Origin of the sequence: Gemmatimonas aurantiaca (assembly GCF_037190085.1) — a bacterium.
Lineage (GTDB): Bacteria > Gemmatimonadota > Gemmatimonadetes > Gemmatimonadales > Gemmatimonadaceae > Gemmatimonas > Gemmatimonas aurantiaca_A.
On record NZ_JBBCJO010000005.1, the window covers coordinates 115,344 to 346,029 of the forward strand.

Consider the following 230,686-nt stretch of genomic DNA (forward strand, 5'->3'; position numbering starts at 1 on the left):
TCGCCCAGGAGCTGGCTGACCTCTCGAAGGTCGAAAGCGCACCCGCGATGGAAGGAAAATCGATGACGATGATCCTCGCGCCGAAGTGATCCGCGGTTGAACCACCGTTGATCGGCGCGTGATCGATGCAGGGCCGCCTCACCTCGGGGCGGTTGACCAGAGCCATGAGCGAATCATGCCGAAGATGAAGACCCACAGCGGCGCCAAGAAGCGCTTCTCCGTGACGGGATCGGGGAAGGTGCGGCGCCTGAAGGCGTACAAGAGTCACATCCTGACCAAGAAGGACGCCAAGCGGAAGCGTAATCTCCGCCGCCCCGCCATCGTCGAGACCAACGGCGAAGCGAAGCGTATCAAGCGTCTCATCCTGGCCTGAGGAACTCCCACTATGCCACGCGTCAAGTCCAACGTCGTTCGTCTCAAGCGCAAGAAGCAGATCCTCAAGCACGCCAAGGGTGCCTTTGGCGGACGCTCCAAGCTCTGGAAGGCTGCCAAGGAAACCGTCGAGCGCGGCTGGCGCTATGCCTACCGCGACCGCAAGGCCAAGAAGCGCGACTTCCGCCGCCTCTGGATCGTGCGTATCAACGCCGCGGCCCGCCTGAACGATCTCTCGTACAGCGCGTTCATCAACGGCCTCCATGCCGCCGGTCTCGAGATCGATCGCAAGGTGCTTGCCGATCTCGCGGTGCGTGAGCCCGAGGCCTTCGCGGCCATCGCGGCCCAGGCCAAGCAGGCGCTCGACGCCAAGACGGTCGCTGCCTGAGGTTGCTCCTGATCGCGTTTCCACACGCGCGCCGGGACGCCGTACGACGGTAGTTCGACGGTCCCGGTGATCGGGTGTGTGTCTGGTTAAGTTGTGAGGGCCGGTATCGACAGATGCCGGCCCTTCGTGCTCCCGTCTCCGAATTTCCTGTGAACCTCTCCGAGTATCTCGCGCAGGCCGACGCGCTGGCAGAGGAGTGTCACGCACTCCTCGCCGGGCTGGACGCCGCCACGCGCCTCGATGTCGCCAAGGGGCAGCTCAACGCGCTCAAGGACGACCGCCTCGCGTCGTTGCAGGGTGCGCTGCGCACGCTGCCGGCCGATGACCGTCGGGCCGCCGGCGGGGCGTTCAACACGCTCAAGCAGCGCATCCAGAACGCGCTCGACGCCTTCGCGCAGCGCCAGTCGGCCGCGAGTGGGGCAGCCACGTTCGACGCCACCATGCCGCCGCGCGGCCAGTGGCGCGGATCGCTGCATCCGGTCACGCTCGTCATCGACGAGATCTGCGAGATCTTCCGCGAACTCGGATTCACCGTGGCCCTCGGGCCGGAAGCGGAAACGGAGTGGTACAACTTCGGTGCGCTCAACTTCCCGCCCGATCATCCGGCGATGGAGCTGCACGATACGCTCTATCTCGGCGAGGACACACTGCTGCGCACCCACACGTCGCCCGTGCAGGTGCGCACGCTGCAGCAGTTCGCGCCGCCGGTGCGGGTGCTGGCGCCGGGACAGGTGTATCGCCGCGATTTCTTCGACGCCACGCATGCGCCGGCGTTCATGCAGCTCGAAGGGCTCGCCGTGGACGAAGGCGTGAGCTTCGTCGATCTCAAAGCCACGCTGGCGGAGTTCGCGCGCCGTTTCTACGGCGCCACACGCCGCGTGCGCTTCGGGCCTTCGTACTTCCCCTTCGTCGAACCCGGCGCGCAGATGGACGTCGAAGTCGATCTCGGCGATGGCAAGGGCCTGCGCTGGGTGGAGATCCTCGGCTGCGGCATGGTGCACCCCAACGTGATCGAAGCGGCGGGACTCGACAGCGAGAAGTACACCGGCTGGGCCTTCGGCATGGGGCCGGCCCGCATCGCGATGTCGCGCTATGGCATCAACGACATCCGTGTTCTCTACGATTCCGACGTCCGTTTCCTGGAGCAGTTCGCGCGATGATCGTTTCGCATGAGTGGATCAGACAGTTCGTTCCGCATACGCTGAGCGCCCAGGAAGTGGGTGAAGCGCTGAGTCGCCATTGTGTCACCCTCGATGGCATCGAGATGCTGGGTGCCGAACTCGCATCCTTCGTGGTGGTGCGGGTGGTCGAGGCGGGACGACATCCGAATTCGGATCATCTCTGGGTCACCAAGGTCGACGATGGCAGTGGGGAACTGCTGGACGTCGTCTGCGGTGCGCCGAACGTGGTGGCGGGCACGAAGTATCCCTTTGCCCGCACCGGCACGCTGATGCCGGGCGGACTGCGTATCGAGAAGCGCAAGATCCGTGGAGAGACCTCCAACGGCATGCTCTGCTCCGCCCGTGAGCTGGGACTCGGCGAAGAACACAACGGTATTCTCGCGCTCGACACCGACGTGCCACCGGGCACACCGCTGCTCGAGGTCATCAAGGTGGCCGATGCGCGCCTCGATCTCGATGTGTTGCCCAATCGCCCCGATCTGTTGTCGCATCTGGGCGTCGCCCGCGAAGTCGCGGCCATCACCGGCGCGCCGCTGTCGCTCATTCCGGCCGATCTCACCGCGCCGGTGTCTGACGTGCTGGCCATCGAAGGCAAGACCACGGCCCGTGGCACGCATGCCACGATCGTGGTGGACGATGCCGTGAGCTGTCCGCGCTTCGTGGGCGTGGTGATCACCGGCGTGCAGGTGACGGAGAGCCCCGAGTGGCTGCGGCAGCGGCTGGCCAGCATCGGACAGCGCAGCATCAGCAACGTGGTCGATGCCACCAACTACGTGTTGCATGGCCTCGGTCATCCCGTGCACGCGTACGATCTGGCCACGCTGCAGGATCGCACCATCACCGTGCGTGGCACGCGCGCGGACGAACCGTCGCTGGTGACGCTCGATGGCACGACACGCGCCATCGCGCCCGGTACGACGGTGATCTGCGACGGCGCGCGTCCCATCGGCCTCGCGGGCGTGATGGGTGGGCTCGAAACCGAAGTCACCACCGCCACCACCGACGTGCTGCTGGAACTGGCCGTCTTCGAGCCGCGTTTCGTGCGGCGCGTGCGGCGCGCGGTGGGTCTCTCCACCGATGCCAGCTACCGCCTCGAGCGTGGTGTCGATGCGCAGGATGCGGAAGCGGTGGCACGCGTGGCGGCATCGCTCATCGCACAGGTGGCCGGTGGCACGGTGCGCGAAGTGCTGATCGTGGGAGAGCCGGTGTCGGCGCGGGAGCCGGTGACGCTGCGCCCGGCCCGCGTGACGCGTCTGTTGGGGATCGAGGTGCCCACTTCGGAAATCGTGCGTCGTCTCGAATCGCTGGGGTGCACCGTCGATCGGCGTGACGAAGAACTGGTCGTGCACGCGCCCGGCTGGCGACATGACCTGGGCCTCGAAGTCGATCTGATCGAGGAAGTTGCGCGCCTCGTGGGCTTCGATGCGCTGCCCGATGAACTGCGGCCGTTCCGCGCGGGCAACGCGCCGGACCATCCGCTGCATCTCGCCGCGCGTCGGGTGCGCGATCTGCTGGTGGGCGTCGGCATGGCGGAAGCACGTCCGATGCCGTTCACGTCCACCGGCGACGAGCGCACCCCGCGGGTGCGCAATCCGCTGGCGGAAGACGAACCGTTCCTGCGCGCGTCGGTGCTCGATACGCTGGCGCGCCGCGCGGAATACAATCTGTCGCGCATGCAGGGCAATCTGCGGCTCTTCGAGATCGGTGACGTCTTCACCCCGCGTGACGGTCGACTGCCCCTCGAAGAGACGCGCGTGGGGGCGCTGCTCATGGGCGCTCGGCGGCCGGCGCACTTCACCGAACCCACGCCGCCGGCATACGACGCCTGGGATGCCAAGGAGCTGGCGCTGCGCATTGCCGCGGCGGCGTTTCCGGGACGCCCGGCCACCCTGCCACCCATGGAAGGCATGCTGGGATGGCACATCCACGTGGAAGGACTCGGCGTGGTGGGTGCGGCGCACGCCGTGACGCTCGATCGCCCCGTGTGGGCATCGGAAGCCTGGGGCGTGGAACTCACGCTGGGCGTGATGTCGTCGGACGACGTGGCGCCGGCCGGTCAGCATGCGCATGGGCCCGCCGAGCGGGAATCGGGCGCCACGCGCGCGGTGCGGTTTGTGCCGCTGCCCACGCAACCGGCGGCGGAGTTCGATCTGGCGTTGCTCGTGCCGGACGGCGTGTCGGCGGAGACGGTGGATGCCGCATTGCGGCGCGCGGGCGGCGAGTTGCTGGAGCAGGTGCAGCTCTTCGACGAATTCCGCGGAGCGGGTGTGCCGGAGGGCACACGCAGCCTCGCCTGGCGGTTGACGTGGCGTCATCCGGAGCGCACGCTCCGGGACAAGGAGCTGGAGGGCCGTCGGGCCCGTCTGCTCGACATCCTCGACAAGGAACTGGGTATCCGTCCACGTGCGTCCTGACGTTGCTGCCTTCCGGGAACTCGACACGCTGGTGCGCAATCTGAGCGATCAGTTGGCCACCTATCGTCGGCGCGCGCTGTCGTCGGAACAGCGGACACGTGAATTGGAGCAGCAGATCGGCACGGCCACGGGGGCATTGCAGGAGCTGCGTGGCCAGGCGGAGGCCCTGCGTTCGGCGCGCGACAGTTCACGGGCCGAGGCCGATCGTCTCCAGAAAGAGCTCGAGGCGGCCCGCTCCGAACTGGGGCGGGTGCAGTCCGCCTATGAGGAAGTGGCGGCGCGTTCCACGCCCGAAGGCATCGATCAGGAGCTGGCTCGTGAGAACGCGCAGTTGCGGGCCCGTCTCACCGATGCCCGCGATCGTACCGCGCAGTTGGGTGAGCGGGTGCGCTTCCTCCGTCAGCAGGTGGGCCAGGGGGTGGAACGGTGATGGACCAACGGGCGCTGGTGAAGGTGCGCATTCTCGGGGACGACTACTCCCTGAGAACCGAGGCGTCGCCCGAACACACCAAGGCCGTGGCCGAGCACGTGGACCGGACCATCCGGGCGATTCTCGCCGGGGCGTCCACGATGGAAACGCAGAAGGCCGCCATTCTGGCCGCGCTGCAGATCACCGACGAGCTCTTCAAGGAGCGCGGCGCCAGCGAGGCGCTGACGGCCGATCTCCGGCAGCTCGCGGCCGACATCCGGCCGCTGCTGCCCCCGGCCAAGCGCGGCGAGGACCAGGGCGCCGCCTGACGGGCCGGCCTGCCTGACGGTTCGGGCCGTGACGGCTGCCCGCCGGCGGCCGGCGGCATCCCGGTGGCGCTCCGAGGGGCGAAACCGTTGCGGTGCACCCCGTGGATCCGTACGTTCTCAATATCAGCCGTTGGAAGCCGCGGATTCGCGTATTGCCCCTGAGCGTCATCTGGAAGCCAGGGGCAATTCGCGTGGGCCGCCGGCTTTTCGGCGTTTCGCATAGATCCGACAGTTCACGAATCCGGACCCGCGTTCGCGCGCGGTGGAGCATAGATCCTCATGGGAGAACTTTCCCTGGCCGCGCTGACAGGCGCGCTGGGCGTGGTTGCGGCTGTGATCGCCTTTGTGTTCGGACGACGCTCCGGACGCCAGGATGAGGTCGCAGAACAGCAGCGGGCCAAGGCCACGGCGGAACAGACCGCCGAACGCATCCTCGACGAGGCCCGCCGGGAAGCGGACACGCTGCGGAAAGGCGCCGTGGTCGCCGGCAAGGAAGAAATCCTGCAACTGCGGGAGGTCCATGAGCAGGAATTCCGTCAGCGCCGGATCGAGGTCGAGAAAGAAGAGAAGCGGGTGCTGGAGCGTGAAGCCCAGCTCGATCGGGCACGTGAAGGGGTGGAGGGACGCGAGCAGGAGGTCCAGCGCCGCAATCGCGACCTGGCCGGCCGCGAGGAGGGTGTTTCGTCTCGCACCCAGGAGCTCGACCGCATGGTCCTGGAAGAGCGCCGCAAGCTCGAGCAGATTGCCGGGTTGAGCGCCGATCAGGCCAAAGCCGAGCTCGTACGTCGCCTCGAAGACGAAGCGCTGGCCGATGCCGCCAGCCGGCTGCGCGAGATCCGTGAATCGGCCAAGCGGAATGCCGACCGGGAGGCCCGCAAGATCGTGGCCCTGGCCGTGCAACGCGTGGCCGCGGAGACCACCGCCGAAACCACGGTGTCGGCGGTCTCGCTCCCCAACGACGAAATGAAGGGCCGCATCATCGGCCGCGAAGGGCGCAACATCCGCGCGTTCGAACTGGCCACGGGTGTCGATGTCATCATCGACGACACGCCGGACACGGTGGTCGTCTCGTGTTTCGATCCGGTGCGCCGCGAAACGGCCCGCCTGGCGCTCGAAAAACTGGTGAGTGACGGTCGGATCCATCCGGGCCGCATCGAGGAAGTCGTGGCCAAGGCGCGTCGCGAAGTCGAAGTCGCGATCGTGGAAACGGGCGAGCAGGCCGCGTACGAAGTGGGCATCACCGGCCTGCATCCGGAGCTGATCAAGCTCATCGGTCGCATGAAGTGGCGCACCAGCTATGGCCAGAACATCCTCGCGCACAGCAAGGAAGTGGCGTGGCTGGCAGGCATGATGGCGGCCGAACTGGGACTCGATGTCGCGCTCGCCAAGCGCGGCGCGCTGCTGCACGACATCGGCAAGGTGCTCACGCACGAGCACGAAGGCACGCACGTGCAACTGGGCGTCGAAGTGGCCACCAAGTACGGGGAGAATCCGTTGGTGGTCAATTGCATCGCCGCGCATCACGACGATGTGCCGCACGAAAGTGAGGTGTCGGTGCTGGTGCAGGCGGCCGACGGTATTTCCGGCTCGCGCCCCGGTGCCCGCCGTGAGGCGTTCGAGACCTACGTGAAGCGTCTGGAAGGGCTGGAACGCATCGCGTCGAGTTATCGCGGCGTCGAGCGCGTGTTCGCGATTCAGGCGGGACGCGAAGTGCGTGTGGTGGTGACTCCCGAACAGGTGGACGACGCGCGCATGGCGGCGCTCTCGGAAGAGATCGCGCGGCGCATCGAGTCCGAACTGCAGTATCCCGGCCAGATCAAGGTCGTGGTCATCCGAGAAAGCCGAGCGGTGGATTTTGCGCGCTGAACTGATCGACGGAAAAGCGATTGCCGCGGACATCCGCGCCGAGATCGCGCGGGACGTGGCTGTGCTGACAGCCCGCGGTGTGGTGCCGGGACTCACGGTGGTGCTGGTCGGCGACGATCCGGCGAGCGCCACGTACGTGGGCGCCAAGGAGAAGGCGTCGGTGGCGGCCGGCATGAACGGTGGCACCATCCGGTTGCCGGCCAGCACCACGCAGGCGGAATTGCTGGCCCTCGTGGAGCAACTCAACGCCGACGACACGGTGCACGGCATTCTCGTGCAGATGCCGCTGCCCCGGCATATCGATCCCGATACCGTCATCCGGCACATCCGTCCCGACAAGGACGTCGACGGTTTCCACCCCGAAAACGTCGGCAAGCTGCTCATCGGGCACACCGATGGGTTCGTGTCGTGCACACCGGCCGGTGTCATCGAACTGCTGCTGCGGAGCGGCGTCGACACGCGTGGCGCGGAAGCGGTGGTGGTGGGCCGCAGCAACATCGTGGGCAAGCCCATGGCCGCGCTGCTGGTGCAGGGGCGCGCCGGCGGTGATGCCACGGTGACGGTGTGTCACAGCCGCACGAAGGATCTCGCCGCGCACACGCGTCGCGCGGACATTCTCATTGCCGCCATCGGCCGTGCGGAGATGATCACCGGCGACATGATCAAGCCGGGTGCCGTGGTGATCGACGTGGGCATGAACAGCGTGCCCGACGCCACGAAGGCCAAGGGCAGCCGTCTCTGCGGCGACGTGCACTTTGCCAGCGCCGTGGAAGTGGCCTCGAAGATCACGCCGGTGCCCGGAGGGGTGGGGCCGATGACCATCGCGATGCTGTTGCGCAACACCGTTCGCGCGGCGGAACGGACTGCGGATCGTCGCGACGCTGGGCATGCGGCGGCAAATGCGGCGGCGAACGCCGGCCCGAACACCGAACAGGCGCCCGGGCGCTGAGGAACGACGCCGTGTCACGCGCCGCGTCGCACGACTACGGGCCGCGTGACATCGCGCCCGGCAGTGAACCCGAGGCTGCCCTCAGCGTTCATACGCTGACCAGCGCCGCCAAGGACCTCATCGAAGGCGCATTCCCGCCGCTCTGGGTGCGCGGTGAAGTCACGAACTTCAAGAAACATCGCAACGGGCACTGGTACTTCTCGCTGCGGGACGCCCAGGCGCAGGTGAATTGCGTGATCTGGAGTTCGGCCACGCGACGCATTCCTGCGGCTCCCGACGAAGGCATGCAGGTGATCGCGTTGGGGCAGATGACGGTCTGGCCCGTGCGCGGTGATCTGCAGTTCTCGGTGCGGCAGCTCGAGGCGGAGGGGGATGGACTCTGGCGCAAGGCGCTGGAGCAGGCGCGGTTGCGTCTGGAACGCGATGGATTGCTGGCGGCAGAGCGGAAGCGGCGATTGCCCGCCTTTCCCCGTCGTATTGCCGTCATCACGAGCCCCGATGGCGCGGCACTGCACGACATCATCACCGTGACCCGCGGCCGGAGCGCCGATGTCGAACTGGTGGTGGTGCCGGCAAAGGTGCAGGGCGACGGGGCACCCGAATCGTTGATGGCGGCGCTCGATCGGGTCGCGCGCTGGGGGAAGGCCGATCTCGTCATCATCGGTCGGGGCGGCGGCTCGCGCGAAGACCTCTGGGCCTTCAACGACGAGCGACTGGCGCGCGCCCTGGCCGCCTGTCCGCTGCCGACGATTTCAGCGGTCGGGCACGAAGTGGACATCTCGCTCTGCGATCTCGTGGCCGACCTGCGGGCCGCCACACCCTCGGCGGCAGCCGAGCTGGCTGTGCCATCACGACGTGAACTCATCGCCCGGGTGGACGCACTGGGCAAACGCCTGGCGTCGGCGGCCGTGCGGCGCGAGGAGCGGGCCGCGGCGTCGCTGGTGCAGGTGCGGAAGCGACTGGCGCTCATGGCCACCCGGGTGGTCGATCGCCGGCGTGCGCGCATCGAGACGCTGGCCGGCCAACTGCAAGCCCTGTCGCCTCTGGCCACGCTCGCGCGCGGATTTGCCGTGGCACGCGGGGCCGACGGCGCTACTTTGAACAGACGGGAACAGTTCGCACCGGGCGCGCCTTTTGAGCTCTGGCTGCAGGACGGCATCGTGGACGCGACCGTGCAAGGCGCGCGTCCACTTCCCGACGGCATGGCGCCGGGCACCTCGGAACATGGAACATCGGAGCACGGGTGATGGCGGAGGCGAGCGCGAAGGCGAGCGTGGATATGAGTTTTGAGCAGTCGCTGACACGGCTCGAGGACATCGTTCGGGAGCTCGAACGACAGGATCTGTCGTTGGAGCAGGCGCTCCGGTTGTTCGAGGAAGGCGTCGGACATCTGCGGTCTGCCGGCACGGCCCTGCAGGCCGTGGACGCGCAGGTACAACTGCTGGTGGAAGCCGCCGACGGCTCCTTCTCCGTCGAGGATTTTGGTGACTGACGTCGCGGCCGGAGGCCCGCGCACCGACGATCGGTCCGACAATCGCTCCGAAGGTGGGTCGTTTGCCGCTGACCGGCTCGCCGTTCAGCGGGCGCTCGAGGTCTTCTGCGCGCGGTGGCTGGGCGAGTTGCCCGAGGTCATCGCGGACGCCGTGCGGTACGCATTGCTGGGGGAGGGCAAGCGTCTGCGGCCCGTGCTCATGCTGGAGGCCTACCGGGCCTGTGGGGGCGCGGGCAAGGCCTGCGATCTCGCGGCGGCCATCGAGGTCGTGCACACCTATTCGCTGGTGCACGACGATCTGCCCTGCATGGACGACGACGACATGCGTCGTGGTCGTCCCACGGTACACAAGGTGTACGGAGTGGCGGTGGCCACGGCCGCCGGCCTCGCCATGGTGCCGCTGGCGGCGCGTTCGGCCTGGCATGCGGCGTCGGCCCTGGGACTGCCACCCGGGATCGCCGGTGACATTGTGCGCGAGCTGATGGTGGCCGCAGGTGCGGGCGGCATGATCGGCGGACAGCTGCTCGATCTGGAAGCCGAGGGGGCACCGCTCAGCCTGGAATCGCTGGAACGGGTCCACCGTCTCAAGACCGGGGCCCTCATCCGCGCCAGTGTCACACTGGGGGCACGGGCCGCCATGGCGTCCCCGGAGCGCCGTCACGCCCTCGACCGGTATGGTGCGTCAATCGGTCTCGCCTTTCAGATTGCAGATGACGTGCTCGATGTGACGGCCACGACCGACCAGCTCGGGAAGACCGCCGGCCGGGATCTCGATCTTCACAAGAGCACCTATCCGGCGCTCCTCGGGGTAGAGGGAGCGACCCAGCGGGCCGTGGCGTTGGTGGAGGAAGGGTGTGCGGCGCTCGACCAGGTGGGGCTGCTCACGCCCACCCTCGAGCAGCTCGCCCGTTTCATCGTAGAGCGCCGGTCCTGATCACGCTGCACCATACGTTCTCATGTCGATTCTCGAACGCATCAATTCTCCCGCCGATGTTCGCGCGCTCTCGCGTGATGAACTCCGCACGCTGGCCCAGGACATCCGTGATCGCCTGATCGATGTCTGCTCGCGCACGGGTGGCCATATCGGCGCCGGCCTGGGGGTGGTGGAGCTGACGATTGCCCTGCACGCGATCTTCGACACGCCCACCGACCAGCTCGTGTGGGACGTGGGGCATCAGGCGTATCCGCACAAGCTGCTCACCGGGCGCAACACGCGCATGGAGACACTGCGGCAGGAAGGCGGTCTGTCCGGCTTTCTGAAGCGCACCGAGAGTGAGTACGACACCTTCGGCGCCGGTCATGCCGCCACCGCGATTTCGGCTGCGCTGGGCATGGCGGCCGGCCGCGACGTGCTGGGCGAGGCGTTCAAGGCCGTGGCCATCATCGGCGACGGCTCGCTGGGATCGGGGCTCGCGTACGAGGGGCTCAACAACGCCGGTCATTCCGATCGGGACATCATCGTGGTGCTCAACGACAACGAGATGTCCATTGCGCCCAACGTGGGCGCCATGCACAAGTACCTCACCAGCATCCAGCGTAATCCGCTGTACAACCGGCTGCGCTCGCGCATCGGCGAGATCGTCGACAATGCCCCCGCGCCGTTCACCGGCGTGAGCACGCTCGTGCGCAAGTGGGAAGAGAGCGTCAAGTCGTTCCTCACGCCCGGTGTGCTCTTCGAGGAGCTGGGCTTCCGGTACTTCGGCCCGATCGACGGACACGACATCGACGCGCTGCTGGAGACGTTCACCGCCGTGCGCGACATGAATACACCGCGCCTCGTGCACGTCATCACGCAGAAGGGACGCGGCTTTCCGGCCGGTGAGCATGGGGAGAAGTGGCACGCTCTGCCGCCGGGCCATGATCCCGCTACGGGCAAGCCGCTGTCGGTGTCGGCGGGCAATCCCGCCTACACGGCGGTGTACGGCAAAGGACTCGCCGAACTCGGTGCCGAGCGCAAGGACGTCGCGGTGATCACTGCCGCCATGCCCAGCGGCACGGGAACGGCGGCGTTTGCCAAGGCTTATCCCGACCGCTTCTTCGACGTGGGCATCGCGGAAGGTCATGGCGTCACGTTTGCGGCCGGCCTCGCCACACGCGGCGTCCGGCCCGTGGTGACCATCTACTCCACGTTCCTGCAGCGCGGCTACGACAACATCATCCACGATGCGGCGTTGCAGAAGCTGCCGGTGATCTTCGCCATGGACCGGGCGGGGCTGGTGGGTGAGGACGGTGAGACGCACATGGGGCTCTACGACATCGCGTACATGCTGTCGGTGCCCAACATGACCGTGACCGCGCCACGCAACGGCACCGAGATGCTCGGCCTGCTGCGCGCCGGTGTCGAACACACCGAGGGACCGTTCTGCCTGCGCTATCCGCGTGATGCCTCGCCCGACGTGCCGGCGGCGATGTCGTCCATCGCGGCAGTGCCGTACGGCACCTGGGATGTGCCGCGCCGTGGACGTGATGTCGCCATTCTCGCCGTGGGCACGATGGTCGAACCCGCGCTGCAGGCCGCGGAAACGCTGGCGACAGAAGGCCTCGACGTGACGGTGGTGAACTGCCGGTATCTCAAGCCGTACGACGCCGTCACGCTGAACGCCATTCTCAGCGAGCATGGACAGATCCTCACCGTGGAGGAAGGCACCGTGGTGAACGGATTCGGCGCGTACATGAGTGCCATCATTCACCGTCTCGCGCCACAGGTGCGCACCGCGGTGCATGGGGTGCCGGATCAGATCGTCTATGCTGCGCCACGCAAGAAGCAACTTGCCGCGCTGGGGCTCGATGCGGCCGGCATCGCGGAGCGCGTGCGTGCGCTTCGTGAATCGGGGCATGAATCCGAGGCGCTCGCCGACTGATGCGTGTCGGCGTCGTGGGGCATCGCGGGTACGTCGGACTTCCGGCCGTACTCAACACACTGCTCGACAGTGCGCAGGCGCTGAACCTTTCGCTGGCGTTCGAAGACGATCTGTGGGAGATCGCCGAGGAAGGTGAACGGTTGCAGGATGCGGGGTCGCTCGATGCGCTGATCACGCTGGGTGGTGATGGCACGCTCCTGCGCGGTGCGAGGCTCGTGAACGGCCGGCAGATCCCCATCCTCGGCGTGAATTTCGGCCGGCTCGGTTTTCTCACGAGCTGCAGCGCGGAAGACATGGAGGAAGCGATCGGGCGTCTCGCGCGCGGGGAGTTCGTGTCGGAGCCGCGCATGACCCTCGAATCGTGCGCCATCGATGGGGACAACTCCGAACGATGCCGCTGGCTCGCGCTCAACGATGTGGTCATGCACAAGGGCGGGTTTGCCCGCCTCGTGAAGTTTTCCGTGTTCGTGGACGGCGAACCGATCGGCTCCTATTCCGCCGATGGATTGATCATCAGCACCCCCACGGGTTCCACGGGATACTCCCTGTCCGCGGGCGGACCGATCATCGTGCCCACGGTGGAAAGCATCGTGCTCACGCCAGTCTCGCCACACACCCTCGCCATGCGGCCGTTGGTGCTGCCCGCCGAAGCGGAAGTGAAAGTGCGTGCGGATGATGGGCCGGAAGAACTTTTGGTAACGGTGGATGGGCAGGTCGGCACTACCTTCACCGGTGGTGAGGTGCTCATCGTGCGACGCGCCCCTGACCCCGTACAGATCGTCCGCCTCCCTGGCGTCACGTTCTTCACGCGCCTCCGGCACAAGCTCGGCTGGGGCGGACTCTCGGGGCGCGACGGCGAAGCACGCTGACGTCGGCTGACATCGGCTGACATCGCTCGCATCCGTCCCGGGCCTCGTTTCTTCGCTTCGTTTCTTCCATGCTCGTTGAACTCCGGATTCGCAACGTCGCGGTGATCGACACGGTGGCCCTGCCGCTTGGCGCGGGGCTCAACGTGCTCACGGGCGAAACCGGTGCGGGCAAGTCGCTCATCATCGGTGCGCTGGGCATGTTGCTGGGTGAACGCGCCACCAGCGACCGCATCCGCGCGGGCGCCGAGCGGGCGTCGGTGGAGGGCATCTTCGAACTGCCCGCGGGACATGCGCTGTTCGCCGATCTCGACGCCAGGGGCATCGAGGTCGATCAGGGCGGCAGTGCCACCATCGTGCTCAAGCGCGAGGTGTCGGCCAACGGTCGTTCGCGCGCCTGGATCAACGGTTCTCCCGTGACGGCCGCGGTGTTGTCCGATGTGGGCGCGCAGTTGGTGAGCGTGCATGGACAGCATGAGTCGCGCGCGCTGGTGGACACCGAGCATCAGCGCGACATGCTCGACGAGTATGTCCAGGCTGGCGCCGCCAGGCGCGAGGTGCAACAGGCGTTCGAGCGGTTGACCGAACTCCGCAAGCGCGAGCGCGAACTGCAGCAGCGTCGGCAGGAGGCGTTGCGGCGCGCGGACTATCTGCGGTTTCTGGTGCAGGAAATCGCGGACGTCTCTCCGACACCGGGCGAGGACGAGGCGCTGGACGCCGAGATCCGCCGTTTCTCGCACGCCGAGGAACTGCAGGCGCATGCCGCGCAGGCCGCGGGTACGATCTCCGGTGACGAACGATCTGTTCTTACGCGATTGGCCGCGGTGCGGCGCGCGCTGCTCGGTCTTTCCCGCATCGATCCGGACACCGAGCGTCTGCAACCGGGATTCGACAGTGCCGTGTATGCGCTGGAAGAACTGGCGCGTGAACTCGAGATGTACGCGGAATCGGTGGAGGCCGACCCCACGCGGCTCCGCACGCTCGAACGTCGCCGCGACGCATTGCATGGCGTCATGCGCAAGTATGGGCCCACGCTCGACGATGTGCAGCGCACGCATGATGACGCAACGCGGGAACTGGCACTCGTGGATGGAGACGACGCCGAGCTGTCTGTCATTGCCGGCGAGCGTGAAGCGGTTGAACGCGCATTGCACGAAGGCGCGGCACGACTGACCGCACTGCGTCGACGTGGTGCGGGCCAACTGGCCACGGCGGTCACCGCCCTGTTCCCGGAACTGGGCATGACCGATGGCCGGCTCAACGTGCACATCACGCCGCTGGAATCGATCGGTGCGAGCGGAGCCGAGTCGGTGCAGTTCCTGGCCACGCTGAATGCGGGTATGGAAGCACGCGCCCTCGGACGTATCGCTTCGGGGGGGGAGCTCGCGCGGGTCATGCTGGCGTTGAGCACGGTGCTGGCGGCCCTGCAGCAGGTGCCGACGCTGGTGTTCGACGAAGTCGATGCGGGTGTGGGCGGCGCCGTGGCCTGGCAGGTCGGTGCGCTCATGCGGCGTGTGGCGCGGCACCATCAGGTGCTCGCCATCTCCCATCTGGCGCAGATCGCGGCCCGTGCCTCACATCACGTGGTGGTGCACAAGAGCGCCGTGGGCACGGTCACCACCGCGGACACCTTCGTGGTACGCGACGACGCGCGCGTGATGGAAGTGGCCCGCATGCTCGGCGGCGACGCCGACCGCGAGGTGAGTCGGGCGCACGCGCGCGAACTGCTGGCGCGCGGTGAGGATGGTGAGCATGTGGAAGTGACCGATGAAGCACCGCCGACCGCATCGTCAGAGACGTCAGCAGTGCCACCGGCCGCGCCGCAGGCGTCGCGAACGCGTCAGCGCCGCGGAAAGCCGGTATAGACGCGGAGTTCCAGTCGGTCGGTCATCACGGCCGGCACCACACCGCCCGATGCACTGATGGGCACCGTGTGGGTGTACATGACCTCGGCCGCGATACGCGAGCGGCGACGTGCATAGCTGGCCAACGTCGAGAATGTCACACCCACCGCGGCGGCCTGCAGTGTTCGCGATGGGACGGTGAACTCCGCCATGAGCGGGCGGCTTTCGAACGAGTTCCCCGTGTCGTAGTGATCCTCGCCCCAGCGGCGCATGATGTACGCGCCGGAGACACCGAAGAAATCGCCGAAGGAGATCCGGGGCGCGACTTCGATGTCGGTGCGCATGCCGAGGGTGCGCACGGCGTCGCCCACCTCCACCGGATTGGCGAACGTCGTCTCGATCGTGCGGTAGGGCAGGACCACGGCCATGTGATCGCTCATGGGTTTGGCGGCGCGTACGGTGGCACTCATCCAGAGACGGCGCGACCAGACCAGATCGGTGGTACTGCGCACGAGCACCGCATTCGCGCCTTCGCCGATGGGCACGTCGAAGGCGTCTTCGGTGCGATCGGCGCCGGCCGTGCCGAAGCGCCATCCCCCCGACACCATCGTGCGCACCCCGCGTGTGGCGGCCTGGAGCCGCCGCGCCTGATCGGCACCGAACGTGTCGTAGAGCAGGAACGACGCCGTGAGATCGATGTCACCGATGCCGGCGCGACGGGTGTTGCCCAGTCGTTCATAGCCCACGCCCATGCTGCTGTCGGTGCCGATGAACGGCATGCCGCCGGGTCCCAACACACGTGTGGCCGCCGAGGGCTGCGCCCCTTCGGCAATGGATGTGATGCCGTATTTGGCGAAGTCGGTGCGCAGCCCACCGAGGGTGCCGGCCACGTTCGTCTGCGCCGCCGAGCCGGTGAGGGGAACGAACGGCGCCCCACGGCTGGCTGTGGTGCCGTACACCGTCACCACGGCATCACGCACCGTCTGCGTACGCGTCACGAGCGTCTGCGCGGCCTGCGGATTGGCGCGGATCGCGTCGCACTCGGTGGCCATCGTGTCCGCACAGCGGGTGATCTCGGCGGACAGTGCCGACCGGGCCTGATCCAACTGACCCACCAGCGTGGTGTTGGAGGCGGCCGATGTGGCGGCCGTGCTGCCCAGCAGCGCCGGGTTCAGGCCGACATTGGCGCCGGTGCCCACGCGATTGAGCAGGAGTTGCGTGACGTCGCGCGATTCGGCGTAGGGAACCAACACCCGGAACGAGAGCCGTCGTGTGGCGCCGTATTCGAGGCCGATCGGGGCAATGCTCTGGCGCACCTCACCCGACGCATCGAGGCGCCCGAGCGACATGGCGTACCCATTCTCGCCCGTCAGGGTGCGCAGTTGATTCTGGGCCTCGGCAAGACGGGGCAGCAGGCCGACGCCTGCACTTTCCATGGCCAGCGCGCCCAGCAGTGGACCGCGTCTGGCACCTCCGCCGGACGCATTCGGTGAAAAGACCTGGTCGTAGTCGTTCCAGAGACCCGAGACCAGGTACCGGAAACCGCCGCGTGACAGCGGAATGGCATCGTCCCCGGCGCCCGCCACGGCCTGCGCCGGCAACACACGGGCCGGGAAGAGCAGGGCTGCCGTGAGCAGCGATGCGGCGAGTGCGCGTGCCGCCGGCAGGGAATGAACGCGCGAATGCACGCGGACGCGAGCGCGGTGCTGAATGAGAGGAAGCCGAGGCACCGGTGCTAGATTAGCCGTGGGCGGAATGGGCGTCAACGATGCGTCATCAAGGGTCTCACCTTGCCGTCTCACTGTCTCTTCCTCTCGTGTCTGCCGTGCAAATCCCCTCCGTTCCCTGGCAACTGACCGGCAATCACTGGCTCACGATTCCGTGCATTCACCCGGCGGATGGGGCGATCCATGCGCTGGGCGTACTGCATCGGGGAGCCCGGGCCGCCATCGAGATGGCGGGGAGTGCCGACTTCGTCTCCGGACGCGATACCCCACTGCTGCGGCCAGTGTTACGCGTGAATGGTGAAATCCGCACGCTGGCCGCCGAAGGGATTGCCTGGGAGCGTGCCGTGGGCTGGCTGCCCACCTTCACCTGCACGATTGGTCCACTCGTCGTGCGGGGGACGATTTTTGCCCCCTATGGCCGGGATGCCGATATGGCGGGCGCGGTCTACACGTTCACCGTGGAAAACCGTGGTGCGCAGGCGGTGACGGTGGACGTCGCGCTGGACGGCACCCTCGGTCATCGTCAGCAGCGTGTCAGACGTGCGCGGCCTTTTGATGATGCGCACGTCGTCAGTCGCGGCAGCGATGACACGATTCTGTTGGAAGGATCGGCTATCCCCGGGCTGGTGGCGGTGGCCCTGGGTGCCGACGGTCCGGCCACCATCGAGGTGGATGAAGAGCCGTCCCACGCGCCCCGGCATTTTGCCCTGCGTCGCGAACTGAGTGTGCCGCCGGGGGGCGCGGCGCAGGCGGCGTTCTACATCGCGGTGGGACCTGAGCGGGACGGCGCCGAGGCCACGGTGGCGGTGCTGCGACGTCGCGGTTGGCGTGCGTTGCTCTCCGCCACGCGGTCGGCGCTCGTCACCCTCGAGCAGAGCACGGGCAGCGAAAGCCTCGATGGCCTCGTCAACCGCAATCTGCTGTTCGCGTATTTCTACGCCGTGGGACGCGCACTGGACGATGCGCACTACTACCTCGTGCGTTCGCGCACACCGTGGCACGCGATGGGGTGCACGGTGCGCGACTGGGAAGCCCTCATGTGGACGCTGCCGGCCGTGCAGTTGGCCGACAGCGGGCTCGCCCGGGAGTTGCTGGTGCGGGCGTGCGAACTGCACGGTTATGCACCGGGGCAGGGCGTCCACTATTTCGACGGCACGCTGTTCCAGCCCGGATTCACGCTCGAGGGGCCGGCAGCCTTTGCGATCGCGACGGACCGGTACATCCGCGATACCGAAGACGAGCAGATCGTGGAGGACCCGGTGGTGGCCGACACGCTGTATCTGGCGTCCGACGACATCACGGCGCGACGCGATGAACGGGTGCCGCTGTTCAGCACGGAGGTGACCCCATCGGGCACACCGGCCGCGTTTCCGTTCACGCTGCATGGCAATGCTGCGGTGGCGATGGCGCTGGATGTGTTCCGTCGCACGCTCGATGAAGAAGCCGCGGCGGCCGTCGAAGACCCCGAAGCGGTGCGTGGGGCCATCCGCCGGCATTTTGCCGTGGATCGTGGAGAGAAGGCGCGTCTGGCCACCGCGGTGGATCTCGCCGGTGGCGCCGCACTGGAGGACGATGCGGTGGGATCGTTGCTCTGGCTGCCGCTGTACGAAGCCCTCGATCGTGAGGACTCCCTGTACCGCCGCACCGTGCGCGCCGTCGGGCGTGCGCAGGGCACCGAAGCGCCGCTCGTGCCGCAACTGGCGCGGCTGCTCGGTCCGGAGGCGCAGGACGTCATTGGCTGGCTGCGCCGGGCGGCGCTGGACAATGGCGTGGCCGCACAATTCGTGGACGGCGACGGACGGGCGACGCGCAACGGCGGCGACGCCTCGCTGGCTGGCCTGCTGGCCTACACCGTGTGGTACGCGGCGCATGCGCTGGGGATCAAAGGCTAGGAGATCGACCGCGGGATTCCGGGGCTGGCGCGCCGGGGTGCTTGTCCCGGGCGCCGTGCGCCGCTACAATCCGGAGCGCGTCTGACGCGCTCATGCGGGAATAGCTCAGTTGGTAGAGCACAACCTTGCCAAGGTTGGGGTCGCGGGTTCGAGTCCCGTTTCCCGCTCTGATTCGCTGGTGCAGGTGGGTATATTTCGGTGTACAGGTGTTCGGAAGACAGGGCCTTCGGGTCCTGTTTTTTTTTGTGTGTGCGGGGCCTGGGGTTTGGTGTGAAGAGCGTGCGCTTCGTATACCGGAACCGCGCTTCCGGCCCTGTAGAATGCGACGTGTCCCTCATCTTCGTATTGCACATTCGCTGCGACGATCCGATGATTGAGCTGCATCGCCGCCCGGATTGGCAACGCATGATCTCTGGTTCATTCACTATGCGATATCTCCTCTGGCAGCGTCTCGAACGCCCGACATCGGCGATGGGACGATGGGCCTGGATGACGCTGCTCGGCCTCGCCGGCTTTTCCATGTCGCTGCACGCGCAGGTCGTGCGGGGCACGGTGCGTGAGGCCACCCAGCGGCCGGTGACCGGGGTGCTCGTCACTCTGCTCGACAGTGCGGATACCCCACTTGGACGCGCATTCTCGGACAGCGCGGGGGAGTTCCGGCTGCTGGCCACGCGTCCCGGCACGCTGCGCCTGCGCGCCCAGCGCGTAGGCTATCGGCCCACCACCACCGCGTCCTTCGTGGTGGGAGCCGGGGCCACAGTCATGCAGACACTCGTGCTGGACGGCGCCCGTACACAGCTCGACGCCGTGCGGGTGGTGGCCCGCAGCAGTTGCGGCAAGGTGAGCGCTGACGACGCGCCGCTGCTGTCGGTCTGGGAGCAGGCGCACACCATGCTCTCCGCCTCTCTGCTCACATCGAGCACCCGCGGCTACACCACCAGCATGCTACGCGTCCATCGGATTCTCGATCCGGGTGGCCGCATTCTCGATCAGAACCTGCAGGTGGAAAGCGGCAACTTCACCGCCCCCTGGGCGTCGCAGCCCATCGCCACGCTGCGCACGAAGGGCTACGTCTGGGCGGATCGCGAGAATCAGCTCACGTACAATGCCCCGGGCATCGACGCGCTGGTCTCGCCTTTCTTTCTCGACGACCACTGCTTCCGGCTCGTGGCCGGCAAGCAGCCGTCGGAAATCGGTGTGGCCTTCGAGCCCGTTCCGGAGCGCATGCGACTCACCGAGCTGCGCGGCACGTTCTGGGTGGATCGCGCGTCGGCCGAATTGCGGCGCCTCGAGTTCCAGTACACCAATGCCGAGAGCATGGGGAGGACCACCACCGCCGCGGCCGCCGTGCAGGAGATGAAGGACGATCCCCTCGCGGGTGGGGGCGCGATGCGGTTCGTCCGATTGCCTGGCGGGGCCGTGCTCATCGAGCGCTGGGAACTGCGCATGCCCGTGATGACGCGCGAGACGTTTGCCGGCCGTACCCGCACGCGCCTCGATTTCACCGAAACCAGCGGCGGCATGTTGCTGGCCATCCGGCGCGGGCGCGACACGCTGTTCGTGCAACCGCGGGTGGCGGTCCGTGGCATCGCCCAGGACTCGGCCAGTGGTCGCGCGCTCGGCAATGCCCGGGTGCGGCTGCTGGGTACGGGCTATGAGGCCGAAGCCGGGCGCGATGGCCGGTTCGTGCTGCCCGATGTGCTGCCGGGCGCGTACACGCTGGCCGTGAGCACCGCGCAACACGATTCGCTGGGGCTGGCGAGCGGTGAGGCGGTGGTGGTGCGCGATTCCATGCCGGCACTCACGGTGCGCGTGCCGTCGGCGTATCAACTGGCGAACGTGTTGTGCGGCGGGACGTTTGCCGCGGTCTCACGGGGGGCGCGCGCCACGCGCGGCGCCTTGTTCGGTCGGGTCACGGCCACGGATGATACCGTGGGGCTGGCCGGCGTCCCTGTGGTCGCCGACTGGACCGACACCGTACCCGATGTGCGACCCGATGCCCGAACGGACGTCCGCGGTGGGCGTCCGGTGGAAGCGAAACGACTCGCGACGACCACCGATGCAACGGGGCGCTACCGGTTGTGCGGTGTGCCGTTCGATGTGGCGCTCGCGGTCCGGGTGTTGTCACCCGACGGCCATGTGCTGGCCACGCCTGCGCAGGTCACCCGCGCGCATCAGTTGGCGGCGGTGCCGTTGCTGGTGGACCGTTCGCGCCCGGCCACGGGCATGCTGGTGGGCACGGTCGTATCGGCCGCGACGGGACGCCCCGTGCCCGATGCGGAAGTGATCATTGTCGGCACCGATCGCCTGGCGCGCACCGATACCGCCGGCGCTTTCCGCCTCGACGGGATTCCGGTGGGCACGCGGGAGCTGAGTGTGCGCCGCCTGGGCTTCGCGGTGACCAGTGCCTCGTTGACCTTTGCGGCGAACGATGTGGAGGAACGCCGCGTGGTGCTGAACGCCCTCACCACACTCGAATCGGTCGATGTCAACGCGGACCGGGTGCCCATGCGATTGACGGAGTTCGAAGAGAATCGACGCGTCGGTCTGGGTCACTTCTTCGATCGCACGCAATTGGCGAGGATGGACGCCTTCCCCCTCAGCTCTGCACTCACGACAACGTCCGGACTCACCCTGGCGGGCGGTCGGTTCCCGCTGTCGTCGCGCACGCCCCCCTCGCTGAGCGCTTCGGCGGCAGACTGCCTCCCGCCCGGTGTGCAGCATGGCAGCAACGTCTACAACCCCTCCACGGCGGAGCGGAACAGGGGCGTCGCCTGCGCCTGCTATCCGCATGTGTATCTCGACGGCCGACTGGTGAACCCCGGGCAGCCTGCGGAGCCGTTCGATCTCCAGCGCGTTCAGACACGAGAGATCGAAGCCGTGGAGTGGTATGCTTCCCCATCGCAGCTACCGGTGCAGTTCGCGCGCCTCAATTCGACGTGTGGCGTACTGGTGCTGCATTCGCGGCAGAGCGGTGACGGGGACACGCGGGCGGCCGACGGCGCCTGGACCAGCGGCCCCTGACACATTCAGTCTTCACGCTCTGTTCGCGGCATACCCGAAGCGGGACTCGAACCCGCACGACCTTGCGGTCAGGGGATTTTAAGTCCCCCGCGTCTACCGATTTCGCCATCCGGGTGCAGCGGACCGCCGCCGGTCCCCGCTGGGGGGAATTCTAAGGGGCATCGGGGACTTCGCCTACGACTGCCCGCCACCGAAATCACGGATGCCACGCCGGAATTGGCGATGCCCGGGTATCTCAGAAATTGACTATCCTGAGTATCTTGGTGCCCATGTCCGATGTCGTGGCCCTCGCCTCCCAGATGCTCTCCATCGACTCCACCACCGGTCGCGAACGCGACGTGGTGGAGTTCACCGCGGCCTGGCTCGTCGAGCGCGGGTGGAACGTCACCCTGCAGGAAGTCGAGCCGGGACGTTCCAATGTCTGGGCGTCCCGTCGGGGTGGCGGTGTCACGTTGTCCACGCATCTCGATACGGTGCCGCCCTTCGTGGCGCCCCGCCTCGAAGGCCAGCGTCTCTATGGCCGCGGCGCCTGTGACGCCAAGGGCATCGCCGCCGCCATGATGATCGCGGCGCAGCGTCTGGCCGACGCCGGTGAGGAGCGGGTCGATCTGCTCTTCGTGGTCGGTGAGGAGAAGGGGTCGCCCGGTGCGCGCGCGGCCAATCGGTTGGAGGCCACCAGCCGCTGGCTGGTGAACGGTGAACCCACCGAGAGCAAACTGGCGTCGGGCGGGAAGGGCGCCCAGCGGGTCATCGTGCGCGTGCGGGGACGCGAAGCGCACTCGGCGTATGCCCATCTGGGCAGCAGCGCGCTCGAGCCCTTGCTCGATCTGCTGCCAAAGCTGCGCGATCTGCCGCTGCCGATCGATCCTGTGCTCGGCGCCACCACCTGCAACATCGGTGTGCTGCGTGCCGGTACCGAAGCCAACATCGTGCCCGGCCTCGCCGAAGCCGAGATCATGATCCGCCTCGTGGGTGATGTGCAACCGGTCCGACAGGCGTTTGCCGAATGGGCCGGCACCCGGGCGGAACTCGTCTGGGGCTCGCACATTCCCGCGCAGCATTTCCACGTCATCAACGGGTTCGAGGTGGAGCCCGTTGCCTACACGAGCGACATCCCCCTGCTCGATCGCTGGGGGACGCCGCTGCTCTTTGGGCCCGGTTCCATTCACGTGGCCCATACGCCCCTCGAATACATCGATGTGGCGGAACTCGACGCGTCGGTCGACGCGTACGTCAGAATCGTTCGCACACTGCTCGCATGACATCCTCCTCCACTCGCTGGCCGGTTGCCGTTCTCGGTGCGACCGGCGCCGTCGGTCAGGCGTTCATCCGCCTGCTCGAAGGCCATCCCTGGTTCGATCTCGTCGAAGTCGCTGCCTCCGAGCGCAGCGCGGGCAAATCGTATCGGGACGCGGCGAAATGGCTGGAAGGTGTGCTGCCCGCCGCGGTGGCGGACCTCACGGTGAAGACGTGTTCGCCCGACGAGATCTCCGCGCCCATCGTGTTCTCCGCGCTCGACTCGGGTGTTGCCGGTGAGGTGGAGGCCGCCTTCGCGCGCGCCGGCCGTCTCGTGCTGTCGAACGCCAAGAACTACCGCATGGCGGACGACGTGCCGCTCGTGATCCCCGAGGTGAACGGCGATCATCTCGCGCTGCTCGCGCATCAGCGTGCGGTGCGCGGCTGGAGCGGTGGCATCGTCACCAACGCCAACTGTGCCACCACGGTGATCGCCGCGGCCCTCGCGCCGCTGCATCAGGCGTTCGGCGTGACCAAGGTGTTCGCCACCACCATGCAGGCCGTCTCCGGTGCCGGTTATCCCGGTGTCGCGTCGCTCGACATCCTGGGCAACGTCATCCCCTACATCGGGGACGAAGAGCCCAAGATCGAAACGGAACTCGTGAAGCTGCTCGGCACGTTCGACGGCACGAGCATCCGTCATGCCGACATCGTCACCAGCGCCCACGCCAACCGGGTGCCCGTCGAGCATGGGCATACCGTGTGCCTGTCCGTGGCGTTCGAGCGCAAGCCTACGCCCGAGCAGGCGCTCGAGGTGTTGCGCAACTGGACCGGACATGACGCGGTGAAGGGATTGCCCTCGGCGCCCGAACCGGCCCTCATCATCCGCGACGAGAACGACCGGCCGCAGCCGCGTCGTGACGCCGGTCGTGGCAATGGCATGGCCACCACCATCGGTCGCGTGCGCACCGATCATCTCTTCGATCTCCGCCTCGTGGCGATGTCGCACAATGTCGTGCGTGGCGCCGCCGGTGGGTCGATCCTCAACGCCGAATTGCTCGCCGCCACCGGGCAACTGTCGGGGCTCGGTGCGCTGTGATCGTCTGCAAGTTCGGAGGGACCTCGGTCGCTGACGCGGCCGCCATTCGTCGCGTCGTCGAAATCGTCACCAGCAAGCAGGCCGATCAGCCGATCGTCGTGGTGTCTGCACTGGGCGGCGCCACGAATCAGCTGCTCGATCTGGCGCACAAGGCCGCGGCCGGTGAACTGCTGGCCGCGCTGCAGATCGTCGAACAGCTCCGTGATCGCCATCTCCGCGAAACGCAGGCGCTGCTCGACGATTCCGCCGAGGCGGCCGATCTCGCCGTCGATATCGGCGCGGCGTTCGATGAACTCGCCCATCTGGCCGAAGCGTTCCGCACGCTCGGGTATCTCACGCCGCGTTCACTCGATACGGTGGCGGCGCTGGGTGAGTTGCTGTCGTCGCAGATCGTGGCCGCGGCATTCAGGAACGCCGGCTTTCCCGGTGTGTACGTGGACGCGCGCGACGTCATGCGCACGAACGATTATTTCACGCGCGCCGAACCCGATTTCGACGGCATCGCATTGGCCGCGCAGGAACGGCTCGTGCCGCTGGTGCAGCAGGGCAGGATCCCCGTCATGGGCGGTTTTGTCGGTTCGGCGCCGGGACGGGTCACCACCACACTCGGTCGCGGTGGTTCGGACTATTCCGCCTCGCTCATCGGCGCGGCCATCGACGCGTCCGCCATCGAGATCTGGACCGATGTGGATGGCATGCTCACCGCCGATCCGCGCGTGATTCCCGCGGCGCGCCTCATCGAACACATCGGCTTCGAAGAAGCGGCCGAACTCGCCGCGTTCGGAGCCAAGGTGCTGCATCCGTCCACGATCGCACCGGCCGTGCAACGTGGCATTCCGGTGTACGTGTTCAACTCGCGCAATCCCGAAGGCAAGGGCACGATGATCGCGTCCGCCGCCCCGCGGTTGCCGGTGCGGGCCATCGCGGGCAAGCGCAACGCCACCCTGGTCAAACTGCGGTCGTCGCGCATGCTGCTCGCGCCGGGCTTTCTGCGGCGTGTCTTCGAGGTGTTCGAGAATCATCGCACGTCGGTGGACGTGGTGACCACGTCGGAAGTGTCGGTCTCCGTCACGCTCGACGACACCAACAATCTGGGCGCCATCATCCAGGATCTTGCCGCGTTCGGTGATGTGGCCGTGGAACGTCGGGCCGGTGTCGTGGCCATCGTGGGGGCGGGCATCGCCGACGGCAGTCGCGCCATCGCCGACGCCATCGCGGCCTTGGGACCCATTCCGGTGCACATGGCCTCGCTCAGCGCCACCGGTATCAACGTGACGCTCGTCATCGACGACGATCAGGTCGTGCCGGCCATGCAGCGGCTGCACGCGACCTTCTTCGAAGGCGCAGCATGACCACGCCCCGGGATGTGCTGCCCATCGCGCTCGTGGGGCTGGGTCGGATGGGACGCGCCATCGAGACCCTGGCGAGCGACCGCGGCTGTGAAGTGGTGGCCCGGCTCGGTCCGGACGAGATGGATTCGCTGTCCACGGCCGCGCTGAACGGTGCCCGGGTCGCCATCGAGTTCACACGACCGGAAGCCGCTCTCACCAACGCCAGGACCTTGCTCGCCCTGGGATGTCCCGTGGTGGTGGGCACCACCGGATGGACGAAACAGCTCGCCGAGCTCGAGGAGGCCGTACGCGTGAACGGCACGGCGGCGCTCTGGGCCCCCAACTTCTCGATCGGCGTGCAGCTCTTTCTCGATATCGCGGAGGAAGCCGCGCGGCGTCTGCGTGAGGTGAGCGGCTTCGATGCGCATGTGGTCGAAACGCACCACACGGCCAAGAAAGACGCGCCATCGGGTACGGCCATCGCCATCGCCGATCGCCTCGCTGCGGGACTCGGTCATCCGGTCCCCATCAGCAGTGTGCGTGTCGGCTCAGTGCCGGGCACACACGAGATCATTCTCGATGCCCCGTTCGAGCAGATCCGTCTCGTGCATGAAGCCCGCGACCGACGCGTCTTTGCCGACGGAGCGCTGACGGCGGCCCGGTGGCTGGCACAGCGGCATCAGCAGCAGCAGCAGGCACCGGCGCTCTACAGCATGCGCGATGTGTTGCGCACGCCCTCCTCTTCCTGAGTCTTTCTCCGAGCCTCTCCATGACGACTCTCCTGCGTGGGTGCGGCACCGCGCTCGTCACGCCTTTCACGCCGGATGGCGCACTCGACGAACCGGCGCTGCGCGCCCTCGTCGACTGGCAGATCGCGCAGGGGATGCACATGCTGATCCCTTGCGGTTCCACGGGTGAAGCCGTGACGCTCACCCCGGCCGAACACCTGCGGGTGGTGGAGATCACGGTGGAGCAGGTGAACGGGCGCGTTCCCGTGATTGCCGGCGCCGGCTCCAACGACACCCGGAAGGCCATCGCCCTGTCACGCGATCTCCGGTCCATCGGCGCCACGCATCTGCTGCATGTGACACCGATGTACAACAAGCCGCCCCAGCGTGCGCTCGTGGCGCACTTCCGCGCCATCGCCGATGCGTGCGATCTGCCGATCGTGATCTACAACGTGCCGGGACGCACGGCCATCAATCTCGAGGCGCGCACCTGTCTCGAACTCGCCGCCGACCCACGCTTCGTGGCCGTGAAGGAAGCCTCGGGCAACATGGCGCAGATCGGCACCATCATCCGTGATCGTCCCGGGCATTTTGCGGTGCTCTCCGGCGATGACGGTCTCACGCTGCCGGTGATGGCCCTGGGCGGTGAAGGCGTGATCTCGGTGGTGTCGAACATCGCGCCCGCGCTCATGGTGCAACTCTGCGATGCCATGGCACGCGAGGATCTCCAGGCGGCCCGCGCACTCGAGGTCCAGGTGGCGCCGCTCATCGATGCCGCGTTCGTGGAATCGAACCCCATTCCGGCCAAGGCCATGCTGGCCATGATGGGACGCCTGAGCGATACGTTGCGACTGCCGCTGGTGCCGCTCGCGGAAACGCATCGGACAGCAGTGCGCACCGTGCTCGAGCGGCTGGGCGCGATCCCGTCCTGAAGCCCTCCCGGGCAGTTCCGCAGACTCCCCATATGATACCTGCAACCCCCTGTCGGTATCTTCAGACCGTCTCCATCTGCTGATCATGGCTCTCTCCATTGCCGAACTCGAAGCGCGCTGCAACGATCCGCTGTTGCTCGACGGCGGCGCGCCCCTCGTCCACGATGCCCAGCACCTCTTCGATTCCACGATGGCCCATCTGGAACGTGGCGATGTGCGTGCAGCGCAGCGTGATGCGGACGGCACGTGGCACGCCGTCCCCTGGGTGAAGCGGGCCATCCTGCTGGGATTCCGTCTGGGCCGGGTCGTGGAAATGGGCGGCGCCGGCGCGTTCAACTTCTTCGACAAGCACACGTTTCCCGCACGCGAATTCCGCGTCGAGAATCAGGTGCGCATCGTGCCCGGTGGTTCCACCGTGCGTCGTGGGGCGTATCTGGCGCCCGGTGTGGTGTGCATGCCGCCCATGTACGTGAACGTCGGCGCGCATGTGGGGCGGGGCACCATGATCGATTCACATGCGCTCGTGGGAAGTTGCGCGCAGATCGGAGAGCGGGTGCATCTGAGTGCCGCCGCGCAGATCGGCGGTGTGCTCGAGCCCATCAACGCCTCGCCCGTCGTCATCGAAGACGATGTGGTGGTCGGCGGAAATTGCGGTGTGTACGAAGGCACGGTCGTGCGCAGCAAGGCCGTGCTTGCGGCCGGCGTGATACTCACGCGCGGAACCCCAGTGTACGACCTCGTGAAAGAGACCGTGCATCGTGCCACGGCCGATCAGCCGCTCGTCATTCCCGAGGGCGCCGTGGTGGTGCCGGGGGCACGCCGCGTGACGTCGGCGTTCGGTGAAGCGCAGGGCCTGTCGTTGCAGACGCCCGTCATCGTGAAGTACCGCGACGATCGCACCGATGCCTCCACCGCGCTGGAGGCGTGGCTGCGTTGAGCCGCCCCGACGCGCTGCATGTGGCGGGAACCATCAGAGCTCCCGGTGACAAGTCCATCAGTCACCGGGCGCTCATCTTTGCAGCGCTGGCCGACGGCGAGACGCGTATCCGCGACATTCTGATGTCGGCCGATGTGCACGCCACCGCGCGGGCCCTGCGTGCCATGGGCGTGGAGATCCCCGCGTTGAGCGCGGATTTTGTCGTGCGCGGGCGCGGTATCGATGCCCTCACTTCACCGGCCGCGCCGCTCGACTGCGGCAACAGCGGCACCACGACACGCCTGTTGTGCGGGCTGGTGGCCGGGTTGCCCGGGCGGACGGCGCGTTTCGAGGGCGACGCGAGTCTCAGCCGTCGACCTATGCGGCGGGTGGCCACGCCCCTGGGCGCCATGGGAGCCCGCATCGAATTCGAGGGCGCGCCCGGCCACGATGGGTTGCCGATGCGGGTGCATGGGGCACAGTTGGTGGCGACGCACTATGCGAACACCCATGCCAGCGCGCAGGTGAAGGGCGCGTTGCTGCTCGCCGGCCTGGCCTCCGGTGTCGAGGTCACGATCGACGAGCCGTATCGGTCGCGCGATCACAGCGAACGCATGTTGCTGGCCCGCGGCGTGGCCCTGGAAACATCGGACACCGGCGTTCGTCTTCCGGCCCATCAACGTGTCAGTGCCGTCGATGTGGTCGTACCGTCCGATCCTTCGTCGGCCACGTTCTTCGCCGCACTTGCGGCTCTGGCCGACAGCGGCGAACTGCGTCTCGAGAATGTCTGTCTCAACCCCACCCGCACCGGCGCCTTCGACGCCCTGCAGCGCATGGGCGTCTCACTCGTGGTGAGCGACGAACGGGTGGTGGGCGGGGAGCATATCGGCACGCTCGTCGTACAACCGGCGACGCTCGTCGGCACGCACATCGGCGGTGCCGACATTCCGCGCTGCATCGACGAACTCCCCATGCTCGCCTGTCTCGCCTCACGCGCCCGGGGGGAGACACGCATCACCGATGCGGCCGAGTTGCGGGTGAAGGAGAGCGACCGTATCCGGGCGGTGGTGGAGAATCTCCGCGCACTGGGAGCGACCGCCGAGGAACTGCCTGACGGTATGCGCATCGTGGGCAGTGAAGTGCCTCTGCGCGGGCATGTGGTCACGCACGGTGACCATCGGCTGGCGATGGCGTTCGGCATTCTGAGCGCCCTGCCGGGCAACCAGATCACCATCGATGATCCCGCCTGCGTGGATGTGTCGTACCCCACGTTCTGGGACGATCTGGCGCGGGCCACGGGTGGGGCAGTGGACCGGGAGAATGCGGCTGCGGAAGCGTTGCCGGTGCCGATCGGCGGGGCTCCGCTGATCATTGCCATCGACGGGCCCGCGGCCTCCGGCAAGAGCTCGACGGCCCAGTGGGTGGCGCAGGAGCTGGGTGTGCGGCACGTCGATTCGGGCGCGTTCTACCGGGCCATCACGTATCTCGCGCTGGCCACGGGTGTGGAGCCGGCGCAGTGGACCGCCGAGGGGCTGTTGGGCGAGGCCCCCCGCATCGGCTGGCGGCTCACCGAGCGATCCGTCCTGCCGCTCATCGACGGGGCGGAGCAGGACGCCGCCCTGCGCGACGCGCCGGTCACCGGGCAGGTGTCCCGCGTGGCGCAGATGCCGCCGGTGCGCGAATGGGTGAACGGCATGGTCCGAAGCGCGGGTGCGGCAGTGGACGTGGTGGTCGATGGACGTGACATCGGCACGACGGTGTTCCCGGCCGCGCAGCTCAAGATCTTCCTCATCGCCGATTCCTGGGAACGGGCCCGCCGGCGCCTCGTGCAGCGGCTCGGCCGCCGGCCCTCGGACGCCGAGATTGCCATCGAAACCGAGGAACTGGTCGCCCGGGACGCCCGGGACGCCACCCAGAGCGTGCCCGCGCGGGACGCGATCACGATCGACACGACGACGGTGACGCAGGCCGAGCAGGTGGAGCGGATCGTCGCGCTGGCCAGAGCCACGCGGGAGCGGATGGCCCGAGGAGAGACTGGCGACTGATCTCTGGACTCTGGTCTCAGATCTTCAGACGGGGTCAGAGGTCAGAGATCAGTAGGTCAGAACTGAGACGGAGATAGAATGATGAGAGATCAGACAACAACGAGGTCAGAAGTGTGAGCACTGGCGGTCGAGGGGATCGTGCGCGCCACGGGCGTGCCGCCGAGCGCCCGCCGGGCCCCCGGGGCGCGAAGCGCCCCACAACACGCGGCTCTCTCGCGTCAGCACCCCACCCGCGGACGCAGTGCTCGGACCTCTGACATCTGACCCCTTCCTCCTGCTCCCTATCTCCGTCTCAGTTCTGACTCGCTGATTTCTGATCTCAGACCTCTGACCGTCTGAAGCCAGCCCCAGGCGCCAAGCGCCCTCCCCGGTTGAACCCTTGCTTCTGTGCCGTTATGTTATTGGGTTCCCATGGTTCCGTGCCTCGCACGGCGCCCCCCATCCCTCTGTCTCGGCGCGGCGAGTGCAGGTCCGCGAATCTGGAGAGATCCCACACCTATGAGTACCGAACTGGGCCCCGAGCTCAACACTGAATTCGCTGATCTGGTCGACGTCCCCGCGTATGGCAAGCTGACCGCCCGCGAGAAGCGCGATCTGCAGAAGAGCCAGCTGCGTCCGCTCGCCAACCGTCGCCCCGAGCTCTACGAGGAGGACGAATTCTCGTCCGACGAGTACGAGCGGATGATGGAGCTGTACAACGGCACGCTGGCGTCGATCGAAGAAGGCGAGATCGTCAAGTCGCGCGTGCTCGAGATTCGCGAGAATCTCGTCGTGCTCGATATCGGCTTCAAGTCCGAAGGCACGATCCCGCTCGAAGAGTTCAAGGACATGCCCGACCTCAAGGCGGGCGATGAAGTCGAAGTCCTGCTCGAGCACCTGGAAGATCAGGAAGGCTCGGTCGTCCTCTCCAAGAAGAAGGCCGACTTCATGCGGGTGTGGGAACGCATCCGGGTGGCCTACGAAAGCGATCAGCCGGTGGAAGGCACGCTCGTCAAGAAGATCAAGGGTGGTGTGGTCGTCGACCTCATGGGCGTCGACGCGTTCCTCCCGGGTTCGCAGATCGCGCTCCGTCGCGTCCCGAACATCGACGAGTTGCTCGGCCAGAAGTACGAGTTCAAGATCATCAAGCTCAACAAGCGTCGCCGCAACATCGTCGTGTCGCGTCGCGTGATCCTCGAGACCGAACGCGCCGGCAAGCGCGAGAAGCTCATGAAGGAGCTCGCGAAGGACCAGGTGCGGAAGGGCGTCGTCAAGAATATCACCGACTTCGGTGCATTCATCGATCTCGGTGGCGTCGACGGCCTGCTCCACATCACCGACATGTCGTGGGGCCGCATCTCGCATCCGAGCGAGATGGTCCAGATCGGCATGGAGCTCGAGATCAAGGTCCTCGACATCGATTGGGAGCGCGAGCGCATCTCGCTCGGCCTCAAGCAGCTCCAGAGCTATCCGTGGAAGGATGTGGCGGCCAAGTACCCCGTGGGCACGCGTGTCTCGGGCAAGGTCGTTTCCATCACGAACTACGGCGCGTTCATCGAGCTCGAGCCGGGCATCGAAGGCCTCGTGCACATCTCCGAGATGAGCTGGACGCGCAACGTCCGTCATCCGTCCAAGATCGTCAGCATCGGCGAAGCGATCGAAGCGGTGGTGCTCAAGGTCGACGAGACCGAAGAGAAGATCTCGCTGGGCATGAAGCAGACCGAGCAGGATCCGTGGGTCATCCTGCCGCTCAAGTACCCGGTCGGCACGCGCATCAACGGCAAGGTCCGCAACCTCACGTCGTTCGGCGCGTTCGTCGAGATCGAACCGGGCATCGACGGCCTCATTCACATCTCCGACATGTCCTGGACCAAGCGGGTCCAGCATCCGTCGGAAGTCGTGAAGAAGGGCGACGCGGTGGACGTGGTCATCCTCAACATCGACAGCGAAAACAAGCGCATCTCGCTTGGCCTCAAGCAGGCCGAGGAAGATCCGTGGCTTCGCATCGGTGAGACCTATCCGGTGGGCACCGAGCTCCCGGGCAAGGTCGTGCGCCTGATGGACAAGGGCGTGGTCGTCGATCTCGGCAACGACATCGAAGGCTTCGTTCCGGTCAGCCAGCTCAACCCGGAAGGCACGGTCACGAACCCGGCCGACTTCACGTACGAAGGCATGAACTTCGTGATGCGCGTGCTGGAGGTGGATCCCATCCACCGCCGCATCGTGCTCGCCGTGACGTCGATCCCGGAAGAGCAGCCGCCCAAGCCGGACACCCCGAGCAAGGTGCACAGCTCGGAAGACGAACTCGGTCTCTGAGCGTTCGCTGCACCGACTGTCGCACCGTGATGGTGCGACAGTCTCTGCGGCCGGATGAAAGAAGCCCCCGCGGCAGGATTGCCGCGGGGGCTTTCTCTTTGGAATACCTTCGGATCCTGCTCACGAAAAAGGCCCCATCGTCTGATGGGGCCTTCGTGCTTCATGCCGCCCAATCGGATCAGCCGTTCTGCCGACGGCGACGCGCCACGCCGAAGAGGCCAACCAGGCCGGCCGCCATCAACGCATAGGTCGACGGTTCCGGGGTCACCACGCCGGAGCTGGACTTGTTCACCCAGTCGGTGTCGAAGGTGAAGTTGGCTTCGATGCCACGACCGGTACCGACGGCCTTGCCGAACGCCACGTCCATCTGCGAAAACAGATCGCCGACCGGCGCGTTGGGCGTGACACCGATCTCGTTGCGGTACGTGACCACCGTGTTCCAGCGGTCGAAGCAGACGAGGAGCGTGCAACGAAAGACATCCATGTCGTTGCCGATGTTGGAGCCCGGCGTGCCCTCGGCCAACCCCAGGAAACCCCAGGCGCGATCGAATGCGGTGTTCGTGTTCGCCGCTTCGAACACCAGCCGGGTCAAACCACTGGTGAGGTTGTCCAGCGACCACGCGGTGAAAAACGTGTCACTGCTTCCGCTGTTGGTGAAAAACGACAGGTTGCTGCCGAAGAAGCCCCAGTTGCCACCCTGCTGACCGAATGTCAGCGGGCCGCTCGAGGTGTTTCCCCAGTACGCGGTGAGCGTCACACCGGTCAACTGATCGACTCGCATATAGTCGACCACCGGGCCCGGGACATAGCTCGGCGTGCCCGCGTCGGACACATAGGTCTGAGCATTGGCCGTTGCCGCGAATGCGAGCGAACCGGCCACCAAAACCGCCTTCAGAATGGAACGGGACATGTGGAGGATGAGGGAGGATTGATGCTGAACACCAGCTTCGTGACATACGGCACAAAATGTGCCTGTAGTCACTGCTCCCTCGGCTCGGAAACACCGGCCCGACCCCGTCAGACCTCCCATTCGGGAAGGCATCACGAGCATCACATTCGTTCGGGAAGGGTGAGTAATGAACACTCGCCGAATTGCTGAGCGAATGCCACACATTGCCGGAAGTGTGTCGCATGCACACCACGCCGGATCACCGTAGTCCATGCCCGGCCCGTCGACCCTCCCCGGCGGAAAACCAAACACCTCCGCCACGATGATCGTGTGCGGAGGTGTCGAGATGCGACAGGCGTGTTGCCGAGGAAGAGCGTCGTTCGGGGGTTATTCCTGGCCGATCAGCAGACCCACCCGTTCCTCGCCACCCTTGCGATCCGCCTTCTTCGCAGCCGCCTTGGGGCTCCGGAAGCCTGCCCATGCCAACAACCCGTAGGCAAGGAAGAACACACTGCTCACACTGCCCACGCGCATGGCCGTGTTGCGGAAGGCGTTCTCCATCTGCGTGCTCACGATGGCCTTGAGCTGAAGGGCATCCAGCACGAACAGGATCAACGACGCGCCCAACCCGACGACGAACAGGGTTGCCAGCGCGGCGACGGTGCGCTGGAGAGCGACACTCTCGAGGCGCCGGCCCAACGTCAGCAGCAGCGTGAGGCCCAGGAACGACGGCATCAGCATGCCAGTCGAGAGCGCATTGGCCACCCGGAACCGCCACTGGATGTTGCTGAGCTGCAAAGGCCAGATCTCGATGCCCAGCTGCAGGGCAGGCACGAGGATCAGGAGGAAAGCCGCCGTCATCAGCACGCGGCGCAGGGAGGGGTCGTCGTGAAGATCTGGAATCACGGACATGGTTGAGTGGTGCTCAAGAGAAGAAAAAGCCCGGCCTTTCGGGACCTCGCGCCGCAGCAATGCAAAGGACGTTCCAACGGCCTCGGCCGAAACAGACTGTGCCGAACTTCCCTGGGGCGTGCCGGCTGCGTGACGAATGTGAACGCTAACGTGAGAAACACTTTAGCTCCCCGTGACATCGGCCGATAGAGCCAAACGTGCCGGCAGATCTCCTCAGCAGATCGTCCGGCAATACCGCCGCTTCGATGAAGGACCGGCGGGTTGACCCGACTGCTCCGTACCGTTGCGATCTCGAGGATCGAATCTCTATGTCGACGTTCCGTCTTGCGCTGTTCCCCGCCGTTGCCGTCCTGCTTCTCGCCGGTCCACTTGCTGGCACCGCCGCCGCCCAGGACGATAAGGTCTATCCGATCTCGGAAGTGACCAATCCGCCCAAGCTCGCCTCGTCCACCAATGCGGCGCGTCTCATCCAGGAATCCTATCCCGCCGACCTCAAGAGCCGCGGCGTGGGGGGCATGGTCGAACTCCAGTTCGTCGTGGATGCCAAGGGTAAGGTCGATCCGTCGACGGTCGAGGTGGTCGATGCCACGCAGACGGCGCTCGGCGAAGCGGCCAAGAAGGTGGCGGCCAAGCTCGATTTCAACCCCGGCAAGGTGAACGGTTCGGCGGTCAAGACGAAGGTCGTACTGCCCATCATCTACAAGGCCAACTGAGTCTCTGCGCCTATGGTCCCGGCTGAATAACGGTCGGGCACCCGGAGCCGGTCCAACTTGGGCCGGCTCCTCGTTTTTCGCCGTTCCCTTGCTAGCTTCCCGCGCCATGACCCAGTCATCCCAGACTTCCATGCGCGACAAGCTCGAGCGACTGGCCGTCGCTCGTGAGGCTTCGGAACAGGGCGGCGGAGCCGCCCGCATCGCGGCGCAGCACGCCAAGGGCAAACTCTCCGCCCGCGAACGCCTCGATGTCCTGCTCGATGAAGGTTCGTTCGTCGAGATGGACCGGTTCGTCACCTCCCGCTCGCTCGCCGAGGGCGAAGCGCCCATCTACGGCGACGGCGTCGTCACCGGGCACGGACGCATCGAGGGACGACTGGTGTACGTCTTCTCGCAGGACTTCACCGTGTTCGGCGGCTCGCTGTCCGAGGCCCACGCCGCGAAGATCTGCAAGGTCATGGACCTGGCGCTGCGCAACGGCGCGCCGGTCATCGGTCTGAACGACTCGGGCGGCGCGCGCATCCAGGAAGGCGTGGTCTCGCTCGGTGGCTACGCCGACATCTTCCTGCGCAACACGCTGGCGTCCGGGGTGATCCCGCAGATCTCCGCCATCCTCGGTCCCTGCGCCGGCGGCGCCGTGTATTCGCCCGCCATCACCGACTTCATCTACATGGTGCGCGGCACGAGCTACATGTTCGTCACCGGCCCCAACGTCGTGAAGACCGTCACACACGAAGATGTGACGATGGAGCAGCTCGGCGGCGCCGATACACACGCCGGCACCAGCGGCGTGGCGCACTTCGCCTGCGACTCCGAACTCGCCTGTCTGCAGCACATCCGTGACCTGTTCCGGTATGTGCCCAGCAACAATGTCGATGACCCGCCACGGGGCAGCGCGCGCGATCCGCGCGACCGCCGCGAGGAGTCGCTGCTCACGGTCGTGCCCGACAATCCGAACAAGCCGTACGACATGCGTGAAGTCATCACCCGCATCGTCGACGACGGCACGTTCTACGAAGTGCAGCCCGACTACGCCGCGAACATCCTCATCGGTTTCGCGCATCTCGGCGGACAGAGTGTCGGCATCGTGGCCAATCAGCCCGCGGTGCTCGCGGGCGTGCTCGACATCAACGCGTCCATGAAGGCGGCGCGTTTCGTCCGGTTCTGCGACTGCTTCAATATTCCGCTCGTGACTTTCGAAGACGTGCCGGGATTCCTGCCCGGTGTGGCGCAGGAACACAACGGCATCATCAAGCACGGCGCGAAGCTGTTGTTCGCGTACTGCGAAGCCACGGTGCCCAAGCTCACGGTCATCACGCGCAAGGCGTATGGCGGCGCGTACGACGTCATGAGCTCCAAGCACATCCGCGGCGATTTCAACGTGGCCTGGCCCACGGCCGAAATCGCGGTGATGGGCCCCAAGGGCGCGGTGGAGATTCTGTATCGCAAGGAGATCGCCGAGGCGGCCGATCCGCAGGCGGCACTGGATGCGAAGGTGAGCGAGTACACCGAGAAGTTCGCCAACCCGTACATCGCCGCGGCCCGTGGGTATGTCGACGATGTGATCGATCCGCGGGACACGCGTCCGCGTCTCATCGAGGCGCTGGAATCGCTGCGGGGCAAGCGCGATCGCAATCCCGCGAAGAAGCACGGCAATCTTCCGCTCTGAGGCCCGGCATGTTCAACAAGGTGCTCGTCGCGAATCGCGGCGAAATCGCGCTGCGTGTCATCCGCGCCTGTCAGGAACTGGGCGTGAAGACCGTGGCCGTCTACTCCGAAGCGGACGCGCAGGCGCCCCATGTGCGCGAAGCCGACGAAGCGGTGCTCGTCGGACCGCCGCCCTCGAGTCAGTCGTACCTGGTCGGTGAACGCCTCATCGAAGTCGCGCTCCGCACGGGCGCGCAGGCCATTCACCCCGGGTACGGCTTCCTCTCCGAGCGCGCCTGGTTCGCGCGTGCCGTACGTGAGGCGGGTCTCGTGTTCATCGGTCCGCCGGCCGAAGCCATCGAAGCGATGGGCTCCAAGACGGCCGCCCGCCAGTTGGCCATCTCGGCCGGCGTGCCGGTGGTGCCGGGCAACACCGAAGGGGTGAAGGACGCCGACGAAGCCATCGCCATTGCCGAGACCTACGGGTTTCCCGTGCTGCTCAAGGCCGCGGCGGGTGGTGGTGGCAAGGGCATGCGCGTGGTGCGCGTCCGCGAGGAGGTGGCCGATGCGCTGGCCTCCGCGCGTCGTGAAGCCAGGAACGCGTTCGGCGACGATGCGGTGTACCTCGAGAAGTACATCGAAGGCCCGCGCCATGTGGAGATCCAGGTGCTCGCCGACACGCACGGCAATGTCATGCATCTCGGTGAACGCGAATGCTCCGTGCAGCGCCGGCATCAGAAGATGATCGAGGAAGCGCCGAGCGTGGCGGTCACACCGGAACTGCGCGCCCGCATGGGCGCCACGGCCGTGGCGGCGGCAAAAGCGGCGGGGTATGTGAATGCCGGCACCTGCGAGTTCCTGCTCGACAAGGACGGCAACTACTACTTCCTCGAGATGAATACACGCATCCAGGTGGAGCATCCGGTCACGGAACTCGTGATGGGACTCGATCTGGTGCAGTGGCAGATCCGTATCGCGGCCGGCGAAGCGCTGCCGTTCGCGCAGAAAGATTTCACGCCGCGCGGCTGGGCCATCGAATGCCGCATCACGAGTGAAGATCCGACGAACGGGTTCCTGCCCAGCACGGGTCGCATCGACTATCTGCACCTGCCCAGCGGTCCGGGGGTGCGATGGGACGGCGGCATCGAAGCGGGCAGTGAAGTGGGACTGCATTACGATCCCATGCTGGCCAAGCTCATCGTGCATGCGCCCACGCGCGCGCTGGCGATCGCGCGCATGCGACGCGCCCTGCACGAGCTCACGATCGACGGCATCGAATCGTCGCGCGGTTTCCATCTGCGTGTGATGGACGATCCCGAGTTCCAGCGCGGCGACATCAGCATCCAGTGGCTGGAGCAGCGGCTTTCGACCCTCACGGGACCGAACACCGATCCGGACACGCTGCGACTGGCGGCCATCGCCGCCGCGCTGGTGGCGCATGAAGAGCGCACCGCGGGTCGGGTCGGGTCCGGCGCTGTGTCGAGCAGCAACAACGGCACCGGCAGCAGCACGGACTCTGCGTCCGCCTCGTCGACACCGGGCGGCTGGGCCGCGCTCGCCCGACGCGAAGGATTGCGGTGACGGTGAGACGTCGTTCGCACGGCGCTGCGCGCAAGGCCCATCACCGGGGACGGCGCGAGGCATCCGCCCGCCCCGAGCGGTCGGCCGTCATGACCATCGACGGAATTGCCGCCGGTGGTGATGGCGTGGGACGCGTGGACGGCATGGCGGTATTCGTGCCGCGGACGGCGCCGGGCGACGTGGCGCAGGTGGCGTATGCCGTGCATGCGCGACACGGACGCGGACGGATGTTGCAGTTGCTGGAGGCGTCGCCCCAGCGCGTGGCGCCGCGGTGCCATCACTACGACACGGATCGATGCGGGGGCTGTCAGTTGCAGCACCTCGATACCGCGACGCAGCGACGGGCCCGCCAACAGATCGTGCAGGACACCCTGCGCCGCGTGGGACGGCGGGAGATCGCCCTGCCGCCCATCACCGCCGATCTCGAGTGGCACTATCGCGGACGGCTGACGCTCGCGCTCCGGCGGAAGGGATCCGGATGGATCGGCGGCCTGCATCCGCACGACGACGCGCAGCGGGTGTTTGCACTGGAAACCTGCGAGATCGCGCATCCGCTGCTGGTCGAGACATGGCATACGGTACGTTCGCTGATCACCGATCGCCGTTTGCCACTGCCGGATGGTGATGCGCTCCGTATGAGTCTGCGCCTCGAAGAGGAGACCGCGGCCACACCCGACGCGCCCCGGCACATCGTGATCGTCGTGCAGGGAGGCGCCGTCTGGCCCGCACGCGAGGCGTGGACGGCGCGCCTGCACGAACTCGCGCCGCAGGTACGTGGTGTGTGGTGGGAGCGTGAGGATGGGCGCCGGGAAGGGCAGGCAGACAACACCGTCGCTGATCCAGTCGCTGCCGAGTCGCTCCCCGACGCCAGTGAAGCTCTGGCGTTTGCGCAGGTGAATGCGCGTGTGGCCGATGCACTGCGGGCGCATGTGTTTGCCGCCGTGATGCAGTTCGATCCGCGTCGCGTGGTGGATGGATATGCCGGTACCGGATTGCTCACCGAGCAGCTGGCCCGCGAAGGACGCGACGTCGTGGCGGTGGAAGCCGACACGGTGGGAGCACGCCATGCCACGGAACGGCTGCAGGCTGCCGGCGCCGATGTGGCGCGTCGTGCGCGCGTCGTGTGCGACCTGATGGAGCAGGCGTTGCCGCAGCTCACCGCGGCCGCTCATACGCCTGATGTCGTCGTGCTCAACCCGCCACGGCGTGGTGTGGACGCCCGGGTGACGGCGTGGCTCGAGGATGCCGTGATGCGGGAAGCGCGTGGTGTCGTGTATGTGAGTTGTGATCCGGCGACCCTGGCGCGCGATCTCTCGCGCCTGCCGTCGTGGGACATCGTCTCGGTGCAGTGTTTCGACATGTTTCCGCAGACCGCGCACGTGGAGACCGTGTGTGTGCTGCAGCGATCCGAAGGACGGGAGGGGGAGGCCGCGTGAAGTACATCGTGGATGTGAACGGCGAACGGATCACCGTGGAGCTCGACGGAGCGCATGCGGTCGTGAACGGAGAGCGCGTGGACGTCGCGCTCACGCCCATCGTGGGCACGCCGGTGCGGCTCGTGCGGCTTGGCGAGCAGGTGCATCGGGTGACGGCGCGCCGCGGCGATGCGCGCGGACGCTGGACCCTCGATGTGGACGGCGCACGCGTCGAGGCCGAGGCGCTGGATGAACGACTGCGGGCCATCCGTGATCTGACGGCGGCATCGGCTGCGGCCAGTGGGCCGGCGCCACTGAAGGCACCCATGCCGGGCCTCGTCGTGCGCATCGCCGTGGCTGTGGGAGACGAGGTCTCGACCGGACAGCCGCTCGTGGTGGTCGAAGCCATGAAGATGGAGAACGAACTCCGGGCCACGGCGCCCGGCCGGGTCACCGCCATCAGGGCGGAGCAGGGCATGGCCGTCGACAAGGGCGCCGTGCTGCTGGAGATGGAAGCGCTCCACGCATAGTCCGGCGCCCGGCCTCCGGGGCGATCCCGCCGAAACGATCGGCGGAAACGACAAGACAGGTGGAAGACGGGGAGGCCGCATGTTGCATGCATGGCCTCCTCTCTTTTCTCCGATATCTGCCGGCGTATCGCGCAGCATGTCACGATGCGTCGCCTCCTGGCCGTGATGCTCATGACCGCGGTCGCGTCCGGCTGTGATGGCTGGGGAACCCCTACCGCAGTCGAACCCTCCCAGACCACGGGAACCACGGCGCAGGCACCGCAGGGCCGTGATACGACCTCGATCCCGGCACGTCTCAGAAGCCTGCCGGTCAATCCCTTCGACGGCCCGCTGGTCATCGCGTCCTTCCGCGTCGTCGAATACGCGATGCCGTGCCGCGCGGACTGCCCCTACCTGCTCTATGCGCCGCTGGTCGAGCTGCAGGCCGCGTCGGGAGCGGACTCCGCCAGGGTCCTCGGGGTGAGCATCGATGTGGGAGAGCGGACCACATGGTGGTGCAGTGGAAATGTGCCGTATCGAAGCGGCGAGCGCTCGCACCTGATCGGCTTCGAGCCCTACCCGTCGATCGGTGACCTCATGTTCCAGGCGCCGAAAGCGCGGCCGATTTCCGGGCTGGCACGGGTCTCCCTGCTGGTGTCTGCCGGCGACGGCACCCGCTCGCTGCTGACCGCCACCACGACCGTGCAGTCCACCACGCCACCGCCCGCACTGCCCGATCCGTCAGAGGCACCTGTGTGGACCTGCGCCCATTGACGCATGTAGGACGAACACCCTGCGAAGGCCCTGCGAAGGCCCTGCGAACGCACGCAAGACATCACGCAGACGAGCCGCCCACATCCTGCCGGACATGCGCGCATACTGCTCATCGATACGCCTCATGGGGTGGCGCACGACGAACCACACGCCACTCCTGATCGCCGGCCTCCTGTTCGTCGGGGGTTGTGAGAGCGCCCGCACCCCAACCGCCGTCGACAGCCCGCCGCCGCAGGTCCCCGCCTCGCCGACGCCACAAGCCAGCGCCGGGCAGGGGACGATGCGCATCTCCCTTCAGCACGAGCTGATTCCGGTTGGCGGGCAGACGCTGTTGAGTGTGACCCTGACCGACTCCACGGGCACGATCATCGACAACGCGTCCGCCGTGGTCGATCTGGATACCACGGCGCTGGTGGTGGACCACATCACCGTGGACAACATCGCGGGGAATGGCCAGCCCAGCCGGGAAAAACAATGGCACTGGATCCTGCGGGGCCGAAGATCCGGACGCAGCACCATCCACGTCTCCCAGGGCACACGTTTCCAGGGGGTGCTCGACCTCGATGTGTTCTCGACCGATACGGCCTCCAGTCCGCTGAAGGTGGCGTCGTTCCGGGTCGTTCGGTATCCGGTGGACCGTGACCGTGTGCGGGATGCCCCCCTGCTCGAATTGCACGACGTCACCGCGGATTCCGCACGCGTACTCGGCATCCGTTTCGATATCGGAGGCCAGTCGACCGGCTGGTGTCTGATCACGCTGCCTCCCCCCGCCCTGGGAGTTCCGTATGCCGAGGGCGTCCCCTATGCGCCGGGAGAACAGGCGTATCTGTTCGGCGTGAACGACCGTGATCCCTATCGCGACGATCCGGTGCTGTTCTTCAGCACCGCCGACAAGGCCCGTGACGATGCCAGCGCCCTGGTGGTGGTGCAGGATCGCGCGGGAACCCTCACGGCATTGACCGCGTCGACACACATCGAGGTGTTGTCGGCAAAGCCGGTACTCCCCCCGCCACGGGCGCCGTTCTGGTTCGCTGGCGACACCTGCGGACGGTGAAACTGCTCATGTCCTTCACGCGCCTTTCCAACGCCCGCGGCCGCGCCGCCTTTCGCGGAGCGCTCGCTGTCACATGCGCCTGCGCCATCGCCGCAGGCTGCGACGGCCGCAGTACACCGGCAGCCGTCACCGGCCCCCTTCCGCAGGCCACCAGACCCGCGGCGGTCGAAACAAAACCCGCCCGGCTCGATGCCATCCTTTCGGCTCCGCTGCTGCCGGTTGGCGAACGCGTGCGGCTCGACGTGTTCGTGCGCGATGGTGCCGGCGCGCTCCTCGGCAACCGCGACGCGACCGTGGAAATCGACACATCGGTGCTCGTCGTGGATTCCATCGGCACCTTCCCCATGACCTCCAACGGCGTCACCTACGCGCAATCCCGGTGGGTGCTCCGCGCCAAACGGGTGGGGCCGTCGGTGGTGCGGGTATCGATCGGTGGACTCACCACCTCCGCGCAGTTCGAAAGCCTGCCAGTCAATGCAGGCGGAGGGCCTCTGACCATCACATCGTTCCGTGTGGTCGAATATCGGGAGGCATGTGCCTGGAACTGTCCCTACCTGATGTACGCGCCGCTGGTCGAACTGCGCGAGGTCACGGGCGCGGCAAACGCGAGCGTCCGCGGGATGCGGATCGATATCGGGGAACACACCACGGGGTGGTGCGGCGGCAACACGGTGGACTATCGATCCGGCGAGCAGTCGCAACTGATCGGCTTCGATCCTTACCCGTGGGCCAACGACATCCTGTTGGCATCGCTGAATGGCATTCCGTTCCCGGCGGAACGGGCGACGGTCCTGTTGCTGGTGATCGATGCGCAGGGGGGCCGTTCGTTCCTGACGGCCACGGGGCCGGTCGAGCGCATGGAGCACCGTCCCGCGCTGCCGGGCCCACGCCCCAACGCCGGGTGGACCTGCAACTGAACCCATGAAGCGTCGGCGGGATGCATTCGCGCCGGGAAGACAGCATACTTGCCGCGTCAGTCATTTCCGGAGAGGGCGCCATCCACGGGGATCGGATCCACCTGCAGGTACTCGGACCGGTGACGGTTCGCAGTCCGGACGTGCGTGGCCCCACCACGCTCGTCACGCAGGCTGTGCCGCTGGCCGTGCTCTGCTTCCTGGCCCTGGCCCGTCCCCGCGGATTGCAATCGCGCGACGCGCTGATCGCGAGGCTGTGGCCCGAGCGCGATGCGGTCCGTGGCCGCCGGGCGCTGCGCAACGCCCTCTATACGCTCCGCCAGGCCCTGGGGCCCGACGTCATCGTGACGGTTGGGGAGGGGTTGCTCGGGGTCGATCCGGCCCGCCTCGCCTGCGATGCGCACGCCCTGGAGCGCGAAGGCACCATCGCCACGGAAGAGATGCGCACGGCCGTGCCGTTCGACGGGCTGTACGTGCAGGGCGCGGCGCTCTTCGAGGAGTGGCTCTCGGCCGAACGCGATCGCCTGCGGGCACTGCTGGCCAGAGCCCGTGCGGAAGACGGCCGTACCGTTCCGCAGCGACCGGAGGTGTCCCTGGCTGGACGTGCTTTTGGACCGATGGCACCACGATCACCGCACGCGCAGGACGCCTGGGTGCTCTGCGTACGGGGACATCATCTGTTTCTGCGCAGCGCACCGGGAAACGTCCCCGAGGAGTTGCGACAGAGCCGTGCCTGTTTCGAACGGGCGCTGTCCCTCGATCCGGCGTGCGCCGCGGCCTATGCCGGGCTGGCCAACTACTACGCCGTCACGGCACGTCGCGGAGCGTATGCGGCGTTTCATGAGACCTTCGCGCAAGCCATCCGCTACAGTGAGCAGGCGTTGGCGCTCGAGCCTTCCCTGGCGGCGCCGCACGTGCACTTTGCCGTGAAAGCCATGTATCTCGACGACGACTGGGACCGGGCCGGTGTCGAGTTCGCCTGCGCCGTCCGCAATGAGCCCGAGTATGCCGAAGCCCGACGGTTTTATGGCGTCTGGCTCGGGATGAGCGGCCGGAAGGAGGACGCACTGGCCCAGATGGAGGAGGCTGCCCGCCTGGAACCCGATATTGCCTACATTCTCAGTTCTCTTGGCGCGGCGCGACTCGCGGTGGGCGACGCCGTTGGTGGGGAAGCGGCGTTGCGGGCGACGCTGGCGATCAACGGCCGGCACCTGGCGGCACGCGAGCGGCTGGTGTCGTTCCTGGAGGAAAATGGGCGGATCGACGAGGCGCTGCAGGAGCGCCTGCGTCCCCCCGTGATGGTGGGGGCCGAACCGTTGCAGGCCGCCTTCCTCGCCGGCGGGGTGGAGGCCTACGGCACGCAGCTCCGGACATTGCTGGTCGAGCGCATACAGGCTCTGGAGACCCGGCTGGTGGAAGGGGCGGCCGCCACGGTGGAGGACATTTTTTCACCGCCCGAGGTGCAACTCGTCGGCCTGTATCTGCGGGCTGGCGATCACCGTCGGGCCCGCGCCTGGCAGTTGCAGAGTGTGGCGCGGCGCCCGGTTCTGACGCGGTGGTATTCCGCGCTGCCCGGGCTGGGCCGGGTGTCCGGTTCGGACGCCCGGCACGAAGCCCGGTGAAGGTCGGCGTGGGCGGTGGTGTTACGCCGCCGGCGGTGCGTTCCGGCGCATGCGGTTCACGCCCTTGATGACAATGAACAGGGTGAACGCCACGATGAGGAACGTCAGGATCTGATTGATGAACTGACCGTAGGCAATGGTCGCCACGCCGGCCTTCTTGGCCTCTTCCAGTGTGGTGAACGGCCCACCGGACAGGGTCACGAACCGGTTGGTGAAATCGATCCCGCCGGTCAGGGCGCCGACCACCGGCATGATGATATCATTGACCATGCTGTCGACGATCTTCTGGAAGGCGCCACCGATGACGACACCGACCGCCAGATCGAGGACGCTGCCCTTCATGGCAAATTCTTTGAACTCCGACATCATCGACATCGTTTGTGCACTCCGGCGGATAGGGGAAAGACGCCCGAAAGGTTTGGGAGCTAAGTATTAGGGTCGAAGGGTGGGGTGGCGGAAGGTGTGGGGCTGGAAATTCCACGGTGGGATGGGATTCGGCATCCGGGTTTCCGTCCGGGTTCTCCTGGGTTCCGCCATTGGCAGCCCGCGCGACCCAACCCTTGTATTGACAGCTACTTCAGGTCTGAGTAAGCTACGAGTCTGTCCCGTTTTCCGCGGGAATCCGCAGGTATTGGCGGTTCTGTCGCAGTTCCGTTGTTTCGTTACGCGCTCGGTCAGGCGTTTCTTTCAGGCGTTTTTCTACATCCCATCACACACGTACCTCGCAAGCGCGCAGCCCGCGTCTCCGCGGGTTACCACGCACGGATCACGTTAGCATGAAGACCTACAGCGCGACCCCGAAGGATATCGACCGTCGGTGGTACATCGTCGACGCGGAAGGAATGGTCCTGGGCCGGCTCGCGTCGGAAGTGGCGAAGATCATCCGCGGCAAGCACAAGCCCATGTACACGCCGCACATGGACACGGGTGACTTCGTCATCGTGATCAATGCGTCGAAGGTCCAGGTGACCGGACGCAAGGCGGAACAGAAGACATACTTCAGCCACACCGGCTACATGGGCCATGAGAAGCACACGCCCTTTGCCTCCGTGTTGGCCAAGCACCCGGAGCGGATCATCGAGAAGGCGGTCTACGGCATGCTGCCGAAGACGGCGCTCGGCCGCCAGGTGCTCCGTCGCAAGCTGCGCGTCTTCGCGGGTGCCGAGCATCCGCATGTGGCCCAGAACCCGGCCACGCTCACCTTCTCCTCTGCCGAGGCCAAGTAATGTCGGACCAGATTCAGGCGGTCGGCCGTCGCAAGGAAGCGGTGTGCCGTCTTTACCTCACGCCGGGCTCGGGCAAGTGGTCGGTCAACGGCCGCACGCTCGGTGATTATTTCCCGCGTCCGACGCTCGTGTCGGCCATCCAGCAGCCGTTCACGCTGACCGATACCCTCGGTCGCTTCGACGTGAAGGCCACCATCGATGGCGGCGGCGTGTCGGGCCAGGCGGGCGCGGTGCGGCTCGCCGTGGCGCGCGCGCTGGTCAAGGTCGACGAGACCAACAAGAAGAAGCTGCGCGAATTCGGCCTGCTTACGCGTGACGCGCGTGAGGTCGAGCGCAAGAAGCCGGGCCGCGCTGGCGCCCGCAAGCGCTTCCAGTTCTCGAAGCGCTGAGTCCGGATGGCCGACGCTCCGGCGTCGGCCGCCCCTCCAGCATATCTCACACGTGGTCCGAGTCGGTGGCGGGTGCCAGTCCCTCTGGGATGGTCGCCACCGACCATGACGATCACGGACGATTCCAAACCTCCCGTATCCGTATCATGTCGACTCCGTCCCTCGAGCAACTGCTCGCCGCAGGCGTCCACTTCGGGCATCAGACCCGTCGCTGGAACCCCAAGATGCGCCGGTTCATCTTTGCCGAGCGCAATGGCATCCACATCATCGACCTCCAGAAGACGCTCCGCCAGATCGAACTGGCGCAGAAGCTCGTCCGTGAGGTCGTCCTGCGTGGCGAGAACGTCCTGTTCGTCTGCACCAAGCGCCAGCTCGCGGCCATCGTGCGCGATGAAGCCGTGCGCTGCAATGCCATGTTCGTCACCGAGCGCTGGCTCGGCGGCATGCTGACCAACTACCAGACGGTCAAGAAGCAGGTCAAGAAGCTCAAGGAGCTCGAGGCCGGCACTGAAGACGGCAGCCTGCAGAACTACACGAAGAAGGAACAGCTTCTCATGTCGCGTCAGCGCGAGAAGCTGTCCAAGTATCTGGCGGGCATCAAGACGATGCACCGCCTGCCGGGCCTGTTGTTCGTCATCGACTCCAAGAAGGAGCGCATCGCCGTCTCCGAGGCCAACAAGCTCGGTGTGCCGATCGTCGCCATCGTCGACACGAACGCCGATCCCGACCTCATCACCGTGCCCATCGCCGGCAACGACGACGCGATCCGTTCGGTCGAGCTGATCACCCGCGTGGTCGCCGACACGATCGACGAAGCGCGTCGCGAAGCGCCCGTGCGCCCGGTCGAGGAAGAGCAGGAGAGCTACACGTTCAGCAGCGACCGGGGCACCGAGCCCGCCGGTCGTGGTGATCGTGGCCGCGGTGGCGACAACCGTGGCGGGGACAACCGTGGTGGTGGCAACGATGAAGGCGGCCGTGGCGGTCGTCGTCCGCGTCGCCGTCGCGCGAAGCCCGAAGCGATTGCCGCCCGTCTCAAGCCTGGCTCCGAAAGCCCGGCCGCCGAAGATGGCGCGTCCACCCCGAGCGCGGAATAACGCAGACGGCCACGTCGTTCATTCCCAGGGTGTGTCCTCCGAGGACGCACCTCAGGATGCAGGAGTACGACGCCGCCGGTCTCATACCGGCGGCGTTCGTGTACCGGGACCCGTGAACCGGTCCCGGAGATCGCCCGGACAACGCAGATCGTTCATTTTCAATAGACCCGCTTCAACAGGACTCCACGATGAGCACCCCGATCACGGCCAAGGCCGTCGCTGAACTGCGCCAGCGCACCGGCGCCGGCATGATGGACTGCAAGAAGGCCCTCGAAGAGACCAACGGCGACATGGACGCTGCGGTCGAATACCTCCGCAAGAAGGGCATCGCGAAGGCCGAGAAGCGCGCCGACCGCTCCACGAGCGAAGGCATCGTCGGGGGAGAGGTGTTCAACAACGGCACGTCGGGCGCCATCCTCGAAGTCGCCTGCGAAACCGACTTCGTGGCCCGCAACGAAGACTTCGGCAAGATCGTCGCCACCCTCGTGGCGCATCGGGTGCAGTCGCCCGCGGCCGACATCGAAGCGATGCTGGCCGAACCGCTGGCGTCCAATCCGGCCGAAACCGTGGCCGACTTCGTGAAGGGCGCCTCGGCGCTCACCGGTGAAGCGGTCAACGCCAAGCGCACCGCGCGCTTCGACGCCGGCGAGAGCGGCCAGGTGGGCATGTACCGCCACCACAACGGCAAGCTCGCCACGCTGGTGCAGATCACGGCGTCCTCGCCGGAAGTGGCCGCGCACGAAGCCACGCGCGAACTCGTGAAGTACATCGCCGAACACGTGGCCGCCTCGGCGCCCATGGCCGTCGATCGCACGGGTGTGCCCAACGAGAAGCTCGAAAGCGAACGCCGCATCGCGGAAGAGCAGGCCCGCCAGGCCGGCAAGCCCGACGCGATGATCGAGAAGATCGCCACCGGCAAGGTGGAAGCGTTCCTCAAGGACGTGACGCTGCTGCCGCAGCCCTGGGTGCGTGACCCGGCCGTGACCATCGCGCAGCTCGTGGCCGACTACGCGAAGAAGGCGGGTGGCACGATCACCGTCGACCGTTTCGCGCGTCTGCAGCTCGGCGCCGAGTGAGCGCGATGAACGCCGACGCGACCACGTCGCTGCGTTTCTCGCGCATTCTCCTCAAGATCTCCGGCGAAGCCCTCGCCGGAGATCGTGGGGTCGGTTTCGATTTCGATCGCATCGGATTTTTCGCCGATCAGATCGTCGAAGTGGCCCGCATGGGCGTCCAGCTCGGCCTCGTCATCGGCGGTGGCAACATCGTCCGTGGCACCCAGCTCTCCCAGATGGGTATGGACCGCGTGGGCGCCGACTACATGGGCATGCTCGGCACCGTCATCAACGCGATGGCGCTGCAGGATGTGCTCGAGAAGAAGGGGCTCGACACCCGGGTCATGACGGCCATCCGCATGGAAGAATTGGCGGAACCGTACATCCGGCGTCGGGCGCTGCGCCACTTCGAGAAGGGGCGTACGGTGATCTTTGCCGCCGGCACGGGCAATCCGTATTTTTCCACCGATACCGCGGCGGTGCTGCGCGCCATCCAGATGAAGGCCGATGTCATCATCAAGGCAACCAGCGTCGACGGTGTGTATTCGGCCGACCCCAAGAAAGACCCCAACGCGACGTTCTACGAGACGATCAGCTATCGTGACGTGATGCTCGAAGAGCTGCGTGTGATGGACCAGACGGCCATCACGCTCTGCAAGGAGAATCAGTTGCCGCTGATCGTGCTCAACCTCCACCGCCCCGATGCCATCGCCCGAGCCGTACGCGGTGAGCGGGTCGGGACCCTGGTTTCCTGAATACGCCATGAGCACTACTGCGCAGATCATCAAGGACGCCAAATCCGGCATGGACAAGGCCATCGAGAACTCGAAGCGGGAGTTCTCCGGCGTGCGCACCGGGAAGGCGTCGCCGAACATGCTCGACACCATCAAGGTCGAAGCCTATGGCTCGATGCTGCCGTTGAACCAGGTGGCGTCGATCGCGGCACCCGAACCGCGCATCCTCCTGGTCACGCCCTTCGACAAGGGGCAGGCCAAGGTCATCGAGAAGGCCATCCGGGAATCGGAACTCGGCCTCGATCCGGCCCATCAGGGCGGGGTCATCCGCGTGCCGCTGCCCAGCATGAACGAACAGCGTCGCAAGGAACTCGTGAAGGTGCTGCACAAGCTCGCCGAGGACGGGCGCATCGCGGTGCGTCATGCCCGTACGGATGCACGCGACAAGGTGAAGAAGCTCGACGGCGTCTCCGAAGACGAGAAGAAGCACGCGGAGAAGGAACTGCAGAAGGTGCACGACGAGTTCATCGGCAAGATCGACGCCTTGGTGAAGGCGAAGGAAGCCGAATTGATGGAAGTCTGAGTCCGCCTTGCGGACCGATCGTGGATGTGCGCGTCACCGCTTCCGCCTGCCATGACTGAACCCCAGTCAGCGCTGCTGGCACGCATTCGCGTGCACGGGGCGGTGCCGCGCCACATTGCGATCATCATGGATGGCAATGGCCGCTGGGCGCGCGAACGGCACATGCCGCGCGCGTTCGGTCACCGGTCGGGCATGAAGGCCGTGCGCGAGGTGGTGGAAGGCGCCCTCGAGGCCGGCGTCGAATGGCTGTCGCTGTTCGCCTTCTCGCAGGAGAACTGGCAGCGTCCGGAAACCGAAGTGTCGGCGCTCATGTCGCTGCTCGAGGAGTACATCGCCCGCGAAGCCGCCGAACTGGCGCAGCAGGGCGTGCGGGTCTTCGTGCATGGCGATCTCTCGCGACTCAGTCCGCCCGCCGCGAATGCCGTGAAGCGCGTGGTCGACGAGACGGCGACGGGGACGAAGCTCGGACTCAATCTGTTCATCTCCTACGGCGGACGGGCGGAACTGGTTCGCGCCACGCGACAGCTGGCCGCCGATGTGCTCGCGGGACGACTCGGCGTCGACGCGATCAATGAGGAGGAGATCAGCGCGCGCCTGTACACTGCGGGCTGCCCCGATCCCGATCTGCTCATCAGGACGTCGGGAGAACAGCGTCTTTCGAATTTCCTGCTGTGGCAGGTCGCGTACGCGGAGCTTTACATCTCGAGCCTCTTCTGGCCCGATTTCGATCGCGGCGCGCTGTACGAAGCCATCGCGGATTTCCAGCGACGCGACCGGCGTTTCGGCAAAGTGAGCACGTGAACGAACTGGCGCGGCGCGTCGTCGTGGCGCTCATCGGTGCGCCCATTGCGCTCGGGTTCATCTGGATCGGCGATGCGGCGCTCACCACGCTGCTCGGCGGGATGGCGGCGATCGGCGCATGGGAGTTCTACCGGCTGGCGCGGGACAGCGGCGCGGCCCCGATGGCGCCACTGGGCATCGTGTTGTCGGCGCTCATTCCCATCGCGGTGCACGCGCACTATCTCGGCGTGGCCCGCATGCCCATCGCCCTCGTGCCACTCGTCGCCGTCGCGACGCTGGGCGCGAGCATCTGGCTGCGTGGTGTCGAGGGGCGGCCCCTGGCATCGACCTCCAGCACGATCTTCGGGGCGATCTATACCGGCGGCACACTGAGCTTCGCCTATGCACTGCGCTATCACAACTATGCCGTCGGAGACATGGCCGGCGCGCTGGTCGTGATCTTTCCGCTGGTGCTCACATGGGCCAGCGACATCGGCGCGTACTTCAGCGGTCGGGCCATCGGCGGACGGAAGCTCATGCCATCGGTGAGCCCGGGCAAGACCATCGCCGGCGCCATCGGGGCGGTGATCACCACGATCGGGGTCGCGTATGCCCTGGTGCATCTGCTGCTCATTCCGAAGGCCCAACTGGCGTTCACGCCGGTTGGGTTGGTGATCTTCGCGGTACTGATCAGCGTCGCCGCGCAGATCGGGGACCTCGCCGAATCGCTGCTCAAGCGCGAAGCCGGCGTGAAGGACAGCGGCACGCTCTTCCCGGGACATGGCGGGGTGCTCGATCGCCTGGACTCGCTGTTCTTCGTCCTGCCCACGGCGTACGTGCTGTACGATCTGCTGTTGATCCCCGCGCCCGGCGGTCGATGAAGGCCGGTGCTACGGTCCGTAGCGTCGCCAGCGGTGCCGCTACGGCGGCATCGGCGCAGCCGGTGGGTCCGGCGGCGGGGCCCGTGGGCGTGGCGTTGCTGGGCTCCACCGGATCCATCGGCACCAGTGCGCTCCGTGTGCTGGACCGCCAGCGGCATCGTTTCGTGCCGGTGGCGCTCACGGCGCACAGCAACCTGGCAGCGCTGGCCGAGCAGGTCGTCCGGTGGGCGCCCGCCTGCGAGAGCTACGGCGCGGGCCTCTACGCGGGCCTGGTGGCCCCGCAGGTGGCCTCCCAGGAAGCGCTGCCCCCGGCCTGGGGCACGGGCGCCGACTGCCTCGTGGAGGCCGCCACGCACCCCGACGCGGCCATCGTGATCAATGCCGTGGTGGGCGCCGCCGGTCTGCCCGCCACACTGGCCGCGCTCGAAGCGGGGAAACGCGTCGCGCTGGCCAACAAGGAAACGCTGGTGATGGCCGGCGGTCTCGTCACCGAGGCCGCCAGACGGCATGGCGGCGAACTGGTGCCCGTGGACAGCGAGCACTCCGCCATCCTGCAGTGTCTGGCGGGCCATGACGTGTCCGAGGTCCGGCGACTCATCCTCACGGCATCCGGTGGGCCGTTCCGGACCTGGAGTTCCGAGGCCATCGCGGGGGCCACGGTGAGTGATGCCCTGCGGCATCCCACCTGGAGCATGGGCAGCAAGATCACCGTCGACAGTGCCACGCTCGCCAACAAGGCGCTCGAGGTGATCGAGGCGCACCACCTCTTCGGCGTGCCCTACGATCGTATCGACGTGGTGGTCCACCCGCAGAGCATCGTGCACTCCTTCGTGGAGTTCGTGGACGGCAGTGTGCTGGCCCAGATGGGTGTCCCGTCCATGGAATTGCCCATCCTGTATGCACTGACCTGGCCGGAACGGGCGCCGGACACCGGCGTACCATCTTTCGATCCGGTGGCAGTGGGGGGCCTGACGTTCGAGGCCGTCCGGCACGAGGACTTCCCCATGCTCCAGTTGGGCATCACGGCTGGGCGCCGGGGAGGCGCCGCGCCCGCGGTGTACAACGCAGCCAACGAGGTGGCCGTGGCACATTTTCTTGACGAACGCCTTCCCTTCGCGGGTATTGCGGCGTGTGTGTCGGCGGTGGTGGATGCGCTGGGCGCCATGCCCGGGGATACGCTGGACGCGCTGCTGACGGCGGATGCCGCCGCGCGCGATGCGGCGCACGACGCGGCGCGTGATTACGTGGATTACGTGAAGGGCAGGGTGGGGTCCTGACAACGATGGCATCACTTTCCGTCTATATCGCACCACTGCTCGTGTTCGGGCTCGTGGTGTTCGTACACGAGCTCGGGCACTTCATGGCCGCCAAGATGACCGGGGTGTATGCCCCGGTTTTCTCGCTGGGCTGGGGACGCCGCCTGTTCGGCTGGCGGCGCGGCGAAACCGACTATCGCGTGTCGATGTTCCCGCTGGGTGGGTACGTGCGCATGGCCTCGCGCGACGATGAAGCGCTGGCCGGCATCGAAGGGGCGTCCGGTGACCGCGGCTCGCTCGATGGCGCCGCCCAGCGTCCGGCCGAAGTGCCGGAAGGGCTCTGGGATCCCCAGGGCATGGCGCCTTTCGGACCCAAAGCCGTGCCGGCCAACCGCTGGGTGGAAAACAAATCCACGGCCGCCCGGGTGTTCATCCTCTCGGCCGGGGTGTTGATGAACATCCTGCTCACCATCGTGGTCTCGAGCGGGATCTACTACCGCTACGGCAACCAGTATCTGCCGGCGGTGATCGACTCGGTGGTGCCAGGCGCGCCCGCCGCGGTGGCCGGCCTGCAGGCGGGCGATCGCATCGTCGCCATCAATGGCGAGTCGGTGCGCAGCTGGGATCAGGTCCTCGATCGTGTCGCCCCGGTCACCACGGGCACCGTGACTCTCGAGGTGCAGCGCGGCGCGGAGGCCTTGCGACGGGAACTCACCCCGCAGGTGGGCGAATCGCCCGACCCGGTGACGGGGGCGCCGCGCAAAGTCGGACGGGTGGGCATCAAGGTACGCGATTCCGTGGTGCGGGAGCCCGTGGCACTCGGCACCGCGCTGACATCGGGCACCAGAGCCACCTGGAAAATGGCGCGTGAGGTGGTGCAGGTGCTCGGCGGTCTGATCTCCGGTGAGGTCTCGGCGAAAAATCTCGGCGGCCCCATTCAGATCGCGCGCACGTCGGTGCAGGCGGCCCGCAACGGGGCGGAAACGCTGTGGTCACTGATCGCCTTTCTGAGCCTCAACATCGCCATCCTGAATCTCGTGCCCATTCCCGTGCTCGACGGGGGGCAGATTCTCATGGTGCTGGCGGAGCGCGTCAAGGGCAGCGAGTTCAGCATGCGCACGCGTGAAGCCGTAGCACGGGTGGGAGTCCTCGCGGTCCTGGCGTTGATTCTCCTGGTCACATTCAACGACGTGCGATCGTTCTTCACCCGATGAGGTGTGGATGAGGGGTGTGCGGTGATGCGGCGGGTGTTCGTCGGATGCATGTGTCTGGCGGCGTTCATTCCCGGATGCCGCCGAGGCTTGCCGGATTCGGTGGACGCGCAGCCCGCCCTGTCACGCATCCCCCGCGACGTCCCGCGATTCGAGATCGACAGCGTCACCGACAGCACGGCCATCTTCCGGGTGCAGGAAGCGCGCTGGCTGCGCGCGGGCATGACGGGGTATGCCGTCGATCCGCGGCAGCGCGATGCGCTCGTCGCGCGTGTGAAAATCATGGCCTCCGATACCGCCACCGCCGTCGCGCAAGTCACGTCGCAGGTCTCGTTGGTGAAGCGGGACCACGTGTTGCTCATTCTCGCCCCGGAACGCCCCTGGTGGCGTCGTCGCACCTTCTGGGTCGGACTTGGCACCGGGATCGTGGTCGGCGGCGGAACCGCGCTGCTCGCCAAGTCGGGCGGCCACGGTGAGACCGCCGTGGTCCTGCCATCGACACCCTGAGCCGATTGCGCCGGGGAGCATGTCCGGACCGTCTTGGGTGACTCACAGACTGTGAGGGGCCGCCTGCGGCGGCGATACCAGCAGGATGAACAGCCGGATACCAGCAGGATGACTGCGGGATGAACGCAGGAATGCGGCGGGAGGCACACACCAAAGCCACTTTTTATCCTGCTGGTATCCGGCCGTTGATCCTGCTGGTATCGCGCCCGAAGGGCGCCCTTCACCCTTGCGGCGCGCCCCCCAACCACGATCTCCGCTCCGAACCCAGTCGCCTCGCGAAGGTGACGTCCCCGCCCCCCATCCAGTAGCTCCTCAACTGCAGATCAGCTTCCGCGAAATGTCCGCCGATCCCGAGGTGCGCACCACGTCGACGGTATCCTGGAACGTGCTGCAACGCGGCGCGGAGATCTGCAGCAGATAACGACCCTGCGGCAGCGTCATCGACGCCGCGCTGTCGGCCCTCAACTCGCGCGCCCGTCCGCCATCGAGCGGAATGAAGGACACGCGGGCATCGCGCGGATGGATGAGGTACCGCACGACGGCACAATCGCGCACGGGCATGTCGAGCACGACCCGTTGGCCGGCGTGCAGATCCTTCAACACCGTGTCGTATGCGGCCGTCTCACACTCGGTGGACGCCTGCGGCAGGACTGCACGCACCGTGATCGGTGCCGTGGTGGGACGCTCGCCCTTCCAGGTGCCCACTCCCACGAGCTTGCTGTCGACATAGAGCTCCGCGACATCCGGCGCCGTCACCTCCAGGTGGGCGAGGCTGCTGGCGGGACGCGGCGGGCGGGTTGGACGGTCATCGGCCGGACGCACCGGATTGGGCACCGGCGCGGGGAGCTGAGTGGCTGGCGTATCGATCGGGACCTGCACCGCGGTGCCACTGTCGGCCGTGAGGGCGGTGGAGTCGGCAGTGCGGGTCGGCACCGGCGGCACGCGCCAGTGATTCGCGCCCCAGGCGGCACCCAGCACGAGCACGGCCACCGCCGCCAGCCACCACCAGCGTCGCGGGGAATCGGGGGCGCGGAAGGCGTCCACGGTATGCGAACCGATGCGGCGCGCCGAGGCACTGCGCTCGGGTGCCGTGGAAAGCGCCGCCAGCGCATCCACCACCTGCATGGCCGACGTGAACCGCTCTTCGGGTGTCTTGGCCAGCAAACGCAGAATGACCTGCTCGAACTCGGGCGTGAGTGCGGGCACCATCGTGCGCGGGGGCAGCGGAATGTCCTCGATGTGCTGACGCGCGACCGCGTACCAGTCCTCGCCATCGAAGGGCACCCGCCCGGTGACGGTCCGGTACAACGTCACGCCCAGGGCGTAGAGATCGCTCCGGCCGTCGAGCTCCTGCCCGCGCGCCTGTTCGGGGCTGAAATAGTGCGGCGTGCCCAGGACCTGATTGGTGGCGCTCATGCCACTGGAGCCGGTGAGCGCCCGCGCGAGCCCAAAATCGGCCACGACCGCCTCGCCGTCGCCATCGACGAGGATGTTGTCCGGCTTGATGTCGCGGTGGATGATCTGGCTGGCGTGCGCCACGGCGAGGGCGGCCGCGATCCCGATGCCCAGGCGTACGGCCTCGGGCTCCGGCAGACGGTCCACCAGCGCGAGACGCCGTCCGAGCGTGACCGGATAGAGATCCATGGCCACGAAGGCGGTGCCATCGATCTGTCCGACGTCGCGGACGGTGACGATGTTCGGATGGCGCAGCCGGGCAGCGGTGGCCGCCTCCCGACGGAAGCGGCTCTCGGCGGCCTCCTGACCGGCAAACTCCGGACGCAGGACCTTGAGCGCGACCGGGATTTCGAGATCCTGGTCGACCGCCTCATAGACCCACGCGAAGGCACCCGTGCCCAGGAGCCGGGTGACTCGGTATTTGCCGATGGTACGCCCCAGATAGCGGTCGGGCACGCGGTGGTCCTTTACAGATCGGGCGGAGTGGAGTAAGCTACCATGCTACCTGCAATTGCGCGCGAAAAACGTTGCGCACGACATGCGCGAGAACGGCTGAGAATACAACGACGATGGCGTTCGACAAGGCTACCACGATCGACAAATTCCGGGCCCACGAAGGGGACACCGGATCGACCCGCGTACAGATCGCAATCCTCACGGAGCGGATCAACTACCTGACGGGCCACTTCCGTACGCACGCAAAGGATCACCACGGTCGCCGTGGACTCCTGAAGATGGTGGGCAAGCGCCGCCGTCTGCTCGACTATCTCAAGCGTACGGACGTGCAGCAGTATCGCACGCTCGTGCAGGACCTTGGACTCCGGTACTGAGCCGGATCGCGTTACGTCGTCGCGCGGGGGCAACCATGCCACCCGCGCGATTTGCGTTCTCATGAGGCTAAAAAGCAGATGATGCATCGAATCGAGCGGACCTTCGCGGGACGCCCCCTGGTCATCGAGACCGGCCGGATGGCCAAGCAGGCCGCCGGGTCCGCCGTGGTCCAGTTCGGCGAGACGATGGTGCTCGCCGCGGTGACCGTGAGCGAGAACCAGAGCCCCTTGCCGTTCTTCCCGCTCACCGTCGAATACAAAGAGAAGACCTACGCCGCCGGCAAGATCCCGGGCGGTTTCATCAAGCGCGAAGGGCGCCCGCACGATCACGAGATCCTCGCGGCCCGCATCATCGATCGCTCCATCCGCCCGCTCTTCCCGGAAGGGTTCAAGAACGAGGTCCAGGTCTTCATCTACGTGATCTCCGCCGACCAGGAGAATGACGCCGACGTGCTGGCCCTCGTGGCCGCGTCGTTCGCGCTCAACGCGTCGAAGATCCCCTTCCTCGGCCCCATCGCCGGCGTGCGCGTGGGTCGGGTGCAGGGACACTGGGTGCTCAACCCCACCTTCCAGCAGCTCGAGTTCTCCGACATGGAGCTCGTCGTGGCCGGCTCGAAGGATTCCATCGTGATGGTCGAAGGCGGCTCGCTCGAGGTGTCCGAAGAGGACGTGCTCGCATCGCTGCGCCTCTCGCACGATGGCATCCGCGAGCTCATCGCCATGCAGGACGAACTGCTCGCCAAGGTGCGGCAGCCCAAGATGGAGTGGGTGAAGGCGGAAACGCCCGAGGGCGTGTCCACGCGTGTGAAGGATCTGGCCTCGGGCCGCATCCGCGAAGCGCTCAATCAGAAGGACAAGCACACCCGCATCGAAGCCGTCGAGCGCACCAAGCGCGAACTGGCCGAAGGGCTGCTGGCCGAATTCCCCGACAACGCCAAGGATATTCACACCATCCTGGGTGACGTGGAATACCACGAGCTGCGTTCGCAGGTGCTCGACAGCGGTCGTCGCGTCGACGGGCGTCTGCCCACCGAAGTGCGGCCGATCTCCATCGACACCGGCGTGCTGCCGCGCTCGCACGGGTCCGCGCTCTTCACGCGCGGTCAGACCCAGGCGCTGGTCGCCGCGACGCTGGGCACCGCCAAGGATGCGCAGCGTCTCGATACGATCGATGAGGCCGGTGAAACGACCAAGTCGTTCATGCTGCATTACAACTTCCCGCCGTTCTCCACGGGTGAAGTGCGTCCGATGCGCGGCACCAGCCGCCGGGAAATCGGCCATGGCAACCTGGCCGAACGGGCGCTGCAGGGTGTGCTCCCCGACTTCGCCGACTTCCCGTACACCATTCGGATCGTTTCCGACGTGCTCGAGTCGAACGGCTCGTCGTCGATGGCGTCGGTGTGCGGCGGCTCGCTCTCGCTCTTCGACGCCGGTGTGCCGCTCAAGGCCGCGGTGGCGGGTGTCGCCATGGGCCTCATCAAGGAAGGCGAGCGGTATGCCATCCTGACCGACATCCTGGGCACCGAAGATCACCTCGGCGACATGGACTTCAAGGTCGCGGGCACGAAGGAAGGCATCACGTCCATCCAGATGGACATCAAGATCGAGGGGCTCGACCTCAAGATCATGGAGCAGGCGCTGTCGCAGGCGAAGGCCGGCCGTCTCCACATTCTGGGGGAGATGGACAAGGCGCTTGCCGCGCCGCGTGAAGAACTCTCCAAGTACGCGCCGCGCATCGTGACGGTGCAGATCCCGGTCGACAAGATCGGTGAACTCATCGGCCCCAAGGGCAAGAACATCCGCGGCATCCAGGACGAGACCGGCGCCGAACTCACCGTCGAGGACGACGGCACGGTCACCATCGCCGCCGTCGGTGGCGAGAGCATGGAGCGCGCCAAGCAGATGGTCATGGCCATCACCGCCGAACCGGTGGTGGGCGAGACCTACGAAGGCACCGTGAAGACGGTGACCGCGTTCGGCGCGTTCGTCGAGATCATGCCGGGCACCGAAGCGCTGCTCCATGTCTCCGAGATGCGCTGGGAGCGGGTCGAGAAGCCTGAGGACATCGTGAAGAAGGGCGACCGGGTGACCGTGAAGCTCGTCGATCGTGATGAGCGCGGCCGTCTGCGCCTCAGCATGAAGGCGTTGCTGCCGAAGCCCGAAGGCATGCCCGATGAGCCGCAGGGTGAACGTCCCCGTCGTGAAGACGGCGAACGGTCCGGTGGCGATCGTGGTGGACGCGGTGGACGGAACGGTGGTGGTCGCGATCGGCGCTGACACAGCGGGCGCCAACGCGCCCCAGTTGCACCGGACAGACCTGCCCAATGGACTGACCGTGCTCTCGGAGGCAGTTCCGGGAGCACGGTCGGTTGCTTTCGGGGCCTGGGTCCGGGCCGCGACGTTGCACGAGCGCCCGGAGGAAATGGGCGTGTCGCATCTCCTCGAGCACATGGTCTTCAAGGGCACCCGGTCACGGTCGGCCCAGGAGATCGCGCTGTCGCTCGAGACCCTCGGCGGTTCCCTCGATGCCTACACCGAGCGGGAACACACGTCGTATCAGGCGCGCGTGCTCGACGAACATCTGGGCGAAGCCGCGTCGGTCATCGGAGAGCTGATCTTCGAACCGCTGTTGCGGCACGAGGATCTGACGCTCGAGCGCAAGGTGATCCTCGAAGAGATCAGCATGGTCGAGGACACCCCCGACGACATCATCTTCGACGTGCACAATCGCGCGGTGTGGGGTGATCATCCCCACGGCTACGCCATTCTCGGCACCCGGGAAACGGTGAAGTCGCTGGACGTCTCGCACCTGCGGGCATTGCACGAGCGGGCCTATCATCCCGGCCGCCTGGTGGTGGCCGCATCGGGACGTGTGGAGCACGATCAGTTGCTGGACGTGCTCGATCACGCCGGGTGGTTGTCCCATGCGCGGGGTGACATGACCCCGTTCGCGCTCGATCCGGTCGAAGCCGCCGGACCCCACGCCGAGCATGTGATGCGCAAGGACATCGCGCAGACCCATCTCGTGCTGGGCGGTCCCGGACTCGCGCATGGCGATCCCAGGCGGTATGCGTTCGCGCTGGTCGACATGCTGCTGGGTGGCGGCATGAGCTCGCGGCTGTTTCAGCGTGTGCGCGAGGAACTGGGCCTCGCCTACAGCGTGCACACGTTCAGCAGCGCCTTTGCCGACACCGGCGCGCACGGCGTGTATCTCGCCACGGCGCCGGAAAGCGCACAGGAAGCTCTGGATGCCGTGCGGGACGTGCTGCGCGAGGTGGCCACGCATGGCCTGCCGGAAGAGGATCTCGTGGCCGGCAAGCGACAACTCCGGGGCCAGCTGGTACTTTCCATGGAAGGGGTCTCATCACGGATGTATCGGGCGGCGACGACGGCCCTCTACGGCGAACCGTTCCGTTCCGTCGATGAACTGATGGCGCTCGTCGATGCAATCGACGAGGATACAGTACGGGATGTGGCGCACGACTTTTTCGACCCCGACCGGCACATCCTGGTCAGCCTCGGCCCGCAAGCCGTCCGCTGACCTTCCCGCCGGATGACGACGTCGTCGTTGACGTCGTCATCGCCAGGCACACACGCTGTTCACGATCGCTGTTCACTCCTCTTTTTCCCTCCTCGACTATGCGCATCGGCGTACCGAAAGAGATCAAGACCAATGAGAATCGCGTGGCTCTCGTTCCCGCGGGCGCGGAAGCGCTGACCGCGGCAGGGCACGAGGTTTTTGTCGAAACGGGCGCCGGCATCGGCAGCGGTTTCGACGACGAAGCATACCGCGCCGTGGGCGCACAGATCGTGCCCGACGCGGCCACCGCGTGGGGCAAGGCCGAACTGTTGCTCAAGGTGAAGGAGCCCATCGCCAGCGAATGGCAGCATCTGCGCGCCGATCTCACGCTCTTCACGTATTTCCACTTCGCCGCCGATGAAGCGCTCACCAAGGCGCATCTGGCGAGCGGTGCCACGTGCATCGCGTACGAGACGGTGGAACTGCCCAGCCGTGAGCTGCCGCTGCTGACGCCGATGTCGGAGGTGGCGGGCCGCATGGCGGTGCAGGAGGGGGCCAAGTACCTCGAGAAGCTGTACGGTGGGCGTGGGGTGCTGCTGGGTGGCGTGCCGGGCGTGGCGCCGGCCAAGGTCGTCATCCTGGGCGGCGGTGTGGTGGGCGTGAATGCCGCCAAGATGGCCGCCGGTCTGGGGGCCAAGGTGGTGGTGCTCGACCTCTCGCTCGAGCGTCTGCGCTACCTCTCGGACGTGATGCCGGCCAACGTGCAGCTCATCCACTCCAACCGGCACAATATCATCGAGCAGATCAGCACCTGCGATCTGGTCATCGGCGGGGTGCTGATTCCGGGCGCCAAGGCCCCCAAGCTGGTGCGCAAGGCCGACCTGGCCCGCATGCGTCCCGGCGCCGTGATCGTCGACGTGGCCGTCGACCAGGGCGGCTGCGTGGAGACCATCACGCCCACCACGCACGAGAACCCCACGTACACGGTGGATGGCATCATCCACTACGCCGTGGCCAACATGCCGGGCGCGGTGCCGCGCACGTCCACGCTGGCCCTGACCAACGCCACGCTGCCGTACACGCTGCAGCTGGCCAACAAGGGCTGGAAGCGGGCGCTGAAGGACAACGGCGCGTTGCTCAAGGGGCTCAACATGTCCGCCGGTCAGGTGACCTATCGTGGTGTTGCCGACGCGTTCGGGATGGAGATGACCGACCCGGCCAGCTTCGTGGCCTGATCCGGTCGTTGGGTGGTCCACCGCAGGATCGACGCCGGTCGGTCCTGCGGTTCGTTCTTTCCGGAACTGCCATGCGGTATGCCAGGTGGTGTGCTAGGTCACGATCCCACAACGGCTTGTCCGCTTTCGCGTGCTCCGGTACTTTACCGCGATAGCATTTGTCGCACTTCGTCGCATTTCATCGAGGCGTCCCCTGCAGAGGGCCACGCCGCCCCGTGATCTCTGGATGTTCTGGCCCTTCAGCAAGTCCAACTCGTTCTTCCCGGCGAACGCCATCGCCGTGGACCTCGGCACCGCGAACACCCTGATCTACGTGAAGGGCGAAGGCATCGTCCTGAACGAACCCTCGGTCGTGGCGCTCGATCGCGAGACCAAGAAGATCAAGGGCGTCGGCCTCGAAGCCAAACGCATGCTGGGGCGCACGCCCGACGGCATCATGGCGGTGCGGCCCATGAAGGACGGCGTCATCGCCGACTTCGACGTGACGGAAAAGATGCTGCGGTATTTCCTCACGCTCGTCATCGACAAGCATGTCTTCAAGGTGAAGCCGCGCGTGATCGTGTGTGTGCCGTCGGGCATCACCGAAGTGGAGAAGCGCGCGGTGCGCGATTCCGCGCTGGGCGCGGGCGCGAAGGAAGTGTTCATGGTGACGGAACCCATGGCCGCAGCCATCGGTGTCGGCCTGCCGGTCGAGTCGCCCACGGGCAACATGGTGATCGACATCGGCGGCGGCACCACCGAGATCGCCGTCATCGCGTTGTCGGGCATCGTGAGCGACACGTCCATCCGCACGGGTGGTGATGAACTCGACATCAGCATCGTGCAGTTCATGCGCAAGAACTACAATCTGCTGATCGGCGAGCCCACGGCGGAGCAGATCAAGATCCAGATCGGTTCGGCGTATCCGGTGGGCGATGAACGCGAGATGGAAGTGAAGGGCCGCGATCTCGTCTCCGGCATTCCGAAGACGGTGCGTGTGCATTCGAGCGAAATCCGCGAAGCGGTGCAGGAACCCATCCAGCAGATCGTCGATGCGGTGCGCCGCGCACTCGAAATCACGCCGCCCGAACTGGCGTCGGACATCGTCGATCGTGGGATCGTGATGACCGGCGGTGGTGCGCTCATTCGTGGTCTCGATGTGCTGCTGTCGCAGGAAACCGGATTGCCGATTCACGTGGACGAGGATCCGCTCACGTGCGTGGTGCGCGGCACCGGCAAGATCCTCGACGACGAAGAGAAGTACTGGTCGGTTCTCACCACCTGATCGCGGGCTGAGCGCGTGGCCCGCACGGTTCGCAGTGAAGGGCGTCTCGACACGGTGCTGGTCCTGGTCTGTGTCGTGTTGTCGGCGCTCGCGATGCTGATGTCGCGTCGCACGCGGGAACAGGCCGCGGCGACGTTACGCACCACGGTGCTCGCCCCGCTGGTGGTGCTGGAGGGGCAGGCGGCGTCGGTCCGCGCGGCGGTGGCGTCGCGTGATGCATTGCTGCAGACACGCGGACGGGCCACCGCGGACACGCTGAGTGTGCGCGCCGTGGCCGACGAGAATGCCGTGCTGCGCAGGCTGATCGGACTCTCCGCGCGGCTGCGCGATGGGTTCGTGCCCGCGGAACTGCTGCCGTCGCGGGCGGGCGATGAATTCACCATCGCACTCACCACGGGCAGTGATGCGGGCGTGCAGCCGTTTCTGCCGGTGGTGACGGCCGATGGCCTCGTGGGCATGGTGGAGAGCGTCGATCACACCACGAGTTTTGCGATCACGTGGGCGCACCCCGATTTTCGCGTGAGCGCGATGAGCATCGATCAGAGCGCGTTCGGCATCGTGCAACCGCATCTTGGAGCGGGCGCCGAACGCTGGCTGCTGGAAATGCGCGGGGTGCCGTTCCGCGCCAAGCTCGACTCCGGGACGCTCATCGTGAGCTCCGGCCTCGGCGCCACGTATCCGCGGGGGATTCCCGTGGGCACCGTGATCGGTGAAGTGAACACTCCCGAGAAGTGGGCGCGCACATATCTTGTGAAGCCGTCGGTGCTGCCCGAAGCGATCGGTCCGGTGCTGGTGCTGCTGCCGGCCCGCGCGCAACGCGGCGTGAACGGCGTGTGGACCACCGTGGCCGCGGCGGACAGTGCGGCCCGCGCCGTGGCGGCGGCCGGTGATTCACTGGCCCGCAAGGCCGCCCTCGACGAACTCGCGGCGCGACGCGCGGCCCTCGCCGCGCAACTGGCCGACAGTCTGGCGGCCGCCGATACCATTGGCGGCGGTCTGAGCACACGACCGGCGCCACGCGTGATGACCCGCGCCGACAGTCTGCGGGCGGACAGCGTGCGGGCCAGGCAGCGGGCCGATAGCATCGCCCGCGCACGACAGACCGGCCCGCCACCCGACGCCGATAGGCAGTGGGATGCGCAGTGGGATGCGGAGGCCCGGCGCTGATGGCCGTTCCCCAGTCGCCGTCGGGCGCGGCGAACGTCGCCCGTGCCTGGATCGGTTTTGCACTGCTCATCGCGGCGCACTTTGGCGTGCGCCCGTTGATCTCCGCGCGAGTGGATGTGGATTTTGCCCTCATCGCCATTCTCTTCTCGGCCGTGCGCATGCGTCCGGGACTGGCCGCGGTGACCGGCTTCCTGGTGGGCCTCGCACTCGATGCCATGGCGCCGGGGAGTTTCGGGGCGCACGCGCTGGCGCTCACGCTCATCGGCTACGGCGCCTCCTGGCTCAAGGCCGTGTTTTTTGCCGACCACGTGGGACTCACGGGGTTGTTCGTCTTTCTCGGCAAATGGGTGCTGGACATCGCACTCACCTTGCTGACCGGTGTATCATCCGGAATCTCCCTGGTGATCGCGTTGCTGGTGTGGTCACCGTTGTCGGCCGCGCTCACGGCGGCGGTGGCGGTGTTGCTGCTGGTGATGTTCCGTCCGTTGTATCGACCGCAGACCCTCTGAAGACCCTCTGAGTGCGTCGGATCGTTCCGGCGCGATGGTGCCCTGTGTTCGTTGAGGTCGGTGGGTGAGTTATCACCCGAACTCCGTCTTGCGTCGTGCGCGTGTGGCGCGCGGGCTGCTGTTCGCCTCGTTCCTGGCTCTGGGTGCGGCGTTTTTCCGTGCGCAGGTGCTGGAGAGTGCGGCCTATGCGCTGCAGGCCGAGAGCAATCGTCTGCGCGAAGTGCCGCTGCCGGGAGCGCGCGGCATCATCTACGACCGGAAGGGCGAGATCATCGCCGAGAATCTGCCGGGGTATTCGGTGTCGATTCTCAGTCCCACCGAGGACTCGCTGCGTTCCGCGCTACGGACACTGTCGCAGGTGGTCACGATCGACTCGGCGCAGCAGGCGCTGGCCGTGCGTCGGTATCGTCGCGCGCCCACACGACCGGCGGTGATTTTCAACGACGCCTCGTTCCAGGTGGTGTCGGTGCTGGAAGAGCGGCGCGTGGAGTTCCCGGGACTCATCATCCAGAGTGCCCCCAAGCGCTACTATCCCGACGGGGAAGCGATGGCCGCGCTGGTGGGGTATACGGGGGAAATCTCCGAAGACGAACTCGCGCGCGATCGCTTCGAGGGCTACAAGGCCGGCCAGCAGATCGGCAAAGCGGGCGTGGAGCTGGAATACGAAGAGCAATTGCGCGGTCGTGAAGGCAGCCGCTTCGTGGAAGTCGATGCGCGCAATCGCGTGGTGCGTGATGCCGGTGTGCGTCCCGATGTGCAGCCGGAAGCCCCGCCACCGCTCCGCACGAACATCGATCTCGATCTGCAGAAGTACGCGCACGACTATTTCGCCGATTCGCTGCGTGGCGCGGTGGTGGCGCTCGAGCCCACCACGGGTGGTGTGCTCGCGTTGTACAGCGCACCGAGCTACGACATCAATCGTTTCGTGGGCGGTGTGTCGAGCGCGTTCTTTCAGACATTGCTGAGCGATCCCCATACACCGCTGGTGAATCGGGCCATTCAAGGCACCTATCCACCGGCCTCCACATGGAAGCTCGCCACCGCGGTCATCGGGCTCCAGCTCGGTCTGGTGACGATGGATACGCGCATGGAGCAGCCTTGCACGGGCGGCTACTACTACGGCCGTGTCTTCAAATGCTGGGACAAACGCGGCCATGGTGATGTGACGCTGGCGCAGGCCATCGCCAAGTCCTGCGACGTGTACTTCTATCAGCTCGGTCTCAAGATCGGGTTGAATCGTCTGCTGGCGGGTGGCGTGAAGCTGGGGTTCGGTGAGAAGACCGGAATCGATATTCCCAACGAACGCACCCCCACGTGGCCCGAGAACACGGATTACTTCGATCGCAAGTACGGCGCCCGGGGCTGGAACAAATCGGTGGCGCTCAGTCTGTCCATCGGGCAGGCCAACAATGCGCAGACGCCGCTCAACATGGCGCGCTTCTATACGGCGCTGGCCACCGACGGCCGTGCCGCGACGCCGCAGGTCGTGGCCCATGAACCCGAGCGGAAGCAGATCCTCGATCTCACCCCCGAGCAGCTCGACGGGGTGAAGCTCGCACTGGCCGACGTCGTGTCGCGCGGCACCGCGGCTGGCGCACGGATTCAGGGGCTTACGATTGCCGGCAAGACCGGCACCGCGCAGGTGCCGCCGCTCAAGGACTTCGCCTGGTTCGTGGGGTACGCACCGGCCGACGAGCCGAAGATCGTGCTGGCCATCGTCATCGAAGAAGGTCTTCACGGTTCGACCGCGGCACGGGTCGCCACCAAGCTCATGGAGCGATATCTGAAGGCGCAGCTCACCATGACCAGCGTCATCAGCGACTGAGACGACTGCCACCATGCCGTTCACCAGCGTTCTGCGTCGACAGAGCATCGACTTTCCGCTCCTGCTCATCGCCCTGTTGCTCACCGGCTTCGGCATCGCGATGGTGTTTTCCGCAGGGCAGATCGATGCACCGTCCACCCTCATTGCCGGGGCGTGGAAACGGCAGTCGGCCTGGTTCGCGCTGTCGTTGGTGGTGACGTGGGTGGTCACGCGGGGTTCGGTGCGGTTGATCGAATGGAGTGCGTGGCCGCTGTACGCATTGAGTTGTGCGCTGCTCGTGCTTGTGCTGTTCGTGGGCACCGGCGCCGGCACGGCGGCCAGTGTGAAAGGGTGGCTGAGCATCGGCGGCATACGTCTCGGCCAGCCGGCCGAACTCGCCAAACTGGCGACCACGCTGATGCTCGCCCGGGTGCTCGCGGCACAGCGTGAACCGCCGCGCTCCCTGGTCGACCTGTGGCGTCCGCTGCTGGTGGTGGGAATCCCCTGGCTGCTCGTGATGAAGCAGCCCGACCTGGGCACCGGCATCGTCTTCATCGGCATCTGTTTTGCCATGTTGTTCTGGGCCGGCGTGCAATGGCAGTTGCTCGTCATGCTCGCGAGTCCCGGCATCAGTCTGGTGCTGGCGTTCAGCACCGGCATCTGGGGCGCGTGGTTTCTGATGCTCGTGGCGCTGGTGCTGTGGTATCGGCCCTATCTGGCCGAAGGCGTGGTGGTGATCGTGGCTAACGTCGTCACCGGCGTGGTGGCGCCGCTGCTCTGGGACAAACTCAAACCGTACCAGCAGAAACGCCTGCTGGTGTTTCTCGACCCCAGCATCGACATGAAGGGGTCGGGTTACCACGTCACGCAGAGCAAGGTGGCCATCGGCTCGGGCGGGCTGTTTGGACAGGGGTTCACCCAGGGCAGTCAGAAACGTCTGCAGTTCCTTCCCGAACGGCACACCGATTTCATCTTCTCGGTGGTGGGTGAGGAGCTGGGGTTTCTCGGGGTGAGTCTGGCCCTGGCCCTGTTCCTGGCGCTCTTTCTGCGCAGCACCCGCGTGGCCTCCCGGGCCAACGACGCGTTTCCCAGTCTGGCTGCGTTCGGCCTCGTGGCGGCGTGGTTCGTGCACGTCATGGTCAACGTGGGGATGACGCTCAACCTCATGCCCGTCACCGGCATCCCGCTGCCATTTTTCAGTTATGGCCCCTCATTCCTGCTCGTGAGCTGGATTGCGGTGGCCGTGCTGTTGCGTATTTCCGCCGAAGGGCGGGGGCAGCCCGACGCGATCGGGCTCTAGCCGGTCTCGCCCCGCCGTGCTGTACAGCAGGCTCGTCCGTGCGCAAGATCTAGCCTTCGCCCGGACGTTCACCAATCTTTCGTAGTCTATGGCCTGGTTCCGGAAGGAAAAAAAGCCCCGTCAGCCGCGCCGCGAACGCCTCGAGATCCCGCCGGATACGTGGGAGAAGTGCGAGGCCTGCGGCCATACCGACATCCGCGACAAGTTCCTCCGGAACTTGAACGTGTGCCCGGCGTGCGATTTCCATCGCCGCCTGCGGGCGTGGGACTATGCTTCGTTTCTCATCGACGACGGTTCGCTCAATGAAGTCGGTGGTGAGTTGCGATCCGTCGACCCGCTCGGGTTTCCCGACTATCCGGCACGCCTGAAGAAGGCGCTGACCAATGCCGGGGACACCGACGCCATCCTCACCGTCACCGGTCTGCTGGAAGGCATGCCGGTAGGCATCGGCATCATGGACTTCTCGTTCATGGGCGGATCGATGGGTTCGGTGGTGGGCGAGAAGATCGCGCGCCTGGGGCAACGTTCACTCGAGAAGAAACACCCGCTGGTGATCGTCTCCGCCTCCGGTGGCGCACGCATGCAGGAGGGCATTCTCTCGCTCATGCAGATGGCCAAGGCGTCCGCGGTGCTGTCGCAGCTGGCCGAGCGGCGCATTCCCTACATCTCCGTGCTCACCAATCCCACCACGGGGGGCGTGAGCGCCAGTTTTGCCATGCTGGGCGACGCCATCCTTGCCGAACCGGGTGCGGTCATCGGCTTTGCGGGTCCGCGTGTCATCAAGCAGACGCTTGGTCAGGATCTGCCGGAAGGCTTCCAGACGGCGGAGTTCCTGCTGGAGAAGGGAATGGTGGACCGCGTGGTGCACCGGAAGGAGCTCAAGGACACGCTGTCGCGTCTCCTGCGCCACATGACCGGACGCCCCGCCGCCCAGGCCCAGGCTCAACAGGACGTCTGACACTGTCCACAGCAGACCCGCTGGCCCCCACCCGGGGCGTTCCAGCGACGACAGCGGCGCAGGCGATGAATGCGGCATCTCCCGCATCGGATTCCGCCTCAGCGTCCGCCTACCATGCCGCACTGGAGCGGCTCTTTGCGCGTACCGGCGGCGCCTGGCGCCTGGGTCTCGACCGGGTGACGGAACTGTTGGCGCGTCTGGGCGATCCGCATCGCCGCTACCCGGTCTTCCACGTCGCCGGTACGAACGGGAAGGGCAGTACCGTGGCCACGCTCGATGCGATCCTGCGAGGCGCCGGCTTGCGCGTGGGGCGTTATACATCGCCCCACCTGGTGGATTTTGCCGAACGTGTCGTCGTGAACGGCGAGCCCATGACACATGCGGCCATCACCGAGTGGCTCGTCGGACACGAACCGCTGCTCACCGAGCTCGGGGCGACGTTTTTCGAGGCGACGACGGCCATGGCGCTGTCGTATTTCGCCGCGCAGCAGGTGGATGTCGCCATCGTGGAAGTGGGACTGGGCGGACGTCTGGATGCCACGAACATCGTGCAACCCGTGGCGGCTGCGGTGACGCAGATCGGCTTCGATCACCTGGAGTTTCTGGGCGATACACTCGAAGCCATTGCCGGCGAGAAGGCCGGGATCTTCAAGTCGGGCGCCGCGGCCGTCGTGGGGGATACACGGCCCGGCATTCGTGATCTGCTGCAGCAGCGCGCCGAGCAGGCGGGCAGTGCGCCGGTGCTCGTGACGGGCCGGGACTGGCAGGTGGAAGAGATCGTGGTGGACGCCCAGGGCACCTCGTTCACGCTCACGGTGGACGGCGTCACGCGCCGCCTCACGACGCCACTGGTGGGACAATTCCAGGCGCACAATACCTCGGTGGCCCTGGCGCTGTTGCGCAGCGCTGGGGGGCGCTGGGCCGATATCGAGCGGGAGGCGGGCCGATACCTCCCGTCCGTGCGGATCGCCGGCCGATTCCATCGGACGCCGCCGTGGCTCTTCGACGTGGCGCACAACGCCGACGGCGCGGCCACCGTGGTGGCCAATCTGCTCTCGGTGGGCGCGCCGCACCCCATCACGGCGGTGGTCTGCGTCCTGCGCGACAAGGACTGGCGTGGCATCCTGCAGGCGGTCGCACGCGCGGCGGAACGCATCATCGTCACCATGGCGCCCACGGCACCGGCCAACCGGACCTGGAACCTCGACGATGTCATGGACTGGGCGGTCGTCGAGGGGCTGCCCGTGGTGCGCCGCGACGACTTCGGGACGGCACTCACGGAGGCGCAGGTCGGGGCGGCCACGGTGCTCGTCACCGGATCGTTCCACACCGTCGGCGACGCGATGGAACGGTTGCAGGTCGATCCGTTGGCTCGGTAGCTTACCTGGATGTCACACAAGCCGCTCCCGGGTTTCCGAGACTTCTACCCAGACCAGTTCGCCGAACGAGCCCATATCTTCGACACCTGGCGCCGCGTCGTGCGGCGCTATGCGTTTCAGGAGTACGATGGGCCGCCGCTCGAGCCGCTCGAGCTCTACACGCAGAAGAGCGGCGAGGAGATCGTCACCCAGCTCTACAACTTCGTGGACAAGGGTGACCGCCCGGTGGCCATGCGCCCCGAGATGACGCCGACCTTTGCGCGCATGGTGGGGACCAAGGCGCAGACGCTGCGCAAGCCCGTGCGCTGGTTCTCGCTGCCCCAGCTCTTCCGCTACGAGCGCACGCAGAAGGGCCGGCTGCGCGAGCACTTCCAGCTCAACGTGGATATCGTCGGTGAAGCGGATGTGCTGGCCGACGCCGAACTCGTGTCGGTGGCCATCGAGATCATGCGCGCGCTGGGACTCACGCACACCGATGTGCGTGCCCGTGTGAGTGATCGACGGCTGCTCAACGGTCTGCTCGAACATCTCGGCATTGCCGAGGACACGTGGCCGGCGGTCTATGCGGTGCTCGACAAACTCGAACGGCAGCCGCGTGAGGTCTCGGCGGAGAAGCTGGCCGAGGCGGGGGTCGATACGCAGACCGCCGAGGTGATTCTCGGATTCGCCACGCTGGATTTTGCGACCATGCAGGCCCGGTACGGTGAAGCGCCGGCCGTGAAGCCGCATGCCGAACGGTTCGCGCAATACCTCGCGCATTGCGACGCACTGGGTGTCGGCGCGTGGATGCAGTTCGATCTCACGATCGTGCGTGGCCTCGCGTATTACACCGGCATCGTGTTCGAACTGTTCGACAACGTCGGCGAGTTCCGCGCGATCTGCGGCGGGGGACGGTACGACACCCTGCTCAAGTCCCTGGGTGGCACCGATCTGCCTGCCCTGGGTTTTGGCATGGGCGACGTGGTGCTCGGCGAGTTGTTGCGCGCGCGCGGTCTGATGCAGAGCGCGGCCGTGCCGTTGCAGTACTGGGTCGCGGAAGCGCCCGATGCCCCGGCGGCGCCGGCCGGCGCGCTGCGCACGGCGTCCGCCCTTCGGACGACCGGATGTGTGGTGGAATATGCGCTCCGGGCACAGAAGCTCGACAAACAGCTCGAAGCCGGTCGCAAGGCCGGCGCGGGCGCTTTCGTGATCGTCGACCCTTCCAGCACCGACGCGCCGTGGCGCGTGCGACGTGCGGGGCACGACGATCAGACGTTCACCACGCTCGAGGCCCTCGTGGCCTGGGCGTCTTCGCATTCCGGATCACACGCATGAGTGACGACAAGAAGCTGACCACCCGCGCCGAGAACTTCAGCGATTGGTACAACGAACTCGTTCTCCGCGCCGAACTGGCCGACTATTCGCCGGTGCGCGGCTGTATGGTGATCCGGCCGTGGGGCTATGGCATCTGGGAGCGCATGCAGCGCGCGCTGGACGACATGTTCAAGGCCACGGGCCATGTGAACGCGTACTTCCCGCTGTTCATTCCCGAGAGCTTCCTGTCGAAGGAGGCGGAGCACGTGGAAGGGTTCGCGCCCGAGTGCGCGGTCGTCACGCACGGCGGCGGCAAGCAGCTCGAGGAGCGGCTGGTGGTGCGTCCCACGTCGGAAACGATCATCTACTCGATGTTCGCCAAGTGGGTGCAGAGCTATCGTGATCTGCCCTTGCTGTACAATCAGTGGGCCAACGTGGTGCGCTGGGAAATGCGCACGCGTCTCTTCCTGCGCACCATGGAGTTCCTGTGGCAGGAAGGGCACACCGCGCACGCCACGCACGACGAAGCCGAAGCCGAGACGCGACGCATGCTGGGGGTGTATCGCACGTTCATGGAAGAATACATGGCCATGCCCGTGATCACCGGCCAGAAGACGGAGGCGGAGAAGTTCGCCGGCGCGCTGCGCACGTACTGCACGGAAGCGATGATGCAGGACAACAAGGCCCTGCAGGCCGGCACGTCGCACAATCTCGGACAGAATTTCGCGAAGGCGTTCGATCTCACCTTCCAGAACGAAGCGGGTCAGCAGGATCATGCGTGGAACACCAGCTGGGGCGTCTCCACGCGCATGATCGGCGGACTGGTGATGACACACAGCGACGACGCGGGCCTGCGCCTGCCGCCGCGTCTGGCGCCCACCCAGATGGTGATCGTGCCCATCTGGAAGACCGACGAGGAACGTGCGGCCACCATCGAGGCGGCGAAGCGGATTGCCGAGGAACTGGGCAGCTTCAAGCGTCCCGATCACGAACGGATCCGCGTGCATGTGGATGATCGCATCGGCATCAAACCCGGCGCGAAGTACTATCACTGGGAGTTGCGCGGCGTGCCGCTCCGCATGGAGATCGGACCGCGCGACCTGGCGTCCTCGAGTGGCATGCTGGTGCGCCGCGACACCCGCGAGAAGCGGTCCATCGCGTTCGACACTCTGCGCACCGAACTGCCGGTGATTCTCGAAACCATCCAGGCGGACATGCTGGCCGCGGCACGGGCCCGTCTCGAAGCCAACAGCATCCGCGAACGCATCAGCTACGATCGGTTCAAGGAGATCATGGATGGCCCGGGTGGTTTCGTGTATGCCGGCTGGAACGGCGACCCGGCAGTGGAACAGCGTGTGAAGGAAGAGACGAAGGCCACCATCCGGTGCATTCCGGATGCGGAGTTCCGTTCGCCGGAAGCGCCCACCACCTGCATGGTGACGGGTGAGCCGGCGAAGTACGAAGTCGTGTGGGCACGTTCGTACTGACGTACCAGAGACGTTCAAGACACGTACGACATACGTACGGCACGCGGTCCGAACGCGCACTGATCACGCACTCCACCACTCATGTCTTCCACCGGATTCGATCGTCGGAGCGGCGTCCTGCACGCTGAGGGCGTCCCGTTACCGACGATTGCGGCAGCCGTTGGCACACCCGCCTATGTGTATTGCGCCGGCACCATCCGGGCGCGCTACCAGCGACTCGCGCGGGCGTTCGAAGGCATTCCGCATCGCATTCACTTCGCGATGAAGGCCAACTCCACGCTGGCCGTGCTCCGGCTGTTGCAGGAACTCGGCGCCGGCGTCGACATCGTATCGGGCGGCGAACTCTTCCGCGCCCGCGAAGCCGGATTCGAAGGGCGCGATGTGGTGTTCAGCGGCGTGGGCAAGACGGTGCAGGAAATCGAGCAGGCGCTCGATGATCGTGTACTGCTGATCAACGTGGAATCGGAAGCCGAACTCGTGACCATCGATGCGGTGGCGGCGAGAAAGGGCGTCATGGCGCCGATCGCCATCCGCGTGAACCCCGAAGTCACCGTCGAGACGCCGCACGCGTACATCAAGACGGGGGAGAAGGGGCAGAAGTTCGGCATCCCGCGCGACGATATCTCGCGGCTGGTCGGCCTCATTCGCGAACTGCCCCATGTCACGTTGCGCGGACTGGGCATGCACCTCGGTTCGCAGATCGGCAACGCCGATCCGTTGCGTGATGCCCTGCCGCGGCTGCTCGCCGCCGTGGAAACGGCGCGGTCCGAAGGGCACGATGTGCGTTACCTCGATGTCGGCGGCGGCCTGTCGGTGCCGTACGAAGCGGGTGAGCATGATGCCGATGTGGAGGACTACGCGGCACTTGTGCGCGCCGCCGGCCTCGAGACGGGGCTGACCCTGCTGCTCGAACCTGGACGTTACATCGTGGCCGAATCCGGTGCGCTCCTCACCCGGGTGCTGTATCGCAAGCATGCCGCGGGCAAGGATTTTGTCGTGACCGATGCCGGCATGAACGATCTGATCCGGCCGGCCCTGTACCAGGCCTATCATGCCATCGAGGCGGTGGTGGATACCCCGCGCACCATCACGGCCGACGTGGTCGGACCCATCTGCGAGTCCGGCGACTTCTTCGCAAAGCACCGGGACCTTCCCGATGTGGCGGCCGACGACCTGCTGGTCATCCGGACCGCCGGTGCGTACGGCTACACGATGACCTCGAACTACAACTCCCGTCCCCGGCCCGTCGAAGTGCTCGCGGACGGGGATCGGTTTGCCATCATCACGGAACGCGAGCGCTACGAGGATCTCGTGCGACTCGAACGTGCTCATCTCCAGTGGAGAACCATCTGATGCGTATCGGCTTGTTGTCGGATACTCACGACCGTGTGCCGGCCGTTCGTGCCTTGCTGGACCAGATGGTGCAGGGCGGTGTGTCGCTGGTCATGCACGCCGGGGACTACTGCTCGCCGTTCTCGTTGCAGCCCTTCCAGGATCTGTCGTTGCCGCTGCTCGGGGTCTTTGGCCGCAATGACGGGGATCGTGACGCACTCGTGGCCGCGGCCAACACCGGCTTCGGCGCCACCGAACTGTTCGAGTCGCCCCATTCGTTCGATCTGGGCGGCAAGTCGGTGCTGCTCATTCACGATCTCGCGGAAGTGCATCAGCGTTCCATCGATGGACACGAGGTGATCGTGCACGGATTCACGCACGTGCCGGAGATGAAATCGCGTGGGGATTCTCTGCTGGTCAATCCCGGCGAAGGGTGTGGCTGGTTGCATGGCGCGCCGACCGGCGCGATTCTCGATCTCGAAACCAAGGCGGTGGAGTTTCTCAAACTCACCGGCCCGGAGTGGAAGTACTGATGAACAGTCGTATCCTCATCCTCGATTGCGGCTCGCAGTTCACACAGCTCATTGCCCGCCGTGTGCGCGAGGCGCGTGTGTACTCGGAGATCCATCCGCCCACCAAGTCCCTCGACTGGATCCGGGCCTGGAAGCCCACCGGCATCATCCTGTCGGGTGGCCCGAGTTCCGTGACGGATGAGGGCGCGCCGACGGTGTCGCGGGCGCTGCTGGATATCGCCCCGGTGCTGGGCGTGTGTTACGGCATGCAGCTCATCGCGCATCTCGAAGGGGGCGCGGTGGTGGGTGGCGGTCGCCGCGAGTATGGCCGGGCCGAGGTCACCGTCGATGAAGCGTCCGGCATGTTTGCCGGCTTCGAGGGCGGCGAGAAGACCACGGTGTGGATGAGCCATGGCGATCATGTGGAGCAGGTGCCGCCGGGATACGTCCCGACGGCGCACAGCGGCAACACCTGCGCGGGCTTCCGCCACGTCAGCAAGCCCATTCACGCGGTGCAGTTCCACGCCGAGGTGCATCACACCGCGCGTGGCGCGGAGATCATCGAGAACTTCCTGTTCGACATCTGTCACTGCACGCCAGACTGGACGCCGGGGCATTTCATCGATCTCGAAGTGCAGAAGATCCGGGAGATGGTGGGCGATCGTCAGGTGATCTGCGGTCTTTCCGGCGGTGTCGATTCCAGTGTCGCCGCGGCGCTCGTGCACAAGGCCATCGGGGATCAGCTCACCTGCATCTTCGTGGACACCGGCCTGTTGCGTCTGCACGAGCGTGAGCAGGTGGAGCGCACGTTCCGCGCGCATCTGGGCATCAAGCTCATCACCGTGCGGGCCGAGGACCGGTTCCTGAATGCGCTGGCCGGTGAAGGGGATCCCGAGAAGAAGCGCAAGCTCATCGGCCACACGTTCATCGACGTGTTCGAGGATGCATCGGCCGATGCAGGGAAGGACGCCGCGTTCCTGGTGCAGGGCACGCTCTATCCCGATGTGATCGAATCGGTGAGCGCCAAGGGCGGTCCGTCGGCGACGATCAAGACGCACCACAACGTGGGCGGACTCAAGCCCGACATGAAGTTCAAGCTCATCGAGCCGTTGCGCGAACTGTTCAAGGACGAAGTGCGCAACGTGGGACGCGAACTCGGACTGCCGGAGGAAATGGTGGGGCGTCATCCGTTCCCCGGCCCGGGTCTCGCCATCCGCGTGCTCGGCGAGGTGACGCCACATGCGCTCGATGTGCTGCGGCGTGCCGACGCGATCTATCTCGAGGAGATCCGTGCGGCGGGTCTGTATCCCGACATCTGGCAGGCGTTCGCCGTGTTCCTGCCCGTGCGTTCGGTGGGCGTGATGGGCGATGGCCGCACGTATGACAACGTGGTGGCGTTGCGCGCGGTGACGAGCACCGATGGCATGACGGCGGACTGGTTCCCGTTCCCGCACGATGTGCTGGCGCGGATCTCCAATCGCATCATCAACGAAGTGGATGGCGTGAACCGCGTGGTGTACGACGTGAGCTCGAAGCCGCCGGCGACGATCGAGTGGGAGTGAATTGATGTCCGTGATCGCGCTGCGCGAATTCTGTGATCGCGCAGCGCGAACTCCGTAGCTCGAGGAACGCCCTTACCACAATGCAAATTCGCCCTGTAGCCGCCTTCGGCTGGGCGGCGGCATGGTCGATCAGCCGCGTACGGCCCTGCGTTCCGCCATGTAGCGGCCAGGGGAAGTGCCGAGGGCTCTGCGGCACATGATCACGAAGCTGCCGACGCCAGGCGCTGGATGGGCAGCTGTTGCACGAACTCGGCCCGCAACAACACGACGGCACGCAGCGCGGCGCCGTCGTTCGTCATGCCAAGCCGGCGTTCGTCATCTGTTGCTTGCGTGTACGAAATCGCGCCGCCTACCATGCTTCGTCGACAAACCGCGTCGGCACAAAGCATATCCGGAGCAATCCATGAAGTGGGCCGCTGGATCTTTCTCTCTCGTGTTCACCGCCGCCATCGTCGTCTGCGCGGGATGCGCCAATCGAGGTTCGCCGGCGCCACGCACCACATGGGTCGCGCAGCGCGCGGCCGCGCTGGACGCCGGCGTGCCGGCCATCATTCGCTCGCGCCGCATCGCGGGCGCTGGCGTCGCGCTCATTCGCGACGGGCGCCTCGCATGGACTGGCTACTACGGCGAGCAGGGCCCTGGCGTGCCCGCTTCCCGCACGACGATGTTCAATACCGCCTCGCTGGCCAAGTCGATCACCGCGGAGACCGCGGTGCGGCTGGCATCCGCCGGCATGCTGTCGCTGGACGAACCGATTGCGGCCTGGTACCTGGAGCCCGATCTCGCCGACGATCCGCGCTACGCGCGGCTGACGCCGCGCATCATCCTGTCGCACCGGTCCGGATTGCTCAACTGGGAGTACCAGTACAAAAACAAGAAGCTGGCCTTCGTCGCCGATCCCGGCACGCGCTTCGGCTATTCCGGGGCAGCCTACGACATCCTGGCGAAATTCCTGGAGAAGAAGTCCGGCCTGGGGTTCGACGACCTGGTGTCGAAGACGGTGTTCGAGCCGCTGGGTATGACGCACACGTCCATGCGCCGCCGCGCTTCAATCGACGCGCTGGTGACGACGCCGATGAACGCCGACGGCGTGTATGAGGCCCCTTACACCACCACGCAGCGCGATTGGCATCACGGATCGTGGAGTTCGGCATCCGACCTGTTCGTCACGCTCGAAGACTATTCGAAATTCCTCATCGACGTGATGAACGGCCACGCGGTGTCGATAGCGCTGGCGCGCGAACGGTTTGTCGTGGAATCGTCGTTTGCCGGTGCCGAGGAATGGGCGTGCATGGCAGAAGCGGGCCTGGTCTGCCCGAATCCCTATGGCTTCGGTCTTGGCTGGATCGTGTTCGACTACGGCCCACACAAACTGGTCTGGGGAGGCGGCAACGATTCCGGTGAGAACGCCCTCGTCCATTTCTCGCCGGACAAGCCCGGTGACGCGGTGGTGATCTTCATCAACGGCGGCAACGGCGTGGTCGCCTCGCTCGATATCGCCGAACTGATCGATCGCGACCAGCCGCTGGTGTCTTATCTGCATCAGCTCGTCGATCGTCACCGCCGTCAATGATTTTGTCAGCGCTGCGGAACCCGCACGATCCAGGATCGCCGCCGAGGATCGCCGTGACTGCCCGCTCCCACCCTATCGCCTCCTTCCTCGCGCTGACGCTGGCGATCAGTTCGATCTTCTATGCGCTCATCATCGGCACGGGGCATACCGGTGGCGCTCGCGGGGCTTACGCGACGGGCCTGATGTGGTGCCCTGGCATCGCGGCGTTGCTGACCTGCCGGCTGTGCCGGATTCCGCTGCGCTCGCTCGGATGGCAATGGGGAGCGTGGCGCTGGCAATGGCTTGCCTACGCGATGCCGCTGACGTATGCCGCGTGCGCCTACGCGGTCGTCTGGTTCTTCGGCTACGGTGATTTTCCCGACCCGGCCTTCGTCGCGTGGACACGCAGGGGACTTGGCTGGACCAGCGCACCGGACTGGCTGGTGCTGGCTGGCGGCTTCATGCTCGTTGCGACGACCGGCATGGTCGCCAGTTCAGCGCAGGCGTTGGGCGAGGAGATCGGCTGGCGTGGATTCCTGACGCCGCACATGACCGGGCAGTACGGCGAGGTGCGCGGCGCGCTGCTGACCGGCGCGCTGTGGGCCGCATGGCACCTGCCCATCCTGCTGTTCGCCGACTACCACAGCAAAACGCCCTGGTGGTACGGGCTCGGCTGCTTCACCGTGATGGTGCTCGGCATGAGCGTCATCATGGCCTGGCTCAGATCGCGTTCCGGCAGCCTCTGGACCGGCGTCGTCTTCCATGCCAGTCACAATCTGTTCATCCAGGGCTTTTTCACGCCGGCGACGCGGGCGCGCGGTATGTTCACGTCGTTCGCGATCGACGAGTTCGGATTTGCCGTGCCCTTGATGGTGGGGCTGCTGGCGCTGAGTTTACTCGCCGTGCGGAAGGCCGGACCGGTGCGACAGGATGATACGCGACGGTGAACTCAGCGTGATTTTGCACACGCAAACGACAGATGACGAACGTCGGTTTGGCATGACGAACGATGGCGCCGCGCTGCTCGCGATCGGCATTGCCACCGCGGCGATGTTGTGGACGGCGCTGTTCGTCGCCTATCGCCACGATCGCGCGGATGCCTCGGCCGTCGCATCCGCATCCGTCCTGTTGGTGATTCCGCCGCTGCTGTCCTACTACCTGCTGATGGATCTGACCCGCGGAAGGCTGTCGCTCGCGCGTCAGGTCGCCTGTGTCTGCGGACTTGCTCTGCTGTGGCTCGCCATTCAACGCGGCCTGATCTATCCCGCATTCGGCTTTTCGCCTGCGCTCGGCGAAAGCGTTGCCAACCTGATCCTGCTGCCGGTGTTCGGCGTGGCGTCATGGCTGGCGGTCCGTGGCTTCCGGTACCGTCAACGGCTTGCCCGCGCGCTTGACCTTCAACACAGGACAGAACTGCAGCTGCTCGATGCCCAGCTTGCGCCACACACCCTGTTCAACATGCTCAACACCGTCTACGCCGTCCTGCTGAGCGATCGCGAGCGGGCGGTGCCGCTGTTCCTTTCGATGTCCGAAGCGCTGCGCCATGTCGTCGACCGCATGCGCAAGCGCTGGGTGCCGCTGCACGACGAGCTGGACTTCATTGAACACTACGCCACGCTGGAGCGCGCGCGCGATGCGGCGCGCGTGAATATCGCTATCGATGCGCGCGGCGATCTGGAGATCCCGGTACCGCCGATGCTGTTGGCGACGCTGTTCGAGAACGCGGTCAAGCACGGTCGCTTCGCCGACGGCACGATGGATATTCAGGTCTCCGTCGAAGCGGACGAGACACGGATCCGGCTGGAAGTGCGCAATCGTTTCCCCTCACCCAGCCCCGTCCCGCTCACGACCGGGATGGGAGTGGGGCAGGCCAATGTCCGCGACCGGCTGCGGCTGATCTACCCCGGAAGAAGCACGTTCGTAATCGACGCGACCGACGGCCTCTATCGTGCCGTCATCGTCATCGCTCCATGAGCCGCGGGATGATGCGTTTCAAGGCCGCCAGCCTGGACGATGAACCCAATGCGCACATTGTTCTGCGTGCGCTGCTCGCCGACGTGCCGGATATTGTGCTGGAGCGGACATTCACCGCACCGTACGAGGCGCTCGCCGCGTTGAACCAGCAGCCTTGCGAGCTGCTCTTTCTCGATGTCGCCATGCCGGTGAGTGGCCTCGACTTCCTGCGGGCACTGACCCATCCACCGATCACCGTACTGCTGACCGCGAGCATGGAGCATGCACTGGCCGCCTTCGAACTCGGCGTACGTGACTACCTGCTGAAGCCGGTCTCCGGTCAGCGCCTGCAACGTTGCCTCGAGAACATTCGCCCGCTGCTACTGGCCGCACGGAGCGGAACGGCCATCGGCGCTCCCGCGAGGCTGCCGGTGCGCTGCGGCAATGAACATTGCCTCATCGACATTACGAAGACCCCGCGTATCGAAGCGAGCGGAAACTTTTCGATCGTTTACACGGAGCGGGATGCGATTTTCGCCTCCGAACCGATGAAGGAGCTCGAACGTCGTCTCGCGCCGCTCGGCTTCGTCCGCATCCACAAATCGCATCTGGTCAACCGCGTCTACATCCGCAGGATAGGGGCATCCGAAGTCGTTCTGCGCGATGGACTCACGCTGCCGATCGGTCGCGCATACCGGTTGGCCGTGGCGGATGCATTGGGGGCGTGAGCCTTGGTTGGATGAGACTCATCGCCCCGAATGCCGGCGACCCTGTCCATCGATGCCTGACACCGCCACCTCCGTCGGAACACGCGCATCTATCGACGGGCTGGGGTCGTTTCACTGTACCCATCATTCAACGTCCGCAGGAACGCGATCATGTCCGCCGCTTCGGCGTCGGAAAACGCCGGCCGCTGTCCGGGCTTCCGGTCGAAGGGTGGATCGACGTTGAGATTGTCCCAGTAGATGCGCGGCAGGTCGTCGTACATCTGCACGACACCACGCTTGTCCACCGGATAGAACAACCGCCCCTCGGTGTCGCGCCGTGCATAGAAGCGCAGCACCTGTTCGAGTGACGTGAAGACGCCGTTGTGAAAGAAGACCTGGCGCCGCGCGACATTGCGTAGCGTCGGCGTCTTGAAGGCACCACAATAGTCGGGTCGGTCCGCCAGATCGGTGCGCAATGGACCACAGAGACCGAGATCGTAATAAGTCGAATCGGCGTTGACCGGAATGCGACGGTTGCGGGGAACGCCGAGTGCGAGGAATCCCCGATCCGTGAACTGCGGAAAGCCTTCGCGTTGACGGGCACTGGGATGGCAGGACGCACAGTTTCCCTTCGCGGGATCGTTGAACAGCGCCAGCCCACGTCGCTCTCGCGCGGTCAACGCGCCTTCCCCGCGCAGAAATGCATCGTACTTGCTCGAGTACGGATAGAAGTCGGCGGGGCTCTGCTGGAAGGCATCGAGGGCCGCCAGAAGTCCGTTCCACGCCACGAGCGAATCGTCGAAGACGTGGGCACCGAACGCGGTGCGGAAGGCCTCGGCCACCGCGGAGACCCGCAGTCGTTCCACGGCGGCGGCTCGACTGATGTTGCCCATCTCCAGCGGCGACAGCAGTGGCAATGCGGCCTGCTCCTTCAGTGATTCGGCGCGTCCATCCCACATGAGGCCTCCGGCCGCTCCCTGATCCTCGCTGTCGTCGCCATCGTCTTCGCGATAGTGCTCGGTGAACGGCGGTGTGTCCTGGGCGTATCCGAGACTCGGCACGGCGCGCAGCCCCGACGCCGTTCCTCCGATGCCACCCGTCTGTACCGCCAGTGCGTTGGGCGCGGCCCAGCCATACTGCTGATCGTGACAGCTGGCGCACGAGAGACGCCCGGAAGCGGACAGTGTGGAATCGAAGAAGATCTGCCGCCCGAGAGCCATCAAGGTGTCGGCCCGCGGCATGACCATGGCGGAAATCGCGGACACGGATGGGTGCGATTCTCCGATCGGTCGCTGGTCGCATGCCGACATCGCCACCGCAGCAAGACAGGCGAGGCCGAGGGATCCCCGTGCCTGCCGCAATCCATGGCCGGTACGTATGTCCGTTCCCGCCCGTATATTGGAGCGCGAAGTTGAGACCGAACGATTCGAGGAGATCTTCTGCATGGTCACGTCACGGAATTTCGTGTTGCAGGCAGCCGCGGCGGGGATCGCGGCGCTTCTGGTCGGCTCCTGCCGCCCTGCGAGCCAGGCACCGTCGCAGCCCCCGGCGGCGACGGTACAGGCGTTGCGACAGAACGTGAAGCACATCGTGGTGATCTACGCTGAGAATCGCTCGTTCGACAACCTGTATGGCCATTTTCCCGGCGCCAACGGGGTTGGCCGGGTGATCGATCCGGAAGGCCGTCCCACGGCCGCGTATGTGCCGCAAAAAGACCGGGACGGCGTCACCGTGCTGCCCACGCTGCCCAAGACCTGGACCGGCGTGACACAGCGCGGTGTCACCCCCGTGGTCACGGAGGCGCAAAGTGCGGGACTGCCCAACGCGCCGTTCGGTATCGAGACGGCCTTCCGCAAGAACGCCAATGTCACACTCGGTACGGGCACCATCACCCGCGATCTCGCGCACAGGTTCTTCGAGAATCAGATGCAGATCAATGGCGGCAAGAACGACGGCTTTGCGGCGTGGAGTGATGCCGGCGGTCTCGCCATGGGTCACTTCGATTATTCGCAGTCTGCGATGTACCGATTGGCCCGGGAGTTCGTGCTGGCCGACAATTTTTTCCAGGGCGCATTCGGCGGTTCGTACCTCAATCATCAGTATCTCATCTGCGCCTGCGCTCCGGTGTATCCGGACGCCGCCAACTCGCCGGCCAAGGGCAGCATCACCCAGCTCGTGAAGAACGCGGACGGTTCGTATCAACCGAGGCTGGCCGTCACGGCGCGCAGCCCGGCCTCGGCGCTCGATGGTCGCCCGGTCTTCGTGAACAGCGGCAATCTCACGCCTGAGAACTACTTCGGCGATGGCAAGTACTACACGGTGAACACGATGCAACCGGCGTATCAGCCCAGTGGCGGTCCGCCGGCCAAGGACGGGAACCCGGCCTATGCCGACCCATCACGTGCCACGACGCTGCCGCCGCAGACAGAACAGACCATCGGTGACCTGCTGAGTGCCAAAGGCGTGAGCTGGACGTGGTACGGCGGCTCCTGGAATGCGGCGGTCGCGGAGGGTCCGCGCGAGATGGCCGCCCGGCGTGTCATCTATCGTTCCAACAACAACGGTGTGGCGACGCCGGCCGAAGTCGACTTCCAGGCCCATCATCAGCCGTTCAACTACTACGCCGCGTTCGATCCCGACACGCACGCGGCAGCTCGCGCCACCCACCTCCGGGACTACGACGATCTGGTGAAGGATGCGGCGGCAGGAACGCTGCCGGCGGTGACATTCTACAAGCCGGAGGGGATGTACAATCAGCACGAAGGGTACGCGGATCTCGACAATGGGGATGCGCGAATGGCCGATCTCGTGGCGAAACTGCGGGCAAGCCCGCAATGGAAGAACATGGTGATCGTGGTGACCTACGACGAGTTCGGAGGCGTCTGGGATCACGTGGCCCCGCCCAGAGGGGATCTGCTCGGGCCCGGTACCCGCATTCCGGCCATCATCATCTCGCCGTTTGCCCGCGCGGGGACGGTCGATCACACCCAGTACGACACGGGATCGGTGCTACGCCTCATCACCCGCACCTTCGACCTCGGGACCCTGCGTGGCCTGGCGCAGCGCGATTCCGCGCTGGTCCGGAACGGTGGGCGGGCCATGGGCGACATGACGGGTGCGTTGACGTTCCCTTGAAGAACCGCATCGCGCCCGACTTCGGCATGGAACGGCTGGACGTGTGAGCAGATGGGGTAGGACGGAAGATCGATACTCTCAGGATGTGTCATGCACCAGCGAGACGCTCTTGCACGCGCATCAGACCGGGGTCCCCTCCGGCCATGATACGCCATGTCCGCGCCGTGACGGTGGTCCCTCCCCGCGTACGGTAGGTCGGCATCTGCAAGATCACCCCGGCCGACTCGACCGCCGGTATGACTCCACTGACGGAGACGCCGTCGGAGAATTCCACCAGCAGTTCGTCGTCCGGCGACAGCGCGGTCATCCCGACAGACTCGTGGCTCCGCAACAGGGCACCCGGATAGAGGTGGGTATTGTTGGCAGTGAAACGCCAGAGCATGAAAACCTCCTCTCATGAAGGGGGACAGCGATATCGACAATTCCAATTATGGATCAGTGGAATCGTTTCCGGCGTTCCTCGCGCTCGAGAGGCCGATTGGGCGGTCAGACTGACCGTTTCGTACGCAAGTCCTCGCGGCATGGAATCGGTCACGACACCTGACGCAAATTGGCTTGCTTTCGCGAACCGGAACCGCAATAATCAACGGGTAATCACCGAGCGTTGGTTCCCCGGGTCGTTGGCCCGGGGTGAAAAGGGAATCCGGTGCGGTGCCTGTCCACAGGTGCCAATTCCGGGGCTGCCCCCGCAACTGTAAGCGGCGAGCTGCCTGTCGACGACGGCCACTGGCGCGAGGAACGCCGGGAAGGCCAGACAGGAGCGACGACCCGCGAGCCAGGAGACCTGCCATCGCGCGTTTTTCACGTCCTCGGGCGGGGTGTCCCGGTTGGTCGTCGGTTGCCCGCATGGAGGCCGTGCCTCCATCGCCCGCGACACGATCGGCTATCTCCCCCGCCCACTTTCACGGGGGTTCAGATGGCAGTGTCGCTCGGTGCCGGTGATATCCGGAATGTGTTTTTCCCACCCGTCGGCGGATCGGTCAGTGCCGAGCCGACGTTCCACGTCATCCGGCGCAACCGGACCGTTTCGCCCTTCGATCCGACCAAGATCGCGGTGGCGATGACGAAGGCCTTCGTGGCCGTCGAAGGACCGAGCGCGGCGACGTCCGCCCGCGTCCGTGACATCGTCGAACGCCGCTGCGCCGCCGTGGTGGAAGCGCTGACGCGTCACGCCGATTCGCAGCGCGCGCTCCACATCGAAGAGATCCAGGACCAGGTCGAACTCGCGCTCATGCGCGGTGGACATCACAAGGTCGCGCGGGCGTACGTGCTCTATCGCGAAGAGCGTGCGCGGTTGCGCCGGGAGTCTGGCGAGGAAACGACCAGCACCACGCCCACGCGCGCCGCCCTGCGATTCACGCTGCCCGGCGGTGAAGTCCGCACGGTGGATCAGGCGCATCTCGGACTCGTCATCGACGATGCCTGCGATGGGCTCGATGGCGTGTCGGCCGTGTCCGTGCTCGCGGAAACGTTGCGCAATCTGTACGACGGCATCAGTGCCGACGAACTGTCGCTGGCGCCGATCCTCGCGGCGCGCGCGCTCGTCGAGACCGAACCGAACTATGCCTTCGTGAGCGCGCGGCTGCTGCTCGAGCGCCTGCGCACCGAAGTGCTCAGCTACATTCACGGGCATCACGTCGAAGCCCGCGCGGCCGAGATGGGGCAGCACTATCCGGAATACTTCCCGCAATACGTGGAGCAGGGCATCGCGCTCGGGCTGCTCGATCCGGAGCTCGCCCGTTTCGACCTGGGGCGCATTGCCGCCGCGCTGCGTCCCGAGCGGGATCTGGCGTTCCGGTATCTCGGTCTGCAGACGTTGTACGATCGTTACCTGCTGCACACGGATGGGGTGCGCGTCGAATTGCCGCAGGCGTTCTTCATGCGCGTGGCCATGGGCCTGGCGTTGCGGGAAGTGGATCGTGAAGCGCGCGCCATCGAGTTCTACGAGCTCATCTCGTCGTTCGATTTCATGTGTTCGACGCCCACGCTCTTCAACGCCGGCACGCCGCGGGCGCAGTTGTCGTCGTGCTTCTTGACGAGTGTGCCCGACGATCTCGACGGGATCTTCAAGAGCGTCAAGGACAACGCGCTGCTGGCCAAGTATTCGGGCGGCCTGGGCAACGACTGGAGTCGCGTGCGCGGTCTGGGTGCGCACATTCGTGGCACCAACGGACGGTCACAGGGTGTCGTGCCGTTCCTCAAGGTGGCGAACGACACCGCCGTGGCCGTGAATCAGGGTGGGAAGCGCAAGGGCGCCGTGTGCGCGTATCTCGAAACGTGGCACATCGACATCGAGGACTTCCTCGATCTGCGCAAGAACACCGGCGACGACCGGCGCCGGACGCACGACATGAACACGGCCAACTGGATCCCCGATCTGTTCATGCAGCGCGTGGAAGAGAACGGGGAGTGGACGCTGTTCTCGCCCGACGAAGTGCCCGACCTGCACGATCTGTATGGTCCCGCGTTCGCCGAGCGGTATCTCGTGCACGAAGCGCGTGCCGACCGGGGAGAGATCGCGGTACACAAGCGCGTACGCGCCGCCGATCTCTGGCGTCGCATGCTCACCATGCTGTTCGAGACCGGGCACCCGTGGATCACGTTCAAGGATCCGTGCAATCTCCGGTCTCCGCAGCAGCACGTGGGTGTGATCCATTCGTCCAACCTCTGCACCGAGATCACGCTCAACACGTCGGACAGCGAAGTCGCCGTGTGCAATCTCGGGTCGGTGAACCTGGCCAATCACATCACGGCCAGCGGACTCGATCGGCAGCGCCTGTCGCGCACCGTCCGCACGGCCGTGCGGATGCTCGACAACGTCATCGACATCAACTACTACACCATCCCCGAAGCACGGCGCTCCAACCTGCGCCATCGCCCCGTCGGCCTGGGGATCATGGGATTCCAGGACGCGCTGCACACGCTGCGCCTGCCGTATGCGTCCGACGACGCCGTGCGGTTCGCCGACGAGAGCATGGAGTTCCTGAGCTACGAAGCGATCGGCGCCTCGTCCGATCTCGCGGTGGAGCGGGGCACGTATGCGTCGTTCAACGGCTCGCTCTGGAGCCGCGGCATTCTGCCCATCGATTCACTGGAACTGCTCGGGCAGGCACGCGCCGATGTGGGCAGCGCCCTCGAATGCGATCGCAGCGCGCAACTCGACTGGAATGCGCTGCGTGAACGCGTCCGGGCGCAGGGGATGCGAAACTCCAATCTGCTGGCCATCGCCCCCACGGCCACGATCTCCAACATCTGCGGCGTGTCGCAGTCGATCGAGCCCTCGTATCGGAACCTGTTCGTGAAATCGAACATGTCGGGGGAATTCACGGAAGTGAACGAATACCTCGTGCACGATCTCAAGGATCGCGGATTGTGGGACGAGGTCATGGTGAGCGATCTCAAGTACTTCGATGGCAGCCTGGGTCCCATAGACCGGGTGCCCGAAGATCTCAAGCGTCTGTACATGACGGCGTTCGAGATCGACTGCAGTTGGCTCATCGAGGCTGCGGCGCGTCGGCAGAAGTGGATCGATCAGGCGCAGTCGCTCAATCTGTATGTCGCGCAGCCCAGCGGCAGGCAGTTGGACTCGCTGTACCGGTTGGCATGGCGCCGTGGCCTCAAGACCACCTACTACCTCCGCTCCCAGAGCGCGACACACGTGGAGAAGAGCACCCTCAAGGGTACCGATGGCAAACTCAATGCCGTGGCGGTGGCCGCGACACGCACCGTCGAAGCCGTCGAGGCGATGACCGCCCCGGCATGCTCCATCGACAATCCCGATTGTGAGGCGTGCCAGTGATGAAGACGACTACGGAGACGATTCAGGATACCCCGTTGGACGCGTCCGCATCGGAGTCTCAGCCCGGTCCTTCGCTCGCCGATCTCGCGACCGGACTGGGCGAGATCGACCGTCATGGCGGCCGCGTGCACGTCGACGACAAGGCGATGATCAATTGCCGCGCCGATGTGAATCAGTTGCTTCCCCTCAAGTATCGCTGGGCGTGGGAGAAGTATCTGAATGCCTGCAACAACCACTGGATGCCCACTGAGGTGTCGATGCAGGCCGACCTCGCGCTCTGGCGGTCGCGCGATGGCCTCACCGACGACGAGCGCCGGGCTATCAAGCGCAATCTCGGGTTCTTCGCCGCCTCGGAATCCCTGGTGGCGAACAACATCGTGCTGGCGATCTACCGGCATCTGACCAATCCGGAATGCCGGCAATACCTCCTCCGGCAGGCCTTCGAGGAGGCCATCCACACCCACACCTTCCAGTACATCTGCGAAAGCCTCGGCCTCGATGAAGGCGAGCTGTTCAACATGTACCGGGAAGTGCCGTCGATCACCGAGAAGGCGGCGTGGGCACTGCGATACACGCAACATCTGTCCGATCCGACGTTCTCCACCGGCACGCCGGAGCACGATCAGGCGTTTCTGCGGGATCTGGTGGCGTTCTACGTGGTGTTCGAGGGCATGTGGTTCTACACCGGCTTCGCGCAGATCCTGTCACTGGGACGGCGCAACAAGATGGTCGGCATCGCCGAGCAGTATCAGTACATTCTGCGTGACGAGTCGATTCACCTGAACTTCGGCATCGACGTCATCAACCAGATCAAGGCGGAGAACCCGCATCTCTGGACGTCGGCGTTCCAGGAGGAAGTGCGACAGATGCTCGCCGAAGCCTGCGCGCTCGAGGTGGCCTACGGCAAGGACACCATGCCGCGTGGGTTCCTCGGACTCAACGCCGCGCTGTGTGAGTCGTACATGCACTTCATCACGAACCGTCGCTGCGCGCAACTGGGACTCGCTCCGGTGTTTCCGGAGACGGAGAATCCGTTCCCCTGGATGTCGGAAGCGATCGATCTCAAGAAGGAGAAGAACTTCTTCGAGACGCGCGTGATCGAGTATCAGAACGGAGGGGCGCTGCGCTGGGATTGAGGAACTGCGCGAGCGCCAGCGTGATGTCCACCACCGTGCCTCTTCATTCGCCGCTGAACCGATACGGCACGAGTGACTCGGTATCACTGTTCACCGCCAGCGTCTTGCCGGCCGGTGGGAAGGCACGCTGCACACAGTCGTGGCGAGGGCAGACACGACAACCGGGGCCGATGGGGATGACATCGGCAGGGCGCTCGAGGTCGATGCCATCGGCGTAGATGAGATCGCGTGCGTGTGCGATCTCGCAACCGAGGCCGATGGCAAACAGCTTGCGCCGCGCGCGATAGCCACCGCCGCCGCGTTCGATGGTCCGGGCCATGCCGAAAAAGCGTGTGCCATCGGGCATCTCGGCGACCTGCGTGAGGATGCGACCGGGCCGGGCAAAGGCCTCATGCACATTCCAGAGCGGACAGGCGCCCCCATGCCGGGCAAAGTGAAAGGATGTGGCGCTCTGTCGTTTCGAAATATTGCCGGCCTGGTCGACGCGCACGAAATAGAACGGCACGCCGCGGGCATTGGGGCGCTGCAGGGTCGAGAGGCGATGACAGACCGTCTCGAAGCTCACCTGAAAACGTCGTTCGAGTAGTTCGATGTCGTAGCGATGCGCGCGGGCGGCTTGCAGGAAGTCGCCATAGGGCAACAGCACCGCACCGGCGAAATAGTGGGCCAGCCCCTGCCGCGCGAGCGCCTGCGTGGCCGCATCGGTGAATCCGCCATCACGCAGCTCGGCGTCGATGACATCGCCATATCCCAGCAATGCGAACTGCGTGGCCAGCTGGAATGCCTGCTGGGCATCGCTCAGGCCGGGCGGCAACGACAGACGACGACGTGTGGGATCATAGCGCCGCAGCCAGCCGTCGGACGCATCGGCGTCGACGACCTCGACACCGAACCGTGCGCGGAGAGCCTGACGCATCGCGTTCGCGCGTGCACCCGGCACCACGTTCGCCACATGAGCGAACTCCTCGGCGGGATGATCCAGTGGCTCGATGTAGTTGTTGCGCCGATTGAAATGATCCCGGACTTCCTCGTGCGGCAGTGGCACGAGGGCTTCCCGCAGGCGCCCGTCACCCAGATCCGATCCGAGCTCTCCGTAGAAACGATCGACGGTCTGCGCATACTCCTCACGCAACCGCGCATGACGCTGATGGAGGGTGAGAAACACATCCACGAGTTCCGGTGCGTGTTCGACCACCCGCTGCAGTGTCACCGCCGAAAACGGTTCGATGCTCAGGGTGCGATCGCCGAGCGCGTCGTGGAGTTCGGCGAGCAGCCGCCGGTCGGGTTCTTCGGAGAATTGTGCGACATCACCACCGAAGGCTTCGGCGAGCCGGAGAAGCACCGACGCCGTGACGGGTCGCTGGTTGTTCTCGATCTGACTGACGTAGCTCAGGGAGAGGCGGAGCCGTTCGGCCAGCTGAGCCTGACTCCATCCCGTCTGTTCGCGGAGGCGCCGGAGGCGGGGACCGACGAAGAGCTTTCGACCATGGGACATTTTACAATATTCACATTTTCCCAGCCTTCTTGTAAAGAGGTTGGCAGGTCTTCTCATTCACACTTTACACACGCTTCTATCGATTGTGAAATCAGTGTATTGATCCAGCGTCAGAAAGTCCTCCTTGATTCAGCCTCATCCCGGAGCTTCCATGGCGTCGGTGGACGTCCCCCGTATTCCGCTGCTGATCGACGGCGCGTTTGTCGAGTCACAGACCACCCAGTGGCGCGACGTCGTGAATCCGGCCACGCAGGCCGTCCTGGCCCGGGTGCCGCTGGCGACGCCGGAGGAGGTCGCGGCAGCGGTGGCGGCCGCCCAGGCCGCGTTCCCGGCCTGGCGCCGGACGCCTATCGGCACCCGCGCCCGGATCTTCCTCAAGTACCAGCAGCTCATCCGGGAGCACATGCCGGCGCTGGCCGCCACTCTCACCGCGGAGCAGGGCAAGACCCTGGCCGACGCCGAAGGCGACGTGTTCCGCGGCCTCGAGGTGGTCGAACACGCGGCGGCGATCGGCAATCTCCAACTCGGGGAACTGGCCGCGAACGTGGCGAACGGTGTCGACACCTGGACGCGATTGCAGCCACTCGGCGTATGCGTGGGAATCACGCCGTTCAACTTCCCGGCGATGATTCCGCTCTGGATGTTCCCGATGGCCATTGCCTGCGGGAACACCTTCGTGCTCAAGCCATCGGAACAGGATCCGATGGTGACGATGGAGCTGGTGCGTCTGGCGCTCGAAGCCGGCATCCCCAAAGGCGTGCTCAACGTCGTCCATGGCGCCGCCGATGTCGTGAATGCGCTCTGCGATCATCCCGACGTGAAGGCCGTGTCCTTCGTCGGCTCCACGCGTGTGGGCACGCATGTGTACCAGCGCGCGTCGCTGGCCGGCAAGCGGGTGCAGTGCATGATGGGCGCCAAGAATCATGCGGTGGTACTGCCGGATGCGAATCGCGCGGCCACGATCAATGCACTCGTGGGCTCCGCTTTCGGAGCCGCCGGTCAGCGATGCATGGCGGTCTCGGTGGCGATTCTGGTGGGTGACGCCCGCAACTGGGTGACCGACATCGTGGCTGCCGCGCGTACCTTGAAAGTGGGGCGGGGTGAAGAGAACCCCGATGTGGGACCGGTCATCTCCTGTGCCGCGAAGGAACGCGTCCACGGTCTCATCGCCCAGGGACTGGAAGAAGGTGCCACGCTCGCACTGGATGGCCGCAATCCGTCACTGCCCGAATCCCTCGGTCAGGGCAACTTCATCGCCCCGACGATCTTCGCCGGTGTGAAGCCCGGCATGACGATCTACGATCAGGAGATCTTCGGTCCGGTGCTCTGCCTCATGGAGGCCGAAACGCTCGATGAAGCCATTGCGCTCATCAATGCCAATCCGAACGGCAACGGCACCTCGGTGTTCACGCAGTCGGGAGCAGCGGCCCGCAAGTTCGAGGAAGACATCGATGTCGGGCAGGTTGGCATCAACGTGCCCATTCCCGTGCCCGTGCCGCTCTTCTCCTTCACCGGCTCCCGTGCGTCGAAGCTCGGTGATCTCGGTCCGTACGGGAAGCAGGTCGTGCTGTTCTACACGCAGACCAAGACCGTCACCGCCCGGTGGTTCGACGACGGCGTCTCGAGTGGTGTCAACACCACCATCAGTCTTCGCTGACCATCACCGGGGACGGTATCGATGACCATGCTGGCCGACCACGCTCCCGGACCAACCATGAACTTCTCGCTCTCCGAAGAGCAGCAGGCGTTTCAGGAAGCGGCCCGTGAGTTCGCGAGTCGTGAACTCGCACCACACGCCGCCCGATGGGATGCCGAGGGCTTCTTCCCACGTGAGACCATCGCGAGTGCCGGCGCACTCGGGTTCTGCGGTATCTACGCCAGCACGGCGTATCATGGATTGGGACTGTCGCGTCTCGATGCCACGGTCGTGTTCGAGGAACTCGCCGCCGCCTGTCCGTCGACCACCGCGTTCATCACGATCCACAACATGGCGACGTGGATGATCACCACGTTCGCCCGGCCCGACGTGGCGGAGGCGTGGGGACCACGGCTTGCCACCGGCGAGAAACTCGCGTCCTACTGCCTGACCGAGCCCGGCGCCGGATCCGATGCCGCCTCGCTCACGACATCGGCCGTGCGCGATGGGGAACACTACGTCATTCGTGGCACCAAGGCGTTCGTATCGGGTGCCGGTGCCACGGATGCGCTCGTGGTCATGGCCCGCACCGGTGGCAGCGGGCCGGCCGGTATCTCGGCGTTTCTCGTGCCCGCCGACGGCCACGGCGTGAGCTACGGCAAGAAAGAAGAGAAGATGGGCTGGAACAGTCAGCCCACCCGCAGCATCACTTTCGAGGACGTGCGCATTCCCGTCACCCATCTCCTGGGCAACGAAGGTGATGGCTTCAGGATCGCGATGAAGGGATTGGACGGCGGACGCATCAACATCGCCACGTGTTCCATCGGCGCCGCACAGGGAGCGCTGGCGATCACGCGCCGCTACATGCACGAGCGTCGGCAGTTCGGCAAAGCGCTGGCGGACTTCCAGGCGCTGCAGTTCAAGTTCGCCGACATGGCCACGGAACTGGTGGCCGCGCGACAGATGGTGCGTCTGGCGGCGGCGCGACTCGATGCCGGCGATGTCGATGCCGGTGTGTACTGCGCGATGGCGAAGCGTCTGGCCACCGACATCGGGTTCGAAGTCTGCAATCAGGCCCTCCAGATCCACGGCGGCTACGGCTACATCCGCGAGTATCCGCTGGAACGCCTGCTGCGGGATGCCCGTGTTCATCAGATCCTCGAAGGCACCAACGAGATCATGCGCGTGATCGTCGCACGCCGCATGCTGCAGGACCACGCGACGGAGACCATTCGATGACCAGCAGGTCCACCGCTTCGTACGCCGGGCTCGCGCTGGAGAAGCGCGGCCACACGGCCATCGTGACGCTGAACAATCCGCCGGCGCACACCTGGACACTGGAGAGCCTGTCGGCACTGGAACACCTGGTGGCCGATCTCGACGCCGATCGGGCGATCTATGCGCTCGTGATCACGGGTTCCGGCGAGAAGTTCTTCAGCGCCGGCGCGGATCTCAAGCTCTTCGCCGATGGCGACAAGGCCATGGCGCGGGCGATGGCGCGACGGTTCGGTGCGGCATTCGAAGCGCTGGCCGCATTCCGCGGCGTCAGTATCGCGGCCATCAACGGCTATGCGATGGGTGGAGGGCTGGAGTGCGCGCTCGCCTGCGATCTGCGCGTGGCGGAACCCCATGCCGTGCTCGCCCTGCCGGAAGCCTCGGTGGGCTTGCTGCCGTGCGCTGGCGGTACGCAGTGGTTGTCGTGGACCGTGAGCGAGTCGTGGGCCAAGCGCATGATTCTCCTCGGCGAGCGTGTCGACGCGACGACGGCCCTGCGCATCGGTCTCGTCGACGAGATCGCCGAGCGAGGGCAGGGGCTCGAGCGCGCGCTCGTCATGGCCGATTCGGTGGCGCGACAGAGCCCCAGCGCGGTGCGGGCCTGCAAAGCGCTCATTCATGCGGCGCGGTCAGGCACGCCCCGAACGGCCCTCGTGACCGAACGCGAAGCTTTCGTGGATCTCTTCGAGACCGAAGACCAGCGCGAAGGTGTGAACGCCTTCCTTGCCAAGCGTACGCCGGTGTGGCGCAATGGCTGAAGAGGCTGTGATCGCCAACGCTCCGGTCCTCTTCGAGACCATCGAAACCTCCAGCGGCCATCGATTCGGACGGGCGACGCTCAATGTGCCAGCGAGCCTCAATGCGCTCTCGCTGGCGATGGTCGATCTGCTCGATCCACAGCTCGCGGCGTGGGCCGATGACGCGACGATCGCCGGCGTGGTGCTCGATGCCGCCGGTCCGAAAGCGTTCTGCGCGGGCGGCGATGTGGTGGGCCTGTACCGCGCGATCCGGTCCACGACCGCGGGGGAGATCCCTCCCGACGCCGCGAACTTCTTCGAACGCGAGTACCGGCTCGACTATCGCATTCACCGCTATCCGAAGCCGCTGCTCTGCTGGGGACATGGCATCGTGATGGGCGGTGGCATCGGGCTGCACGCCGGTGCGTCGCATCGGGTGGTGACGCCGCAGACGCGCATGGCGATGCCAGAGATCGGCATCGGGTTGTATCCGGATGTGGGAGGAAGCTGGTTGCTGTCCCGTCTTCCCCGTGGCGTCGGATTGTTTCTCGCCCTCACCGGCGCATCGCTCAATGCCAGTGATGCGCGGTTCCTGGGCATGGCCGACATCGTGCTGCCACACGATCGTCATGACGCGGTGCTCGAATCCATTGCGGCAGCCCGCTGGACGGGTGTGCGCGGTGCGGACCATGCGCAGTTGAGTCATCTGCTGCAGGCGTTCGTCGATGACGTTCCGCTCCCTCCGTCCGCGGTGCGCACGCACTACGACCGGATCGACGCCGTCATCGGCAACGACGAACTGGTGGATATCGCTTCCCGTCTCAGCGAACTCGCCGCGGATCCCGATCCGTGGCTGGCGCAGGCCGGTACGACCTTCATCAAGGGGTCGCCGACATCGGCCGCCCTGAGCGTCGCTCTGCAGCGTCGTGCGCGTCATCTGTCACTGGCCGACGCCTTCCGCCTGGAATGGCAGGCTTCAGTGGGATGCTGTCTCCACCATGATTTTGCCGAAGGGGTGCGGGCGCTGTTGGTGGACAAGGACAAGTCGCCCCGGTGGAGTCCATCGACACTCTCCGATGTGACGCCCGATCTCATCGCATCGCATCTCCGTCCTCACCACCGCGGCGCGAATCCGCTCGCCGATCTCCTCTGAGCTTCCGGGACGATATCATGACCGGCACATCACGTATCGCCTTCCTCGGCCTGGGGCACATGGGAGGCCCCATGGTGAGCAATCTCCATCGCGCCGGATTCGATGTCCGGGCGTTCGACCTGAGTGACGTGGCCCTCGCACGGGTGCGGGAGCGCGGCGTGACGACGAGTACATCGCCACACGAAGCCGTGGCGGGCGCAGACATCGTGATCTCCATGCTGCCGGCCAGTCGCCATGTGGAGTCTCTCTATCTCGGCACTGCGGGTGTGCTGGTCGATGTCGCGCCCGGCGCATTGATCATCGACTGCAGCACGATCGCGCCGGCCATGGCACAACGCCTGGCGCAGGCGGCTGCCGCGCGTGACATCGCCATGATCGATGCCCCGGTATCCGGTGGCACGGCCGGCGCCGAGGCTGGTACACTCACCTTCATCGTGGGTGGTGAGCCCGCCGCGCTCGAACGCGCCCGCGCGGTCCTGCAGGCGATGGGGAAGAACATCTTCCACATGGGCGCGGCAGGCGCTGGGCAGGTGGCCAAGTTGTGCAACAACATGGCGCTCGGCGTGATCATGGCCGTGACCGGTGAAGCTCTCGCCCTCGGAGTCGCGCATGGGCTCGACCCCAAAGTGCTTTCGCAGATGATGGCCGTGAGCACGAGCCGCAGCTGGGCCACCGAAGTGTGCAATCCGTGGCCGGGCGTGCTGGAGAACGCCCCCGCATCGCGCGGATACACCGGCGGATTCGGCAGCGATCTGATGCTCAAGGATCTCGGCCTCGCCGTCGAAGCCGCCATGGGAACCGGCGCCACCATCCCGCTCGGGGAGTTGGCGCGCAATCTGTACGCGATGAACCAGCACGCCGGGCGCGGACATCTCGATTTCTCGAGCGTGGTGGGATTGGTCGCCACGGTCACCTCTTCTCCGAATCCACTCCCATGACAGCGACCGAAACACCCGCCGCGCCGACGTTCAAACCCAAGAAATCCGTCGCTCTCTCGGGCGTGGTGGCCGGCAACACCGCGCTCTGCACGGTGGGGCGCAGCGGCAACGATCTGCACTATCGCGGCTACGACATTCTCGATATCGCGGAGGTGTGCGAGTTCGAGGAGATCGCACATCTGCTCGTGCACGGCAAACTGCCGACGCCGTCGGAGCTGCGCACCTACAAGGCAAAGCTGATGGCGATGCGCGGATTGCCGGCCAGTGTGAAGGAAGCCCTCGAGAAACTGCCGGCCGGTGCGCACCCGATGGATGTCATGCGCACGGGCGTCTCCACGCTGGGGTGTGTGCTCCCCGAAAAGGACGACCACAATACGGCGGGCGCGCGTGATATCGCCGATCGCCTGCTGGCCTCGCTCGGTTCGATGCTGCTCTACTGGTATCACTGGAGCACCCAGGGCAAGCGCATCGATGTGGAGACGGACGACGATTCGATCGGTGGGCATTTTCTGCATTTGCTGCACGGCCGAAGTCCCTCGCCGGAGTGGGTGCGCGCCATGCACACTTCGCTCAACCTGTACGCCGAGCATGAATTCAATGCCTCGACGTTCACGGCGCGTGTCATTGCCGGAACCGGCAGCGACATGTACTCCGCCATCTCCGGCGCCATCGGCGCGCTGCGCGGCCCCAAACACGGGGGCGCGAACGAAGTGGCGTTCGAGATCCAGAAGCGTTACGACAATCCCGACGAGGCGGAGGCGGACATCCGGCGCCGCGTGGAAGCCAGGGAAGTGGTGATCGGTTTCGGTCATCCGGTCTACACCGTGAGCGATCCGCGCAATGTCATCATCAAGGGGGTGGCCAAGCGCCTCTCCGACAATGCCGGCAGCACGCGCATGTACGACATCGCCGAACGTCTGGAATCGGTCATGTGGGAAGTGAAGCAGATGTTCCCCAACCTCGACTGGTTCAGCGCCGTGAGTTATCACCTCATGGGTGTTCCGACGGCGATGTTCACACCGCTCTTCGTCGTATCGCGCACCAGCGGCTGGGCCGCGCACGTGCTGGAACAGCGGGTCGACAACAAGATCATCAGGCCGAGCGCCAACTATATTGGACCGGAAGATCAGCCCTTCGTGCCGATCGACCAGCGCCGTTGAAACGAACTCCGATGACCGAACGACACCGCAGGAATCTTCCCGGCACGGCACTGGACTACATCGACGCCCGTGCGGCCGTCGACGCACTGCGGCCCGGCGCCTGGAGCCGGCTGCCGTACACCGCGCGGGTGCACGCCGAGAATCTCGTACGCCGGTGTGATCCGGAGATGCTGACGGAATGTCTGACGCAGATCGTGGAGCGACGACGGGAGCGTGATTTCCCCTGGTATCCGGCCCGCGTCGTCTGTCACGACATCCTCGGCCAGACGGCGCTGGTGGATCTGGCCGGACTTCGTGACGCCATCGCGGGCGAAGGGGGTGATCCCGCGCAGGTGAATCCGGTGGTTCCTGTGGAACTCATCGTGGACCATTCCCTTGCCGTGGAGTGCGGCGGGTTCGTACCGGATGCCTTTCAGCGCAATCGCGACATCGAAGACCGGCGCAACGAAGATCGTTTTCATTTCATCGAATGGACCAAGCGGGCGTTCCGCAACGTCAACGTGGTGCCACCCGGCAACGGCATCATGCATCAGATCAATCTGGAACGCATGTCGCCGGTGATTCAGGTGCAGGACGGGCTGGCGTTTCCCGACACCTGTGTGGGAACGGACTCGCATACCCCGCATGTCGACGCGTTGGGCGTCATTGCCATCGGCGTGGGTGGACTGGAAGCCGAAAACGTGATGCTGGGGCGTGCGTCGTGGATGCGCCTGCCGGAAATCGTGGGCGTCGAGCTCACGGGCCGGCTGCAGTCCGGTATCACAGCCACGGATCTGGTGCTGGCGCTCACCGAATTCCTGCGCAAGGCCAAAGTGGTGGGCGCCTACCTGGAGTTCCATGGCGAAGGCGCGGCGGCGTTGACCATCGGAGATCGCGCGACGATTTCCAACATGGCGCCGGAGTATGGTGCGACGGCCGCGATGTTCGCCATCGACCAGCAGACGATCGACTATCTGACGCTCACGGGCCGGGCGGCGGAGCAGGTGCGACTGGTGGAACTCTACGCCAAGACCGCCGGACTCTGGGCCGACATGCTGACACACGCGGAGTACGACCGTCGCCTCACGTTCGATCTCTCCACGGTCGGACGCAACATGGCCGGTCCCTCCAATCCGCACGCCCGGGTATCCACCGCCGATCTTGCGGCCAAGGGCATCGCCGGCTCCTGGGCGATGCCGTCGACGGGGGAAGGCACGATGCCCGATGGGGCGGTGATCATCGCCGCGATCACCTCGTGCACCAATACATCGAATCCGCGCAACGTGATTGCCGCCGGCCTGCTGGCGCGCAATGCGAACCGGGCGGGGCTCCAGCGCAAGCCGTGGGTGAAGTCGTCGTTGGCGCCCGGCTCCAGAACAGTGGAGTTGTATCTGCGCGAAGCCGAACTGTTGCCGGAGCTGGAGCAGCTGGGTTTTGGTGTGGTGGCTTTCGCCTGCACCACCTGCAATGGCATGTCTGGCGCGCTCGATCCCGCCATCCAGCAGGAGATCGTCACGCGCGATCTTTATACCACGGCGGTGCTTTCCGGCAACCGCAACTTCGACGGCCGCATCCATCCGTATGCGCGACAGGCCTTTCTGGCCTCGCCGCCGCTCGTGGTGGCCTACGCCATTGCCGGCACCATCCGTTTCGACATCGAACGGGATGTGCTGGGCGTGGTGGACGGCCGTGAGATCCGCCTCAGGGACATCTGGCCTTCGGATGAGGAGATCGACGCCATCGTCAGGAGCGCCGTGAAACCCGGGATGTACCGGCAGGTGTACGATCCGATGTTCGTCTTCGACAACAGTGGGCCGACGTCGGTGCGTCCCCAGTACGACTGGCGTCCGCAGTCGACGTATATCCGCCGCCCGCCGTACTGGGACCGCGAGGGCGTCGGCGCGCTGGGTGCGAGCCCGCGGACACTGCGCGACATGCGCCCGTTGGCCATTCTGCCGGACAACATCACCACCGATCATCTTTCGCCGTCCAACGCCATCCTGCCGGACTCCGCAGCGGGTGAGTATCTGACGCGCATGGGATTGCCCGAAGAAGATTTCAATTCCTACGCGACACATCGTGGGGACCATCTCACGGCGATGCGCGCGACGTTCGCCAATCCCACGCTCAGGAACGAGATGGTGCGACACGAGGACGGCTCCGTGCGTGCGGGTTCGCTGGCGCGCCTCGAGCCCGACGGCACGGTGATGCGCATGTGGGAAGCCATCGAAACCTATCTCGAGCGCCGGCAGCCGCTCACCATCATCGCGGGCGCGGACTATGGCCAGGGATCGTCACGCGACTGGGCGGCGAAAGGTGTGCGTCTGGCCGGTGTCGAGGTGGTGGTGGCGGAAGGATTCGAACGCATCCACCGCACGAACCTGATCGGCATGGGCGTGCTTCCCCTGCAGTTCAATCCCGGCACCACGCGTCATACTCTCGCACTCGATGGCACGGAGACATATGATGTGCTGGGCGAGCGGTATCCGGGTGTCGAACTGACGTTGCGCATTCGACGCACGAACGGAGAGGTCACGGACGTACCGGTGATCTGTCGTCTGGATACCGCCGAAGAAGTGTCCATCTACGAGGCCGGTGGAGTGCTGCAGCGTTTCGCGCAGGATTTCCTTGCGGAACGCCACGTCGGGGCGACCACATGAGTCATGCCCCGCAGGTGAAGGTCCCGGCCGTCTACATGCGCGGCGGGACGAGCAAGGGTGTCTTTTTCCGTCTCGAAGATCTCCCTGAACGTTGCCGGATCCCAGGGGAGACTCGCGATCGCCTGCTGCTGCGCGTGATCGGTAGCCCCGATGCGTACGGCAAGCAGATCGACGGCATGGGCGGCGCCACGTCCAGCACCAGCAAGACGGTGATCGTTTCCCGGAGCGCCTCCGCGGAACACGACGTCGACTATCTGTTCGGGCAGGTGTCCATCGATCGCGCGTTCGTGGACTGGTCGGGAAACTGCGGCAATCTGTCCGCCGCGGTCGGTCCATTTGCCGTCACGTCCGGACTCGTCGATCCGGCGCGGATTCCACAGAACGGAGTCTGCCACGTGCGCATCTGGCAGGCGAACATCCGCAAGACCATCGTCGCCCACGTGCCCATCGTGAACGGGCAGGTTCAGGAGACCGGCGATTTCGAACTCGACGGCGTGACATTTCCTGCCGCGGAGATCCCGCTGGAGTTTCTCGATCCGGCAGAGAAGGGTGAAGAAGGTGGTGGGGCACTCTTTCCCACGGGGCATCTCGTCGATCAGCTCGAGGTGCCGGGCGTCGGCACGTTCGACGTGACGATGATCAACGCCGGTATCCCCACCATCTTTCTCGACGCGCGCGACCTCGGCTACACCGGTACCGAGCTGCAGGAGGCGGTCAACGGTGATGCGGCCGCGCTCGCGCGATTCGAAGCCATTCGCGCGCATGGTGCGGTGCAGATGGGACTGATCGCCCACGTGGGCGAAGCGGTCACGCGCCAGCATACTCCCAAGATTGCCTTCGTCGCGCCGCCGGCCTCCTATACCACGTCCAGCGGCAAGGTGGTGCAGGCCGGCGATATCGACCTGCTCGTGCGCGCGCTGTCGATGGGCAAGCTGCATCATGCCATGATGGGCACGGCGGCGGTGGCCATCGGGACGGCCGCCGCGATTCCCGGCACGCTGGTGAGCCGCGCGATTGGTCAGGCAAAAGAGACCGTGCGGTTCGGTCATCCCTCGGGTACGCTGCAGGTGGGCGCCGCCGCGGAGGAGATCGATGGCACCTGGACCGCCACCACGGTCGTGATGAGCCGCAGTGCCCGTGTATTGATGGAAGGCTGGGTGCGTATCCCCGCCGACAGTTTCTGAACGCCGTCTCCGAACAAGGCTCTTCGAGGATCCGATGTCCACCCGCACACAACTCAAGTCGCTCGTGAACGCCCGCCGTGGTGCGCTCGTTCCGGGTGCGTTCAACGCCCTCTCCGCCAAGGTCATCGAGGATCTCGGTTTCGAAGCCATCTATGTCACTGGCGCCGGGGTCACGAACATGTGGTTCGGCATGCCGGATCAGGGATTCATGGGGCTGGCGGAGATCGCGGACCATACCGCGCGCATCCGCGATGCCGTGTCGTTGCCGCTCATCGTCGATGCCGACACGGGCTTCGGCAATGCGCTGAACGTGATTCATACGGTGCGCACGCTCGAACGGGCCGGCGCCGACTGCATCCAGTTCGAAGACCAGATCGCTCCCAAACGCTGCGGACATTTTTCCGGCAAGGAAGTGATCTCGGCCGACGAAGCCGTCAGCAAGATCAAGGCTGCCGTCGATGCCCGTCGCGATCAGGATCTGCTGATCATGGCCCGTACGGATGCCGCCGCGACGCTGGGTTTCGAAGCCGCCGTGGAGAGAGCGCAGCGTTTTGCCGAGGCGGGCGCGGACATTCTTTTTGTCGAAGCGGTGACGGAAGCCGATCAGATCCGGGCATTGCCCACACGTCTTGCCGTACCGCAGCTCATGAACATGGTGATCGGTGGCAGAACGCCGATCTTCAATGCCACCGAGCTCGGCGCGCTGGGATATGGGATCGTGCTGTATGCCAATGCCGCGCTGCAAGGCGCGGTGATGGGCATGCAGAAGGCTCTCACGATGCTACGGGACACGAAGGAGGTGCAGGAGTCCAGCGGACTCGTGGCCACCTTCGCCGAACGCCAGCGCCTGGTCGACAAGCCGGAGTGGGATGCATTGGAGAAGCGTTATACCTGAACCGCCTCCGTCCGGTCGCTGAATTTGCCCGGCGGCCGGGTTGCGCCGCCCCAAGCCGCCGGGAACATTTCCCCGATGCTTGATGTGAGCCAGCAGGACCCCGCCCATATGCCGGCTGCCTCGGTGCCGCGCCTGGCTCCGCCTTATGTGATCTTCGATCGCAAGCACTGGGCCAGCCTGCGCGAAGTGACACCGGTGGCCCTCTCGGAGTCTGAGCTCGCGGCGCTGGCCGGGGTGAACGATCCGGCGACACTCGGCGATGTGACCGAGGTGTTCCTGCCCCTGGCGCGGCTGATCACCCTGCACATCTCGGCTGCCCGGAGCCTGAGCCAACTGGTGGAGGGAGCCTTCGTGGGCCAATGGCCCGCCAACGCGCCCTACGGCACCGCGCCCTATGTGATCGCGATCGCCGGGAGTGTGGCTGTGGGAAAGAGCACCTTTGCCCGGTTGCTGCGCGCCGTGCTGGCACAGAGCCCGGAACATCCCCGCGTCGATCTCGTCACCACGGACGGGTTTCTCCACCCGACACAGGTGCTGCAGGCCAACGGCCTCATGGAACGCAAAGGCTTCCCGGAGAGCTACGATCTGCGCCGGATGCTCACCTTTCTGGAAGGCGTGAAAGCCGGCGTCCCCGACCTGCATATCCCCACCTATTCACACGAAGCCTATGACGTGGTTCCCGGTGAGTTCCAGGTCGTGGACCGTCCGGACATCCTGATCTTCGAAGGACTGAACGTCCTGCAGACCGCGAACAGTGCCACCGCGGTCGCATCCGACTTCTTCGATTTCACGATCTATCTGGACGCCGATGCGGCGACGATCGAAGAGTGGTACGTGGATCGTTTCCTGAAGCTGCAGCGCACGGTGTTCCAGCGGGAAGCGTCGTTCTTTCACCACTACAAGGATCTGACGCCGGAAGCCGCCGCCCAGGTGGCGCGCGAAATCTGGCGCCGGATCAATCTGCCGAATCTGGTGGAGAACATCGAACCCACGCGTCGGAGAGCCCGCGTGGTCGTGCGAAAGGGGCGCAACCATCAGGTCGAGGAAATCTGGCTGCGCCAGACCTGACGGATCTTTCATCTTCACCGGATACGCACCATGGCGTTCTCGGCATCTGCTCTGTCGGTAAAAACCCTTGGCGCCCTGTTGCTGGTGGCAGCCGATCTCCTGAGTGCGCAGACGGCACCCACGCACGGTGTCCGTCCCCGTCGTCTGGCCATTCGCGGTGCGATGGTGGTGGAGGGCAATGCCACTCCCGCGGAAGGTCCCAAGGACATCATCATCGAAGGCAACCGCATCGTGCAGATCGTGAGTCTCGATCCGGCGGCCATTCGCAATGGCACGGCGCGACGCCCACCTGCCGACGTGGAGATCGATGCCAGCGGCAAGTACGTCGGGCCGGGTCTCATCAACCTGCACGGGCACGTGCAGGACGAACGCGCCGGTCTCGCCCAGCCGCTCGAATACCAGTTCAAACTCTGGCTGGGCATGGGGATCACCACCGTGCGCGATGTCTCCAGCGAGACGCCCAAGACGCTGCAACTGCGGGCGCGCAGTCTGGCTGGCGAGGTGATGGCGCCGCGTTTCTACGTGTACGCGCGATATGCGTACATGCCGGTGCCGCGCAACGAGGCGGAAGCGCGGCAGCGCGTGCGTGATCTCAAGGCGCAGGGGGTGGATGGGCTCAAGCTCTTCGGCATGGACAAGGACGTGTATGGTCCCGTGCTCGACGAAGCCAGGAAACAGGGGCTGCGGGTGGCACACCATATGGCGGTGGACGAGACCAACGCGCTCGATGCCGCGGCCAATGGCCTCACCAGCCTGGAACACTGGTATGGCGTGCCCGATGCCGCCATCCCCGATGGCGTGCAGCATTTTCCGTCCAACTTCAATTACGCCGACGAAGGCATGCGCTTTCGCCTGGCCGGACGGCTCTGGCGCGAGGCCGATCCGGCGAAGCTGCAGGATGTGCTCAAGGCCATGGTGAAGGGCGGCGTGGCCTGGAATCCGACCCTCGACATCTACGAAGCCAGTCGCGATCTGCAGCGCGCGGAGACACAACCGTGGTACGGCGAGTACCTGCACCCCACACTGGAGAAGTTCTTCCGTCCGGATCCTTCCAATCATGGATCGTACTTCGCCAACTGGAGCAGCACGGACGAAGCATTCTGGAAGGAGAACTACCGCATCTGGTTCGGCGCGGTGCGTGACTTCGAGCGGCTGGGCGGGGTAATCGGAGCAGGGGAAGACGCGGGCTTCATCTACCAGGTCTATGGTTTTGGCCTGATCCGTGAGCTGGAGCTGCATCAGGAGGCCGGTTTCCCCACGCTCAAGGTCCTGCAGCATGCCACGGCCAACAATGCGCTGATCCTGGGGCAGCAGGAGAACCTCGGGCGTGTGCGGCCCGGCTATCTTGCAGACCTCGTCATTCTGAACGGAAACCCGCTGGAGGACCTCAAGGTCTTCTATCCGCCGCGGGCGGACGCTGCTGCCGGCCCCGGTGGGGGCGTGGCGTGGACGATCAAGGATGGCATCCCCTACGATGCGCAGCGTCTGCTGCGTGAAGTCCGTGAACTCGTGAGCACCGCCAAGCGGAGCTCTTCCCGCTAGCCGTTTCCCGATGCAACGCTCACGCGGGTGGCATCGCGACCTGCGTGAGATGGCGCAGGTCGCGGCCCCCATCGTTCTGATCAATGTCGGTATCCAGGCCATGGGCGTCGTCGATGCCATCATGGTCGGGAAACTCGGTGGCGCGGCCATCGCCGCCGTGGCCCTCGGCAATTTCTATTTCTTCAACGTCAGTGTCTTCGGGATCGGTCTGCTGTTCGCGATCGACCCGGTGGTCTCGCAGGCTTTTGGTGCCGGCGACTACACGGCCGCCGCGCGCGGCGTGCAACGCGGACTGCTGCTGGCCGTGGCCGTCACGGTGGTCGTGACACTGGCGCTCATGCCCGGAGAGTGGGTCCTGGGCGTGCTCCAGCAACCGGCCGATGTCGTGCGTGAGACCGCCGTGTATACGCGTCGCCGGGCCCTCGGTGCGCTGCCGTTCTTCATCTTCGCCGTGTTCCGGCAGACGCTGCAGGCCATGGGACCGGTGCGCCCCGTCATCATTGCGGCGCTCGTGGCAAACCTCGTGAATGCGGCCGCGAACTGGCTGCTCATTTTTGGCAACCTGGGGTTCCCGCAACTCGGTGTGGCGGGGTCGGGCTATGCCACGGCGATCTCCACGTGGCTGATGATGCTGCTGGTGCTGCCGCTGGCGTGGCCACTGCTGCGTGACATGCTGCGGCCATGGCACCCCGAAAGTCATCGATGGGGCCCTCTCTGGCGCATGATGCGGATCGGTATTCCCATCGGCATCCAGTGGTTCTTCGAGAGTTTTGCCTTCGGACTCACCGCGTTGTTCATGGGGTGGATGGGCACGGCGTCGCTGGCCGGCCATGAAATCGCGCTGAACATGGCGGCGATGACGTTCATGGTGCCACTCGGCATTTCGGGCGCGGCATCGGCGGTGGTGGGCCGGGCCATCGGCCGCGGTGACCTGCCGTCGGCACGACGCGATGCCGCCGCCGCCATCGTCTGCGGCGTGGGCTTCATGTGCATCAGCGCCATCATCTTCATGGCCTTCCCCCATCAACTGGCGACGCTCTACACGCATGAAGTGGCCACCGTGACCGTGGCGGTGGCGCTCATTCCACTCGCCGGCTGGTTCCAGGTGTTCGATGGCCTGCAAGCCGTCACCAGTGGCGTGTTGCGGGGAACGGGCGATACCCGTGTGCCGGCCGTGCTGCACATGATCGCGTTCTGGGGCGTCGGCATCCCCTTGGGCGCGTGGCTTGGCTTTCGCACCCCCCTGCGGGAGCGGGGACTCTGGATCGGGTTGGTGGCCGGCCTCGCCGCCGCGGCGGTCCTGCAAAGCCTGCGCGTGATCTGGCGGATGCGAGGGGAACTGCGTCGCGTGGTCATCGATCACCATTGAAGGAGCTGGCGGGTCCGGCGCGGCACTGCTAGCGTCCCTCAGGATGGCCCCAGCTTCCCGCTCATCGCGTCCCAGGATACTTCGCGCCGGCATCCGTCGGCGCCTGTTCCTGCTCGCGCTGTCGTTGACGCTGCCCATTGCGATGATCTCGCTGGTGCGTGCCGTGGAGCGTTGGCGCAGCGAACAGCGTCTCCTCGGCGAACGCAGTCTGGCCATGGCTCGTCGGGCCGCCCAATTGATCGACTCCGATGTGAATGCCACTCGTACGATTCTCACAGCGGTATCGCGGCTGCTGCGCCCGTCGGATCCCATCGCACTGAACGACTCCCTGCTGCGCTTCGTGTTCGACGAGGCGAGCGTCCGGCTGACCAATGTTTTCATCGCCGATACGCTGGGCGACATTCATGGCAGTCTCCGGCGCGCCACCACGGGGCCGCCACTGCCGAACCTGAAAGGCACCGATCCCTTCGACGAGGCGTTGCGCACCAGGCACTACAGCGTGGCACGCGCCCGTCGTTCGATCGTGCTTCCCGATCGGGGCTGGGTCGTTCCCTTGTCGATGCCGATCTTCGCCGACAATGGAGAATTGCTCGGCATCTCCGGTGCATCCATTCCGCTCGACTCCATGGCGGCGGTGCAACTCGCACGGGACCTCCCGGAGGGATCCGTTCTCACGGTGCTCCAACCGAACGGTCAGGTGTTCCTGCGCACGGCCGATCTCGATGAATGGATCCGCCATCCGCCGGGCGATTCCGCACTGATGGCGTTCGATTTCGAGCACCCGGATGCCGTGTCCGGCATCACATCGATCGACGGGACCACGAGACTGGTCGCGCATGCGCCGCTCAATACCATCGATGGGCTGTTGTACGTCGGCATTCCGGCATCGGCCACTCTCGATGTGGCGCGGCGTCAGTTCCTCATCGATCTGGGCATCGGCATCGTGGGCACGATGATCTTCATCGGCTTCGCCTTGTTCACGGCACGCCGCATTGCCGATCCGCTGCTCGATCTCTCCGATGTCGCGCGGGCCATTGCCCGGGGGGACCGTGAACGGCGCGCCAGCACCGATGGTGATGACGAAGTGGCTGAACTCGCCCACGCGCTGAATCAGCTTGCCGATACGGTGCGTGACCGCGAGCAGGCGCTGCAATCGAGTGAAGCCCGCTATCGCCGGCTCTTCGCCACCAGTCCACTGCCCATGCTGACCTGGCGGCTCACCGATGGAGGCATCGAGCAGGTGAACGACGCGGCGGGGGCCTTCGTCGGGGTGAGAGATCTGCGCGAAGGCACACGCATTCTCGATCTCATCGTCGAGGAAGAACGTGAGGCGTTCGCCGACCTGCCGTTGCCGGATCCACAATCCACCATGCGCGCGGGTCTGTGGACGCTGCAGGATCTGCAGGGCGCGCATCGTCAGGTGGAGCTCTTCGTCGGCACGCTGGAACGTGGTGGCGAGACTTTGGCCGTGGGTATCCTGATCGACGTCACCGAACGCCGGCGGGCCGAAGCCGAACTCGAACAATCACGCGAACAACTGCGTCAGTCCCAGAAACTCGAAGCGCTGGGCGCATTTGCCGGCGGAATCGCGCACGACTTCAACAACTACCTCTCGGCCATCGCCACCAACGCGGAGATGCTGCGCAACGAACTGCCGGAACACTCGGTGCTGCGTGCCGAAGCCGGCGAGATTCTTGGAGCGGCACACCGGGCGTCGGCCCTGACACGACAGATTCTCGTGTTCAGCCGACGTCAGGTCGTGCACGATCGGCGACTCGATGTGAACGCCACCCTGCAAAGCCTGCAGCGCATGCTCACGCGTCTGGTGGGCGAGCACATTCAGGTGCGTATCGTCTGCACGCCCGACGCGCCGCACATTCTCTTCGACCATGGGCGACTCGAACAGGTCATCATGAACCTGGCGGCCAATGCGCGCGATGCCATGCCCAACGGCGGAGCGCTCACCATCACGACGGAGCGCACACCGGCCCGCGATCTCCGGCTTCGGCTGCGGGACTCGGGAGCCGGCATTCCACCCGACGTGTTGCCCCGGGTCTTCGAGCCATTCTACACGACCAAGACCAGAGAGCGGGGCACCGGCCTCGGACTGGCCATGGTCTACAGCATCGTCACGGCCGCACGCGGTGAGATCGTCGTGCAATCCGATGTGGGGCAGGGCACGGAAATCGCCATCACCTTCCCCGGATTGCCCGACACCGATGACCACGAGGAGCCTTCCGCGCCTCTCCCGGAAGTCAGTGGCGGGAGCGAGCACATTCTGCTGGTGGAAGACGAAGCGTCGGTACGCGTGGCCACCAGCGCACTGCTTTCACGGGCCGGCTACCGCGTGACCGCGGCGGATAGCGCGGCCATGGCCTGGCGTCTTCTGGAAGGGATGACCACGCCGCCGGCGATGCTGCTGACGGACGTCGTGATGCCGCAGGTCTCGGGCCCGGAGTTGGCGACCGACATCACCGCACGCTTTCCGCACATCCGCGTGCTGTTCATGAGTGGGTACGCCGACGACGACATGGTGATGCAGGGCATCGCGAGCAACTCCCTGCATTTCGTCGCCAAACCCTTCAGCGCCGGCGAACTGCTCGGCGCCATTCGTCGACTGCTGGACGGCGTGGACGCGGCGTAGACACCGCGCGAACGCGGCGTGAGCGCGTCAGAAAATCAGACCCGCTTTTCCTCGAGCAGCGCCATGAACTGCGCCGGCGTGGTGAGTTCGAGCAGACGGCCCGGAACGTCACTCTCCTTGCTGAACTGCGCGATCTTGCCGAGCACGGGGAGGTACTGGTTGGAGACCTCGAGCGGCGGCGCGACGATCAGGAAGAAGAAGTTGACGGGTTTGTCGTCGATGGCCTTGAAGTCGACACCGTCCTTCTTTCGACCGAATGCCACCCGCAGTCGATTCACGACGAGTGAACGGCAATGCGGAATCGCGATCCCGCGACCGATGCCGGTGGAACCCAGGTTCTCACGCCGTTTGAGCATCTTGAACAGCATGCCTTCGGATTTCTCGTCGAGCTTGAGCAGCCCGATCAGTTCCTTCAGGATCTCGTCCTTGCTCGTGCCTTGCAGCTCGAGTGCGACGGCGTCTTCGGAGAAAAACTCGCGCAGTTCCATAGGGGCTAATCGTAACAGCCGAGCGGCGGCTGTCAAACCGCACGCGCGTTGCCCGTCCCGTCGGGAACGACTAGCTTCAAGTCCATGTCCCGCAAGACGTTTCCCTTCGCCGTTCCACACCGGATCCCGCTCTATCTCGCGCCCATGGCGGGCGTGTCGGAGTCACCGTTCCGGCGGCTGTGTCACGCCCATGGTGCGGACGTGGTGGTGACGGAGTTCCTCTCGGCCGAGGGAATCCGGAGGGAGAACGAAGCCACCATCAGCAAGCTGCGATTTGCCCCCGAGGAGCGGCCCATCGGCGTGCAGATCTTCGGCGCCGAGCCGGCGGCCATGGCGGACGCCGCGGCCATGGTCACCGACCTCTTCGCGCCCGATTTCGTGGACATCAATTTCGGGTGTCCCGTCAAGAAGGTCGTGCGGCGCAACGGCGGGTCGGGGTGCCTGAAGGATCTCGATCTGGTGCAGGAGATCATCCGGGCCGTGGCGAAGGCCACACCGCTGCCGGTCACGGTGAAGACACGCAGCGGGTGGAACGAGGAGATGCGCGATCCGGTCGGCATCGCGCTGCGCATGCAGGATGCGGGTGCCCGCGTGTTCGCGTTGCACGCCCGCACGCGTACGCAGATGTATTCGGGGAGCGCCAACTGGGATGAGATTGCGCGGGTGGCCGAAGCGCTCGACATCCCCGTGCTCGGCAACGGCGACATCAAGACCGCGCAGGACGCCAAGCGTATGCTCGATCACACGGGTGCGGACGGCATCATGATCGGGCGCGGTTCGTATGGTCAGCCGTGGGTGTTCAAGCAGACCCGGGCGCTGATCGATGGAACGCCGGTCCCGGAAACACCGGGTGTGCACGAGCGTTTTGCGATCGCGTTGGAGCATGCACGCATGGTGCAGGGGTACGATGTGGACCGGGCCGGGGCGGCCCTCGAGTTCCGGAAGCACCTCGGATGGTACGTGAAGGGGCTGCCCAATTCGGCCGAATTGCGGGCGAAGCTGCACCAGGTGCGGGATTTCTCCGAAGTGGACGTCATCTTCGCGAACTACCTGGAGTTCTACGAGGAGTACAAGGCGCGGGGACTGGCCGCTGCGGACCCGGATATCTCGTCGCTGACGTGTGAAGCGGCGTGAGCGGGTGGGGACTGCGGGCGGGCGAGCGGGCGTAGTCGCCTGGCGGGCAGTTGCCCGGACCCCGGCCGTTCATGTAGTGTAGAAGGACATGCAGGACCGTTCGAATCCGGGGGTGACTGGCTTCGACGGGGTTGGTGAATCTCTGGTAGCGTGCCCAGGTCCTCGAGCACCTGGTAAAACACTCGGGAAAATTCCAATCGCGAACAACAACCTCGCGCTCGCTGCCTAACCTTCGGGTTACGTAGCAGTGCTCACGCGGCAGCCCGCCCGGGGCGGCACGTGAGTATCGCAAATCTGGGCTAGTCCCGATGTGCGCCTTCCGCACCGGGGCGAAACTCTAGAAGGCTTGTCCTGAGGTGGGCTTCCCGTTGGCCAGCCGATGGAGACCTCAATCAATGGGATACGCACGTAGAAACTGGGGTGGATCTAGTCTCGGACAGGGGTTCGATTCCCCTCACCTCCACTGTAGGGATGGCGGGGCGGCGCTGAAAAGCGCCGCCCCGCTTTTGTATCAGGAGGGGGCAGGAGGGAGCTGGTCAGGGAGGAGATTGGCAGAAATTGTGGCGACAGACTGTTGCGTAATCGAGCAATAGTGATATCATTGATATCATCTCTCTTGGAGCTATCCCATGCCGAGTCTTCTGGTTCGGGGCGTCGACGACGCCATTGTGCGGGCGCTCAGGGAGCGGGCGGCGCAGCACGGGCGCAGCGCTGAGGCGGAACACCGCGCGTTGCTGGCCGATTCACTGTTGGGCCCACGTCGACGGTCGTTGGCCGAAGTGCTGGCCACGATGCCGCCGGGAGGGGAGGATGCGGACTTCGCGCGTGTCGATGAGGGCGGAGTCGGGCGTGTATTTGATTGACACGAACGTCATCAGCGAAGCGCGAAAGGGCCGGTCAGCCAACCCCGGCGTCCGGACATTCCTGAAGCAGTGTGCGGAGCAGGGTGAGCCCCTGTATCTGTCGGTGATCACTGTCGGCGAATTGCGGCGCGGCGTGGAACTCATCCGCCGTCGCGGCGACACGCGGCAGGCCGTATTGCTGGAGGCATGGTTGCGGCAGATCCTCGAAGACTACCGGGATCTCATTCTCCCGTTCGATATCGAGATGGCCGACTTGTGGGGACGGCTCCGGGTGCCCCACCTGGAGAACGCCCTGGACAAGCAGATCGCCGCGATGGCGTTGCTCTACGATCTCACGCTGGTGACGCGGAACACGGCGGATTTCGTGTCGACGGGGGTGCGGGTGAGGGATCCGTTCGTGTGAGGACGGGCCCATCGGACGCGCGCACTACTGCCTCTCGAAATGCCCCGACGCGACAATCGTGCAAGACCCGCTTGCACAATTGCTATTGAACTCCTCCCTGGCCAACTCCCTCCTGCTGCCTCTTGAAACAGAAGCGGGGTGACGCTGAAAGCGCCGCCCCGCAATCCTTGTCCCTACTTCTTCAGATATCGCTCCGGAATCGGATTGTCCGCCCGCTCGGCGTCCCAGTAGATCGATACCACCCACCAGCGCGTGCCGTCGTTCAGCAACTGGATGCTGTTGATGCCACGCTGGAACGGCTTGGCATCTTGCGGTGTGCGCTTCGAATCGTACGCACTGAACACCTGCGTGATGCGTCCGAACGTATCCACACTGCGCCCGATCTCGCGCTCGAAGAATCCATCGCGCTCGAGCGAAACACCGGCACGCTGGATGTACTCTTCAGGCGTGAGCACCGTGGCCCGCGCAGGCTGACCGGCCGGCTGGCCAGTGGGAATGAGCCGCGCACCGGGCACGAACAACGAACGGAAACGATCCCAGTTGCGCTTCTGGCCGGCCGGTCCGGAGATGACGTCGTACAACGTCTTCAGAATGGCGTCGAGCGACGAAACGTCCGCGGGGTTGGCGGGGACCGACGCGGCACTCGCAGCGGGCAGGGCGGCTGGGGCGGCCTGGGCGAGGCCGGAGGCGGCCAGCCCCAGCGAGGTGGCCACCATCACGCAGCCCACCGTGGCCACGTGGCGCACCCGCGACGCGATCAGCGAGCCCACCATGACGGAAAAGCCGGCGATCATGCGGCACTCCCTGCACGCAGCAGTTCCGGCTCGCTCGGTGTTGCCGTGGGATACTGGCCCGAGAAGCAGGCGTGACAATAGCCCTCCGGTCCGGAGGGCATTGCCGACAGCATGCCGTCGATGGAGAGATACCCCAGGGTATCCACGCCGAGATGCCGCACGAGTTCGTCGTGAGTCATCTGTGCCGCGATGAGTTCCTCGCGACGCGGCGTATCGATGCCGTAATAGCACGGCGAGATGATCGGCGCGCTGGACACGCGCATGTGCACCTCGCGTGCACCGGCCGCACGCACCAGCGAGACCAGACCGCGCGTGGTGGTACCACGCACGATGGAATCGTCCACCATCACCACGCTCTTGCCTTCGAGCAGTTCACGCACGGGGTTGTACTTCACCTTCACCTTGGCATCACGACCGGCCTGCGTGGGCTGGATGAATGTGCGGCCCACGTAGTGATTGCGGATGAGCGCGAGCTCGTACGGAATGCCCGACTGTTCGGCAAACCCGAGTGCCGCGGAGTTCGACGAATCGGGCACCGCGAACACCACCTCGGCACCCGGCGCGGGCTGCTCGATGGCCAGTCGCCGGCCCAGCGCGCGGCGCGAACGGTCCACCGAGCCACCGAACACCTTGCTGTCAGGCCGCGCGAAGTAGACGTGCTCGAAGACACACCGATTGACCGGCGTCGATTCGAGCGCCTGCATGGAACGCAGTCCCAGCGCATCGATGGCGACGATCTCGCCCGGCTGGATCTCCCGCTCCACCGTCGCACCGACGATATCGAGCGCGCAGGTCTCCGACGCGAACACATAACTCTCGCCCAGACGCCCCATCACCAGCGGGCGCCAGCCGTGGGGATCACGCGCCACCACCACCGTTTCATCGAGGACGACGAGCAGACAGTACGCGCCTTCGACACCGTGCAGCGCCGAAGCCACCCGCGCTTCCGGTGACGTTCCCGATGCGCGGGCGATGCGATGCACGATGGCTTCCGAGTCCATCGTGCTCGAGAAGATCGCGCCGGCCTCCTCGAGATCACGCCGCAGCTCGACAGCGTTGGTGAGATTGCCGTTGTGCGCGAGCGCGATGTGACCCCGGCGCACACGCGCCAGAATGGGCTGCGCGTTCTCGATGGCCGACGCACCAGCCGTGCTGTATCGCGTATGCCCGATCGCGATGGGCCCCTGCAGCACTTCCATCTCCGCCTCTTCGAAGCCTTCGGAGACGAGCCCCATCGCGCGGCTCACGCGCGCACGACCATCCTCGTCGACCGCAACGATGCCGGCCGATTCCTGCCCCCGATGCTGCAAGGAGTACAGTCCCAACTGCGTCAGCGCGGCCGCTTCCTGGTGACCGTAGACGCCGAAAATGCCACACATGGGTTGAAACCCCGTCAGTCGTTGGTTGGTGCGTGCGACGAAGCCACCGCATGCTCGGCCGGCGTCTCGCCGTCCATCGCCTGCGGAATGGCCTCATGGAACGCTTTCGCGAGCCACATCACCGGAGCGGTGAACGTGTCATCGGAAATGGTGAAGCTGGCGCCGTCGGCGGCATCGGTCACCTTGCCGATGACACGCGCCGGGACACTGTGACGCCGCGCGATCTCCAGCACGGCGCCGCTCTGCGCCGTGGAGACGACCACCCGGCCATGGGCCTCGCCGAAGAGCAGCGCGCGATGCGGCAGCGCGGCCCACGCCGAGAGGTCCACGGAAAAACCGAACGCCTGATCGCGATCGAGCATGGCGCACTCGGCGAGCGCCACCGCCAGACCGCCGTCGCTGCAATCGTGCGCGGAACGGACCGCCCCGCTCTGAATGGCTTCGAGCAGGGCATCGATGAGCGCCCGTTCACGCACGGGATCACACACCGGCGGTTCGCCGATGGTGAGACCATGGATGGCCAGCAGGTACTCGCTCGCCCCGAGTTCGTCGGTGCAATCTCCCAGCAGCACGATGTCGTCACCGATCTGCTGGAACGCGGACGGTGTCACGTGCGCCATCGATTCGATCAACCCCACCATGCCGATGGTTGGCGTGGGGTGGATCGCGCCCTGCGGATTTTCGTTGTACAGCGAGACGTTGCCTCCGGTGACCGGCGATTCCAGCACCGTGCAGGCTTCACCCATGCCGGCGATGGCTTCGCTCAGCTGGAAATACACCTCGGGCTTCTTCGGGTTGCCGAAGTTGAGATTGTTGGTGATGGCCTTGGGGCGGGCGCCGGTGCAGGCCACATTGCGCGCGGCTTCGCACACCGCCGCACGGCCGCCGTTGCGGGGCGAGAGCGCCACATGGCGCCCATTGCCGTCGATGCAGAGGGCGATGGCCTTGTCGGTGCCCCTGAGGCGCACCACGGCCGCGTCGCTGCCCGGGCCGCGCACGGTGCTCGTGCGCACGGTCGAATCGTACTGCTGCCACACCCAGCGCTTGCTGGCGATGGTGGGCGAGGCGAGCAGACGCTCCAGCGTCCAGGTGTGATCGCGCTCTTCTTCGAGCGGCGTCACGCCGTGCGGATCGGTGGCCCGCGCCGCGGCGAGGGCCTCGCTCTCACGCGGCTCGAGCACGTACTGCGGACATTCCGTCACCAGGCGCGAGCCGGGGAACTCGGCCACCACCGTGTCGCCTTCCGTCACCCGATACACCGGTTCGGCGATCACCTCGCCGATCACCGCGGCCTCGAGGTCCCACTTGGACAGAATCGCGCGCACATCGTCTTCGTGACCCTGCTTCGCCACCACGAGCATGCGTTCCTGCGATTCCGACAGCAGGATTTCGTACGGGGTCATGCCCTGCTCGCGCACGGGCACCTTGGTCACGTCGATGGTCACGCCCACATCGCCGCGTTCGGCCATCTCGGCCGATGACGACGTGAGACCAGCCGCGCCCATGTCCTGGATGGCGACGATATGCCCACTGCGAATGAGTTCGAGCGATGCCTCGAGCAGCAGCTTCTCGGTGAACGGATCACCGACCTGCACCATGGGGCGCTTGGCATCACTGGCTTCGGAGAGATCTTCCGAGGCGAACGACGCCCCGTGAATGCCGTCGCGCCCCGTGCGTGCGCCCACGGCCATGATCGGATTGCCCACACCCGACGCCACGGCGCGCATGAGTTCATCTTCTCGCATGAGGCCCACGCACATCGCGTTGACGAGCGGGTTGCCTTCGTACGACGGATCGAAGACCACCTCGCCGCCCACGGTGGGAACGCCCACACAATTGCCGTAGTCGCCGATGCCTTTCACCACGCCGGCGAACAGCCACCGCACGCGGGGCGACGACAGGGGGCCGAACCGCAGTGAATTGAGCAACGCGATCGGACGCGCCCCCATCGTGAACACATCGCGCAGGATGCCACCCACACCGGTCGCCGCGCCCTGATACGGCTCGACGGCCGACGGATGATTGTGCGATTCGACCTTGAAGGCCACCGCCCAGCCGTCACCCACCGAGATCACGCCGGCATTTTCACCAGGGCCCTGCAACACCCACGGCGCCTTGGTGGGCAGCGTCTTGAGCATCGGACGCGAGTGCTTGTAGGAGCAGTGTTCACTCCACAACGCACTCACGACACCGATTTCGGTGAATGTGGGCGTGCGGCCGAGCATGTTCACCAGCCGTTCGTACTCGAACTCGGTGATGCCGTGTTCGGCGACGAGCGCCGGCGTGATGGCCGGATCACCCGGACGTGGCTGCACGTTGGACGAGGACCCCGCGGAAGAAACAGCCGGAGCATCCATGGACGAACCTGAAGTCGCACTCATGCCCGGACACCTCCGAGCAGCGCGTCGAGAAGAGACTGGAACAGCGGCAACCCGTCGGTGGAACCGAGCGCGGATTCCATGGCCCGTTCCGGATGGGGCATCATGCCGAGCACGTTGCCTTCGGCGTTGACGATGCCGGCGATGTTGCGCTGCGAGCCGTTGGGATTCGCCGCGTCAGTGGCTTCCCCGTTGTCATCGACATACCGGAAGACCACCTGGCCGTCACCCTCGAGCTGCGCCAGCGTGTCCGCATCGGCGGTGTAGCGCCCGTCGCCGTGCGCCACGGGAATGCGGATCACCTGACCCACGTGATACTGCGAGGTGAAGCGCGTCGCGATGCTTTCCACGCGGAGCGATACCGGCGCGCTCACGAAACGCAGACTGACGTTGCGGAGCAGGGCCCCGGGCAGGAGACCCGCTTCACAGGCGATCTGGAAACCGTTGCAGATGCCGAGCACGAGGCCGCCGCGTTTCGCGTGCGCAACGACCTCCTGCATGATGGGGCTGAAGCGCGCGATCGCCCCGGCGCGCAGATAGTCGCCGTAGCTGAACCCACCGGGCAGGATCACCAGATCGACGCCCTGCAGATCATGATCCTTGTGCCACAGGTAAACGGCTTCCTGGCCGAGATGATCCGCGATCGCGTGGAACGCGTCCTCGTCGCAGTTGGATCCAGGGAAACGAACGATGCCAGCTTTCACGCGTGTCCCCCCCCCACGCTGGCGATCTCGAAGTCTTCGGTGACGGGATTGGCGAGCAGCTTCTCGCACATCGCCTTCACCTGATCACGCGCCGCGTCCTCCGACGCCGCTTCGATCTCCACCACCACATAGCGCCCCACCCGCACATCACCGACGGCGGCGAAACCCAGTGAGTGCAGGGCATCGGCGACGGCCTTGCCCTGGGGATCGAGGATGCCGCGCCGCGGGACGATATGGATGGCGCAACGGAAACGGGTCATGCGGGAGACTCCTCGTGACCGGTATCGGAACCGGATGGGTTTCGGTTGGAACGGGAACGCCGACGCGGGCGTCTGACAGCGGGATCGTCGTCGTATTCGTGATCGTCGTCGTCGTCCGCCTCGTCGCGGCCGGGAAGACGATCGAGCAATCCCAGGAAGACCGTGCGCAGAATGCCGTACAGGACGTACGCCATGAGCGCCGGGAAGAAGAACTTCTTCGGCAGGAAGATCACACCGATGAACGTGCCGATGACGAGCAGAAAACCGAGAATGCCCTTCACGGTGCGGAAGTTCACCGTGGGGACCTTGGCATACTGCACGTTGCTGATCATGAGCATGCCGAGACCGAGCATGACCCAACGCAGCATCTGATGCCACGGGAGGTCGCCGATGATGGTCTCGGTGTAGAGCGGCGTCTGGCTGAACCAGTAATACGTGGCCAGCGTCATGCCGGCCGCGGGACTGGGCAGGCCGCTGAAATGCGTGGTCTTGCGTCCCGCCGATTCGACGTTGAAGCGGGCCAGGCGCATCACCGCGCAGGCGGTGAAGAAGAAGCAGAAGATCCACTCCCAGCGATGACTCTGGAAGACGGCGAAATACATGATGAGCGCGGGCGCCGTGCCGAACGAGATCGCGTCGACCAGCGAGTCGAGTTCCTCACCGAATCGGGAGCCCGACTTGGTGGCCCGCGCGATGCGCCCATCGAGGGTGTCGGCAATGGCGCCGAACACGATGAAGCGCGCCGCGGCATCGAAGTCGCCACGCGATGCGGCGACGATAGCGAAGATGCCGAAGAAGAGATTGGCCAGCGTGAACCCGTTCGGCAGCGCCACCACCGCACGCGGGCGCGGACGACGTCCGCGTTCCCCGTGCTCGGCTCCCGGTCGCGCCTCGGGGGGATGGGTCACGTCAGGTCACCGCCAGCCACCGGCAGATCGGCAAGCACCGTTTCGCCCGCCTTCATGCGCTGACCCACCGCCACGCGCAGTCGCGACTGCGGCGGCAGAAAGACATCCACCCGTGAGCCGAAGCGGATGAGGCCCATGCGGGCGCCCTGCACGGCAGCATCACCTGGCGCGGAGTCCGTGATGATGCGACGGGCGATGAGGCCGGCGATCTGACGCACCAGGATGCGGTGCGATCCGCTCAGGATGCCCACCGATGCCTGCTCGTTCTCTACGCTCGAGGCTTCGGTGACGGCATTCAGAAACTTGCCTGCCTTGTGGACGACATGTTCCACCCGGCCGTTCACCGGATAGCGGTTCACGTGCACGTCGAAGACGTTCATGAAGACCGACACCCGCACGGTGGGACCGTCGACGAAGGTGGGTTCGTCGATGTGCGTGATCAGCACCACCCGGCCATCCGCCGGCGACACCACGACCTGCTCGCCACGTTCGCCGGCGCGTTCGGGATTGCGGAAGAACCATGCCACCCAGAGAGCAATCACGGTGAGCGTGAAGGCCAGCAGCCAGAGCGGCCAGGAGCGCATGCGCAACGCACCCACGTAGGCGAGTGCGGCGAGCGCGAGCGCGCCCATCATGAACGGATATCCCTCACGCGCAAACATCAGCCATCCTCCGGGAGACCGAGACGGACGAGATCGAGCGGCGCACCGGTGAGACGGGCAAAGGCATCACGGTATCGCAGGCTCGTGGCGCGAATCACCTCGGGCGGCAGCGTCGGTGCCGGCGCTTCGCCGTTCCACCGTCCCGCGTGACGCTCGACATCGAGCCAATCGCGCAGCGGCTGCTTGTCGAAGCTGGGCTGTCCCCGTCCCGGCGCATAACTGTCGGCCGGCCAGAAGCGCGAGCTGTCGGGCGTCAGCACTTCGTCGATGAGCAGCAGGGCGCCGTTGCGCCAACCGAACTCGAACTTGGTATCGGCCACGATGATGCCGAGGGGTTCGGCCGTGGCACGACCGAATTCGTAGATCCGACGTGCCAGGCGTTCCAGCTCGGCTGCGGTATCCGCGCCAACCGATTCGACGACCCTGGCCGTCGTGATGTTCTCATCATGTCCGGTCTCCGCCTTCGTGGCCGGACTGAAGATGGGCGGATCGAGACGATCGCTCTCCCGCAGTCCCGCGGGCAGCGCCTCACCGGCGAGCGTGCCGTGCTCACGGTATTCCTTCCACGCGGAGCCGGTGATGTACCCCCGAATGACACACTCGATGGGCACCACCTCGGCGCGTTTGGTGAGCATGCTGCGACCGGCCAGTTCCGCGCGATGCGGCGCCAGTGCCGGCACCGCGGCGATGATCTCGTCGGTTTCGGCCGTGAGGAGATGATGTTCCACCACACCGGCCAGCTGGGCGAGCCACCACGCCGTGATCTGCGTGAGGACGGCGCCCTTGTACGGAATGGCTTCCGTCATGACGACATCGAACGCGCTGATGCGATCGGTGGTCACCATGAGCAGACGATCGTCGTCCACCGCGTACACGTCACGCACCTTGCCGCGACGTACCAGCGGCAAGGGCAGGTCGGTCCGACTCAGGGCGATGGCGCTCATACCCGCACCTCCTCGACATCTGCCGCCGCACGTTCCCGGGCCAGCCACGGCGCCACGTGTTCGTCGAGGAATTCCTCCACCTGCTGTGGAGCGCGGCCCACGAAACGGGCCGGTTCGGCCACCGACTGCAGATCTTCGAGGGAGACACCGAATGCCGGATCGGCTGCCAGCCGCTCGAGCATGTCGTTGCGCGGCGCGCCGTCCTTCACCGCGCGCGCGGCCGCGATGCTGTGTCCACGGATGATCTCGTGGGCCTCCTGACGATCGCCACCGGCGCGCACGAACCGCACGATGAGTTCCTCGGTGGCCATGAACGGCAGTTCATCGTCCACCCGCCGGCGGATGCGTGCCGGATGCACCTCGAGGCCGCGCGTCACGTTCTGCATCAGCACCAGAATGGCGTCCGTGGCGAGAAACGATTCGGGAATGGCCAGGCGACGGTTGGCCGAATCGTCGAGCGTGCGCTCGAAGTACTGCACGGCGTGCGTCTGATTGGCATTCGGCTCGAGCGACAGCACGAACCGCGCGAGGGCCGCGATGCGCTCGGAGCGCATGGGATTGCGCTTGTACGCCATGGCCGAGGAGCCGATCTGGTTCTTCTCGAACGGTTCTTCGAGTTCGCCGAACGCCTGCAGCATGCGGATGTCACCCGAGAACTTGGACGCGGTGGCGGCAATGCCGGCCACCACACCCAGCACCTGCGCATCCACTTTGCGGGAGTACGTCTGTCCGCTCACGGGGATGGAAGCCTTGAAGCCCATCCGCTCACAGACCATGCGATCGAGCTCGCGGACCTTCGCGTGATCGCCATCGAAGAGCGTGAGGAAGCTGGCCTGCGTGCCCGTCGTGCCCTTCACGCCGCGGAAAGGCAGCGAGTCGATGCGGTATTCGAGATCCTCGAGATCGAGCAGCAGATCCTGCATCCAGAGTGTGGCGCGCTTGCCCACGGTGGTGAGCTGCGCGGGTTGGAGATGCGTGTATCCCAGCGCCGGCACATCCTTCCATTCCCGTGCAAACGTGCCAAGCGCATCGAGCACATCGAGCAGCTTCTCACGCAGCAGCGAGAGTCCGCGACGCATGAGCACCAGCTCGGTGTTGTCGGTGACGTAGCAGCTCGTGGCGCCCAGATGGATGAACTTGCGGGCCGCTGGCGCCACGTCGCCGAAGGCGTGCACATGCGCCATGACGTCGTGCCGGAACGATTTTTCGTACGCCGCCACGGCCGTGAAGTCGATGTCGTCGAGATGGGCGCGCATCTCCGCGATCGCCTCATCGGGAATCGCGATACCCAGCGCCTGCTGCGACTCGGCCAGTGCGAGCCAGAGACGGCGCCAGAGACCATACCGCGTCTGTCCACCCCACAGGGCGAGCATCGCCTTCGAGGCGTAGCGGTCGGCAAGCGGTGACTGGAACGTGGCGTGCGGAGAACGATCGGATGCGGTCACGGAACTCAACGAAGGGTGAACTGCGTCTGGAAATACTGGCGGTTGCGCTCGAAGACGAGGGCGATGGGACCGCGCGCGCCCTGCTGATCGATGGCGGTGGACACGTCCTGCGCGGATGACACCCGCATGCGTCCCACCTGCGCGATCACGTCGCCTTCCTGCAGACCGATCTCGTCACGGATGCGGTCGGACACCTTGAACACGAGCGCGCCGCTGTTGGAGGCGATCCCGCGTTCGAGGCGGATGGCATCGGTGAGCGTCACGAGTTGCAGTTCGCGCAACACGGTGACCTTGGGGGCGGTCACTTCCGGTGCGTCGGCGACCTGCAGCGTGAACGGCATGTCGCGTCCGGCGCGTCGCGCGGTGATGGTCAGCGACTCCCCCACACGGAGATCGAGCAGACGCGCTTCCCATTCGTAGGGGTTGCGCACGGCGCGATTGCCGACCGCCGTGATCTGATCACCCACCCGCACACCGGCGCGTTCGGCGGGTGAACCAGGCGCGACACGCGCCACGACGGCACCCACCGACGCCACTTCGCGCGCGCTCTGCACCTGCGGGGTTTCGAGGCGGATGCCCACCCACGGCTGCCGCACCGATCCATGTTCGAGCAGATCTTCGACGATGCGCTTGGTGCGATCGATCGGAATGGCAAAACCGAGACCGACCGATCCTCCACTCGGCGAATAGATCGAACTGTTCACGCCGATCACTTCGCCCGTCGCGTTCACCAGGGGCCCGCCGGAATTGCCGGGATTGATGGCGGCATCGGTCTGGATCATGTCGATGTACACGCCGCCGCCTTCGGTGCGACCGGCGAGATTGCGGCCCACCGCGCTCACCACGCCGACGGACACACTCGGTTCGTTGTTGCCGAGGACGAACCCGAACGGATTGCCGATGGCGATGGTCCACTCGCCCACGATCAGATCGCTGGACCGTCCGAGCGGCGCAATGGGCAGATTCTTCGCATCGATGCGAACCACCGCGAGATCGTTCGTTTCATCCACTCCGACGATCTTCGCGCTGTACGTGGTGCCGTCGCGCATGGCGACGGACACGCTGGTGGCGCCACTGATGACATGGGCATTGGTGACGATGACCCCATCGTTGCGCACCACGAATCCCGAACCGATGCCCGCATTGCGACGTTCGCCCGAACGCCCACCCATGAAGTACTCGAAAAAATCGGCCGGCACACGCTGCACGGTTTCCGTCTGCACCGTGACCACCGCCGGCGCCACACGCTCCACGGCGGTGGTGATGGCGGTGCGACGCGAGGCGTCGACACTCTGGGCTGGAACCGGACCGGTCGCCCGCGGTGGGGCCGGCGGCAGTGTGCGCGACTGCGCGCCCGAGTCGGCGGGGTTGGCGCCTTCGCAACCGGCCAGCACCAGGGCCACCAGGCCCACCAGGGTTGCACGGGAGTTGGGCCATGACCGGCGACACGGCATCACGGCACGGGGGAACCAGGACTGTTGCACGTCAGGGCTCCGTGGCATAGAGCGCATTCGGGTACGTGACTTCGCGCAACGACAGACCGTGCGCGGGAGCGGGCGGCGATGTATCGGCGTTGTCGGGTGTGAGCAGCAACCGCGCAATCGTCCCGCGCGGCCGGCGCCCCAGGGCCACATCGATCATCGTCCCGACCAGAAATCGCACCATGTGATGGAGAAAGCGGTTTGCCGACACCTCGAACACCCAGCCGCCCTCGCGAGGCACCCACGCCGCCTGATGGATGATGCAGCGGTGGTGATCGTCGATCGGCGCCGTGTGAGCCACGGCAAACGCCCGGAACGTATGCTCTCCCGGCAGTGCCTCGGCCTCGTGCTGTAACGCCGCCACATCGAGGGGGCGGGTGACCGCCCACTCATACCGCCGGCGAAAGGGAGACGAGGCCGCCTCGTCCGTCCCGATAAGATAACCATATCGACGGGCGGTTGCGCTGTGCCGGGGATGGAATTCCGGGACCATCCGGTGCGCGTCGGCGACCCAGATATCCTCGGGGAGCAGGGCGTTCATGGCCCGCCGGAGCCGGGGCGCGGTCCACGACGCCGGCACACGCACGCCGACCCCCTGGCCATGCGCATGCACCCCCGCATCGGTGCGACCGGCGCCCACCGCGGGGATGTGAGTTCCCCCGCAGAGGCGCCCGAGGACACGCTCCATCTCGCCTTGTACGGTCCGGGCGTCGGGCTGGCGCTGCCAGCCGGCGAATCGCCCCCCGTCGTACTGGGTTACCAGGAGGATCGGTCGCGGGTCCATAAGCGCGGGGAAGCTAGGCGACGTGAAGGTTCGCTTCAACGGCTCTCCACGTTACTACTTTCAGGCCATGGCTCCCCGGACCCTCGCATCGCTGGCACACGCCCTCACGGCGGCCCCCGACCTCGACGGCGCGCTGATCGCGCTCGGTGAATGTCTCGCCGAGCTCGATCGCGGAGCCTCCGTCGCGCTCATCCAGTATGATGCCCGCCGCGACATGCTGCGGATGCGCGCGAGCCCGGTGGGCGCACAGGTGGTGCGCAGCAGCATGGAGACCACCTTCGACCACCTTCCCGAGCCGGTCCGGGCCCGTATCCAGGCGGGTGGCCCCTTCCTCGACGTGACCGATCGTTCGGCCGACTACGCCCGGCTCTTCGGCTTCACGACGGCGCTGGACGGCGGCGTGTTGGCCGTGCGGGGGCTCCGGGTGGAAGGCCAACTCGGCGCCGTGCTGGCCCTGTACGAACCCCGCAAGATCTTCGGGACCCGTACCACGGAACGGATCGCGCCCGCCGTCGCACTCTTTGATCTCGCCTACGCACGCATCAGCGAGCGCGAGGCGCGCGAAGAAGCCGTGCGCACACTGGAGGACGTGACCCAACGGGTGCACGGGGAGTACGTGCGCAAGCTGTCCGCACTGGAAGCGGAACTGCGCGAAGTGCGCAACACGCCCCGTGAGGTGACCGCGCTGAATCCGGCCGAAGCCATCGCCCTGCAGGCCGATGTCGCCCGGGCCCAGGAAGAGATGCGCCGCGCCGGCCGCAAGGCGGAGTTGGCCGAACAACAGCTCGCGTCGGCGGTGGGACAGCTCGAACAGGCCCACATCGAACTCCACCGCCGAAGCGAAGCGCTGCGTCAGCGCACCCGCACGCTCTATCTCGTGGACCGGGCGCTGGCGCTCGACGCCGAAACCACCGATGCGCGCACGCTGGTGGACGCCCTGCTGGCCCTGGTGGGCGACGACATGCAGGCGCAGCGGTGTTCGCTCATGCTGCGCGCGCCGGAGCCGGATCATCTCTATCTCGCGGCCGCACGCGGCATCGCGCCCAACATCGTGGAAGGCATGCGCATCCGTATCGGCGAGGGTGTGGCCGGACGTGTAGCCGCGGCACGGGAACCGTTGCTGGTGCAGGACGTGCGCGAGGCCTCGCAGCATCCGCTGCTGCGCGATCAGTACTTCACGACGGGCAGCTTCATCAGCTTCCCCCTCGTGTATCATGATGAACTCGTGGGCGTGCTCAACCTGACCAATCGCGCCCAGCGTGGCATCTACACCGAGGAAGACGTGGAGCGTGTGCGACTGCTGGGACTGGTGATCTCGCTGATTGCGTCCCGTAACGACCTGGCGGGCACGCTGCTGGAGAGTCTGCATGCCGGGTGACGCGCTGTCACTGGCCATCCGGCGTCTGGCCCTGCACGAGACGCTGGATGGAGAGGCGCTGCATCAGGCGTTCGGTGTGATCATGCGAGGCGAGGGAACGCCGGCGCAGGTGGCGGCATTGTTGATGGCGCTCCGCGTGAAGGGCGAGACGCCCGCTGAAGTGGCCGGCGTGGTGCGGGCACTCCGGGATGCCATGATCGTATTGCCGGCCACCGATCCCGATGCGCTGGTGGACACCTGTGGCACCGGCGGCGGTGCGATCACGACATTCAACATCTCCACCGCCTCGGCGTTGCTGGCGGCGGGGATGGGCGTGCGGGTGGCCAAACACGGCAATCGTTCGTTCACCTCGCGCTCCGGCAGCGCCGACGTGCTGGAGGCGCTGGGTGTGGTGATCGAGACCACTCCGGCGGCGATGGCCGCGACGCTGGCCGAGGCCGGGATCGTGTTCATGTTCGCGCCGCTCATGCATCCCGCGCTGCGTCATGTGGGTCCCATTCGCCGCGAGCTGGCCGTGCCGACGGTCATGAACATCGTGGGTCCGCTGGCCAATCCGGCGCGTGCGGGACGGCAGGTGGTGGGTGTGGCCGAACGGCCGCGGCTCGAACTGCTGGCCGATGCGCTCCGGCAACTCGGCTCGGTGCGGGCCCTGGTGGTGCACGGCGAGCCCGGTCTGGACGAGATCTCGCCGCTCGGGCCCACCGAGGTGCGCGAAGTCCGGGATGACCGGGTTGAGGGCTGGCAAATCGACCCCGCCGACTACGGTATCGGGGTCGCGCACGCCGAAGACCTGGCGGGGGGTGATCCCGTCCAGAACGCACGGGTGATCGAGGCAGTACTGCGCGGGCAGGGGCCGGCCGGCGCCCAGGCCGCCGTGCTGCTCAATGCCGCCGCCGCACTGTATGTGAGCCGCGACGATATGAGCTATGCCGCCGCGGTCGAGCAGACCCGCGACGCCCTGATGGCCGGTGTAGGCGCCGAGGCACTGGGCCGGCTGCGGGTGGCCTCGCAGCGGTAGCCTGGCGCGGTCACTCCAGGGGGCTCCCTCCCGCTTTGTGACTCAGTATCGTCGCAGCACGCCCACGACGATTCCCTGAATGCGCACGTCGTCTTCGTGTACGAAGAGCGGCTGCATGGCCTCATTGGCCGGCTGCAGACGGATACGACCGTCCCGCTCGCGATAGTACCGCTTGACGGTGGCGCCGGAACCATCGAGCAACGCGATGACCATTTCGCCGTTGTCGGCCGCCTGCTTGTCGTTGATGACGACAAAATCGCCGTCGCGGATATGCTCCTCGATCATGGAGTCGCCACGCACCCGCAACACGTAGTGGCTGCCGTTCTTGCGCAGAAACCCATCGGGCACGGCCATGGTCTCGCCGCTGTGCATCGCCTCGATGGGTGCGCCCGCAGCCACCGATCCCAGCAACGGCAATTCCACCGACCGTTGATAGATCTCCGAGGGCAGAATCTCGATGGCGCGGCTCTCGTTGTACGAGCGCTTGATGTAGCCCTTGCGTTCGAGATTGGTCAGGTGCTCGTGCACCGTGGCCAGCGAGTTATAGTTGAACCGGGACGCGATCTCCTCGAAGCTGGGCGCATAGCCGTTGACCTCGTTGTACTCCGAGAGGAACGAGAGGATTTCGCGCTGTCGCTTGGTGAGCGGCATGGGAGCTCCAGGAGAAAGGGAACCAGCCGGGCCCGAAAGCAGGCCGAATCTGTCACCCGCCACGCTAACCGAAGACAGGCCGAAGTGCAAGGATTTTTTTCAGAACTCCGCGAATCGGGGCCCTGGACCGAGCCGGAGGGTACGCTCGGTCAGCTCACCCGTGATGCCCATGCCCGTGCGGCAGCAGTGACCGATCGCCTGGACGAGATCATCGCCGCCGCCCGGGATGCCCGGCCGGCCCGGGCCTTCGCCGATGCGCTGCGTGGCGAACACATCCGGGTGATCGCCGAGGTGAAGCGGGCGTCGCCGTCCAAGGGGGCCATCGCCCCCGGGCTGGACGCGCCGTCGCAGGCGCGGGCCTATGTCGAAGGCGGAGCCGCGGCCATTTCCGTGCTCACCGAGCCTTCGCGCTTCGGCGGGTCGCTCGCCGATCTCGCAGCGGTGACGGCAACCGTCGACATCCCGGTCATCCGGAAGGACTTTCTCGTCCATCCGGTCCAGCTCTGGGAAGCCCGGGCGGCTGGCGCCTCGGCCGCACTGCTCATCGTGCGCGCCCTATCGCCGTCGTTGCTGCCGCTGCTGGTGGACACCGCCCACGAAGCCGGGCTCGAACCGCTGGTGGAGATCCGCGATGTCGCCGAACTCGGGCGCGCGCTATCGGCCGGCGCGCGCGTCATCGGCGTGAACAACCGCAATCTCGAAACGCTGGTCATCGATCCGGCCACCGCCCCACACGTCATTCCGCACATCCCCGCCCGCTGCATCGCGGTGGCGGAGAGTGGAATGCAGACCACGGCCGATGTGGAGACATCCCGGGAAGCCGGTGCCGACGCAATCCTGGTGGGCAGCGCGATTTCCGCCGCTCCCGATCCGGCAGACCGCGTCCGGGCATTCGCGGCGATTCCGCGCCACCCCGGCGCGCGGTCATGAACACCACCATGCACCGCGCCGGAAGGTGAGCCGGAGCGTGGAGACGCCGACGAAGATGCGGGTGAAGATCTGCGGTCTCACGCGTGTGGCCGATGCCGATCATGCCGAGGCGCAGGGTGCCTCATACCTTGGCGCCATCCTCGCCGGTGGGCCGCGGCTGCTCACGGTCGATGCCGCCCGTCTCGTGCTGGGCCCACGTCGTCAGAGTGTGCGACGCGTGGCCGTGTTCGGTGACCAGTCGGCCCAAGAGATCGTGTCCATCGCGGAACGGCTCGATCTCGACGTGCTGCAACTGCATGGCACCATCGCCGAGGGGGATCCGGAAAAGCGGGCGCGTATGGTCGTACGACTACGGGAAGAAACGGGGCGTCTGGTGTGGCCGGTGATTCGGGTGGCGGGGCAGACGTTCCCTGAGGGAACGGTGGCGCTGGCTCAGGCGGCCGATGCGCTGGTCCTCGACGCACACGTGGTGGGGCAGCTTGGCGGAACCGGTGTCGCACTGGACTGGTCGGGATTGCGTGACGCGATGGCCGGACTGCGGCAGCAGGTCCCCTCGCTCACGCTGGTGCTGGCGGGCGGCCTGCGGCCGGAAAACGTGGCCACCGCCATCCGACTGCTGGCTCCTCAGGTCGTGGACGTATCTTCCGGCGTGGAAGCGGCGCCTGGTGTGAAGGATCCGGAGCGCGTGCGACAGTTCGTGACGGCAGCGCAGACAGGGAGCACAGAATGACGATGGTGGAGCAGGTGGCAGGCAGCGATCGCTTCGGCCCATTTGGCGGGCGCTACGTGCCCGAGACGCTGATTCCGGCGCTCGATGCACTCGATGCGGCGTTCGACACCGCACTCGCCGATGCCGCGTTTCGTGATGAACTGGACGGACTGCTGCGGGAGTATGTCGGACGTCCCACGTCGCTCAGCTTCGCGCCCCGGCTCAGTGAACGGATCGGAGCGCCGGTGTGGCTCAAGCGCGAGGATCTCAATCACACCGGCGCGCACAAGATCAACAACACCGTGGGACAGGCGCTGCTGGCCCTCCGCATGGGCAAGCGACGCATCATCGCCGAAACCGGGGCGGGGCAGCACGGGGTGGCCACGGCGACGATCTGTGCCCGATTCGGGTTGGAGTGCGTCGTATACATGGGCGAGGAGGACATGCAGCGTCAGGCGCTGAATGTTTTCCGCATGCGCCTGCTCGGAGCCACCGTCGTCCCCGTCACCGCCGGGACGCGGACGCTCAAGGACGCCACGACGGAGGCGATTCGCGATTGGGTCACGACCGTGAATGACAGTCACTATATCATCGGCTCGGTGGTGGGACCGGCCCCGTATCCGCGCATGGTGCGGGAGTTCCAGTCCGTGATCGGGCGGGAAGCGCGTGCGCAGATGCTCGAGCGTGCCGGCCGCCTGCCGCGCACGGTCGTCGCGTGTGTGGGCGGCGGTTCGAACGCCATGGGCATCTTCGCCGGCTTCGTGGGCGATGCCGGCGTGGAACTGGTGGGTGTCGAAGCGGCCGGCGACGGACTCGATACCGATCGGCACAGTGCGTCCATTACCAAGGGCCGGCCCGGTGTGTTGCACGGCTCGCTGAGCTATCTGCTGCAGGACGACGCCGGGCAGGTGCATCCGGCGCACTCCATCTCGGCGGGGCTCGACTACCCTGGTGTGGGCCCCGAGCACTCGTGGTTGCATGCCAGCGGTCGTGCACTCTACGACTCGGTGACCGATACCGAAGCGCTGCGCGGCGTCGCGGTGCTGAGTCGTCTCGAAGGTATCATCCCGGCCCTCGAAACCGCGCACGCCGTGGCCTGGATCGAACGATCGGCCGGACGCTGGGCCAAAGACGAACCCGTGCTGCTGTGTGTGAGCGGTCGTGGGGACAAGGACGTCGGCACCATCAGCCAGCACACGTTGCCCGATGTGTGACCTCTCCCTGTTCCGCGCGCCTGATTCCGGCATGATGCCCGCATGACCACGGCCGTGCACGAATCCACGCTTTCGCCTCAGGCGATCTCCGCCGTCGAGGATGCGCTGCGCGCATTGTCGAAAGCGTTGCGTGCCGTGCAGCTGTATCTGCCCAACAATCCGGCGCGCGGACAGGCGCTCGAAATCGTCCGCCAGGCTTTTGCGAAGGTCTGGGCGCGCGAACCCATGCTCGAAATTCAGGTGCAGGAGTCGTCGTTCCTGTGGGAAGGCCGCCCGGTGTTTCACGACGCCGAGCGGGCCAGCGAATCGCTGCCCTGGCTGTTGTATCGGGATGGGCTGCGGGCCATCGCCTTCCAGCCCGGGTGTGAAGCGCAGGATCTCGAAACGCTGCTCACCCTGCTGCAGCGGGCGCGGGCCGCCACCACCGACGACGACGATCTCGTCACCATGCTGTGGGTGGCCGATCTCGGTCATGTGACGTATCGCTACGTGGACGCGGGCAATGGCGTGGAGCCGATGCTCATGTCGTCGGGTGATCGCCCCGGCGTCGCCAGCTTCGCGCCGGGTCAGGCGCCTCTCGCGGTTCCGCCTGCGGAAACGCAGCCGCCGGGCGAAGGACCGCCCGACGGCAGGGTGCGGGTCGAGGATTTCGACACCACGCTGTATTTCCTCGATCAGCGCGAAACCACGTATCTCCAGGACGAACTGCGTCGGGAATACACCGAAGACCAGCGGCGTCTGGTACTCGCCAGTCTCTTCGACATTCTCGAGACCCGCCCGGAACCCGAGGCTCAGGACGAGGTGCTGAGCATTCTCGATCAGCTCGTGCTCGAGTTCCTCACGCTCGGCGACTACGAGCTGGTGGCCTACGTGCTGCGGGAGGCCGCGACCGCGGCACGGCGCTCCAACATGAGCGACATGGTCGTGCAGGCATTGCAGGCCCTGCCGGGTCGTCTGAGCGAACCCTCGGTGGTGGCGCAGTTGCTGCATGCGCTCGACGAAAGCACACGCACGCCGGTGGCCTCGCTGCTCGAATCGCTGTTCACCGAGCTGCGTCCGGAAGCCCTGGAGCCATTGGTGATGTGGCTGGGCAGCGCCAGTGCCTCGCCGGCCCGCGCCTCCATCGAGCGTGCGTCCCTCCGTCTGGCGGGGGCGCACACGGCGGAACTCAATCGTTTGCTGGAGCATCCCAAGGAAGCCGTCGTGCGCGGCGCATTGCGTCTGGTGGGGCAGTTGGGCACGGCGGCCGCGGTACCGGGCCTGGCTCGTCTCCTGCGCGTGGCCGACACGCAGATCCGTGCGGAAGCCGTTGGGGTTCTCGCCGACATCGGATCGCCGAGCGCTCTGCAGGCACTCGAACGGGCCATCGAGGATGCCGACCGAGATGTGCGTGTTGCCACCTATCGGGCCATCGGCACGCGCAAACATGCCGGGGCGTTGCCACGTCTGCTCGACGCCATCCGACGCAAGGACACCCGCGCCGCGGACCTCGGAGAGAAGATGGCGCTCTTCGAAGCCTTTGGCGCGATGTGCGGCAACTCCGGTGTGAACGAACTCGATACGCTGCTCAATGCGCGCGGTCTGCTGGGTGCGCGGGAGAACGCCGAGGTGCGTGCCTGCGCCGCGCGCGCACTGGGACTCATCGGCACGCCCGTGGCCATGAATGCGCTCCAGCGCGCCGCCGATACGAGAGACGTGGTGGTGCGCAATGCCGTCGCGCGTGCGATGCGGGGTGGCCAATGACGGGCATGCAGACCGCCGCGCGTGAGCTGGCGTCGGACACGGGTCCCATGTCGTCGGGCCTCCCTTCCGCCTCCCCGGGGGGGACGGCCCAGAAACACGCTCGCGCGTTCGTGGTGGCCATGAACAGCGCCGTACGCGCCGTGCGTCTCTATCCCATCGAAAACGCGGCCGTTCAGCGCGCCATCACGGAACTCGGGAATTGCGCCGAGCGCATCCTGCAGGCGGAGGACGAGTGCGCCCTGCGCCGGGTGGGGGATTTCCTGTTCCTCAACGAGACGCGGCTCCGCCTGTCGTTCGACAACTACGCCGCGGTGGCGTCGCTGCTCGGCCTGTTCCGTGAGGCAGGCATCGGTGGCGTGACCCTGCTGGGACGCCCGGACTCCCGCGCCTGGGTGGTGCTGCTGTCGTTCCTGCAGTCGCCGCCTCTGGAGTATCCCGAAGAGGAGCGTCTGGCCCAGCTCACGCAACGGCTCGAGCAGGCGAATGTCACCGGTTTCGAGCTCACGCCGCCGCTCGACGAGGGCGTGCGCGAAGACGCGGAACTGGATGCCAAGGAACGGGCGCGACAGACTTACGTACGTTCGCTCGACGTCACGCGCGAGATCATCACCTCCACGCGCATGGGCAAGAGCCCGGGACTCAAGCGGGTCAAGCGCGCGGTGCAGGGCATCGTCGATTCGATTCTCAACGATTCGACTTCGCTGATGGGGCTCACCACGCTGCGCGATTTCGACGAATACACCTTCGTCCACAGCGTCAACGTCTGCATCATGTCAGTGGCGCTCGGACGCCGGCTCGGCCTCACCAAACTGCAACTGCTCGATCTCGGACTCGCGGCCCTGTTGCACGATCTCGGCAAGTCGCGTGTGCCGCTGGAACTGCTCAACAAGCGCGGCGAACTCGACGAGACCGAACGATTGCTGCTGCAGACGCACACGTGGCAGGGGGTGCTCGCGCTGTTCGGCATTCCGGGCGTGGCCACGCGGCCCTGGCGTGCGATGACGGCGGCGTACGAGCATCACATGCGCACGGATCTGTCCGGCTATCCGCGTCATGTGCGGCCGCGCACACTGTCGCTGTTCTCCAAGATCATCGCGGTCACCGATGGCTTCGATGCGGCGACCACGAGCCGGGTGTATCAGGAAGCGCCGTGGACACCGGCCGATGTGTTGCGCGGCATGCGGGACAACCCGCGGCTGGGCCTCGATCCGGTGGTGGTGAAGGCGTTCATCAACCTGTCGGGCATCTATCCTGTCGGCACGGTGGTGGTGCTCGATACATTCGAGATTGCGCTCGTCATGGCCAGCAATCCGGATGCGTCGGCGCTCTCGCGGCCGCTGATCCGGATTCTGATGGACGAGCGCGGCAATCCGGTCCTGGATGCCTCGCTGGTGGACCTTACGGTGCGGGATGCGTCTGGCCAGTTTGTTCGCACCATCATCCGCACCGAGGATCCACACCGTTATGGCATCAGCATCGGCGACCACTTCGCCTGACGAGTCCGCATCGCACGTCTCCTCATCGGGCGGTGTTGCCCCTTCACGTCTGACCGCGCGATTCCGCGCGCTCGCGGCAGAAGGGCGGAAGGCACTCGTCTGCTACATCACGGCGGGCCATCCCGACCCGGTGTCCTGCGTGGCGTTGCTGCGCGGGCTGGCCGATGCCGGTGCCGATGTCATCGAGATCGGTGTGCCGTTTTCCGATCCGATGGCCGACGGCCCCGTGATCCAGCACAGTTCGCAGGTGGCGCTCGATCACGGCATCACACTCTCCCGCACGCTCGACCTGGTGCGTGAGGCGGCGCTGGACATTCCGGTGGTGCTCTTCAGCTATCTGAATCCCATTCTTGCCGGGGGCGACGATGTACTGCATCGCGCACGCGCGGCCGGTGTGGACGGCGTGCTGGCCACCGATCTGCCCGTCGGGGCCGATCCGGAGCGCGAAGCCTGGTTCGGTGCCAGCGGGCTCGATTTTGTGCGTCTCGTGGCGCCCACCACACCGGCGCCGCGCATGGAGGAAATCGGACGGCACGGTGGCGGATTCGTCTATCTCATCAGCCGGCTGGGCGTGACCGGCGAGCGGGATGCGCTGCCCGATGACCTGCCCGAGACGGTGCAACGCCTGCGGAGCGCCACGTCGCTTCCCATCTGCATCGGCTTCGGAATTTCCACGCCGGCCCACGCCAAAGCCGCGGCGGCCCTCGCCGATGGCGTGGTGGTGGGCAGTGCGCTGGTGCGTGCGGCGGGTCGCTCGGTTGACGATGCCATTGCCCTGACGCGGTCGCTGCGCGCGGCGCTCGACGAGCGATAGGCGAGCACCCGTGACGACCCTCGAACTCCCGTCGTGGGCGGTGGTGACGGAGCGCCGGCGTGCGCATATCGAGCGGGTGGTGGCGCTGCTCGATCGATGGGCCGGCGAGATGACCCTCCCTCCGCAGGAGCATCGCGCGTGGATCGACGCGGGGCGCTGGCACGACGCGTTGCGTGATGCAGACGAGGCCACGTTGCGGGCCGCCACGGGCGATCAGGAGCGTCCGCTCGGCATGCTGCATGGCCCCGCGGCCGCGCTGCGCCTCGAGCACGAAGGCGAAACACGCGCCGACGTGCTCGACGCCATTCGCTGGCACACCGTGGGCAATTCCACCTGGGAGCGCACCGGTCGGGCGCTGTACATGGCGGACTTCCTCGAGCCCGGCCGCACCTTCATGCAGGCGGATCGCGCCTTTCTTGCCGATCGGGTGGCCGACGCGTTCGACGCCGTGTTCCGGCAGGTGGTGCGTTTGCGTCTCGAATGGACCATTCGTGAAGGGAAGGGCCTCGCGCCGCAAACCGTCGCGCTCTGGAATCACGTTCGCTGACGCCGCCCCGTCATGATCCGCGCGTGACTCACGCATGACCTCCACATGACTCACGGATTCCCGACCTGGCCGGAACCTCCCGAACCCCGGCCCAGTGGAGCACGGGGGTGGCTCATCGCGCTGGCGCTGTTGCTGCTCGTCGCCGGTGGTGCCGGCGTGGCGTGGTGGCTGCAGGGACGCCCGGGCGAGGCGGGCACCAGCGGCGCTGCCGGTGCGACGGTGTCTCCCAACGACAGCAGTGCCCGCGCCCCCGCGGGCGTACGGGTCGTCGTGCGGGTGGTCAACGCATCGGGCGTGCGGGGATTGGCGCGGCGGGCGACGCTCGTGCTCCGCGACTTCGGGTACGACGTGGTGGACTACGATTCGGAACGTACCGGCCGCGACGACACGCAGATCGTGGTGCACACCGGGCACACCGAATGGGCCGGACATCTGCAGCGCGCGCTGGGCGTGGGCACCATCACCACCAGCGCCGACACCTCACGCTACGTGGACCTCACCGTGCTGCTCGGTCGCGACTGGCAGCCGCCGACCGAGCCGCTCCGTCCGTAGCTGTCCGCAGGCCGCGGCGATATCGAGCCCACGGCTGCGACGCACCGCCGTCTCCACGCCACGCGCCCGTACCGCCCTGGCAAAGGCCGCGATGGTGGCCGACGTCGAGGGCGTGAACCCCATGGAACCGCCCGGATGGAGCGGAATGAGATTCACGAAGGCGCGGCAATCCCGCGCCAGCTGCGCCAGTTGCGCCGCATGCTCGGGTTGATCGTTCACGCCGCCGAGCATGACATACTCGAAGGTGACACGCCGATCGAATGCCCGCGCCGCTTCGATGACATCCGCCAGCGGATACTTGGTATTGATCGGCATCAGCGTGTGCCGGAGCGCATCCGAAGGCGCATGAATGGAGATCGCGAGACGGAACTGCTCCGGGCGCGCCGCGAGCGCGACGATGCCGGGCAGCACGCCAACCGTGGAGATCGTGATGTGCCGCGCACCGATGCCCAGGGCGCGGGGATCGTTGAGCAGGGTGAGCGTCGGGCTGACCGCTTTCCAGTTCATGAGCGGCTCCCCCATGCCCATGAACACGATGTTCGTCGGAACGATAGGGGGCGTGAGCATGCGCAGTTCCCGCACCTGTCCCGCGATCTCCGAGGGGTGCAGGTTGCGCTGGAAGCCCATCGCGCCGGTCGCGCAGAACGCACACTGCAGCGCGCAACCGGCCTGCGACGAGATGCAGAACGTCAGGCGATCGCCGTCGGGGATGGCCACCGTTTCGATGAACTGCCCGTCGTGCAGACGGAACAGGAACTTCTCCGTGCCGTCCATCGACTTCTGACGTGTGGCCAGTTCCAGCGACGAGATGCGGAACGACTGGGCCAGCGCCTCCCGCAGCGCCTTCGGCAACTCGGTCATCTCGTCGAAATGGCGCACCGGACGCTGCCAGAGGCGTCCGAACACCTGCGTGGCGCGATAGGAGGGTTCACCACGCGCCGTCATCCACTCGCCGAGCAGCGCCAGCGCCGCGTCGGGGTCGAAGTCGAGCAGATCGGGAATGGTGGTCACTTGAGCACCGAGCTGAGTGTGAACTGATAGATCGGCCCGAGACCGGACACACCCTCCTCACGGGCGATGGCCACGACGAAGCGGGTGTAGTGCAGCGCCAGTCCGGAACGCAGCCGATTCACCGGCTCGCCGCCGACATGCGAACGCAGGTAGCCAAAACGCGCTTCCACCCGATCGCGCCGTCCCGACACGAACGGACCGGATTCCTCCGCGCCACGATTCACATTGTCATAGCTGAATCCGGCGCGCATCTCCCGCTCCGTTTCATGACCCACGACGCGAAGATCCACTGCCGACAACAGCGCGGGCCGATCGTCGATCTCGCGTCCGGGACGCCACAGGAAACTCGAGACCGCCACGCGCGCATTACGCCACGGCAGATCGTGCAGCACCGCGCCGAAGTCGGCAGCCAACGCATCACCCGAGGCCTGATCCAGTCGACCATACCGCCAGCGCAACGCGGTGCCCACGGTCAGATGCGGCACCAGTTCGCGGGCACCTGTCACGCTCACCAGCCACGTCGCATACGGCACCTCGCCAATGGCCTGCGGATCGGTGTCGGTACGTACGAGTCCACCGATGGCGGCGCGGGCCACGCTGAGGCCGAACGTCGCCCCCGAGCTGCGGCGCGCGGCGACACTGAGCAACTGACCATCCACGCCCTGGGCCGACCCTGCGGACAACGAAGCCACCCCGAAGCGATACCGCTCGCCGGCCCGCAGCGCGATCGTGGCCGGATTCCAGAGTCCCGCTCCCGGCTCGGATGCCAGGGCAGGCGGCTCATACATGGCTCCGAGCGGGAACTCCCATAAGTCACGTGCAGGCACGCCCTGTGCAGCGAGCCCGCTGGCCCAACCGAACGCGGCAAGCCCACAGATCAGTGTGCGGCGCATACGGGAGACTAAACGGCGCCCGGAGGACGGGTCAAGCGAACGACTGTGACGAAACTGCTACCCCGGGTCTCCTAACACATTTAACTTTCGACGTTTGCACGATGTCTGCCTCGTTTCCCCGGTCGGTCGCATGCCGCGGTGTCCCGTCGGCAGGTGCCCCTGACCCGTCCTCTCTGGAGTTTCATCCCTGATGTCGCTTCCGTCCGAGCTGTCCGTGTTGGCCACGTCGCTACGCACCGATACCTGTGGCCTCCTCCGGCGGACGGACGTCGGGCGCACCGTCCGCCTCGGGGGCTGGGTGCACCGCAGCCGCGACCTCGGCGGATTGGTCTTCATCGATCTGCGCGATCGCACGGGGCTGGTGCAGTTGGCCTTTGGCCCCGCCTGGACGGCGGGCGACGTGCAGCAGGCCGCAGCGGCCGTGGGCGTGGAATCGGTGGTGCTCTGCGAAGGGGAAGTGGTGGCACGGGAAGCCGATCGGGTGAATCCCGACATGGCCACCGGCGAAGTCGAAGTGCGCGTCACCTCGTTGCGCGTGGTCGGACCCGCCGTGACGCCAGCACTGCCGGTGGCACGCGGTCGCGGCGACAAGATGCCCGCCGAGGAGTTGCGCCTGCGTCACCGTTATCTCGATCTGCGCCGTCCCGAACTGCAGGAGAATCTCATTCTCCGGCATCGGCTGATGCAGGTCACGCGGCGTTTCCTGAGCGAGCGGGGATACCTCGAACTCGAAACGCCCATTCTCACCAAGCCCACGCCAGAAGGCGCGCGAGACTATCTCGTGCCAAGTCGTGTGCACCCCGGTGAGTTCTACGCCCTGCCGCAGTCGCCGCAGATCTACAAGCAGTTATTCATGTGCTGCGGATTCGATCGGTACTTCCAGATCGCCCGCTGCTTCCGCGACGAGGATCTGCGCGCCGACCGGCAGCCCGAGTTCACGCAGATCGACATCGAAGCGTCGTTCATCGAACGCGAGGATATCCTCACGCTCGCGCAGGGTCTCATCGGCGCGCTGTGGCGCGAAGCCGGCCACGAGATCCCCGCGCAGTTCGAGCGGATGAGTTACGCCGATGCGATGGAACAGTACGGCTGCGACCGGCCGGATCTGCGGTATGGTCTCGTGCTGCGCGACCACAGCACCATCTTTGCCGGCCTCGATTTTGCCGTCACGAAGACGGCGATGGCGTCGGGAGCCCGCGTGCGCGGTCTCGTGGTGCCCGGCGGCGCGGCGTGGAGCCGCAAGCAGGTGGACGAGCTCGAGGCACTCGCCAAGGGCGCCGGTGCCGGCGGATTGCTCCGCCTGCGCAAGGCGGACGGTGCGTATGACGGACCGCTCGCCAAGTTCCTCACCGACGAGGCGCAGGTGGCTTTCGGGCTGCAGGATGGTGATCTCGCCCTGTTCGTGGCGGCAGCCGATCACATCAGCAGCCCGGCGCTGGACCGGGTGCGGCAGGAGTGCGCGCGGCGCCTCGGACTCGTCGACGAACGCGCGGCGCGTTTCCTGATCGTCATGGACTTTCCCATGTTCGAACAGGACCCGGTCACGGGCGCGCTGGCCGCGGTGCATCATCCCTTCACGGCGCCGCACCCGGAAGACATGCGCAACTTCCCCGACGAGCCCGCGCGCTGGCGTGCGCTGGCGTACGACGTCGTGTTGAACGGCACGGAACTCGGCGGTGGCAGCATCCGCACCAGCGATCCGTCCGTGCAGTCGCGCATGTTCGCACTGCTGGGCATCGGCGACGTGGAGGAGCAGGAGCGTCGGTTCGGATTCCTGCTCGAAGGGCTGCGCGCCGGCGCGCCGCCGCACGGCGGTATCGCCTTCGGTTTCGACCGCATCGCGATGCTGTTGTCGGGCGCCGGCTCCCTGCGCGACGTCATTGCCTTCCCGAAAACCACGGCGGCCCGTTCGTTGTTCGAAGGCGCACCGGTTGCGGTGCCCGCCGACGATCTCGACGAGTTGCACATTGCCGTCCGCACTTCCGACGTCTCATGACCGAACCACGCAGTGATCGCAATGGCGACGGCGCCGTCACCACGCGGCTGTCCGTCGAAGGCGCCGACCAGCAGCTTCTCGCCGGTGTGAATGATGGCAATCTCGTGGAGCTCGGCCGCGCCACCGGTGTGCGGGTGGCGCTTCGTGGAGATCATCTGTCGCTCGCCGGCGATCCCGATGCGGTGGCGCGCGCCGAAGGGGTGGCAGCGGCCATGATCATGATGGTGCGCGAAGGCAAGGCCGTGAGTGCCGACGATGTGCTGCGCCTCTCCCTCATCGAACGGCCGGCCGAAGCGCCGGGTGCCACCAACGGGTCGCTCGTCCTGCCCGGTGCCCGGCGTGGGGTGCAGCCCAAAACACCCGGCCAGGCCGAGTATCTCGCGAAGATCGCCGAGCACGACATCGTCATCGGCATCGGTCCGGCGGGCACCGGCAAGACCTATCTGGCCGTGGCTGCCGCCGTCGATGCACTCATGCGCAAACGGGTGCGTCGCATCGTGCTGGCCCGTCCGGCCGTGGAGGCCGGCGAAAGCCTCGGCTTCCTGCCCGGCGACATGCAGGCCAAGGTCGATCCGTACCTGCGTCCCTTGTACGATGCCTTGGACGATCTCATTCCGTTCGAGCGCATCCAGAAGCTCATCGAAACGCGGACCATCGAAGTGGCACCGCTGGCCTTCATGCGCGGCCGCACGCTGGGCGACTCCTTCGTCATTCTCGACGAGGCGCAGAACGCCACCGGCATGCAGATGAAGATGTTCCTCACGCGTCTGGGCGTGAACTCGAAGATCGTCATCACGGGTGACAAGACGCAGGTGGATCTGCCGCGCCGCGAGGACTCGGGGCTCATGCAGATCGAACGCATCCTGCACGGTATCGACGGCATCTCGTTCCACTACTTCACCGAGGCCGACGTCGTCCGTCATCGTCTCGTGCGCGACATCATCCGCGCGTACAACGAAGACGCGGCGGGGGGTTGATGACGCCCGCCCGAAGTCGACGCGTGGCGATGCCACGACCCGAACCCCGCGCCGTGGCCGTCGAGTGCGATGGCGTGCGCATTCCCGTGGCCTCCGCGCGACTGGCCGAATTGTCACGCCAGGTACTGCGTGCCGGTAAAGTGGCGCGGGCCATGCTGTCGATCACCTTCGTGACGTCACGCGCCATGGCCACGCTCAATCGCCGGCATCTCGGGCACACGGGCCCCACCGATGTCATCACGTTCGCGCTGGGGCAGGGCCCCGACGGCGCGGTGATCGGGGACATCTACATCTGCCCGGATGTGGCCCGCGCGCAGGCACGGGCGCATGGCGTGGGTGTGCGGGAGGAACTGGCCCGACTCGTCGTGCACGGCACCCTGCACGCCTGCGGTTGGGAGCATCCCGAAGACGAATCCCGCATGACTTCGCCGATGTGGCGACGCCAGGAGCAGCTCCTCGAGCGCTTCTGGATGCCTCCGTCCCCCAGGGTATGAGTCTCGTTGCGTGGGGACTCGCCGGCACCGGTGCTGTCCTGGCCGCCGTCGCCGCCATTGCCGATGGAGCACTGCTCGCCGATCTGCCGCTCCCGGCGCATGTCGCCGACCGTTCCAACGGAGCGGACGCCGTCCCCACCGCGCAATCCGGTTCGCACGGTCCCCGCAGTGCCTCGGCCCGCGAACGCACACATCGGGCGCTCGCGTTTGCCCGGGTGATCGGCCATCTCGCGGCCGGCAGCGGTATCGCCGTCGCCCTCGATCTGGTGGAACAACCCACCGTCGAAACCGCCATCTCGGTGATCCTGCTTGGCCTCACCACCGTGCTGCTCGCCGAATCGGTGGCGCGCGTGGTGGGTGACGGACTGGGAGCCAATGCCTCGAGACGCCTCGGCGGCGTGACCCGGTTCATCGAGTGGCTGCTGCGCCCCGTCATGCTGCTGGGTGACTGGCTCGATGGCATGTTCGCCGAGATCGTGCCAGAAGTGGACGCCACGCACGAACGACGCGAGGAGGCCGCGGCGCAGTTCCGCGATGTCGTCACCACCGAGGCCGATGTGTCGCGGGATGAACGCGAGCTGCTGCTCGGCGTTTTCGATTTTGGCGAGACCACTGCGGAAGAGGTGATGGTGCCGCGCGTGGACATCACCGGCGTGGAGCGTGAAACCCCGTGGTCGGAGATGCTCGACCGCGTGCGCAGCGCCCAGCACTCGCGCATCCCGGTGTACGACGGATCCATCGACGAGATCGTGGGCATCCTGTATGTGAAGGATCTCATGCCCGCCGTGCTTGCCGACGAAGAGCCATCGGACGGGTGGCCTTCGCTGATGCGTTCGCCCGTGTTCATTCCGGCGTCCAAGCGCATCGCCGATCTGTTGCGGGAGTTCCGGCAGGCGCGCCGGCACATCGCCATCGTCGCCGACGAATATGGAGGCACGGCAGGTCTGGTCACCATCGAGGACGTGCTCGAGGAACTGGTGGGCGAAATCCGCGACGAGTACGACGACGAAGAGCGTGTCGTGGAGAGTGAAGAGGGCGTGCGCTACTGGGTGCCGGGCCGTCTCACGCTCGACGATCTCTCGGCGGCGCTGGGTCATGACTTCGCGCGTGACGACGTCTCGACCGTGGGCGGACTGGTGCTCGAGTTGCTCGGACGTGTGCCACGCGCCGGAGAATCGCTCACCATCGGCCCCTTCCGGGCGATCGTGGAACGTGTGGTGCGCCGCAAGATCGAGCGCGTGTTTCTCGAACGACTGCCTGCGGCTGATCCGGATGACACGACGACATCGGAGTCGCCCACATGACCGGACTGCTGATGTTCCTCGCGGTCGGTGTCATGGCCGTGCTCACGCTGGGCGCCACCGCCGTGCGCACGGTGAGCCGCCTCTGGCTGCGTCACTGGATCGAACATCGCGCCGGAGGCGTGGGTGCGATGGCGCGTTATCTCGAGCGTCCCACCCGTCTGGTGCATGCCGCCGGAACGGCCGCGATGCTGGTGGTGTTCGCGACGGGCGCGCTGATCGCGATGACCGACGGACTGAATGCGTGGACGTTCGTGGGCGATGTGGCGGTGTTCCTGGTGCTGCTGCTGGTGTTCGGACAGTTGCTGCCGCGCGCCATCGGCCGCCGCTGGGCGCCGGTCATCGTGCCGGTCATGGTGCCCGTGCTGCGTCTGGTCGATCTGGCGCTGGCCCCGTTCCACGCCATCGCGTACACGGTGCGCCGCTGGGTTTCTCCGCCCCGGGGCACCGACCAGGACAGCGATGCGCGTGATGGACTCGAGGAGTTGCTGCGCGACGGCGCGTTCGACGACATCAGCACCACCGAGGAGATGGCCATCATCTCGGGCGTCATCGAATTCGGTGACAAGACTGTACGCGATGTGATGCGTCCGCGTGCGGAGTTGTTCGCCGTGCCGGACGGTCTGGCACCGGATGAACTGGCGCGGCGCGTGTCGCAATCCGGCTACAGCCGCGTGCCGGTGTATCGTGGAGAGCCGGATCAGATCGTCGGCATGGTGCACGTCATCGACATCTTCAAGCGACGCGGAGAGTCGATGCCGCCATTGTTGCCGGTCACCCGCACGGTGCCCGACCGGCCGGCCAACGAACTGCTCTTCGAACTGCTCCGGGCACGGCGCCAGCTGGCGATCGTGCAGGATGGCATGGCGGAGGGAGGCCGCGCGATCGGCATGGTGACACTCGAGGATCTGCTCGAGGAACTGGTGGGAGACATCCGGGATGAGCATGACGACAGTACCGACTGACACGGCGATCACGCGTCTGCTGGAGCAGTTCCGGGCCGGCACACCTGCGGCGCTCGCGCGTGCCGTCAGTATCGTGGAGAATCATCGCCCCGGATTCGAGCAGATCCTCGCGGCGCAGCATGCGCTGGTGGGCCGCGCGCGTCGCATCGGGCTCACCGGTCCGCCGGGCGCGGGCAAGAGCACGTTGACCACCCGTCTCGCGCGTATCTACCGCGAACAGGGGTTGCGCGTGGGCATCGTGGCGGTCGATCCCACGTCGCCCTTCACCGGCGGTGCACTGCTGGGTGACCGCATCCGCATGGAAGACATCGCCCTCGATCCGGGTGTGTTCATCCGTTCGATGGCGACGCGGGGATCGCTGGGCGGTCTGGCCACGGCGACGCGCGAAGTGTGTGATGTGCTCGACGGGTTCGGCATGGACGTGATTCTCATCGAAACCGTCGGTGTGGGGCAGAGTGAACTCGATGTTGCACGGGCCGCCGATTCGACGCTGGTGGTGCTGGTGCCCGAGTCGGGCGATTCCATCCAGACACTCAAGGCGGGCGTCATGGAAATCGCGGATGTCTTCACGGTGAACAAGGCCGACCGCCCGGGTGCCGACCGGCTGCGTCACGACATCGAGTTGATGCTCGGATTGCGGGCGGGTAGCGGGAAACCCCTGCGGCGTCGTGAAGGTGCGAACGTGCCCGCGGATACCTCCGCGGAAACGGCCGGCACCTGGGTGCCACCCGTGCTGCAGACGGTGGCCGCGGAGAATCAGGGCATCACGCAGATCATCGAGGCGCTCGACCGCCACTTCCGTCATCTCGAGCAGAGCGGGGAACTGCGGCTCCGTCGCCGGATGCGCCTGCGCGAGCAGGTCATGGAGATCGTGGAGCAGCAGATCCGGCAACGACTCTGGCGCGACGGAGCGACACTCGCCTGGCTGGACGCACAACTCGATCGCCTCGAAGATGGTTCCCTCGTGCCGTTCACCGTGGCCGACATGCTGCGGGCGCAGAGCGGCAGTCTGCTCACCGGCGCGCACTACACCCCCGTGACCCCATGACCGATCGCCGGAAAACCTCGCGTGCGCCGAAGAGCGGCACGGACAACGATACGAAGACCGGCAACACGCGCGGCAAGAGACGCACCAGCACGAACACCACTGGGAATCGCACCGTGCACACGCCGTGGTGGCAAACACATTTCGACGCGCAATACCTGCACGAATACGAGCCGCTGTTCGATCTCGTGCAGGACCGCCGGGAAGTCTCGCGCCTGATGGATGTGCTGGCGCTGCCTTCCGGCGCACGCGTGCTCGATTGTCCGTGTGGTCAGGGGCGGCATGCGCATCTGTTGGCCGAGGCGGGGTTCGACGTGGATGGTCTGGACTATTCCGAGCCATTGCTGGCCGTGGCCCGCAAGCGCGGCACGGGCCGGACCCTGCGCTACACGCAGGGTGACATGCGCGCTCTGCCGCCCCGTTGGACGGGACGTTTCGATGCCGTGGTCAATCTCTTCACGTCGTTCGGCTTCTTCGACAGTCCGCAGGACGATCTCCGCGTGCTGGCGCAGTTCGCGCGCGTGCTCAAGCCGGGCGGGGTGCTCATCTGGCACGGCGGGGCCCGGGATGGAGTCATGGCGAAGTTTCTGTCCCGCGATTGGTGGAGCACCGCCGACGGCACGATGTTCGGCCAGGAGCGGCGCTTCGATCCGCTGTCGGGCTTTCTCGAGATCACGTCCACGTGGCGAGGGCCGACCGGTGATGGAGAGCGGACGCACCGTATCCGTTTGTACACGGCCTCCGAGCTGGCCAGCCGCCTGCGGGACGTCGGCCTCGTGGTGGAAGGGGCCTATGACAGCTGGACCGACCGCCCCCTCACGCGCACTTCGAGCGAAATGCTGCTGGTGGCGCGTAAGGATGGCTGAGTAAGTTGGAAGGCTGTCCCCGAGTGGCTCGGGTGATGGCCTCCGTTGACCGGTTCTTTCCTCTCAGCTCGTCTCCGGGCCCCACTCTGTCAGCCAACCGATGACTCGACCGATTCGTGTGCTGGTGGCCAAGCCAGGCCTCGATGGCCATGACCGCGGCGCCAAGGTCGTTGCCGCCGCGCTTCGCGACGCCGGCATGGAAGTGATTTACACCGGCCTGCATCAGACGCCGGAAATGATTGCCACGGCGGCCATCCAGGAAGACGTGGACGTCGTGGGACTGTCGATTCTCTCCGGTGCGCACATGACGCTCTTTCCCCGTGTGCGCGACCTGCTGATCGAAGCCGGTCGGGAGGACATCCTCCTCACCGGTGGTGGCATCATTCCCAAGGAAGACATGGACGCGCTCAATGCGCAGGGCATCGCGCGTCTGTTCGGCCCCGGTACCAGCACCCAGGATCTCGTGGATTACATCCGCACATGGTTCGCGGCGCGCGAGCAGCAGAACTCGTGAGCAGCCGTCTTCGCCAGCTCTCCGAAGAGCTCCGGACACTCGAGGCCCAGCTCCGACTTGGCGGTGGGTCCGACAAGATCGAACGACAGCACAAACAGGGAAAACTGACGGCCCGTGAGCGCGTGGAGCGTCTCGCCGATCCGGGCACGCCGTTTCTCGAAGTGGGCCTGCTCGTGGCGCACGACAAGTACGACGGTCAGGCACCCGGCGCCGGTGTGATCACGGGCATCGCCATCGTGGAAGGACGGGAAGTGGTCGTCGTGGCCAACGACGCCACGGTGAAAGCCGGCTCGTGGTGGCCCGAGACCATCACCAAGACCCTGCGCGCGCAGGAGATCGCGATGCGCTGCCGTATCCCGATCATCTATCTCGTGGACTCGGCCGGCGTGAACCTCCCCTATCAGGGCGGCGTGTTTCCGGGACAGTACGGCGCGGCGCGCATTTTCTACTACAACTCCATCATGCGGCGCTATCTGCGGATCCCGCAGCTCGCCGCGGTGATGGGACAGTGTGTGGCGGGTGGGGCCTATCTGCCCGCGCTCAGCGATGTGATCCTGATGGTCAAGGGTACGTCGTTCATGGGACTGGGAGGCCCCAATCTCGTGAAGGGCGCGACGGGGCAGACCATCGACGGCGAAACGCTGGGCGGCGCGATCACCCACACCGAGATCAGCGGCGTGGCGCACTACGCCCTCGACGATGACCCGTCGTGTCTCGACAAGCTGCGGGAACTCGTGGCGCGACTGCCCCAGCCACCGGCCTCCACGCAGAGCGCCTGGCGGCCGCCGGCCGAACCGCCGTCGACACTGTACGATCTGCTGCCGGCCGATCATCGCATGCAATACGACATGCATGCGTTGCTGCGCGCGGTGCTCGACGAAGGTCAGCTCGACGAATTCCAGGGGAACCTGGCCAAGGAGATGATCTGCGGTGATGCCCGCATCGAAGGCATCCCGGTGGGCATCATCGCCAATCAGCGGGGACTCATCAAAGGCCGTCCGGGCGAAAAGCCGCGTTTCGGCGGCATCATCTACGCCGAGAGTGCGGAGAAGGTCGCGTATTTCATCGAGCGCTGCGACAAGCAGGGCATTCCGATCATCTTCGTGCAGGACGTGTCGGGCTTCATGGTGGGACCGGAAGCCGAACACGAAGGCATCATCCGCGCCGGCGCGCACTTCGTGGAAGCGATGGCCTGTGCCCGTGTGCCCAAGATCGTGCTCACGGTGAACCACGCCAGTGGTGCAGGCTATTATGCGATGGCCGGGCAGGGCTTCGATCCCGACTTCATCTTCTCATGGCCCACGGGGCGCATGGCGGTGATGGAAGGCGAAGCCGCCGTGCAGGCCGTGCATGGGCCCGCGCTCGATGCGGCAAAAAAGGCGGGCACGCAGCCGTCGCCTGAAGTGCTGGAAGCCGTGGCGGCCATGCGCGCCGACTACGAGACGCAGCTCGATGCCCGCTACGCGGCGGCTCGAGGCTTCGTCGACACGATCGTGTATCCCGAAGACACCCGCACCATGCTGGCGCTCGCGCTCCGCGCGGCGTCGCAGAATTCTGGTCCGCATCTCGGCGCCTTCGTGCTGCCGCCGATGCCAACTTACGGAGCGCAGTGATGTCGCAGGAATCGAACGGCCGCGTGGTTCGCGTGGCCAGCGGTCAGGGCTTCTGGGGGGACTGGCTCGAAGCCCCGCGTCGTCAGGTGGAAGGTGGTCAGGTCGACTACCTCATGCTCGACTATCTCGCCGAAGTCACGATGTCCATCGTGCAGAAGCAGAAGGAACGCGATCCGCGCATGGGATATGCGCGCGATTTCGTGGGCGCGATGGAGAGTGTGTTCCCGGCCGTGGCCGATCGTGGCGTGAAGGTCATCGCCAATGCGGGCGGTGTGAACCCGAACGCCTGCGCCGACGCCGTGCTGGAAGCGGCCAGCAAACACGGTGTACGCGGCAAGATCCGCATCGGCGTGGTGACGGGCGACGACATCCTCGATCGTCTGGACGAGTTGCTGGCGGCGGGCCATGAGCTTCGCAACATGGACACCAACGAGCCGCTGTCGACCATCCGCGACCGGGTGCTGTCGGCCAATGCGTACATCGGGTCCACTCCCATCGTGGAGGCGTTGCAGCGCGGCGCCAACGTGGTGGTCACGGGGCGCAGCACCGACACCGCGCTCACGATGGCGCCGCTGCGTCATGAATTCGGCTGGGCGGCGGACGACTGGAACAGGCTGGCCGCCGGCATCGTGGCGGGACACATCCTCGAATGTGGGGCGCAGTGTTCGGGCGGCAACTGCCTGCACGACTGGCGCAACATCCCCGATCTCGCGAACGTGGGCTATCCCATCGCCGAGGCGCGGGCCGATGGCACGTTCGTCATCACGAAGCATCCCGGTACGGGCGGCCGCGTGAGTGTGCCGAGCGTGACGGAGCAGCTCGTGTACGAGATGGGGGATCCGCATGCGTACATCACGCCCGACGTGGTGGCCGACTTCACGAGCATCCAGCTGGAAGCGGACGGCGAGAATCGCGTGCGTGTGCATGGCATCACCGGCGGCCCGCCGACGCCGTTCCTCAAGGTGTCCATCGCCTATCGCTCGGGGTACAAGGCCGTGGGCACGCTGGTGTATTCGTGGCCCGACGCCATGGAGAAGGCGCAGGTCGCCGATCGGGTGCTGCGTGAGCGTCTGGACCGACTTGGCCTCAAGTTCGATCAGGTGCTGAGTGAGTTCGTGGGCGCGACGGCCACCCATGGTTCGCTGGCCGGTGACGGCCGCGAGGCGCCGGAAGTGCAGTACCGCATCGGCGTGCGTGGCGGCGACAAGGCGTCCATCGAGCGCTTCGCGCGCGAGATCGCGCCGCTGGTGCTCAATGGCCCGCCGAGTGTGACCGGTTTTGCCGGCGGCCGCCCGAAGGTCGAAGAGATCGTGGCCTACTGGCCCGCGCTGCTCGACAAGCGCGCCGTGTCCACCGCTGTAGCCATCGTGGAGTAACAACGCATGCGAGTCCGTCTTCTCGATATCGCGCACGCCCGCAGCGGCGACAAGGGTGACACGGCCAACGTGGGCATCATCGCGCTCAAGCCCGAGTGGTATGCCGTGCTCGACAAGTACGTCACCAAGGATGCGGTGACGAAGCACTTCACCGGCCAGATCACCGGCGATGTGGTGCGCTTCGAGCTGCCCAATCTCAAGGCGCTCAATTTCCTCTTGCACGGCGCGCTGGACGGCGGCGGCACGTTGTCGCTCAAGACCGACGCACAGGGCAAGGTGTACTCCACCGCGCTGCTGCGTCTGGTGATCGACGTGCCCGACGCCGAAGCCGCAGCCGCAGGTCTGCCGGCGTTCACATGATGCTGCGTCTTCGCATCGCCCTGATCCTGATCGGCGTTATCGCCTTCACGATCGCTCAGCGCACCGGTATCGAATGGGTGCGCTGGGTGGGCATTGCGCTGGTGGCGATCGCCCTGCTGTTGCGATTCTACAAGCCGACGCCGCGCTGAGCCGCGGCGTCGGCATAGTCGCGGCCGATCGCCTGCAGTCCCGCGATGGCGAACCGATGCAGGTGCTCCACGATCCTGTCGTGCGGCGTTTTCAGAATCGCCTGCGGAGGCCCGGGGATACCGCGCCGGCCGATCACCAGCAGCAGACAGGGTGCGGCCACATTGAGCAGGCACAACAGCATGGCCGGCGCATCCACGGGGATGCCGGTGACCTCACTGAGGATGCCGGTTACGACCGGAATCTTCAGGGACACCTCCGATTGAAACAGCACCTGAATGTGTGAGGACGGCGCGAGAATCTCTCCCGCCAGCACGGTCAGATGCCACCCGTCCGCATCACTGGTCGCCCGTCTCACCAACTGATCGATGAGCATGCGGAGCTTGTCCGATGCCGGGAGCGGCGTGAGGGCGAGCCGCTGCAGATCGGCCAGGTCCATCACCCGGCGATGCGCCTCCGCCAGAACCGCCTGATAGAGGCCACTCCGGCTGCCGAAGTGGTAGTTGATCGAGGCCAGGTCCACACCGGCCTTCGCCGCGACGGCCTTGTTCGTGGTTTCGGCGAACCCCGACGCAGCGAACAGCTCTCCCGCCGCCTCCAGGATGCGGGCCCGGGTCGCTTCACCATCCGTGCGAACTGCCCGAGCGGCTCTGCGCATCTGCAATGGAGTCCTCGCGAACGATGTGAGCTGGTTCATCCCGGTGGAGTCTCCGCCCGGGTTTGACTTCAAACGAATATTAAATTCAATTTAATATAAGTCCACCGGAAATCGCGGAGGGGGATCGGCAGGCGGATTGGCCGGTCTCGGCTTTCGGTCGGTCTCGGGTGACTCGTGAGCGTGAGGGGCCGCCTGCGGCGGCGATACAAGCAGGATGAACAGCAGATCAAAGCAGGATAGTTCCCAGTACACGATGAGGACGTCGGCATACCCGGACTGATCCTGCTTTGATCTGCTGTTCATCCTGCCGGTATCGCGCCCGCAGGGCGCCCTTCAGACTCGCGGACGTCCCAAAACTCACCGAAGCGCGCCCGATGTATTTGTCGATACGCCGTCGAGCCCATCGAAACCATGAAGAAGCCTCTGATACTCCTCGTCGCCGTAGCCGCGGTGACGCTCGCCGCCTGGACGTCGTGGCGTCTCCTCGGCGACCGTGACAACACGGACGAATTGGTGCTTCACGGCAATGTCGACATCCGCCAGATCGCCCTGGCTTTCGAAGGCAGCGGACGCGTGGCGAGTCTGCACGCCGAGGAAGGGGATCATGTGAAGGCGGGGACGGTGTTGGCGGAACTGGACACCCGCACACTGACACTGCAGGCCGAACAGGCGCAGGCGTTGGTCGAAGTGCAACGGCAAGTCGTATCGCGGCTGCGCAGCGGATCGCGTCCTCAGGAGCTGTCCCAGGCCCGCAGTCGGGTGACGGCGGCGGAGACCGACGCCGCCCGTGCGAAGGCCGACTTCGAACGGCTGCGGATCCTTGCCGGCAACACGCAGGGACGTGGCGTGAGTGCACAGGACCTCGATCACGCCGCCCGGGCGCTGCAGGTGGCCGACGCACGGGTCGCGGAGCAACGGGACGCCCTGCGTCTCACAGAACTGGGACCGCGTGCCGAGGATGTGGCCGGTGCCCGGGCGCAACTTCAGGCGGCGGAGGCGCAACTGGCGTTGCTGAAACATCAGATCGCGCAGGGCAAACTCGAAGCACCGGCCGATGCCGTGGTCCGTTCGCGTCTGCTCGAACCCGGCGACATGGCGACACCACAGAAGCCGGTTTTCGCGCTGGCACTGACACAGCCCAAGTGGGTGCGTGTCTACGTGGGCGAACCCGACCTCGGCCGGATCACGTCTGGCATGCCGGCGCGCGTGGTCACCGATGGACAGCCCGACAGGCCGATCATGGGCAAGGTGGGATACATCTCGTCGGTGGCCGAATTCACACCCAAGTCGGTGCAGACCGAGGAACTGCGTACCAGTCTCGTCTACGAGGTGCGTGTGCTGGTCGAGGACCCTGGGGATGTGTTGCGTCTGGGGCAACCGGCGACGGTTCATGTAACGCGCGCTGCCGCGAAGTGATGCGCAACGCATGAACGGAACATGAGCGAAACATGAGCCAAACATGAGCACCGCCGATTCCACGGTCGCCGCCGAGGGTGTGCGCAAGGTGTTCACCGCGCCGAGCGGCGGCCCATTGCTCGCCGTCGACAACGTGTCGCTCACCGTGCGGGCGGGTGAACTGACAGCGCTGGTGGGGCCGGATGGGGCAGGCAAGACCACGCTCCTGCGCATGATGGCGGGGCTGCTCCGGCCCGACGCCGGTCGTCTGCATGTGCTGGGTATCGACGTGGCTCACGATCCGCAGGCGGTGCAGGACCGCATCAGCTACATGCCGCAGCGCTTCGGGTTGTACGAGGACATGAGCGTGCAGGAGAATCTCGACCTGTATGCCGATCTGCATGGCGTTCCGCAGCACGTGCGTCGTGAACGTTTCGCGCGCATGCTGGAGATGACCGACCTGGCCCGCTTCACCGATCGACTGGCGGGCAATCTGTCGGGCGGCATGAAGCAGAAGCTGGGGTTGGCCTGCACACTGGTGCGCTCACCCGATCTGTTGTTGCTGGACGAGCCCAGTGTAGGCGTGGACCCGTTGTCGCGGCGCGACCTGTGGACCATCGTGCAACAGCTCGTCGACGACGAGAACCTGAGCGTGATCGTCAGCACGGCTTACATGGACGAAGCCGAACGCTGCGCGCAGGTGTTCGTGATGCATGAAGGCCGCCTGCTGGCCGACGGCACACCGGCGGCGCTCACCGCACGTGCCCACGGACTGACGTTCACGGCGACGCCGCCGGTGGGTGTGCCCGCGCGCAATCTGCAGGCGCATCTGATCGACGCCGACGCGCTGATCATCGATGCGGTGCCCAGGGGCGGGGCGGTGTGTTTCATCCGGCGTCCCGAGACGAATGAGCAGGCACTCGACGCACTGCTGGGCGATATCGCACACCAGGCACGACCGGAGGAACTCGAGGACGCCTTCATGATGCTGCTGCGCCAGCATCAGGAGAGGAGCGCTCCATCCGACACTTCCGCGAAGGTTCCGACTGTTGCTTTTGGCGTCGCTCCAGAAGGTGCACGGGTCAGGGCCAGCGCCGGAACCAGCGCCGACGACAGCGGGCCGGTGATCGTCGTGCGCGATCTGGTGCGCAAGTTCGGCGATTTCACCGCCGTGGCCAGCACGTCGTTCGACGTGGCCCGGGGAGAGATCTTCGGGCTGCTGGGGCCCAACGGCGCAGGGAAAACCACGACCTTTCGCATGCTGTGCGGCCTGCTGCCGGCCACCAGCGGGCATCTCGAGGTGGCGGGGCTCAATCTGCGCACGGCTCGCGCGAAGGCCCGCGGACGCATCGGATATGTCTCCCAGAAATTCGCGTTGTATGGCAATCTGACCGTGCGCGAGAACCTGGAGTTCTTTGGCGGCGCCTACGGATTGCACGGTGAGACCCGGCGCGTGCGGGTGGCTGCGATGATCGATCAGTTCGGCCTCGAGCCCAGGGCTGTCAGCGGGCTGTTGCCCACCGGCTACAAACAGCGCCTGGCCATGGCTGCCGGCCTGTTGCACGAGCCGGAAATCCTGTTCCTCGACGAACCCACGAGCGGCATCGACCCACTGGCCCGCCGGGCGTTCTGGCGCACCATCACCACACTCGCGCAGAGTGGCGTGACCATCATCGTGACCACGCACTTCATGGAGGAAGCGGAATACTGCGACCGCATCGCCATCCAGGATGGCGGGAAGGTGCTGGCCCTTGGCACACCACAGGAGGTTCGTGAACAGGCCGGGGGTGATGGCAGCACGGACATGAACCAGGCCTTCATTGCCATCGTCGAACAGGGCCGGGCGAACGGTTCGCGTCCTGCTGGGAGAGTGCTGACATGAACACCGTCACGAGCGCCACATGAACACCGCCGGTTTCACCAGGCGCTTCATGGCGTTGCTGCGCAAGGAAGTGCGGCAGATGCTGCGCGACCGGAGCAACATGGCCGTCGGACTGCTGCTGCCGGCAGCGCTGATTCTGCTCTTCGGGTACGGTCTGTCCTTCGACGTGAAGAACGCACCTGTTGCGGTGGTGCTCGAAGACACGTCTCCCGTGGCGCGTGACGTGGTGGATGGGCTCCAGGGCACCAGTTACCTGACGCCGGTGTGGACGACCAGCATGGTCGACGCCGAGGCGCGCCTGCGCGCCGGTGACGTCGACGCCATCGTGCGCATTCCGGTGGATTTTCCGAGTCGTCTCGCGGCCGGAGACGCCCGCATCCAGCTCGTGCTCAACGGCGCCAACTCCAGCACCGCGCAGACGGTGGAAGGATATGTCAGCGGCGCGATCGGCACCTGGGCGCAGCGACAGGTCGAGCGGGCAGGCAACAAGCCGTTCGCCATGGGCGGCGTCGAGGTGGTGCAGCGCATGTGGTTCAACGAGGCCGGCATCAGTACGTGGTATCTGGTGCCCGGATTGATCGTGCTGGTGATGACGCTGATCGGCGCGTTCCTCACCTCGCTGCTGATCGCGCGGGAATGGGAACGTGGTACCCTCGAGGCGTTGTTCGTGACACCGGTCCGGCCGATGGAACTCGTGCTGGCCAAACTCGTGCCGTACCTCGTGATCGGCGCCATCGATCTCGTCCTGTGCCTCCTGGCGGCGAGGTTTCTCTTTCACGTGCCCATTCGCGGGTCGCTGTCGATCATCTATCTGATCTCGATGCTGTACCTCACGGTTTCACTGCTGCTGGGACTGTTCATTTCCGGTGTCACACGCAACCAGTTCCAGGCCAGTCAGATCGCGCTGGTGGCCAGCTTCATGCCGGCGTTGATGCTGTCCGGGTTCGTGTTCGATCTGCGCAACGTGCCGATGGCCATCCGGGTCGTGAGTCATGTGCTGCCCGCCACCCATTTCATGGGTCTGATCAAGACCCTGTTCCTGGCCGGCAACGATTGGTCGGCGATTCTGCGCAGCACCATCATTCTCTCGGCGTATGCGGTGGTGCTGGCCTGGGCGACGCAGCGAACGTTGCGCAAGAGACTCGACTGATGCCGTCGTCTTTCGTGGCCACGATGGCCCAGATCGGTGCGCTGATCGTCAAGGAACTGCGGGCGATCCTCAAGGAGCCGTCCAGTCGCGCCATCCTGCTGGCGCCGGCATTGCTGCAGGGGCTGCTGTTCGGGTACGGCGCCACGTACGATCTCAAACATGTGCCGTACGCGGTGCTGGACCAGAGCCGGAGCGCGGCGTCCATCGCCCTGCTCGCCCGACTGGATGGCACCGGGGTGTTCGTGCGCGACGCCACGCTGACGTCATCCAGTCAGATCGCCGGCGAAATCGACGCCGGGAAGGCATTGATGGTGATCGGCATTCCATCCGATTTCGAGGTGCGGCTGGCGGCGGGCCAGCGCGCTCCGCTGCAGGTGATTCTCGATGGCCGGAACTCCTCGACGGCCGGCGCGGCGTCTGCCTACGTGGGCGCGATTGTGGCCGGATACAACGCCACGCTGGGCGGTGATGCACGGAGCGGCGGTACGCCAGCGAACACTCCCGCGGTCACCATCGAACGGCGCGCCTGGTACAATCCCAACCTCGAATCGCGCTGGAATCTGATGCCGGCACTGATCGCCGCGCTGAGCATGATCCAGACCCTGCTGCTGGCCGCGTTGTCCGTGGCGCGCGAACGCGAACAGGGCACGTTCGATCAGTTGCTGGTGACACCGCTGACGCCCATGCAGATCCTGATCGGCAAGGCACTGCCGGCCATTCTCGTGGGACTGCTGCAGTCCACCATCATCTTCCTGATCATCCGGTTCTGGTTCGGGATCCCGATGAACGGATCGGTGGGGCTGCTCTATCTGGGGCTACTCACCTTCAACATCGCCGTGGTGGGCGTGGGCCTCTCCATCTCGGCGCTCTCGATGAGCATGCAGCAAGCGATGCTCTACACCTTCCTGCTGATCATGCCGCTGATGCTGCTGTCCGGATTGCTCACGCCGGTGCGCAACATGCCGCGGGTGCTGCAGGTCGCGACGTATGCCAATCCGCTGCGCTTCGGCATGAGCATCGTGCGTGGGGTGTATCTCGAAGGGGCAGGACTCGCCGAGGTCTGGCCCGCGTTCATTCCGTTGTTCGTGCTCGCCGCCGTGACGCTGCCGCTGGCGGCGTGGCTGTTCCGCAACCGGATGTCCTGATCATGCGCGTCACCATGACTGCTCTGCTTCGTAGCCTTCATTGCCCATCGCGCATCGGCGCCCTCGGGCGCGCGGCCCTCGTCGTGCTGGCCACAGGGTGTGCGGTGGGCCCGAAGTTCGTGAAACCCACGCCGGTCGCCCCCGACACCTGGACCAGTTGGCGCAGCACGGACTCGACGCTGTACGAGACGGTCACCGCACAACCGCTGCGCGTCGACTGGTGGCGCGCCTTCCATGACCCCGTGCTGGACAGCCTGATACAGCGCGCGTTCACCGCGAGCCCCGATCTCCGCACGGCGGCGCTGCATTTTGCCCAGGCTCGCGTACAGCGCGGTATCGTGGCGGCGCAACGCGGGCCGCAGGCCGGCTTGGGCGCCGGGGTCACCGGGCAGCGGCAGAGCGAGTATGGCGCCGGTACCCGCATGATCGACGCCATCGGCGGCAATCGCTCGAAGCTGGTGGAACTGCTGAGTGAACCGTTCACACTGTATCAGGCCGGCTTCGATGCGTCGTGGGAACTGGACCTGTGGGGCCGGACACGTCGGTCCATCGAGGCCGGCGATGCCGACGTGGACCAGCAGAAGGCCCTGCTGGAAATGGCTTGGCTTTCCCTGGTCAGTGACGTGGGTCGCAACTACGTCGACCTGCGCGTCACCCAACGCCAGATCCAGTTGGTGCGCGAGGAGGCCGCGGTGCTGGAGGAGCACCTGGAAATCACCGAGGCGCAGGTGCAGAGTGGTGTACGCGATCAGCTGGCGCTCGAGCAACAGCAGATCGACCGCACCCTCTGGGCCCAATTGTCGCTCCTGCTGTCACAGGAAGGGGCGATCTCCAACCAGATCGCCGCGCTGCTGGGCGAACGCCCCGGCGCCCTGCGTGATCTGCTCGCCGCCCGCGATGTCGATATCCAGATGCCACTCCCCGATCTGGCGTTCGGACTGCCTTCGGAGGTCGCGCTGCGTCGACCCGACATCCGCGCGGCCGAAGCCCGCCTGCGGCGCGCGACGGCGGGCATCGGCATCGCCCGTGCGGCGTTGTATCCGAGCATCCGGCTCGGCGCGCGCTTCGGCTACGAATCCTATCTGCGCGGCGAATTCGCCGACTGGGGAAGCCATACCTGGTCGGTGGGTCCGAGCCTCGACCTGCCGCTGTTCGACCGGGGCCGGCGCCGGGCCGTGGTGCAACTGCGGGAGTTGGAGCAGCAGGAAGCCGCGGTGCAATACCAGCAGACGGTGCTCAGGGCATGGCGGGACATCGATGATGCCGTGAACGCCTACACGGCGGAGCGGCAACGCGCGGAAGGGCTCTGGGGGAGCGTGCGCAACGCCTCCGATGCCCATGACCTCATGCAGGCGCGATACACGGCGGGCATCGTCGATTACACGGCGGTCCTCGAGAGCCGGCGGCTCTTTCTGCGCACGCGCCGCTATGCGATGGCGGCGGAGGGCCGTCTGCACACCAGCTATATCGCCATCAACAAGGCGCTCGGCAATGTGCCGATGGGGCCGGACGTGATGATGAAGTAGCGGGAACGGCGGGGGAGTGCCCACGGCACAGACCGGTGCCGTCCCGCCGCTCCTCGGGGATACCGGAATCCGCTAGATTCAGAGGATGCCCCATCGTCACATCCCTGAACTGCTTGCCCCTGCCGGTACGCTCGATGCCGTCCGCGCGGCCGTCGCCAATGGCGCGAACGCCGTGTACCTCGGGGCGTCCATGTACAATGCCCGGGATGAAGGCGCGCAGCTCTCGCTCGACGAACTGGGGCAGGCCTGCGCCATCGCGCATGCGCGCGGGGTGCGCGTGTATCTCACATTCAATGTGCTCATCAAACCCCATGAGCTGAACGAAGCGCTGAGCTACCTGGGCGAGTGCATCGATCGTGGTATCGATGCGGCCATCGTGCAGGACCTTGGCGTGGTGCGCCTCATCCAGCAGGTGTATCCGCAATTCGAGGTGCATGGCAGCACGCAGATGACGGTGCACGATGTCGCCGGTGCGCAGGTGATGCAGAAGCTGGGCCTGGAACGTGTGGTGCTCGCCCGCGAGAACACGCTCGAGGACATCCGGGCCATTCGCGAAGCGGTGCCCGATCTCGGACTCGAGACCTTCGTGCATGGTGCGCTCTGCATCTCGTATTCGGGACAGTGTTTCATGTCGGGCATGATCAGTGAACGTTCCGCCAACCGCGGGTCGTGCGCACAATCGTGCCGCAAGGACTACACGCTCAACGACGACCTGACGGGTGAGACACTCGACACCGGGTACCTGATCAGCACGAAGGACCTGGCGGCGCACGATCATCTCGAGGCCATCGCGAAGCTGGGCATCGGCTGCCTCAAGGTGGAAGGCCGCAAGAAGAAGCCCGAATACGTGGCCACGGTCACGAAAGCCTATCGGGGCTGGCTCGATGGCATCGCCCGCGGTGAAGAGGGACGCGCGCCTTCCATCGAAGAGGTGGAGCCGCTGGTGCAGATCTTCAGCCGCGGCAACACCGGTGGCATGTACGGTGGGCGGCAGGGGCGTGAGTACATCACGCGCACCCAACCGGACAATCGTGGGCTCACGATCGGCACGGTGGTGGGGCAGGAGGGTGGTGATCTCGTGGTGGAGGTGACGCGTCCCCTGGCCGTTGGTGACGGGCTGGGTTTCGAATCACCGGAGCCCGCATCCGCCGCGAGCATCGGCGGCACCGTGCAGCGCGTGCGCACCGTTGGGACCCGTGATGGTGCGGAGGATGCCGGGGAGCGCCTGCATCGCCAGGTGATCACCGTGCGCAGCGGCCTCCGTCCGACTCGCGTGGCGGATGGCTGGCGTGTGGTGCGCACCAGCGATGTGACGCTGTTGAGCAACGCGCAGGCGTCGTACGCCAATGTGTCCGTGCCAGATCGTGTGGGACTCGCACGGGTTGACGTGCGCTGCTTCGGTCATGCCGGTGGTCCCCTCAAGACGCTGTGGCGAACGGGGGACATCGAGGTGACGGTGCGTGGTGAGGTGATGCTCGCGCCGGCCAGCAAGCGCGCGCTGGACATGACGCAACTGCGCGAACAGTTGGGTCGCCTGGGCGGCACCCCCTTCAAACTGGGCGCGGTGGACATCACCGGTCTGGGGGAAGGACTTTTCCTGCCGGTGAGCGAGCTCAATCGCCTGCGTCAGGACGCCGTGGAACAACTCGAGCAGCAACTGGGCTGGGCACAACTCAGCGATGCGGCCGTGCGAACGGCACGAATCGAAGAATGTGTCGCCCATGTGCCGATCGCGGCGGACACGATGCCGATCGTTCCGCCGATGGTTCCGTCGGCGGTCCCTGCCGAGACACCTCATGCCCTGCGGGCGATCGTGTACGATCTCGCGGCAGCGCGCGAAGCCGCGGCGGGCGGTGCGACGGAAATCGTGTTCGATCCATTCCTGCGGCATCCGGCGCCCCCGCGCAGCCGCGTCATCGCGCTGCGGGATGAACTCGCCGAGCAGGGCATTGGGCTGCGTCTCCGGACACCCACCATCGTGCGTCCTGAAGAGCGGCGGCAGATCGCGCCGTGGCTGGCACTCGAGCTGCCGTTGCTGAGCGGGCATCTCGGATTGATGCATGAATTCGGCGCCACCCGGGATGTGATTGCCGACTACGCCACGAACGTGTTCAACCAGCACACCGCGGCCACGATGTTCGAGTTCGGTGCATCGCGGGTGGTGGCATCCATCGAGCTCACGGTGGACGAGTTGCAGATGCTGGTCGCGCCCTGGGGCGGTGCCGGCTTCGACGTACTGGTGTACGGTCGTCCGGAGGGCATGACCATCGAACACTGCGTGCTGAGTGCGGCCTTCGATCGGGTACCGACGACGTGCCGCGATCTCTGCGTGCAGAAACACCCGCAGGTGTCGCTCACCGATCCGGCGGGCTACACCTTCGGCGTGGCCACCGACAGCGCCTGTCGCAACCGGTTGCTGCATTCCCGCCCCATCGACGGCTCCGAGTATCTTCCGGCGCTCTGGTCTCAGGGCATTCGTGGATACCAGATGGTGTTCAACGTCCCCGGCGATCCGGTGCAGGCCCTCGTCCGCGCCTATCGTGAAGCGCTCGATGCGCTGGCTTCTGGAGCGACCACCGTGGGCTCGGCCTCCCGTACGCTGCTCGATGGCGCATTCACGCGCGGACATTTTGCGCGGGCTGTGTAAAGCGGGACGAGATTGCAGATCGGCGCGGATTGCGGAATCGGCAACAGCAACCGCATAACACAGATTGAACGGATCGTACAGAAACACACCGACCCTGCGGCGGAGATGATCTGTATCCGCGCGTTGCCGCGACATCCGCTCGATCTGCGTTCTGCTGTTGGGGATATCATCGATGCCTCCGGCAGCCCTCCCCGAAACGATTCGATGACGCACGCAATGAATTGATGTCACACGAATCGCGCGATGCATGTACGCTGCAGGCATGTCATCGCTCATGTCACCGACCGCGTCACCGCACGCCTACGGCACGCTGGAGCAGGCCCGCGCCACGTTGCTCCGCCATTTCGGATATCCCGACTTCCGGGCGCCGCAACTGCGTGCCGTGCAGGCAGTATTGTCCGGTCGCGATGCCCTGATCGTGCTGCCCACCGGCGGTGGGAAGTCGTTGTGTTTTCAGGTACCGGCACTGGTGCGGGGAGGATTGACCATCGTCATCTCGCCGCTCATCAGCCTCATGAAGGATCAGGTCGAGGCGTTGGCACGGCGTGGTATCGAGGCGGCGTACATCAACAGCACCCTCTCGATGGCGGAGACCACCGATCGCATGGCGCGCGCGCGCGATGGATCGTTGCGACTGCTCTACCTCGCGCCCGAACGCATGGAGGCGGGGCGCACCTTGCAGCACCTGGCCGACATCGGCATTGCGTTGCTGGCAGTCGACGAGGCGCACTGCATCAGTGAATGGGGACACGACTTCCGTCCGAGCTATCGCCGTATCGGCAACATTCGCGAACGACTCGGCGATCCCCAGACGGTGGCCCTGACCGCCACGGCCACCCCGTCGGCCCGCGCGGATATCACACGCCAACTTGCGTTGCGGAATCCCGAAATCGTCATCGGCGGCTTCGATCGCACCAACCTCACCTATCACGTACAGCCCGCACGCACGCAGCGGGACAAGGACGCGGCGGCCATCACGCTGCTGCGCGATCAAACGGCGCCGTCGATCGTGTATGCGCCCACCCGCAAATCCGTGGAACGGGTCACCGCCATGCTCGTGCGTGGGCGCATCAGAGCCATCGCCTATCATGCGGGACTCGACGATCGGCTGCGACAACGGGCGCAGGATGCCTTCATGGAGGAACGCGCGCGCGTGATCGTGGCCACCAGCGCGTTCGGCATGGGGATCGACAAGCCCGATGTGCGGCTGGTGGTACATCACGCCATGCCCGGATCCCTCGAAGCGTATTACCAGGAGGCGGGACGCGCCGGTCGGGATGGCCACACCAGCACCTGCATTCTGCTGTACAGCTACGCCGACCGCTTCACCTACGAGTATTTCATCACCAACACCCATCCGTCGCGTGGGGTCATCGAACGCACGTGGCATGCGTTGCGGGGCGCGGCCGATGCCGCGGGTCGGGTGCCGCTTTCGCCGGACGACATCATGCGCCGCCTGTCGACCACCTTCAGCGCATCGCAGATCGAGGCCGCGTTGCGTGTGCTGCTGGCCGCGGGTGCCTGTACCAGAGATGTGACGGCGGGCGGACCGGTGCATATCCGTCTCCTGGCCAGTCCGGCGCGCATCACCCGCGAGCTGCGCGGGGACCGGGCCTACGACCGGGAAGTGCTGCGCGCACTCTGGCGAGCCACCGGACGCTCACTCGAGGCTGGAGCGGCCGTCGATCTCGATGGCCTGCCGCCGGGATTCGGTGGGACGATGGGGATCGTCCCCGTTCTCGAACGGCTGGCAACCCAGCAGTTCCTCACATGGACGCGTAGAGGGGGTGGCTTTGTGCTCGATCCACGCAGTCGGGATGCGAAATGGCTGCCGGTGGACTGGCAGGCCATGGAGCGTCGTCGACGGGCGGACCTGAGTCGACTCGATGCCATGCAGCGCTATGCGCAGACGCGGCAGTGCCGCCGAGCGTTCGTGCTGCGCTATTTTGGGGATCCCGAGGCGCGTCCGCAGTGTGGTGCGTGCGATCGCTGCCTGGGAGTCACCACATCCCGGTCGTCAGGTGCCACGGGCCTTGCCACAGGCGTCGCCCGCAGCCTGACGTCGCGGATGCGGTCCCGCCTTTCGCCGTGACGTTCCCGACCTCCGCTCCCTCCAGCCGTCAGCAATGCACGACAGTTTGTACTTCTCCGAACAGCACCTCGCTGTTCGTGACATGGTGCGCGCGTTTGCGCGCGACGAAGTCGCGCCCGTAGCCGCCGCGCACGACGAAGCGTCCACGTTCCCCTGGGAGAACGTGAAGAAGATGGGCGAGCTGGGGCTGCTGGGTGTGCCCTGGTCGGAAGAGATGGGTGGGGCAGGCTTCGATACGATCAGCTTCATGATCTCCATCGAAGAGCTGGCCAAGGTGTGCGCGTCGCACTCCATCACCATCAGCGCCCACACCACGCTCGGGACCTCGCCGATCGTGAAGTTCGGAACACCCGAACAGATCCAGCGCTACGTGCCGCTGCTGGCCAGCGGCAAAGTACTCGGCGGTTTCGGACTCACCGAGGAAGCGGCCGGCAGTGATGCCGGCGGTACGCGCACGACGGCCGTGAAGCAGGGCGACAAGTACATCCTCAACGGCAGCAAGCGGTTCATCACGCACGCGGGCGTCGGCGAGATCTTCGTGGTCACGGCCGTCACCGATCCGTCGCAGGGCACGAAGGGCATCTCGTCCTTCATTCTCACGAAGGAATCGGTGGACCTGGACGCCTGCCGCACGTACGGCGTGGGTCACGATGACTCGCTGCCGAACATGAAGGGCTTCTCGGCCGGCCGGAAGGAAGACAAGATGGGCTGGCGCGCGTCGGACACGCGCGAGCTGTTGTTCGACAACGTGGAAGTGCCGGCCGAGAATCTGCTGGGCACCGAAGGGCTGGGCTTCATCAACTTCATGCGGACGCTGGACGCCGGTCGGATCGGTATCGCCGCGCTGTCCATCGGCATCGCGCAGGGCGCGCTCGAGGAATCGCTCAAGTACGCCAGTGTGCGCAAACAGTTCGGCAAGCCGATCGCCGAATTCCAGGGGCTGCAGTTCCAGCTGTCGGACATGGCCACGGAAATCGAGGCCGGCCGCCATCTCATGTACCACGCCGCCTGGCTGTCCCAGAACGGGCATCCGTACAGCAAGGAGGCCGCGATGGCCAAGCTGTTCTGCTCGGAGGTGGCCATGAAGGCCACCATCAAGGCCATCCAGGTGCACGGCGGGTACGGCTACACCAAGGATTATCCGGTGGAGCGCTACATGCGGGACGCCAAGATCTGCGAGATCGGCGAGGGGACCAGCGAGATCCAGCGGCTGGTGATCGCCCGCCACCTGCTCAAGGACCTGATGGCCTGAGGATGGCCGGGCGCCGGCCTGAGGGGATCGCCTGAGAATGAGAACGGGGTCTCGCATTGCGTTGGCGCATTGCGGGACCCCTTCGGCGTTGGTACTGTTGATGTGAGGTTTTCACAGTCGTCGCTTCCGGCGCCGGCGGTTCGTGCGACTCGCGACCGTTTGCGTTGGTGGCGTGGGCCGGCCGGTTTCCTTCCGTGGCCAGCGTGCCACCGCCCGACCCCGCCACACGTCCCGTTTTGTGACACGCGTCCCACGCATCCGCGTGCGCGTCGATCGCGGGCGATCGCGTGAATTCCGGGGTGTGCGCCTCCCGCCACCGTGGCCAGAACGAGCCGCGGCGTACGGGGGACGGCCTGCACCTCCGGCGCGATTCGCCTGAACGATCGGTCACACCCGGGGGAGCCTTGTGACGTCGCCCATGCGCGGCTTTCGGTCAATGCCATTCGGCACCAATCGAGAGGTTCGAGTGGGCAGTCCCGCAGGATCACCTGTTCGTCGTCACTCCGGTGCCCAGAGTCGCTGCCGCCGAGGTGTACGACAGGCAATTAATGAAGAGAGAGCTCCTGGTGAATGCGACGCCGCGCGAAACGCGCGTCGCCATCATCGAGGACGGCCAACTGGTTGAACTGCTCGTCGACCGCCCCGACGCCCGCCGCATGGTGGGAGACGTCTATCTGGGGAAGGTCGAAGCAGTGCTGCCCGGTATTCAGGCCGCCTTCGTCAACATCGGTACGGAAAAGTCCGCGTTTCTGCACGCGGCCGACGTCGTGGTCGAGGACGCCCAGGTGTCCGACGACGATGACGAGGACGACGACGAGTCCAGCGAAGAGCAGGGGGGAGGCGGCGGCGGACGACGCGGCCGTCGCGAAGTGCGTCCCATTCAGGATCTGCTCAAGCGCGGACAGGAAATCCTCGTCCAGATCACCAAGGAACCCATCTCCACCAAGGGCCCGCGCGTCACGGCGCAGGTGTCGTTGGCCGGCCGGTTCCTCGTGTATATGCCCTTCGCCTCCAAGGTGGGGGTGAGCCGCAAGATCGACGAGCGGTCCGAGCGTCAGCGTCTGCGGGCCATGGTGGGCGAGATGCTCCCCGACGATGCCGGCGGCGTGATCGTACGCACGGTGTCGGAAGACGCCACGAAGGAAACCTTCGAACGCGAACTCCAGACGCTCATCAACAACTGGAAGCGCATCAAGCGGAAGACGCAGTTCACGCGCGCGCCTTCGCTGGTGCACCGCGAAACGAACGTGACCCGCGGCCTGGTGCGCGACCTGTTCAGCGCCAAGGTGGAGCGGGTGCTGGTGGACTCGAAGCAGGTGTACAACGAGATCACCGAATACCTGCAGGGCATCGCGCCCGAACTGGTGGAGCGCGTGAAGCTCTACGAAGACTCGGTGCCGCTGTTCGACCGCGAAGGCATCGAGACGGAAATCCGCGATCTGTTCAAGCGGCGGTGCGATCTGCCGAGCGGTGGGTATCTGATCTTCGAGCCCACCGAAGCGCTCGTGTCCATCGACGTCAATTCGGGACGGTACACGGGCAAGAAGGATCCCGAGAAGACCATCCTCAAGACAAACACGGAAGCGGCGCGGGAGATCGCGCGCCAGCTCCGGCTGCGCGACGTGGGCGGCATCATCGTCTGCGACTTCATCGACATGGAGACGCAGTCCAACCGCGACAAGGTGCTGCACGAATTGCGCACGCATCTGGGCCGCGACCGGGCCCGGACCAAGGCGTTTGCCGTGTCGGATCTGGGGCTGGTGGAGATGACCCGTCAGCGGGTGCGGCAGAGCCACTGGCACAGCATGACGCAGGGCTGTCCGACGTGCAGCGGAACGGGCCGGGTGTTCACCCCGGAGACCATCGTGCGGCGCACGGAGCGGGCGGTGCGGCGCATGGCGGCGGAAGGGCGGAAGGAGCCGGTGGTGTTGCGGCTGCACCCCGAAGTGGCGCTGCATGTGCTCGAGCAGGAGCACGATTTCATGAAGCGGCTGGAGAAGATGGCCGGCTTCTCGCTGGAACTGCGGGACGATCCCCTGCTCAAGCCCGACGAGATCAAGCTGGTGATGCGCGGGGCGCAGCGGGATGTGACGCAGCAGTACGCGCTCGCCTAGCGACGGCGAGTGGGGTTGTGGGGTGGGCCGCAGGAGTTGGTGCGGCGGCGCGGCTTCGGCGGGGGTCGGCACGTGGGAGCGCAACAGCGGACAGGAGGGAGCTGGTCAGGGGGACGAAGGTGGTCAGACTGACCGCGTTCCCGTCTGGCGACCTCTGTCCCCCGGACCAGCTCCCTCCTGCTTCCTATCGCCGTCATCAGTTGACACGTAAGCCTATCCGCAGTAAGCTACTAGGCTACGTTTGGAACGATACCACTTGGATAGAACCATGAGCTACGCGATCATCCGCACCGGCGGCAAGCAGTTCCGCGCCGAGCCGGGCAAGACCCTTCGGATTCCTTCGTTGCTGGGCGAAGCCGGCACGGCCGTCGAATTCAACGACGTCCTCCTTGGCTCCGACGGCGCGCAGGTGCGTCTGGGCGTGCCCACGCTTTCGGGCGCGAAGGTCACGGCCGAGATCGTGAAGCATGGCCTCGATGACAAGATCATCGTCTTCAAGTTCAAGCGCCGGAAGAACTATGCCCGCAAGCAGGGTCACCGGCAGAAGTTCACGGAAGTTCGTATCAAGGACATCACCCTCGGCTGAGCGCCGGCGGCGCTGAGGCCCATGCCGGGCTGCACAGCGCTTCCTTTCCGGAGTATTCGTCATGGCACATAAGAAGGGCGTCGGCTCCTCCCGCAACGGCCGCGATTCGAATCCGAAGTACCGCGGCATCAAGAAGTACGGCGGCGAGTTCGTCACGGCAGGCAACATCATCCTGCGTCAGTGCGGCACCAAGTGGCATCCGGGCGCCAACGTGGGCATGGGCACCGACTACACGATCTACTCGCTCGTCGACGGCGTCGTGCAGTTCGCGCACAAGAGCAAGAAGGCCTACAAGGTCAACGTCGTCCCCGTCGAGTACGTGGAAGTCGAGATCGAGGAAGCGGTCGAAGCGTAAGCTTCCCGGTTCACGTATGGTCGGGAAGGCAGGGCACTTCGGTGCACCTGCCTTCTTTCGTATCCCGACCTGCGATGGCGTCAGCCGTGCGGCTCGTATAGCACCCACCCCCTCGCGCAACTTTGCCGCTTCCGGTACGTAAAGACTACCAAGTGCAGGGCCCACGATGCCCCGGGCCCCTTCTCACGTCATCAGCCGGGAAACCGACGAGGATTCGCGCCATGGCGCTCTGGGACAAGGTCAAACAGGGAATCGACAAGGCGGGCAAGGCGGCCCAGGACGTGTTCGACGAGGGAAAGCTGCGTCTCGATGCCTATCGGGCCCGCGAACAGGCCGACAAGGCCGCCGAGGCGCTGGGGTATGCGGTCTTCCGCGCCGCGGAGGCCGGTGGGGATCTCGATGCCGATGCCCGCGCCCGGCTGATGGATGCGTTGCGTACAAAGGACGCCGAGGCGCGCCGGATGGAGACGGAGCTGGCGAACGCGCGGGCGGCGGCGGGGATGACCGACACGCCGTCTCCGGCCGCACCGACACCGGCGCCGGAACCGCCGCGGGACGAGACGGCGGGGCCGGCGGCTGGGGGCTGAGCGCGGGTTCCGGGTTCCGGGGAGCTGGGTTGGGGGGTGAACGGCCGGGTTCTGGGTCTTGGGTTCGGGGTGAAACAGCCGGGTTTTGAGTCACGAGTCTCGCGTCACGCGCGACCCGGAACCCGGTTATTCACCTCCAAACCCAGATCCCCAGAACCACAAACCTCATCCGCCGATCCCCGCCCGGATCTCCCCCGGGCTGTCCGTGCACAGCGCGTCCACGCCCCACCCGGCCAGCTCGCGCGCCTGCTCCACGTCGTTCACCGTCCAGGCAATGAGGCGGGCGCCGGCGGCGTGTACGTCATGCACGAGGGCCTCGTCGATCAGCTCTACGTGCTGCCACCAGGACTCGGCCGCCGCAGGCAGCAGCACGGCGCGCACGTCGAGCGGATAGGACGCACTGAGCAGCCCGATGGACAACCCTGGGCTCAGCGCGCGCACTTCCACCGGAATGCGGTGATCGAAGGCATGCACGGCCACGGGGACGTCCGGGTGACGCGCGATGGCCGAGGAGACGAGCGATTCCACGCGGGCGGCTTTCACTTCCACGTAGACCGTGGCGCGGTCGCCCACCAGCTCGAAGACCTCATCGATCGTGGGAACGGGGTCGCCACCCGGGAGGCGCATGGCGGCGATGTCCGCCGAATGCAGCGTGGCGATGGGCGCCGAGTCGCCATCGGCCAGCCGGATGACCGGATCATGATGCACGATCAGCACCCCGTCGCGGGTGCCATGTACATCGAGCTCCAGGCCATCGGCGCCAAGCTCCAGGGCGCGGGCGAATGCGGCCAGGGTATTCTCCCGGCACTCGCGCGAAGCGCCGCGATGGGCGATGATCTCTGGGATGCCGGGAACCACTGTGCGACGACGTGACGAAGCGGTCATACTCCGCAACCTGCCGCCCGAGGGCGACCTGGTCAATGATGCTTCAGGGATGACCCGGTCCCTCCTCCCGCCGGCGACCTGGTGCGTGCTCCGGCCGGCCGGGTTTTCCGATCCGATGCGTGTCTTAACGGAGAGCGCTTCGTCCCGTCAAACGGGATGGCGTGCATGATCCATGCCGACCCCCGGGATGATGGCTCGGTGGACGGTGAGCTCATCGAACGGTGGAAAGCCGGAGATGAGCGCGCTGCCACGGCCATTGTGGAGCGGCATGTGGATGCCCTGAGCCGGTTCGCGGTACGCCTGGGCGTGACCGAGGATGTCGACGAGTTGGTGCAGGAAACGTTCATCCGCGCGTTCGGCGCGTTGGAGTCGTTCCGGTCAGACAGTTCACTGAGGACCTGGTTGTTCACGATCGAACGTCGGTTGGTGATCGATCGCCGGCGCGCGCAGGCGCGACGCGGTCAGGACGTGGGGGTGGAAGACGTGCATCTGGCGACGGAGTACGATGCGCTCGATACGCTGGTGGCCGACGAGGCCTCCCGGCGGATTCTGGAGGCGATGGCGCGGTTGACGCGCATGCAGCGGGAGGTGTTCACGCTGCGTGTGCAGGAGGGCAGGAGTTACCGGGAGATCGCAGAGATCCTCGACACCACGGAGGGGTCGGCCCGGGTGCACTATCACAACGCGATACGCGCGGTGAAGGAGTTTCTCGATGACTGAGTGTCAGGCGCCGGAGCTGCAGGATCGGCTTCCCGACTACGTGGCGGAGTCGCTGAGCGACGCGGAGCGGTCGCAGGTGGAAGTGCACCTGACGACCTGCGACGCGTGCGCGCGTGATGTCACGCTGTTGCGTACGGTGCGCGCCCTGCGGCCGCAGCCGGTCGCCATGGATGCCACGCGTGTTGCACGCATCGTGGCCGGGCTGCCGAAGCCGCGGGCTCAGGATGGAACGCAGGGTGGAGCGTCGGATGGGCTGGTGCATCCGCCACGTCCGATGCTGGTGCGCACCACCGCCGACATGACGGCACCGCCGTCGACAGAGTCCCTGCCGGGCCCCTCGATCCGTCCGTCGGCACCCGCGACCACTCCATCCCGCCGGCAGCGGTGGGGCGGATCGACGCTGTGGCGCATCGCGGCAACGGTGACGGTGATGATCGCGGGTGGTACTTCACTGCTGGTTGCCCGTCGTGACAACCCGACGTCGAACGAACCGGGCGTGTCGCGCGTGGCCGTGGCGGAAAGTCTGCCGGCGTCGGATATGCTGGCCGAATCGCTGGCCGTGGGTCCGGCCGCGCAGACGCGTGGCACACTGGTGTCGCAGCCGGACGTGCCGGTGTCGTACGGCGACCTCGGCGACTACACGGAAGAAGAACTGCAGGGCATGATCGATCGTCTCGACCAGTGGGACGGCGCCACGAGCACCGATCCACTGCCGGGCATACCGCTCGTGGCCACACGCGGGGGCGCGCTGTGAATACGCGGAGTCGAAGTGCGTGGAGGTCGTTCATGCGCATGCTGAGCGTCATGCTCACGGTTGCTGCCCTGGGGTTGCCCGGTGCGTCGGCACTGGGGGCGCAGGGCGCTCCGCCGGGTGGTCCCCCCGGCAAGAGCCGTGGTGGGGAAGGCGATCGTGGAGGCATGGCGCAGCGCGATCAACTCGAGCGTCGGTTTCAGGAGCATCTCGACGCGATCGTGAAGCAGCGTCTCGGTCTCTCCGACGAACAGCACGGCAAGCTGCGTGAAGTGGCGAGTCGCACGGAGGAGGCGCGCCGGCAGTTGCGTCGCGATGAATACGGGGTGCGCATGGCGCTGCGTCGTGAACTGATGGCCGGCGACAAGGCGAGTGAAGCGAAGGTCGGAGAGTTGATCGACCAGATGCCCAAGCTCGAACGTCGCCGTCTCGACCTCATGGAGCAGGAGCAGCGCGAACTCGCGAAGTTTCTGTCGCCGATCCAGCGCGTGCGGTACTTCGGGCTGCAGGAGGAGCTGCGTCGAGGGATGCAGGAGATGCAGCGTCGTCGCATGGACCGGGACAGCACACACCGGCACTCGCCCACCGATTCGGAGACGAGTCCGACGCGTCGCCAGCCGGATCAGCGCTGATCCGGGGTCACCGACGGCGTAGCGGCAGCGGCGCGCGTCGTGTACACTTGGTGCTTCGTACCGGCAGGTGAAGCGGTCGGTGCGCCCGGATGGCGGAATTGGCAGACGCAGGGGACTCAAAATCCCCCGACCGCAAGGTCTTGTGGGTTCGACCCCCACTCTGGGCACTGAAGGCCGGGAGGATCGAACAGATCGTCGAACACGGCGGGGAGTGGAGGGGACATCGAGTCCTCCGCTCCTCGTAGTTTTTGGGTCGAGGCCGATGAAAGCGTGGATCTGGTAGTACTTGGCCACACCGACCAGACGAACTACATTGCCGTCCCTCTGCGGGCTCCGGGTGGTTTGGGTGTCGGATCGCATGTTCCGTCCCGTTCAACGCAGGGAAGCACTCCCGCGTAGACCCGCCGTGTGATTATTGTTCGGCCGTCGTTACCGAGCAGTAACCGATGGGGTGTAGCTCAATGGCAGAGCATCCGACTGTTAATCGGACGGTTGGTGGTTCGAGTCCACCCGCCCCAGTTGCTTTCGAGGTTTTTGCGATGCCCGGTGTCCCGACAGGGAACACCGGGCATCGTGCGTTGTAGGCGGAAGACGTAGGCGGAATGGGCCCCGCGCGACTTCGCACTACATTTTGCTGGTGGATTCCGGTTCTTCTCTTTCCCGACTCACATGTCGCTCTCGTTCCAGCTCCGTCACGCCGCGCCCGCGTCGCTGGCTTCGCTCGCCACATCGCTCGATACGCCGCTGCTGGCCGTCATCCTGCCGCAGGACGTTTCCCTGGACGATGTTGCGCTGAGTGGCGCGCTGGGCCCGCTGGATGCGCTGGTGCACGGCGCGCTGGGGCGTTCGCTGACCCGCCGCGATTTCCGGGGGGGACGTGACGAGACGCTGCTGTTGGTCGGAGGGGAAGCCGGGGTGCAGCGCATCCTGCTGGTGGGACGCGGCAGCGCTCCGCTGTCCCGCACCGCCGCCCGTCGCGCCGCGGCCATCGCCGCGCGGCAGGCCACCAAGCTCGGCACGGGCGCACTGGCGCTCTGGATTCCCGATGACACCACCACCGACGGTGCGGCCATCGAAGGGCTGGTGATCGGTGCGGCGGCGGGAAGCTGGAGCTATCCCGACCTGCAGACCCCACCGCCGGAGAAGGATCGTCGCGCACGCGTGAGCGCGATCACCGTGCTCGCGGCCGAAGGCGCGATATCGCAGCAGGCGTTCGACGCCGGCGTGGCCATCGCCGAAGGACAGGCCATCGCCAAGCGTCTGGGACAGATGCCGGGCAATGTCTGCACGCCCGACACGTTTGCCGAGGTGGGCCGCGAGATCGCCGAACGCCATGGCATGCAGCTCACGGTGTGGGGCCGTCAGCAGCTCGCCGAGGCGAACATGGGGTCGTTCCTGTCGGTGGCGCAGGGCACGTCGCAGGATCCCAAGCTGGTGGCGCTGGAATACCGGGGCGGTCCCGCGGGGCAGCAGCCGGTGGTGCTCATCGGCAAGGGCCTGTGCTTCGATACCGGCGGGATCTCGATCAAGCCGGCGCCCGAGATGGAGTGGATGAAGTTCGACATGTCGGGCGCAGGTGGCGTGATGGGCGCGATGGAAACCATCGGCCGTCTCAAGCTGCCGGTGAACGTGGTGGGTATCGTGGGCTCCACGACCAACATGCCATCGGGTGAAGCGGTGAAGCCGGGCGACGTGGTGCGCGCGTCGAACGGCAAGACCATCGAGATCATCAACACCGACGCGGAAGGCCGTCTGGTCCTCGCCGATCTCCTGGTGTTCGCGAAGCGCTTCGATCCGGCCATCGCCATCGATGCCGCGACGCTGACGGGTGCGATCGTGATCGGTCTGGGGCACAACGCCGTGGGCGTGTTCGGCGGCGATCAGAGTGCCACCGACGAAGTGCTCGCGGCCGGTCAGGCGGCGGGCGAGCCGGGATGGCCGATGCCGCTGTGGGACGAATACAAGGAGCAGATCAAGTCCGACGTGGCCGATCTCAAGAACACCGGCGGTCGCGCGGCCGGATCGATCACGGCGGCGCTCTTCCTGCAGGAGTTCGTCGACGGATATCCATGGGTGCACCTCGACGTTGCCGGCACCGCGTACTCCCAGACCGATCTCGGCTGGATTCCCAAGGGTCCCACGGGAACACCGGTGGGCACCTTCGTCGAAATCGTGCGGGCCCGCGCGCGTCGGTGATCAACTCGCAGACCAGTTCGCCGATCCGCGTGGCGATCCGCTCGATGATCCGCCTGGTGATCAACCGCGCCGAAACCGGAACGATGCGATGCGGCAGGACCGCGGTGGTCTGCACCATGGTGACTGTCATGACGGCGATGACGGTGCCTCTCTCGTCCGCGGCGGCGCAGGTCCGTCCCGATTCCGCACGCGCGGATTCGGTGCGTCTTGCGTTGCCCATTCCTCCCCGTGACACCACGCCTGCCGAACCCGATTCGGTGATGCGGGCGCGCATTCTCGCGCGCAGCGACAGCGCCCGGCAGGTGTTCCTCGCCGATACGATCAAGACGCCCGTGGCGCGGTTCGAGATGCCGGCGGCTTCGCTGGACCTCTCCGATCGACTGCGGTTCGATCGTGAGCAGATCCTGTCGTCGAGCGCGATGAATCTGGCAGATCTGCTGGACCGTGTGCCCGGTGTCACGACGTTCCGGAGCGGCTGGCTGGCCGGCATTCATGCCGCGGCCTACAACGGCGACGCGCGGCGCATTCGTTACTTCCTCGACGGCATCGAACTCGATGGCGTCGATCCGCGCGGAGCCGGCACCATCGATCTCACGGACATTCCGCTCTGGACGCTCGACGAACTGGTGATCGAGCGCGGAGCAGGGGAGATCAAGGTGTGGATGCGCACACTCTCCGCCACCCGGATCACGCCCTTCTCGCGCGTGGACGTGTTCACGGGCGACCTCAATACGAATGCCTTCCGGGGCTTCGTGGCGCGGCGTTGGCGGAATGGGCTGATGTTCCAGGCGGGTGGCCAGCAGGTGGCCACGCAGTCGGGACGCACGTCGGCCTTCACGACGGGCAGCACGCAGCGTCTGCGCAGCGATGGCAACGTCCAGCTCTTCATGGGTCGCTTTGGTTGGGCGCGCGGCAAATGGAGCGTGGACGCCTACGGCCAGGGCGGGGCACGGGAGCGTGACGCGCATCTCTCGCGGGACACCACATCGTTCACGAACCTGCCTTCATACAAAGGCGCACGTCGTGAAGGGTATGTACGTCTGGGATATGGAGATACCCTGTCGGGTCTCTGGTCGCAGGCGATGGTGCACGTGGCACGGGTGAAGATCGAACCGGACAGCTTCACCATCGGGGAAACGGTGTTCGGCAGCACGGGCGACACGACAGCCACCGATTCCATCGCGGCACGTCTGGATACGATCGTCGCCCGTACGCAGCAGGTGGTGGCTGTGGGGTATCGCGCCGACCGCTGGTCGGTATCGCTCACCGATCGCATCCGGCCGCTCAATGGGCAGACGCTGCATGCGCCGGCGGCCCGCGGCAGTTTTACCTGGCGTCAGTTCGCCGTGGGGGCGTGGGCCGAACGTTCGGGACCGGATTCCACCGATCGCACCGAGGTGACGGCGCAATTCCGTCCGAGGTCATGGCTGGCATTCAATGTGGCGCATGCCACCCGCACACCAACGCAGACCACCGCACGCACACCCGTCGACGACTCCAGCAGCGTGCCGGAGTCGGGCTCCCTCGACGATTCGGGCGACCTGCCGGTATCGGGCGCCCGGCGTGCATCGAGTTCCCTGCGCGCGCAGGGGGCCATTCGCTACAAGGACCTCTGGCTGATCGGCGGTCTGTTCCGCGATGATGCCGTGCGGTATGCCAACATCGAGCTGATCGGCCTGCCCGGTGTGCTGCTGGAGGCTCCGGCGGCCCAGGGCGTGCTGGTGGGCGCGCGTGGCCGTGTGTACAAGGATCTGCGGTTCGACGTGTACTCGATACGCTGGAATACGGGGCAGTTCAGCCGGCCGCCGCTGCAGGTGCGCGCCGAACTCGCACTGGTCAGCGACTGGCTGCGCCGATTCCCCAAGGGGGAGTTCGGCATCAACGCCCGCCTCTCGTACGAACTGCGCGATGCAACGCCGTTCTTTTACGGCGTGCGAGGCGAGGACCTCGATATCCGCATCACCGAGAAGGCCCAGGTGGCCACCGCGCACCTCGAGATCCGCATCCAGCGCGGCACGCTGTTCTACCAGTATCGCAATCTGTCGGGCGGTCAGTACGAGCAGATCCGCGGGATCACCATGCCACCGGCGGTGCAGATGTACGGGATGCGGTGGGAGTTCTGGAATTGAGATTGACTGCCCCGCTCAGCCGCATTTCATTGCCGAAGCCATGAGTATGTCGTGATCCGATCGATGACCGGCTTCGGCCAGGCGGAGGGCCCGGTGGGTCCGCTGCGCGTCCTCGTGGACGTGCGGACGGTGAACCACCGGTTCTTTTCGCCGAGCATCAAACTGCCCGGCAGCTTCGGGCGCTGGGAAACCGATGTGCGCGAGGCCATGCGGCAGAAAGTGAGCCGCGGCCATGTGACGCTCACCGTGCGCGCGGAACGGCAGGCCGACGCCGCCATCGCGATCGACGAGACCCGCTTCGCGGCCGCCGCGAGTCAGTTGCAGGCGCTGGTGGAGCGTTATGGCCTTACCGGCGGCGTGGACCTCGCGAGCGTGTTGCGCATGCCCGAGGTGCTGTCGGCTCCCCGGGAAGACGAGGAAACGGGCACCGCCGCCGAACTGGTGGCCGTGGTGAGCCAGGCGCTGGACGCGCTCGGGCGTTCGCGGGCCGACGAGGGCGCCCGTCTGGCGGACATCCTGCGTCAGCGGCTCGATCTCATCGAGGCCGCGCTGGCCCGCATCGCCGCCCGCGCGCCGGAGCGCATCGTGGCCCATCGCGACCGCCTGCGGGCGTCGGTGAAGGAGCTGGCCGATGGGGTCGCGGTGGACGAGACTCGGCTGGCGCAGGAGATCGCGATTCTGGCCGATCGCATGGACGTGGCGGAGGAGCTGGACCGGTTCACGGCCCACATCGCGGCCTTCCGCGCCGCTCTGGCGGAGGCCGGCGCGGACGCGGGCGGAGAGCCGGTGGGCAAGCGCCTGGGCTTTCTGCTGCAGGAGATGCTCCGGGAGGCCAATACCACGGGCAGCAAGGCCGCCGACGCGCCGATCCTCCACGAGGTGGTGGGGCTCAAGGAGGAGCTGGAACGGGTACGCGAACAGGTCGAGAACCTCGAGTGAGCGCATTTCCGGTCATCCTGTCCGCCCCCTCGGGTGGGGGAAAAACGACAATCGCCCGTCGCTTGCTGGAGCGGCGCACGGATTTGGGTTATTCTGTCAGTTGCACGACGAGGGCGCCCCGTGATGGTGAGGTGGACGGGCGCGATTACCGGTTCCTGAGCCCCGAAGCGTTTCTGGCCGCGCGTGATGCCGGCGAGTTTGCCGAGTGGGCGGAGGTGCACGGCAATTATTATGGGACGCTGCGATCGGAGGTGGAGCGGGTGCTCGCCAGCGGTCGTCATGTACTCATGGACATCGACGTGCAGGGAGCGGAGCAGTTCCACGCTGCGTTTCCCGATACGGTGCTGGTTTTTGTGCTGCCGCCATCAGGGGAAGTGCTCAAGTCCCGATTGATGGCCCGGCAGAGCGAAAGCCGCGAGCGGTTGCTCGTTCGTCTCCGGAACGCGCGCGCCGAGTTGGGGGAAGTCGGTCGCTACCACTACGTGGTGGTGAACGACAATCTCGATCGGGCGGTGGATCAGGTGGGTGCCATCATCGAAGCGGAGGGACTGCGACGCGACCGGGTACACGCGGTCGAAGCGCAGGTCGAGGCGCTCATCGCGCAGCTCGAACAGGAAATTCACGTCTTCAGCAGGGGCGACTGACGCATGCAGGTTTTCACGCCGACCGACGTTACGAAGTACGCGCCGAACAAGTACCTGAGTGTGCTGATCGCCGCGAAGTTTGCCCGGGTGCTCAACGAGTTCCCGCGCGATCGTTCGTTGCACGAGAAGAAGCTCACCACACGTGCGCTCGAAGAGCTGTCCGCGGGTGACATCGAATACAAGGTGGTGATGCGCCGTCGCCCGGCCTGAGTTTTCGCCATCGCAGTTCGGGGCGCCGGGCCGCAATCCACGGGATTCGGCGCGGCGCCTTTTCCACCTCCGTCCTTCGCCGGTCCTCCTCCTCACCACGTCCCCGGTCGCCGTGTCGTTTCCGTGTCGTCCGTCATCGTCACTGATCATCTGAGGGTACGGAACGGACATGGACGCCAGGGATAGACTGCGCCGCTACCTCGAGCAGCGCCGCGAGCTCGGGGAATCCGAGTACGTGCTCGACGGACTGTCGGTCGAGACCGTGATGGAGATCGTGGGTGCCAGACCCGCGAATCCCAGGCGGGGCGCCGCCTCCACGGCGCGGGCAGGGCATGTGCGGGAAGACATGGGTGCTTCGCCGTCGCCCGGCGCTCCGCCGGCCGATGGTCGAATGGACGGGGCCGTGGCCAACAGCGATGCCGGTCACGATGCGGACCACATCGATGCCGGCAGTTCGGCACCGCCGCAGGACTTTGCGCCGCCGCTTCCCGCCCCGCGATTCGACGATGCGTCGAGCACCGACTGGCGCGCGGCGCTGCGCGGGCTCGAACCATCGACCCCACGGCAAGGCAGCGGCACCGCGGGAAGCAGCGTGGGTACCCACGGGACAACGCCTCCAACGGCATCCGCTTCAGCGGCACCCGGAGCAGCGGGGTCAGAAGCGGCGGCGTCCGCTTCGCGTGCGAGCGCTTCCATGCTCCCCGCCTGGCTCGAAGCCCTGGACATTCCCGCTGGCCTGGACGCGGGCAATACACAGACCGGACAGATGGCTCCGGACATCGCGCAATTGCCGTCACTCGACGCCATCGCGCGGCATGTCGCCACATGTCAGCGCTGCACGCTTTCGCAGTCAGCGAAGAACCCCGTGCCCGGCGAAGGCAATCCCCACGCCGATTTTCTCTGCGTGGGTGAAGCACCAGGCGCGAACGAAGACGCGCAAGGTCGTCCGTTCGTGGGTGAAGCGGGGCAGTTGCTCACGAAGATTCTCGGCGCCATCCAGCTGCCGCGTGAATCGGTCTGGATCTGCAACGTGCTCAAGCATCGTCCGCCGGGAAACCGCGATCCGCAGCCCGACGAAGTGCAGGCCTGCCAGCCCTATCTGCTGCGGCAGATCGAACTCGTGCGCCCCAAGGTGATCCTCGCCCTGGGCCGGTTCGCGGCGCAGACGCTGCTGCAGACGACCACATCGATCGGTGCGCTGCGGGGAAAGATCCATCGCTATCATGGCGTGCCGCTGATCGTCACCTATCACCCGGCGGCGCTGCTGCGCAACGAATCGTGGAAGCGGCCGACGTGGGAAGACGTGAAGCTCGCGCGCCGCATTCTCGATGCGGCCATGGCCGCCGATGGCGGCGCGTCGAAAGACGTCTCGGCAGGAGAATCACACTGAAATGACCGGTCTGGTCCCCGCCGGCGCCGTGCAGTCGCCGGCTCCGCGTGATCCGTACAAGGAACGGCGTCCGCCCTGGTCGGAGGAAGCTGAACAGGCGGTGCTCGGCGCGATGCTGCTGGATGCCGACGCGATCATGCGCGCGGCCGAACACGTCGACGACACGATGTTCTACCGCGAGGGGCATCGCCGGCTCTATCGCGCGATGTTCGCGATCACCGAGCGCGGCGACGTGGTCGATCCGCTCACGCTCGCCGACGAACTCGAGCGGCGCGGAGAGCTCGAACACGCCGGTGGACGCGAGTATCTCGCGTTTCTCCTGGACGCCGTGCCCACGGTGGCCAACGTGGAGTACCACGCGCGCATCGTGAAGGAGAAGGCGCTGCTGCGCCGCCTGATCGAAGTGAGCACGGAAGTGGTACAGGAGGCATTCGAAGGACGGCTGACGGCGAGCGATCTGCTCGACAGCGCCGAGTCGCGCATCTTCGCGCTCGGGCAGAGCAAGGAGCGCAGCGGCTTCGCGCGCATCAAGGAGTTGTTGTGGCCGGCCATGGAGAAGCTCGAGCTGCTCTCGCAGCGCGATCAGGCCATCACCGGCGTGCCCTCGGGGTTCCTCGAGCTCGATCACATGACGTCGGGATTCCAGCCGGCCGATCTCGTCATCGTGGCGGCGCGTCCCTCCATGGGCAAGACGGCGTTCACGCTGAACATCGCGCAGCACGCCGCCATCACGGCCAAGATCCCGGTGGCGTTCTTCTCGCTCGAAATGAGCAAGGAATCGCTGGTGCAGCGTATGCTGGCGTCGGAGGCGCTCATCGACGCCCAGGCTTTGCGTAAAGGTGGTAGGGCGCTCGATGAATCGATGCCACGTCTGGCGAAGGCGGCTGGTATTCTGAGTCATGCCCCGATCTTCATCGACGACACGCCCGGTATCACCCTGCTCGAGATGCGCGCCAAGGCGCGTCGTCTCAAGTCGGAGCACGATCTGGGACTCATCATCGTGGACTACCTGCAGCTCATGACGGGCCCGGCCGGCGTGGAGAACCGTCAGCAGGAAGTCTCGCAGATCTCGCGCGGCCTCAAGGCGCTCGCGAAGGAGCTGGGCGTGCCCGTGGTGGCGCTCTCGCAGCTCTCGCGCGCTCCGGAACAGCGCACCGGCGACGACAAGGGACGTCCGCAGCTCTCCGATCTTCGTGAATCGGGCGCCATCGAGCAGGACGCCGACGTGATCATGTTCATCTTCCGTCAGGAAGTGTACGCCGAACGCGACGAGAACGGCCGACTCAAGGATCCGTCGCTCGAAGGACGCGCCGAGATCATCATCGGCAAGCAGCGTAATGGTCCGATCGGCAGCGCGCGGCTGTTCTTTCACAAGCAGTACACGCGCTTCGACAACTTCTCGCCGCGCCAGCCGCCGCCCGACATGGGATACGATGGCGGCGGGAGCATCGGCGGCGGATACGGCGGACCGAAGCTCGTGCGCGGTCCGGACGATTTCAGCGGCACACCGTTCTGATGGCGAAGGCGCGCACGGTCTATCGCTGCACCGAGTGCGGCGCGGAGTTTCCCAAGTGGGCGGGGCGCTGCGAGAGTTGCGGCGCGTGGAACACACTGGCCGAAGAGATCGTCGCACCCGTCACCACGAGCAAACGGTCGGCCGCGCGGGCCACCGCCGGCGTGGCCGCACGCACGGTGGCGCTGGGTGCGGTCACGGCCACCGATACGCCGCGGTGGCGCACGGGGCTCGATGAGTTCGACTTCGTGCTGGGTGGCGGCATCGTTCCCGGCAGCATGGTGCTGGTGGGCGGCGAACCCGGTATCGGCAAGAGCACACTGTTGCTGCAGGTCGCGGCGCGTCTCGAAGCGGCTGGGCAGGCCACGTTGTACGTGTCGGGTGAAGAGAGTGCGCTGCAGGTGCGACTCCGCGCCGAACGACTGGCGGAAGATGCGAGCGCGGTGAGTCTGCTCACCGAAACGTCGCTGGAAACCATTCTCGCCACGGCGGCGCAGCCGGTGAGTGAAGGCCGACCGGTGCGCGCCCTGATCATCGACTCCATCCAGACGGTACACACCGAACTGCTCGAAGGTGCGCCGGGCAACGTCGGGCAGGTGCGCGAGTGCGCCGCGCGGCTGATGCGCTTCGCGAAAGACACCGGCACGACGGTGTTCGTCATCGGCCACGTGACCAAGGGCGGTGGCATCGCGGGCCCCAAGACGCTCGAGCACATCGTGGACACCGTGCTGTATTTCGAAGGTGACGGCACGCTCGACCACCGGGTACTGCGGGCTACCAAGAACCGCTTCGGCAGTGTCGACGAGATCGGCGTGTTCCGCATGGTGGGCTCCGGACTCGTTCCCGTGGACAATCCATCGGCGCTGTTCCTCGGCGATCGTCGCGAAGTGGCCAGTGGCAGCGCGGTGTGTGCGCTCATGGAAGGCACACGGCCGCTGCTGGTGGAAGTGCAGGCGCTCGCGACACGCGCCGGGTTCGGGACACCGCAGCGGGTGGCCAACGGCATCGATGCGCGCCGGCTGGCGTTGCTGCTCGCCGTCCTCGACAAACGCGGCGGTTTTCCCTGCGCGCAGCTCGACGTGTTCTGCAACGTGGTGGGTGGCATGCGGGTGCAGGAACCAAGCGTCGATCTGGCGGTGGTGGCCGCGTTGGCATCGAGCGTCGTGGACCGTCCGCTGCCGGCTCATGCGGTGTTCCTCGGCGAACTCGGACTCGGTGGCGAAGTGCGTCCGGTGTCGCAGGCGGAGCGCCGTCTCGCGGAAGCGGCCAAACTGGGGATGACCACCGCGTTTCTGTCGGATCGCGCCATTCCGCGGCGGGTACCGGGAGACATCACATTGATCGGCGTGCGCACACTGGCAGATGTCCTGCAGCGCACGGTCGGGAAGGATGCCGCATGAGTGAGTCGCGCACGGGTGCACCGCATACGGACGAGCAGCCTACGGGTGAACCGCCCATGGGCGCATCGCAGCCGCCATTGCAACCGCCGCGACGGATCATTCCACCGCCGGCGATCGCCTCGCGTGGCGAAGTGGCCCCCCGCGGTGACGTCGTACGTGATGTGGGCGTGGTGATCGTGGCCGGTGGTTCCGGATCCCGCACGGGCAGCACGGAGCTCAAACAGTTCCGGTGGGTATCGGGCAAACCGGCACTGCTGCACAGCGTGCAGGCGTTCATGGCGCGCCCCGACGTGGCCGTGGTGGTGGTGGTGCTTCCCAAAGCGTATGCCGCCGATCCGCCACCCTGGCTGTTCCAGTGTGATGTGGATCGTCTGCTGGTGTCGGTGGGCGGCGCCGAGCGGCACGAGAGCGTGGTGAATGGCCTCGAAGATCTGCCGGAGGAGGTGGTGGTGGCGGTGGTGCACGATGCCGCGCGCCCGCTGGTCACCGACGAGACCATCGATCGGGTCATCGCCGAAGCGCGCAGGGGACATGGCGCGATCGCGGCACTGCCCGTCGTGGACACGCTCAAGGAAGTGGACGACGACGGCCGCATCGTGCGCACGGTGGACCGCACACGGCTCTGGCGCGCGCAGACGCCGCAGGCGTTTCCGCGCCAGTTGCTGGAAGAGGCGCACATTGCCGCGCAGCGTGATCGGGTGGGCGCCACCGATGATGCCGCATTGCTGGAGCGGCTCGGGCATCCGGTGGTGGTGGTGCGCGGCAGTGAGCGGGGCATGAAGATCACCGAAGAAGCCGATTTCGCGCGCGCCGAAGCGCTCAGCATCCTGCGCGAATGAACGGCCTGACCATTCCGTTCTGGTCGCCGGCGGAGATCGAAGCGTCGCTGCGGGATACGATCGCGCATCTCGCCAATGGTGGCGTGCTCGCCTATCCCACGGAGACCGTCTACGGCTTCGGCACGGCGGTCGACCACGAGTCGGTGGAATCGCTGGTGCGCATGAAAGGGCGTCCACTGGGCAAGCCGTTTCTGCTGCTCATCGGCGATCCGTCGCAGGTGGCACGTCTCGACCTGCATCTACCCACGTATGCCGCGCAACTGGCGGCGCGTTTCTGGCCCGGCCCGCTCACCCTGGTGCTGCGGGGCGGCGATCATCGGGTGCCGCCACGTCTGCGTGGCCCCGAAGGTGGCGTGGCCGTGCGCTGGACTCCACATCCCGGTCTGCAGCGTCTGCTCGCTGCGTACGGCGAACCGATCACCAGCACGAGTGCCAATCGTCCCGGCGTGCCACCGGCGATGACCGCCACGGAGATCGTGGAGCAGTGGCCCGATCAGATTCATCGCGGCACCCTGCGCGTGCTCGAGGCCGGCCGGCTCGCGCCGTCACGCGCGTCGACCGTGGTGGATTGCACCGGCCGCCGCGCGCGCATCATTCGTCCGGGCGCGCTTCCCGCGCCACTGCTCCGCACCTGCGTGGCCGATCTCATCGGCGACACCTGAGACTTCCCATGCGTCCGATGCATCTGCTGTTCGTCTGCACTGGCAACACCTGCCGCAGCCCGCTGGCTGAGGGCATCGCGCGACATCTCATCACGCAACGCGGACTCACCGACATCACGGTGGGCAGCGCGGGCACCAGCGCCTGGCCGGGTGCGTCCGCCTCTGACGGCGCTCTGCTCGTGGCGCTCGAGCACGGCGTCGAACTGGGCGATCACCGGGCGCGCACGCTGTCGCCGGAAATTGTGGCCGGCGCCGATGTCATTCTCACCATGGGCCCGCACCATCTCGATCGTGTCGAAGCCCTGGGGGGCGCGGGTCGCACGTGGATGCTCACGGCCTACACGGGCCGCGAAGCCCGTCCGGTGACGGATCCCTTCGGTGGGGATCTCGATGTGTATCGCTCCACCTACGAAGAACTCGAACAGGAAATCGGCGAGATTCTCGACAAGGTGACGACCGATCGGGCAGGGCAGTCGGGCTGAATGCGCATCGTCGCCGGCCAACGTCCTTCGCGTCTGGCGATTCTGGGTCATCCGGTCGCGCACTCGCTGTCGCCGGTGTTTCAGAATGCCGCGCTGACCGCGTGCGAACTGGCGCTGGAGTATGCGCGTTTCGATGTGAGCGCCGGGCATCTGTCAGCCGCACTGGAGACGTGCCGGGAGACCCGCACCGGAGGCAATGTCACCATCCCGCACAAGGAAGCGGTGGCCGCGGCCTGTGTGCGATTGTCGGACGTGGCCCGACGCGCCGGCGCCGTGAACACCTTCTGGTTCGAGGACGGCGCGCTGTGCGGGCACAACACCGATGTCGATGGCGCGTGGGCGACGATCACGGCGTTGCGCGGTGCGCTACGCAGCGCGGCGCGACGCCATTCATCGCAACACAGCGCAGCGCAGCGGGCCGCCGTCGACGACGCGGCACGAGCTCACGCCGTCCTGCTGGGTAGCGGAGGTTCGGCCGCCGCGGTGCTGCTGGCGCTGGCCCGATTCGAAAGATACCACATCACGATCGTCGCCCGCACCACCGACCGCGCGTCGGCGCTGCTCTCCCGTACCGGTGTCGCAGGCGCGGTGCTTCCCTTCGGGAGCGAGGCCGCACGCGCGGCACTCGGCGCCGCGGATCTGATCGTCAACAGCACATCGCTGGGCCTGCACGACGAGGATCCACTGCCGGCCGATCCGGCGGTGTTCGGCAAAAACGCCGCCGTCTTCGATCTCGTCTACCGGCCGGCGCATCATCGCAAAAACGAAAGTGGCACGCCGTGGGTCCGGGCAGCACGCGCACGCGGACTCGTGGCCGAAGACGGTCTGCGCATGCTGGTGGAGCAGGGCGCGGCCGCGTTCGAGACATGGTTTGGCATGACGGCACCGCGTCAGGTCATGTGGGACGCGCTGGGCGTGCCGATGCCGCCTCCCGACGAGGCGCGGACATGATACGCGCACCGGGGTCACCGGCACGTGAGACGTCGGCGTCCTGGCGGACATTCGTCGACGGCCTCGTCGATTTTCTGCTGCCCGGCGCCTGCGTGCTCTGCCGGCGCGCGCACTCGCCGGGGCGCGGTGGAGAGGCCACGGAAGACAGCATCGTGTGTGGCACCTGCCTGGCGCGACTGGTGCCGCTGGCACTGCCGCAGTGCGCGCGGTGCGGTCATCCCCGTCTGTCGCTGAGCATTCCGCTCCCCATCGCACGCCCAACTGCCGCCGGCCCGACCTGGCCCTCCGCCGTGGATCTTCCACCCTGCCGGTGGTGCACGCGCCTCGATCCCGCCATTCGCATCGTGCGGTCGGTTTGCCGTATGGACGACGGCACCGGTGGCGAACTGGTGCATGCGCTCAAGTACCAGGGCTGGCACCGTGTGGCCCGACCCATGGCCCGTCGCATGGCCCGTCTCGACTGGCCGCCGGACGTGCGCGAGGAGCGCGCGGCGGTGATCCCGATGCCACTCTCCACCCAGCGGCTCCGGGAACGCGGCTACAACCAGGCGGAGGTATTGGCACGGGCACTGGCTCCCCATTGGCAGGTCCCGGTGTGGCACGACATTCTGCGGCGTGAACGCCACACGGAGTCCCAGGTCCGGTTGACACCCTCGCAGCGTACGAGCAACGTTTCGGGGGCGTTTGCCGTGCCGGCTCACCGGCGCGCGATGCTGCGCGGCCAGCACGTCGTTCTCGTGGACGACGTCGTCACCACGGCCGCGACGCTCAACGCCGCCGCCCACGCGCTGCTGGAGGGCGGTGCGCGCATCATCAGCTGTGTCACTTTCGGACGGGCACCGGACTCCGGTGACCGTGCCGCTTCCGACGACGACTCACTCAGGAACTGACACGAATGGCCATTCGGGTTGGCATCAACGGCTTCGGCCGCATCGGGCGCCAGGTACTGCGCGCCGCGAAGCAGCAGGGCGTGGCGGACATCGATTTCGTCGCGATCAACGATCTCACCGACACCGCCACGCTGGCGCATCTGTTCCAGTACGATTCGGTGCACGGCACGTTCGACGGGCAGGTGGGCCACGAAGCCGACGCCATCACGATCGACGGCGATCGCATCCGCATTCTCGCCGAGCGTGAGCCGGCGAAGCTGCCGTGGAAGGAACTCGGTGTCGACATCGTGCTCGAGTCCACCGGCCGGTTCACGAAGGCGGAAGACGCCCGCAAGCACATCGAGGGCGGCGCGAAGAAGGTCATCATCTCGGCGCCCGCCACCAACGAAGACATCACCGTCGTGATGGGCGTGAACAGCGACAAGTACGATCCGGCGTCGCATCACATCATCTCGAACGCGTCGTGCACGACCAACTGTCTCGTGCCGATGGTGAAGGTCATCCGGGACACGTTCGGCTTCGTGCATGGTTCGATGGTCACCATCCACAGCTACACGAACGATCAGAGCATCCTCGATCTGCCGCACAAGGATCTGCGTCGCGCCCGCGCGGCCGCGGTGTCGATGATCCCCACCACGACCGGTGCCGCCAAGGCCACCGCGCTCGTGATCCCCGAAGTGAAGGGCAAGATCGACGGCGTGGCCGTGCGTGTGCCCACGCCCGACGTGTCGCTCACCGACCTGACGTGCATCGTGGAACGTCCGGTCACGAAGGACGAAGTGAACGCGGCGTTCAAGGCGGCCGCGGAATCGGGTCCGCTGGAAGGGGTGCTGGGCTACAGCGAAGTGCCGCTCGTGTCGGTGGACTACATCGGCAATCCGAACTCGTGCACACTCGACGCGGGCAGCACGATCGTCATCAACGGCACGATGGTGAAGATCTCCGGCTGGTATGACAACGAGTGGGGCTATTCGTCGCGCTGCGTCGATCTGCTGCGGTTCGTCGGCTCGCGCCTCTGAGCTCGTCCGGACATATCGGCCTCCATCAGGCCTGACGACAGGGAGACCGCACGGACGGGTCTCCCTGTCGTTTTCCCGGTTCCATTTCCCGCCTCGCATCCGGTGATGAACACCAAGACCATCCGCGATCTCACTCCCGCCGATCTCGCGGGCAAGCGCGCGCTCGTGCGCGTCGATTTCAACGTGCCGCTCGACGATGCCGGCAAGGTCGCCGACGACACGCGCATCACGGCGGCGCTGCCGACGATCATCACGCTGCTCGATGCCGGCGCGCGCGTGATCCTGCTGGCGCACTTCGGACGGCCCAAGGGCGCGCCGGAGGCGAAGTACTCGCTCGCGCCGGTGGCCGAGCGGCTTGCCGTGTTGCTGCCGCGTCCCGTGCATTTCCTCGCCGAGACCGTGGGCCCCGCCGCAGTGGCGGCCACGCATGCGTTGCCGGCGGGCGAAGTGCTGCTGCTCGAGAACACCCGCTTTCTGCCGGGTGAGGAGAAGAACGACGACGCCCTGTCGCAGCAGCTCGCGTTGCTGGGCGATCTCTATGTGAACGACGCGTTCGGTGCGGCGCATCGCGCACATGCGAGTACCGCCGGCGTGGCGAAATACTGCCGTCCGGCCGTGGCCGGTCTGCTCATGGAGAAGGAGCTGGCGTATCTGGGTGGTGCGCTGGCCAACCCCGCGCGACCGTTCGTGGCCATCCTGGGCGGCTCCAAGATCTCGGGCAAGATCGACGTGGTGGAAGCCCTGCTGCCCAAGGTCGATCATCTGCTGATCGGTGGCGCCATGGCTTGCACGTTCTTCCGGGCCATGGGCTTCGAAACGGGCAATTCCCTCGTGGAACCCGACCGGCTCGACATGGCGCGCGAATTGCTCGCGCGCGCCGGCAGCAAACTGGTGTTGCCGGTGGATGCCGTCATCGCGCCGGCGATGGACGCGGGCGCGCAGGCCACGGCCGTGGCCCGCGATGCGATTCCGGCCGGCCAGGCCATGTTCGATATCGGGCCGGCCAGCGTGGCGCACTATCGTACGCTCATCGAACAGGCGAAGACGGTGCTCTGGAACGGCCCGATGGGGGTGTTCGAGAAGCCGCCCTTCGATGTCGGCACGCGTGGCGTGGCCGACGCGATGGCACTGGCCACCGATCACGGCGCCACGACCATCATCGGCGGCGGCGACTCCGCGGCGGCCGTGGCCGAAGCGGGGCTCGAGTCGAAGATGTCGCATGTCTCCACCGGCGGCGGGGCATCGCTCGAATTCCTCGAAGGGAAGGACCTCCCCGGCGTGTCCGCTCTCGATCAGCGCTGATCGTTCATTTCATCACTGTTCATCACCTTCCTCGCACGCGATCCCATGTATCTCAAGCCGGTCATTGCGGCCAACTGGAAACTCAATCACGGTCCGACCGATGCGAAGGCCTTCCTGCAGCGGTTCCTCGCGCAGGCGCCCCGACTCGCCGATCGCACCGTGATCTTCTTTCCCTCGGCCATCACGCTCACCACGGTCGTCGAGGGATTGCGCGAGCGTCCGGAGATCCAGGTGGGTGTCCAGAACGTGTACACGGAAGCGCAGGGCGCCTTCACCGGCGAGAACTCGGTGCTGATGGCGCGCGACGCGGGCGCACGGGTGGTGCTCGTGGGCCATTCGGAGCGCCGCCACGTGTTCGGGGAGAGCGACGAAACGACCACGAAGAAGATGGCCCTCATCGCGCAGGCGCGTCTGATCCCGATGCTCTGCGTGGGCGAGACGTTGGCCGAGCGTGAGGCCGGACGCACGGCCGAAGTGGTGCAGCGTCAGCTCACGGCGGGGCTGGCGGAGCTCGACGACCCGCAGATCGGCGCGATCATGCTGGCCTACGAACCGGTCTGGGCCATCGGAACCGGCCGCACCGCCACTCCGGAGGACGCCGCCGAGATTCACGGCGTGCTGCGCCAGGCGCTGGTGTCCCGCGTGGGCGAGAAGATGGCGGCCACCATTCCCATCCTGTACGGCGGCTCGGTGAACCGCGGCAACGCCTCGCAGTTGCTGGCGGCGTCGGATGTGGACGGCCTGCTGGTGGGCGGGGCCTCGCTGGATGCGGATTCGTGGGCGGGGATCGTGAGGGCCTGAAACGGAGTTTCGGGTCGTGGGTTTGCGGTTTGGGGGTGAACAACCCGGTACCGGGTCTCGTGACCCGTGTCCTGTGACCCACGACCCGGTTGTTCATCTCCAAACCGCAAACCCACGCCCCATACCCCTTGCCGCCTTGTCTCCGGGCTCGCACTTCGCGATCTTTCGAGGCTCACTGGCGCGCGATCCACTTCGGGCGCGCCGCTGCAATACGTCCGTTCATGTCCGTCGCCACTGCCGCTCCATGTACACGTTCCTGCTGATCCTTCTCATCATCGACGCGCTGGTACTGGGCGCGGCGATTCTTCTGCAGTCGGGCAAGGGTGGCGGACTCGCCGCCAGCTTCGGTGGCGCGAGCTCCTCGGCCGATTCCATCATCGGCAGCCGTCAGGCGGGGAACCTCCTCACGAAGGCAAGCTGGTGGTGCGGCGGGATCTTCCTGGGTCTCGCGTTCATCCTGCAGCTCATGAGCACCCGATCGAGCGCGCCCAAGTCGGTGCTCGACCGGCTCGCGGCTCCGGCGTCGCAGGCGGCCCCCACGGCGCCGTCCAACGCCAACACGGCCGCCCCGGCCGCTCCGCTGACCCCGGACGCAGCGCCGGCCGCAGCCCCCGGCGCGACACCGGCGGCCCCCGCCAAGCCGTAAGGACGCGGTGAGCACACTCCCGCCCAAAGGGTTCCTCCTCCTCGAGGACGGAACCCTTTTTCTCGGCCGGCTCGTGGGGCCGACCCACCCCACCGTTGCCGAAATCGTCTTCACGACGGTCATGACCGGATACCAGGAGGTCTTCACCGACCCCTCGTTCCGCGGGCAGACCGTGGTCATGACGGCTCCGCAGATCGGCAACTACGGCATCAACACCGACGACCCCGAGTCGGCCCACCCGCAGGTGGCCGCGGTGGTCTGCCGCGAACTGTCGCCGACCTACTCGAGCTGGCGCGCCACGGGCGGCCTGCGCGAGTGGCTGGAAGCCGCCGGTGTGCCGGTGCTCACCGAGGTCGACACCCGCCGCCTCACCAAGCACCTGCGCAGCGTGGGCGTGATGCGTGGCGTGATCGGCCTGGGTGACAAACCCGACCAGGCCGCGCTGGCCGCACTCGACGCCTGCCCCAGCATGGAAGGGCTCGATCTGGCGACGGTCGTTTCCACGCGCGAGACGTACGACTGGGGCAATGCCCAGGCGCCGTATCACGTGGTGGCTTACGACTACGGCATCAAGCGCAACATCCTGCGGTTGTTCGAAGCACATGAATGCCGCGTCACCGTGGTGCCGTCGGACACCCCGGCCGACCGCGTGCTGGCCATGAATCCCGACGGCGTGTTCCTCTCCAACGGCCCCGGGGACCCGGCGGCGGTGAGCTACGCGCCCGAGACCATCCGGAAAATTGCCAGTACGGAAGTGCCGATCTTCGGCATCTGCCTGGGCCATCAGCTCCTCGGCCTCACGTTCGGCGGACGCACGGTCAAGATGCCCTATGGGCATCGCGGCGGAAATCAGCCGGTGAAAGACCTCGCCACGGGGCAGGTGCTCATCACCGCCCAGAACCACGGGTTTGCCGTGGCGGGCAGCCCGGAGGGCGTGGAAGGGGCACCGGAGCTGGCGGTGACCCATATCAATCTCAATGACGGGACCGTGGAAGGGCTGCGCCACCGCACCCTTCCGATCTTCGCCGTCCAGTACCATCCGGAAGCGGCGCCCGGCCCGCACGATGCGGTGCCGCTCTTCGATCAGTTCCTGTCGGCGTTGAGACAGCGTCGGGGTGAGAAGGCCCAAACGCTTGACTGATAAGCACTAAGGCCATACGTTCGCTGCGCGGGCACCGAGCCACTGCTTGGTGCTCGTCGCGTTTCCGCGCGCCTCAGCTCCGCACCCATCGCTCGCCCCATGACCAAAGCCGACCTCGTCGAGAACGTCACGGCACGCATTGCCAGAACGGCCGGACCGACGATCTCCAAGAAGGACTGCGCGCGCGTCGTCGACGCCTTCCTCGATGCCATCAAGGAAGCGATGCAGGAGCAGAAGAACATCGAGGTGCGTGGTTTCGGCACGTTCAAGATCCGCCAGCGCAAGACCCGCATGGCGCGCAATCCGCGCACGGGCTCTCCGGTGGAAGTCTCCGCGCGGCCGGTGCCCGTGTTCAAGCCCAGCAAGGAGCTGCGCGCGATGGTGGCCGGTATCGACGCCAACCTGCTCGAGGACGACGAGGACAGCGAGAGCTGAGGCGCGCACGGCACGTGCGCCGGCCCCGACCGTCTCCGATATCGTTTCCGTCGTTATTTCTCCGTTGTTTCCAGCGCCCCGCGGCTCAAGCCCGCGGGGCGCGCGTGTTTGGTGCTCGTGTCCGCTCCTTGCCCGCTTCACGCCGTCGGCCCGCCGGACGCTATCTTTCGCCCATGAGCATTCCCGTGTTGCTCTTCGCCTCGTATGCCGATGCGTTCGGTACCCGCGAACTGCTCGTGCCCCTCGGCGTGCCCTGCGCCGTGGACACGCTGGTGGCGGCGCTGCGCACCATGCCGGGCGGTGACCAGCTGCCGCCGCGGGTTCTGGTGGCGGTCAATCAGCAGTTGGCAGGCGCGGACACGTCGGTGCAGGCGGGCGACGAGGTAGCGCTCATTCCACCCGTGGCCGGGGGCTGAGCGGTGCCGTTGCTGCACGCCGCCATCGTCACCGCGCCCATCGACGTGGGTGCCCTGATCACTCGCACGCAGGACGACGGCGTGGGGGCCATCTCGGTGTTCCTGGGCACCGTGCGCGACTTCAACGATGGGCGACCGGTCACGGGCATCGAATACGAGGCCTACGAAGCCATGGCCGCCCGTGAGCTGGCGGCAGTGGCCGAGGAGGCCTGCGCGGCGACCCCGGGGCTCCGGGTGTCGGTGGAGCATCGGGTGGGGACGCTGGGTATTGGTGAGGTGAGCGTGGCCATCGTGGCCGCGCATGCCCATCGCGCGCAGGCCTGCGACGGCGCACGGGCGGTCATCGAGGCGCTCAAGCAGCGGGTGCCCATCTGGAAGCGCGAGCACTACGTGGACGGTGACCGGGTGTGGATCGATCCCACACGAACCGCGGGAGGTACGGCCTGATGCGCGACCAGTTCGGGCGATCCATCGAGTACCTGCGCATCTCGGTGACCGATCGGTGCAACTTCCGGTGCCAGTACTGCATGCCGCTGGAAGGGCTGCCGTGGCTCCCCAAGGCCGATATCCTGCGCTACGAAGAGATTGCCGACATCGTCGCGCAGCTCGCGCCACTGGGCCTCCGGCGCCTGCGCATCACCGGCGGTGAACCGACCATCCGCCCCGAGCTGCCGCGTCTCGTCCGGCTGCTGCGCGACATTCCGGGGATCGAGGACATCGCGCTGTCCACCAATGGCGTGAAGCTGCCGCAGATGGCCGGCGCGCTGGCCGATGCCGGACTGCACCGGGTGAACATCAGTGCCGATTCGCTGCGTCCGGAGCGTGTGGCGGCCATTGCCCGCCGCGATCTGGGATTTGCCCTGCATACGGCGGCCCTGGCGGCGGAACAAGCGGGCCTCGGGCCCATCAAGGTCAACGTCGTCGTCATGCGCGGCATCAATGACGACGAGCTGGGCGATTTCGCGGCGCTGACACGCGAGCATCCCTGGCATGTCCGCTTCATCGAGCTGATGCCGGTGGGAGAGCTGCGCGATCTCACCTGGGAGCACGTGGTGCCCAGCGACGAGATCCTCGCGCGGTTGTCGGCCGTGGATGCGCTCCTGCCGGATGCCACGCCCGTGCAGGGCAACGGGCCAGCGGCGTACTACCGCTACGCCGGTGCGCCGGGCTCGGTGGGCGTGATCACGCCCATGACCCATACGTATTGCGAGAAATGTAATCGGGTTAGGCTGACGGCCGACGGCCGCTTGCGGACCTGCCTGTTCGGCGAACACGAGGTGCCGCTGCGCGATGCCTTGCGACGGGGTGAACCGCTCGCCCCGCTCTTTACACGGGCACTGGCAGAAAAGCCCCGGGAGCATGCATTGCTGCAATTGCGTGTCGGCGGCTTGCGTGCGCTGAGCGAGGTGGGCGGGTAAGGCATTGCAGAGGGGCTGCACGACGGCATTCACGAGCGAAGTTGCTCGCGTGGCTATCGCACCCTATGTTGCGCAAACGCACTCATCTGGACGCCATGGCGCTCATGGCCGGTACGGTCCGTGTTGCCGACGGTACGGCGCTCCAGTTCACGTACACCGTTCTTCAGCTTCGCCAGCCGTTCGGAGATCCGGCACAACATGGTCAACAAGATCACGGTCGTAGGCGCGGGCAATGTCGGCGCCACCACGGCCCAGCGTATCGCCGAGAAGTCACTCGGCCGCACGGTCGTCATGGTGGACGTCGTCGAAGGCATCCCGCAGGGGAAGGGCCTCGATCAGTGGGAGTCGGCGCCCGTCGAAGGCTTCGACACGCGCGTCATCGGCACCAATGGCTACGAGGAGACGGCGGGCTCGGACATCGTCGTGATCACGGCCGGCATCGCCCGCAAGCCGGGCATGTCGCGTGACGATCTGCTCAACACGAACGCCGGCATCGTGAAGTCGGTGGCGGAGCAGATCAAGGCCACCTCGCCGAACGCGATCATCATCGTCGTGTCGAATCCGCTCGACGTGATGTGTCACGTGGCGAAGCATGTGACGGGCTTCCCGCGCGAGCGCGTGATCGGCATGGCCGGCGTGCTCGACACGGCGCGCTACCGCTCGTTCATCGCCGAAGCGCTCGACGTGTCGGTGCGCGACATCCAGGCCATGGTGCTGGGCGGCCATGGCGACACGATGGTGCCGCTCATCTCGTACACGACCATCAGCGGCATCCCCATCACGCAGCTCATGCCGCGTGAGCAGCTCGATGCGATCGTGCAGCGCGCCCGTGACGGCGGCGCCGAGATCGTGAAGTATCTCAAGACCGGCTCGGCGTACTATGCGCCGTCGTCGGGCGCGGTGGAGATGGTCGATGCGATCGTGCACGATCGCAAGCGCATCCTGCCGTGTGCCGCATGGCTCGAGGGTGAATACGGGATGTCGGGGCTGTTCCTCGGCGTGCCCTGCAAGCTCGGCAAGAACGGCCTCGAGAAGGTGCTCGAGATCGAACTCACCGCCGACGAAAAGGCCGCACTCGAACGCTCCGCCCAGGCGGTGCGCGAACCGATGTCGGTGCTCTCCCTCTGACCTGGCGAAACCGGCGCGGTCCCTCGGACCGCGCCGGTTTCTTCACTTACCTCGCCTATGTACGGTCTCACGCGGTTCTGGCAGAGCACGATCGGCAAGAAGATCGTGATGGCGGTGACGGGGATCATCGGAATCCTGTTCGTCATCGGCCACATGTCCGGCAACTTCCTGATGTTCAAGGGGCAGGACGCAATGCACCACTACGCATTGCTGCTCCGCACCAGCATGCCGCTCCTCTGGACGGTGCGCATCGGGTTGCTTGCAGCGGTCGTGCTGCACGTAGTATCGGCCTATCAGCTCACGATGATCTCGAAGGCCGCGCGTCCGCAGGACTACACGACGCGCAAGCCGCAGGTGACCACCCTCGCGGCGAAGACGATGAAGTGGGGCGGCGTGCTGCTGCTCGTCTTCCTGGTGTATCACATCCTCCACATGACGCTGGGCACGGTGCATCCGCAGTTCGTGCACCTCGATCCGTACAACAACCTGCGGATCGGTCTGGCCAATCCGCTCGTGGCCGGTTTCTACATCCTCGCGATGGCGGCGCTGGGCCTGCATCTCTACCACGGCGCCTGGGCCGTGACGCGCACGCTGGGCGTGGCGCGTCCGTCGCAGCATCCGCTCAAGCGCCGTATCGCGGTGGTGATCGCCATCGTCGTCGCGGTGGGCTTCGCGATCATTCCGATCGCCGCGCTCGCCGGCCTGTTCCCCGAAGCGCCGGCGCTGCAGGAAACTTCCGCGGCGGAGACGCACTGACATGATCGAACTGAACGCCAAGATCCCGAGCGGACCGCTCGAACAGAAGTGGGACAAGCACCGCTTCGACATGAAGCTGGTGAATCCGGCCAACAAGCGGAAACACCACGTGATCGTGGTGGGCGCGGGCCTCGCCGGCGCGTCCGCGGCCGCCACCATGGCGGAGCTGGGGTACAACGTCTCCTGCTTCGTCTTCCACGATTCGCCGCGCCGCGCGCACTCCATCGCGGCGCAGGGCGGCATCAACGCCGCCAAGAACTACCAGAACGACGGCGACTCGGTGCGTCGGCTGTTCTACGACACGGTCAAGGGCGGCGACTTCCGCGCCCGCGAAGCCAACGTGTACCGTCTCGCGCAGGTGTCGGTGAACATCATCGACCAGTGCGTGGCGCAGGGCGTGCCGTTCGCGCGTGAATACGGCGGTCTGCTGGCCAACCGTTCGTTCGGTGGCGCGCAGGTCTCGCGTACATTCTACGCGCGTGGGCAGACGGGGCAGCAGTTGCTGCTGGGCGCGTACCAGGCGCTGGAGCGCCAGGTCGGGCTCAAGAAGGTGCAGATGCACACCTTCGAGGAAATGCTCGACGTGGTGGTCATCAACGGCCATGCGCGCGGCATCATCACGCGCAACCTGCTCACCGGCAAGATCACGTCGCACGCGGGCGATGCGGTGGTGCTCGCCACGGGCGGCTACGGCAACGTATTCTTCCTGAGCACGAACGCGAAGTACTCCAACGTCACGGCCTCGTGGCGCGCGCACAAGAAGGGCGCGGCCTTCGCCAATCCGTGCTACACGCAGATTCACCCCACGTGCATTCCGGTGCACGGCGAACATCAGTCGAAGCTGACGCTGATGTCGGAGTCGCTGCGCAACGACGGACGGGTGTGGGTGCCCAAGAAGCAGGGCGATCATCGTCCACCCGCACAGATTCCGGAAGCGGAGCGCGATTACTACCTCGAACGGAAGTATCCGAGCTTCGGCAATCTGGCGCCGCGTGACATCTCGTCTCGTGCCGCCAAAGAAGCCTGCGACGACGGCCGTGGCGTGGGCCCCGGCGGTCTCGGGGTGTATCTCGACTTCGCCGACGCCATCAAGCGTCTGGGGCAGCAGACCATCGCCGAGCGGTACGGCAATCTGTTCGACATGTATCAGCGCATCACGGACGAAAATCCGTATCAGCAGCCGATGCGCATCTACCCGGCCGTGCACTATACGATGGGCGGTCTCTGGGTGGACTACAATCTCATGAGCACCATCCCCGGTCTGCACGTGGCCGGTGAAGCCAACTTCTCCGATCACGGTGCCAACCGTCTCGGCGCGTCGGCGCTCATGCAGGGGCTGGCCGACGGCTACTTCGTGCTGCCGTACACCATCGGCGACTATCTCGCCAGCACCAAGCTGGAGAAGGTGGACACGTCGCACGCGGAGTTCCGCGGCGCCGAGGAAGCCATCCGCGCGCAGCAGCAGCAGTTCCTGAACATGAAGGGCAAGCGCACGGTCGACAGCTTCCACAAGGAGCTGGGCAAGATCATGTGGGAATACTGCGGCATGGCCCGTGATCGCGCCGGTCTCACCAAGGCGCTGGAGCTGATTCCCGCGCTCCGGGAAGAGTTCTGGAGCAACCTGAACGTGCCGGGCAGCGCGGACTCGCTCAACCAGTCGCTGGAGCGTGCGGGCCGCGTGGCGGACTTCTTCGAACTCGGTGAACTCATGTGCCGTGACGCACTGCACCGTGAAGAGTCCTGTGGCGGGCACTTCCGCACCGAGTACCAGGAAGAAGGCGAGGCCAAGCGCAACGACGAGGAGTTCGCGTACGTGGCCGCCTGGGAATACGCGGGCGAAGGGAAGGCGCCGATTCTCAACAAGGAACCGCTGGTGTACGAAAACGTGCACCTCTCCACACGGAGCTACAAGTAATGAAGCTCACTCTCAACGTGTGGCGTCAGCCCGCGTCGCAGGCGCCAGGCCAGCTCGAGACGTACACGCTCGAAGGCGTGAGTGCGGACATGTCGTTCCTCGAGATGTTCGACATGCTGAACGAGCAGCTCACCGAGCAGGGCAAGGAGCCGGTGGCCTTCGCGCACGATTGCCGCGAAGGCATCTGCGGTTCGTGCGCGATGATGATCAACGGTCAGGCGCACGGACCGTGGAAGGGCGCGGCCACCTGTCAGTTGCACATGCGCGCGTTCAAGGATGGAGACATCATCACGGTGGAGCCGTGGCGTGCCTCGCCGTTCCCGCTCGTGAAGGATCTCGTGGTGAATCGCGGTTCGCTCGATCGCATCATCCAGGCGGGCGGGTTCATCTCGGTGAACACGGGCGGTCCGCGTGACGCCAACGAGATCCTCATCGGTAAGGACATCCTCGAAGAGTCGATGGACGCCGCGGCGTGCATCGGGTGCGGCGCGTGCGTGGCCGCGTGCCCGAACGCGTCGGCGTCGCTCTTCACCGGCGCGAAGATCTCGCACCTCGGTCTGCTGCCGCAGGGGCAGCCCGAACGCGACAAACGCGCGCTGGCGATGGTGGAGCAGATGGATCTCGAAGGCTTCGGTCACTGCACGCTCACGGGCGAATGCCAGGAAGCGTGCCCGAAGGAGATCAGCATCGACGTGATCAAGCGCATGAACCGTGACTATCTCGTGGCCAGTGCGCTTCGCCAGGAACCACGGGCCACCGCGGGTACGGGCTGACCGCGTCGGAACAACCTCGGAAAGACCGCAGTGAACGGCGACCTCGTAAAGAGGTCGCCGTTTGTTTTTCAGGGTTCCTGAAATGCAGAACGCCGATGACACGAATTGGGCGCGGGCACTACAACAGCACCGCGCGCACATCCGCCTGAAGTACCGGCAGCAGTTCCGTCTCGAACCAGGGATTGAGCTTCAGCCATCGGTTGTTGTGCCATGATGGGTGCGGGAGCGGAAACACACTGGGCGTCGTGTCGTCCCGATGGCGGCGCCAGGCGCGCACGGTTTCCGTGAGTCCCTGCTGCGTGGCGTCGTGGCCGAGGTGCCATCGTTGGGCATAACTCCCGATCACCACCAGCAACTTCAGATTCGACAGCCGGCCGAACACGCGGGGTCGCCAGACCTCCGCACATTCGCGGCGGGGCGGCAGATCGCCGGTCTTGCCCAGGCCGGGGAAGCAGAACCCCATCGGCAGGATGGCAATGCGGGACGCGTCATAGAACTCGGCGTCCGTGAGGCCCAACCATTGCCGCAGCCGGACACCCGAGGGATCGTCGAACGGACGACCGCTGCGATGCGCGCGAATGCCCGGTGCCTGGCTGGCAATGCAGATGCGCGCGGACTCGGCGAGTTGGAAGACGGGCCGAGGCTCATGATCCAACGGCGGCCCGTACCGCGGCTCGTCGCGGCAGATCCGGCAGGCCTCGATGGCCTCGCGCAGTGCCTCGAATCGCTGCGGTTCGCCGATCGACGTGACGGGCGGCATCTTGAGGACCACGATTCATGTCCCGAAGAGAGGATCAGAAGAGAGGATCAGATGACCAGACGATTCAGGATCGGCGATCACGTGCGCTGGAACTCCGAGGCGGGCCACGTATCGGGAACCATCATCGCGATCCACACGACCGATTTCGACTACAAGGGTCATGTCCATCACGCGACGGAGGACGATCCGCAGTACGAGATCAAGAGTGACAAAACGGATCATATCGCGGCGCACAAGGGCAGCGCACTCGAACACGCGTGATATCTTGCATCATGGAGCATGATGATCCGGTGATCTCACGATTTTCCCGCCACGCCTCCCGGTCACGAGCCGGTGCCATTCTGACCGCCGCGATCGTAGCAGTGTCCGCGTGCCGTCCGTCGAACGGCGACACCCCGCCTGAAGATTCCGCCCGCGCGGCGCAGGGTCCGCAGAGCAATGGTGGAGGTGACGCCCGGCGTGGTCTCGCGCTGCTCAACAATTTCCGCGACTCGCTGCCGGAGCACAGCGGCAATGCGTTGCGCTGCACGAGCTGCCACCTCGACAATGGCACGCGCACCACGGCGCTGCCATGGCTGGGCAGTGCGGCGCGGTATCCGCAATACCGGGCGCGACCGGGCTATCCGGAAAACATGGAGCGGCGCATCAACGAGTGCATCGCGCGCAGCCTCGCCGGCAGAATGCTGCCGGAGGCTGGCCGTGACATGCGCGACATGGTGGCCTACATGGAGTCGCTGCGCGATCGTCCCCGTCCGGCGGACAATCCCCAGGTGAAGCTGGTGGGGCAGGTGAGCGCGGGGCGTGAGGGGTATGCGCAGCAGTGCGCGCGCTGCCATGGAGCGAGTGGCGAAGGCGTGCCGGGGCTGGCGCCGGCCGTCTGGGGAGCCGAGAGCTATTCGGTGGGAGCGGGCATGGCGCGGCAGTACACCCTGGCCACCTTCATGCGCCACAACATGCCGTACGACCGCGCCACGATCGTCACCGACCAGCAGGCCGCCGATATCGCAGCCTACATGCTCACGCAGCCCCGGCAGGACCATCCCGGCAAGGAACGGGACTGGCCCAACGGCGACCCGCCAGCCGACGTTGCCTATGTAACGGACTCGGCGAAGACCGCCGGCAAGCCCATGCCAGCGGCGCGGCCGCTCCTGCCGCGCCGTGTGTCCCCCGATTCACTCGGCCGATGAACACCTCGCTCACTGCACACACCCCCGATCCACAGTCGCCCGGCGACCGCCGGCGCTTCCTCACGCGCCTGGCAGCGCTGGGCGCGACCTTTGGACTCGTCTCTCCGCGCGCCGCGGCCGCTTCGGCGGCCTCGGCCGTTGACGCCATGTCGCCGGGGGTCGCCGACGATCCGTGGATGTCCCGACTCTCGGGAAAGCATCGGGTGGTCTTTCATTCCCACATGCCCACCGACGCCCTGGCCATCCGCTGGGCGCTGACCTTCCTCGACACCCAGAAGAACACCTACGGGCTCACCGACCGTGACTGCGGCGTCGTGGTGGGACTCAACGGCCGGTCCATCGGCTGGCTGTTCAACGATGCGTTGTGGGCCAAGTACCCCACCATCGGCGAGGTCATGGGGACGCCGGCGTCCAGAAATCCGCAGACGGCGCTGGTGGCGTCGCTGATCCCGCGCGGCGTGATCATTCTGGCGTGCAACAATTCGCTCCGGGCCTCCGGTTCACGATTCCTGCCCGACCCGCAGCGCCGGGATGCCGCGGCCAGTGCGGCGTTCTACGAGGAGGCCCGGGCCAATCTGCTGCCCGGTGTGGAGACGGTGCCGGCCATGATCGTCACCCTGCAGCAGGCGCAGGATCGGGGCTGCCGGTATATCTACGCGGGCGGCTGACCGCCGCATGCCGGGGCGAGGAACCGCCGAGCCGAGTCCGTCTTCAGGGCAGATTCGAGATCAGCAACGAGACACGTTCCCCGGGGAAACGGGCCTGCAGGCGCGCTTCGAGGCGCTTGGGGTCGGGAGCCGCCGTGCGTCGGGCCAGACGCATGCCCACTACCAGCGTCGGCTGCGGCACCGAATCGGTGGCCAGTTGCTGCTCTCCCTCTGCCACGGTGATTTCGGTCGCCTCCGGAAACTCCGCCTGAAGCTCCTTCAGTACTTCGCGCCGCCGCCCCATGGCATTGGTGAACACCGCCAGCGCCATTTGCGCCTCCTGCAGACGCCGCTGCTGGGCGTCGTTGGGCAGACCGGCTGCCAGGTCCTGCCGGAGTTCCTGCTTGAGCGTGGACAGGTCGATCTGACCGGCGCTCTTGTACCGGAATGCCAGTTGCGCCGTTCCGCGGGCCATATCGGTGAGGCGTCCCTGCAATTCCCGCTCGACGATGGAATCAAGGGGTTGACCGGCGAGCGTCAGCGTGAGGGTGCGGGCCCGTGCATCGACGGTGTTGGCCAACACAAGAATGCGTGGATCAGCCACGGCTTCGGTCAGCAGCTTGCCGGCCGCTTCCCGGAAGAACTCCTGTCGCACCAGATCCCAAGCGAGGTAGGCACTGGGCAGCAGGGTGGCCACCACGGCCGCCCCGATGAGAAACCGAACCCGGCGGCGTACGGAATCGTGAACGGTCTGGCGTTGGGGCAGCCGCAATACCCGTACGATCAGCAACGTCGAAAACGCGATGAAGACGGCGTTGATGGAAAACAGGTACAATGCCCCCCCGAAGTACTCCAGCTTTCCTTGGGCCAGGCCATAACCAGCCGTGCACATGGGAGGCATGAGGGCGGTCGCGATGGCCACCCCGGGCACCACATTGGAAGTCTCCCGCCGGGTGAGGGCGACGATGCCGGCCGCTCCACCGAAAAAGGCGATGAGCACGTCCCAAAGTGTGGGTGTCGTGCGCGCCAGCAGTTCTGACTGGGCCTGTGCCAGCGGGGTGAGCAGGAAGTAGACCGTGGCCGTCGAAAAGCTGATCAGGGCGAAGAGCCCGAGGGTGCGAAGCGCCCGCTTGATGAGCTCGAAATCGCTCACTCCGGCGCCGTACCCGATAGCGACGATCGGGCCCATGAGGGGCGAAATGAGCATCGCGCCGATGATGACCGCCGTCGAATTGACGTTCAGGCCGATCGACGCGATGAAGATGGCGAAGATGAGCACCCACAGATTGGTGCCGGCGGACCGCACGCCGGCCTCCACCGCCTCGTGGATCGCTTCCGGATCCCGCTGGTCGCGCCGAAGGTCGAACGAGCGGAGCAGGGCGGGGATCATGGGCTGTCAGATCCGGGGAAGCGTCACGCCATGCTGGCCCTGATACTTGCCCTTCTTGTCGCCGTAACTGACCTCGGGGGGCTCGTCGCCGGTGAAGAAGACGACCTGGGCAATGCCTTCGTTGGCGTAGATCTTGGCCGGCAGCGGCGTGGTATTGGAGATCTCGAGCGTCACGTAGCCCTCCCATTCCGGCTCGAAGGGCGTCACGTTCGTGATGATTCCACAGCGGGCATAGGTGCTCTTGCCCACGGTGATCGTCAGGACGTCGCGCGGGATGCGGAAGTATTCCACGCTGCGCGCCAGGGCAAACGAATTGGGCGGGACGATGCAGACATCGCCTTCGAACTCGACGAAGCTCTTCGGATCGAACGCTTTGGGATCGACGATGGAGTTCAGGACATTGGTGAAGATCCGGAACTCGCGGGCCACCCGCATGTCGTAGCCGTAGGAGCTGACGCCATAGGAGATGACGCCCTGGCGGACCTGGCGGTCCTCGAACGGTTCGATCATGCCGTGCTCGCGCGCCATGCGCGTGATCCAGCGGTCAGAGCAGAGCCCCATGTGGCGGTCGGGCGGAAGGTGGAGGGAGTCGAGACGCGGAACGCGGGACGCGAGATGCGGAACGCGGCATGCGGGAACCGGCCGGTTCCGCGGGTAACATAATCGGAATCGACGACCCGGAAAGGACCATGGTGCATACCGTTGAGAGATTCCGGTCCTCTGGGTAGCTTGCGACACTCTCTTTGTGAATTCTTTCACGAAGTACCCTGGAAGTTCCACGACGCGATGCTACGCAACTTTCTCCCGGTCCTGCTGCTCCTCGGTTTTGTCGTCCTGAACGCAGTGCTGATCCTCGGCATCGCGCACATGACGGTGAAGCCGCAGCCCACGCCGGTGAAGTCGATTCCGTACGAGTCCGGCATCACGCCGCTGGGCGACGCGCGGGAGCGCTTCTCGGTCAAGTTCTATCTCGTGGCCATGCTCTTCATCGTCTTCGACATCGAGACGGTGTTCATGATTCCGTGGGGGGTGTATTACCGACAGCTCTCCTGCGCCGTGCCGATGATGGATGGCGTCTGCCCCGCGGGACAGTTGTCGTTTTTCGGGCTGGGTGAGATGCTCGTCTTCGCGGCGATTCTCGTCGTGGGCTTCGTCTATGTCTGGAAGAAGGGAGCGTTGACGTGGGACTGATTCCGTCGACGGAAGGGCGCGCGTCGTCGATGATCACGGCGGTCGATGCCGGTGGGCATGACGGCTGGATCACCACGCGCCTCGACATGCTCGTGAACTGGGGGCGTGCCGGCTCGCTGTGGCCGATGCCCTTCGGCACCGCGTGCTGCGCCATCGAGTTCATGGCCACCGCGGCGAGCCGCTTCGATCTGTCGCGTTTCGGCATGGAACGGTTGAGCTATTCGCCGCGCCAGGCCGACGTGCTGTTGTGCGCGGGCCGCGTGCCGCTCAAGCTGGCGCCGGTGCTGCGCCGCATCTATCAGCAGATGCCGCAACCCAAGTGGGTCATTTCCATGGGCGCCTGCGCGTCCACGGGCGGCATGTTCGACAATTACGCGGTCGTGCAGGGGATCGACACCATCATCCCCGTGGACGTGTACGTGCCCGGCTGCCCGCCGCGCCCGGAAGCGTTGATGCACGCCATCATCATGCTCCAGAAGAAGGTCATGCGGGAGCGTCTCAAGGACAGCACGCGACACGTGGAGATCGAACCGGATCCCACGAGTCAGCTGTACATCCCTCCGTCGCGCATCGACGAACTGTCGGAGCCGTTCGGCAACTCGGTCAATCAAACTCGCTCCGCGCCGTGACCGCGCCGGTTGCAGCGTCCGGCGCTCCGGGTGGAGCGCCCGAAACGGCGGCACCCGTGGAGTCGGTGCCGGTGGTCCACGCCTCCGTGGCCGCCGACACGAACGGCGCGCCGATCACGCCGGTGAACATTCCGCGCACGGGTGCGCCCGCCAATCCGTCGGCGGCGGCGCTCGTGGCGCGTTTTGGCGCCGACATCGTGCGCACCGAGGTGATCTGGGGCGAGACCATCGTGTATGTCACGAAGGCCCGCCTGCACGACATCGTGCGCTGGCTGCACGACGAGCCCACCGAGCGGTACGACTATCTCGTGGACGTGACGGCCGTGGAATACCGCGATGCCGATCGCCCCATCGAGGTGGTGTGGCATCTGCGCGCACTGCAGCATCGCCGGTTCCTGCGCCTCAAGGTCGAACTGCCCAAGCGGGGTCCGCTCGAGATCGCCAGCGTGTACGACATCTACAGCGGCGCCGACTGGCTCGAGCGCGAATGTTACGACATGTTCGGGATCACTTTCACGGGGCATCCCGATCTGCGCCGGCTGCTGCTGTGGGAGAACTATCGCGAAGGGTATCCGCTGCGGAAGGATTTCCCGCTGCGCGGCCGCTTCTCGCGCTCCGAGCAGTTGGCGCAGGTGCTCTCCGCCGATCCGGAAGCCCGCTACTCCATGGAGGAGTTGTCGATCGCCGAGGCGTTCGATTCCCTCCCGGAAGACATGAAGCGGCGCCTCGCCGATCGCGCGGCGCACGGTGACCTGAAGGAGGGCGAATGAGCGCCCGTCGCACCATCGAAGTGGCGTTGGGCACGAGCGGTCTCGACGCGAAGGGGCAGCCCATCCGGGCACCGCTCGTCGCGCAGAATGGTCGCGCCGTGGCCGTGGAATCGCCGCAGACGCCGGAGCCCGATCTGGCGTCGGATCACATGCTCATCAACATCGGACCGCAGCATCCGGCCACGCACGGTGTGTTGCGGCTGGTGCTCGAACTCGATGGCGAAACCGTCGTGCGCTGCATTCCGCACATCGGTTATCTGCATTGCGGATTCGAGAAGATCGGCGAGTACCGGCAGTACAATCAGATCATCCCGTGGACCGACCGCGAGGACTATCTCAACTCGCCCGGCAACAACGTCGCGTTCGTGCTCGGCGCGGAGCGGCTCTTCGGCGTGGGGATGACCGAGCGGTGCAAGGTGCTGCGCGTGATCCTGATGGAACTCTCGCGCATCATCTCGCACAACGTGTGGCTGGGCACCACGTCGGTGGACATCGGCGCGTTCACGCCGTTCCTGTGGATGTTCCAGGAACGCGAGAACGTGTACAACCTGCTCGAAGGCTGGGTGGGCGCGCGTCTGACCACCACCGCTACGCGCGTGGGCGGTCTGGCCGCCGACATTCCCGATGGCTGGCTGGATGGACTCAAGGCGTTCCTCAAGGGCTTCTCGAAGACGCTCGAGGAATCGGTGCGTATGCTCGAGACCAACGCCATCTGGGCGGGACGCACGGTGGGCCTCGGCGCCATCAGCGCGCACGATGCCGTCAACGCCGGCCTGTCCGGTCCGATGCTGCGTGCATCGGGCGTGGCGTACGACGTGCGCAAGGATTTCCCGTACCTCGATTACGAGACGTACGACTTCGAAGTGCCCGTGGGCACCACGGGCGACGTGTACGATCGTTTCCTCGTGCGCGTGGAGGAGATGCGGCAGAGTGTGCGCATCATCGAGCAGGCCATTCAGCGGCTGCCCGACGGACCGATCAACATCGACGATCCGCGGCTCATCCTGCCGCCCAAGCACAAGGCCACGAGCGAGATGGAATCGATGATCCATCACTTCAAGCTCGTGATGGAAGGCCCGCGTCCGCCGGCCGGTGAGTGCTACGTGGCGGTGGAGAGCCCGAAGGGTGAAAAAGGCTATTACTTCGTGAGCGACGGGACCGCAAAACCGGTGCGCTGGCGCATCCGTCCGCCGTCGTTCGTGAACCTGTCCGCGATTCCGAAGATGGTCGAAGGCCATCTGCTCTCGGACGTGATCGCGATCAACGCCAGCATCGACATCGTGATGGGAGAGATCGACCGGTGAGTCACGGCCCGTCTGCCAGCGGCGGCGCCCTCGTCGCCGCGCCACCGCACGGCCATCATCATGACGAGCCGCACGAGCCGGTGTTTGTCGGCGAGAGGCGCGCGGAACTCGACAGGATCCTGGCGCGCTATCCCAGCAAACAGGCCGCGCTGCTGCCGGCTCTGTGGATGCTGCAGGACGCCCGTGGCTGGGTGAGTGAAGCCGGCATCGAGGAAGTCGCGGCCGCGCTGGAGATCACGCCCGCCTACGTGAAGGGTGTGGTCACGTTCTACACCATGTATCACCAGCATCCGGTCGGGAAATACTTCATCCAGGTGTGCACCACGACGCCCTGCAACGTGTGCGGCGCCGAGGATGTGGTGAAGGCGTTCCTCGAACACACGGGGTGTGAGGACCTCGGGCTCACCAGCCCCGACGGCAAGTACACGGTCATCGAGGTGGAATGCCTCGGGGCCTGCGGTTTTGCCACGCCGGTGCAGATCAACAACGACTACGTCGAATCCGTGACGCCCGAGTCGGTGCCGCGTATTCTGTCGGAGCTGAAGTAATGGGCTATCCGCATCCGTCGCACCCGCGCGAAACGCCGGTGCTGTCGAAGTATTTCGGCGATCCCGAGGCGCGCACGCTGGCCGGCTGGCGCGCGCGTGGTGGTTATGAAGCGCTCGAAAAGGCGCTCGCCACCGACCCCGTGGAGATCCAGAATCTGGTGAAGGATTCCGGCCTGCGCGGTCGCGGCGGCGCCGGCTTCCCGACGGGCATGAAGTGGTCGTTCATGAAGCCCGACGGCAAGCCGCACTACCTCTGCTGCAACGGCGACGAATCCGAACCGGGCACGTTCAAGGATCGGGAGATCATGCGCTGGACGCCGCACGGTCTCGTGGAAGGGGTCGCGCTTGGCGCGCATGCCATCTACGCCGAAACCGCGTACATCTATATCCGCGGCGAGTTCACCGAGCCGTATGCGCGGGTCTCCAGAGCCATCGAAGAAGCGTACGCCGCCGGCATCCTTGGTGCGAACGCGATGGGCACGGGCAAGCGCATCGACGTGCACGTGCACCGCGGGGCGGGTGCGTACATCTGCGGCGAAGAAACCGCGCTCATGAATTCGCTGGAAGGGCGCCGTGGCAACCCGCGCATCAAGCCGCCGTTCCCGGCGGTGGCGGGTCTTTTCGGCAAGCCCACCACGATCAACAACGTGGAAACGCTCACCGCCGTGCCGTACATCGTGAAGAACGGCGCGGAGTGGTACAAGCAGTTCGGTCGTCCCGACAATCCGAAGAGCATCGGCACCAAGCTCTTCTCGGTGTGCGGCAACATCACACGTCCGGGCAACTACGAGGTCGCGCTGGGATTCCCGTTCAAGGAGTTCCTGTACGATCTCTGCGGTGGACCGCTGCCCGGTCGTGAGATCAAGGCGGTGATTCCCGGCGGTTCATCGGTACCCATCCTCACGCGTGAGGAAGCCGAAGGCGCGCTGATGGATTACGAAGGCATGGTCGCCGCCGGCACGATGCTGGGTTCGGGCGGTGTGATCGTGTTCGACGACCGGCAGGACATGGTGCGACAGATCGCGCGGCTCACGCGCTTCTACGCCCACGAGAGCTGCGCGCAGTGTTCGCAGTGCCGCGAAGGCACGGCGTGGACCACGCGCATCATGGAACGCATCCGCGACGGGCAGGGCACGGCCGAGGATCTCGACACGCTCCTGTCCATCGCCGACAACATGAGCGGCAAGACGATCTGCGTGCTCAGCGACTCGTGCGCCACGCCGGTCGTTTCGGGGTTGAAGAAGTTCCGTCACGAGTTCGAGGCGAAGATCGCCGCGAATCGTTCGAAGGTCACCGTGCCGGGGGCGCCGCGCGCCTCCGCGGCGTGAGGACACGATGGCTGACGTGAAGATGGTGTCGCTCACGATCGAAGGCCGTCCGGTCACCGTACCGGACGGCACGTCGATCCTGGAGGCAGCGAAGAGCGCCGGCGTGCTCGTGCCGCACTACTGCTACCACCCGGGACTCCCGGTGGCCGGTGTGTGCCGCATGTGCCTGGTGGAAGTGGAGAAGTTCCCCAAGCTCGCCCCGGCCTGCGCGACGGCGGTGGGTGAGGGGCAGGTCGTGCACGTGCACTCGCCCAAGGCGCTCGAAGCGCGCAAGGGCGTGCTCGAGTTCCTGCTCATCAATCATCCGCTCGACTGCCCGATCTGCGATCAGGCGGGTGAGTGCGAATTGCAGGACTACACGTTTGCCGAAGGGCCGAAGGAATCGCGTCTGCGCGAACCCAAGCGCTTCAGCCCGATGCAGGATTTCGGCGGAGACGTGCTGTACGTGCAGAACCGCTGCATCCTCTGCACGCGCTGCGTGCGCTTCATGAGCGACGTGGCGCAGGATCCCGTGCTCAATGTGTCCGAGCGTGGCGATCGCGCCTTCATCGGCAAGGCCGAGGGACACGACCTCACCAACCCGTGGGCCGGCAATGTCGTCGACCTGTGCCCCGTTGGGGCACTGCTGTCGAAGGACTTCCTGAACAAGGCCCGCGCGTGGGAGCTCGATCGTGCGGCCACGGTCTGCACGGGGTGCAGTCAGGGGTGCAACATCGTCGCCGAGATGCGCGACAATGTGGTGGTGCGATTCAAGCCGCGGCCGAACACGGAAGTCAACCAGTACTACATGTGCGAAGTGGGTCGTCAGGGCTATCGCGAATTCAACCGTCGCGATCGTGCCGATCAACCCCTCGTGCGTACGAACGCCGGTCTCGACATCGTCGACTGGGAAGACGCGATCGCAGCCGCGGCGCAGGTCACCGAGGGACATCGTCTGGTGGTGCTGGCCTCGCCGAATCTGTCCAACGAATCGCTGTTCCTGCTGGAACGCATGATCGCCGAACGGAATGGAACGGGCGTGTTCCGCCTCACGCGCGGCGACGAAGCGGCGCTGCCCGGCGTGAACGATCTCGCGTTGCGCGCCGAACGTGCGGCCAATGCCACCGGCGCACGCGCGCTCGGTTTCAGCGAAGTGTCGCAGCTCACCGGCACACTGCATGACGGGGATGTGCTCTTCGTGGTGGGCGACCAGCTCGATGGCATCGAGGCGGCCGAACTCGCGCGGGCCAGTGCCATCGTCTACATCGGTACGGCGATGCCGGCGGCGATCGAAGCCCGCGTGGCGGTGGTGCTGCCGGTGACCAACACGCTCGAGGAAGAAGGCACGTTCACCAATCTGCGGGGACGCGTGCAGCGGTACCTGCAGGCGCGCACGGCGCCGGGTGTGGCGCGTCCCACATGGTATGTGCTGGCCGATGTGTTGTCCGCCGTGGGTGGCAACGGCCGGTTCTATCTCCCGTCGGAGGTCTTTGCGGCGCTGAGCGCGACGCATGGCACGTTCGCCGGTCTCGACTATGAAGTGCTGGGGCTGCGTGGTTTGCCGCTGGCTCCCGCGGGCGCATCGGCCACCGCCGAGGTGGCTGTATGATCGGGATGCAGGTGATGGCGGCCATCGACCTGGCGCGCTGGTTTCCCAAAGCCGATCCGCAACAGGCACCGGCCGCCATCGGAACATTCGTGGCGGCGAGCGTCGTGAAGATCCTCGTGGTCTTCGCGGTGTGGATGGGCACGGTGGCCATGCTCACGCTGGTCGAGCGCAAGATGGCGGCGTGGTTCCAGGATCGTCGCGGCCCCAACCGCGCGGGGCCGGGTGGCATCCTGCAGCCGGTGGCCGATGGCATCAAGAACTTCATGAAGGAAGAGACCAATCCGCCGTTCGCGGATCGCTGGCTGTTCCTCATCGCGCCGGCACTGGCGTTCATTCCGGCCATGCTGACCTGGGCGGTGATTCCGCTGGCGGCACCGCTGCCCACGCCGTGGGGGCTGATCGACATGGCCGTCGCACCGCTGCCGGTGGGCTTCCTGTTCACGCTCGCCATCTCGTCACTTGGCGTGTACGGCATCGTGCTGGCGGGCTGGTCGTCGAACAACAAGTACGCGCTGCTGGGCGGTCTGCGTTCCAGCGCGCAGATGGTGTCGTACGAGATCGCCATGAGCATGTCCACCATTCCAGTGCTGCTGCTCGCCGGCAACGTGTCGCTCGATGCGATCGTGCTGCAGCAGGCGGGCATGGGGTGGAACGTGCTGTCGCTGACGGTGGCGTGGTTCACGTTCCTCGTAGCGGCCTTCGCGGAAACGAACCGTCTGCCGTTCGATCTGCCCGAAGCCGAGTCGGAACTCGTGGCCGGTTATCACACGGAATACAGCGGCATGAAGTTCTCGATGTTCTTCATCGCCGAGTATTCCAACATGATCACGGTGAGCGCGCTCACGGCCACGCTGTTCTTCGGCGGCTGGGATCTGCCCTTCACGCAGTGGGACAACGTGGCGCCGTTCACCGTGCTCAAGACGCTGGTGACGCTGCTGGTGTTCATGTTCAAGGTCGGCGCGTTCATCTTCCTGTTCATGTGGGTGCGCTGGACGCTGCCGCGCTTCCGCTATGACCAGCTCATGTCGCTGGGGTGGAGCATCATGCTGCCGGTGGCGCTGGCCTACATCGTGATCATCGCGACCGCCACGCTCGGTCTCGACGCGCTCGGCGTGACGCGTGGCCCGCTGTTCTCGCTGGCGCTGCTCGGGTTGAACGTGGTGTTGATCGCGATCCTGCTGACCTGGCTCGATCGCGGCAAGCTGATCAGCCCGGCCAGTGCGCGCGTGGCGCCCGTCGATCTCGAGCGCCTGCAGGCACGCGGACTCGATCTGTCGCGCCGGAAGCTGGCCGCGGTGTCCGCGCCGCTGGCCGCGTCAGCGTCCGTTCCGACGCCGGCCACGGCTGCCGCCGGGGCGATTTCCGAGGGAGGCAACTGATGGCGATCGGCGTGAAGGTCATGCAACGTCCGCTGGAGCGGGTGAGCTACATCCGCTCCACGCTCGCGGGCATGGCCACCACCTTCAAGCACCTGGTCGATCCGCACAAGGTCACGATGCAGTATCCCGAGACCAAGTGGGATCTGTCGCCGCGCTGGCGCGGCACGCATCGCATGCTCACCACCGAGGACGGCAAGGCCAAATGTGTGGCGTGCGGTCTGTGCCCCACGGTGTGCCCAGCCAACTGCATCAAACTCACGCCCGGTGAGGACGAGCAGGGCAACCGGTATCCACTCGTGTTCGAGATCGACGAATTCCGCTGCATCTTCTGTGGCTACTGCCAGGAAGTATGCCCGGAAGAAGCCATCCATCTCGGGCGCCACTACGAAAACGCCGAATACGATCGGGCCTCGTTCATCTACGATCTGGAACGGCTGACTGCCCAGACGCATCCGGTGAGCGAACTGTGGGATCCTGCTGACCCGAAGGGCGAATGAACGCCTTCTATCAGTTCCAGTTCTATCTCTTCTCGCTCCTGGCCATCGTGTCGGCGCTGCTGTTCGTCACGCGCCGCAACCCGGTGCCGGCGGCGCTGTGGCTGGTGAACGTGATGTTCGCGCTCGCCGGCCTGTACGTCATGCTGGACGCGCCGTTCGTCGGTGTCATCCAGGTGCTGGTGTACGCCGGCGCGATCATGGTCACGTTCGTGTTCGTGGTCATGCTGCTCAATCTCGGCCGCGCCGAACTCACCGATCTCCGCTCCCTCGGGGCGCGACTCGGGGCAGGGCTGGTGGGCCTCGGTCTCCTGGCCAACCTGCTCGTGGTGCTGCGCCAGCGACTGCCCGCACCCCAGCCCGTGGTGGTGTCGGACAACGTGGTGGAGCCGGTGGCCGCATCGCTCTTCACCGATTATCTCGTGGCGTTCGAACTGACCAGTCTCGTGCTGCTCGTGGCCGTCATCGGCGCGGTGCTGCTGGCCAAGCGGCGGGTGACGACATGATCACCGAAGCGCTCATCGTCTCGGCGATTCTCTTCGCCATCGGCGTCATCGGTGTGCTGACACGCCGCAACGCCATCATCCTGTTCATGTGCGCGGAGCTGATGCTCAACGCCGTGAACCTCAGCTTCGTGGCGTTCTCGCGGCTCCACGGTGTCACCGGCCATGTGTTCGTGGTGATGGTGATGACCATCGCCGCCGCCGAAGCCGCCATCGGACTGGCCATCGTGATCGCGATCTACCGGCACTTCGGGACCGTGGACCTGTCGAACCTTCGCACCCTCCGCGGATGATCGCCGCTCTGCTGCCTTTCCTCATCCTGCTGCCGCTGCTCGGCTTCGTGGTGAACGGCGCCGTAGCGCTGACCCGCGCCAGTGCGGCCGGCGACGCGCGCACCACGGCGCGGCATCCGCTGGTGTCGATCGTGGGCCCGGGCGTGATCATCGCCGCGTTCGCCGTGGCGATGGCGCTGTTCATGCGCATGCGTGTGGGCATGGCCGGCCCGGCGATCGTCACGCTGGGACAGTGGACGCCCGTGGGCAACCTGGTCGTCGACTGGAGCTTCCAGCTCGATCAGCTCTCCATGGTGATGGTGCTCGTCATCACCGGCGTGGGTTCGCTCATCCATCTGTTCTCGATCGGCTACATGCAGGACGATCCGGGATACGCGCGGTATTTCGCGTATCTCAATCTGTTCGTGGCCTTCATGCTGGTGCTGGTGCTCGGCGGCAGCTATCCGGTGATGTTCGTGGGTTGGGAAGGCGTGGGACTCGCGTCGTATCTGCTCATCGGATTCTGGTTCAGCGACAAGGCCAACGCCGACGCGGGCAAGAAGGCCTTCGTGGTCAATCGCGTGGGGGACTTCGGGTTCCTGATCGCGATGTTCCTGATCTGGGCCACCACGCAGCATCTCGATTTCGTGGGCGCGCACGAAGTGCTCGGCGGCATGGGCGGTACGCCCGTGGTGCTCGCCATTGCGCTGCTGCTGTTCGTCGGCTGTGCCGGCAAGAGCGCGCAGTTGCCGCTCTACATCTGGCTGCCCGACGCCATGGCGGGTCCGACGCCCGTCTCCGCGCTCATCCACGCCGCCACGATGGTGACGGCCGGTGTGTATCTCGTGGCCCGTGCGGCGCCCATCTTCGCCGGTGCGCCCGAAGCCTCGCTGGTGGTCACCATCATCGGCGCCCTCACGGCGATCTTCGCCGCGACCATCGCGCTCCGCCAGTGGGACATCAAGAAGGTGCTGGCGTACTCCACCGTCTCCCAGCTCGGCTACATGTTCGTGGGCGTGGGCAGCGGCGCGTACACGGCCGGCGTGTTCCATCTCGTCACGCATGCCTTCTTCAAGGCACTGCTGTTCCTCGGCGCCGGCTCGGTGATCCACGCCATGCATCAGGCGTATCATCACACACATCGGCACGACGATCCGCAGGACCTCCGCAACATGGGTGGCCTCGCGCGCTTCATGCCGGCCACGGCGGGCGCGATGACGCTGGCCACACTGGCCATCGCCGGTGTGCCGCCGTTGGCCGGGTTCTTCTCCAAGGACGAGATCCTCGCCAATGTCTTCGCGCGCGCGCACGGTTCACCGCTGGCCAATGCGTCGCTGCTGGGCATTCCGGGCAGCACCGTGTTGTACATCGCCTATGGTCTGGGTATCGTCACGGCGTTGCTCACGGCGATCTACATGACGCGCATGCTGCTCATGGCGTTCTATGGTGAGAATCGCACCGGTGAAGCGGAACAGAGCGCGCTGCACGAAGCCCCGCTCGTCATGACGGGACCGGTGCTCGTGCTTGGCGTGCTCACCCTGATCGGCGGCTGGCTCAACCTGCCGGCGCTGCTGCCCATGGGACCGGTGGGTGTGCTCGAACACTGGCTTGCGCCGGTCACCGCCGGCAGCGCCGCGCGACTGGCCGGAGAAGGGCATCTGTCGCACGAAACAGAATGGGTGCTGGTGGGCATCGCCACGGGCGTGGCGCTGCTCGGCATCGTGCTGGCGCTCGTGCTCTACCGGAAGCCGATGGCCGACAAGGCGCATACACCGGAAGACACCAGTCTGCTCGCCCGCGCCTATGGCGTGGACGGTATCGTGGACACCGTCATCGTGCGTCCGGTGAGTGCCGTGGCCGACACAGTGCTCGCCCGCGGCGTCGATCGTGGCGTCGACCGGACCTTCTCGCTCGGAGGCTCGCTGCTCTCGCGCACGGCGTCGCTGATGGGGAACAAGTTGCAGGATGGTGATGTGGGCAAGTACGCGTGGCTGCTCGCGGTCGGTGCCCTGGCGTTGATTGCCGCCCTCACGCTGAGCTGACGATGCGCGACGTGCTGCTTTCTCTTGGAATCGATCGCTGGGTGCTGCCGGCGATGCTGGTGTGGCCCATCGTAGCGTCGGTGCTCGTGCGCCTTGGCGGGCGTGATGTCTCACGCGATGAAGCCGGTACGGAAGCGCCGAGTGGCGGTCCGGACGCGCGCACGCTCACGCTGATCGCCCTGGGTATCGAAGCGCTGCTGGCCGTGGCCCTCTGGGGGGTGTTCGACCCCGACGCCCGCGGATGGCAGGCGCGTGTGGACATCGCCTGGCTCGCCGATCTGGGTGCGACCATCAGCCTGGGCGTGGACGGTCTCTCGCTGCCGCTGGTGATGCTCACGGCGTTCATCGTGCCGCTCGCGCTGCTGGGCTCGTGGAACAACGTGCGTGTGCGTACGCCCGCGTTCGGCGGACTGCTGATGCTGCTCACCGCCGGCCTGGTGGGCGTCTTCATCACACTCGATCTGCTGGCGTTCTATCTGGCGTGGGAACTGATGCTCATTCCCACCTACCTGCTGGTGGGTGTGTGGGGCGCGGCGGGCACATCACGGGCCAGTCTCCGGTATGTGCTCTTCACGCTGGTGGGCTCGCTGCTGATGCTGGTGGCCATCATCGCGCTCTGGAACGCGGGCGGGGGTACCTCGCTCCATCTGGACACGCTGTTGCAGGTGACGCTGTCGCCGAGCACGCAGTTCTGGATGTTCATCGCGTTCTTCGTGGCCTTCGCGGTGAAGTCGGCGCTGGTGCCATTCCATACCTGGTTGCCCGACGCGCAGAGCGCGGCACCCACGGTGGCCGCCATCACGCTGGGTCTCAAGGTAGGTGCGTACGCGATCCTGCGATTCGCCATTCCGCTCTTTCCAGCGGCGGCGATGCATCCCACGGTACGCATGACCATTCTCGTGCTCTCGGCCGTCGCCGTGGTGTACGGCGCGCTGGTGGCCATGGCGCAGCGTGATTTCAAGCGTGTGATCTCGTACAGCTCCATCAGTCACCTCGGCCTCATCATGCTGGGCTGCTTCGCGCTCACGCAGCAGAGCGTGCAGGGCGCGGTGATGAGCATCATCAGCAGCGGGCTCGCCACCGCCGCGCTCTTCCTCGCCGCGGGCATGCTGGAAGACCGGCGCGGCACCACCGCGTTCTCCGCCTTCGGTGGACTGGCACGCGTGGTGCCCTGGTTCAGCGTGACGCTGGTCATCGCCATGCTGTCCACGGTCGCGCTGCCCGGCACCATCGGATTCATCGGCGAGTTCCTCGTGCTGATCGGCACGTACGCGGAGTATCCGGTGCTGGCCGTCGTGGCCACGTCGGGCGTGATATTCGCGGCAGTGTACGGCCTGCGTACGCTGCAGCAACTGCTCTTCGAGCAGGTGGATACCGAGAGCAACGGCACGCTTCCCGACCTCTCCGGTCGTGAGCGGTTCGTCATGGTCGCGCTGGTGGCGGCCATGGTGTATCTCGGCGTCGCCCCGCATGCCATCCTGCAGCGCGCGGATCGTGCGTCGCAGACCCTGATCGAGTCGGTTCGGTTCGGCCCCAACGCCCCGACGACGCTTCCGCCCGTGTCGCTGAGTCGCTGACGATGCCTGAGGTCATGTCTGCCGGCGCGATTCTTCGCGCCCTGCTTCCCGAGTTGCTGCTCTCCGCCGGCGCCATGGTGCTGCTGCTGGTGTCGGTCTGGACACCGCAGGGCAATCAGTCGGGCGCTGCCGAAGGTGCCGAGCGCACGTCCATGCTCGCGCGATTCGGCGCGGTGCTCTGCCTGCTGGTCGGTCTGGCGGTGGTCATCGCCTGGGGCGATGGCGCGGCGGGCACTCCCGATGGACGCATCGCCGGTGATGGATTCCGGTGGGCGATGGATCTGATCATCCTGCTCGGCACGGCGCTCTTCCTGCTGCTGCTCGAAGCCGAGCATCAGCGCAGTGCGGCGTTCGGTCCGGAAGTGCCCGCGCTGGCGCTGCTGGCCGCCACGGGCATGATGGTGCTCGCCGCCGCGCGCGATCTGATGTACGTCTTCATCGGCATCGAGCTGATGTCGCTCGCAGTGTACGTGCTGGCCGGTGTGAACCGCCGGAGCGCGCGCAGTGCGGAAGCGGCGGTGAAGTACTTCCTGCTCGGCGCGGTCTCGTCGGGATTCCTGCTGTACGGCATGGCCCTGCTGTTCGGCGCCACCGGCAGCACCCGTCTCGCCGACATCGCGCAGTGGGCGGGAGCGCAGGCCATCCTGTCGCCGCTGTTCATGGCCGGTGTGGCCCTGCTGCTCGTGGGGTTTGCGTTCAAGGTGGCGGCCGCGCCGTTCCATCTGTGGACACCCGACGTGTACGACGGCGCGCCGCTGCCGGTGACGGCGTTCATGTCGGCCACCGTGAAGACGGCGGGATTTGCCGTATTCGCGCGGGTGATGGTGGAGGCCCTGCCGAGCGCCATGCCGCGCTGGCACATGGGCGTCTGGTGGCTCGCCGTGGCGACCATGGTGGTGGGCAACGTCTTCGCGCTCTCGCAGCGCAATCTCGTGCGCATGCTCGCTTACTCCAGCATCGCGCACGCCGGGTATCTGATGGTGTCCATCGTGGTGGGCGGCGCGGCCGGCACGTCGGCGCTGATCTTCTACGTGGTGTCGTACACACTGGCCACGATGGGCGCGTTCGGTGTGCTGATCACCATCAATGCGGGACGCGATCGTTCGCCCACGCTCGATGACATCGCCGGGCTCTGGCTGGTGCGGCCGTGGCTCGCGATGGCGATGACCATCTTCCTGCTCGCGTTCATGGGCATGCCGCTGCTCGGCGGCATGGGCTTCTTCGCCAAGTGGTACATCCTGCAGGCCGCGTTGCAGGCGCCGTCACCACAGACCATCCTCGCGGTGGTGCTGGTGCTCACGAGCGCGGTGTCGGCGGCGTACTACCTCACGGTGGTGTCGGCGATGTTCATGCGCCCGCGCCCCGAGGCACAGCCCGTGCCTTCCACCACGCCCGCCAATCAGTCGCTCATCGTGATGGCGGCGGTGATGCTGCTCATCTTCGGTGTGTATCCCTCGCCCATCATGCAGGTCGCGCGCCGGGCACTCACCACGGCGCCCACCCAGACGACCCCCGCCGCACCGCGCGGTGAGGTACGTTTGCAGACGGCCAGCATGCCGCGCTGACGTGCTGCCGACTCGCTGCTGATTCGCCGCACGGGTCTTCCGGGCCCGTCGATCCCGTCTTCGCCCCTTCAGTGACATGGCCATCAGTCAGACCATTTTCCGGCAGTACGACGTTCGCGGAATCGTTGGACAGGACCTGACCGAAGAGGTCGCGTACGGACTGGGGCGGGGATACGCCGCGCTGCTCGCTGCCCGTGGTGTGCAGGGGGCGGTGGCCGTGGGACGTGACAACCGGCCCAGCGGCACCGCGCTGCGGGATGCGCTGGTGCGCGGCCTCACCGAGTGTGGTGTGGACGTGGTGGACGTGGGCGTCGTGCCCACACCGCTGCTGTACTGGACGCTGCACCATGAGCCGGTGGTGGGCGGCATTCAGATCACGGGGTCACACAACCCGCCCGAGTACAACGGCTTCAAGATGTGCCTCGGCACCGCGTCGCTGCACGGCGCGGACATTCAGACGCTGTATCAGCTCATCATCGATGGTGCGTTTCCGACGGGGCAGGGCGCGGTGCGCCATGTCGAAGTCATCGACCGGTACGTGCACGACATCGTCGCGAAGATCGGTCGTATCGCACACCCCGACGGGACGCCGCTCAAGGTCGTGTACGACTGCGGCAACGGCGCGGGTGCGCTGGTCGCGCCGCAACTCATGCAGGCGCTGGGGGTGGACGGCATCGGCCTCTTCACCGAAAGCGACGGCAGTTTTCCCAATCATCACCCCGATCCCACCGTCCCCGAAAACCTCGAGGACTGCATCGCCGCGGTGAAAGCCTCCGGTGCCGAACTCGGGGTGGCCTTCGACGGCGATGCCGATCGCATCGGCGTGGTGGATCGTGATGGTCGCATCATCTGGGGTGATCACATCCTGATCCTCTATGCCCGCGATGTGCTCACGCGCACCGGTGTCGGACAGCCCATCATCTTCGATGTGAAGTGTTCGCAGGCGCTCACCGATGGGATCGAAAAGGCGGGCGGCACCCCCGTGATGTGGAAGACCGGACACTCCCTCATCAAGGACAAGATGAAGGCGATGCACGCGCCCATCGCCGGGGAGATGTCGGGGCACATGTTCTTCACCGAAGGGTTCTACGGCCACGATGATGCGCTCTACGCGGCGGCGCGGTTGCTCCGCATCGTCGCCGATTCGGGCCGGCGCATCGACGAACTGCTGGCCGATGTGCCGCACTTCGTCTCCACGCCGGAAATCCGCATCGATACCGACGACGCGACCAAGTTCGCGATCATGGCACGGGCGGTGCCGCACTTCACCGCCTCGCACGACGTGATCGACGTGGACGGCGTGCGGGTGCTCTTCGGCGACGGATGGGGATTGCTCCGCGCGTCCAACACGCAGCCGGTCATCGTGGCCCGCTACGAAGCCCGCACCGAAGCGCGTCTGGCCGAGATCCGCGGCGTGATGGAAGGCTGGCTGCGCGAACAGGGCGTCACGCTCTGATCGGTCGATGAGCATCGGTCGATGAGCATGCGCCGGGGGTGGTTCCTCACCGGTCTTCTCGTGCTGGCCGTGTTGCTGCTGGTCGGCCGCACGGTCACGGCGTTGCTCGTCGATCATGCATGGTTCGCCGCCATGGATGCTCCCGCGCTCTTCTGGGAGCAGGTCATCGATACGCTGGTGTTGCAGGGCGGCGCGTGGGTGCTGGGATCGGTGTTCGCGTTCGCGAATCTCTATGCCGTGCGCCGCACCATCGCCGCCGTGGCCATGCAATCGCGGGTGGCGAACATCGAACTGACGGCCATGGTGCCGCATCGCCGGTTGCTGTCGGCCACGATCATCGTGGCGATGATCGTCGGCGCGCTGCTGGCGATTCCCATGACCAACTGGACCGATCTCGCGCTCGTCCGGCATGGACTGCCGTTCGGTGAAATCGAAGGCATTCTCGATCGTGATCTGGGTTTCTACGTGTACTGGCTCCCGCTCGAGGAGACCCTGTACCTCTGGACGCTGGTGAGTGTGGTGACGCTCACGGCCATGGTGCTGGTGCTGTACGCGCTCACCCGGTCGTTGCGTCTCGAAGGACGACGTCTCGCCGCGTCCACGCATGTGCGGCGTCATCTCAGCGTACTGGGCGCGCTCGTACTCGTGCTGCTGGCCTGGAGCTATCGGCTGGACGCCTTCGATCTGCTGCAGTGGGGCAGTGGGCCCGACGGGTTGTTCCTGCGCGTCGATCACCGGGTGACCTTGCGCGTGGACTGGCTGCTGTCGGCGATGTGCGGACTGGCCGCGCTGATCGTCCTGCGCACCGGCTGGATCGGTCAGTTGCGGGCGGCATTCGTCACGCTGAGCATCGTGCTGCTTTCGGCCGTGGGGTTCCGGCACATCACGCCGGCGGTCATCGCCCGCACCGATGTGTTGGGTGAGGCACCACTGCGCGACCGAGACTATCTGGCATCGCGCGCGCTGTTCAGTCGACGGGCGTTCGATGTGGATGGGATCCGCACGGTGCCGACCGATTCCACCGGTGCGGCTTCCATTTCGGCTTCCACTCCCTCTTCCCGCGTCCTTCTGCCACGCCTGGCGATGGCCACGCTCGCCATGCACACCAGTCTCTGGGATGAGCACACGCTCATCGGCGGACTGGGTGCCGGTGTGTCGCCGGCTCGCGCGGCGGCATCGCCCGGACCGGCCGACGAAGAGCCCACGAGTGCGCTGCGTTCGGAGCGACTGGGGGCTCGTGCTCCCAATCGGTTGGTCGACGCCACGCCGCTGGGGTGGACCGTCGTGGACGGACGGCTGTCGGCGCTGCTGGTGCGTCGCCCCGTGGCCGGTGGCGAACCCTGGCGACTCTCGCTGGTGGACGTCACCCGCCCGGCGATCCGTGACAGCTTGCTCGATCTCTTCGCAGCGGATCGGCAGGCCAATGCCGACATGGATGTCGGTGCGGGCGCCGACCCGGAGCTCCGACCGGAGCTTCGGGAAGGCGAGGACGGATGGGCCACGGCCACCTGGCCGCTGGTGGCGCCGGGACTGGGCGGTGCACGTCTGATCGACGCTGGTCGCTCGCCGGACATTCCCGGCGCTTCGCTGGCCAGCGCGCGAGCGCGGATCGCCCATGCCTGGGCCCTGCGGGACGCCTCGCTGCTCCAGCAGGACAGTCTCGACACCAGGAACCTGCGGCTGGTGACACATCGCGATGTGCGGGAACGGGTGCGGCGGCTGGCACCGGTGTTCGTGCAGGGCGAGCAGGTCCTGCCACTTCGCGATGGCGAGCGGTTGTACTGGGTGCTGCATCTCTACAGCGCATCCGATCGGTATCCCCTGAGCCAGCGCTGGCAATTGGCGGGCGGGGTGTATTCGTACTTCAAACTGGCGGCCACCGCGGTCGTGGATGCCACCACCGGCCGGGTGCGACTGATTCCGGTGGACCGTCCCGATGCGCTGACCCGCACGTGGATGGCCAAGCTGCCGACCCTGTTCTCACCGCCGGCCGCGTTGCCCGCCACACTCGTCGACCAACTGCCGCCCGCCACCGACGGCGCCACCGCACAGATCCGCACGTTCGCGCGATATGGCTCGCGTCTCGAAGGATCGGTGGTGCGGCATCTGCCCGACAGCGCACTGGTGGGAGGCGCACCGGCCCCGGTGGCCCCCCCCACCGCCACTGGCACTGCTATCGCGTGGAGCGTGCCGCTGCTCGACGCCGGCGATGAACTCGATGGCATGATCTCGGTGGTGGGCGGCGCAACACGGGCGACCTGGTGGGCCAATGCGTCCACGCCCTCGCATCGCTGGCGCGCCCTGCTCGATCGACTGGCCGGCGCGCTGGACAGCGCCCGGGCCGCGGTGCCCGACGGGGCGCGGCGGGACAACCGTCTGCGTCTGGCACGCCCCGATGTGGTGCTGACCACCCGCGGCATCCTGGTCGTGCAGCCGGTGCTCTGGTCGCGCGGCGACGGCAGTCTGGTGGTGGCTCGCGTGGGGGTGACCGACGGTCAGCGGATCGGCGTGGGTGCCACGTTGGCCCAGGCACTGGCCGGCATCGGCGAAACGACACAAGGCGGGGGAGGGGACCGCATGACCGGCGCGCCGGTCACGCTCCTGACGCCCTCGCCGGAGGACCACGCCCTGCGCCTCTACGACGCCATGCGGCAGGCCCTGCGCCGCGGCGACTGGGCCGCCTTCGGGACAGCGTTCGACAGCCTCGGGCGCGTATTGGGACGAACGCCGCAGTGACGGCCGTCGCCATGACGGCGGCCGGTCGGGTCGTCGCCGGTTCCGGCGACCCGCCCGCAGGGAACGGATCCGGACACAGGCGGTTGCTGTGAACGGCCCCGACCCTCTAGCATTGAACCGACCACATTCCCCGATCTTGGAGAGCGCGTGAACCTACACGAGTATCAGGCGAAGGAGCTGTTGCGGGCGGCCGGTGTGCCGATTCCGCCCGGTGAAGTCGCCACGACGCCGGAGCAGGCGGAGGCCATTGCCAAAAAGTATGGCACCGCCGTGATGGTGAAGGCCCAGGTCCATGCCGGCGGTCGCGGCAAGGCCGGTGGCGTGAAGTTCTGCCCGACGCCGGAAGCGGCGAAGGAAAAGGCCACGGCCATCCTCGGCATGACCATCAAGGATCTCATCGTCGAGAAGGTCCTCGTCACGGTCGCCGCCGACATCGGCTCGGAAGCCTATGTGGGCATCATCGTCGATCGCGCGACGAAGAAGCCGGTGTTCATGGTGTCCGCCGCGGGCGGCATCGACATCGAGGAAGTCGCGGCCACCACGCCGGAGAAGATCCTCTACCACCCGGTGGACACGCGCTACGGCCTGCTGCCGTTCGAAGCCATGCGCATGGGCTTCTTCCTGTACAAGGACGTCAAGCTCGCGCGTCAGGCCGCGAAGATCATGCAGCAGCTCTACACGGCGTTCATGAACGCCGGTTGCTCGCTGGCGGAAATCAATCCGCTCGTGATGACGCCGCAGGGTGAGCTCATCGCCGTCGACGGCAAGATGGTCATCGACGACAACGAACTCGATCGCCGTCCCGAGATCGCCGCGCTGCGCGACGAATCGAGCGAAGCGCCCAGCGAAGTGGACGCGCGCAACGCCAACCTCACGTTCATCAAGCTCGATGGCAACGTGGGCTGCGTGGTGAACGGCGCCGGTCTCGCCATGGCCACGATGGACCTCGTGAAGTACTACGGCGGCGATCCGGCCAACTTCCTCGACATCGGCGGCTCGTCGAATCCGGAAAAGGTCGTGAATGCACTCCGCATCATCACCGCCGATCCGAACGTGAAGTGTATTCTGTTCAACATCTTCGGCGGCATCACGCGCACCGATGACGTGGCCAATGGCATCGTCACGGCGACGAAGGCGAATCCGCTCAAGGTGCCCATCGTCATCCGTCTCACCGGCACCAACGAGGAGATCGCCGTGAAGATCCTGCAGGAGAACGGCTTCTCCGCCTCGAACGACATGGATGCGGCCGTGCAGCGCGCCGTCGAACTCGCCACCAAGGGAGGTGCGGCGTGAGCATCTTCATCGACAACGGCACCAAGCTGGTGGTGCAGGGCATCACGGGCCGCGACGGCTCGTTCCATGCCAAGCAGATGATCGAGTACGGCACGAAGGTCGTGGCCGGTGTGACGCCGGGCAAAGGCGGTCAGACGTTCGAAGGCACCGCCCCCATCTTCGATACCGTGTACGACGCGGTGCAGGCCACGGGCGCCAACACGTCGGTCATCTACGTACCGCCCATGTACGCCGCCGACGCCATCATGGAAGCCGCGGCAGCGGGCGTGCAGCTCATCGTCTGCATCACCGAAGGCGTGCCCGTCCTCGACATGACCAAGGTGTACCCGTACGTGAAGGAGTACGGCGCCCGCCTCATCGGCCCCAACTGCCCGGGTCTCATCACGCCGGGCGAGAGCAAGGTCGGCATCATCCCGGGCCGCATCTGCGCGCCGGGTCCGGTCGGTGTCGTGAGCCGCTCGGGTACGCTCACGTACGAAGTCGTCAACGCGCTCACCAAGGCCGGCATCGGTCAGAGCACGTGCGTCGGCATCGGTGGTGACCCGATCAACGGCACCAACTTCATCGACTGCCTCGCGGCGTTCGAAGCCGATCCGAACACCAAGGCCGTGGCCATGATGGGCGAAATCGGCGGCACCGACGAACAGGAAGCCGCCACGTTCATCAAGGAGAACATGACCAAGCCGGTCGTGGGCTTCATCGCCGGTCAGACGGCTCCGCCGGGACGTCGCATGGGTCACGCCGGCGCGATCATCTCGGGTTCGGCCGGTACGGCCGCCGAGAAGATCGAGTCGTTCAAGGCCGCCGGCATGGGCGTCGCCCAGCGTCCGGTGGACTTCGTGGAACTGATCCAGGCGCGTCTGGCCTGACCGGGCGACTGGGCGCTGATCCCGGCGCCCGGAAGCTCCACAGGCACCTCGAACAGGCACCACCAATACGGCGCGGGGTACAGCGGCCACTCGGCCCCTGTACCCCGTTCCGCTTTTCCCCCATACTGCACAATGCCGTCGCGTCTCGCCGATCTCCTGTCCGCCGCGCGCCTTCGCGTGCCGATGGCGGCGCTGACGCTCGCCGATGCCGCGTACGAACTGGCGGAAGGCTTCGTCGATTCGGGCAGCCTCTCCAATCTCGAGCTGCTCCACGAGCGTATCGAGGAGGCGCGTCCGGAGGACGTGGTCGGGCTGGCCGACCGGGCGTTCGTCATGCACTACCGCACCGAGGCGGTGAAGGATCTGGTGGTGGCCTTGGGCCGCTCGGTGAAGCCGGTGTGCCGCATCCTCGACGACGACGAAACCCAGTGCGCGCGTGTGGTCATTCTCGTCTGCTCGCCGCCCCGGCAGGCCGCCCGGCATCTCCAGGTCGTGGGCGCCTTCGCCCGGACGCTGTCCAAGCCGGCGCATGTCGAAGCACTGCTGGCGGCGGAGACACCGGGTGCGGTGCTGAGTCTGCCGTTCCTGACCGGCACCGAGCTGCCGGCCCAGCTCACCGTGCGGGAGATGATGACCACCCAGCCGCGTACGGTGGGCCCGGAGGCGCCGCTCAAGAGCGCGGTGCTGGAAATGGTACGATCGGGGCTGGGCGGGTTACCGGTGGTGGATGGCGACAACCGGGTCGTGGGCATGCTGAGCGAGCGGGAGCTGCTGCGGGACCTCATGAGCCGTTATCTTCCGCGCGCCGGGGGCGTCGCAGGTCCCCAGCCGCCAGCAACGGCGCGGCGCACGGTGGCCGATCTCATGACCCGTCAGGTGTTGTGTGTCGCTCCCGACCAGCCGCTGGCCGAAGTGGCGTCGCTCATGCTCAACAAGGACGTCGATCGTGTGCCCGTGGTGAAGAACGACCGACTGGTCGGCTTCCTGACCCGCGGAGACATCGTTCGCAAATTGATCGGAACGTGACCATGGCAGGTCGGAAGACACTTACCATCGTGAAGCCGGATGCATTCGGCAGTGGCAAGGCGGGACTCATCATTGCGTTGCTCGAGCAGGCGGGCTTCGTGGTCCGGGCGGCCCGCGTGCTGCACCTGACCCAGGCGCAGGCCGGGGAGTTCTACGCCGTGCACAAGGAGCGCGGTTTCTACCCCGAACTGGTCGAGTTCATGACCAGTGGTCCGTGCATGCCGCTCGTGCTCGAGCGCGACGACGCGGTGGCCACGCTGCGCACGGTGATCGGGGCGACCGATCCGGCCGAAGCGGCCGAGGGCACGGTGCGCAAGCTGTACGCGGAATCGAAGGGCCGGAACGCGATCCACGCGTCGGACTCCGACGAGAACGCAGAGCGGGAAGCCCGGTTCTTCTTCGCGGAAGCGGACACGATCGGCTGAGGTGCCGGCGCCCTTGTGTGAGGGTATCGGTCGCTCTATTTTTAACGGCTATGCTGTACTTTGACATCCGTAGTCTGGAAACGCACGCCGAGAGTGTCGATGGGATGCTCGCGGCCGCGGATCCGGTGTGGCAGGAGGACGATGCCCGTCCGGTCGAACCGGGAGTGCATGTCGTCGGCCGCCTGTCGGGTGCGGGAGCCGGTCGCTTTTATTTCAGTGGCCGGTTCGAGGGTGCAGCCGTGACCGCGTGCAGGCGTTGCCTGACCGAGGTCACCGTGCCGGTGTCGGACGATGTGCATCTGCTGTTTGCCGAGTCGGATGTCGACGAGGCGGACGAGGATGATGTCGTGTTGATTCCAGCCGGCGAGCGGGAACTCGATCTCCGTCCGGCGGTGCGCGAGGAGTGGCTGCTGGCCGCTCCGTCGTTTGCGCTCTGCCGGGAGGATTGTCGGGGGCTTTGCCCGTCGTGTGGTGCCGATCGCAACCGGGAGGCGTGCAGTTGTCCGCCACCCTCGGATCCCCGTTGGGATGGTCTGCGCGTAGCGCGCAGTGCCGATTCCTGACGGCCTTTTTCGTCTCGAACGTTCAGGTCAGAGTCCCATGGCCGTACCGAAGCGCCGCACCTCCAAGCGGCGGAAGCGCGCCCGCAACACGCACAAGACCGCGCCCGCTATCGTGATCCAGTCGTGCCCGCAGTGTAGCGCCCCGAAGCGTCCGCACCGTGTGTGTGGCGAGTGCGGCTACTACGCGGGTGAGCAGCGGGTAGAAGCGCAGGAAGCGTAAGCTTGGCGCGCATCGCCGTGGATGCCATGGGGGGCGACTTCGCTCCCCGGGCCCCCATCGCGGGTGCGCTCCTTGCGCTCGGAGCGCTGCCCCCGCACCACCAGATTGAACTGATCGGCCAGACGGCCGTCATCGAATCCGAGCTCGACGCCCTCCTGCGTGGCGAGCTCGCCGAGCTGGCGCACGTCCGCGATCGCATCACGATCGTCGAGGCTCCCGATGTCATCGAGATGTCGGACAAGCCCGCCGCGGCCCTGCGCCGGAAGCCCAACAGCTCCATGGTCGTCGGCGTCAAACGCGTCGCCGAAGGCGAGGCCCAGGGCTTCGTGTCCGCCGGCAGCACCGGCGCCCAGATGGCCATCTCGCTGATGGTGCTCCGGCTGCACGCCGGCATCACGCGCCCCGCCATCGGCGCCATCTTCCCGTCGGCCAAACAGCCGGTCCTCGTGCTCGACGTCGGCGCCAATGTCGACTGCGCCCCCGAGGAGCTCGTCCAGTTCGCGCGCATCGGTACCGTCTACGCCAAAGCGCTGCTCGGTCGTGACAACCCGGCCATCGGTCTCCTCTCCATCGGTGAGGAAGCCGAGAAGGGCAATCTCGCCGTCAAGGAAGCCCACCAGCGGCTGCTCGGCGCCGGTCTCAATTTCCTCGGCAATGTCGAAGGTCGGGATCTGCCCAAGGGAGCCTGCGACCGGGGGCTCATCGATGTCGTGGTGTGTGATGGATTCACCGGCAATATCCTGCTCAAGTTCTACGAGAGCATCGGCCCCTTCCTGATCGGCATGGTCTCGAAGGTGGGGCAGCTCGATCCGCGGCAGGTCATGGGTTCCCTCAAACAGTTCGATGTCGACGAGTACGGAGGATCCCCGCTGCTGGGTGTGCGCGGCGTCTCCGTGATCTCGCACGGCAAGAGCTCACCGAAGGCCATCAAGAATGCCATCTCCGTCGCCGTGCGTGCGTGGGAGTCGGGTATGACCGACGAGATCGGTCGCCGCCTCGCCGAATCCGTTCCCGAGGCGCCTGCGGCGCCGGCCGCACCCGTCACGGGTCCGGCCAAGTGAAGCGCCCCATCGCGTATATCGCCGGGACGGGACATGCCGTGCCGCGTCGTGTCGTCACCAATGCCGACATCGCGGCCATGGGCGTCGACACCAGCGACGAATGGATCATCGAGCGCACCGGCATCCGGGAACGACGCATCGCGGGAGAGGGTGAGTCGCTCACGTCGATCGCTGCCGAAGCCGCCCGTCAGGCCATGGCCCGCGCGGGTGTGCAGCCGGGTGAGATCGACATCATCATCCTCGGCACGGCCTCGCCCGACCATCTGCTGCCGGCTACGGCCGTGGAAGTGCAGACGGCGCTGGGTTGCGCCCGCGCGGCCGCGTTCGATCTGTCGGCCGCCTGCTCGGGATGGTTGTACAGCACGATCGTGGCCGAATCGCTCATCGCCCATGGCACCGCCGATACGGTGCTCGTGATCGGCGCCGAGCGGTTGAGCGGGATCGTCGACTGGACCGACCGCAACACCTGCATCGTGTTCGGCGATGGTGCGGGCGCGACCGTGATGCGTCGTACCGAGAAGGCGCAGCAGCGTGGCGTGCTTTCGAGCTTCATGCGTTCCGACGGCGCACTGGCCGAACTGCTCTGGCGTCCGGCCGGCGGTGGCGTGACCCCGTTCTCGCCCGAGACCTTCGCGCAGCGGAAGCACTATGTGCACATGTCGGGACGCGAAGTGTTCAAACACGCCGTGCGCTCGATGGCCGAAGCCACCGATCGGGCGCTCGACGCCGCGCGTCTCACCGCCGCCGATGTGGATCTGCTCATTCCGCACCAGGCCAACGTGCGCATCATCGAAGCCACGGCGAAACACGCCGGCATCTCGATGGACAAGGTGTTCGTCAATGTCGACCGCTTCGGCAACACCTCTGCGGCCTCCATTCCGATCGCGCTGAACGATGCCGTCGAACAGGGACGGGTGAAGGAAGGCATGACGGTGCTGTTCGCCGCCTTCGGGGCCGGCTTCACGTGGGGTTCGCTGGTCGTCCGTTTCTGACGCATCGGGTCTTGCTGATGCCTCTTCATTCGCTTCACCGTTGCACGCGGGTGTTCTGACGATGGCTACGGAATTCGTCCTGCTGCTGCCGGGGCAGGGATCGCAGAAAGTGGGCATGGGCAAGGATCTCTACGACGCGTTCCCCACGGCCCGCGAGATCTTTCATGCCGTGGACGATGCGGTGGGCAGTGCGCTGTCCACGCTGGCCTTCGAAGGCCCCGCCGATGAGCTCACCCGCACGCTGAATGCGCAGCCCGCGCTGCTCGCGCACAGTGCCGCCGTGTGGAGCGTCGTGAAGGACGCCATCGGCGATCGGCTGCGGGCCGCGGCCGGTCATTCGCTGGGTGAGTTCTCCGCGTATCATGTCGCCGGCGCGCTCGACGTGTCGGGCGCCGCGCGTATCGTGCGGCAGCGCGGCACGCTGATGTACGAGCAGGGCATCGCACGACCTGGTGCCATGGCCGCCATCCTCGGCGTACTCACGGCGAGCATCGACGAGCTGTGTGCGCAGGCCACCGCGGAGCGCGGACTCGTCGTGCCGGCCAACTACAACAGCGAAGAGCAGGTGGTCATCTCGGGTGAAGTGGCGGGCGTGGAGCGCGCCATGGAACTGGCCCGGGAGGCCGGTGCGAAGCGCTGCCTGCCGTTGCCGGTGAGCGGCGCGTTTCATTCGCCGCTGATGGCTCCCGCCGCGAGTGGCCTGGCCGCCGCGCTCGATGCCGAAACCTGGCAGGACCCACGCGTACCCGTCGTGGCCAATGTGAATGCCGAGGCCATCACCGATGCCGCCACCGCGCGCGCGCTGCTCGTGCAGCAGCTCACCGCGCCCGTGCGGTGGACGCGCGTGATGCACACGCTCGCCGAGCGCCATCCCGACGCCACGTTCGTGGAGATCGGTGCCGGCGCGGTGCTGACGGGGCTGGCGCGCCGTATCGCGCCGTCGGTGAAGACGATGGCCTGCGGCACGGTGGCCGAGGTGGAGAAGCTGCTCGAACTCGCTCAGGGAGCCTGATGATGACGACATCCTCGACCACATCCACGACCGCTTCCACGACTGCACAGGGCGCGCGGATCGATCTGACGGGACGCGTTGCGCTCGTGACGGGTTCGACGCGCAGCATCGGTCTCGCGATCGCAGAGACCCTGGCCCGGGCCGGCGCCCGGGTGGCCATCACCGGACGCGATGCCGCGCGCGCGGCCGAAGTGGCGCGTCAGATCAGCGAAGCCACCGGTGTCGAAGCGCGGGGGTATGCCGCCGATGTGTCCGACACCGCGCAGGCCACGGCGCTCGTCGAAGCGGTCGAGAAGGATTTTGGACAGCTCGACATTCTCGTGAACAATGCCGGGCTCACGCGCGACAACCTGATGATGCGCATCAAGGACGAAGACTGGGATGCGGTCATCGATGCGAATCTGCGCGGCGCCTTCGCCACCTGCCGGGCCGCCACGCGCGGCATGATGAAGCGCCGCTGGGGCCGCATCATCAACATGGCCAGCGTGGTGGGCATCATGGGCAACAAGGGGCAGGTGAACTACGCCGCGAGCAAGGCGGGACTGATCGGCATGACCAAGTCCATCGCCCGGGAACTCGCGTCGCGGAACATCCTGGCCAACGTCGTGGCGCCGGGCTTCATCGAAACGGACATGACGGCGGCGATGACACCGGAGGCCCGGGCCTCGCTCAGCGCGGACATTCCGCTCGAGCGACTGGGCACGCCGGACGATGTGGCGGGCATCGTACTGGTGCTCGCATCCGATCTGACCAACTATGTGACCGGTCAGGTCTTTGTGGTGGACGGCGGCCTGGCAATGTGACGCTCGCGTCGGGTCGGGTTCCGCAGCCGGGAATTCTCCCTTCGGGGTGCTCCGGCCGGACCCTCCCTGTGGTGCAGCACACCGGCTAACTTCCCCTTTCTCACTCTCAAACAACTCCAGAGGAACACCTCCCATGGCGGATCACGCGTCGAAGATCAAGGACATCATCGAGAAGGAACTCGGCGTGGAGCGCGAGAAGCTGACCCCCGAAGCGAGCTTCATCGAGGACCTCGGTGCCGACTCGCTCGACATCGTCGAGCTGGTCATGGAGTTCGAGAAGGAGTTCAACATCGACATCCCCGACGAGGACGCCGAGAAGCTCCGCACGGTGGGTGACGCGGTCGCCTATCTCGAGGCGAAGGTCGGCGGCTGATGCGGCGGCGGGTCGTCGTCACGGGGCTCGGGGCGGTCACGCCCGTCGGAAACGACGTGGCGACGACTTGGCAGTCGCTGCTGGCAGGGGTGTCCGGCGGGGCACCGATCACGAAGTTCGATGCCAGCACCTTCAAGGTGCAGTTCGCCTGTGAAGTGAAGGGCTTCGATGTGTCACCATACATGGACCGCAAGGAAGCCAAGCGGGCGGACCTGTACACGCAGTACGCCATGGCGGCGTCGGTGCAGGCGATGCAGGACGCCGGGTTGTCCGAAGGGGGCTTCGTGCCCGAGGACTGCGGCGTCATCATCGGCAGCGGTATCGGTGGCCTGGCCACGATGGAAGAGCAGCACACGGTGCTGATGACGTCGGGCAACAGGCGCATCTCGCCCTTCTTCGTGCCCATGTACATCGCCGATATCGCCGCCGGTGTGGTGTCCATGCGTTTCGGCGCCAAGGGTCCCAACTTCGCCACCGTCTCCGCGTGCTCCACGAGTGCGCATGCGGTGGGCGAGGCCTTCCGCACCATCGCCTATGGCGACGCGGATGTCATGATTGCCGGCGGTTCCGAAGCCTCGGTGTTGCCGATGGCCATCGGTGGCTTCGCGAACATGACGGCGCTCTCGGAGCGCAACGATTCACCGGCCACCGCGTCGCGGCCGTTCGATGCCACGCGCGATGGTTTCGTGCTCGGTGAAGGCGCCGGTGTGGTCGTGCTCGAGGAACTCGAGCACGCCCGTCGCCGCGGCGCGCGCATCTACGGCGAAGTGGTGGGCTACGGTGCCACCGGCGATGCGTATCATCTCACCGGCCAGCCGGACGCGCACGAAGGGCTGCAGCGCGCCATGCGCAAGGCCATCAAGGATGCCGGCATCGCGCTCACCGATGTCGATTACGTGAACGCGCACGGCACGTCCACACCGCTCAACGATCCCAACGAGATCAAGGCGATCAAGACGGTCTTCGGCGACCATGCGTGGAAGTTGTCGGTCAGCTCCACCAAGTCGGCCACCGGGCACATGCTCGGCGCCGCGGGTGGCGTGGAATTCATCGCCTGTGCGCTTGCCATTCGCGACGGCATGATCCCACCCACCATCAATCACGCGACTCCCGATCCCGAGTGCGATCTCGACATCACCCCGAACGTGCCCAAGGCCCGTCCGGTGAACGTCGCGATCTCCAACAGCTCCGGGTTCGGTGGTCACAACGTCTCGATCGCGCTCCGACGGTGGACCGAATAGGGTCGTCGGGACGTGAAACGAGGTGACGCGCGGCCTGTCCGCCGCGCCAACGTCCGGGTACGTCCTGATGCCGCTTGCTGTGCCGTTCGATCTGTCCCGATTGCGTGATCCGGCGCTCCTTCCGATCGGCGAAAAGCTGATCGCCGGGGAGCGCCTCTCCGTTGCCGACGGGATCACGCTCTTCCGGTCGCCCGATCTGCTGGGGGTCGGTGCGATGGCCGATGCCGCCAACCGGGCGCGTCACGGCGACCGCGTGACGTTCGCGTCCAACCAGCACATCAATCCCACCAACGTCTGCATCCTGCGCACGACGTGCACCTTCTGCGGGTATGCACGGCTGCCCAAGGAAGAAGGCGCGTATCGGTACTCGCTCGACCAGGTGCTCGCCGAATCCGATCGTGCCGACGGCACGATCACGCGCGAGTTCCACATCGTCGGCGGGCTCGACATGCAGACGGGGCTCGAGTACTACACGACGATGTTCCGCGCGCTCAAGGCGCGGCATCCGCAGGTGCACATCAAGGCGCTGACGGCGGTCGAGATCGCGCACATCGCGCGCATCGAGAAGATGAGTCGCGCCGACGTGCTCACCGCGTTGCGCGATGCAGGGCTCGACACGCTGCCCGGTGGCGGCGCGGAAACGTTCAGTGCGGCCGTGCGGGACGTCATCGCGTCGAAGAAGCTGGGCGGCACCGACTTCATCGACGTGCACCGCACCGCGCACCAGCTGGGAATCCGCTCCAACTGCACGATGCTCTACGGTCACGTGGAGACCATCGAGGATCGCATGGAGCATCTGGCCATGCTGCGCGACCTGCAGGACGAGACGGGCGGATTCCTGGCCTACATTCCGCTGGCCTATCATCCCGACGACAACGAACTGGGCAAGACACTCGGCCGGCAGGGTACCTCCACCACCGGTGCCGACGACCTGCGCAATCTCGCCGTGGGGCGGCTGTTCCTCGACAACTTCGAGCACATCAAGTCGCACTGGATCATGGTGACGTCGGCCGTCTCCCAGCTGGCGCTGCATTTCGGCGTGAACGACATCGAAGGCACCGTGGTGCGCGAGAAGATCTATCACGCGGTGGGTGCGCACACGCCGCAGGGGATGACGCTGCCGCAGTTGCTCAAGCTCATTCGCGGGGCGGGGAAGGTGCCCGCCGAGCGGGACTCGTTCTACAACGTGCTGCGGGAGTTCGGTCCCGACGACACCGGCGAAACAGGCGAAGCGGGTGAAGCAGGCGACACGCCGGATGGCGTGTCTGCCGATCTCACCGCCGTGGCATCCTGAGGGAGCGGGGCATGCTGCGCGTCGGACGCATCCGCTACATCAACTGCTATCCCGTGTACGGGGCGATCGATCGGGGGATCGTACCGCTGGAGGGAACGCTCGTGAACGGCGTACCCACCGATCTCAATCGCCTGATGGCGGCCGGTGAGCTCGACGTCAGTGTGGTCTCGGCGGTGGAGTACGCACGCGATGCGACGCAGTTGCTGCTGCTGCCCGAGATCGGCATCACCAGCGACGGTCCGGTGCGCAGCGTCATGCTGTTCAGCAAGCGCGCGCCGCAGGACCTCGGCGGACGTCGGGTGGTCGTGAGTCGCAGCAGCATGACATCGGTGGCGCTGCTCGAACTGCTGTTCGAACACGTGTGGCGGTGTCGCCCGGAATTCGTGCCCGGCGATGCCGAGCTGTCGGACATCGCCCGCTTCGAAGAGGAAACGCACGACGCGCGCCTGGTGATCGGCGACGCCGCGCTCAAGCTGTTCGATGAAAGCGCACGCGGCGGTCCGTGGGCCGAACGGTATCCCTGGCGTGAAGACCTCGGCGCGGTATGGAAGCAGTGGACCGGTCTGCCGTTCGTGTTTGCCGTGTGGGTGGCGCGTCGTACCACGCCGGTGCACGCCTCGTTGTCGGCGCACGCGTCGCTCATCGCCTCGCGCGATTGGGGACTCGATCATCTCGATGTCCTCGCCCAGCAGGCGGCGGAAACCAGCGGTGTGCCGCTCGACACGTGCACCGAGTATTTCGCCGGACTCGACTATCGTCTGTCGTACCCGCATCTCGCGGGGCTCACCGAATTTTTCCGTCGGCTGGTGTTGGCAGGCCGCGTTCCCAATGGAACGCTTGCCTTCCTGCCCGCCGCCTGATCGTCTCTTCGCCCGAAACGAGTCGCCACCATGCGTGACCTGCTCGACTTCTACACGAACGCGCCGTTGCTCGAACTGGGAGGCGAAGCGGACCGCGTCCGCGAGGCCAAACATCCGCACGGCATCGTCACGTACATCGTCGACCGCAACATCAACTACACGAACGTCTGTGTGGCGGATTGCGGTTTCTGCGCGTTCTATCGCCGGCCGAAAAATGGGGAAGGGTACACGCTCTCCTACGAGCAGATCGGCGCCAAGATCGACGAGACCAAGGCACTGGGCGGTGTGCAGATCCTGATCCAGGGTGGGCACAATCCGTACATCCCGTTCGAGTGGTATCTCGATCTGATGCGCTACATCAAGCGCTATCACCCCATCCACATCCATGGCTTCTCGCCGAGTGAAGTGGATTTCTTCGCCACACGTTTCCGCATGGATGCGCGCGACGTGATCCGCGAACTCAAGGCCGCGGGGCTCGACTCCATTCCCGGCGGCGGCGGCGAGATCCTGGTGCAGCGGGTGCGCGACATCGCCGCGCCCAAGAAGGCCGGCGCCGATCGCTGGCTCGAGATCATGGAACTCGCGCACAACGAGGGGATGAAGACCTCGGTCACGATGATGTACGGCATCGGCGAGACACTGGCCGAACGATTGGAGCATCTGCAGCGGGTGCGCGACCTGCAGGCGCGTACGAACGGCTTCACCGCGTTCATCACCTGGCCGCTGCAGCCGGAGAACACGCCGGCCATGTCGCACATGCCCAAGACCGACGCCACCACGTATCTGCGCACCGTGGCCATCTCGCGCATCGTGCTGGACAACGTGCCCAATCTCCAGTCGAGCTGGGTGACGATGGGCATGAAGGTGGGGCAGTTGGCGCTGCGCTTCGGCTGCAACGACTTCGGTTCGCTGATGATCGAGGAGAACGTGGTGTCGGCGGCCAACACCACGCATCGCACGACCATCGACGAACTCGATCGGCTCATCGTCGACGCCGGCTTCACGCCCGCGCGTCGGCGCCAGGACTACTCGCTGCTCACGGGCGAGGGCGTCGCACCGGCCGCGCCCATCACCGCATCCACGGCTGCGGCCTGAGTATCGATGTCCACCGGTATGCGTGTGGGCGTGGGGTACGATTCGCATCGTTTCGGCGAAGGCGGACCGATGCGACTGGGGGGTATCGACATCCCGGCCGACCGGCACTGTGCCGGTCACTCCGACGGCGATGCCATCTGTCATGCCGTCACCGACGCCATTCTCGGTGCCGCGGGACTGGGTGACATCGGCGAGATGTTTCCCGACACCGACGCGGCCAACAAGGGCAAGGATTCCGTCGTCATGCTCGCGGCAGCCGTGGAGCGGCTGCACGCCGCGGGATGGCGCGTGGGCAATGTCGATATCACCGTCATCACCCAGCGTCCCAGGATCGGACCGCATCGCAGCGCCATGCGGGAGCGTCTCGCGGCAGTGCTGCAGGTGGACGCCGGCGATGTCTTCGTGAAAGGCAAGACCAACGAAGGACTCGGGTGGATCGGCCGGGAAGAAGGACTCGGCGTGATCGCCACGGCCACGGTTGTCCGTGCGTGAACTGCTCGACTGGCTGACCACGCTTCCCGATCCGCTGCTCTACGGCGCGATTGTGCTGGCGGCGTTCGCCGAAAATGTCTTTCCTCCACTGCCGGCCGATACGGTGATCGCACTCGGCGCCTTCGTGGCCGCACGCGGCAACGGCACGGCACTCGGCGTGTGGGGCGCCACGATGCTCGGCAACATCGGCGGCGCGATGTTCATGTACTGGGTGGGTCATCGGTTCGGATTGCCATGGCTGTCCCGGCGCGTGCCCGCGCTGCTGCCGGCCGATGCCAGCGAACGGTTCGCGGAACGATTTGCCACGCAGGGCATGCTGGCCGTGATCATCAGCCGCTTCCTGCCGGCGGTGCGCGCCGTGGTGCCACCGGTGGCCGGCGCGCTGGGCATTGGCGCGTTGCGGGCTGGCATCGCCATGACCATCGCGTCGGGTGCGTGGTACGGTCTCGTCTGCGTGCTGGCCTTTCGCGCCGGAGAAAATGCCGATGCACTGCTGACGAAGATCTCGGGGCAGCAGCGTCTCATC

At 66.2% G+C, this 230,686-nt stretch carries 209 protein-coding genes, 4 tRNA genes, 1 other RNA gene, 2 pseudogenes and 1 riboswitch (2 of these 217 only partly in view); of the genes and pseudogenes, 187 read left to right on the forward strand and 29 right to left on the reverse strand.

All coding sequences use genetic code 11. From position 1 onward, the window contains the following. From infC to recN, 15 genes are all read left to right on the forward strand, one after another. On the forward strand, positions 1-89 hold the end of the coding sequence (gene infC, locus WG208_RS06210) for a translation initiation factor IF-3 (RefSeq protein ID WP_345786967.1). It extends 430 nt beyond the left edge of the window; the window shows 89 of its 519 coding nt (coding positions 431-519); its start codon lies beyond the left edge, outside the window; the stop codon is at positions 87-89. Between the two features lie 86 nt (positions 90-175). After that, positions 176-373, forward strand: a complete 198-nt coding sequence (gene rpmI / locus WG208_RS06215) for a 50S ribosomal protein L35 (RefSeq protein ID WP_337170473.1) — start codon at positions 176-178, stop codon at positions 371-373. A 12-nt stretch (positions 374-385) separates the two neighbouring features. After that, positions 386-760: a 50S ribosomal protein L20 gene (gene rplT / locus WG208_RS06220; RefSeq protein WP_337170474.1), complete on the forward strand. Its 375-nt coding sequence runs from the start codon at positions 386-388 to the stop codon at positions 758-760. Between the two features lie 149 nt (positions 761-909). After that, complete coding sequence (pheS, locus tag WG208_RS06225; protein ID WP_337170475.1) at positions 910-1,920, forward strand: phenylalanine--tRNA ligase subunit alpha; 1,011 nt, start codon at positions 910-912, stop codon at positions 1,918-1,920. Continuing rightward, entirely contained in the window at positions 1,917-4,355 is a 2,439-nt protein-coding gene (pheT, locus tag WG208_RS06230; RefSeq protein ID WP_337170476.1) for a phenylalanine--tRNA ligase subunit beta, read from the forward strand. Before pheS ends, pheT begins: the two co-directional genes overlap by 4 nt. Beyond that, positions 4,345-4,785 (forward strand): hypothetical protein, encoded by a 441-nt coding sequence (locus tag WG208_RS06235; RefSeq protein WP_337170477.1) that lies wholly within the window; start codon positions 4,345-4,347, stop codon positions 4,783-4,785. The genes pheT and WG208_RS06235 overlap by 11 nt, the downstream gene beginning before the upstream one ends. Then, complete coding sequence (locus WG208_RS06240) at positions 4,785-5,093, forward strand: cell division protein ZapA (protein WP_337170478.1); 309 nt, start codon at positions 4,785-4,787, stop codon at positions 5,091-5,093. Before WG208_RS06235 ends, WG208_RS06240 begins: the two co-directional genes overlap by 1 nt. 279 nt (positions 5,094-5,372) lie before the next feature. Then, positions 5,373-6,959 (forward strand): ribonuclease Y, encoded by a 1,587-nt coding sequence (gene rny / locus WG208_RS06245; protein ID WP_337170479.1) that lies wholly within the window; start codon positions 5,373-5,375, stop codon positions 6,957-6,959. Then, on the forward strand, positions 6,949-7,908 hold the full coding sequence (folD, locus tag WG208_RS06250) for a bifunctional methylenetetrahydrofolate dehydrogenase/methenyltetrahydrofolate cyclohydrolase FolD (protein WP_337170480.1): 960 nt from the start codon (positions 6,949-6,951) through the stop codon (positions 7,906-7,908). The genes rny and folD overlap by 11 nt, the downstream gene beginning before the upstream one ends. A gap of 11 nt (positions 7,909-7,919) precedes the next feature. Beyond that, the gene (gene xseA, locus WG208_RS06255) at positions 7,920-9,155 is read left to right on the forward strand and encodes an exodeoxyribonuclease VII large subunit (protein ID WP_337170481.1); all 1,236 of its coding nucleotides are present in this window, start codon (positions 7,920-7,922) and stop codon (positions 9,153-9,155) included. A 32-nt stretch (positions 9,156-9,187) separates the two neighbouring features. After that, positions 9,188-9,400 (forward strand): exodeoxyribonuclease VII small subunit, encoded by a 213-nt coding sequence (gene xseB, locus WG208_RS06260; RefSeq protein ID WP_337170482.1) that lies wholly within the window; start codon positions 9,188-9,190, stop codon positions 9,398-9,400. Further along, positions 9,393-10,334, forward strand: coding sequence for a polyprenyl synthetase family protein (locus WG208_RS06265; RefSeq protein WP_337170483.1), 942 nt, complete (start codon positions 9,393-9,395; stop codon positions 10,332-10,334). The genes xseB and WG208_RS06265 overlap by 8 nt, the downstream gene beginning before the upstream one ends. Positions 10,335-10,356: 22 nt before the next feature. Next, a complete protein-coding gene (gene dxs / locus WG208_RS06270; RefSeq protein ID WP_337170484.1) occupies positions 10,357-12,261 on the forward strand; it encodes a 1-deoxy-D-xylulose-5-phosphate synthase in 1,905 nt (634 codons plus the stop codon). After that, complete coding sequence (locus WG208_RS06275; RefSeq protein ID WP_337170485.1) at positions 12,261-13,130, forward strand: NAD(+)/NADH kinase; 870 nt, start codon at positions 12,261-12,263, stop codon at positions 13,128-13,130. Before dxs ends, WG208_RS06275 begins: the two co-directional genes overlap by 1 nt. Positions 13,131-13,198: 68 nt before the next feature. Further along, complete coding sequence (recN, locus tag WG208_RS06280; RefSeq protein ID WP_337170486.1) at positions 13,199-14,992, forward strand: DNA repair protein RecN; 1,794 nt, start codon at positions 13,199-13,201, stop codon at positions 14,990-14,992. On the opposite strand, the gene WG208_RS06285 is transcribed toward recN, so the two are convergent. Continuing rightward, on the reverse strand, positions 14,968-16,659 hold the full coding sequence (locus WG208_RS06285; protein ID WP_337170487.1) for a hypothetical protein: 1,692 nt from the start codon (positions 16,657-16,659) through the stop codon (positions 14,968-14,970). The genes recN and WG208_RS06285 overlap by 25 nt on opposite strands. A 128-nt stretch (positions 16,660-16,787) precedes the next feature. Here WG208_RS06285 and WG208_RS06290 point away from each other — a divergent pair, with 128 nt between their 5' ends. The 3 genes from WG208_RS06290 (at position 16,788) to WG208_RS06300 (ending at position 21,614) form a co-directional block, all read left to right on the forward strand. After that, positions 16,788-18,590 (forward strand): hypothetical protein, encoded by a 1,803-nt coding sequence (locus WG208_RS06290; RefSeq protein WP_337170488.1) that lies wholly within the window; start codon positions 16,788-16,790, stop codon positions 18,588-18,590. 94 nt (positions 18,591-18,684) lie between these two features. After that, a tRNA-Gly gene (locus WG208_RS06295) sits at positions 18,685-18,757 on the forward strand. A gap of 259 nt (positions 18,758-19,016) precedes the next feature. Continuing rightward, positions 19,017-21,614 carry a carboxypeptidase-like regulatory domain-containing protein gene (locus WG208_RS06300; RefSeq protein WP_337170489.1) on the forward strand — a complete coding sequence of 866 codons (2,598 nt, stop codon included), beginning with the start codon at positions 19,017-19,019 and terminating at the stop codon, positions 21,612-21,614. Positions 21,615-21,645: 31 nt separating this feature from the next. Here WG208_RS06300 and WG208_RS06305 read toward each other — a convergent pair. Beyond that, a tRNA-Leu gene (locus WG208_RS06305) sits at positions 21,646-21,729 on the reverse strand. A 154-nt stretch (positions 21,730-21,883) separates the two neighbouring features. On the opposite strand from WG208_RS06305, the gene WG208_RS06310 reads away from it, so the two are divergent. From WG208_RS06310 to WG208_RS06345, 8 genes are all read left to right on the forward strand, one after another. Then, a complete protein-coding gene (locus tag WG208_RS06310) occupies positions 21,884-22,876 on the forward strand; it encodes a M20/M25/M40 family metallo-hydrolase (protein WP_337171251.1) in 993 nt (330 codons plus the stop codon). Continuing rightward, the gene (asd, locus tag WG208_RS06315; protein WP_337170490.1) at positions 22,873-23,949 is read left to right on the forward strand and encodes an aspartate-semialdehyde dehydrogenase; all 1,077 of its coding nucleotides are present in this window, start codon (positions 22,873-22,875) and stop codon (positions 23,947-23,949) included. The genes WG208_RS06310 and asd overlap by 4 nt, the downstream gene beginning before the upstream one ends. Next, positions 23,946-25,301: a lysine-sensitive aspartokinase 3 gene (gene lysC / locus WG208_RS06320; RefSeq protein ID WP_337170491.1), complete on the forward strand. Its 1,356-nt coding sequence runs from the start codon at positions 23,946-23,948 to the stop codon at positions 25,299-25,301. The genes asd and lysC overlap by 4 nt, the downstream gene beginning before the upstream one ends. After that, positions 25,298-26,029, forward strand: coding sequence for a 4-hydroxy-tetrahydrodipicolinate reductase (gene dapB / locus WG208_RS06325; RefSeq protein ID WP_337170492.1), 732 nt, complete (start codon positions 25,298-25,300; stop codon positions 26,027-26,029). The genes lysC and dapB overlap by 4 nt, the downstream gene beginning before the upstream one ends. A 20-nt stretch (positions 26,030-26,049) precedes the next feature. Further along, a complete protein-coding gene (gene dapA, locus WG208_RS06330) occupies positions 26,050-26,940 on the forward strand; it encodes a 4-hydroxy-tetrahydrodipicolinate synthase (RefSeq protein ID WP_337170493.1) in 891 nt (296 codons plus the stop codon). Positions 26,941-27,025: 85 nt separating this feature from the next. Further along, positions 27,026-27,877, forward strand: coding sequence for a 2,3,4,5-tetrahydropyridine-2,6-dicarboxylate N-succinyltransferase (locus WG208_RS06335; protein WP_337170494.1), 852 nt, complete (start codon positions 27,026-27,028; stop codon positions 27,875-27,877). After that, positions 27,865-29,901 (forward strand): 3-phosphoshikimate 1-carboxyvinyltransferase, encoded by a 2,037-nt coding sequence (gene aroA / locus WG208_RS06340; protein ID WP_337170495.1) that lies wholly within the window; start codon positions 27,865-27,867, stop codon positions 29,899-29,901. The genes WG208_RS06335 and aroA overlap by 13 nt, the downstream gene beginning before the upstream one ends. Positions 29,902-30,399: 498 nt before the next feature. Continuing rightward, a complete protein-coding gene (locus tag WG208_RS06345; RefSeq protein WP_337170496.1) occupies positions 30,400-32,196 on the forward strand; it encodes a 30S ribosomal protein S1 in 1,797 nt (598 codons plus the stop codon). Positions 32,197-32,374: 178 nt separating this feature from the next. Here WG208_RS06345 and WG208_RS06350 read toward each other — a convergent pair whose 3' ends face one another. Both WG208_RS06350 and WG208_RS06355 read right to left on the reverse strand, forming a co-directional pair. Next, positions 32,375-33,106 carry a PEP-CTERM sorting domain-containing protein gene (locus WG208_RS06350; RefSeq protein ID WP_337170497.1) on the reverse strand — a complete coding sequence of 244 codons (732 nt, stop codon included), beginning with the start codon at positions 33,104-33,106 and terminating at the stop codon, positions 32,375-32,377. A 366-nt stretch (positions 33,107-33,472) separates the two neighbouring features. Continuing rightward, positions 33,473-33,997: a hypothetical protein gene (locus WG208_RS06355; protein WP_337170498.1), complete on the reverse strand. Its 525-nt coding sequence runs from the start codon at positions 33,995-33,997 to the stop codon at positions 33,473-33,475. Positions 33,998-34,305: 308 nt separating this feature from the next. Between WG208_RS06355 and WG208_RS06360 the strand changes: the two genes are divergently transcribed. The 9 genes from WG208_RS06360 (at position 34,306) to WG208_RS06400 (ending at position 44,226) form a co-directional block, all read left to right on the forward strand. Next, a complete protein-coding gene (locus WG208_RS06360) occupies positions 34,306-34,710 on the forward strand; it encodes a TonB family protein (protein ID WP_337170499.1) in 405 nt (134 codons plus the stop codon). 130 nt (positions 34,711-34,840) lie between these two features. Continuing rightward, complete coding sequence (locus tag WG208_RS06365) at positions 34,841-36,379, forward strand: acyl-CoA carboxylase subunit beta (RefSeq protein ID WP_345786968.1); 1,539 nt, start codon at positions 34,841-34,843, stop codon at positions 36,377-36,379. Between the two features lie 8 nt (positions 36,380-36,387). Further along, positions 36,388-37,938 carry an acetyl-CoA carboxylase biotin carboxylase subunit gene (accC, locus tag WG208_RS06370; protein ID WP_337170501.1) on the forward strand — a complete coding sequence of 517 codons (1,551 nt, stop codon included), beginning with the start codon at positions 36,388-36,390 and terminating at the stop codon, positions 37,936-37,938. Positions 37,939-38,027: 89 nt separating this feature from the next. Continuing rightward, positions 38,028-39,374: a 23S rRNA (uracil(1939)-C(5))-methyltransferase RlmD gene (gene rlmD, locus WG208_RS06375; RefSeq protein WP_337170502.1), complete on the forward strand. Its 1,347-nt coding sequence runs from the start codon at positions 38,028-38,030 to the stop codon at positions 39,372-39,374. Continuing rightward, complete coding sequence (locus WG208_RS06380) at positions 39,371-39,883, forward strand: biotin/lipoyl-containing protein (RefSeq protein ID WP_337170503.1); 513 nt, start codon at positions 39,371-39,373, stop codon at positions 39,881-39,883. Before rlmD ends, WG208_RS06380 begins: the two co-directional genes overlap by 4 nt. Positions 39,884-39,973: 90 nt before the next feature. Next, complete coding sequence (locus WG208_RS06385; protein WP_337170504.1) at positions 39,974-40,636, forward strand: hypothetical protein; 663 nt, start codon at positions 39,974-39,976, stop codon at positions 40,634-40,636. 280 nt (positions 40,637-40,916) lie between these two features. Then, on the forward strand, positions 40,917-41,690 hold the full coding sequence (locus WG208_RS06390; protein ID WP_337170505.1) for a hypothetical protein: 774 nt from the start codon (positions 40,917-40,919) through the stop codon (positions 41,688-41,690). A gap of 8 nt (positions 41,691-41,698) precedes the next feature. Next, positions 41,699-42,607 carry a hypothetical protein gene (locus WG208_RS06395; protein ID WP_337170506.1) on the forward strand — a complete coding sequence of 303 codons (909 nt, stop codon included), beginning with the start codon at positions 41,699-41,701 and terminating at the stop codon, positions 42,605-42,607. Between the two features lie 119 nt (positions 42,608-42,726). Next, on the forward strand, positions 42,727-44,226 hold the full coding sequence (locus WG208_RS06400) for a hypothetical protein (RefSeq protein ID WP_337170507.1): 1,500 nt from the start codon (positions 42,727-42,729) through the stop codon (positions 44,224-44,226). A 45-nt stretch (positions 44,227-44,271) separates the two neighbouring features. On the opposite strand, the pseudogene mscL reads toward WG208_RS06400, so the two are convergent. Continuing rightward, positions 44,272-44,595: pseudogene (mscL, locus tag WG208_RS06405) on the reverse strand (large conductance mechanosensitive channel protein MscL); the annotation flags it as partial. 407 nt (positions 44,596-45,002) lie between these two features. On the opposite strand from mscL, the gene rplM reads away from it, so the two are divergent. From rplM to WG208_RS06460, 11 genes are all read left to right on the forward strand, one after another. Then, a complete protein-coding gene (gene rplM / locus WG208_RS06410; RefSeq protein ID WP_337170509.1) occupies positions 45,003-45,452 on the forward strand; it encodes a 50S ribosomal protein L13 in 450 nt (149 codons plus the stop codon). Further along, positions 45,452-45,841, forward strand: coding sequence for a 30S ribosomal protein S9 (rpsI, locus tag WG208_RS06415; RefSeq protein ID WP_337170510.1), 390 nt, complete (start codon positions 45,452-45,454; stop codon positions 45,839-45,841). The genes rplM and rpsI overlap by 1 nt, the downstream gene beginning before the upstream one ends. A gap of 146 nt (positions 45,842-45,987) precedes the next feature. After that, a complete protein-coding gene (gene rpsB / locus WG208_RS06420) occupies positions 45,988-46,935 on the forward strand; it encodes a 30S ribosomal protein S2 (RefSeq protein WP_337170511.1) in 948 nt (315 codons plus the stop codon). A gap of 188 nt (positions 46,936-47,123) precedes the next feature. Continuing rightward, on the forward strand, positions 47,124-48,011 hold the full coding sequence (gene tsf / locus WG208_RS06425; protein ID WP_337170512.1) for a translation elongation factor Ts: 888 nt from the start codon (positions 47,124-47,126) through the stop codon (positions 48,009-48,011). 5 nt (positions 48,012-48,016) lie between these two features. Further along, positions 48,017-48,745 carry a UMP kinase gene (gene pyrH / locus WG208_RS06430; protein WP_337170513.1) on the forward strand — a complete coding sequence of 243 codons (729 nt, stop codon included), beginning with the start codon at positions 48,017-48,019 and terminating at the stop codon, positions 48,743-48,745. Between the two features lie 7 nt (positions 48,746-48,752). After that, positions 48,753-49,307, forward strand: a complete 555-nt coding sequence (frr, locus tag WG208_RS06435) for a ribosome recycling factor (RefSeq protein WP_337170514.1) — start codon at positions 48,753-48,755, stop codon at positions 49,305-49,307. A 51-nt stretch (positions 49,308-49,358) separates the two neighbouring features. Beyond that, positions 49,359-50,108, forward strand: a complete 750-nt coding sequence (locus WG208_RS06440; RefSeq protein ID WP_337170515.1) for an isoprenyl transferase — start codon at positions 49,359-49,361, stop codon at positions 50,106-50,108. Next, complete coding sequence (locus WG208_RS06445) at positions 50,105-50,968, forward strand: phosphatidate cytidylyltransferase (protein ID WP_337170516.1); 864 nt, start codon at positions 50,105-50,107, stop codon at positions 50,966-50,968. Before WG208_RS06440 ends, WG208_RS06445 begins: the two co-directional genes overlap by 4 nt. Beyond that, positions 50,965-52,245 (forward strand): 1-deoxy-D-xylulose-5-phosphate reductoisomerase, encoded by a 1,281-nt coding sequence (dxr, locus tag WG208_RS06450; RefSeq protein WP_337170517.1) that lies wholly within the window; start codon positions 50,965-50,967, stop codon positions 52,243-52,245. The genes WG208_RS06445 and dxr overlap by 4 nt, the downstream gene beginning before the upstream one ends. A 5-nt stretch (positions 52,246-52,250) precedes the next feature. Next, positions 52,251-53,438, forward strand: coding sequence for an RIP metalloprotease RseP (rseP, locus tag WG208_RS06455; protein ID WP_337170518.1), 1,188 nt, complete (start codon positions 52,251-52,253; stop codon positions 53,436-53,438). Positions 53,439-53,537: 99 nt separating this feature from the next. After that, complete coding sequence (locus WG208_RS06460) at positions 53,538-53,942, forward strand: hypothetical protein (RefSeq protein WP_337170519.1); 405 nt, start codon at positions 53,538-53,540, stop codon at positions 53,940-53,942. A gap of 312 nt (positions 53,943-54,254) precedes the next feature. Here WG208_RS06460 and WG208_RS06465 read toward each other — a convergent pair whose 3' ends face one another. Then, positions 54,255-55,853, reverse strand: coding sequence for a serine/threonine-protein kinase (locus WG208_RS06465; protein ID WP_337170520.1), 1,599 nt, complete (start codon positions 55,851-55,853; stop codon positions 54,255-54,257). Between the two features lie 113 nt (positions 55,854-55,966). On the opposite strand from WG208_RS06465, the gene rpsO reads away from it, so the two are divergent. The 20 genes from rpsO (at position 55,967) to WG208_RS06565 (ending at position 79,782) form a co-directional block, all read left to right on the forward strand. Continuing rightward, a complete protein-coding gene (gene rpsO, locus WG208_RS06470; protein WP_012683254.1) occupies positions 55,967-56,227 on the forward strand; it encodes a 30S ribosomal protein S15 in 261 nt (86 codons plus the stop codon). A gap of 81 nt (positions 56,228-56,308) precedes the next feature. Next, the gene (locus tag WG208_RS06475; RefSeq protein WP_337170521.1) at positions 56,309-58,504 is read left to right on the forward strand and encodes a polyribonucleotide nucleotidyltransferase; all 2,196 of its coding nucleotides are present in this window, start codon (positions 56,309-56,311) and stop codon (positions 58,502-58,504) included. Continuing rightward, complete coding sequence (locus WG208_RS06480) at positions 58,413-59,768, forward strand: pitrilysin family protein (protein WP_337170522.1); 1,356 nt, start codon at positions 58,413-58,415, stop codon at positions 59,766-59,768. The genes WG208_RS06475 and WG208_RS06480 overlap by 92 nt, the downstream gene beginning before the upstream one ends. 98 nt (positions 59,769-59,866) lie before the next feature. Continuing rightward, positions 59,867-60,982 (forward strand): alanine dehydrogenase, encoded by a 1,116-nt coding sequence (ald, locus tag WG208_RS06485; protein ID WP_337170523.1) that lies wholly within the window; start codon positions 59,867-59,869, stop codon positions 60,980-60,982. 226 nt (positions 60,983-61,208) lie between these two features. Then, on the forward strand, positions 61,209-62,246 hold the full coding sequence (locus tag WG208_RS06490; RefSeq protein WP_331048527.1) for a rod shape-determining protein: 1,038 nt from the start codon (positions 61,209-61,211) through the stop codon (positions 62,244-62,246). A 15-nt stretch (positions 62,247-62,261) separates the two neighbouring features. Further along, positions 62,262-63,413, forward strand: a complete 1,152-nt coding sequence (gene mreC, locus WG208_RS06495) for a rod shape-determining protein MreC (RefSeq protein WP_337170524.1) — start codon at positions 62,262-62,264, stop codon at positions 63,411-63,413. Then, complete coding sequence (gene mreD / locus WG208_RS06500) at positions 63,413-63,922, forward strand: rod shape-determining protein MreD (RefSeq protein ID WP_337170525.1); 510 nt, start codon at positions 63,413-63,415, stop codon at positions 63,920-63,922. Before mreC ends, mreD begins: the two co-directional genes overlap by 1 nt. A gap of 88 nt (positions 63,923-64,010) precedes the next feature. After that, the gene (gene mrdA, locus WG208_RS06505; protein WP_337170526.1) at positions 64,011-65,747 is read left to right on the forward strand and encodes a penicillin-binding protein 2; all 1,737 of its coding nucleotides are present in this window, start codon (positions 64,011-64,013) and stop codon (positions 65,745-65,747) included. 13 nt (positions 65,748-65,760) lie between these two features. Continuing rightward, positions 65,761-67,026 (forward strand): rod shape-determining protein RodA, encoded by a 1,266-nt coding sequence (gene rodA / locus WG208_RS06510; RefSeq protein ID WP_337170527.1) that lies wholly within the window; start codon positions 65,761-65,763, stop codon positions 67,024-67,026. Positions 67,027-67,114: 88 nt separating this feature from the next. Next, positions 67,115-67,984: an acetyl-CoA carboxylase, carboxyltransferase subunit beta gene (gene accD, locus WG208_RS06515; RefSeq protein ID WP_337170528.1), complete on the forward strand. Its 870-nt coding sequence runs from the start codon at positions 67,115-67,117 to the stop codon at positions 67,982-67,984. Positions 67,985-68,049: 65 nt separating this feature from the next. Beyond that, positions 68,050-69,363 (forward strand): folylpolyglutamate synthase/dihydrofolate synthase family protein, encoded by a 1,314-nt coding sequence (locus WG208_RS06520; RefSeq protein ID WP_337170529.1) that lies wholly within the window; start codon positions 68,050-68,052, stop codon positions 69,361-69,363. A 9-nt stretch (positions 69,364-69,372) separates the two neighbouring features. After that, entirely contained in the window at positions 69,373-70,677 is a 1,305-nt protein-coding gene (gene hisS, locus WG208_RS06525) for a histidine--tRNA ligase (RefSeq protein WP_337170530.1), read from the forward strand. Continuing rightward, the gene (proS, locus tag WG208_RS06530; protein WP_337170531.1) at positions 70,674-72,143 is read left to right on the forward strand and encodes a proline--tRNA ligase; all 1,470 of its coding nucleotides are present in this window, start codon (positions 70,674-70,676) and stop codon (positions 72,141-72,143) included. The genes hisS and proS overlap by 4 nt, the downstream gene beginning before the upstream one ends. Before the next feature lie 81 nt (positions 72,144-72,224). After that, on the forward strand, positions 72,225-73,496 hold the full coding sequence (gene lysA, locus WG208_RS06535) for a diaminopimelate decarboxylase (protein ID WP_337170532.1): 1,272 nt from the start codon (positions 72,225-72,227) through the stop codon (positions 73,494-73,496). Beyond that, positions 73,496-74,008, forward strand: a complete 513-nt coding sequence (locus tag WG208_RS06540) for a metallophosphoesterase (protein ID WP_337170533.1) — start codon at positions 73,496-73,498, stop codon at positions 74,006-74,008. The genes lysA and WG208_RS06540 overlap by 1 nt, the downstream gene beginning before the upstream one ends. Next, a complete protein-coding gene (gene guaA / locus WG208_RS06545) occupies positions 74,008-75,549 on the forward strand; it encodes a glutamine-hydrolyzing GMP synthase (RefSeq protein WP_337170534.1) in 1,542 nt (513 codons plus the stop codon). The genes WG208_RS06540 and guaA overlap by 1 nt, the downstream gene beginning before the upstream one ends. 433 nt (positions 75,550-75,982) lie before the next feature. Further along, positions 75,983-77,122, forward strand: a complete 1,140-nt coding sequence (locus WG208_RS06550; protein WP_337170535.1) for a serine hydrolase domain-containing protein — start codon at positions 75,983-75,985, stop codon at positions 77,120-77,122. Between the two features lie 53 nt (positions 77,123-77,175). Next, positions 77,176-78,048, forward strand: coding sequence for a CPBP family intramembrane glutamic endopeptidase (locus WG208_RS06555; RefSeq protein ID WP_337170536.1), 873 nt, complete (start codon positions 77,176-77,178; stop codon positions 78,046-78,048). Continuing rightward, the gene (locus WG208_RS06560; protein ID WP_337170537.1) at positions 78,032-79,075 is read left to right on the forward strand and encodes a histidine kinase; all 1,044 of its coding nucleotides are present in this window, start codon (positions 78,032-78,034) and stop codon (positions 79,073-79,075) included. Before WG208_RS06555 ends, WG208_RS06560 begins: the two co-directional genes overlap by 17 nt. Before the next feature lie 8 nt (positions 79,076-79,083). Continuing rightward, positions 79,084-79,782 (forward strand): LytTR family DNA-binding domain-containing protein, encoded by a 699-nt coding sequence (locus tag WG208_RS06565; protein ID WP_337170538.1) that lies wholly within the window; start codon positions 79,084-79,086, stop codon positions 79,780-79,782. Between the two features lie 89 nt (positions 79,783-79,871). On the opposite strand, the gene WG208_RS06570 is transcribed toward WG208_RS06565, so the two are convergent. Further along, positions 79,872-81,026, reverse strand: a complete 1,155-nt coding sequence (locus tag WG208_RS06570) for a cytochrome c peroxidase (RefSeq protein WP_337170539.1) — start codon at positions 81,024-81,026, stop codon at positions 79,872-79,874. Positions 81,027-81,204: 178 nt separating this feature from the next. Between WG208_RS06570 and acpA the strand changes: the two genes are divergently transcribed. Further along, a complete protein-coding gene (gene acpA, locus WG208_RS06575; protein ID WP_337170540.1) occupies positions 81,205-82,896 on the forward strand; it encodes an acid phosphatase in 1,692 nt (563 codons plus the stop codon). Positions 82,897-82,984: 88 nt separating this feature from the next. Here acpA and WG208_RS06580 read toward each other — a convergent pair whose 3' ends face one another. Further along, entirely contained in the window at positions 82,985-83,278 is a 294-nt protein-coding gene (locus WG208_RS06580) for a hypothetical protein (RefSeq protein WP_337170541.1), read from the reverse strand. Positions 83,279-83,484: 206 nt separating this feature from the next. After that, positions 83,485-83,703: riboswitch (cobalamin riboswitch) on the forward strand. Between the two features lie 109 nt (positions 83,704-83,812). Between WG208_RS06580 and WG208_RS06585 the strand changes: the two genes are divergently transcribed. Then, the gene (locus WG208_RS06585; RefSeq protein WP_337170542.1) at positions 83,813-86,695 is read left to right on the forward strand and encodes a ribonucleoside-diphosphate reductase subunit alpha; all 2,883 of its coding nucleotides are present in this window, start codon (positions 83,813-83,815) and stop codon (positions 86,693-86,695) included. Further along, entirely contained in the window at positions 86,695-87,831 is a 1,137-nt protein-coding gene (locus WG208_RS06590) for a ribonucleotide-diphosphate reductase subunit beta (protein ID WP_337170543.1), read from the forward strand. The genes WG208_RS06585 and WG208_RS06590 overlap by 1 nt, the downstream gene beginning before the upstream one ends. Positions 87,832-87,874: 43 nt before the next feature. Here the strand turns inward: WG208_RS06590 and WG208_RS06595 are convergent, their stop codons facing one another. Further along, positions 87,875-89,326 (reverse strand): short-chain fatty acyl-CoA regulator family protein, encoded by a 1,452-nt coding sequence (locus WG208_RS06595; protein WP_337170544.1) that lies wholly within the window; start codon positions 89,324-89,326, stop codon positions 87,875-87,877. Between the two features lie 151 nt (positions 89,327-89,477). Here WG208_RS06595 and WG208_RS06600 point away from each other — a divergent pair, with 151 nt between their 5' ends. The 13 genes from WG208_RS06600 to WG208_RS06660 all read left to right on the forward strand — a co-directional run bounded on the left by WG208_RS06600 (position 89,478) and on the right by WG208_RS06660 (position 107,566). Further along, the gene (locus WG208_RS06600) at positions 89,478-90,983 is read left to right on the forward strand and encodes a CoA-acylating methylmalonate-semialdehyde dehydrogenase (RefSeq protein WP_337170545.1); all 1,506 of its coding nucleotides are present in this window, start codon (positions 89,478-89,480) and stop codon (positions 90,981-90,983) included. 57 nt (positions 90,984-91,040) lie between these two features. After that, on the forward strand, positions 91,041-92,201 hold the full coding sequence (locus tag WG208_RS06605; protein ID WP_337170546.1) for an acyl-CoA dehydrogenase family protein: 1,161 nt from the start codon (positions 91,041-91,043) through the stop codon (positions 92,199-92,201). Continuing rightward, complete coding sequence (locus WG208_RS06610) at positions 92,198-92,995, forward strand: enoyl-CoA hydratase (protein ID WP_337170547.1); 798 nt, start codon at positions 92,198-92,200, stop codon at positions 92,993-92,995. The genes WG208_RS06605 and WG208_RS06610 overlap by 4 nt, the downstream gene beginning before the upstream one ends. After that, positions 92,988-94,127, forward strand: coding sequence for an enoyl-CoA hydratase/isomerase family protein (locus WG208_RS06615; protein ID WP_337170548.1), 1,140 nt, complete (start codon positions 92,988-92,990; stop codon positions 94,125-94,127). The genes WG208_RS06610 and WG208_RS06615 overlap by 8 nt, the downstream gene beginning before the upstream one ends. A gap of 17 nt (positions 94,128-94,144) precedes the next feature. Continuing rightward, positions 94,145-95,065, forward strand: coding sequence for a 3-hydroxyisobutyrate dehydrogenase (gene mmsB / locus WG208_RS06620; RefSeq protein ID WP_337170549.1), 921 nt, complete (start codon positions 94,145-94,147; stop codon positions 95,063-95,065). Continuing rightward, positions 95,062-96,225, forward strand: coding sequence for a 2-methylcitrate synthase (gene prpC / locus WG208_RS06625; protein WP_337170550.1), 1,164 nt, complete (start codon positions 95,062-95,064; stop codon positions 96,223-96,225). Before mmsB ends, prpC begins: the two co-directional genes overlap by 4 nt. An 11-nt stretch (positions 96,226-96,236) precedes the next feature. Beyond that, positions 96,237-98,864 carry a Fe/S-dependent 2-methylisocitrate dehydratase AcnD gene (gene acnD, locus WG208_RS06630; protein ID WP_337170551.1) on the forward strand — a complete coding sequence of 876 codons (2,628 nt, stop codon included), beginning with the start codon at positions 96,237-96,239 and terminating at the stop codon, positions 98,862-98,864. Beyond that, entirely contained in the window at positions 98,861-100,048 is a 1,188-nt protein-coding gene (gene prpF / locus WG208_RS06635; protein ID WP_337170552.1) for a 2-methylaconitate cis-trans isomerase PrpF, read from the forward strand. Before acnD ends, prpF begins: the two co-directional genes overlap by 4 nt. 34 nt (positions 100,049-100,082) lie before the next feature. Further along, a complete protein-coding gene (locus WG208_RS06640) occupies positions 100,083-100,943 on the forward strand; it encodes an oxaloacetate decarboxylase (RefSeq protein ID WP_337170553.1) in 861 nt (286 codons plus the stop codon). Positions 100,944-101,018: 75 nt separating this feature from the next. Beyond that, positions 101,019-102,011, forward strand: a complete 993-nt coding sequence (coaA, locus tag WG208_RS06645) for a type I pantothenate kinase (protein WP_337170554.1) — start codon at positions 101,019-101,021, stop codon at positions 102,009-102,011. Positions 102,012-102,041: 30 nt separating this feature from the next. Further along, positions 102,042-103,553, forward strand: a complete 1,512-nt coding sequence (locus WG208_RS06650; RefSeq protein ID WP_337170555.1) for an amidohydrolase family protein — start codon at positions 102,042-102,044, stop codon at positions 103,551-103,553. Between the two features lie 10 nt (positions 103,554-103,563). Next, positions 103,564-104,922 carry an MATE family efflux transporter gene (locus WG208_RS06655; RefSeq protein ID WP_337170556.1) on the forward strand — a complete coding sequence of 453 codons (1,359 nt, stop codon included), beginning with the start codon at positions 103,564-103,566 and terminating at the stop codon, positions 104,920-104,922. Positions 104,923-104,965: 43 nt separating this feature from the next. Further along, positions 104,966-107,566 (forward strand): ATP-binding protein, encoded by a 2,601-nt coding sequence (locus WG208_RS06660; protein ID WP_337170557.1) that lies wholly within the window; start codon positions 104,966-104,968, stop codon positions 107,564-107,566. A gap of 35 nt (positions 107,567-107,601) precedes the next feature. On the opposite strand, the gene WG208_RS06665 is transcribed toward WG208_RS06660, so the two are convergent. After that, entirely contained in the window at positions 107,602-108,054 is a 453-nt protein-coding gene (locus WG208_RS06665) for a PTS sugar transporter subunit IIA (RefSeq protein ID WP_337170558.1), read from the reverse strand. 84 nt (positions 108,055-108,138) lie between these two features. Between WG208_RS06665 and dusB the strand changes: the two genes are divergently transcribed. The 4 genes from dusB to WG208_RS06685 all read left to right on the forward strand — a co-directional run bounded on the left by dusB (position 108,139) and on the right by WG208_RS06685 (position 110,454). After that, a complete protein-coding gene (gene dusB / locus WG208_RS06670) occupies positions 108,139-109,188 on the forward strand; it encodes a tRNA dihydrouridine synthase DusB (protein WP_337170559.1) in 1,050 nt (349 codons plus the stop codon). A 108-nt stretch (positions 109,189-109,296) separates the two neighbouring features. After that, positions 109,297-109,654, forward strand: a transfer-messenger RNA (tmRNA) gene (gene ssrA / locus WG208_RS06675). 163 nt (positions 109,655-109,817) lie between these two features. Beyond that, complete coding sequence (locus WG208_RS06680) at positions 109,818-110,051, forward strand: hypothetical protein (protein WP_337170560.1); 234 nt, start codon at positions 109,818-109,820, stop codon at positions 110,049-110,051. Then, positions 110,038-110,454 (forward strand): type II toxin-antitoxin system VapC family toxin, encoded by a 417-nt coding sequence (locus tag WG208_RS06685; RefSeq protein ID WP_337170561.1) that lies wholly within the window; start codon positions 110,038-110,040, stop codon positions 110,452-110,454. The genes WG208_RS06680 and WG208_RS06685 overlap by 14 nt, the downstream gene beginning before the upstream one ends. Positions 110,455-110,627: 173 nt before the next feature. On the opposite strand, the gene WG208_RS06690 is transcribed toward WG208_RS06685, so the two are convergent. The 11 genes from WG208_RS06690 to truA are packed head-to-tail and all read right to left on the reverse strand — an operon-like array spanning position 110,628 to position 122,193. Then, positions 110,628-111,248 (reverse strand): hypothetical protein, encoded by a 621-nt coding sequence (locus tag WG208_RS06690; RefSeq protein WP_337170562.1) that lies wholly within the window; start codon positions 111,246-111,248, stop codon positions 110,628-110,630. Continuing rightward, the gene (purF, locus tag WG208_RS06695; RefSeq protein ID WP_337170563.1) at positions 111,245-112,627 is read right to left on the reverse strand and encodes an amidophosphoribosyltransferase; all 1,383 of its coding nucleotides are present in this window, start codon (positions 112,625-112,627) and stop codon (positions 111,245-111,247) included. Before purF ends, WG208_RS06690 begins: the two co-directional genes overlap by 4 nt. A 14-nt stretch (positions 112,628-112,641) precedes the next feature. Further along, entirely contained in the window at positions 112,642-115,008 is a 2,367-nt protein-coding gene (gene purL / locus WG208_RS06700; RefSeq protein WP_337170564.1) for a phosphoribosylformylglycinamidine synthase subunit PurL, read from the reverse strand. Further along, on the reverse strand, positions 115,005-115,709 hold the full coding sequence (gene purQ, locus WG208_RS06705) for a phosphoribosylformylglycinamidine synthase subunit PurQ (RefSeq protein WP_337170565.1): 705 nt from the start codon (positions 115,707-115,709) through the stop codon (positions 115,005-115,007). The genes purL and purQ overlap by 4 nt, the downstream gene beginning before the upstream one ends. Continuing rightward, positions 115,706-115,969: a phosphoribosylformylglycinamidine synthase subunit PurS gene (purS, locus tag WG208_RS06710; protein WP_337170566.1), complete on the reverse strand. Its 264-nt coding sequence runs from the start codon at positions 115,967-115,969 to the stop codon at positions 115,706-115,708. Before purS ends, purQ begins: the two co-directional genes overlap by 4 nt. Further along, positions 115,966-116,877: a CDP-diacylglycerol--serine O-phosphatidyltransferase gene (gene pssA, locus WG208_RS06715; RefSeq protein ID WP_337170567.1), complete on the reverse strand. Its 912-nt coding sequence runs from the start codon at positions 116,875-116,877 to the stop codon at positions 115,966-115,968. Before pssA ends, purS begins: the two co-directional genes overlap by 4 nt. Further along, complete coding sequence (locus WG208_RS06720; protein ID WP_337170568.1) at positions 116,874-117,539, reverse strand: phosphatidylserine decarboxylase family protein; 666 nt, start codon at positions 117,537-117,539, stop codon at positions 116,874-116,876. The genes pssA and WG208_RS06720 overlap by 4 nt, the downstream gene beginning before the upstream one ends. Continuing rightward, the gene (locus WG208_RS06725) at positions 117,539-118,483 is read right to left on the reverse strand and encodes a phosphoribosylaminoimidazolesuccinocarboxamide synthase (protein WP_337170569.1); all 945 of its coding nucleotides are present in this window, start codon (positions 118,481-118,483) and stop codon (positions 117,539-117,541) included. The genes WG208_RS06720 and WG208_RS06725 overlap by 1 nt, the downstream gene beginning before the upstream one ends. Further along, positions 118,480-119,928 carry an adenylosuccinate lyase gene (gene purB / locus WG208_RS06730; protein WP_337170570.1) on the reverse strand — a complete coding sequence of 483 codons (1,449 nt, stop codon included), beginning with the start codon at positions 119,926-119,928 and terminating at the stop codon, positions 118,480-118,482. The genes WG208_RS06725 and purB overlap by 4 nt, the downstream gene beginning before the upstream one ends. A gap of 5 nt (positions 119,929-119,933) precedes the next feature. Then, on the reverse strand, positions 119,934-121,382 hold the full coding sequence (locus tag WG208_RS06735; RefSeq protein ID WP_337170571.1) for a trypsin-like peptidase domain-containing protein: 1,449 nt from the start codon (positions 121,380-121,382) through the stop codon (positions 119,934-119,936). 31 nt (positions 121,383-121,413) lie between these two features. Next, positions 121,414-122,193 (reverse strand): tRNA pseudouridine(38-40) synthase TruA, encoded by a 780-nt coding sequence (gene truA / locus WG208_RS06740; RefSeq protein ID WP_337170572.1) that lies wholly within the window; start codon positions 122,191-122,193, stop codon positions 121,414-121,416. 67 nt (positions 122,194-122,260) lie between these two features. Here truA and WG208_RS06745 point away from each other — a divergent pair, with 67 nt between their 5' ends. Together WG208_RS06745 and trpD are read left to right on the forward strand one after the other, a co-directional pair. Further along, on the forward strand, positions 122,261-123,571 hold the full coding sequence (locus tag WG208_RS06745; protein ID WP_337170573.1) for a GAF domain-containing protein: 1,311 nt from the start codon (positions 122,261-122,263) through the stop codon (positions 123,569-123,571). After that, positions 123,561-124,589, forward strand: coding sequence for an anthranilate phosphoribosyltransferase (gene trpD / locus WG208_RS06750; protein ID WP_337170574.1), 1,029 nt, complete (start codon positions 123,561-123,563; stop codon positions 124,587-124,589). The genes WG208_RS06745 and trpD overlap by 11 nt, the downstream gene beginning before the upstream one ends. Positions 124,590-124,631: 42 nt before the next feature. On the opposite strand, the gene lexA is transcribed toward trpD, so the two are convergent. Beyond that, entirely contained in the window at positions 124,632-125,240 is a 609-nt protein-coding gene (lexA, locus tag WG208_RS06755; RefSeq protein ID WP_337170575.1) for a transcriptional repressor LexA, read from the reverse strand. A 186-nt stretch (positions 125,241-125,426) separates the two neighbouring features. On the opposite strand from lexA, the gene WG208_RS06760 reads away from it, so the two are divergent. Genes WG208_RS06760 through WG208_RS06795 form a run of 8 tightly spaced genes read left to right on the forward strand, consistent with a single transcriptional unit; the run spans position 125,427 to position 133,245 of the window. After that, on the forward strand, positions 125,427-126,170 hold the full coding sequence (locus WG208_RS06760; protein WP_337170576.1) for an indole-3-glycerol-phosphate synthase: 744 nt from the start codon (positions 125,427-125,429) through the stop codon (positions 126,168-126,170). Between the two features lie 37 nt (positions 126,171-126,207). Continuing rightward, on the forward strand, positions 126,208-126,900 hold the full coding sequence (locus WG208_RS06765; RefSeq protein WP_337170577.1) for a phosphoribosylanthranilate isomerase: 693 nt from the start codon (positions 126,208-126,210) through the stop codon (positions 126,898-126,900). Then, positions 126,897-128,093: a tryptophan synthase subunit beta gene (gene trpB, locus WG208_RS06770; RefSeq protein WP_337170578.1), complete on the forward strand. Its 1,197-nt coding sequence runs from the start codon at positions 126,897-126,899 to the stop codon at positions 128,091-128,093. The genes WG208_RS06765 and trpB overlap by 4 nt, the downstream gene beginning before the upstream one ends. Before the next feature lie 42 nt (positions 128,094-128,135). Continuing rightward, positions 128,136-129,836, forward strand: coding sequence for a HEAT repeat domain-containing protein (locus tag WG208_RS06775; RefSeq protein WP_337170579.1), 1,701 nt, complete (start codon positions 128,136-128,138; stop codon positions 129,834-129,836). Beyond that, on the forward strand, positions 129,833-131,332 hold the full coding sequence (locus WG208_RS06780) for an HD domain-containing phosphohydrolase (RefSeq protein ID WP_337170580.1): 1,500 nt from the start codon (positions 129,833-129,835) through the stop codon (positions 131,330-131,332). The genes WG208_RS06775 and WG208_RS06780 overlap by 4 nt, the downstream gene beginning before the upstream one ends. Continuing rightward, positions 131,301-132,146, forward strand: a complete 846-nt coding sequence (gene trpA, locus WG208_RS06785; protein ID WP_337170581.1) for a tryptophan synthase subunit alpha — start codon at positions 131,301-131,303, stop codon at positions 132,144-132,146. Before WG208_RS06780 ends, trpA begins: the two co-directional genes overlap by 32 nt. Before the next feature lie 10 nt (positions 132,147-132,156). Next, positions 132,157-132,693: a hypothetical protein gene (locus tag WG208_RS06790; protein ID WP_337170582.1), complete on the forward strand. Its 537-nt coding sequence runs from the start codon at positions 132,157-132,159 to the stop codon at positions 132,691-132,693. A 45-nt stretch (positions 132,694-132,738) separates the two neighbouring features. Next, complete coding sequence (locus WG208_RS06795) at positions 132,739-133,245, forward strand: LytR C-terminal domain-containing protein (RefSeq protein WP_337170583.1); 507 nt, start codon at positions 132,739-132,741, stop codon at positions 133,243-133,245. Here WG208_RS06795 and rlmN read toward each other — a convergent pair. Both rlmN and WG208_RS06805 read right to left on the reverse strand, forming a co-directional pair. Further along, a complete protein-coding gene (gene rlmN, locus WG208_RS06800) occupies positions 133,174-134,256 on the reverse strand; it encodes a 23S rRNA (adenine(2503)-C(2))-methyltransferase RlmN (protein ID WP_337170584.1) in 1,083 nt (360 codons plus the stop codon). The two genes, WG208_RS06795 and rlmN, sit on opposite strands and share 72 nt — an antisense overlap. Beyond that, positions 134,253-135,044, reverse strand: coding sequence for a hypothetical protein (locus WG208_RS06805; RefSeq protein WP_337170585.1), 792 nt, complete (start codon positions 135,042-135,044; stop codon positions 134,253-134,255). The genes rlmN and WG208_RS06805 overlap by 4 nt, the downstream gene beginning before the upstream one ends. Before the next feature lie 295 nt (positions 135,045-135,339). Between WG208_RS06805 and aspS the strand changes: the two genes are divergently transcribed. From aspS to WG208_RS06865, 12 genes are all read left to right on the forward strand, one after another. Next, positions 135,340-137,145 (forward strand): aspartate--tRNA ligase, encoded by a 1,806-nt coding sequence (gene aspS, locus WG208_RS06810; RefSeq protein ID WP_337170586.1) that lies wholly within the window; start codon positions 135,340-135,342, stop codon positions 137,143-137,145. After that, the gene (locus WG208_RS06815; protein WP_337170587.1) at positions 137,142-138,122 is read left to right on the forward strand and encodes a PhoH family protein; all 981 of its coding nucleotides are present in this window, start codon (positions 137,142-137,144) and stop codon (positions 138,120-138,122) included. Before aspS ends, WG208_RS06815 begins: the two co-directional genes overlap by 4 nt. A 29-nt stretch (positions 138,123-138,151) precedes the next feature. After that, on the forward strand, positions 138,152-138,616 hold the full coding sequence (gene ybeY, locus WG208_RS06820; protein ID WP_337171252.1) for an rRNA maturation RNase YbeY: 465 nt from the start codon (positions 138,152-138,154) through the stop codon (positions 138,614-138,616). Beyond that, positions 138,613-139,920 carry a hemolysin family protein gene (locus tag WG208_RS06825; RefSeq protein WP_337170588.1) on the forward strand — a complete coding sequence of 436 codons (1,308 nt, stop codon included), beginning with the start codon at positions 138,613-138,615 and terminating at the stop codon, positions 139,918-139,920. The genes ybeY and WG208_RS06825 overlap by 4 nt, the downstream gene beginning before the upstream one ends. After that, entirely contained in the window at positions 139,917-140,882 is a 966-nt protein-coding gene (locus WG208_RS06830; RefSeq protein ID WP_337170589.1) for a CBS domain-containing protein, read from the forward strand. Before WG208_RS06825 ends, WG208_RS06830 begins: the two co-directional genes overlap by 4 nt. Further along, positions 140,857-141,930: a methylmalonyl Co-A mutase-associated GTPase MeaB gene (gene meaB / locus WG208_RS06835; RefSeq protein ID WP_337170590.1), complete on the forward strand. Its 1,074-nt coding sequence runs from the start codon at positions 140,857-140,859 to the stop codon at positions 141,928-141,930. The genes WG208_RS06830 and meaB overlap by 26 nt, the downstream gene beginning before the upstream one ends. Then, positions 141,927-142,793, forward strand: a complete 867-nt coding sequence (locus WG208_RS06840) for a class I SAM-dependent methyltransferase (RefSeq protein ID WP_337170591.1) — start codon at positions 141,927-141,929, stop codon at positions 142,791-142,793. Before meaB ends, WG208_RS06840 begins: the two co-directional genes overlap by 4 nt. Before the next feature lie 100 nt (positions 142,794-142,893). Continuing rightward, on the forward strand, positions 142,894-143,307 hold the full coding sequence (locus WG208_RS06845; RefSeq protein WP_337170592.1) for a cobalamin B12-binding domain-containing protein: 414 nt from the start codon (positions 142,894-142,896) through the stop codon (positions 143,305-143,307). After that, positions 143,304-144,920, forward strand: a complete 1,617-nt coding sequence (locus tag WG208_RS06850) for an acyl-CoA carboxylase subunit beta (protein ID WP_337170593.1) — start codon at positions 143,304-143,306, stop codon at positions 144,918-144,920. The genes WG208_RS06845 and WG208_RS06850 overlap by 4 nt, the downstream gene beginning before the upstream one ends. After that, positions 144,920-146,296 (forward strand): acyclic terpene utilization AtuA family protein, encoded by a 1,377-nt coding sequence (locus WG208_RS06855; protein ID WP_337170594.1) that lies wholly within the window; start codon positions 144,920-144,922, stop codon positions 146,294-146,296. The genes WG208_RS06850 and WG208_RS06855 overlap by 1 nt, the downstream gene beginning before the upstream one ends. A gap of 6 nt (positions 146,297-146,302) precedes the next feature. Then, a complete protein-coding gene (locus WG208_RS06860) occupies positions 146,303-146,656 on the forward strand; it encodes a hypothetical protein (RefSeq protein ID WP_337170595.1) in 354 nt (117 codons plus the stop codon). After that, positions 146,653-146,805 (forward strand): hypothetical protein, encoded by a 153-nt coding sequence (locus WG208_RS06865; RefSeq protein WP_337170596.1) that lies wholly within the window; start codon positions 146,653-146,655, stop codon positions 146,803-146,805. The genes WG208_RS06860 and WG208_RS06865 overlap by 4 nt, the downstream gene beginning before the upstream one ends. On the opposite strand, the gene WG208_RS06870 is transcribed toward WG208_RS06865, so the two are convergent. Next, a complete protein-coding gene (locus tag WG208_RS06870; protein WP_337170597.1) occupies positions 146,784-147,461 on the reverse strand; it encodes a CerR family C-terminal domain-containing protein in 678 nt (225 codons plus the stop codon). The genes WG208_RS06865 and WG208_RS06870 overlap by 22 nt on opposite strands. Positions 147,462-147,872: 411 nt before the next feature. Here WG208_RS06870 and WG208_RS06875 point away from each other — a divergent pair, with 411 nt between their 5' ends. The 12 genes from WG208_RS06875 (at position 147,873) to WG208_RS06930 (ending at position 164,192) form a co-directional block, all read left to right on the forward strand. After that, positions 147,873-148,877, forward strand: coding sequence for an HlyD family efflux transporter periplasmic adaptor subunit (locus WG208_RS06875; RefSeq protein ID WP_337170598.1), 1,005 nt, complete (start codon positions 147,873-147,875; stop codon positions 148,875-148,877). A 43-nt stretch (positions 148,878-148,920) separates the two neighbouring features. Then, the gene (locus WG208_RS06880; protein ID WP_337170599.1) at positions 148,921-150,738 is read left to right on the forward strand and encodes an ATP-binding cassette domain-containing protein; all 1,818 of its coding nucleotides are present in this window, start codon (positions 148,921-148,923) and stop codon (positions 150,736-150,738) included. A 19-nt stretch (positions 150,739-150,757) separates the two neighbouring features. Beyond that, complete coding sequence (locus WG208_RS06885) at positions 150,758-151,888, forward strand: ABC transporter permease (RefSeq protein WP_337170600.1); 1,131 nt, start codon at positions 150,758-150,760, stop codon at positions 151,886-151,888. Beyond that, positions 151,888-153,033 carry an ABC transporter permease gene (locus tag WG208_RS06890; RefSeq protein WP_337170601.1) on the forward strand — a complete coding sequence of 382 codons (1,146 nt, stop codon included), beginning with the start codon at positions 151,888-151,890 and terminating at the stop codon, positions 153,031-153,033. Before WG208_RS06885 ends, WG208_RS06890 begins: the two co-directional genes overlap by 1 nt. A 14-nt stretch (positions 153,034-153,047) precedes the next feature. Beyond that, on the forward strand, positions 153,048-154,559 hold the full coding sequence (locus tag WG208_RS06895) for an efflux transporter outer membrane subunit (protein ID WP_337170602.1): 1,512 nt from the start codon (positions 153,048-153,050) through the stop codon (positions 154,557-154,559). An 85-nt stretch (positions 154,560-154,644) separates the two neighbouring features. Next, positions 154,645-157,206, forward strand: a complete 2,562-nt coding sequence (locus WG208_RS06900; protein ID WP_337170603.1) for a DUF3656 domain-containing protein — start codon at positions 154,645-154,647, stop codon at positions 157,204-157,206. Between the two features lie 262 nt (positions 157,207-157,468). Further along, positions 157,469-159,298: an ATP-dependent DNA helicase RecQ gene (locus WG208_RS06905; RefSeq protein WP_337170604.1), complete on the forward strand. Its 1,830-nt coding sequence runs from the start codon at positions 157,469-157,471 to the stop codon at positions 159,296-159,298. A 34-nt stretch (positions 159,299-159,332) separates the two neighbouring features. Next, positions 159,333-160,550 carry an acyl-CoA dehydrogenase gene (locus WG208_RS06910; RefSeq protein WP_337170605.1) on the forward strand — a complete coding sequence of 406 codons (1,218 nt, stop codon included), beginning with the start codon at positions 159,333-159,335 and terminating at the stop codon, positions 160,548-160,550. A gap of 566 nt (positions 160,551-161,116) precedes the next feature. Then, on the forward strand, positions 161,117-162,664 hold the full coding sequence (locus tag WG208_RS06915) for an Rne/Rng family ribonuclease (protein ID WP_337170606.1): 1,548 nt from the start codon (positions 161,117-161,119) through the stop codon (positions 162,662-162,664). Between the two features lie 268 nt (positions 162,665-162,932). Beyond that, the gene (gene rplU / locus WG208_RS06920; protein ID WP_337170607.1) at positions 162,933-163,250 is read left to right on the forward strand and encodes a 50S ribosomal protein L21; all 318 of its coding nucleotides are present in this window, start codon (positions 162,933-162,935) and stop codon (positions 163,248-163,250) included. Between the two features lie 61 nt (positions 163,251-163,311). Continuing rightward, positions 163,312-163,605: a 50S ribosomal protein L27 gene (gene rpmA, locus WG208_RS06925; protein WP_337170608.1), complete on the forward strand. Its 294-nt coding sequence runs from the start codon at positions 163,312-163,314 to the stop codon at positions 163,603-163,605. A gap of 221 nt (positions 163,606-163,826) precedes the next feature. Further along, on the forward strand, positions 163,827-164,192 hold the full coding sequence (locus WG208_RS06930) for a hypothetical protein (protein ID WP_337170609.1): 366 nt from the start codon (positions 163,827-163,829) through the stop codon (positions 164,190-164,192). Between the two features lie 165 nt (positions 164,193-164,357). Here the strand turns inward: WG208_RS06930 and WG208_RS06935 are convergent, their stop codons facing one another. After that, positions 164,358-165,077, reverse strand: coding sequence for a glycerophosphodiester phosphodiesterase (locus WG208_RS06935; protein ID WP_337170610.1), 720 nt, complete (start codon positions 165,075-165,077; stop codon positions 164,358-164,360). Between the two features lie 165 nt (positions 165,078-165,242). On the opposite strand from WG208_RS06935, the gene WG208_RS06940 reads away from it, so the two are divergent. The 31 genes from WG208_RS06940 to WG208_RS07090 all read left to right on the forward strand — a co-directional run bounded on the left by WG208_RS06940 (position 165,243) and on the right by WG208_RS07090 (position 193,175). Continuing rightward, positions 165,243-165,797 carry an RNA polymerase sigma factor gene (locus WG208_RS06940; protein WP_337170611.1) on the forward strand — a complete coding sequence of 185 codons (555 nt, stop codon included), beginning with the start codon at positions 165,243-165,245 and terminating at the stop codon, positions 165,795-165,797. Next, the gene (locus tag WG208_RS06945; RefSeq protein WP_337170612.1) at positions 165,790-166,551 is read left to right on the forward strand and encodes a zf-HC2 domain-containing protein; all 762 of its coding nucleotides are present in this window, start codon (positions 165,790-165,792) and stop codon (positions 166,549-166,551) included. Before WG208_RS06940 ends, WG208_RS06945 begins: the two co-directional genes overlap by 8 nt. A 32-nt stretch (positions 166,552-166,583) precedes the next feature. Beyond that, positions 166,584-167,180 carry a Spy/CpxP family protein refolding chaperone gene (locus tag WG208_RS06950; RefSeq protein WP_337170613.1) on the forward strand — a complete coding sequence of 199 codons (597 nt, stop codon included), beginning with the start codon at positions 166,584-166,586 and terminating at the stop codon, positions 167,178-167,180. Positions 167,181-167,263: 83 nt separating this feature from the next. Next, positions 167,264-167,347, forward strand: a tRNA-Leu gene (locus WG208_RS06955). 280 nt (positions 167,348-167,627) lie between these two features. Beyond that, a tRNA-Asn gene (locus WG208_RS06960) sits at positions 167,628-167,699 on the forward strand. 150 nt (positions 167,700-167,849) lie between these two features. Further along, positions 167,850-169,376: a leucyl aminopeptidase gene (locus WG208_RS06965; protein WP_337170614.1), complete on the forward strand. Its 1,527-nt coding sequence runs from the start codon at positions 167,850-167,852 to the stop codon at positions 169,374-169,376. After that, positions 169,373-171,505 (forward strand): Plug domain-containing protein, encoded by a 2,133-nt coding sequence (locus WG208_RS06970; RefSeq protein WP_337170615.1) that lies wholly within the window; start codon positions 169,373-169,375, stop codon positions 171,503-171,505. Before WG208_RS06965 ends, WG208_RS06970 begins: the two co-directional genes overlap by 4 nt. Positions 171,506-171,556: 51 nt before the next feature. Continuing rightward, complete coding sequence (locus WG208_RS06975) at positions 171,557-172,444, forward strand: YicC/YloC family endoribonuclease (RefSeq protein WP_337170616.1); 888 nt, start codon at positions 171,557-171,559, stop codon at positions 172,442-172,444. Continuing rightward, on the forward strand, positions 172,441-173,088 hold the full coding sequence (gene gmk, locus WG208_RS06980; protein WP_337170617.1) for a guanylate kinase: 648 nt from the start codon (positions 172,441-172,443) through the stop codon (positions 173,086-173,088). The genes WG208_RS06975 and gmk overlap by 4 nt, the downstream gene beginning before the upstream one ends. Positions 173,089-173,091: 3 nt before the next feature. Further along, positions 173,092-173,298 (forward strand): DNA-directed RNA polymerase subunit omega, encoded by a 207-nt coding sequence (locus tag WG208_RS06985; protein WP_337170618.1) that lies wholly within the window; start codon positions 173,092-173,094, stop codon positions 173,296-173,298. Positions 173,299-173,467: 169 nt separating this feature from the next. After that, on the forward strand, positions 173,468-174,688 hold the full coding sequence (locus WG208_RS06990; RefSeq protein ID WP_337170619.1) for a uracil-DNA glycosylase: 1,221 nt from the start codon (positions 173,468-173,470) through the stop codon (positions 174,686-174,688). 1 nt (position 174,689) lies between these two features. Beyond that, positions 174,690-176,204 (forward strand): replicative DNA helicase, encoded by a 1,515-nt coding sequence (gene dnaB / locus WG208_RS06995; protein WP_337170620.1) that lies wholly within the window; start codon positions 174,690-174,692, stop codon positions 176,202-176,204. Then, positions 176,204-177,601 (forward strand): DNA repair protein RadA, encoded by a 1,398-nt coding sequence (radA, locus tag WG208_RS07000; RefSeq protein ID WP_337170621.1) that lies wholly within the window; start codon positions 176,204-176,206, stop codon positions 177,599-177,601. Before dnaB ends, radA begins: the two co-directional genes overlap by 1 nt. Next, the gene (gene ispD / locus WG208_RS07005; protein ID WP_337170622.1) at positions 177,598-178,440 is read left to right on the forward strand and encodes a 2-C-methyl-D-erythritol 4-phosphate cytidylyltransferase; all 843 of its coding nucleotides are present in this window, start codon (positions 177,598-177,600) and stop codon (positions 178,438-178,440) included. Before radA ends, ispD begins: the two co-directional genes overlap by 4 nt. After that, positions 178,437-179,102 (forward strand): L-threonylcarbamoyladenylate synthase, encoded by a 666-nt coding sequence (locus tag WG208_RS07010; RefSeq protein WP_337170623.1) that lies wholly within the window; start codon positions 178,437-178,439, stop codon positions 179,100-179,102. Before ispD ends, WG208_RS07010 begins: the two co-directional genes overlap by 4 nt. An 8-nt stretch (positions 179,103-179,110) precedes the next feature. Next, positions 179,111-179,584 carry a low molecular weight protein arginine phosphatase gene (locus tag WG208_RS07015; RefSeq protein ID WP_337170624.1) on the forward strand — a complete coding sequence of 158 codons (474 nt, stop codon included), beginning with the start codon at positions 179,111-179,113 and terminating at the stop codon, positions 179,582-179,584. Beyond that, a complete protein-coding gene (locus WG208_RS07020; protein WP_337170625.1) occupies positions 179,585-180,535 on the forward strand; it encodes a shikimate dehydrogenase in 951 nt (316 codons plus the stop codon). Further along, on the forward strand, positions 180,532-181,425 hold the full coding sequence (locus WG208_RS07025) for a phosphoribosyltransferase family protein (RefSeq protein ID WP_337170626.1): 894 nt from the start codon (positions 180,532-180,534) through the stop codon (positions 181,423-181,425). Before WG208_RS07020 ends, WG208_RS07025 begins: the two co-directional genes overlap by 4 nt. Positions 181,426-181,430: 5 nt before the next feature. Further along, positions 181,431-182,444, forward strand: a complete 1,014-nt coding sequence (gap, locus tag WG208_RS07030) for a type I glyceraldehyde-3-phosphate dehydrogenase (RefSeq protein ID WP_337170627.1) — start codon at positions 181,431-181,433, stop codon at positions 182,442-182,444. Between the two features lie 105 nt (positions 182,445-182,549). Further along, a complete protein-coding gene (locus tag WG208_RS07035; RefSeq protein WP_337170628.1) occupies positions 182,550-183,746 on the forward strand; it encodes a phosphoglycerate kinase in 1,197 nt (398 codons plus the stop codon). A gap of 45 nt (positions 183,747-183,791) precedes the next feature. Next, entirely contained in the window at positions 183,792-184,547 is a 756-nt protein-coding gene (gene tpiA / locus WG208_RS07040) for a triose-phosphate isomerase (protein WP_337170629.1), read from the forward strand. Positions 184,548-184,791: 244 nt separating this feature from the next. Continuing rightward, positions 184,792-185,193 (forward strand): preprotein translocase subunit SecG, encoded by a 402-nt coding sequence (secG, locus tag WG208_RS07045; protein WP_337170630.1) that lies wholly within the window; start codon positions 184,792-184,794, stop codon positions 185,191-185,193. 7 nt (positions 185,194-185,200) lie between these two features. After that, positions 185,201-186,334 carry a glutamine-hydrolyzing carbamoyl-phosphate synthase small subunit gene (carA, locus tag WG208_RS07050; RefSeq protein WP_337170631.1) on the forward strand — a complete coding sequence of 378 codons (1,134 nt, stop codon included), beginning with the start codon at positions 185,201-185,203 and terminating at the stop codon, positions 186,332-186,334. 99 nt (positions 186,335-186,433) lie between these two features. Beyond that, complete coding sequence (locus tag WG208_RS07055; protein ID WP_337170632.1) at positions 186,434-186,769, forward strand: HU family DNA-binding protein; 336 nt, start codon at positions 186,434-186,436, stop codon at positions 186,767-186,769. A gap of 173 nt (positions 186,770-186,942) precedes the next feature. Beyond that, a complete protein-coding gene (locus WG208_RS07060) occupies positions 186,943-187,185 on the forward strand; it encodes a MoaD/ThiS family protein (RefSeq protein WP_337170633.1) in 243 nt (80 codons plus the stop codon). A gap of 3 nt (positions 187,186-187,188) precedes the next feature. After that, positions 187,189-187,632 carry a molybdenum cofactor biosynthesis protein MoaE gene (locus WG208_RS07065; RefSeq protein ID WP_337170634.1) on the forward strand — a complete coding sequence of 148 codons (444 nt, stop codon included), beginning with the start codon at positions 187,189-187,191 and terminating at the stop codon, positions 187,630-187,632. Next, the gene (gene moaA, locus WG208_RS07070; RefSeq protein ID WP_337170635.1) at positions 187,632-188,603 is read left to right on the forward strand and encodes a GTP 3',8-cyclase MoaA; all 972 of its coding nucleotides are present in this window, start codon (positions 187,632-187,634) and stop codon (positions 188,601-188,603) included. Before WG208_RS07065 ends, moaA begins: the two co-directional genes overlap by 1 nt. Before the next feature lie 198 nt (positions 188,604-188,801). Continuing rightward, positions 188,802-189,731, forward strand: a complete 930-nt coding sequence (gene mdh, locus WG208_RS07075) for a malate dehydrogenase (protein WP_337170636.1) — start codon at positions 188,802-188,804, stop codon at positions 189,729-189,731. A 57-nt stretch (positions 189,732-189,788) separates the two neighbouring features. Beyond that, positions 189,789-190,487 carry a succinate dehydrogenase cytochrome b subunit gene (locus WG208_RS07080; protein ID WP_337170637.1) on the forward strand — a complete coding sequence of 233 codons (699 nt, stop codon included), beginning with the start codon at positions 189,789-189,791 and terminating at the stop codon, positions 190,485-190,487. A 1-nt stretch (position 190,488) separates the two neighbouring features. Beyond that, positions 190,489-192,402 (forward strand): fumarate reductase/succinate dehydrogenase flavoprotein subunit, encoded by a 1,914-nt coding sequence (locus tag WG208_RS07085; RefSeq protein WP_337170638.1) that lies wholly within the window; start codon positions 190,489-190,491, stop codon positions 192,400-192,402. After that, complete coding sequence (locus tag WG208_RS07090; RefSeq protein ID WP_337170639.1) at positions 192,402-193,175, forward strand: succinate dehydrogenase/fumarate reductase iron-sulfur subunit; 774 nt, start codon at positions 192,402-192,404, stop codon at positions 193,173-193,175. The genes WG208_RS07085 and WG208_RS07090 overlap by 1 nt, the downstream gene beginning before the upstream one ends. Positions 193,176-193,293: 118 nt before the next feature. Here WG208_RS07090 and WG208_RS07095 read toward each other — a convergent pair whose 3' ends face one another. Continuing rightward, on the reverse strand, positions 193,294-193,935 hold the full coding sequence (locus WG208_RS07095; protein ID WP_345786969.1) for a uracil-DNA glycosylase family protein: 642 nt from the start codon (positions 193,933-193,935) through the stop codon (positions 193,294-193,296). Positions 193,936-193,986: 51 nt separating this feature from the next. Between WG208_RS07095 and WG208_RS07100 the strand changes: the two genes are divergently transcribed. From WG208_RS07100 to WG208_RS07110, 3 genes are all read left to right on the forward strand, one after another. Next, positions 193,987-194,196: a DUF2945 domain-containing protein gene (locus WG208_RS07100; RefSeq protein WP_337170641.1), complete on the forward strand. Its 210-nt coding sequence runs from the start codon at positions 193,987-193,989 to the stop codon at positions 194,194-194,196. Positions 194,197-194,297: 101 nt separating this feature from the next. Then, entirely contained in the window at positions 194,298-195,122 is an 825-nt protein-coding gene (locus WG208_RS07105; RefSeq protein ID WP_337170642.1) for a c-type cytochrome, read from the forward strand. Beyond that, positions 195,119-195,790, forward strand: a complete 672-nt coding sequence (locus WG208_RS07110) for a hypothetical protein (protein ID WP_337170643.1) — start codon at positions 195,119-195,121, stop codon at positions 195,788-195,790. The genes WG208_RS07105 and WG208_RS07110 overlap by 4 nt, the downstream gene beginning before the upstream one ends. Before the next feature lie 43 nt (positions 195,791-195,833). Here WG208_RS07110 and WG208_RS07115 read toward each other — a convergent pair whose 3' ends face one another. Further along, positions 195,834-197,159: a DUF389 domain-containing protein gene (locus WG208_RS07115; protein WP_337170644.1), complete on the reverse strand. Its 1,326-nt coding sequence runs from the start codon at positions 197,157-197,159 to the stop codon at positions 195,834-195,836. A gap of 6 nt (positions 197,160-197,165) precedes the next feature. Next, positions 197,166-197,720, reverse strand: a complete 555-nt coding sequence (dcd, locus tag WG208_RS07120) for a dCTP deaminase (RefSeq protein WP_337170645.1) — start codon at positions 197,718-197,720, stop codon at positions 197,166-197,168. Positions 197,721-197,945: 225 nt separating this feature from the next. On the opposite strand from dcd, the gene WG208_RS07125 reads away from it, so the two are divergent. The 33 genes and pseudogenes from WG208_RS07125 to WG208_RS07285 form a co-directional block, all read left to right on the forward strand. Then, entirely contained in the window at positions 197,946-198,350 is a 405-nt protein-coding gene (locus WG208_RS07125) for an NADH-quinone oxidoreductase subunit A (RefSeq protein ID WP_337170646.1), read from the forward strand. A 29-nt stretch (positions 198,351-198,379) separates the two neighbouring features. Continuing rightward, a complete protein-coding gene (locus tag WG208_RS07130) occupies positions 198,380-198,979 on the forward strand; it encodes an NADH-quinone oxidoreductase subunit B family protein (RefSeq protein ID WP_345786970.1) in 600 nt (199 codons plus the stop codon). Further along, entirely contained in the window at positions 198,976-199,749 is a 774-nt protein-coding gene (locus WG208_RS07135) for an NADH-quinone oxidoreductase subunit C (RefSeq protein ID WP_337170648.1), read from the forward strand. The genes WG208_RS07130 and WG208_RS07135 overlap by 4 nt, the downstream gene beginning before the upstream one ends. Before the next feature lie 134 nt (positions 199,750-199,883). Next, a complete protein-coding gene (nuoD, locus tag WG208_RS07140) occupies positions 199,884-201,053 on the forward strand; it encodes an NADH dehydrogenase (quinone) subunit D (RefSeq protein WP_345786971.1) in 1,170 nt (389 codons plus the stop codon). Beyond that, positions 201,050-201,601, forward strand: a complete 552-nt coding sequence (locus tag WG208_RS07145) for an NAD(P)H-dependent oxidoreductase subunit E (protein ID WP_337170650.1) — start codon at positions 201,050-201,052, stop codon at positions 201,599-201,601. The genes nuoD and WG208_RS07145 overlap by 4 nt, the downstream gene beginning before the upstream one ends. After that, positions 201,601-202,929, forward strand: coding sequence for an NADH-quinone oxidoreductase subunit NuoF (gene nuoF / locus WG208_RS07150; RefSeq protein WP_337170651.1), 1,329 nt, complete (start codon positions 201,601-201,603; stop codon positions 202,927-202,929). Before WG208_RS07145 ends, nuoF begins: the two co-directional genes overlap by 1 nt. 7 nt (positions 202,930-202,936) lie before the next feature. Continuing rightward, on the forward strand, positions 202,937-204,517 hold the full coding sequence (locus WG208_RS07155; RefSeq protein ID WP_337170652.1) for a 2Fe-2S iron-sulfur cluster-binding protein: 1,581 nt from the start codon (positions 202,937-202,939) through the stop codon (positions 204,515-204,517). 77 nt (positions 204,518-204,594) lie between these two features. Further along, a pseudogene (nuoH, locus tag WG208_RS07160) lies at positions 204,595-205,602 on the forward strand (NADH-quinone oxidoreductase subunit NuoH); the annotation flags it as partial. A gap of 293 nt (positions 205,603-205,895) precedes the next feature. Further along, complete coding sequence (locus tag WG208_RS07165; protein WP_337170654.1) at positions 205,896-206,393, forward strand: NADH-quinone oxidoreductase subunit I; 498 nt, start codon at positions 205,896-205,898, stop codon at positions 206,391-206,393. Continuing rightward, the gene (locus WG208_RS07170; RefSeq protein WP_337170655.1) at positions 206,390-206,896 is read left to right on the forward strand and encodes an NADH-quinone oxidoreductase subunit J; all 507 of its coding nucleotides are present in this window, start codon (positions 206,390-206,392) and stop codon (positions 206,894-206,896) included. Before WG208_RS07165 ends, WG208_RS07170 begins: the two co-directional genes overlap by 4 nt. Further along, a complete protein-coding gene (gene nuoK / locus WG208_RS07175) occupies positions 206,893-207,186 on the forward strand; it encodes an NADH-quinone oxidoreductase subunit NuoK (RefSeq protein WP_337170656.1) in 294 nt (97 codons plus the stop codon). Before WG208_RS07170 ends, nuoK begins: the two co-directional genes overlap by 4 nt. Then, entirely contained in the window at positions 207,183-209,207 is a 2,025-nt protein-coding gene (gene nuoL / locus WG208_RS07180; RefSeq protein ID WP_337170657.1) for an NADH-quinone oxidoreductase subunit L, read from the forward strand. The genes nuoK and nuoL overlap by 4 nt, the downstream gene beginning before the upstream one ends. Before the next feature lie 2 nt (positions 209,208-209,209). After that, entirely contained in the window at positions 209,210-210,784 is a 1,575-nt protein-coding gene (locus WG208_RS07185) for an NADH-quinone oxidoreductase subunit M (protein ID WP_337170658.1), read from the forward strand. Positions 210,785-210,786: 2 nt separating this feature from the next. Further along, on the forward strand, positions 210,787-212,349 hold the full coding sequence (locus tag WG208_RS07190) for an NADH-quinone oxidoreductase subunit N (RefSeq protein WP_337170659.1): 1,563 nt from the start codon (positions 210,787-210,789) through the stop codon (positions 212,347-212,349). Positions 212,350-212,425: 76 nt separating this feature from the next. Continuing rightward, positions 212,426-213,805: a phosphomannomutase/phosphoglucomutase gene (locus WG208_RS07195; RefSeq protein WP_337170660.1), complete on the forward strand. Its 1,380-nt coding sequence runs from the start codon at positions 212,426-212,428 to the stop codon at positions 213,803-213,805. Positions 213,806-213,826: 21 nt separating this feature from the next. Beyond that, positions 213,827-216,541: a UPF0182 family protein gene (locus WG208_RS07200; RefSeq protein ID WP_337170661.1), complete on the forward strand. Its 2,715-nt coding sequence runs from the start codon at positions 213,827-213,829 to the stop codon at positions 216,539-216,541. Positions 216,542-216,688: 147 nt separating this feature from the next. Next, on the forward strand, positions 216,689-217,834 hold the full coding sequence (gene sucC, locus WG208_RS07205) for an ADP-forming succinate--CoA ligase subunit beta (RefSeq protein ID WP_337170662.1): 1,146 nt from the start codon (positions 216,689-216,691) through the stop codon (positions 217,832-217,834). Continuing rightward, positions 217,831-218,703, forward strand: coding sequence for a succinate--CoA ligase subunit alpha (sucD, locus tag WG208_RS07210; RefSeq protein ID WP_337170663.1), 873 nt, complete (start codon positions 217,831-217,833; stop codon positions 218,701-218,703). The genes sucC and sucD overlap by 4 nt, the downstream gene beginning before the upstream one ends. Before the next feature lie 132 nt (positions 218,704-218,835). Then, positions 218,836-219,729, forward strand: coding sequence for a CBS domain-containing protein (locus WG208_RS07215; protein ID WP_337170664.1), 894 nt, complete (start codon positions 218,836-218,838; stop codon positions 219,727-219,729). 2 nt (positions 219,730-219,731) lie between these two features. Next, complete coding sequence (gene ndk / locus WG208_RS07220; protein WP_337170665.1) at positions 219,732-220,154, forward strand: nucleoside-diphosphate kinase; 423 nt, start codon at positions 219,732-219,734, stop codon at positions 220,152-220,154. 104 nt (positions 220,155-220,258) lie between these two features. Continuing rightward, entirely contained in the window at positions 220,259-220,717 is a 459-nt protein-coding gene (locus WG208_RS07225) for a DUF177 domain-containing protein (RefSeq protein ID WP_337170666.1), read from the forward strand. 37 nt (positions 220,718-220,754) lie between these two features. Further along, on the forward strand, positions 220,755-220,937 hold the full coding sequence (rpmF, locus tag WG208_RS07230; protein ID WP_337171253.1) for a 50S ribosomal protein L32: 183 nt from the start codon (positions 220,755-220,757) through the stop codon (positions 220,935-220,937). A 2-nt stretch (positions 220,938-220,939) separates the two neighbouring features. After that, positions 220,940-221,998: a phosphate acyltransferase PlsX gene (gene plsX, locus WG208_RS07235; protein ID WP_337170667.1), complete on the forward strand. Its 1,059-nt coding sequence runs from the start codon at positions 220,940-220,942 to the stop codon at positions 221,996-221,998. Further along, positions 221,995-222,990, forward strand: coding sequence for a beta-ketoacyl-ACP synthase III (locus WG208_RS07240; RefSeq protein WP_337170668.1), 996 nt, complete (start codon positions 221,995-221,997; stop codon positions 222,988-222,990). Before plsX ends, WG208_RS07240 begins: the two co-directional genes overlap by 4 nt. Before the next feature lie 61 nt (positions 222,991-223,051). Beyond that, on the forward strand, positions 223,052-224,002 hold the full coding sequence (fabD, locus tag WG208_RS07245; RefSeq protein WP_337170669.1) for an ACP S-malonyltransferase: 951 nt from the start codon (positions 223,052-223,054) through the stop codon (positions 224,000-224,002). Between the two features lie 2 nt (positions 224,003-224,004). After that, the gene (fabG, locus tag WG208_RS07250) at positions 224,005-224,805 is read left to right on the forward strand and encodes a 3-oxoacyl-[acyl-carrier-protein] reductase (protein ID WP_337170670.1); all 801 of its coding nucleotides are present in this window, start codon (positions 224,005-224,007) and stop codon (positions 224,803-224,805) included. Between the two features lie 133 nt (positions 224,806-224,938). Continuing rightward, entirely contained in the window at positions 224,939-225,178 is a 240-nt protein-coding gene (locus tag WG208_RS07255; protein ID WP_012683125.1) for an acyl carrier protein, read from the forward strand. Then, positions 225,178-226,419, forward strand: a complete 1,242-nt coding sequence (gene fabF / locus WG208_RS07260; protein ID WP_337170671.1) for a beta-ketoacyl-ACP synthase II — start codon at positions 225,178-225,180, stop codon at positions 226,417-226,419. Before WG208_RS07255 ends, fabF begins: the two co-directional genes overlap by 1 nt. Before the next feature lie 67 nt (positions 226,420-226,486). Then, on the forward strand, positions 226,487-227,713 hold the full coding sequence (locus WG208_RS07265) for a CofH family radical SAM protein (protein ID WP_337170672.1): 1,227 nt from the start codon (positions 226,487-226,489) through the stop codon (positions 227,711-227,713). 11 nt (positions 227,714-227,724) lie between these two features. Next, positions 227,725-228,573 (forward strand): menaquinone biosynthesis protein, encoded by an 849-nt coding sequence (locus tag WG208_RS07270; protein WP_337170673.1) that lies wholly within the window; start codon positions 227,725-227,727, stop codon positions 228,571-228,573. A gap of 30 nt (positions 228,574-228,603) precedes the next feature. After that, positions 228,604-229,668 (forward strand): cyclic dehypoxanthinyl futalosine synthase, encoded by a 1,065-nt coding sequence (gene mqnC, locus WG208_RS07275; RefSeq protein WP_337170674.1) that lies wholly within the window; start codon positions 228,604-228,606, stop codon positions 229,666-229,668. Between the two features lie 6 nt (positions 229,669-229,674). Then, positions 229,675-230,160, forward strand: a complete 486-nt coding sequence (gene ispF, locus WG208_RS07280; protein ID WP_337170675.1) for a 2-C-methyl-D-erythritol 2,4-cyclodiphosphate synthase — start codon at positions 229,675-229,677, stop codon at positions 230,158-230,160. After that, a protein-coding gene (locus tag WG208_RS07285; RefSeq protein ID WP_337170676.1) for a DedA family protein crosses the window boundary here: on the forward strand, positions 230,153-230,686 show its 5' portion. It continues 138 nt past the right edge of the window; the window shows 534 of its 672 coding nt (coding positions 1-534); the start codon lies at positions 230,153-230,155; its stop codon lies off the right edge, out of view. The genes ispF and WG208_RS07285 overlap by 8 nt, the downstream gene beginning before the upstream one ends.

What these genes read in the sequence shown, in the direction of transcription:
- rpmI (WP_337170473.1), top strand. Translation starts at nt 176, where the DNA reads ATGCCGAAGATGAAGACCCACAGCGGCGCCAAGAAGCGCTTCTCCGTG.
- rplT (WP_337170474.1), top strand. Translation starts at nt 386, where the DNA reads ATGCCACGCGTCAAGTCCAACGTCGTTCGTCTCAAGCGCAAGAAGCAG.
- pheT (WP_337170476.1), top strand. Translation starts at nt 1,917, where the DNA reads ATGATCGTTTCGCATGAGTGGATCAGACAGTTCGTTCCGCATACGCTG.
- WG208_RS06240 (WP_337170478.1), top strand. Translation starts at nt 4,785, where the DNA reads ATGGACCAACGGGCGCTGGTGAAGGTGCGCATTCTCGGGGACGACTAC.
- rny (WP_337170479.1), top strand. Translation starts at nt 5,373, where the DNA reads ATGGGAGAACTTTCCCTGGCCGCGCTGACAGGCGCGCTGGGCGTGGTT.
- xseB (WP_337170482.1), top strand. Translation starts at nt 9,188, where the DNA reads ATGAGTTTTGAGCAGTCGCTGACACGGCTCGAGGACATCGTTCGGGAG.
- dxs (WP_337170484.1), top strand. Translation starts at nt 10,357, where the DNA reads ATGTCGATTCTCGAACGCATCAATTCTCCCGCCGATGTTCGCGCGCTC.
- WG208_RS06275 (WP_337170485.1), top strand. Translation starts at nt 12,261, where the DNA reads ATGCGTGTCGGCGTCGTGGGGCATCGCGGGTACGTCGGACTTCCGGCC.
- recN (WP_337170486.1), top strand. Translation starts at nt 13,199, where the DNA reads ATGCTCGTTGAACTCCGGATTCGCAACGTCGCGGTGATCGACACGGTG.
- WG208_RS06300 (WP_337170489.1), top strand. Translation starts at nt 19,017, where the DNA reads ATGCGATATCTCCTCTGGCAGCGTCTCGAACGCCCGACATCGGCGATG.
- WG208_RS06310 (WP_337171251.1), top strand. Translation starts at nt 21,884, where the DNA reads ATGTCCGATGTCGTGGCCCTCGCCTCCCAGATGCTCTCCATCGACTCC.
- asd (WP_337170490.1), top strand. Translation starts at nt 22,873, where the DNA reads ATGACATCCTCCTCCACTCGCTGGCCGGTTGCCGTTCTCGGTGCGACC.
- dapB (WP_337170492.1), top strand. Translation starts at nt 25,298, where the DNA reads ATGACCACGCCCCGGGATGTGCTGCCCATCGCGCTCGTGGGGCTGGGT.
- dapA (WP_337170493.1), top strand. Translation starts at nt 26,050, where the DNA reads ATGACGACTCTCCTGCGTGGGTGCGGCACCGCGCTCGTCACGCCTTTC.
- WG208_RS06335 (WP_337170494.1), top strand. Translation starts at nt 27,026, where the DNA reads ATGGCTCTCTCCATTGCCGAACTCGAAGCGCGCTGCAACGATCCGCTG.
- WG208_RS06345 (WP_337170496.1), top strand. Translation starts at nt 30,400, where the DNA reads ATGAGTACCGAACTGGGCCCCGAGCTCAACACTGAATTCGCTGATCTG.
- WG208_RS06350 (WP_337170497.1), bottom strand. Translation starts at nt 33,106, where the DNA reads ATGTCCCGTTCCATTCTGAAGGCGGTTTTGGTGGCCGGTTCGCTCGCA.
- WG208_RS06355 (WP_337170498.1), bottom strand. Translation starts at nt 33,997, where the DNA reads ATGTCCGTGATTCCAGATCTTCACGACGACCCCTCCCTGCGCCGCGTG.
- WG208_RS06360 (WP_337170499.1), top strand. Translation starts at nt 34,306, where the DNA reads ATGTCGACGTTCCGTCTTGCGCTGTTCCCCGCCGTTGCCGTCCTGCTT.
- WG208_RS06365 (WP_345786968.1), top strand. Translation starts at nt 34,841, where the DNA reads ATGCGCGACAAGCTCGAGCGACTGGCCGTCGCTCGTGAGGCTTCGGAA.
- accC (WP_337170501.1), top strand. Translation starts at nt 36,388, where the DNA reads ATGTTCAACAAGGTGCTCGTCGCGAATCGCGGCGAAATCGCGCTGCGT.
- rlmD (WP_337170502.1), top strand. Translation starts at nt 38,028, where the DNA reads ATGACCATCGACGGAATTGCCGCCGGTGGTGATGGCGTGGGACGCGTG.
- WG208_RS06385 (WP_337170504.1), top strand. Translation starts at nt 39,974, where the DNA reads ATGGCCTCCTCTCTTTTCTCCGATATCTGCCGGCGTATCGCGCAGCAT.
- WG208_RS06390 (WP_337170505.1), top strand. Translation starts at nt 40,917, where the DNA reads ATGCGCATCTCCCTTCAGCACGAGCTGATTCCGGTTGGCGGGCAGACG.
- WG208_RS06395 (WP_337170506.1), top strand. Translation starts at nt 41,699, where the DNA reads ATGTCCTTCACGCGCCTTTCCAACGCCCGCGGCCGCGCCGCCTTTCGC.
- rplM (WP_337170509.1), top strand. Translation starts at nt 45,003, where the DNA reads ATGAAGACCTACAGCGCGACCCCGAAGGATATCGACCGTCGGTGGTAC.
- rpsI (WP_337170510.1), top strand. Translation starts at nt 45,452, where the DNA reads ATGTCGGACCAGATTCAGGCGGTCGGCCGTCGCAAGGAAGCGGTGTGC.
- rpsB (WP_337170511.1), top strand. Translation starts at nt 45,988, where the DNA reads ATGTCGACTCCGTCCCTCGAGCAACTGCTCGCCGCAGGCGTCCACTTC.
- tsf (WP_337170512.1), top strand. Translation starts at nt 47,124, where the DNA reads ATGAGCACCCCGATCACGGCCAAGGCCGTCGCTGAACTGCGCCAGCGC.
- pyrH (WP_337170513.1), top strand. Translation starts at nt 48,017, where the DNA reads ATGAACGCCGACGCGACCACGTCGCTGCGTTTCTCGCGCATTCTCCTC.
- frr (WP_337170514.1), top strand. Translation starts at nt 48,753, where the DNA reads ATGAGCACTACTGCGCAGATCATCAAGGACGCCAAATCCGGCATGGAC.
- WG208_RS06440 (WP_337170515.1), top strand. Translation starts at nt 49,359, where the DNA reads ATGACTGAACCCCAGTCAGCGCTGCTGGCACGCATTCGCGTGCACGGG.
- dxr (WP_337170517.1), top strand. Translation starts at nt 50,965, where the DNA reads ATGAAGGCCGGTGCTACGGTCCGTAGCGTCGCCAGCGGTGCCGCTACG.
- rseP (WP_337170518.1), top strand. Translation starts at nt 52,251, where the DNA reads ATGGCATCACTTTCCGTCTATATCGCACCACTGCTCGTGTTCGGGCTC.
- rpsO (WP_012683254.1), top strand. Translation starts at nt 55,967, where the DNA reads ATGGCGTTCGACAAGGCTACCACGATCGACAAATTCCGGGCCCACGAA.
- WG208_RS06475 (WP_337170521.1), top strand. Translation starts at nt 56,309, where the DNA reads ATGCATCGAATCGAGCGGACCTTCGCGGGACGCCCCCTGGTCATCGAG.
- ald (WP_337170523.1), top strand. Translation starts at nt 59,867, where the DNA reads ATGCGCATCGGCGTACCGAAAGAGATCAAGACCAATGAGAATCGCGTG.
- WG208_RS06490 (WP_331048527.1), top strand. Translation starts at nt 61,209, where the DNA reads ATGTTCTGGCCCTTCAGCAAGTCCAACTCGTTCTTCCCGGCGAACGCC.
- mreD (WP_337170525.1), top strand. Translation starts at nt 63,413, where the DNA reads ATGGCCGTTCCCCAGTCGCCGTCGGGCGCGGCGAACGTCGCCCGTGCC.
- rodA (WP_337170527.1), top strand. Translation starts at nt 65,761, where the DNA reads ATGCCGTTCACCAGCGTTCTGCGTCGACAGAGCATCGACTTTCCGCTC.
- accD (WP_337170528.1), top strand. Translation starts at nt 67,115, where the DNA reads ATGGCCTGGTTCCGGAAGGAAAAAAAGCCCCGTCAGCCGCGCCGCGAA.
- WG208_RS06520 (WP_337170529.1), top strand. Translation starts at nt 68,050, where the DNA reads ATGAATGCGGCATCTCCCGCATCGGATTCCGCCTCAGCGTCCGCCTAC.
- hisS (WP_337170530.1), top strand. Translation starts at nt 69,373, where the DNA reads ATGTCACACAAGCCGCTCCCGGGTTTCCGAGACTTCTACCCAGACCAG.
- proS (WP_337170531.1), top strand. Translation starts at nt 70,674, where the DNA reads ATGAGTGACGACAAGAAGCTGACCACCCGCGCCGAGAACTTCAGCGAT.
- lysA (WP_337170532.1), top strand. Translation starts at nt 72,225, where the DNA reads ATGTCTTCCACCGGATTCGATCGTCGGAGCGGCGTCCTGCACGCTGAG.
- WG208_RS06540 (WP_337170533.1), top strand. Translation starts at nt 73,496, where the DNA reads ATGCGTATCGGCTTGTTGTCGGATACTCACGACCGTGTGCCGGCCGTT.
- guaA (WP_337170534.1), top strand. Translation starts at nt 74,008, where the DNA reads ATGAACAGTCGTATCCTCATCCTCGATTGCGGCTCGCAGTTCACACAG.
- WG208_RS06560 (WP_337170537.1), top strand. Translation starts at nt 78,032, where the DNA reads ATGATACGCGACGGTGAACTCAGCGTGATTTTGCACACGCAAACGACA.
- WG208_RS06565 (WP_337170538.1), top strand. Translation starts at nt 79,084, where the DNA reads ATGATGCGTTTCAAGGCCGCCAGCCTGGACGATGAACCCAATGCGCAC.
- acpA (WP_337170540.1), top strand. Translation starts at nt 81,205, where the DNA reads ATGGTCACGTCACGGAATTTCGTGTTGCAGGCAGCCGCGGCGGGGATC.
- WG208_RS06580 (WP_337170541.1), bottom strand. Translation starts at nt 83,278, where the DNA reads ATGCTCTGGCGTTTCACTGCCAACAATACCCACCTCTATCCGGGTGCC.
- WG208_RS06585 (WP_337170542.1), top strand. Translation starts at nt 83,813, where the DNA reads ATGGCAGTGTCGCTCGGTGCCGGTGATATCCGGAATGTGTTTTTCCCA.
- WG208_RS06590 (WP_337170543.1), top strand. Translation starts at nt 86,695, where the DNA reads ATGAAGACGACTACGGAGACGATTCAGGATACCCCGTTGGACGCGTCC.
- WG208_RS06595 (WP_337170544.1), bottom strand. Translation starts at nt 89,326, where the DNA reads ATGTCCCATGGTCGAAAGCTCTTCGTCGGTCCCCGCCTCCGGCGCCTC.
- WG208_RS06600 (WP_337170545.1), top strand. Translation starts at nt 89,478, where the DNA reads ATGGCGTCGGTGGACGTCCCCCGTATTCCGCTGCTGATCGACGGCGCG.
- WG208_RS06605 (WP_337170546.1), top strand. Translation starts at nt 91,041, where the DNA reads ATGAACTTCTCGCTCTCCGAAGAGCAGCAGGCGTTTCAGGAAGCGGCC.
- WG208_RS06610 (WP_337170547.1), top strand. Translation starts at nt 92,198, where the DNA reads ATGACCAGCAGGTCCACCGCTTCGTACGCCGGGCTCGCGCTGGAGAAG.
- WG208_RS06615 (WP_337170548.1), top strand. Translation starts at nt 92,988, where the DNA reads ATGGCTGAAGAGGCTGTGATCGCCAACGCTCCGGTCCTCTTCGAGACC.
- mmsB (WP_337170549.1), top strand. Translation starts at nt 94,145, where the DNA reads ATGACCGGCACATCACGTATCGCCTTCCTCGGCCTGGGGCACATGGGA.
- prpC (WP_337170550.1), top strand. Translation starts at nt 95,062, where the DNA reads ATGACAGCGACCGAAACACCCGCCGCGCCGACGTTCAAACCCAAGAAA.
- acnD (WP_337170551.1), top strand. Translation starts at nt 96,237, where the DNA reads ATGACCGAACGACACCGCAGGAATCTTCCCGGCACGGCACTGGACTAC.
- prpF (WP_337170552.1), top strand. Translation starts at nt 98,861, where the DNA reads ATGAGTCATGCCCCGCAGGTGAAGGTCCCGGCCGTCTACATGCGCGGC.
- WG208_RS06640 (WP_337170553.1), top strand. Translation starts at nt 100,083, where the DNA reads ATGTCCACCCGCACACAACTCAAGTCGCTCGTGAACGCCCGCCGTGGT.
- coaA (WP_337170554.1), top strand. Translation starts at nt 101,019, where the DNA reads ATGCTTGATGTGAGCCAGCAGGACCCCGCCCATATGCCGGCTGCCTCG.
- WG208_RS06650 (WP_337170555.1), top strand. Translation starts at nt 102,042, where the DNA reads ATGGCGTTCTCGGCATCTGCTCTGTCGGTAAAAACCCTTGGCGCCCTG.
- WG208_RS06655 (WP_337170556.1), top strand. Translation starts at nt 103,564, where the DNA reads ATGCAACGCTCACGCGGGTGGCATCGCGACCTGCGTGAGATGGCGCAG.
- WG208_RS06660 (WP_337170557.1), top strand. Translation starts at nt 104,966, where the DNA reads ATGGCCCCAGCTTCCCGCTCATCGCGTCCCAGGATACTTCGCGCCGGC.
- WG208_RS06665 (WP_337170558.1), bottom strand. Translation starts at nt 108,054, where the DNA reads ATGGAACTGCGCGAGTTTTTCTCCGAAGACGCCGTCGCACTCGAGCTG.
- dusB (WP_337170559.1), top strand. Translation starts at nt 108,139, where the DNA reads ATGTCCCGCAAGACGTTTCCCTTCGCCGTTCCACACCGGATCCCGCTC.
- WG208_RS06680 (WP_337170560.1), top strand. Translation starts at nt 109,818, where the DNA reads ATGCCGAGTCTTCTGGTTCGGGGCGTCGACGACGCCATTGTGCGGGCG.
- WG208_RS06690 (WP_337170562.1), bottom strand. Translation starts at nt 111,248, where the DNA reads ATGATCGCCGGCTTTTCCGTCATGGTGGGCTCGCTGATCGCGTCGCGG.
- purF (WP_337170563.1), bottom strand. Translation starts at nt 112,627, where the DNA reads ATGTGTGGCATTTTCGGCGTCTACGGTCACCAGGAAGCGGCCGCGCTG.
- purL (WP_337170564.1), bottom strand. Translation starts at nt 115,008, where the DNA reads ATGAGTGCGACTTCAGGTTCGTCCATGGATGCTCCGGCTGTTTCTTCC.
- purS (WP_337170566.1), bottom strand. Translation starts at nt 115,969, where the DNA reads ATGACCCGTTTCCGTTGCGCCATCCATATCGTCCCGCGGCGCGGCATC.
- WG208_RS06720 (WP_337170568.1), bottom strand. Translation starts at nt 117,539, where the DNA reads ATGTTTGCGCGTGAGGGATATCCGTTCATGATGGGCGCGCTCGCGCTC.
- WG208_RS06725 (WP_337170569.1), bottom strand. Translation starts at nt 118,483, where the DNA reads ATGAGCGCCATCGCCCTGAGTCGGACCGACCTGCCCTTGCCGCTGGTA.
- WG208_RS06735 (WP_337170571.1), bottom strand. Translation starts at nt 121,382, where the DNA reads ATGCCGTGTCGCCGGTCATGGCCCAACTCCCGTGCAACCCTGGTGGGC.
- truA (WP_337170572.1), bottom strand. Translation starts at nt 122,193, where the DNA reads ATGGACCCGCGACCGATCCTCCTGGTAACCCAGTACGACGGGGGGCGA.
- WG208_RS06745 (WP_337170573.1), top strand. Translation starts at nt 122,261, where the DNA reads ATGGCTCCCCGGACCCTCGCATCGCTGGCACACGCCCTCACGGCGGCC.
- trpD (WP_337170574.1), top strand. Translation starts at nt 123,561, where the DNA reads ATGCCGGGTGACGCGCTGTCACTGGCCATCCGGCGTCTGGCCCTGCAC.
- lexA (WP_337170575.1), bottom strand. Translation starts at nt 125,240, where the DNA reads ATGCCGCTCACCAAGCGACAGCGCGAAATCCTCTCGTTCCTCTCGGAG.
- trpB (WP_337170578.1), top strand. Translation starts at nt 126,897, where the DNA reads ATGACGATGGTGGAGCAGGTGGCAGGCAGCGATCGCTTCGGCCCATTT.
- WG208_RS06775 (WP_337170579.1), top strand. Translation starts at nt 128,136, where the DNA reads ATGACCACGGCCGTGCACGAATCCACGCTTTCGCCTCAGGCGATCTCC.
- WG208_RS06780 (WP_337170580.1), top strand. Translation starts at nt 129,833, where the DNA reads ATGACGGGCATGCAGACCGCCGCGCGTGAGCTGGCGTCGGACACGGGT.
- trpA (WP_337170581.1), top strand. Translation starts at nt 131,301, where the DNA reads ATGGCATCAGCATCGGCGACCACTTCGCCTGACGAGTCCGCATCGCAC.
- WG208_RS06795 (WP_337170583.1), top strand. Translation starts at nt 132,739, where the DNA reads ATGACTCACGGATTCCCGACCTGGCCGGAACCTCCCGAACCCCGGCCC.
- WG208_RS06805 (WP_337170585.1), bottom strand. Translation starts at nt 135,044, where the DNA reads ATGTATGAGCCGCCTGCCCTGGCATCCGAGCCGGGAGCGGGACTCTGG.
- aspS (WP_337170586.1), top strand. Translation starts at nt 135,340, where the DNA reads ATGTCGCTTCCGTCCGAGCTGTCCGTGTTGGCCACGTCGCTACGCACC.
- WG208_RS06815 (WP_337170587.1), top strand. Translation starts at nt 137,142, where the DNA reads ATGACCGAACCACGCAGTGATCGCAATGGCGACGGCGCCGTCACCACG.
- ybeY (WP_337171252.1), top strand. Translation starts at nt 138,152, where the DNA reads ATGCCACGACCCGAACCCCGCGCCGTGGCCGTCGAGTGCGATGGCGTG.
- WG208_RS06825 (WP_337170588.1), top strand. Translation starts at nt 138,613, where the DNA reads ATGAGTCTCGTTGCGTGGGGACTCGCCGGCACCGGTGCTGTCCTGGCC.
- WG208_RS06830 (WP_337170589.1), top strand. Translation starts at nt 139,917, where the DNA reads ATGACCGGACTGCTGATGTTCCTCGCGGTCGGTGTCATGGCCGTGCTC.
- meaB (WP_337170590.1), top strand. Translation starts at nt 140,857, where the DNA reads ATGAGCATGACGACAGTACCGACTGACACGGCGATCACGCGTCTGCTG.
- WG208_RS06840 (WP_337170591.1), top strand. Translation starts at nt 141,927, where the DNA reads ATGACCGATCGCCGGAAAACCTCGCGTGCGCCGAAGAGCGGCACGGAC.
- WG208_RS06845 (WP_337170592.1), top strand. Translation starts at nt 142,894, where the DNA reads ATGACTCGACCGATTCGTGTGCTGGTGGCCAAGCCAGGCCTCGATGGC.
- WG208_RS06855 (WP_337170594.1), top strand. Translation starts at nt 144,920, where the DNA reads ATGTCGCAGGAATCGAACGGCCGCGTGGTTCGCGTGGCCAGCGGTCAG.
- WG208_RS06860 (WP_337170595.1), top strand. Translation starts at nt 146,303, where the DNA reads ATGCGAGTCCGTCTTCTCGATATCGCGCACGCCCGCAGCGGCGACAAG.
- WG208_RS06865 (WP_337170596.1), top strand. Translation starts at nt 146,653, where the DNA reads ATGATGCTGCGTCTTCGCATCGCCCTGATCCTGATCGGCGTTATCGCC.
- WG208_RS06870 (WP_337170597.1), bottom strand. Translation starts at nt 147,461, where the DNA reads ATGCGCAGAGCCGCTCGGGCAGTTCGCACGGATGGTGAAGCGACCCGG.
- WG208_RS06875 (WP_337170598.1), top strand. Translation starts at nt 147,873, where the DNA reads ATGAAGAAGCCTCTGATACTCCTCGTCGCCGTAGCCGCGGTGACGCTC.
- WG208_RS06880 (WP_337170599.1), top strand. Translation starts at nt 148,921, where the DNA reads ATGAGCACCGCCGATTCCACGGTCGCCGCCGAGGGTGTGCGCAAGGTG.
- WG208_RS06885 (WP_337170600.1), top strand. Translation starts at nt 150,758, where the DNA reads ATGAACACCGCCGGTTTCACCAGGCGCTTCATGGCGTTGCTGCGCAAG.
- WG208_RS06890 (WP_337170601.1), top strand. Translation starts at nt 151,888, where the DNA reads ATGCCGTCGTCTTTCGTGGCCACGATGGCCCAGATCGGTGCGCTGATC.
- WG208_RS06895 (WP_337170602.1), top strand. Translation starts at nt 153,048, where the DNA reads ATGACTGCTCTGCTTCGTAGCCTTCATTGCCCATCGCGCATCGGCGCC.
- WG208_RS06900 (WP_337170603.1), top strand. Translation starts at nt 154,645, where the DNA reads ATGCCCCATCGTCACATCCCTGAACTGCTTGCCCCTGCCGGTACGCTC.
- WG208_RS06905 (WP_337170604.1), top strand. Translation starts at nt 157,469, where the DNA reads ATGTCATCGCTCATGTCACCGACCGCGTCACCGCACGCCTACGGCACG.
- WG208_RS06910 (WP_337170605.1), top strand. Translation starts at nt 159,333, where the DNA reads ATGCACGACAGTTTGTACTTCTCCGAACAGCACCTCGCTGTTCGTGAC.
- rplU (WP_337170607.1), top strand. Translation starts at nt 162,933, where the DNA reads ATGAGCTACGCGATCATCCGCACCGGCGGCAAGCAGTTCCGCGCCGAG.
- rpmA (WP_337170608.1), top strand. Translation starts at nt 163,312, where the DNA reads ATGGCACATAAGAAGGGCGTCGGCTCCTCCCGCAACGGCCGCGATTCG.
- WG208_RS06930 (WP_337170609.1), top strand. Translation starts at nt 163,827, where the DNA reads ATGGCGCTCTGGGACAAGGTCAAACAGGGAATCGACAAGGCGGGCAAG.
- WG208_RS06935 (WP_337170610.1), bottom strand. Translation starts at nt 165,077, where the DNA reads ATGACCGCTTCGTCACGTCGTCGCACAGTGGTTCCCGGCATCCCAGAG.
- WG208_RS06940 (WP_337170611.1), top strand. Translation starts at nt 165,243, where the DNA reads ATGATCCATGCCGACCCCCGGGATGATGGCTCGGTGGACGGTGAGCTC.
- WG208_RS06945 (WP_337170612.1), top strand. Translation starts at nt 165,790, where the DNA reads ATGACTGAGTGTCAGGCGCCGGAGCTGCAGGATCGGCTTCCCGACTAC.
- WG208_RS06950 (WP_337170613.1), top strand. Translation starts at nt 166,584, where the DNA reads ATGCGCATGCTGAGCGTCATGCTCACGGTTGCTGCCCTGGGGTTGCCC.
- WG208_RS06965 (WP_337170614.1), top strand. Translation starts at nt 167,850, where the DNA reads ATGTCGCTCTCGTTCCAGCTCCGTCACGCCGCGCCCGCGTCGCTGGCT.
- WG208_RS06985 (WP_337170618.1), top strand. Translation starts at nt 173,092, where the DNA reads ATGCAGGTTTTCACGCCGACCGACGTTACGAAGTACGCGCCGAACAAG.
- WG208_RS06990 (WP_337170619.1), top strand. Translation starts at nt 173,468, where the DNA reads ATGGACGCCAGGGATAGACTGCGCCGCTACCTCGAGCAGCGCCGCGAG.
- dnaB (WP_337170620.1), top strand. Translation starts at nt 174,690, where the DNA reads ATGACCGGTCTGGTCCCCGCCGGCGCCGTGCAGTCGCCGGCTCCGCGT.
- radA (WP_337170621.1), top strand. Translation starts at nt 176,204, where the DNA reads ATGGCGAAGGCGCGCACGGTCTATCGCTGCACCGAGTGCGGCGCGGAG.
- ispD (WP_337170622.1), top strand. Translation starts at nt 177,598, where the DNA reads ATGAGTGAGTCGCGCACGGGTGCACCGCATACGGACGAGCAGCCTACG.
- WG208_RS07010 (WP_337170623.1), top strand. Translation starts at nt 178,437, where the DNA reads ATGAACGGCCTGACCATTCCGTTCTGGTCGCCGGCGGAGATCGAAGCG.
- WG208_RS07015 (WP_337170624.1), top strand. Translation starts at nt 179,111, where the DNA reads ATGCGTCCGATGCATCTGCTGTTCGTCTGCACTGGCAACACCTGCCGC.
- WG208_RS07020 (WP_337170625.1), top strand. Translation starts at nt 179,585, where the DNA reads ATGCGCATCGTCGCCGGCCAACGTCCTTCGCGTCTGGCGATTCTGGGT.
- WG208_RS07025 (WP_337170626.1), top strand. Translation starts at nt 180,532, where the DNA reads ATGATACGCGCACCGGGGTCACCGGCACGTGAGACGTCGGCGTCCTGG.
- gap (WP_337170627.1), top strand. Translation starts at nt 181,431, where the DNA reads ATGGCCATTCGGGTTGGCATCAACGGCTTCGGCCGCATCGGGCGCCAG.
- WG208_RS07035 (WP_337170628.1), top strand. Translation starts at nt 182,550, where the DNA reads ATGAACACCAAGACCATCCGCGATCTCACTCCCGCCGATCTCGCGGGC.
- tpiA (WP_337170629.1), top strand. Translation starts at nt 183,792, where the DNA reads ATGTATCTCAAGCCGGTCATTGCGGCCAACTGGAAACTCAATCACGGT.
- secG (WP_337170630.1), top strand. Translation starts at nt 184,792, where the DNA reads ATGTACACGTTCCTGCTGATCCTTCTCATCATCGACGCGCTGGTACTG.
- WG208_RS07055 (WP_337170632.1), top strand. Translation starts at nt 186,434, where the DNA reads ATGACCAAAGCCGACCTCGTCGAGAACGTCACGGCACGCATTGCCAGA.
- WG208_RS07060 (WP_337170633.1), top strand. Translation starts at nt 186,943, where the DNA reads ATGAGCATTCCCGTGTTGCTCTTCGCCTCGTATGCCGATGCGTTCGGT.
- moaA (WP_337170635.1), top strand. Translation starts at nt 187,632, where the DNA reads ATGCGCGACCAGTTCGGGCGATCCATCGAGTACCTGCGCATCTCGGTG.
- mdh (WP_337170636.1), top strand. Translation starts at nt 188,802, where the DNA reads ATGGTCAACAAGATCACGGTCGTAGGCGCGGGCAATGTCGGCGCCACC.
- WG208_RS07080 (WP_337170637.1), top strand. Translation starts at nt 189,789, where the DNA reads ATGTACGGTCTCACGCGGTTCTGGCAGAGCACGATCGGCAAGAAGATC.
- WG208_RS07085 (WP_337170638.1), top strand. Translation starts at nt 190,489, where the DNA reads ATGATCGAACTGAACGCCAAGATCCCGAGCGGACCGCTCGAACAGAAG.
- WG208_RS07090 (WP_337170639.1), top strand. Translation starts at nt 192,402, where the DNA reads ATGAAGCTCACTCTCAACGTGTGGCGTCAGCCCGCGTCGCAGGCGCCA.
- WG208_RS07095 (WP_345786969.1), bottom strand. Translation starts at nt 193,935, where the DNA reads ATGCCGCCCGTCACGTCGATCGGCGAACCGCAGCGATTCGAGGCACTG.
- WG208_RS07100 (WP_337170641.1), top strand. Translation starts at nt 193,987, where the DNA reads ATGACCAGACGATTCAGGATCGGCGATCACGTGCGCTGGAACTCCGAG.
- WG208_RS07110 (WP_337170643.1), top strand. Translation starts at nt 195,119, where the DNA reads ATGAACACCTCGCTCACTGCACACACCCCCGATCCACAGTCGCCCGGC.
- WG208_RS07115 (WP_337170644.1), bottom strand. Translation starts at nt 197,159, where the DNA reads ATGATCCCCGCCCTGCTCCGCTCGTTCGACCTTCGGCGCGACCAGCGG.
- dcd (WP_337170645.1), bottom strand. Translation starts at nt 197,720, where the DNA reads ATGGGGCTCTGCTCTGACCGCTGGATCACGCGCATGGCGCGCGAGCAC.
- WG208_RS07125 (WP_337170646.1), top strand. Translation starts at nt 197,946, where the DNA reads ATGCTACGCAACTTTCTCCCGGTCCTGCTGCTCCTCGGTTTTGTCGTC.
- WG208_RS07130 (WP_345786970.1), top strand. Translation starts at nt 198,380, where the DNA reads ATGATCACGGCGGTCGATGCCGGTGGGCATGACGGCTGGATCACCACG.
- nuoF (WP_337170651.1), top strand. Translation starts at nt 201,601, where the DNA reads ATGGGCTATCCGCATCCGTCGCACCCGCGCGAAACGCCGGTGCTGTCG.
- WG208_RS07155 (WP_337170652.1), top strand. Translation starts at nt 202,937, where the DNA reads ATGGCTGACGTGAAGATGGTGTCGCTCACGATCGAAGGCCGTCCGGTC.
- WG208_RS07165 (WP_337170654.1), top strand. Translation starts at nt 205,896, where the DNA reads ATGGCGATCGGCGTGAAGGTCATGCAACGTCCGCTGGAGCGGGTGAGC.
- WG208_RS07170 (WP_337170655.1), top strand. Translation starts at nt 206,390, where the DNA reads ATGAACGCCTTCTATCAGTTCCAGTTCTATCTCTTCTCGCTCCTGGCC.
- nuoK (WP_337170656.1), top strand. Translation starts at nt 206,893, where the DNA reads ATGATCACCGAAGCGCTCATCGTCTCGGCGATTCTCTTCGCCATCGGC.
- nuoL (WP_337170657.1), top strand. Translation starts at nt 207,183, where the DNA reads ATGATCGCCGCTCTGCTGCCTTTCCTCATCCTGCTGCCGCTGCTCGGC.
- WG208_RS07185 (WP_337170658.1), top strand. Translation starts at nt 209,210, where the DNA reads ATGCGCGACGTGCTGCTTTCTCTTGGAATCGATCGCTGGGTGCTGCCG.
- WG208_RS07190 (WP_337170659.1), top strand. Translation starts at nt 210,787, where the DNA reads ATGCCTGAGGTCATGTCTGCCGGCGCGATTCTTCGCGCCCTGCTTCCC.
- WG208_RS07195 (WP_337170660.1), top strand. Translation starts at nt 212,426, where the DNA reads ATGGCCATCAGTCAGACCATTTTCCGGCAGTACGACGTTCGCGGAATC.
- WG208_RS07200 (WP_337170661.1), top strand. Translation starts at nt 213,827, where the DNA reads ATGAGCATGCGCCGGGGGTGGTTCCTCACCGGTCTTCTCGTGCTGGCC.
- WG208_RS07215 (WP_337170664.1), top strand. Translation starts at nt 218,836, where the DNA reads ATGCCGTCGCGTCTCGCCGATCTCCTGTCCGCCGCGCGCCTTCGCGTG.
- ndk (WP_337170665.1), top strand. Translation starts at nt 219,732, where the DNA reads ATGGCAGGTCGGAAGACACTTACCATCGTGAAGCCGGATGCATTCGGC.
- WG208_RS07225 (WP_337170666.1), top strand. Translation starts at nt 220,259, where the DNA reads ATGCTCGCGGCCGCGGATCCGGTGTGGCAGGAGGACGATGCCCGTCCG.
- rpmF (WP_337171253.1), top strand. Translation starts at nt 220,755, where the DNA reads ATGGCCGTACCGAAGCGCCGCACCTCCAAGCGGCGGAAGCGCGCCCGC.
- fabD (WP_337170669.1), top strand. Translation starts at nt 223,052, where the DNA reads ATGGCTACGGAATTCGTCCTGCTGCTGCCGGGGCAGGGATCGCAGAAA.
- fabG (WP_337170670.1), top strand. Translation starts at nt 224,005, where the DNA reads ATGACGACATCCTCGACCACATCCACGACCGCTTCCACGACTGCACAG.
- WG208_RS07255 (WP_012683125.1), top strand. Translation starts at nt 224,939, where the DNA reads ATGGCGGATCACGCGTCGAAGATCAAGGACATCATCGAGAAGGAACTC.
- fabF (WP_337170671.1), top strand. Translation starts at nt 225,178, where the DNA reads ATGCGGCGGCGGGTCGTCGTCACGGGGCTCGGGGCGGTCACGCCCGTC.
- WG208_RS07265 (WP_337170672.1), top strand. Translation starts at nt 226,487, where the DNA reads ATGCCGCTTGCTGTGCCGTTCGATCTGTCCCGATTGCGTGATCCGGCG.
- WG208_RS07270 (WP_337170673.1), top strand. Translation starts at nt 227,725, where the DNA reads ATGCTGCGCGTCGGACGCATCCGCTACATCAACTGCTATCCCGTGTAC.
- mqnC (WP_337170674.1), top strand. Translation starts at nt 228,604, where the DNA reads ATGCGTGACCTGCTCGACTTCTACACGAACGCGCCGTTGCTCGAACTG.
- ispF (WP_337170675.1), top strand. Translation starts at nt 229,675, where the DNA reads ATGTCCACCGGTATGCGTGTGGGCGTGGGGTACGATTCGCATCGTTTC.